Genomic DNA, 230686 nt, shown 5'->3' with positions numbered 1-230686 from the left:
CGCCGAGGTTGGTCCACTTGGTGCCGTCGTACTCGGCGAGGGCGTTGCGGCCGTTGCCGGAGACGGCGACGCGGTAGCTCAGCTGGAGCCTGCCCTCCGGCGTGGATACGAACTGCGGGTAGGTGAACTGCGACGTCAGCGCCAGGCCGTCCAGGGTGGACTGGGGCGCGCCGAAGCGGCTCGCGGTCCAGCTCAGCCCGCCGGGGTTGTCCAGGAGCCCGGCGGCCGACTTGACATAGGTGAAGCCGTCGCTGTGGGAGTCCATGTTGAGGTGCAGCCGGCCGTCGACCCTGGAGACGCCCATGGAGATCACGTTGTGGGAGTCGTTGTACCGCAGGGTGTGCCCGACCTTGACCGTCGACCAGGTACTGGCGCCGAGGGCCCGGCGGCCGACGACGGCGTTGCGGTCGGCGGTGTACCAGGCGGCGTACTGGTAGCCCTTGTAGGTCAGCAGGCCGTTCTTCTGGAACGCGTTGTTGTTGACCAGGCCGTCGTACGACACGAAGAAGAGGGCCTGGCTGTCGAGCGTGGTGGTGCCGGTCCTGGTGACGGAGGGGCCGGGGTCGGCGGCCCGCGCGGTGCCGGAGGCGAGGGCGGGCGTCACGACGGCTCCGGCGAAAGCGGCGGCCAGCAACGTACGTCTGTGCATCTCATGAACTCCATTGTTCAGGCGAGGTGGAACACTTCCGTGAGCGGTTTCATGGCCTCGTCGGGCCGGGCGCCGTCCAGCGACTCGAAGAACGGCGCCATCTCCGCCTGCCAGCGGGCGTTGACGTCGGTGGCTTCCATTCCGGCCTGGGCGGCCGCGAAGTCCTCGGTCTCCAGGTAGCCGACGAGCAGTCCGTCCTCGCGCAGGAAGAGCGAGTAGTTGTGCCAGCCTGTGTCCGAGAGCGCCTGGAGCATCTCGGGCCAGACGGCGGCGTGCCGCTCGCGGTACTCGTCGAGGCGGTCCGCCCGGACCTTCAGCAGGAAGCACACGCGCTGCATCAACGTCCCTCCGGGAATCAGAAGTTGAACTGGTCGATGTTCTTGGCGTCGAACACGGTCGGCTTGCCGAGGCTGATCACGCCGTCCTTGCCGATGGTGTACTCGCCCATGGAACCGGCCTTGAAGGTCTCGCCCTCCTTGCCGGTGATCTGCCCGGAGGACAGGGCGACGGCGGTCCGCGCGGCCAGCTCGCCGAGCTTCGCCGGGTCCCACAGCTCGAACGCCTCGACGGTGCCGTTCTTGACGTACTTGCGCATGTCGTTCGGGGTACCGAGACCGGTCAGCTTGACCTTGCCCTTGTACTTCGAGCCCGACACGTACTGGGCGGCGGCCTTGATGCCGACGGTGGTCGGGGAGATGATCCCCTTCAGGTTCGGGTACTCCTGGAGCAGGCCCTGGGTCTGCTGGAAGGACTGCTGGGCGTCGTCGTTGCCGTACGCGGTCTTCACCAGCTTCATGTTCTTGTACTCGGGCTTCTTCAGCTCGTCCTTCATGAAGTCGATCCAGGTGTTCTGGTTCGTCGCGGTCTGCGCGGCGGACAGGATCGCGATCTCGCCCTTGTAGCCGATCTGCTTGGCGAGCAGCTGCACCTCGGTACGGCCCAGGTCCTCGGCGGAGGCCTGCGAGACGAAGGCGTTGCGGCAGTCGGGCGTGGTGTCGGAGTCGTAGGTGACGACCTTGATGCCGTTCTTCATGGCCTGCTTGAGCGCGGTGCACAGGGCGCCCGGGTCCTGCGCGGACACGGCCATCGCGTCGACCTGCTGCTGGGTGAGCGTGTTGACGTAGGAGACCTGGCCGGAGGTGTCGGTCGCGCTGGACGGACCGACCTCCTTGTAGCTGGAGCCGAGCTCCTTCAGCGCCTTCTCGCCGCCCTTGTCGGCGGAGGTGAAGTACGGGTTGTTGACCTGCTTGGGCAGGAAGCCGACGGTGAGGCCCTTCTTCAGCTCGGCGTTGGGGTCGGCCTTGCCGGCCGCGGCGGCGGAGCCGCCCTCACTCTGCACGTCCTTCTTGGTGGTGCCGCCACCGCAGGCGGTGAGCGCCAGGGCGAGAGAAGTGGCGGTGGCGAGCGCCGCGCAGCTGCGGCGGAGGGTTGACTTACGCATGACGATGATCCTTACGAGGAAGGGCTGGGTTACGAGGTCGGAGTCGAGGCGGCTCTGCGGCCCGCCCTCGCTACGGAGATCTGCCGTGCGACCCGGGGGCCGAGCACGGAGAGGACGAGCAGAACGCCGGTGACGACGATCTGCGACTGGGCGGAGACGTCCTGGAGGCTCATGACGTTCTGAAGCGCCCCCAGCAGGAATACCCCGGCGATGGCGCCACCGAGCGTGCCCTTGCCGCCGTCGAAGTCGATACCGCCGAGCAGTACGGCGGCTACGACGGACAGTTCGAGGCCGGTGGCGTTGTCGTAGCGTGCGCTGGCGTAGTGCAGCGCCCAGAAGATGCCGGTGAGCGACGCCATCAGGCCCGTCACCGTGAACAGGATCAGCTTCTGCCGCTTGACCCGGATGCCGGCGAACCGCGCCGCCTCCTCACTCGCCCCGATCGCGAACAGCGACCGCCCGAACGGCGTGGCGTGCAGCACGACCACGGCGATGGCGAGCAGGACGAGGAACGGCAGGAAGGCATACGGGATGAACGTGTCGCCGATGCGCCCGGACGCGAATTCCAGGTACTGGGTGGGGAAGTCGGTCACCGCGTCCGACCCGAGCACGATCTGCGCGACACCCCTGTACGCGGCGAGCGTGCCGATGGTGACGGCGAGGGACGGCAGCCCCAGCCTGGTCACCAGCAGGCCGTTGATCAGCCCGCACACGACACCCAGCAGCAGGCAGATCGGGATGATCGTCTCGATGGCCATGCCCTGGTTCCACAGGGCGCCCATCACGGCACCGGACAGACCCGCCGTGGACGCCACCGACAGGTCGATCTCCCCGGAGACGACCAGCAGGGTCATCGGCAACGCGATCAGCGCGATGGGCAGCGTGTTGCCGATGAGGAACGACAGGTTGAGCGCGTTGCCGAACCCGTCGACGAAGCCGAAGGAGAACAGCAGCACCACGATCAGCAAGGCACCGACGACCGTGTCCCAGCGGACCGCTCGGCTCAGGGAGATGTCAGCCATGGCGGGCGTTCCTCTTCTTCAGGGCGGAGGCCACGCGCAGCGCGACGATCCGGTCGACCGCGATGGCGAGGATGAGCAGGATGCCGTTGATGGCGAGCACCCAGACGGAGCTGACGCCGAGGGCGGGCAGCACACTGTTGATGGACGTCAGCAGCAGCGCGCCGAGGGCCGCGCCGTAGACGCTGCCGGAGCCGCCGGTGAAGACGACGCCGCCGACCACCACGGCGCTGACGACGGTGAGTTCGTAGCCGTTGCCGGTGCCGGAGTCGACGTTGCCGAACCGCGCGAGGTACATCGCGCCGGCGAGTCCGGCGAGGGCGCCGCAGAAGGTGTACGCGGCGAGGATCCGCTTGCGCACGGGGATGCCGGCGAGGCGGGCGGCCTCGGGGTTGGAGCCCAGCGCGTACAGCTCGCGGCCGCTGGCGAAGTGCTTGAGGTAGTAGGCCGTCGCCACCAACACCGCCAGCGCGATCAGCGCCAGGTACGGCATCGCCGAGATGCCGCCGGAGCCGAAGTCGACGAAACCGCCGGGCAGATCGGCCGCGGTGATCTGGCTGGAGCCGACCCAGATGGAGTCGATGCCGCGGATGATGTAGAGCGTGCCGAGGGTGACGACGAGCGCGGGCACCTGACCGAGGCTGACGAGCAGGCCGTTGAGCAGTCCGAAGCCGATGCCGAGCAGGACCGCCAGCGCGATCGCCACGACCGGGTTGCCGCCGCCCTGGAGATACGTTCCGGCGGCGAAGGCGCTGATGCCGAGCGTGGATCCGACGGACAGGTCGACGTTGCGGGTGATGACGACGAGGGACTGGCCGGTGGCGACGAGCACGAGGATCGTCGCGTTCAGCAGCAGGTCCTTGATGCCCTGTTCGGACAGGAACTGGCTGTTGCCGGCCTGGGTGACGGCGATCATCACCAGGAAGACGACGAGGATGGCGAGTTCGCGCATCTTGAAGACGCGGTCGACCAGCCGGGTGCCGCTCGACTTGGGCACGTCGGCCACGGGGGCCTCTTGGGGAGTGACGACCGTCATGCGGCGGCCCTCCCGGTGGCTGCGGCCATCACGGTTTCCTCGGTGGCGTCGGAGCGTGGGATCTCGGCGGTGAGCCGGCCCTCGTGCATGACCAGCACGCGGTCGGCCATGCCGAGGATCTCGGGCAGGTCGGAGGAGATCATCAGGACGGCCACGCCGTCGGCGGCCAGTTGCGACAGCAGCCGGTGCACCTCGGCCTTGGTGCCGACGTCGATGCCGCGGGTCGGCTCGTCGACGATCAGCACCCTGGGGCCGGTGGCGAGCCACTTGGCGAGCACGACCTTCTGCTGGTTGCCGCCCGAGAGGGTGTTGACGGTGTCGGCGATCCGGGCGTACTTGACCTGGAGTTTGACGGCCCAGTCGAGGGAGCGGCTGCGCTCGGCGCCGCGGTCCATCAGGCCCGCCTTCACGGTCGTGCGCAGCCCGGTGAGCCCGATGTTCCGCTCGATGGACATGTCCATCACCAGGCCCTGGGCGCGCCGGTCCTCGGGGACCAGGGCGAGTCCGGCGGACATCGCGGTGGACGGGGCGCCGTTGACCAGGGCCTTGCCGTCGACGGTGACCTCGCCGGCGTCCCAGCGGTCGATGCCGAACACGGCCCGGGCGACCTCCGTACGCCCGGCGCCGACGAGTCCGGCGAGGCCGACGATCTCGCCGTGCCGTACGTCGAAGGAGACGTCGGTGAACACGCCCTCGCGGGTCAGGCGGCGCACGCTCAGGGCGACCTCGCCCGGCCGCACGTCCTGCTTGGGGTAGAGCTCGTCGAGGTCGCGGCCGACCATGCGGCGCACGAGGTCGTCCTCGGTCATGCCCTCCAGCGGCTCGCTGCCGACCAGGGCGCCGTCGCGCAGGGTGGTGACCCGCCGGCAGATCTCGAAGATCTCCTCCAGCCTGTGGGAGATGAACAGTACGGCGGCGCCCTGGTCGCGCAGGGTGCGTACGACGCCGAAGAGGCGGGCGACCTCGCTGCCGGTGAGCGCGGCGGTCGGCTCGTCCATGATCAGGACGCGGGCGTCGAAGGAGAGGGCCTTGGCGATCTCGACGATCTGCTGGTCGGCGATGGACAGGCCGCGGGCGGGCCGGTCGGGGTCGAGTTCGACACCGAGGCGCTCCATGAGGGCGGCGGTCGCGTTGTGCGTGGCCTTGTGGTCGATCCGGCCGAGGGCGCGCCGGGGCTGGCGGCCCATGTAGATGTTCTCGGCGATCGACAGGTCGGGGAAGAGCGTGGGCTCCTGGTAGATCACGGCGATGCCGGCGTCGCGGGCGTCGCCGGGGCCGTGGAAGGTGACGGGCGCACCGTCGAGCAGCACCTGGCCGGCGTCCGGCCGGTGCACTCCGGCGAGTGCCTTGATGAGGGTGGACTTGCCGGCACCGTTCTCACCGGCGAGCGCGTGCACCTCCCCGGGGAACAGCTCCAGGGAGACGTCCCGCAGTGCGCGGACCGCGCCGAAGGACTTGGAGACGTCCTTCAGTGCCAGAACCGGGGCCGGACCCGTGGTGGACGGGTGGGTCATGGGGGCTCCTCGACGACGCCGGCGGGACCGCCTCTCGGCGTCGTGGGCGTCGTGAAAGGTTTCAACTGGATTGCCGGGACGTTAGGCGGGTCGCGCATGTCACGTCAATGGGTTCCGGTCGAAAAAGTTTCGAGGACAGAAGGTCACGCCCTGGTCACGAGTAACCGTGTCGACCGGAGGGGTTGACACCCCTTCGGGGGGCCCATAACTTCGCGTCCTGAATCGTTTCATTCGGTGGTCGTTACGACCCGATGCCTCAGGAGCCCTGACGTGACCGAGCTCGCCGCGGTGAAGGCCGCTCTCAAGACCCAGGCAGTCGAGACGCCGTCGTGGGCGTACGGGAACTCGGGCACGCGCTTCAAGGTGTTCGCGCAAGCGGGTGTGCCGCGCAATCCGTACGAGAAGCTGGACGACGCGGCAAAAGTGCACGAGTTCACGGGGGCCGCACCGACCGTCGCCCTGCATATTCCGTGGGACAAGGTCGACGACTACGCGGCGCTGGCGAAGCATGCCGAGCAGCGCGGGGTGAAGCTCGGCGCGATCAACTCCAACACGTTCCAGGACGACGACTACAAGCTCGGGAGCATCTGCCACCCGGAGGCTTCTGTGCGCCGCAAGGCCGTCGATCATCTGCTGGAGTGTGTCGACATCATGGATGCGACCGGGTCCGGTGATCTGAAGCTGTGGTTCGCCGACGGGACGAACTATCCCGGGCAGGACGACATCCGTGCCAGGCAGGACCGGCTCGCCGAGGGGCTCGCGGAGGTCTACGAGCGGTTGGGCGACGGGCAGCGGATGCTGCTGGAGTACAAGTTCTTCGAGCCGGCCTTCTACTCGACCGATGTGCCGGACTGGGGCACGGCGTACGCCCACTGCCTGAAGCTCGGGCCGAAGGCTCAGGTCGTCGTCGACACGGGGCATCACGCGCCGGGGACCAACATCGAGTTCATCGTGGCCACGCTGCTGCGGGAGGGGAAGCTCGGGGGGTTCGACTTCAACTCGCGGTTCTACGCGGATGACGACCTCATGGTGGGCGCGGCCGACCCCTTCCAGCTGTTCCGGATCATGTACGAGGTGATCCGTGGCGGGGGGTTCTCGCCCGAGGTCGCGTTCATGCTCGACCAGTGCCACAACATCGAGGCGAAGATTCCGGCGATCATCCGGTCGGTGATGAATGTGCAGGAGGCGACGGCGAAGGCGCTGCTCGTGGACCGGGAGGCGCTGGGTGAGGCGCAGAGGTCGGGGGACGTGCTCGGGGCGAATGCCGTGGTGATGGACGCGTACAACACCGATGTCCGGCCTCTTCTTGCTGAGGTGCGGGGGGAAATGGGGCTCGACGCGGATCCCATCGCCGCGTATCGCCGTTCCGGGTGGGCGGAGAAGATCGTTGATGAGCGGGTTGGTGGGGAGCAGGCGGGGTGGGGTGCGTAAGCGTCTGCCGAGATCTGTTGTCTGCGGGGTGCGGGCCGAGTGTGGCTGGTCGCGCAGTTCCCCGCGCCCCTGAGGGCACCTCACCCACTCTCTTTTGAAAAGGAACTCTCATGGCAACCCATCCCGAAGCCGCCGCCCTCCTGGCCCGTTCCCACCGGCTCGGCTCCGATCCCCGTAACACCAACTACGCGGGAGGCAACGCCTCCGCCAAGGGCACCGAGACCGACCCCGTCACCGGTGGTGACGTCGAGCTGATGTGGGTCAAGGGGTCCGGAGGTGACCTCGGCACGCTCACGGAGGCGGGACTCGCCGTGCTCCGGCTGGACCGGATGCGGGCGCTCGTCGATGTCTATCCGGGTGTCGAGCGTGAGGACGAGATGGTCGCCGCGTTCGACTACTGCCTGCACGGGAAGGGCGGTGCGGCGCCGTCCATCGACACCGCCATGCACGGGCTGGTCGAGGCCGCCCACGTCGATCACCTCCACCCGGACTCCGGTATCGCGCTCGCCTGTGCCGCCGACGGGGAGAAGCTGACCGCCGAGTGTTTCGGGGACAGTGTCGTGTGGGTGCCGTGGCGGCGGCCCGGATTCCAGCTCGGGCTGGACATCGCGGCCGTGAAGGAGGCCAACCCACAGGCCATCGGGTGTGTTCTGGGCGGGCATGGGATCACCGCCTGGGGTGACACGTCCGAGGAGTGCGAGCGGAACTCGCTGCACATCATCCGGACCGCGGAGAAGTTCCTCGCCGAGCGCGGCAAGGAGGAGCCCTTCGGGCCGGTGATCGAGGGGTACGCCGCGCTGGGTGCCGGGGAGCGCCGGGAGCGGGCCGCCGCGCTCGCGCCGTACGTCCGTGCCCTCGCGTCCCAGGACCGGCCTCAGGTCGGGCACTTCAACGACTCCGAGGTGGTTCTCCACTTCCTGGCGAGCGCCGAGCATCCGCGGCTGGCCGCGCTGGGCACCTCCTGCCCGGACCACTTCCTGCGGACCAAGGTGCGGCCGCTGGTCCTCGACCTGCCGCCGACGGCTCCGCTCGACGAGGCCATCGCCCGGTTGAAGGAGCTGCACGCCGAGTACCGCGAGCAGTACGCCGCCTACTACCAGCGGCACGCCGAGCCGGACTCCCCCGCCATGCGCGGCGCCGACCCGGCGATCGTGCTGGTCCCGGGCGTGGGCATGTTCAGCTTCGGCAAGGACAAGCAGACCGCCCGGGTGGCCGGCGAGTTCTACGTCAACGCCATCAATGTGATGCGCGGGGCGGAGGCCGTGTCCACGTACGCGCCCATCGAGGAGTCGGAGAAGTTCCGCATCGAGTACTGGGCGCTGGAGGAGGCCAAGCTCCAGCGGATGCCGAAGCCCAAGGCGCTCGCGACGCGGGTCGCGCTGGTCACGGGTGCGGGCAGCGGCATCGGGAAGGCGATCGCGCACCGGCTGGCCGCCGAGGGCGCCTGTGTCGTCGTGGCCGATCTCAACGGCGAGAACGCGGCCGCGGTCGCCGAGGAGCTGGGCGGGCCGGACAGGGCCGTCGCCGTGACCGTGGACGTGACGTCCGAGGAGCAGATCGCCGAGGCGTTCCGGGCGGCCGTGCTGGCCTTCGGCGGTGTCGATCTCGTCGTCAACAACGCCGGTATCTCGATCTCCAAGCCGCTGCTGGAGACCTCGGCGAAGGACTGGGACCTCCAGCACGACATCATGGCGCGCGGGTCCTTCCTGGTGTCGCGGGAAGCGGCGCGGGTGATGATCGCGCAGGAGCTGGGCGGCGACATCGTCTACATCGCGTCGAAGAACGCCGTGTTCGCCGGGCCCAACAACATCGCCTACTCGGCCACCAAGGCAGACCAGGCCCACCAGGTGCGGCTGCTCGCCGCCGAGCTGGGCGAGCACGGCATCCGGGTCAACGGGGTCAACCCCGACGGTGTCGTGCGGGGCTCGGGGATCTTCGCCGGTGGGTGGGGGGCCCAGCGGGCCGCCGTGTACGGGGTCGAGGAGGAGAAGCTCGGCGAGTTCTACGCCCAGCGGACCATCCTCAAGCGTGAGGTGCTGCCCGAGCATGTCGCGAACGCGGTCTTCGCCCTCACGGGCGGCGACCTGACCCACACCACCGGGCTGCACGTCCCGGTCGACGCCGGCGTCGCGGCCGCCTTCCTGCGGTGAGCGCGGCCGTGAAGTCGTACGCCGCGGTCGACCTCGGCGCGTCCAGCGGGCGCGTCATGGTCGGCCGCGTCGGCCCCGACAGCCTGGAGCTGGCCGAGGCGCACCGCTTCCCGAACCGGCCCGTGCGGGTGCCCGAGGGGCTGCGCTGGGACGTCCTGGGTCTGTACGCGGGGGTGCTGGACGGGCTGAAGGCGGCCGGGCAGGTCGACTCCGTCGGGATCGACAGCTGGGCCGTGGACTACGGGCTGCTCGACGCGGACGGGGCGCTGCTCGGCAATCCCGTGCACTACCGGGACTCCCGGACGGAGGGGGTCGCGGAGAAAGTGTGGGCGACCGTCCCGGCGGAGGAGCTGTACGCGGCGACCGGGTTGCAGTACGCGCCCTTCAACACCCTGTACCAGCTGACGGCCGCTCGGTCCTCGGCCCAGCTGTCCTCCGCCGAGCGGCTGCTGCTCATCCCCGACCTGCTGACGTACTGGCTCACCGGTGAGCAGGGCACCGAGCTCACCAATGCCTCGACGACCCAGCTGATCGATCCCCGGACCCGTGACTGGTCGTACGACGTCGCCTCGCGGCTGGGGATCGACCTGAGCCTGTTCGCGCCGCTGCGCCGGCCCGGTGATCCGGCGGGTGTGCTGCGGGACGCGGTGCTGGAGGAGACCGGGCTGACCGGGCCCGTGCCCGTGACGGCGGTCGGGTCGCACGACACCGCGTCGGCGGTGGCCGCCGTACCCGCCGGGCGGGAGCGGTTCGCGTACATCTGCACCGGCACCTGGTCCCTGGCCGGACTGGAGCTGGACGCGCCGGTGCTGACCGAGGAGAGCAGGGCGGCCAACTTCACCAACGAGCTGGGGCTGGACGGCACGGTCCGGTATCTGCGCAACATCATGGGGCTGTGGCTGCTCCAGGAGTGCGTGCGGGCCTGGGGCGAGCCGGACCTGGGCGCGCTGCTGCTGGAGGCCTCCAAGGTGGAGGCGCTGCGGTCCGTGGTGGACGCGGGCGACGCGGCGTTCCTCGCGCCGGGGCGGATGCCGGAGCGGATCGCCGAGGCGTGCCGGGTCTCGGGGCAGCCCGTGCCCGAGTCGCCGGCCGAGGTGACGCGCTGCATCCTCGACTCCCTCGCCCTCGCCCACCGCAAGGCGGTTCAGGACGCGCAGCGGCTCGCCGGGCATCCGGTGGACGTGGTGCACGTGGTGGGCGGCGGTACGCGCAACGCACTGCTGTGCCAGCTGACCGCCGACGCCTGCGGGCTGCCGGTGGTGGCGGGGCCGACGGAGGCGGCCGCCCTGGGGAACGTGCTCGTGCAGGCGCGGGCCCACGGTCTGGCCGGTGACCTGGCGGGGATGCGGCGGCTGCTCGTCCGTACGCAGCCGCTCACGCGGTACGAGCCGCGCGGCGGGACCGAGCGGTGGCGCGCCGCGCAGGACCGGCTCGCCGGGGACTGACGGGGTCTCCCCCGGGCCCCGTTCCCCCACTACGCTGCAACTCATCCGATGATCGACCACAAGGAGCCGCGATGCGTGTCGCCCTGTTCCTGACCTGCGTCAACGACACGCTGTATCCGGACACCGGGCGCGCCGTGGTGAAACTGCTGACCAGACTGGGCGTCGACGTCGACTTCCCGATGGCGCAGACCTGCTGCGGCCAGGCGCACTACAACACCGGATACCGTCACGAGGCCGAACCGCTCGCCCGGCACTTCTCCGATGTCTTCGGCGAGTACGAGGCGATCGTGACGCCGTCCGGGTCGTGCGGGGCGATGGTGCGGGAGCTGTATCCGCGGATGGGCGAGCGGGCCCGGGCCGAGGGGCGCGGGGACACCCTCGCGGCCACGCTGGCGCCGGTGGTGCCGAAGACCTACGAGCTCACCGAGTTCCTCGTGGACGTGCTGGGCGTGACGGACGTCGGGGCGTACTACCCGCACAAGGTGACGTACCACCCGACCTGTCACGGCCTGCGCGGGCTGGGCCTCGGCGACCGGCCGCGGCGGCTGCTCCAGGCCGTGAAGGGGCTGGAGCTGGCCGAGCTGCCGGGGGCCGACGAGTGCTGCGGGTTCGGCGGCACCTTCGCCCTGAAGAACGCCGACGTCTCGGCGGCCATGGGCACCGACAAGGTGCGCAACGCCGAGTCGACGGGCGCCGAGGTGCTGTGCGCGGCCGACAACTCCTGCCTGATGCACATCGGCGGGACGATGACCCGGCTGCGGACCGGCATGCGGCCGGTGCACATCGCGGAGATCCTGGCGAGCACGGAGGAGGAACCTGCCGTATGAGCGGGACGTTCGTCGGGATGCCGGCGTTTCCGGAGGCCGCGCGGGAGGCCGTGGGCAACACGACCCTGCGCGGCAATCTGCGGCACGCCACGCACACCATCCGCGCCAAGCGGGCCAAGGCCGTGACGGAGGTGTCCGACTGGGCCGAGCTGCGCGAGGCGGGCAAGCGCATCAAGGACCACACACTGCGCCATCTCGACCGCTATCTGGAGCAGTTGGAGGAGGCGGTCACGGCGGCCGGCGGCATCGTCCACTGGGCCGCCGACGCGGCCGAGGCCAACGAGATCGTCACCCAGCTCGTGAAGATGACCGGCGAGTCGGAGGTCGTCAAGGTCAAGTCGATGGCCACACAGGAGATCGGGCTCAACGAGGCGCTGGAGGCCGAGGGCATCCGCGCCTACGAGACGGATCTCGCCGAGCTGATCGTGCAGTTGGGCAAGGACCGCCCCTCGCACATCCTCGTCCCGGCCATCCACCGCAACCGCGGCGAGATCCGCGACATCTTCTCCCGGGAGATGAGCGAGTGGGGCCGCCCGGCCCCCGAGGGCCTCACCGACACGCCCGCCGAACTCGCCGAGGCGGCCAGGCTGCACCTGCGGGAGAAGTTCCTGCGCGCCAAGGTCGGCATCTCCGGGGCCAACTTCATGGTCGCCGAGACGGGCACGCTGGTGGTCGTGGAGTCGGAGGGCAACGGCCGGATGTGCCTGACGCTGCCCGAGACGCTGATCTCGGTCGTCGGCATCGAGAAGATCGTGCCGACGTGGCGGGACCTGGAGGTGTTCCTCCAGACCCTCCCCCGCTCGTCGACGGCGGAGCGCATGAACCCGTACACGTCGACGTGGACCGGCACGACCGACGGGGACGGGCCGAGCACCTTCCACCTGGTGCTGCTGGACAACGGCCGCACCGACACCCTCGCCGACGAGGTCGGCCGGCAGGCGCTGCGCTGCATCCGCTGCTCGGCGTGCCTCAACGTGTGCCCGGTGTACGAGCGGGCCGGAGGCCACGCCTACGGCTCGGTGTACCCGGGGCCGATCGGCGCGATCCTCAGTCCCCAACTGCGGGGCACGGGCAGTGAGATCGACGCCTCGCTGCCGTACGCGTCCTCGCTGTGCGGCGCGTGCTACGAGGTGTGCCCGGTCGCCATCGACATCCCCGAGGTGCTGGTGCATCTGCGGGAACGGGTCGTGGAGGGCGGGGAGGTCACCCGCGAGGGCAACAGGGTGGTGCTGCGGCCAGCGAAGGGGCATGCCGCCGAGCGGGCGGCGATGCGCGCGGCCCGCTGGGCGTTCACGCACCCGGGCGCGCTGCGCACCGGCCAGCGGGCCGCCTCCCGGACCCGGCGCTTCCATCCCCGGACGCTGCCCGGGCCCGGGCGGGCCTGGAGCGGAACCCGGGATCTGCCGCCGGTGCCCGCCGAGCCGTTCCGGGACTGGTGGCAGCGGACGCGCGGCGGGAAGGACGGTGCCAGGTGAACAGCAGGGAGCGGATTCTCGGGCGGGTGCGGCGCGCGCTTGTGGACGTACCGCGGGACGACCCGTCGTACGAGCAGGCGGTTTCGCGCGACTACGCGTGTGAGCACGGGGACAGGAGTGTCGAGCAGACCGTCGAACTGCTCGCCGAGAATCTGGCGGACTACCGGGCGATCGTGCACCGTACGGACGCCGAGGGGCTGGCCGGGCTGATCGCTGGGCTGCTGGAGAAGCGGGGGTCGGCTTCGGTGCTCGTGCCGTCCGGGCTGGACGAGGGGTGGCTCTCGCAGACCGGTGTGACGCGGGTGACGGACCGGGCGGAGAGCACGCCGCACGAACTCGACCGGGTGGACAGCGTCGTGACGGCCTGTTCGGTCGCGATCGCGGAGACCGGGACGATCGTGCTGGACGGCTCGCCCGACCAGGGGCGGCGCCGGATCACGCTCGTCCCCGACCACCACGTCTGTGTGGTGCGCGTCCCCGAGCAGGTCGTGTCGTCCGTGCCGCAGGGTCTCGAACGCCTCGACCCGGCACGTCCGTTGACGTGGATCTCCGGGCCGTCGGCGACCAGTGACATCGAGCTGGACCGGGTCGAGGGCGTGCACGGTCCGCGCACGCTGGAGGTGATCCTGGTGGGGGACGCCTGACTCGTCGCCGAGGCCTGGTCGGAGCCCCGCATGCCGTGTCCCGAGTCGCGGGGTGTCGCTGAGTACACCCGCGATACGGGTTCTGCGGCCAGTGTGGCCGCCTCGCCTTCTCCGTAGCGTCGTCGGCGAGGCACAGGGCGTGCCGGACGAAGGACGAAGGGGGACGGCGATGCTGCGCACCGGCTCACGACAGGACCAGGACCCGGGACCCGCCGCCGAGGCGCTGCGGCTGGTCAAGGTCACCAAGACCTACGGGAGCGCCGACAGTGCCGTGACCGCCCTGGACGCTGTGACGCTCGGTCTGGGGCGTGGCACGTTCACGGCGGTGATGGGGCCGTCCGGCTCCGGCAAGTCGACGCTGTTGCAGTGCGCGGCAGGGCTGGACCGGCCCGACAGCGGGATCGTGCGGGTCGACGGCACCGAGCTGACCGGCGGCGACGAGGCCGAGCTGACGAAATTCCGGCGCGGGCGGATCGGGTTCGTGTTCCAGCAGTACAACCTGCTGGAGACGCTGACCGTCGCGCAGAACACGGTGCTGCCGCTGAAGCTGGCGGGGCGGCGCGTGGACCGGCGGCGGGTCCGGGAGGTGCTGGCGTCCGTGGGGCTGGGCGACCGGCTCGGGCATCGACCGGACCAGTTGTCGGGCGGTCAGCGTCAGCGCGTCGCCATCGCCCGGGCGCTGGTCACCGAGCCACGGGTGATCTTCGCGGACGAGCCGACGGGCGCGCTGGACACGCGCAGTGCGCGGGACGTGCTGCGGCTGCTCCGGGAGGCGGTACGAAAGCACGGCCGGACGGTGGTCATGGTGACGCACGACCCGGTCGCCGCCTCGTACGCCGACAGCGTGCTGTTCCTCGCGGACGGCCGGCTGGCGGGCCGCATGGACGACCCGACGGCGGACGCGGTCGCCGAGCGGCTGGCGCACCTGGGCGACGACGTGCCGGCGGGGGTGTGAGCCGTGTTCGTTCTCGCGATGCGGTCGATACGGCAGCGGCCCGGACGGTTCCTGGCGACCCTGCTGTCCGCGTTCCTGGGCGCGGTGATCATCATGACGTTCAACTCGATGCACGACACGGCCGGGCAGCCGGGCGTGGACCCGACGAGCTCGGAGACCTTGTCCACCGCTGCGGGTGTGGTCGGCGGCTACGGCACCCTGCTGGTGTTCTTCGCGATCGCCTCGACGCTGACGGTGAACGTGCGCCAGCGGGCCGCCGAGATGGAGCTGTTGCGCTGTTCGGGGGCGACTCCGGCGCAGATCAAGCGGATGGTGGTGGGTGAGGCGGTGGCCGTGGCCCTGGTGGGCGCGGCCCTGGCGGTCGGACCGGCGATGCTCGGCGGCCGGGCGCTGCTCGACGTGTTCCGGGACAGCGGTCAGGTCGCCCGGTCCGTCGACCACTCCTTCGGCCCGGTGGCGTTGCAGTCCGGTGCCGGCATCACGCTGCTCGCCGCCGCGGGTGCCGCGATCCTCGCCGTGCGGCGTGCGACGGGCGGGAGCCGGCGTCGGGGCCGGGCGCGGACGGTTCTCGCCTACGCGGCTCTGGTGGCCGGTGCCGTGTCGGTGACCTCGACGTTCGTGTTCTCGGCGACGGACGCGGCGCTGATGGCGCCGCCGGCGTACGGGGCGATCCTGCTGTCGGTCGGGTGCGCGCTGATGGCGCCGCGGCTGCTGGCGGGTGTGCTGGACCGGCTGCCGCTCGGCGGCGCGAGCGGCTGGCTGGCGGTGCGCAATCTGCGCGAGCGGGCCGGGCAGCTCGCCGGAATCCTGATGTCGCTGATCCTGTTCACCGCCGTCGCCACGGCGACGCTGACCATGCAGGCCGTGGAGAGCGACGCCGTCGCGGCCTCGGGGGCCGTGAAGTCGGTCGACGCGAAGAACCTGGAGACGCTCAACTTCACGGTCGTCGGCATCATCGTGGTCTTCGTCTGCGTGATGCTGGTCAACTCCCTGTACGCGGCGACCACGTACCGGGAGCGGGAGTTCGGGCAGCAGCGCCTCGCCGGGGCCACCCCCGGTCAGGTGCTGGGTGTGGTCGGGGCCGAGGGGCTGGTCCTGACGGTCACCGGCGTGTGCTTCGGCACGCTGGCGGCGCTGGCGGGGATCGTCCCGTTCACCGTGGTGCGCACCGACGCGGTGCTGCCGGACCAGGCATTCGGCGTGTGGCTCGCGGTCGTGGCGGTCGCGGCGGCGGTGACGCTGGGGACGGCCCTGGCCACGGCCCGGCGGGTGCTGCGCACTCCCGCGGTGCGGGCGGTGGCGTCGGCGGCGTGATCGACGACACGCGGGGGCCGGCCGCTTCGGCGGCCGACCCCCGTGACAGCTTCGCTGAACAAGCGCTTAGATAGGTACTCTCGTCCGCCCGCTGTCGCCGCCGACCTGGGAGGCCCCCGTTGTTCACATCCGTCGACGACGTCTCCGCACGTCTGGCCGGGACCGGCTATCTCGCCTCGCCCGCCGTCGCCACGACCGTCTTCCTCGCCGACCGGCTGGGCAAGCCGCTGCTGGTGGAGGGGCCGGCAGGCGTCGGCAAGACGGAGCTCGCCAAGGCCGTGGCCGAGGTGGCGGGGGCGCGACTGGTGCGCCTGCAGTGTTACGAGGGGGTCGACGAGTCCCGGGCGCTGTACGAGTGGAACCACGCCAAGCAGCTCCTGCGCATCAGCGCGGGCCGCGACGAGACGTGGGACGAGGCGCGCACGGACATCTTCAGCGAGGAGTTCCTGCTCACACGGCCGCTGCTGACCGCCATCCGGGGCGACGACCCGAAGGTGCTGCTGATCGACGAGACCGACAAGGCGGACGTCGAGGTGGAGGGCCTGCTCCTGGAGGTGCTCAGCGACTTCCAGGTGACCGTGCCCGAGCTGGGCACCATCACCGCGACGCGCCGCCCCTTCGTCGTCCTCACCTCCAACGCGAGCCGGGAGCTGTCCGAGGCGCTGCGCCGCCGCTGCCTCTTCCTCCACATCGGCTTCCCCGAGGAGGAGCTGGAGCGCCGCATCGTACGGCTGAAGGTGCCGGGGCTCGACGAGGCGCTGGCCCGCTCCGTCGTCCGGGTCGTGGGCGCGCTGCGGGCGATGGACCTGCGCAAGGTGCCGTCGGTCGCCGAGACCATCGACTGGGCGCGCACGCTGCTCGCACTGGGCGCGGACTCCCTGGACGAGACGGTCGTGCGGGCCACCCTCGGCGTGCTCCTCAAGCACCAGGACGACGTGCTCAAGGCGACCGCCAAGCTCGACCTGGACGCCCTGTGACCACGTCGGCGGGCGTCGCGGAGCGGCTGACGTCCCTGGTCGGGGCGCTGCGCGCGCACGGCGTCCGGATCGGCACCGGCGAGACGGTCGACGCGGCGCGGGCGGTCGAGGCACTCGGCCTCGCGGACCGGGAGCTGCTGCGCGAAGGACTCGCGGCGACTCTGCTGCACGGCACCGGCCAACGGCAGGTGTTCGACCCGGTCTTCGACCTGTACTTCCCACGCGGCGTCGGCGGCCCGGAGCAGCGGGCCGCGGGCCGGGAGCATCTGCGCGACCGGCTGGCGGCCGCACTGGCCGCCGACGACCGGGCGCTGCTGGGCCGGCTGGCGGTCGAGGCGGTCGACGGTTTCGGCGGCTACGGTTCCGCGCCGGAGTCGGACGGCTGGTCGTCGTACCAGACGCTGGAACGGCTGCGCCCGCAGACCCTGCTGGCCCGGGTCCGCGACGACGTGCGCGGCCGGGGCGGGAGTGAGAGGTTCGCGGACCGGCTGCTGGAGGACGAGATCCGGCGGCGTATCGAGACCTTCCGCGCGCTGGTGGCGGCGGAGGCGCGGCGCCGGGTCGCCGAGCGGCGCGGCCGGGACGAGATCGCCCGGCGGGCGGTGGCCCCGACCGCCGACCAGGTCGACTTCCTGTTCGCCGGGAAGGCCCGGCTGGCCGAGCTGCGCCGGACCGTGCAGCCGCTCGCCCGCAAGCTCGCGACCCGGCTCGCGGCCCGGCGCCGCCGCGCCTCCCGGGGCGCGATCGACCTGCGGCGGACCCTGCGCGGTTCGCTGTCGACGGGCGGCGTGCCGATGAAGCCGGTGCTGCGCAGGCGGCGTCCCGTCCGCCCCGAACTGGTGCTGCTGTGCGATGTGTCGGGGTCGGTGTCGGGCTTCTCGGACTTCACGATGCTGCTGGTGCAGGCGCTGCACGACCAGTTCAGCAAGGTGCGGGTGTTCGCCTTCGTCAACCGGATCGACGAGGTGACCGGACTCCTGCGGCACGGCACCGCGGACCCGGAGGGGCTCAGTGCCCGTATCCAGGCGGAGGCCACGCTCACGGGCTGGCACGGCAGCAGTGATTACGGCATGGCGCTGGGCGAGTTCGCGGAGCGCTACGGTGACGCGGTCGGTCCGCGCACGACCGTGTTCGTCCTCGGTGACGCCCGCACGAACATGAGCGACCCGAACCCGCCGGCCGTACGGCAGATCACCGAACGGGCCCGCCGCGTCTACTGGCTGAACCCCGAACAGCGCTCACGCTGGGGCACGGGCGATTCCGCCGCGCCCGCCTACGCCGAGCTGGTCGAGATGCACGAGTGCCGCACGGCCCGGCAGCTGAGCGCCCTGGTGGGGCGGCTGCTGCCGGTGTGATCAGGCGGGCCCGTACGAAGGACGGCGAGGCTAGTGCTTCTTGGCGTACTCCTTGGCCATGCTGCCCGCGAAGTCGTGGACCACGCACTGCTCGTCGCCGACGACCCAGGCGTCGTGGCCGGGCGGGCAGACGAACACGTCGCCGGGTCCCACTTCGCTTTCCGCTCCGTCGTCCATGCGGATGCGCATACGGCCCGAGACGACATAGCCGTTGTGGTGGATCTGACAGCTGTCCGTCCCGGCGATCGGAGCCACGGACTCGGACCAGCGCCAGCCTGGTTCGAACGTGGCCACGGCGAAGTCCAGACCCGTCATGTGGACGGCTTCCAGATGGCCTCGGGGGTAGTCGCGCCGCTCGTCCGGCTTGTCGATCGTCTTCACCTCAAGCATGACGCTCCTCCTCCGTGAGGGGTGTGCTTCCATCGTCCGTCCGTCGAGGGGGCCGCGCCATTCAGCGGCTGCCGGCGCCGCAGAGCCGGGCGAAGCGCTCGGCGTCGATGTTGCCGCCGGAGACGATGACGCCGACGCGGCGCGGAAGAGGACCGGCGCGGCCGGTGAGCAGGGCGGCCAGCGGGGTGGCGCCGCTCGGCTCGACGACGATCTTCAGGCGTTCGAAGGCGAACCGCATCGCGTCCCGGATCTCGTCGTCGGTGACCAGGACGACGTCGTCGACGAGCCGCCGGTTGACGGAGAAGGTGAGTTCGCCGGGTGTGTGCAGGGCCTGCCCGTCGGCGATGGTGTGCGGCACCGGGATGCTGACGCGCCGGCCCGCCTCCAGTGAGCGCTTGGTGTCGTCCCCGGCCTCCGGTTCGACGCCGATCATCCGGATGTCCGGGTGCAGTCCCTTGGCCACCGTGGCACTGCCGGCCATGAGCCCGCCGCCACCGACCGGTGTCAGCAGCGCCCCCAGCTCCCCCACTTCTTCGAGGAGTTCCAGTGCGGCCGTGCCCTGCCCGGCCATGATGTGCGGATGCTCGTACGGCGGGATGACGGCGAGACCCCGCTCGGCGGCCAGGGCCTCGGCGATGGCGACGCGGTCGCCGGTGTAGCGGTCGTAGGTGACGATCTCGGCGCCGTAGCCGGCGGTGGCCGCGCGCTTGGACGGCGGGGCGTCCTCCGGCATGACGATCACGGCGGTGGTGCCGAGCTCGCGGGCGGCCAGGGCGACGGCCTGGGCGTGGTTGCCGGAGGAGTAGGCGGCGATGCCCCGGGAGAGCTGGTCGGGGGTGAGGCGGGAGGCGGCGTTGTAGGCGCCGCGGAACTTGAAGGCGCCGACGCGCTGGAAGTTCTCGCACTTGAGGTGGATCTCGGCGCCGGCGAGTGCGTCCAGGGTGCGGGAGCGCAGGACGGGCGTGCGGTGGGCGACGCCCTGGAGCCGGGCGGCGGCGTCCCGGACGTCGTCGAGGGTGACCGGTGGGGTGGTGGTCGTCACGCTTGTCCTCCAGCGGAAGTGTCGGAAGCCGTGCCGTGCGCGGCCCGGGCCTGGGAGAGGTAGTTGTAGGCGGAGGCGCGGGAGATGCCGAGCCGGGCGGCGACCTGCTCGACCGCGCCGCGCACGGCGAAGACACCGCGCGTGTCCAGGCCGCCGAACAGCTCCAGGCGCTCCGCGCGGTCGAGCTCCGCCCAGCTGCCCCGCTGTTTCGACTGGTGGGCGTCCACGAGGGCGTCGACCACGGAGTCGATGTCGTTGCCGAAGGTGGTGGTCGGCAGCTCGGCGGGGGCCGCACCGAGTCCGGCGAGGGCGCCGAGCAGGCCGTGGACCTGGCTGACGGCGCCTACGTCCACGTTGACGCAGAGCGCGCCGAACACGGCTCCGGTGGAGTCCCGGAGCACCATCGTGGAGGACTTCACCAGCGTCCCGTTCCGGGTGCGGGTGACGTAGTTCAGTTCGTCGGCCGCCTCGTCCCCGTCGGCGAGGACGCGCATCCCGATCTCGCTCATCGCGCCGCCCACCGTCCGCCCGGTCACCGATCCGGCCACGGCGACGACCGACTTCTCCGGGTTCCGGTAGTCGTGCAGTACGACTTCGCAGACCGGTCCGAAGGTCGCGGCGATCCCGTCGACGACCGGTGTCAGCGCGGCGAGGATCGCGTCCCGTTCCGCTGCCAGAGTCTCTCGCATGCCTTTAGACTACACGTCCAAGGCTTGGACCAACAGTCCAGTCGATCCCGGTCAACAACTGGCAATGGTTTTCACATGACTTCGGCCAGAACCCGCTCTTGACATTCATTGCCATCTAGCGTGGCGCCTGCCTGACATCCCGTCCGCACATCCGTCATGGAGGAGCCATGCCCCTGTCCACGTCCCGCCGCCTGGCGCTGCTGACCGGCGCGTCACTGGCCCTCCTCGCGGGCTGCGGCAGCTCGTCGGACTCCGCCGACGCCGAGAGCGCCCCGGCGAAGGTGCCCGTGGTCGCCTCCACGAACGTCTACGGCGACATCGTGCGGAGCATCGGCGCCGACAAGGTCGACGTCACCTCGGTCATCAGCGACCCCGACCAGGACCCGCACTCCTACGAGGCCGACACGCAGAACCAGCTGGCCCTGTCCAAGGCGAAGGTCGTCGTCGAGAACGGCGGCGGCTACGACGACTTCGTCGACCGGATGCTGAAGAGCGGCCACAACGACTCCGCCCAGGTGATCAACGCGGTGCGGGTCTCCGGCAAAACGGCGCCGAAGGGCGGCGAGCTGAATGAGCACGTCTGGTACGACTTCCCCACCGTCGCCCGCGTCGCCGACCGCATATCCGCGGCCCTCGCCAAGGCCGACCCCGCCGACGCGGCCGCCTTCAGGAAGAACGCCACCGCCTTCAAGGCCGAGCTCACGCCCTTGGAGGCGAAGGAGGCACGGATCAAGAAGGAGCACGGCGGTGAGGCGGTGGCGATCACCGAGCCCGTGCCGCTGTACATGACCGAGGCGAGCGGCCTGGTGAACAGGACACCCGCGGCGTTCAGCGAGGCGATCGAGGAGGGCGACGACGTCTCACCCCGGGTCCTCCAGGAGAGTCTGGCCCTGTTCGGCGGCAGGAAGGTCGAGGTGCTCGTCTACAACGAGCAGACCTCCGGCCCGCAGACCGAGAAGTCCGAGGCGGCGGCCAAGGCGGCCGGCATCCCCGTCGTGCCCGTCACCGAGACCCTGCCGAAGGGCGAGGACTACCTCGGCTGGATGACCGCCAACGTCGACGCGCTCGCGAGCGCGCTGGCCAAGTGACCCCGGTGTCCGGGCAGGACGGCACTCCTGTCGTCGGTCTGCGCGGCGCGGCCCTGTCGTACGGCGACCGCACGGTGTGGAGCGGCCTCGACCTCGACGTACGGTCCGGGGAGTTCCTGGCCGTGCTGGGGCCGAACGGAGCGGGCAAGACCAGCTTCGTACGGGCGCTGCTCGGCCGTCGGCCGCTGTCCGCCGGGACGCTGACCGTCCTCGGCCGGCCCGCTCGCGAGGCCGCCCGGCACATCGGCTACGTCCCGCAGCAGGCGGCGCTGTCCGCGCAGGCCCTGCTGCGCGCCCGGGACCTCGTGCGGTTCGGCATCGACGGGCACCGCTTCGGGCCGCGCCTGCGCACCGGCGCGGTCCGCCGCCGGGTGGACGAGATCCTCGAGTCGGTCGGGGCCGCGGCCTACGCCGACGTCCCGCTCGGGATGCTGTCCGGCGGTGAACGGCAACGCGTGCGCATCGGGCAGGCCCTGGCGACCGACCCGAGCATCCTGCTGTGCGACGAACCGCTGCTGTCACTCGACCTGAACCACCAGCGGGCCGTCACCGGGCTGATCGACGCCCGGCGCCGGTCCCACGGCACGGCGGTCGTCTTCGTGACCCACGAGATCAACCCGGTGCTGGGGATGGTCGACCGGGTGCTGTACCTGGCCCCCGGCGGCCACCGGGTCGGCACCCCGGACGAGGTGCTGACCTCCGAGTCGCTGTCCCGGCTCTACGGCACGCAGGTCGACGTGGTGCGGGTGCGGGGCCGGGTCGTCGTCGCCGGGGCCCCCGACGAGCCCGCCGCGCCGCACCATCCGGGGCAGGTTCACGAGACGGACGGAGTGCGCGCATGACGCTCGCCGACGGGGTCTGGCAGCAGATCTTCGACTTCACCGACTACGGCGAGCTGCTGGCCCTGGTCCGCAACTCCCTCATCGCCGGCGTGGCCCTCGGTCTCGTGGGCGGGCTGGCCGGGGTCTTCGTCCTGATGCGGGACCTGCCGTTCGCGGTGCACGGCATCAGCGAACTGTCCTTCGCGGGCGCGTCGGCCGCCCTGCTGCTGGGTGTGAACATCGTGGCGGGCTCGATCGCCGGTTCGCTCCTCGCGGCCGGCGCCATCGGGGTGCTGGGGACACGGGCCCGGGACCGCAATTCGGTGATCGGCATCATCATGCCGTTCGGGCTGGGCCTCGGCGTGCTCTTCCTCGCCCTCTACAAGGGCCGGGCGGCCAACAAGTTCGGCCTGCTCACCGGACAGATCGTCGCCGTGGACACCCCGCAGATGTCGTGGCTGCTCGGCACGTCCGTGCTGGTTCTGATCGCTCTGGCGGTCATGTGGCGTCCGCTGGCCTTCGCCAGCACGGACCCGGATGTGGCTCAGGCACGCGGGGTGCCGGTGCGTGCCCTGTCCTTCGCGTTCATGCTGGTGCTCGGGCTCGCGGTCGCCCTGTCGGTGCAGGTCGTCGGCGCGCTGCTGGTGCTCACGCTGGTCGTCACCCCGGCCGCGGCCGCCGCCCGCGTCACCGCGTCGCCGGTGCTGCTGCCCGTGCTGAGCGTGCTGTTCGCCGTGGCCTCGATCGAGGGCGGCATCCTGCTCGCGCTGGGCAGCAGCGTGCCCATCAGCCCCTACGTCACGACGATCTCGTTCGGCGTCTACGCGGTGTGCCGGCTGGCCGGGACGTACCGGGCCCGGCGGTGGGGGGCGCGGCGGACGGCGGCGGTGCGGGCGGCGTGACGCGCTGATCGGCGGCAATCGCTACGGGGCCGTGGATTCCGCCGAGTCGAGGGCGTTGGCTCCGGCGGGGCCGGGGGTGCCGAGCAGCGCGGCCAGATCGTCCGCCGTCTCGGCGGGTGTGTTGCCCTCGTCCGGCACCTCCGAGCGGCCGTGTCCCACTCACGGCCGTCCCCGCCCCAGCCGTGCACCAGCAGCACGGCGGGGGCGCCGGCGGCGCCGAGCGTCGTGGTGAAGAGACGGACGCGGCCGGGGTCGGGCACGGGCTTCTCCTTTTCCGGCGACGAGGCAGTCGCCGTACTCGCGCCCACCAGCATGGTCGCGCCCGCGAGCGGTACGCCGCCGGACATGCGTGGCTCGGCCGTCGGCGGGAGGCTGGTCATGTCAGCACGGTCGGGCCCCGAGGAGATCGTCATGGACAGCGCCACCCTGGAGGACATGCGGACGACATTGCGGGGGCCGGTCACAGGCCCGCGGGACGCCGAGTACGACCAGGCCCGCAAGATCTACAACGCGATGATCGACAAGCGCCCCGCCGCCATCGTGCGGTGCGCGGACGCCGCGGACGTCATGGCCGCGGTGACCTTCGTTCGCGATCACGGTCTGGAACTCGCCGTACGGGGCGGCGGGCACAGCGGCCCGGGCCTGTGCCTGGTGGACGACGGCGTGACCATCGACCTCTCGCCGATGCGCGGGGTGCGCGTCGACCCGGCCGCGAAGACCGCCCAGGCCGGCGGGGGCAGCCAGCTCGGCGACCTGGACCACGCCACGCACGCTTTCGGCCTCGCCACTCCCACGGGCATCATCTCCATGACGGGCGTCGCAGGCCTGACCCTCGGCGGCGGACACGGTTACCTCACCCGCAAGTACGGCCTGACCGCGGACAACCTGATCAGCGCGGACGTCGTGCTGGCCGACGGCAGCTTCGTCACCGCGAACGCCACCGAACACCCGGACCTGTTCTGGGCGTTGCGTGGTGGCGGCGGCAACTTCGGCATCACGACGTCCCTCACCTACCGGCTGCACCCGGTGGACACGGTCGGGGCGGGGGTGACCGTCTGGCCGGTCGAGCACACCCGCGAAGTGCTGGGGTGGTACCGCGAGTTCCTCCCCCGGGCGCCGGAGGACGTGTACGGGTTCTTCACCGTCTTCGTCGTCCCGCCCGGACCGCCCTTCCCCGAGGAGATCCACAGGCAGAAGGTGTGCGGCATCGTGTGGTGCCACACCGGCGATCCGGACCGGCTCGACGAGGCTCTCTCCGTGGTCCAGGAGCCCGGCTCGCCGGCCTTCCACTTCGCGGCACAGATACCCTACGTCGCGCTGCAGAGCATGTTCGACGAACTGATCCCGACCGGCTACCAGTGGTACTGGCGCGGCGACTTCTTCGACCACATCCCCGACGCCGCCCTGGACATCCACCTCGAGTACGGCGAGAACAATCCGACGCAGCTCTCGCTGATGCACCTCTATCCGGTTGACGGAGCCGCCCACCGGGTGGGCCCGGACGACACCGCGTGGAGCTACCGGGACGCCGTCTGGTCCGGCGTCTTCGCAGGTGTCGATCCCGATCCGGCCAACGCCGGGATCATCAGGCAGTGGTGCGTCGGCTACCAGGAGGAGCTGCACCCGTACTCCATGGGCGGCTCGTACGTGAACTTCATGGGCACGGGGGAGGGCCAGGAACGGGTCCGTGCGACCTACCGTGACCACTACGACAGGCTCGCCCGGGTCAAGCGGACGTACGACCCGGACAACCTGTTCCACGCCAACCAGAACATCGCGCCGGCGCAGGGGTGACGACCACGGATCCCCGTTCCAGGAGGCCGATCATGGGGCAGATGATCAACGCCGACGGTGTGGAGCTGTGGGTCGAACGACGAGGTCAGGGACCCGACGTCCTGCTCATCGCGGGGCTGGGAGACCCCGTCGAAGCATGGCAGGCGCAGCTCGACGGGCTCGCGGACCGCTACCGGCTCACGGCCTTCGACAACCGTGGAGCCGGGCGTACGCCGCTTCCCGAGGAGCCGCTCTCCGTGCCGCGGATGGCCGACGACGCCGCGGCTCTGCTCCGGGCGCTCCGGGTACCGGCCGCCCATGTCGCCGGTTTCTCCGGGGGCAGCTTCATCGCGCAGGAGCTGGCGCTCCGGCATCCTGACGTGGTCCGCAGCCTGGTGCTCATGAGCACGGTGGCTCGCCCGGACGCCTACTTCCTCGCCATGACGCGCTTCTGGCACTGGATGGTGGAGCGCGCCCCGGACGAGCGGGCCATGCTGGAGGCGTTCTTCCTGTGGATCTACACACCTCGCGCCCACGCCGACGGCATGGTCGACCAGTTCGTGGAGGAGACGCTCGCTTTTGAACACCCGCAGTCCGTCGAGGACTTCCAGCGCCAGCTCGCGGCGTTCACCGGGCACGACACGCTCGACCGTCTCGGCCGGATCACCGCGCCGACCCTCGTCCTCGCCGGCGAACTCGACCTCGCCACGCCGCCGCGCCTCGGCCGCGTGGTCGCGGACAGCATCCCGGACGCCGAGTTCGAGGTACTGCCCGGGGAGGCCCATCAGCCCTTCCAGGAGGTGCCGGACGTGTTCAACGCCCGGGTCGACGCGTTCTGGCGCGGAGTGGACGCAGGAGGCTGACGGCCGGTCAGGATTCGAGCCGGCGCAGTCGTTCGGCGTCGCAGGTGCGGGGGCAGGTGGCGCAGGCCTCGTCGGGGCGGATGGCGTAGTAGAGGCAGCAGCCCGTGCGGGTGCGGGTCGGGTGGTGGCGGCCGTCGGCGCCGGTCAGGACGCGGAAGTCCGCTCCGGCGGGGTAGGGGCTGACGGGTTCGGGGAGCAGGGCGGTGGCGGCGCGCACGGCGTCGTCCTCGCGGCCGAGGGTGCGGCCCAGGTACCAGATCCCGGAGACGAGATCGTCGCCGACCATGCCCCACAGGGCGCGCGGGCCGCGGCGTACGGCGGGTCCGAGGGCGGTGAGCAGCGGGCGCATGTGGTCGGCGACCGCGGCGCGCAGTTCGGCCCGCAGGGCCTCCTCGTCCGCCACGGTCACGGCCCCGGGCAGCGCGGCGACGGGGTCGCCGGGCAGACAGGCCACGCGGGGCTCGGGCGTGACCGTGTACGTCCCGGCCGCGAGGTCCAGGCGCACCGACTGGGGGCGCACGCGGGGCACGCGGCGCTCCAGGTACCACACGCCGCTCATCAGCAGGGCGATCGACCAGGCGTAGTCGTGCAGGGCGCGTGAGGCGGCGACGTGGGGGCGCGGGGTGTGGCCGTGGCGTGTGCGGATGCGGGTCGCCTCGACGTCCACGAAGGCGTCGAGGGATCGCTGATCCGAGGTCAGTTCCGCGCCCGAAAGGGTGTGTTGACCGGCAGCCGCCCAGGGGTCCGCGACCTCGACGTCCAGTGCCTCACAGACGCCGGTCAACCGCCGGTAGGCGGCGGCGAGGACGGAGGCGAGGGCCGGCGGTGACTCCAGGACAGTGCGCATCGATCACTCCTACGGGCAGTTGCAACCCGTGGTTGGATAGGCAAGGCTAACCTAAGGTACAAGATCGTCGGCGTCCTCATGGATGTCCGCAGATCAAGGGCCGTCCATGTCACAGGGGTCCCGCGGCACGCCGCCCGCGCCTTGACCGAGCGGCCGCCGACCCCGCCACTCCTGGAAGACCGCCATGCGCCTGTACCTTCTCGCCCTCAACCCGACCGACTCCGTCACCGAGGGTTTCCTGCCCGCCGCCGCCCGGCTGGGCCTGGACGTCACCATGCTCACCGACCAGCCCGGCGCGCACCGGAGAACCTGCCCGGACATCGAGGTTCTGGAGTGTGACGTGCGGGACTTCCGGGCCGTCGTGGCGTGCATGTCGGGCCGTCACCGTCCCGACGCGGTCTTCACCAACAGCGACCACCTCCAGACCCAGGCCGCCCTCGCCGCCGCCTACTTCGGCCTGCCGGGCAAGGACTGGCGCGCCGCCCTGCGCTGCAAGGACAAGGCGGAGATGCGCCGCCGGCTGGCCGCCGCCGGGGTGGACACCGTCTGGTCGGCCGAACTCGCCGAACCGGCCCCGCTCGACGCGCCCTACCCGTGTGTCGTCAAGCCCCGGGAGGGCGTGGCCAGCGAGGACGTGGTCCTCGTCGACGGGCCCGAGGACCTGGTGACCCGCGCCAAGGAGATCCTGGAGCGCCGCCCCGGCACCACGCTGGTGGTCGAGGAGTACCTCCCCGGCGAGCTGCACACGCTGGAGACCCTGGGGGACGGCCGGGTCCGCCATGTCCTGGGCGGCTTCCGCACCGAGCTGTCGCCGCCGCCGCACTTCGTCGAGGAACGCCTCACCTTCGTCCCGGTCCACCCCGAGCCGGTCGTGACGCAGGTCCTCGGGCAACTCGACGCGCTGGGCGTCGGGTTCGGTGCCTGTCACACCGAATTCGTGGTGCACGAGGGCCGGGCGCGGATCATCGAGGTCAACTACCGGAACATCGGCGATCAGTGCGACCTGCTGCTCGCCCGGCTCCTCGGCATTCCGCTGTTCGAGCTCGTCATCGGAACACACCTGGGCGAACCGCTCCCTGCCGGCCTGGGTGCCCGCCGCGACGGTGCCGCCCTCGTGGAGTACCCGTGTGCCGACCGGGCCGGAACCCTGACCGAAGCACCGGCCGCCGCTGACCTCACCGTGGACGGTGTGCGTCTGACGTACCGTCCGCTGCGGGCCGTGGGCGAGCGGCACGAGCTGTACCGCACCAACCGGGACTACCTGGGCGTCCTGCGGGCCACCGGCGCCGACCAGGAGAGCGTGGACCGTGTGGCGGCCGATTTCCTGGCCGCCTGCCGCTGGGAGATCCAGGCGTGACCGTACCGCCGCCCCCGCCGGACGCCTGCGCGGCCGGGCTGCTCACCCGGGTGCTGAGCGCCCTCCTGCGCGAGGACGTCGTCGGGCTGCGCTCCCGGAGCACCCTCGTCCACCGCCCGGACGGCCCCTGGCTGCGGCGCGCCGCCGGGCACGACGCGCTGCTGCTGCCCGTCGCCGAGGACGGTTTCCAGTGCGCGTACGCCGCGCGGCTGCCGCTCCTGAGCCGCGCGTCGGACGGCGCCGAGCTGACGTCGTACGCCGACGTACTGGACGCGCTGCGCGCGCTCGCCGAGCCCGAGGACCGGGCCGGCTTCGACGCCTTCGCCGAGGAGTGCCGGCAGACACTGGCCACACTGCGGCTGCACGCCGGCACGCGCGCCGGCATCGCGGCGGAGCTGACCTCCCACCACGGGGCCGACCCCGCGTGCTGGACGGGTCTGGACGCCGGCCTCGCCTTCGACGCGCTCGCCGCCCGCCTGGACCATCCGGTATATCCGACCGGGCGCGGCCGGGCGGGACTGGCGGAGGAGCAACTGCGCTCGTACGCGCCCGAGTTCCAGCCACGGTTCCCGCTGCGCTGGCTCGCCGTGCCCCGGGGCGCGGTCCATGTGGCGGGTGCCCTCCCGGAGTCGTGGCCCACGCCCGCGCGGCTCGGTCTGTCCGGGCTGGAGCGCACACACCTCGCCCTGCCGGTGCACCCGCTGACCGTCGGCCCTCCGCTCGACGAGGCGTTACGGGCGACCGGCCTGCGCGGGCGAGCGGTACTGGCCGAGCGCGGCTGCCTCGATGTCGTACCGACCCTGTCGATGCGCACGGTGGCGACGGCGGCGGATCCGACGCTGCATCTCAAACTGCCCCTGACCACCTCGTCGTTGGGGCTGCGCAACAAGCGGTCCGTCAAGCCCGGCACCCTCGTCGACGGGGCCGTCGGGCAGCGGCTGGTCCAGCGGATCGTCGCCCGCGAGCCGCGTTTCCGGGACACGATCCTGCACGCCGACGAGACGGCGTACGCCCACGCGGGTCACGAACTGCTGGCCGTGCTGTGCCGCCGCCACCCCGCCGGTCTCGCGGACTCGGTCGTCGTACCGATGGCGGCGCTGCTCGCCGAGGCACCGGACGGCCGGCTGGTCCTCGACCATCTCGCCGACCGCTTCCACGACGGCGACCCGCTCGCGCTGCTCGACGCCTGCCTGACCCTGCTGTTCGACTGGCAGACCACACTGTTCGGGTACGGCGTCGCGCTGGAGTCGCACCAGCAGAACATCTCACTGGTCCTGCGGCCGGGCAGCCTCCGGCTGCTGTTCAAGGACAACGACGGGCCACGCGTCAACACGCGGCGGCTGCACGCCCGGCTGCCCGGCGCGTGGGAGTTCGACGACGCGCGGGTCCTCGGCACGGACGACGGGCCGGTGGCCGACCTGTTCACCACGATCACCGTCCATCTGTGCGCGGGCGCCTACGCGTTCGGCCTCGCCCGGCACGGACGCGCGCCGCTGCCCGTGCTGCTGCGGCTGGTGCGTGAACGGCTGGCCGAGGCCGTGGCACGGCTCGGGGGCGAGGCGGGGGACGTTCTGCGCACCCGGGTGCTCGACGCCCCGGAGCTGCCGGTGAAGGCGATGGTCACGGCCGGAACGCTGCTGAGCAAACAGCGGTCGGGCGCCGCCGACATCAACAAGCACTACGTCACCGGCCCCAACTACCTGCTGCCCTCCCGGAGTACGTCATGAGAGCCGTGAGCCGCGACCGCACCGGTGCCGCCGCCCTCGTCCCTCTCCCTGATCCCGTCCCCGCATCGAACCCGCGCACCCCGCTGGAGCCTGCCATGCCCTCGCTGACCGAATCGCCCGGCAGCACCGCCGCCGCCCCGGTCTCCCTGCCCACCGCCGACGACGTGGTGGCGCACACCCTGCTGAACTGCCTGCTGCGCGAGGTGTCAGGGCCCGAGCGCCAGACCGTCGTCGCCGACGGGCATCTGCTGCTGCGGCTGCCCCGCCGCGGGGTGCTGCTGCGGGTCGCCCTGCGCCGGACGTCGCTGCTCGGCGCGCACCGGTTCACCGGCCCGGTGCGCGAGGAGCGGGACGGCGGCCGCAGGGACGTGGACTGGCGGCGACTCGCCCAGTACACGTGCGACGAACTGTCACTGCGCACCGGGGTGCGCAACGAGGAGTTCCTGGAGCAGGTCGCCTCCAGCCACACGGCCGTCGCCGCCGCCCTCGCCACCGGGCACGCCTCGGACCTGCCGGACGGCCCGCGGTCCGCCTACATCGCCTCCGAGCAGTCCCTCCTCTTCGGGCACCGCTTTCATCCCACGCCCAAGGCCCGTAGCGGCGACCCGCGTTCGTGGGCCGCGTACGCGCCCGAAGCGGGTGCCTCCTTCCCGCTGCGGCACCTCGCCGTGCGGGAGCACCTGATCGCGCAGGAGAGCGCCGAACCACCGGCTACCGCCGCCCTGGACCGGCAGCGCGCGGACGTCCCGGACGGCTACCGGCTGCTGCCGGCCCACCCCTGGCAGTACGAGACGCTCCGGGAGCACCCGCTGCTGCGGGCCGCCCTGGACCGTGGTGACGTGCTCGACCTGGGGCCGGGCGGGCGGCCCTTCGCGGCCACCGCGTCCGTGCGCACGCTGTACGACGGGGAGACGTTCCTGAAGTTCAGCCTGAACGTGCGGATCACCAACTGCGTGCGCAAGAACAGCAGTTACGAACTGTCCGGGGCGGTCGCCCTGACCCGGGCACTGGACCCGGTGCTGTCCGGACTCGCCGGGCGGTTCCCCGGCAGTGCCGTGCTCCGCGAGCCCGCCTACCGCACGCTCGCCCTGCCCGGGCCCGGCGGCGCGCCGGACCGCGACCTGCTGGAGGGCTTCGGCGTGATCGTCCGCGAGGGCCTGTCCCGGCGGCTCGCGCCGGGCACCACTCCCCTGCTCGCCGCCGCCGTCGCCGACGAGTACCCGACCAGTGCCGCACACGTCTCCCGCCTGCTCGCCGGAGCGGACGCGGCGGCGGTGCTCGACTGGTGGTCGGCGTACCTGGACCTCCTCCTGCCGCCCGTCCTGGCCGCCTACTTCGACCACGGCCTGGTGCTGGAGCCGCACCTCCAGAACGTGCTGCTCTGCGTCGACGACGCCGGACGGCCCGCCCAGGTCCTCTTCCGGGACCTGGAGGGCACCAAGCTGCTGCCCGAGCAGCACGCGCACACGCTGGCCGCGCTGCCGCCCGAGGTGGCCGGGCCGATGACGTACGACGCCCGGCGCGGCTGGGACCGCGTCGTCTACTGCCTGCTGGTCAACCATGTCGCCGAGCTGCTCGCGGCCCTCGCCGACCTGCATCCGGAGGCGGAGCCGGCGCTGTGGGCGCGGGTGCGCGGCACGCTGCGGTCGTACGCCGACCGGCACGGCTGCCCGCCCCGCCTGGCCGCCCTGCTCGCCGGGGTCCCGCTGCCCGCCAAGGCCAACCTGCTCACCCGCTGGGAGCGCAAGGCGGACCGGGCGGCGGGATACGTCCGGCTGCCGTCACCGCTGGGCGAGGACGTGCTGCACGAGGCCAAGAGGAGCTCCCGATGACCACCGCCCACCCGACGCCGGCGGTGCGTGACCGGGTCCTGTCGCTGCCGCCGTCACGGTTGCCGGCCTACGTCTACGATCTGTCGGCGCTGCGCGCACACGCCGCCCGGGTCCGGGCCGCGCTGCCCGGACGGGTCGAGCTGTACTACGCGGCGAAGGCCAACCCCGAGCCGGAGATCCTGGCCGCGCTGGACTCCTGCGTCGACGGTTACGAGGTCGCGTCGGGCGGTGAACTCGCCCATGTCGCCAAGGCGGTGCCGGGCCGGCCGCTGGCCTTCGGCGGGCCGGGCAAGACGCCGGACGAGATGACGGCCGCGCTGGAGCTGGGCGTCGGACGGTTCCACGTCGAGAGCGCACACGAGCTGCGCGTGCTGGCCGAGCTGGCACGCCGCCTCGTGCCCCGGCGGCGGGTCGCGGTGCTGCCGCGCGTCAACCTGCCGGTGCCCGACGGCTCTCTGGCGGGGAGCTCACTGGCGATGGGCGGGCGGCCGACGCCCTTCGGCATGGACCCGGCCCGGGCCGAGCCGCTGCTCCGGGCCCTCGCCGACGGGACGTACCCCCAGCTCGAACTACGCGGAATCCACGCCCACTTGGCGAGCGGACTGGAGGCGGCCGAGCTGCTGGCCGTCGCGGAGGGCGTGGTCGGCTGGGCCACGGGGCTCGGCGTGCCGATCGCGGAGGTGAACGTCGGGGGCGGCATGGGCGTCGACTACGCCGACCCGGAGCGCCGCTTCGACTGGGCCGCGTACGGCGAGGGCCTGGCCCGCCTCGCCGACGCCCACCCGGGGCTGACGCTGCGGATCGAGCCCGGGCGGGCGCTCACCGCGTACTGCGGCTGGTACGCCACGGAAGTGCTGGACGTGAAGCACAGCCACGGCGAGGAGTTCGCCGTCCTGCGGGGCGGCACCCACCATCTGCGCACCCCGGCGACGAAGGGACACGACCAGCCCTGCTCCGTCCTGCCGGTGGACACCTGGCCGCACCCCTGGCCGCGACCGTCGGCACACAGCGGTCACGTGACCCTCGCGGGGCAGCTGTGCACACCGAAGGACGTGCTGGCCCGCCGGGTGCCCGTGCGGGACCTCAGGGCCGGGGACCGGGTGGTGTTCTCCCTGGCGGGTGCCTACGCCTGGAACATCTCGCACCACGACTTCCTGATGCACCCGCGGCCCGGGTTCCACTTCCTGTCCGGCGACGCCCCTGCCCTGTGAACCGCTCGCGGGCGGGCCGGCGCCCACCGGACGGAACCGGTGGGCCCCAGGACGCGTCAGGCCGCGGCCAGGGCCGGTGACGCGACCGGTGGCGGTTGCTCCGCCTCGGCGAGCAGGGCCATGAGCGTCGCCCGGGCGCGGGCGACACGGGAGCGGACGGTGCCGACCGGGCAGTCGCTCAGCTCGGCGGCCTCCGCGTACGGAAGGCCGAGCAACTGCGTGAGGACGAACGCCTCGCGCCGCTCGTCCGGCAGTGAGGCCAGCAGTTCCAGCAGCGCCACGCCGTCGTCGAAGCCGGGCAGGCCGCGCGGCTGGGCGAGTTCGACCGCCAGCTCCCACTCCGGCAGGTCGGCCCGGCGGGGGCGTACGGCGGTGTACCGGAGGCTGTCGGCCACCGCACGCCGGGCGATCGCCAGCAGCCAGGCGCGCGCCGAGGAGCGGCCCTCGAACCGGTGCAGGCTGCCGAGCGCCCGCAGGAACGTGTCCTGCGTCAGATCGTCCACGGCCTGCGGATCGGCGCACAGATGGGCGACGTAGCGGATCACGTCACGGTGCAGGGCGCGCACGAAGCGGTCGACGGCGGCCGAGTCGCCGCCGCGGGCGGCCAGCGCCCAGGCGGTTATCGACTCGTCGGCCGACGCCGGACGTTCTCTTCTCTCGTGCGAAAGGGGCAGGGCAGGAGTGATCACCTGGTGTCCTTCTCGGGATTCCGGGACCACGGCAGGGCGAGCACGCGGGCATACGGGATGCCGGGCGTGCCCGCGCGTGGCTGCGCGGTCCGGTGAGTGAGGGATGGGGCGTACGGGCGTACGCCCGGCACCGGGGCGAAAGCAGGGCCCGCCCCGGGACTTACCGGCTGCCGTCAGACGGCAGCGGCCCTCACGGGTGGTCCTCTCGAGGTGATCGCGTGAACGAGAAGGAGGAGGCGCGGCGCCCGGTCCGAGGACCACCGCCGTGCGCGCACGGGCGGGGGCGGCGGTGCGGGCAGGGCGAACAGGAGCCGCAGCGGCGCGGCCAGCCAGCCGCCCACGGCACGCAGGAGACGGAAGACGGCCCGCTCCCCGTGCCCCAGCCACAGGCCGCACAGCAGGGCGGCGAGCAGGTGGGCGGCGAGCATGCCGAGAGACGAGCCACCGCCCGGGGTGTGTCCCGCGTGACCCAAGTGCTCGGACACAGACATGGAATCCATGCTCCCCATGTCGTGCCCCATGGATCCCATACCGCCGGCCCCGGGGTCCATGGAGTCCATGCGCGGGGACCGCAGCGGCGCCGCCGGTGCGAGCGAGAACGCCGAGTGCAGGGCCGTCTGGACGGCCACGGCGACGGCGACGACCAGCCGGAGTCCGCGCTCGCGGCCCGCCAGGCACCAGCCCACCGCGCTCGTCACGGCCCAGCCGGCCAGGAGCGTCCCGAGGGGCACGTGGTCGCCGGACATCATGACGTGTCCCATGGCGGCGAGCACGACACAGACGGCCGCGAACACCGCGGCCCGTATCGTGCGAGCACACCACCCAGCCGTCATGGCGCCTCATCCTCGCATCCGGCACCGCTCCGTCACCCATGGGTACGGACATCGCCCGGGCCGGGCACTCAATCCACGCCATGTGATCCAGACCACTACCGGCGCAGGGGAGGCATTCCGGCTTCCGGTCAGTGGTGGGCGTGCACGACGGCATGCCCCTTGCCCCGGCCGATCATCCACTTGTTGACCGGCGTCGTGATCAGGAAGGCGACCACGAAGCCGCCCAGGAGCGCGGACCAGAACAGGCCGTCCGCCAGATGGGCGTCCATCGCGCCGGGGGTGAGGGCGATGATCGCGTTGTCGACGAGTTCCATCACGGTGATCGAGACCGTGTCCGCGGCCAGGGCGACCCGGATCGCCGCCCCCAGGCCCAGGCCGGCCCGCAGGACCGCGAACAGGGTGAACGAGTAGCCGAAGAGGAACGCGAGCCCGATGGCCAGGGCCATCGTGGGCACGTTGCCCCACTCCAGCGCGGTGCCGATCACCATGCCGAGGATCTCGCCGATGGCGCACCCGGTCAGACAGTGCAGCGTCGCCTTCACGGCGGTCCCCCAGGTCGCCGTTCCGTGGGGGCGCCCCTCATGGTCATGAGTGGAGTGATCCATGTGATCCATGGCACCGACTATATACCCCCTAGGGGTATTCACGCCATGGGTGGCACCACGAACACCGGTGCTTCCGCCTGCCGTTCTAGAGTGCTCGTCATGACGACACCAGCGACGCGGGCCACACAGACCTATCTCTCCGAGTTGTTCTCCCTGCACGGCCGGGTCGCGGTGGTCACGGGCGGCAGTTCCGGCATCGGCCGCGCCATCACCCGTGCCCTCGCGCGCGCCGGGGCGAGCGTGGTGGTCGTGGCACGCGGTGAGGCCGGACTGATCGCGACGGTCGAGGAGCTGACGGCCGAGGGCTGCCGCGCCGCCTGGGTCAGCGCGGACCTGAGCACGCGCGAGGGGGTGCGGACGGCCGCCGAGCGGGCCGTCGATGCCTTCGGGGAACCCGACATCCTCGTCAACAGCGCCGGGATCAACGTGCGTCCGCCGATGGACGAACTCACCGAGGACGTCTGGGACCTCACGATGGCCGTCAACCTGGACGCGCCGTTCCTGCTGGGCCAGCGCTTCGGCCCCGGCATGGCGGAGCGCGGCCACGGCCGGATCCTGCACATCAGCTCGCAGCAGGCGCACCGGGCGTTCGTCCAGAGCGGTGCCTACGGCGCCTCCAAGGGCGGCCTGGAGTCACTGGCGCGGTCCCAGGCCGAGGCGTGGTCGCCGCGCGGCGTCACCTGCAACGTCCTGGTGCCGGGCTTCGTCATGACACCCCTCAACACGCGGCTGTCGTCGGATCCGGAGAGGGTGGCCGCCCTCGCCGAACGCACGCTGATCGGGCGGAACGGACTGGCCGAGGACTTCGCGGGAGCGGCGGTCTTCCTGGCGAGCCCCGCGTCCGCCTACATCACCGGGCAGGCGGTCTTCGTCGACGGCGGTATGTCGGTGCACTGACCCCGCCCCCGGCGCCTGCCGGTCAGCGCCCGGAGGAGTCCTTCCGCCAGACGAAGACCTCCGTGCTCGGCCCGCGTTCGGAGAACCTCCCCACCGGAGAGGCCTCCCGAAGCAGCCGGCGCAGGTCCCCTTCGAAGTCGTCCCGGCGCCCTTCGAACAGATGCGGCGCCGAGAACGACATGGAGAACACCCAGGCGACGACATCGTCGACGGTCCGCTCCAGCGCCTGCCCGCCGGGTACGACCAGACGCCGGGGACCGGAGAGTCCCGCCCGGGCGAACACCTCGGCCTCTCCCCCGGCTGTGCCCTGCGGCAGCACTCCGCGGCCCGCTCGCCGCACGGGGCCCAGATACCGCTTGACCAGCTCGTCCACCGCCGCGTAGGGGACCGGCGGGTGCGGCAGGCCGTCGAGGGCGCGGTGTTCCGTCTTCAGATCCGCGATGTGCACCAGGGCGCCGCCCGGCTGGAGCATGTCCCTGACGGCCGCCGCGACCAGGTCGCGGTCCATCCAGTGGAAGGACTGCGCGAAGGTGGCGACGGCGAACGTGCCGAGCCCCGCGGGCAGAGTTTCGGCGCGGGCCCTCACCCACCGGGCCTTCTCCCCCACTCCCCGGTCGGCGGCCCGGCGTCCGGCCTCGGTGATCATGCCGCGGTCGGGGTCCACGCCGACGACCTCGCCGAACAGATGCGCGAGGCTGAGGGCGATGGTCCCGGGCCCGCAGCCCACGTCGATGAGGCGCCCCTCCCCGTCGGGCCGCAGGACCTCGGCGAGCGCGTCCGCGAGCCCGGGGGCGTACGGCGGCCGCCCCCGCTCGTAGTAGGCGGCGGTCCCCGAGAACAACGTCTCGTCCCACTCCCAGTCGGCCACCACACCGCCCACCACCCTCACCGCGCAGAGCTCCACGATCACCCGGCCGGGCGATGAGCCCGATGATTCCACGCCCCGCCAACCGGCCGGGGGCACAGGACCGTTGATCCGCCGACCGGGCAGCGGCCGAGGGGCGATCGTCAGTGCCCGGTGTCACGCTGGGCACACCGAATCTGCGGAAGGGAAGCATCGCCATGATCACCACGGAGTTCGCCCCCGGTTCCCCCTGCTGGCTCGACCTCGGCACTCCGGACGTCCGGGCCGCGGCGGCCTTCTACGGCGCCGTGCTCGGGTGGGACTACGAGTCCATGGGCGAGAGCGAGGACTTCGAAGGCGGCATGTTCCGGAAGGACGGCAAGATCGTCGCCGGTCTCGGCAAGCTCACGGAGGAGGGTGCGCGCCCGGCCTGGATGCTCTACTTCAGCGTCCCCGACGCGGACGCCACGACGGAGGCCGTGCAGCAGGCCGGCGGCACCGTCCGGGTGGCGCCGATGGACCTCGACGACTGGGGCCGGATGGCGCAGTACAGCGACCCGCTGGGCGGCCAGTTCGCCGTCTGGCAGCCGGGCACGACCAAGGGCGTCGACCTGGTCGACGAGCCGGGCTCGCTGTCGTGGACCGAGCTGTACACGAGCGACGCGGCGGGCGCGAAGGCGTTCTACGGCGGCCTGTTCGGCTGGCAGTTCAGCGACATGCCGCTGCCGGGCGACGGGGGCACGTACACCCTCATCACCCCCGCCGGGCTGCCCGAGGAGCGCATGCACGGCGGCCTCATGGAGCTCGGCAAGGAGAACCTCTCGCTGGCGGGCGGCCGGCCGTACTGGCACCCGGTCTTCGCCGTGGAGGACTGCGACGCCGCGGTGGCCAAGGTCACCGAGAACGGCGGCAGCGTGCAGATGGGGCCCGAGGACGCGGAGGGCGTCGGCCGGCTGGCGGTCTGCGTCGACCCGGCGGGCGCGGACTTCGTGGTGCTCACCCCGGCGGAGAGCTGAGCGCGGCCCGGACTGCGCGGCAGCTCTGGCGGCCGGTCACCCGGAGGGCCCGGCGCGCTCGCCAGGTCCTCTCCCTCGTCGGGTCCGGGACCCTTGCCCACGCGGCGATGGACCTCAGGCCCCGCCCCAGTTCTTGCGCCTACGGCGACACGGCCCTGGTCGCCGGGCGCGTGACGAACACGGTCCACGCGGGACGGTCGCCGGCTGTGTGTGCTGACGCACACCATCTCGGCACTCCGGGACGATCACCAGTTGCATATGATGTGCAAATGCACGACTACAGCATCAGGGCAGCCACGGCGGAGGACCTCGACGGCGCCCGGGCGGTGATGCTCGACGCGGTGTACCGCGACTTCGAGACGGGATACGTGCCGGGCTGGCACGCCGACATCATCGATCCCGCGGCCTTCTACGTGGCGCCGCCGCGGCACACGCTCCTGGTCGCCGTGGACGAGCGGGACGGGACGGTGGCGGCAACGGCGGCGCTGGACGCGCGCGGCCCGGCGCATCCGCCGAACCCGCGCTGGCTGGCCGAGCGGTTCCCCTCGGGCGAGACCGCACAGCTCCGGCGGGTGTACGTGCGCCCCGAGCACCGGCGGCGGGGGCTGGCCCGGCGGCTGGTGGAGGGTCTGCTGGACTTCGCGCGGGCCGACGGTGGTTACCGGTCCGTGTATCTGCACACCTATCCGCACTCGCCCGGCGCGATGGGCCTGTGGCGGACGCTGGGCAAGGTGGTGTGCGACGAGCGGGAGGAAGTGCCCGGCGGCGGCAGCGGCGTGGTGCACTTCGAGATCCCCTTCCTCTGAGCGACATGGGGCCGACGCCGAACGCCTCGAACTCACCCCTGACCAAGGGCCTGGCCGCCGTGCGCGCTCTCGCGCGCGGCGGCGGCCCGACGCTGCTGTGGCGGGTCGTGCTCACGGCCGGCCTGGTGGGCGCGATCGGCCTGCTGCCGTGGCTGTCGCGCACCGACCCGGCGCTGACCGTGCTCAAGGCCCGCTCGGCGGACCGCGATCCGACCCCCGAGACGCTGCGCGCCATCCGCGACGAACTCGGACTGGACGACGGCCCGTTGGTCCTGCTCGGCCGCTGGCTGGGCGGGCTGCCGCACGGGGACGCCGGCACGTCGTGGGTGTCCGGCGCCCAGGTGCTGCCCTCCGTCACGCAGGCGCTCGGTGCCTCGTTGCTGCTGATGTCCGGTGCCCTCGTCGTCGCCGCGGCCACCGCGACGGCCGTGTGCACCCGTACGCTCCGGCTCGGCTCGCGGGGCCGGCTCGGCACGCGCGGTGCCGGCGGCACGGCGACCGCGGTGCTGGCCGCCCTGCCCGAGTTCCTCGTCGCCTCGGTGCTCGCCTCGGTGATCGGCGTGCAGCTGGGCTGGCTGCCGGCCCTGGGCTGGTACGGGCCGCAGTGGATGGTGCTGCCCTCGCTGGCCCTCGGCCTGCCCGCCGGCGCGGTCCTCGGGCGGATGCTGGACGACCTGCTGCCCGGCGCGTTCGCCGAGCCGTGGGCCCTGGCGGCCGCGGCCCGCGGGGTCCCGCCGACGTCCCTGGCGCGGCAGGCGGTGCGCCGCTGTGTGCCCGGGCTGCTGCCCAACCTGGGCCTGTTCGTGGTCGGTCTGACCGGCGGATCCGTCGCCGTCGAGCAGATCTTCGACATCCCGGGCCTGGGCCGGCTCACCCTGCACGCCGCCCTCGCCCAGGACCTGCCGGTCCTTCAGACCGGCACGCTCGCCCTCGTCCTGCTCGCGGCCACCGCCGGCGTCCTCGCCCGGCGCACGGCCCGGCAGCTGATCGGGCCGGCGCTGCGCGACGGCGCCCTGCACTCCCTGCACCGCCCCGCTCCACCCCCGTCCCGCACCCTGCCCCTGCTGTACGGGGCGCTGCTCGCCGCGGTCATCGGCCTCGGCCTGCCGCGCGACGCGCTCGCCCTGGACCCCCTCGCCCGGCTGCAAGCCCCCTCCCCGGAGCACCCGTTCGGGACGGACGCGCTGGGCCGGGACGTCCTCGCCCGTGTCGCCCACGGCGCGCTGAACACCCTCGGCACGGCGCTCGCGGTGGGCGCCGCCGCCCTGGTGGCCGGGCTGCTGCTGGGGCTGCTGCCGCGGCTGTCCGGGCCGCTGGTCGACACCGTCAGTGCCGTACCGCCCGTCCTGGCCGGGCTCCTCGTCACCGGAGTCACGGGCAGTGGCCCCTGGGCGCCCGCCCTCGCCGTCGGCGTCGTGGCCTGGTCCCCGCTGGCCGCCCACACGTCCTCCCTGCTGCGTCAGGAGCGGGCGACCACCCACCTGGCCGCCACCCGCGCGCTCGGCGCCGGGCGTTGGTACCTGCTCCGGCGCGAACTGCTGCCCGCCCTGCTGCCACCGGTGACCCGGCACGCCCTGCTCCGGCTGCCCGGCGTCGCGCTGAGCCTCGCCGCGCTCGGTTTCCTCGGCCTGGGCGCGCAGCCGCCGTCCCCGGAGTGGGGCCTGCTGCTCGCCGAGAACCAGCCGTACACCGAGCGCGCCCCGTGGGCCGTCCTCTTCCCGGCGGCCGTACTCGCCCTGCTGGGGGCGCTCGCGGTAACGGCCGCCGGCGGCGTACGGCTGCCCCGGCGGCGTGGGCGGGCCGGCAGCCGGGCGGGGCCGCCCGGGGACCGGTTCGTCCCCGCCCCGCGACGGCGCCCGAACCGTCCCGACGCCCTCCTGACTCCTGTGCCCACCCCGACGAGGGAAGAACGATGACCGGCCTCATATCCCGCGCCCTGGCCCGCCGGGCCGTCCACGCGCCCAAGGGCGAGAACTCCGACGACGGGACGCCCAAGGCCCCGCGCGAGAGCACCCGGCGGCTCTGGCGGGACCTGTCCCCGCTGCTGCGGCTGCTGATCGTGACCCAGTGCGCCTTCAACATCGGCTTCTTCGCCGTCCTGCCGTTCCTCGCCGAGCACCTCGGCACCGCGATCGGCATGGCGGGCTGGCTGGTCGGCTTCGTCCTCGGCCTGCGCACCTTCAGCCAGCAGGGCCTGTTCGTGGTCGGCGGCTCGCTCGTCGACCGCTACGGCGTACGCCCGGTCGTGCTGGCGGGCTGCGTACTGCGGATCGCCGGGTTCGCGTGGCTCGGGTTCGCGGAGGCGAGCTGGACCGTGATCGGCGCCGTGCTGGTGATCGGCTTCGCCGCCGCCCTGTTCTCGCCCGCCGTGGAGTCCGAGGTGGCCCGCCAGGCGGTGGTCTGGGAGGAGGAAGGGCACGGCTCACGCACCCGCCTCCTGGCCCTGTTCAGCGTGGCGGGCCAGGCCGGGGCCTTCGTCGGACCGCTGCTCGGCGCGCTGCTGCTCGCCGTCGACTTCCGCACCGCGTGCCTCGCCGGTGCCGCGGTGTTCGTGCTCGTCCTCGCCGGGCACCTGTGGCTGATGCCGCAGCACATCCCCGGCAGGGTCCGCGTCCGGCAGCGGGGCGGGGCGCGCCTGCTGCTGCGCAACCGCCGCTTCCTGACGCTGTGCTGTGCGTACGGCACGTATCTGCTGGCCTACAACCAGCTGTATCTGGCCCTGCCGGACGAGGTGCAGCGCGCGACGGGCTCCCAGGCGCCGCTGTCCTGGCTGTTCGCCCTGTCCTCGGTGCTGGTGGTGTTCGCTCAGCTGCCCATAACCCGCTGGGCGGGCGACCGGCTCGACCTGCGCCGCTCCATGACCGCCGGGCTGCTGCTGATCGCGTCCGGTTTCGCGGTGGTGGCCGCGGCGCGCCCCGCGGGCTGGACGGGTGCCGCCGGGCTGCTGCCGGCCGCTGGTTTCGTCGTGCTGCTCACCCTGGGGCAGATGCTGGTCGTGCCCGCCGCCCGCGCCTGGGTGCCCGACCTCGCCGAGGAGGGCCGGATCGGCCTCTACATGGGTGCCCTGTCGTCCGTCTCGGGCCTGATCGTCCTCGCCGGCAGCGCGGCCACCGGCTCCCTGCTCGACACCGGCCTCCCGGCCGCCGTCCCCTGGCTGGTCCTCGCGGCCGTACCCGCCCTGGCGGTGACACTGCTGCCGCGCCGCAAGGAGCGGGCGCGGGGGGCGGGCGCGGTGGCCTGACGGCGCGCGGAGGCGCGGGCAGGCGCGGGGGAAGAGACAGCGGCGGTCCGGCCCGGCGCCCGAAGGCACGGGGAAGAAGCCCGGCAGCCACGCGCGCCGCACGATCACCCCGGCGGGCGGCTCCTCCGATCCCCGGTTTCCGGGACCGTGCCGGCCCCACGGCACCGCACCGGGGAACGGTGGTCACGCGGCGCCAGTATCCTGGGTCGGCTGCGGCACCCCCCACCAACCTCCGCTCCGACGCGGGGAGTTACGGCCTGCGGCGAGGACCTTCCCACGAGCATAGGACGAGGACTAGTGCTGCTAGCGGGCCGCTACCGGCTGGACGTTGAGATCGGGCGCGGCGGAATGGGAGAGGTCTGGCGTGCGTACGACGAGACGCTCGCCAGAGCGGTGGCCGTCAAGCTGCTGCTGCCTCAGGACACCGATGCCACGGCGGCCTCCCGGTTCCGTCTGGAGGCCCAGACGGCCGGGCGTCTCAACCACCCCAACGTGGTCGGGGTCCTGGACTTCGGCGAGTACGACAACCGGCTGTACCTGGTGATGGAGCTGGTCGAGGGTGACAGCCTCGACCGGGTGCTGTCCGTCTCCGGCGCGCTCCCGGCCGAGCGGGTGGCGGGACTCGCCGCGCAGGCCGCCGCCGGACTCGCCGCCGCGCACCAGCAGGGCATCGTGCACCGGGACGTCAAACCCGCCAACCTCCTGCTGGACGCGGGCGGCACGCTGAAGATCGGCGACTTCGGCATCGCGCGCTTCCTCGACGACCCGGGCGCCGCCCTCACCGCCACCGGCCAGATCGTCGGCACCGGCCTCTACCTCGCGCCCGAACGCGCTCTGGGCCGGCCGGCGGGTCCCGCCTCCGACATGTACTCCCTGGGGTGCGTGCTCTACCAGCTCCTCAGCGGCCGCCCGCCGTTCCAGGCCGACACCGCCGTCGCACTCCTCCACCAGCATCTCGACAACACTCCCGTACCGCCGCGCGAGCTCGGTGTCACCGGTCTGCCCCCGGCCTTCGAGAGCTACCTCCTCGCCCTGCTCGCCAAGGAGCCCGATGACCGGCCCACGGCGCAGCAGGCCGCCGAGTGGTTCGCCGGCGGCGCCTGGCAGGGGCTGCCCGAGCCGCTGCCGGAGGCGGCGTCCCCGGTGCCGTCCTCCGGGCCGGGACCGTACGCGGCGTCCCCGGCGCCCTCCTCCGGGCCGGCGCCGTACGCGGCGGCCGACGCCCGCGTCCCGGCCACGTACGCGCTGCCCACGGGTTCTCGCACGGCCCCGGGCGGGCGTTCACGTCGCTCGGCACCTCGCAACGGCCTCGGCAACCACCGGAGAACGGCCGCGACGGTGGCCGCGGCGGCGCTGTTCCTCGCCGCGATGCTCGCCGGCATGATGTGGTTCTCGCCCGACAAGACCGCGACGGAGGGCACGGAACCCGACGCGTCCCCGTCCGCGAGCAGCCCGGCCGCCGTCTCGTCCGCCGACTCCGCCGAGCCCCTGTCCTCCGCCCCGGCACCCGCCACGACTCCCCCGGCCGCGGGCACAGTGGCCGATGTCACCCCCTCCCCCGCGACACCCGGCACCCCGACCTCCGCCGAACCGACGCCCGGCCTCGCGAGCCCGACGCAGGAGGCGATCAGCGACCCGCCGGAGAAGGCGGACAAGCCCAAGCAGGAACAGCCTCCGCAGTCCTGGGAGACCGGGGAGGACGATGACGACGAGGGCGACGACTGAGCCCTCCTGCGCCGGTGTGCGAGCGGTCGCCCCTTCACGCGCCCCCTCGCGCGCCCCCTCGGCTGGCTTGTCATGGCCCTTATCTCGGCATTACTGTCACCACGCCTTGGTGAACGGGAAATCCGGTGTGATGCCGGTGCGGCCCTCGCCACTGTGATCGGGAAGTCCGGCTCCGGCCCTCGCGGGCAGCCACTGGGTTCTCACGGACCCGGGAAGGCGGAGTACGGGCGGTGGGACCCGTGAGCCAGGAGACCGGCCAAGGCGCGTCAACCATCCACGAGGTGCTGGAGAGGGTCTGCTGAGCCATGCACATTGCCGAGGGTTTCCTGCCTCCGGCGCACGCGGCCGCCTGGGGTGTCGCGTCTGCGCCGTTCGTCGTCCACGGAGTCCGGTCGCTCACCCGTGAGGTGCGCGAGCACCCCGAGAGCACCCTGCTCCTCGGCGCCTCCGGCGCCTTCACGTTCGTCCTCTCCGCCCTGAAACTGCCGTCCGTCACCGGCAGCTGCTCCCACCCCACCGGCACGGGCCTGGGAGCCATCCTGTTCCGGCCGCCCGTCATGGCGGTACTGGGCACGATCACCCTGCTCTTCCAGGCACTGCTGCTCGCGCACGGCGGTCTGACCACGCTCGGCGCCAACGTCTTCTCCATGGCGATCGTCGGGCCCTGGGCGGGATACGCGGTCTACCGGTTGCTGCGGCGCTACGGCGTGCGGCTGATGGTCGCCGTGTTCTTCGCCGCGTTCGTCGCCGACCTGTCCACCTACTGCGTCACCAGCGTGCAGCTGGCGCTCGCGTTCCCCGACCCGGGCAGCGGGTTCCTGGGCGCGCTCGGCAAGTTCGGCTCCATCTTCGCCGTCACCCAGATCCCGCTCGCGGTGAGCGAGGGGCTGCTGACGGTGCTCGTGATGCGGCTGCTGGTGCAGTCCAGCAAGGGCGAACTGACCCGGCTGGGTGTGCTCATCGCCGACAAGCAGGCCCGCGGCGAGACCGAGGCGGTGGCCCGATGAGCAGGAACACGAAGATCAACGTTCTGCTGCTGCTCGTCGTGGTCGCGCTCGCCGTGCTGCCGCTCGCGCTCGGTCTCGGCGACCACAAGGAGGAGCCGTTCACGGGCTCCGACGGCGAGGCGGAGACGGCGATCACCGAGATCGAGCCGGACTACGAGCCCTGGTTCTCGCCCCTGTACGAACCGCCGTCCGGTGAGATCGAGTCGGCGCTGTTCTCCCTCCAGGCGGCCCTCGGTGCCGGCGTTCTCGCCTACTACTTCGGCCTGCGCCGGGGCCGGCGGCAGGGTGAGCGGCGGGCGCGGGAGCGGGATTCCGAGAGCCCGGCGGCCGGCGCCGCCGAGGAGTCCACGGCCGAGAGGGCCTGAGCCGCGTGCTGCCGATCGACGCGGCGGCGCACAGCAGCCGCTGGCGCCGCCGCCATCCCGTGGACAAGGCCGTGCTCGGGCTGGGGCTGACCCTCCTGGCGATCTCGCTGCCGCCCTGGCCGGGCGCGGCTCTGGTGCTGCTGACCGCCCTGGTGGTGCTGCTGGGTCCGGCGGGCGTGCCCTGGCGCCGGCTGTGGCGGGCCTACCGTGTGCCGCTGGGTTTCTGCGTGACCGGCGCGTTGACGCTGCTCGTGCAGGTCGGCGGGCCGGGGGGTTTCGTGTCCCTGGCCGGCGACGGGCCGCTCCGGGCCGGGGAGTTGCTGCTGCGCACCTCGGCGGCCTCCCTGGGGGTGCTGCTGTTCGCGTTCACGACACCCATGTCCGACCTGCTGCCGCGTCTGGTCCGGGCCGGGGTGCCCGCGGCGGTCGTCGACGTAGCGCTCGTGACGTACCGCATGAGCTTCCTGCTGCTGGACTCCGTGCGCCGGGTCCGTGACGCGCAGGCCGCCCGGCTCGGGCACACCACGCGGGCCGCCGCCTGGCGTTCGCTGGGCGGTCTCGGCGCCACCGCGTTCGTCCGGGCCTTCGACCGGGCTGTCCGCCTCCAGGCCGGTCTGGCCGGGCGCGGCTACGACGGCACCCTGCGCGTCCTGGTGCCCGAGGCCCGCGTCTCCGTCCGTTTCACGGCCGCCAGTTGCGTGCTCCTCGCGGCGCTGGCCGTCCTCACCTTCGTACTGGAAAGGCCGCTGACATGAGCGAGCCCGCCCTCGTCGCCCTGCGGGGCGCGTCCTTCGCCTACGAGGACGGCCCGGCCGTGCTCAGCGGCCTCGACTTCGAGATCCGCGAGGGGCGCGCGCTCGCGCTGCTCGGCCGCAACGGCAGCGGCAAGACCACGCTGATGCGGCTGCTCAGCGGCGGACTGAAGCCGCACGCGGGCCGGTTGACGGTCGACGGGCAGCCGGTGACGTACGACCGCAAGGGCCTGACCCGGCTGCGCACGACCGTCCAGCTGGTGGTGCAGGACCCGGACGACCAGCTGTTCGCGGCGTCCGTCGAGCAGGACGTGTCGTTCGGGCCGCTGAACCTCGGTCTGGACGACACGGAGGTGCGGGCGCGGGTGGCGGAGGCGCTCGCCGCCCTGGACATCACCGCCCTGGCCGACCGGCCCACCCATCTGCTCTCCTACGGGCAGCGCAAACGCACCGCCATCGCGGGCGCGGTCGCCATGCGGCCCCGGGTCCTCGTGCTCGACGAGCCGACGGCCGGACTCGACCCCGACGGCCAGGAACGGCTCCTCACCACGCTCGACGGACTCCGTGAGGCCGGCACCACGGTGGTGATGGCCACCCACGACGTCGACCTCGCCCTGCGCTGGGCCGACGACGCGGCGCTCCTCACCCCGTCCGGAGTCCGCACCGGGCCCGCCCCCGAGGCACTGGCCCGCCCCGATCTCCTCCGGGAGGCGGGCCTGCGACTGCCCTGGGGTGCCGCCGCGGCGGAACTTCTCCGCGCAAAGGGTCTGTTGACGGGCGAGGAGCCGGGACCGCGTACGCCCGCCGAACTCGCCGCCCTCGCCGCCGTCGCGGCCGGACGGCTGGGGGCGCACGGGGGCTGAGGGCTGCCCCCCCTCTTCGTCGCCACGCGAGCTCGCCCAGGGGCCGCCCGGCCACCGGCCGAGTTGACCGGACCGGCCGTGGAGCGGGCGCGGTGGCGTCAGCCCGGGCCCGGCGGCGTCCGCTCGGCGTCGTAACGGCTCGGCGCCGACGCGACGGTGGGCTCGGTGGCGAGGGCGGCGGCCAGCACGGCCGCGTCCTCCAGCGCCTGGCAGGCGCCCTCACCGAGGTGCGGGGTCACGGCGTGGGCCGCGTACGCCCGCCGAACTCGCCGCCCTCGTGGCCGGACGGCTGGGGGCGCACGGAGGCTGAGGATCGCCCCTCTTCGTCGCCACGCGGTTGCGAGCTCGTGCCGGGGTCCGTCTCGGCCGAGGGACGGGTGGGTTACGTCAGCCCAGTCCCGGCGGTGTCCAGTCGGCATGCCGCAGGATGGTGCGGACGGTCATGCCGGAGGGGGCCAGCCGGAGAGCGGTGTTCCGCACGGCGACGGCCAGGGGGTGCGTCAGTTGCTGGCCCAGCCGGCCGGCCTGGCGGGCGGCGCGTGCGACGGACTGGCTGCGCGGGCGGCGCTCGGCGTCGTAGCGGGCCAGCGCCGACGCGACGGTGGGCTCGGTGGCGAGGGCGGCGGCCAGCACGGCCGCGTCCTCCAGTGCCTGGCAGGCGCCCTGGCCGAGGTTCGGGGTCATGGCGTGGGCCGCGTCACCGAGCAGCGCGATCCGGCCGGCGGTGAAGGCGGGCAGGGGCGTCGCCAGTTCGTGGATGTCGTGGTGCAGGACGGCGTCGGACCGGGTCGCCGCCAGCAGGGCGGGGATCGGATCGTGCCAGGTGCCGAAGCGTCGGCGCAGCTCGGCGAGCGGGTCCGTATGCCGTATCCCGGGCGGTGAGTTGAGCACCGCGTGCCACTCGGCCCGGCCGTCGGCGAACGCGATGTGCCCGAACTCGGCGCCCCTCCCCCAGGTCAGCTCGAAATCGGTGTCCAGCTCGACCGCGTGCTCGGTGATGGCGCGCAACACGGTCGATCCGCTGTAGGCCGGGCCGGGGTGCCGGGGGAACAGCAGGGCCCGGAGCCGGCTGCCCACTCCGTCGGCGGCCACGACCAGGTCCGCCTCCAGGACGGTGTCCCCGAGCGGTACCCGCACCCGGTCGGCGTCGGCGTGGTCGACGGACGTCGCCTCGGTGCCGACCAGCAGGCATCCGGACGGCAGTGCCGAGCGCAGCAGGTGGTGCAGGACGGCCCGCGGGATACCGACGATCGGCGTGCCCAGCTCGCGCTCGAGTGCGGTCCCGTCCATCGGGGCCAGCCGGCCGCCGTCGGGGACCCGGGTGCCCCCGGTGTACTGGGGCCGCGCGGCCGCGCGCACCGCCTCGCCGACGCCGAGGGCGTCCAGGGCGCGGATGCCGTTGGCGTGCAGGGAGATACCCGCGCCCGCGTCGGCCAGGACGGGGGCGCGTTCGACCACCGTCACCTCCCAGCCGATCAGGCGCAGACCGATCGCGGCGGCCAGCCCTCCGATGCCCCCGCCCACCACCACCGCGCTCCCACCCATACCGGCCCTCCCGTCCGCCCCACCCACCCTTCTACAGACGTAGAAGGTACCTCGCGAGAGTACTCCGCCCCTCTACAGGTGTAGAAAGGGGGGATGGCCCCAGACCGACGTACCGTCCTCGCCGACGCGGCCATCGGCGTGCTCGCCGAGGCCGGTATCCGGGGACTGACCCATCGCGCGGTGGACCGGGCCGCGGACCTGCCGGCCGGCACCACGTCCGCCTACTACCGCACCCGCCAGGCCCTGCTCACCGCACTGGTCCGGCGCCTGGTCGCGCTCGACCAGGCAGAGCTCCAGGAGATCGGGGACCGGACGCCGGTGCCGCGGAATGCCGAGGAACTGGTGGCCGGGATCGCCGCCTTCGTGGAGCAGCGGCTCGCGGGGGACGGACGGCGACGCTCCCTCGCGCGCTACGCGTGCGCCATCGAGAGCGTGCACCACCCCGAGCTGCGGGAGATCCTCGTGCCGCGCCGGAACGCGGCGCGGCAGGCCGTACGCGACTTCCTGGCCGCGCGGGGCGTCGCGGACGCCGAGGACCGCACGGTCACGCTGCTGACCTGCGTGGACGGATTGGTCTTCGATCGCCTGGTGGGGGGCGGATCGGTGTCGGACCAGGAGATCCGCGGACTGGTGGCGGCGGCACTCCGATAGCCCGCACACCTGCCGGCACCACCGGCCACGGGGTCGGCGGGGTGACGCCGGTCAGTCGAAGTAGGACTCGAGCGAGCCGCGGCGCCGCATGTCGAGCGTCGCGCAGTGGAACGAGCCGCCGAACGGCGCGTAGTGCAGCAGGTCGCACGGGATCGGCTCGAAGCCCCACTTCTCCAGGGCCCGCAGCATGCCGGTGTGGTGCCGCTCCGCGATCACCCGCCGTTCGTCGATCATGAGGACGTTCATGCTGAGCCACTTGCCGCACATCGACGTGACCTTGAGCAGGGCCTCGTCGATCGGGTCGGGCTCGGGGGCGACCAGGACGTCCCAGGAGCTCAGGATGCCGGGCAGCCGGTCGATGTCGACGTACTCGGGGTTGACCAGCACCTTTCCCGGCGCGAGCAGCACGAACGTCGTGTCGATGTGCATGGGGGCGCGGCAGCGGCTCTCGATCTCGTGGATGCGGTACTCCGGCCCGAGATGGCGGCGCAGCCAGTCGATGCCCATCCGGTTGGTGACGTTGCTGCGCGTGACGAACAGGTCCCGACCGGCCCGGACGAAGTCCGCCGCGTCGAAGACGGGCTCGAACTCGGTGAGGATGTACCTCATCGGCTCGCCGTCCTTCGGGATCCGGAAGTCCGGTTCGAACAGTTCGTCCGTGAGCTGCGGCTTGGGTGCCGCCGTCCAGCGCGCGCCGCGACGGAAGTAGTCCTTGAGGAGCGGGCGGTAGGAGTGGGTCTCGAAGTACCGGCAGGGCCAGGCCATCGGGGTTTCGATGATCTCGTCGCCGATCACGAGCATGCTGTCCCGCGGGCAGGTGTTGCAGAAGCCCCGTGAGGTCCAGTCCGGGGTGCCGTAGCGGCGCCGGTGGTCGACCGCGTCCGGCCGCCTGACCGTGACGCCGAGGGACTCCAGCAGGGCGACGAACCCGTCGATCTCCTGCTGGGCCTGCTCGACGAGCATGCGCGGATACCGCAAGCCGGCGGCCAGGCCCTGCAACCGTCCGGCCCAGGTCGGCACGTTGCAGGTCACGACCGGGTGGCCGGAGGGGATCGTCGCGCCCTCGAGGCGCCCCACGATGATCTCCTCCAGCGGATCCCACTCGGTGTGCGAGTTGACCGGCGAGACGAGAGGCTCCACGGCCTCGTCGGTCGCGGCCGATGTCCTGGGCCTCCCCATGATGGCCATGCCCACCACCTTCGGATCGCGGGATTTTGGTGATGCACCGCACTTACCAGGTTACTCAACGTGGCCTGCTGGCGCTGTGCACGTCAACAGTCGCGTTCGCCCGCATCGGCCGCGCGGGCGAGCCGGCCGTCCGCACAGCGCTTGTCCGCCCTCGCGGCGCGGCACTACGTTGCCGATGTGGATCTCTTCTCACGCTCCTGGACGGCGTTGCGCGCGGCGGTCGCCGACCTGTCCGACGAGGACTTCTCCCGGCCGTCCGGCTGTACCGGCTGGCTGGTGCGGGACCTGGTGTGCCACCTGGTCATCGACGCGCAGGACGTCCTGATCACCCTCGCCACCCCCGCCGACGGGGAACCCACCCGGGACGCGCTGACCTACTGGGAGATCTCCGACACGCCGCCGACCGGAGACGACCCGCTCGACGCGCTGACCGTCCGGCTGGCCGCCGCGTACGAGGAACCGCACCTGCTCAAATTCCACCTGGACGACGTCGGCTCCGCCGCCGGCCGCGCCGCGGGACTCGCCGACCCGGGCCTCAGGGTCGGCACCCGCGACGAGGTCCTCACCGCAGGCGACTACCTCTCCACGTACGTCATGGAGTGGACGCTGCACCACCTGGACCTGATCGCGCACCTCCCGGACGCCGCGCCGCCGCCCTCGGAGGGACTCGCCCGGTCCCGCGAGATGCTGGAGCGGATCGCCGGGAGCGCGTTCCCCCGGTCGTTCTCCGACCAGGACGCGCTGCTGGTGGGCACGGGGCGGCGACCGCCGGCCGACGCCGAGCGGGCCGAACTCGGCGCACTGGCCTCCAGGCTCCCGCTCTACCTGGGCTGAGCGGGCGACCAGCGCTCGCAGAACCGGGCCCAGGAGCATCTGAGGCTCCTGGACCCGGTGGGAACGCGGTGACGTGGCGGGCTGGCCCCTCGTAGTGTCAGTGCCGCAGGGCCGGCCGGCTCCGCACCACCGCCCCGCCCCGAGTCCGCCGACCGTGCCCCTTGGCGCTCCCTGCGCACCACCGCCCGGCCGGAAAACGCTTGGACTCCGTGGCCGCTATCGCGGGACACTTCCGGACTCGACCCGAATCTCCACACATCCGTTTCGGTGATGGCCCCTGCCCGCACCAGCGCGTGGCGGGCGGCCACAGAACGACACAGGGGTGGGATGGAAACGCCTGGATCGCGCAGGGTTCAGCCGGGCAAGCGCTCGGTACTACTCGCACTTCGTTACTACGGACGGGAGTTGTCCCGGCTCCGCCGGCTGACGGCACCCGCGATGCTGCTCATGGCGCTGGGCAACATCGGGATCAACTACATCGCGCCGCTGATCGTCGCCAAGCTCGTCGGCGACATCGCCGACGGCAGGGACGTCACGGTCGACTCGGCACTGCCGTACGTCCTCGGCTTCGCGGGGGTCCTGCTGCTCGCGGAGGCGCTGTGGCGCGTCGCCATGCACTGCCTCAACCGCCTCGACGCCCTCGGCATCGAGCACCTGTACGTGATCGGGATGGACGAGCTGTTCGCCAAGGACGCCTCGTTCTTCCACGACAACTTCGCCGGTTCGCTGACCAAGCGCGTCCTGAGCTTCGCCTCGCGTTTCGAGCAGTTCGTGGACACGCTGGCGTTCCAGATCGTGGGCAGCTTCGTGCCGCTGGTCTTCGGGGCGGTGGTGCTGTGGCGCTACGAACCCCTGCTCGTGGTCGGACTGCTGGTGATGATCGCGCTGACCGGGGTGCTGGTGGTGCCTCTCATCCGGCGCCGCCAGGCGCTGGTCGACCTGCGTGAGGAGGCGATCGCCCGGGTGTCGGGCCACGTCGCCGACAGTCTGATGAACATGGACACGGTGCGGGCGTTCGCCGCCGAGGAGCGCGAGGCCGCCGAGCACCGCTCCCGGGTCGCCACGTCGCGCCGGCTCACGCTGCGGTCGTGGGACTACGGCAACCTCCGCATCGACACGCTGGTCGCGCCGCTGTTCGTGCTGACCAACGCGGTGGGCCTGCTGCTCGCGGTCACGCTCGCCGGGGGCGGGCACGGCGTGGAGGCGATCGTGGTCGCCTTCGCCTACTACGGCAACGCGACGCGGATCATGTTCGAGTTCAACCAGATCTACCGTCGGCTGGAGAGCTCCATGACGGAGGCCGCGCAGTTCACCGAGCTGCTCCTGACACCGCCCACCGTGCTCGACCCGCCGTCCCCGGAGCCGCTGCGGCCCCGGGCCGCCGACATCCGCTTCGAGAAGGTGACCTTCGCGCACGAGGGCGGCAAGCCGTTGTTCGAGGGGCTCGACCTGGATGTGCCGAGCGGGGCGCGGATCGGCCTGGTCGGCCGGTCCGGTGGCGGCAAGACCTCCCTCACCCGGCTGCTGTTACGGATGACGGACGTCGACGGCGGCCGCATCCTCATCGGGGGCCAGGACATCAGCCGGCTGCGCCAGGCCGACCTGCGCAGCCAGATCGCCTACGTGCCGCAGGACCCGGCGATGTTCCACCGCACCCTGCGGGACAACATCGCGTTCGCCCGGCCGGACGCCACCGAGGCCGAGATCCGCCGGGCGGCCGAGGCGGCCCACGTCACCGAGTTCGCCGACGTGCTGCCGGACGGCTTCGACACCATGGTGGGCGAGCGCGGCGTCAAGCTGTCCGGCGGTCAGCGCCAGCGCGTCGCCCTCGCCCGGGCGATCCTGCGCGACGCGCCGATCCTGCTGCTCGACGAGGCGACGAGCGCCCTGGACTCGGAGAGCGAACTCCTCGTGCAGGAAGCGCTGTGGCGGCTCATGGACGGACGGACCGCGCTGGTGGTGGCGCACCGGCTGAGCACGGTCGCCACCATGGACCAGCTCGTCGTCCTCGACCGCGGACGGATCGTCGAACAGGGCACCCACCAGGAGTTGCTGACGATCGACGGCGCCTACGCGAAGCTGTGGCAGCACCAGTCGGGCGGGTTCCTCGACGACACGGCGGGGCGAGCCGAGGTGCTGTGAACACGGCGTGGGCCGTCTCCTCGCCCCTTGTGGAGGCGGCCTCACACCGCGCCGTCGCCGGACCGGTACGGGGCGAGGTCCAGCCTGCTGTGGACCAGTTGTGCGAAGTGGGTCAGGGTGCGGTCGCCGCCCATCAGCTCGGTGGCCGCGAGGCGGACGTCGAAGTGCTCGCCCGCGCGCACCATGAACTCGGTACTCAGCAGCGAGTCGAGGCCGAAGTCGGTCACGGGCCGCGCCGGGTCCAGTTCCTCGGGGTCGCTGTGCAGCACGGTGGCGAGCAGCCGGGTCAGGGTCTGGGTGATCGCGTCCCGGGCGTCGTCGGGGGTCATGGCGGCCAGTTCGCGCAGCAGGTCCGCGCGGCCTTCCGGGTCGGGACCGGCGTCGGCCGGCACGAGGCGGGTGAAGCGGGCGGTGGCCAGGGCGGGCAGCAGCCGGCGGGCGCGGCTCCACCGGTAGCGGCCGACGCCTGCCACGTCGGTGTCCGGCTGGAGCAGGCCGCCGGCGGTGGTGAGGGCTTCGGCGACGGTGACGGGCTGGAAGCCCCGCTCGGCCATGGCGTCGCCGATGGCGTGCCGGGCGACGTAGCCGGTGTCGCCGATCGGGCCCCAGGCGAGGACGGTGGCGGGGCGCCCTTGGGCGCGCCGGGCACGGCCCTGGGCCTCCAGGTAGGCGTTGCCGGCCGCGTAGGGGGCCTGGCCGATGTTGCCGACGGCGGCGGCGATCGAGGAGTACGTGACGAACAGGTCCAGGTCGTGGCCGGCGGTGAGGCGGTCGAGTCGGGCGGCGCCCTCTGCCTTGGGAGCGAGGACGGCGCAGAAGCGGTCGTCGGTGAGTTCGGACAGGGGCGCGTCGTCGAGGTGCATCGCGGCGTGCACGACGCCGCGCAGCCTGTGGCCGGTGGCGTCGATCTCGTCGGCGACCCGGCGCAGCGCCGGCTCGTCGGTGATGTCGGCGGCGTAGGCGGTGGCGTGTACGCCGCGCCGGGACAGGTCTTCCAGGAGGGCGGGCGCCTCGGGGGCGGCCTGGCCGCTGCGGGAGACCAGCGCCAGATGGCGGGCCCCCTGGTCGGCGAGCCACCGTGCGGTGGCGGCACCGAATCCGCTCAGGCCGCCGGTCACCAGGTAGGTGCCGTCGGCGTCCAGGGCGGTGGGACGGGGTGCGGGCCGGACGGGGACGGGTTCGTCCAGCGCGTTCCCGTCGGCGGGATCGAGGGAGACCACCACTTTGCCGACGTGCCGGGAGTGCTGGAGGACCTGGAAGGCCTCCTCCACGCGTGCGGCCGGGTAGACGGTGTGCGGCAACGGCCGGTACACGCCGCGGTCGATGAGCGACACGACGTCGGCGACGAGGCGGGAGCCGCGGTCGCGGTCCTGCATGACCGGGTCGAGATTGAAGCCGATGAAGGTGAGGCTGCGGTCGAACGGGCGCATCGGCAGCGGGTTGTTGAGGAAAATGTCCCGCTTCCCCAGTTCGATGAAGCGGCCGTTGGGGCGCAGCAGGTCGAGTCCGTGGGCGATCGCCTCACCGCTGAGGGAGTTGACGACGACGTCGACGCCCCGGCCCTCGGTGAGTTCGCGGACCCGTGGGACGAAGTCCAGGCTGCGTGAGTCCAGTACGTGCCAGGCGCCGAGGCTGCGCAGCATGGCCCGTTTGGTCTCGGTCCCGGCCGTGGCGATGACGCGGGCGCCCCGGGCCCGGGCGCACTGCAGTGCGGCCAGGCCCACGGCTCCGGCGCCGCCGTGCACGAGAACCGTCTCGCCGGCGGCCAGGCGCGCCTGGTCGGCCAGGACGTGATGGACCGTCAGGAACGCGACCGGGAAGGTCGCTGCCTCGGCGTAGCTCATTCCGTCGGGGATCTTGATCAAGCTGTAGTCGTAGGTGATGCCGTGGGAGGCGAGGGCTGCTGGAACGGCGCCGCAGACGCGGTCGCCGACCGCGAGGTCACGCACTCCGGGGCCGACGGCGCGGACGATGCCGGCGCCGTCGGTGCCCAGTCCGCGGCTGAGCGGGCTGTCCTCCACGGCCTCCGGGGGCAGCAGGCCGTTGGCGCGCATGGGGTCGCGGTAGTTCAGCGCCACCGCGCGGATCTCCACGGCGACTTCGCCGGGGCCGGGCCGCGGGACGGATGTCTCACGCCAGACCAGGCGCCGGGCCGGTCCCGGGTCACTGGCCTCCAGGAGGAAGGGCGCTCCGACGGGCACGGCGGGGGGCTCGTCGGCCGGGTGCTCGATGTGCAGAGGGGTGAAGCGGCCGGCCGGGGTGAGGACGACCTCGTCCTCGTCCGCGCTCTCGCTGCCGTCCGGGGAGCGGCCCGCGGTGAGCAGCTCCGCGGCCAGCCGCCGTGCGTACGCGGCCGGGTCCGCCGTGCGGTCGAGGGAGATGCGCCTCAGTCCGAGGGCGGGCTGTTCGTTGGCCAGGGTGCGGGCGGCGCCCCAGACGGCCGCGTCCTCGGGGTGCGCGGGGCGTTCCGGGGCGGGGAACAGGCCGGTGGGGCGCGTCACCAGCCACACCTGTGGGCCGCGGTCCTCGGGCAGCGTCCGGCAGGCGGCGGCCAGGGCGCGCAGGACGGCCGCGCGGTGGGTGGTCCGGGCGACGAGGTGGCGCGGGTCGGGCTCGGCGAGGAGCAGGACGATGCGGGGCGCCGCCTCGGCGGGCAGTGCCGCCGTCCATGTGCCGGTGTCGGTGGGGGCGGTCAGGACCGTGGCCGGGCCGAGCAGTGCGGCCAGTTCCCGGGCGGTCGGCGTCTCGGCGTCGGTCTCCGTGGCGACGAGCCAGGCCGTGCCCGGCGGTGCCTCGGGGAGGGCGGGCGGATCCGCAGGGTCGCGGGGCGCGGCGGCCACCATCACGGAGTGTCCCTCGGGACCTGTCTGCCAGGAGCTGGCGAAACCACACCGCTCCAGCAGTGGCGTCCACGCCTCGCGGGGCAGCAGCCGGGTGGTGGGGCGCAGGGTCCGGTCACCGCGTTTCCACAGCGACTCCAGTCCGCCCAGCAGCAGGGCGTCGAGCCGTTCGTCGTGCCGCTCGGTGGCCAGCAGGTGGCCGCCCGGGGCGAGGAGCGAGCGCACATGGCGCAGCGCGGCGGCCAGGTCGGCGGCTGTGTGCAGGGCCTCGCCGGCCAGGACCAGGTCGAAGCCGCCCGGCGGGAAGCCCTGGACGGCCGGGTCGGCGTCCAGGTCGAGGGTGCGGTGGTCGATGAAGTGGCAGGCGGCGAAGCGGTGCCGGGCGCGGGCGAAGGAGGCGTTGGAGGGGGCCGTGCTGGTGTAGTGCGTGCGGTCGGCCGGCAGCATCGGCAGCACGGCAGCGGTGAGGGCCGTGGTGGTCGCGCCCACTTCCAGGACGCGAAGCGGGCGGTCGGCGGGCCAGTCGCGGACGATCCGGTCGAGCAGCGCCTGCACCACGCGGTGGGTGAAACGCTGGGCGGGCGCGGTCTCCTGGTGCTGTTCGAGGAAGCTCTCGCCGACGGGCAGCAGATCGCGCGGGTCGACAGTGCCGCGCAGCATGTCGGGCAACTGCCGCAGCTGACTGTTGAGCAGCAGCGCGACGGGGCCGAAGCGCGGGTGGTCCTCCAGCAGGCTCCGCAGCGTCTCCTCGGGGCACGCCGTGGCGCCGGTCAGCCGCCAGGCCTCCCCGTCGGCCTCGGCCAGCCCCTGCTCGATCAGCAGGGGCAACACCAGCCGCACCAGCCTGCGGTGCCGGGGTACGAGGCCCCGGCCGACCAGGTCGGTCATGGTGAAGGGCTCGCCGGGGTCGGACAGCAGGCCGCGCAGGGCCGCTGCCCAGCAGTGCGCCCCGGCCCGTTCCGCGACGGCCGTGAACCGCTCGTGGCCGCTGACGTCGAGGTCGGCGCGTGCGGCGGCGATGCGCGCCCGGGCGGCGGACGCCACCTCGGCGGGAGCGGGCAGCGGGGACGGCGGGGCGGGCTCCGACAAGCGCGGGGCCGCGCGCAGGACCGTGCGCTGGACCGTCAGCGGGGGGTAGTCGCCGAGGCGGGCGCGCCGAGTGCGGCACTTGTCGATCTCGGCGGTGACGGTGCCGTCGAGGTCCGCGTACGTGATGTCCCAGCAGACCTCGTTGGCGCTGCGGCTGCGGCGCCGCAGGTGGACGACGCCCTCCGGCGCGGGGGTGCGCCACACGCGGACCGCGCCGAAGACCGAGGGCAGATAGCCGACGGCTTCCCGGGTCGGCTGCTCGGCCAGGGCGATGGTGGCCTGCAGCGGTGCGTCCAGCAGCACGGGGTGGACGGTGTAGGCGTCGCCGGGGTGCTCGAGCCGGTACCACGCCAGCAGTTCGTCCTCGCCGACATCCAGGCTGCGCAGGAGCCGGAACGCCGGACCGCACTCCAGCCCGAGGCGGTGGCAGTGCTCGTAGTAGTCCGGGCCGGTGACGGTGCGGGAGCAGCGCGCCCGGAGCGCGGCGATGTCGAGCGGTCCGGGGGCGGTGCCCAGCCGGGTGCGGACCTGGGCGCGGACGACCGGCTGGATCTCGGCGCCGCGCGTGTCCCGTGTGCTGATGGTCAGGGTGCCGTCGGCCGGGGTGACGGCGGTCTGGAGGGCGGCGCCCGCCGGGTCCGGCCAGGCGAGGGCGAACGGGCGGGAGATGTCCAGGTGCCGCACCTCCACCGGGTGGGCCAGCGCCCGCTGCCCGGCCGTGACGGCCATCTCCACGTACGCGGCGGCGGGCATGAGGACACTGCCGCCGATCCGGTGGTCGCCGAGCCAGGGCACGAGTTGAGGCTCGACGGTTCCGCTCCACAGGGGGTGGGGCGCGGGCTGGCGTTCGCCGAGCAGGGGGTGATCCAGTACGCCGGTGCCGCTGGTGTGCAGGACGAGGTCCTGCGGGGTGCCGTGCCAGTGCCGGTCGCGCTGCCAGGGGTAGGCGGGCAGGGCGGCGACCCGGCCGGGCTGCGGGAAGTGGACCTGCCAGTCGGCTTCGGCACCGGCGGCGAGCAGGGCGGCGACCGCAGCCGTGGCCTCGCGCGGCCCGTCCCCGTCCCGGTGCAGCGTCGGCACGTACGTCAGTGCCGTGCGGCGCAGGTAGGGGCGCAGCACCGGGTGCGGGCCGATCTCCACGACGATGCCGATGTCCTCGTCCGCGAGGCGGCTCATGGCCTCCGCGAAGCGGACCGGCTCGCGCACGTTGCGCCACCAGTACGCCGCGTCGAGTTCCCGTCCGGTCAGCGGGGCCGCCGTGACGGTGGAGACGAACGGCACGCGCGCCGTGGCGGGGGTCAGACCCGCCAGGGCGGCGCACAGCGGTTCCTCGATGGGGTCCATGGCGCGGCTGTGGAAGGCGTAGTCGAGATCCAGCTCGCGGAAGAAGACGTCACGGGCCGTCAGTTCGGCGCCGAGGGCGGCGAGGGCCTCGGGGTCGCCGACCACCGTCACGTCCCGGTCGCTGTTGATGCCGGCAATCTCCAGTGCCCCGTCGAAGCGAGCCAGTTCCTCGCGGGCGGCGTCCTCGGCGAGGCCGACGGCGGCCATGCGGCCCCGGCCCGCCGTGACGCCCTGGGTACGGCTCCGCTGGGCGATCACCAGCGCCGCCTGCTCCAGGGTCAGCGCCCCGGCCGTGTACGCGGCGGCCACCTCGCCGACACTGTGCCCGGCCACCGCACGCGGGCGCAGGCCCTGGGCCGCCAGCAGAGCGGTCAGGCCCACCTGGACGGCGAACAGCACCGGCTGGGCGATCTCCGTACGGGCCCAGCGCGCCGGGGTGGGGCGCTCCAGTTCCTTGGCCACGGACCAGCCCAGATGCGGGGCCAGCGCGGCGTCGGCCTCCTCGACGGCGGCGCGGAAGACGGCCTCACCCGTCATCAGATCCGCCGCCATCCCGGGCCACTGGGAGGCGTTGCCGGAGTAGACGAACGCGACGGCACCCGGCTCGGCCCTGCGGGTGACGGCCCCGTGGGACGGCGCGTCGGTGAACAGGTCCTCCAACCGGTCCGCCGCCTGCCGCGGATCGGCGGCCAGCACGGCGGCCCGGTGCGGGTGGGCGCTGCGCCGCAGGGTGCTGGTGTGGGCCAGGTCGTAGAACTCCTCGGGTGCCGCCGAACGGAGCCGCTCCGCCATCCGCGCGCTCAACTCCCTGAGGGCCTTGGGGGATCGGGCGGAGATGACCACCGGCACCGGCCTGCCCACGGGCTCCGTCTTCACGGGCGGCGCCGGGGGCGGTGGTACGACGACGGCGTGGGCGTTGGTGCCGCCGAACCCGAAGGAGTTCACCCCGACCGCGGCCCGCTCCGAGCGGGGCAGTTCCACGGGCGTCACGGTGGGGGCGAGGCCGAGCGCGTCGAAGTCGATGGCCGGGTTGAGCGGGAGGGCGTGCAGGGAGGCGGGTGCGGTCCGGTGGCGGAGCACCAGGATCGCCTTGAGCAGGCCGGCCATGCCTGCGGCGGGTTCGAGATGCCCCAGGTTGGACTTGACCGAGCCGACGGGCAGCGGGCCAGCGCCGCGGCGCGTGCCAAGGGCCTGGCCGATGGCCCGGGCCTCGGCGGGGTCGCCGACCGGGGTGCCGGTGCCGTGCGCCTCGAAGTAGACCAGGTCGTCCGGGCCGATTCCGGCCTCCTGGCACACCGCGCGCAGCAGGGCCTCCTGGGCCTGCGCGCTGGGCAGGGTCATGCCGGTGGTGCGACCGTCGGAGTTGGTGCCCGTACCGGCGAGGACGGCGTGGATCCGGTCGCCGTCGGCCACCGCGTCGGCGAGGCGCTTCAGCACCAGCACGGCGCCTCCCTCGGCCCGCACGAAGCCGTCGGCGTCGGCGGAGAAGGCCGCGCACCGGCCGCGCCGCGAGAGCATCCCCGCGTAGCAGAACCCGGCGAACGAGTAGAGATCGGCGAGCACGTTGACACCGCCGACCAGGGCAACTCGGCTGGTGCCCTCCCGCAGGGTGCGGCAGGCGCGGTCCAGTGCCACCAGCGACGAGGAGCACGCGGTGTCGACGGCCATGCTGGGGCCGCGCAGGTCGAAGGCGTACGACAGGCGGTTGGCCGTGATGGACAGGGTGGCACCGGGCATGGTGTGCGGGCTGGTGTGGTCCTCCGTGACCATCAGCACGGTGCCGTAGGCCGGGTCGGAGGCTCCCACGTACACGCACGTGTCGGACCCGGCGAGCGTCTCGGCCGGGATGGCGGCGTCGTCCAGCGCCTCGGCGGCCATCTCCAGCAGCAGCCGCTGCTGCGGGTCGAGGTGTGCGGCCTCCTTGGGCGAGATGCCGAAGTACGCGGCGTCGAAGGACGCGATGTCGTCGAGGAAGCCCCCGGCGGCGGTGTAGCTGCGGCCCGGGCGCACCGCACCCGGATCGACGAACCGGTCCTTGGGGAACCGGTCCGGCGGCATCTCCCCGACGAGGTCACGCCCGTCCCGGAGGACCGCCCACAGCCCGTCCAGGTCGGTGATGCCGCCCGGCAGCCGGCAGCCGACGCCCACCACCGCCACCGCCCGGTCGTCCCGTCCCACGCCCATGACCCGCCCCCTGTTGCGCCGCTTGTCCGCATCGAGCGGAGGGACAACTGCCCTCGTGGACCGGTGCCCAAGTCCCGGTTCACCCGTTGGCGTGGTATCCGTCAGACGAACGAGTGAACTCCAAGTCACGTTGCGTGACCGGCAGTTACGGTGGCGCGGTGCTCGAAGCCCCGCGTGCCCGCTTGACAGCCGTCGCCGTCCATCTGCCGTCCCGCTACCGGACCATGGAGGAGATCCGGGCCGGGATCGCCGCCGCCGGAAGTCCCTACGTACCGCCGCCCGGTCTGCTCCAGGACGTCACCGGCGTGCGCGGCGTCCATGTGCGCGAGGAGGGCGAGTGCTCCTCCGACCTCGCGGTCTCGGCTGCCCGCAAGGCCCTCGCGGACGCCGGCACGGCCATCGGTGACGTGGACCTGCTGCTGTACGCCGCCACGTGCCAGGACATGTTCGAACCGGCGACCTCGCACCTCGTCGCCGCCAAACTGGGCGCCACCTGCCCGGTGTTCGACGTGACCAACGCCTGCAACAGCGTCCTCAACGCGATGGAGGTGGCGAGCGCGTTCATCGCCACCCGCCGCTACCGCACAGTCCTCATCGCCTGCGGTGAGACGGGCACCATGGTCACGCGCTGGCACGTCCCCGACCGCGAGGCGCTGATGCGGGCCATGCCCGGCTACACCGTCTCCGACGCCGGCGCCGCCCTGCTGCTCACCGCCGGGCCCGCCGGGCAGGACGACCCCGGGGTGCTCGCCCTTCGATTCGCCGCGGACTCCACCGCCTGGAACGCCTGCACCGTGAGCGGCGGCGGCTCCATGCACCCGAGGGCGTTCGACGACGAGCACATGACCATCCGGCTCAACGGCGACCTGCTGCGCACCACCGCGGTCGAGGGCCTGCCGTTCCTCCGGCAGGCAGCGGAGCGGGAGTTGGAGGCGGTCCGCGCCAGCTCTTTCATCGCCTTCCACCAGATCGGCATGCCCCAGTACCAGGAGATGGTCGACAGACTCCCCCTGCCCGCCGACCGGTGCATGCCGGCCGTGGCGGAGCACGGCAACTGCGCCGCGGCCTCGCTGCCCCTGCAACTGGTCAAGGCGCTGGAGACCGACCGCATCGAGCCGGGCGACACGGTGGCGATGATCGGCCTGGCCAGTGGCATGAGCTTCGGTCTGGCGCTGGTCCGCTGGTGACCGCCGAGAACCGGCGCACGGCCGCCGCGCCCGCTTCCGTCCTCCAGCTTCTGCTGCCCGGTTACCCGGGACGCGAGCACTGGCGCCTCGTGCCGTCGACGGGCCAGCACTATCTGGACGTCGGCACGGGCGACCCGCTGCTGTTCCTGCACGGCAACCCGACCTGGAGCTACGCCTGGCGCAAGCTGCTTCCCACGCTGGTCCCGCACGCCCGGTGCCTGGCCCCGGACCTGCCCGGACTCGGCCTGTCCCAGCACATGGAAATGCCGTCCGACCCACAGGCCCGGTATCTGCGCCAACTGGACCACCTGGACGCCCTCTACGAGCACCTGGTCCGTCACGAGGGAGTCCCGCGGCAGGGCTGGACGTTCGTCGTGCACGACTGGGGCGGCCCGCTGGGCGTCGCCTGGCTGCTGCGCAACCCGGGCGTCGTCTCCCGCCTGGTGGTCCTCAACACCATTGCCTTCCCCTGGCCCGACGGCTACCGGCTGCCGTTCTACCTGCGCTGGATCAGGGATCACCGGCCGGTCGCGGACGCGGTGCACGCCACCAACGCCTTCGCCCGGGCCACGGTCCGTCTCGGCGTCACCCACCGGCTCAGCCGGGCCGAGCGGCGCGCCTACCTGCTGCCCCATGCCCGCCCGGGCAACCGCCGGGCGATCGTGGAGTTCGTCCGCGCCATCCCCCGTCACCCCGAGGACGCGGCCTGGCGGCTGCTCACCCCCCGCGACGGCGCCGACGACCTCGCAGGGCTGCCGATGCTCATCGGCTGGGGCATGCGCGACCCCGTCTTCACGCCGCTGGTCCTCGCCGAGTGGACCCGCCGGTATCCCCACGCCGTCGTCCACCGCTTCCCGCGCGCCGGGCACCTGGTGATGGACGACGCCGGAGACGAACTCGGCGGGCACATCCGCGACTTCCTGCGAGGACGAGGACAGCGATGACCACCGCACCCGACAGCGTCTCCGCCCGCCTCGCCCGGCTGGCCGAGGACCCGCGGGCGACCGTGCTCGTCCACTGCACCGGCGCCTCCTCCGACCGGGCCGTGACGACGGCACAGTTGCTGGACGGCTGCCGCCGCACCGCCGACTCCCTCCGGGCGGCCGGGGTGGGACGCGGCGACAAGGCCGTGGTGATGACCCGGGACGCCTATCAACTCCTCGCGGCCCTCTACGCCCTGGCCTCGATCGGGGCCGTCCCGGTGCTGATCGAGCCGCGCGCCGAGGTACGGCGCTGTCTGGACGAGATCGCCCCCGGCGTCTTCATCGGGGATCCCCTGGCACACGTGGCGCGCCGGGCCCTGGGCTGGGGCCGCGGCCATGTCCGTACGGCCCTGGTCACCGGCCGCGCCTTCCCCGGCCAGGACCGGCTGCTGGGACACAGCCTGCCCTTGGCGGTGCCGGACGGCGACGGCCCCGCGCCACGCGTCCCGGAACCGCGGCCCGAGGACCTGGCGATGATCGCCTTCACCTCCGGTTCCACCGGACAGCCCAAGGGCGTCGAGTACGACTACAGCACCCTGGCCGGACAACTCACCGCCCTGGACGCCGTACTCCGCCCGGCGGCCGGTGACGTCCTGCTCTCCTGCTTCCTGCCGTTCGCCGCGCTGGGCCCGCTGCTCGGCCTCACGACGATCGCCCCGCAGGTCGACCATCTGGCGCCGGCCCGCACTCCCCCGCGGCACCTCGTCGGCCCCCTGTTGCGCCACGGGGCCGACATCGTCCTCGGTTCACCGGCGGTGCTCGGCCTGATCGCCGGCCACTGCGAACGCCACGGCCTGACGCTGCCCCCGGTCCGCCGTGTGCTGTCCTTCGGCGCACCGCTGCGCCCACGCCTCGTCGAGCTGCTGTCGAAGGCCCTGCCGGCCGGGGCGGAGATCCTCAGCGTCTACGGCGCCACGGAGTGCCTGCCCGTCGCCGCCATCAGCGCCGACGACCTGCGGGCGCTGCGCACCCAGCCGCCCCCCGGCCACGCCGGCACCTGCCTGGGCCGGCCGCTGCCCGGCGTCGAGGCGCGCGTCCTGGACGCGGACGCCACCGGGCTCGGGGAGATCTCCGTCGCGGGGCCCGTGGTCAGCCCGGGCTACCACGCCCGCCCCGACGCCACTGCCGCCGCCAAATCGCTCGCGGGAGGCGCCCTGTGGCACCGCACCGGCGATCTGGGACGCATCGACCACGAAGGCCGGCTGTGGTACCTCGGCCGCAAGGCCCACCTCGTCACGGGTGAGGACTTCACCCTCACCACCGAGGACGTCGAGGCCGTCGCCGACACCGCCGCCGGAGTCCGCCGCACCGCCCTGGTCGGCGTCGGCCCGGCGGGACGGCAGCGGGCGGTGCTCTGCGTCGAACGCGAACCCGGCACGCCCAAGGGCACGGTTCTGGACGCGTTGCGGGCCGTCCTCGGCGGCCACCGGCACGGCCGCCGCATCGGCACGGTGCTGTTCCATCCCCGCTTCCCGACCGACGTCCGCCACAACTCCAAGATCGACCGTGCCCGGCTGGCCGCCCACGCCGCCAAGTACGGGTCGGGAGGCGCCCGATGAGGGTCCTGGTCACGGGCGGCAGCGGCTTCCTCGGGCAGGAGATCTGCCGCCGGCTCGTCGCCCGCGGCACCACGACGTCCTCCCTCGGCCGCCGTCCGAGCCCCGCCCTGGAGCAGCTAGGCGTGCGGCAGCACCTGGGCGACCTCGCCGACCCGGCCGCCGTCTCCCGCGCGCTCGCCGGCTGTGACGCCGTCATCCACAACGCCGCCCTGGCGGGCGTCAGCGGCCCGCTCAGGCCGTACTGGAGAACCAACGTCGTCGGCACCCGCAACGTCATCGACCAGTGCCGAGCCCACGGGATCGGCACCCTCGTGTACACCTCGACCGCCAGCGTCGTCTTCCGGCCCGGCGGCCTGGAGAACGCCGACGAGCGCTGCCCCTACCCCCGCCGGCACCTGGCCGCCTACCCGCGCACCAAGGCACACGCGGAAGCCCTCGTCCTGGCCGCCGACGGCCCTGCCCTGGCCACCGTCTCCCTGCGCCCCCACATCATCTGGGGCCCCGGCGACCCGCACTTCGCCCCGGCCCTGGCACGCGCCGTACGCGCGGGCCGGCTGGTGATGCCCGGCGACGGCACCAACCTCATCGACACGACCCACCTGCACACGGCCGCCCACGCCCACCTGCTCGCTCTCGACCGCCTCCGGGAGGGCCGCCCCATCGGAGGCCGCGCCTACTTCATCACCCAGGACGATCCCCGCCCGCTGCGCGAGCTCACCGCGCACTTCCTGCGCGCGGCCGGCCTCCGCGCCACCTGGTACACCATCCCTCACCGCCTGGCCCACGCCGCCGCGGCCACGTCCGAGACCGTCCTGCGGCTGACCGGCCTCGGCCGCACCCACGCCCTCAGCCGCTTCCTCGTCGCCGAGCTGGTGCATCCCCACTGGTTCAGCGTCCGAGCGGCCCGCCGCGACCTGGAGTTCGAACCACCGGTCAGCTTCGACGCGGGCATCGCCGCGCTGTCCGGTCAGTGGCCGTAGGGCGGCTGCCGTCAGGTCCGGGCCAGCTCCGCGGCGCCGAACGACACGTCGAAACGGTCGCACCAGATGCTCACGCTGCTGAAGCCCGAAAGGTCCGTGTCACCGGGGAGGACGTAGTTCTGGCTCCCCTTGTTGCCTTTGAGTTTGCCGAGGCTGACGTACTTGCCGTCGTCGAAGACGTGCCAGCCCGCCTTCCCCTGCTTCACCGGCGCGTCGGTCAGCCAGACGCGCAGATCCGGTCCGTTGCTGGTGTTCAGGTTCTCCAGCCGGACGACATGAGAACCGTCGGCCAGCCGTACGAGCTTCACCGTGCCCGAGGTCGCGTGCTCGTGGCTGATCAGCTCACCGCTCGCCAGCGTCCGCGGACCGGTGGCCGGGGAAGGCGACCCGGAAGGCGACTCGGCGGGCGCCGCTGCGGGAGGGGCGGAGGTCTCCGCGACCCCGGGCAGGGCCTCCTGAACGGTCTCGTCCTGCCACAGCTTCCACGGCTGGAACCAGTACAGCCCGAAGCCGGCTCCGCCGACCGCCACCACCAGCATCGCGATGACCAACGGCCCGGTCAGCACCTTGCGCACGCGCCCCATCCCCACTCGCCTCCTGAGAGTTCCGCAACCCTCCCGATTCAACGCCGAAGCACGGCCGCCCCGCACCCTGCGGCTGATGACGGAATCCTTACGTCTGGAGCCTCGACGGCTCGCCGTGCGTCCGCCCCCGGCATCGAGGATGCTGGGCCTCAGCAGCCGACCCCGCGTCCGGGCCGGGCGAGGACGAGGAAGCAGCGCCATGACGATCGACGTGTCCGCGGAGCGCGTGATCCCGCTCCCGCCCGAACGTGTGGCCGAGTACGCCATGGACTGGCGCCATGACGCCGAGTGGACCCAGGGCATCCGCACCGCGGGGCTCACCCGGGAGGCGGATAAGGGCGGCTTCGGTGTGAACGCCGAGGTCACCCGGACGGCATACTTCCTCGGACGGCGCATCGACTACGTCCTGCGGGTGGCCGCGTACGAACCGCCTCACCTGCTGGACATGATCTCCGTGGCCGGCCCGATGCCCATGCATGTCACGTACGCCTTCGCGCCGGACGCACGGGGCACCCTCGCCCGCATTCGCGTCCGGGGCGGCGAAGGCGGCTTCTACCGGCTGGCCGCGCCGCTGCTCGCGCGCCAGGTCCGCTCGTCCCTCCGCAAGGACCTGCGCGACCTCGAACAGCGGCTGACCGGGTGGTAGCGGAGCCACTGGGCGCTGCGCTTCTCGGCCACCACCCGGCCACGCCTGACCTGACGGGCCTGGCCGCCGACTCCACCCGGGTGGGCGGCAAAGCGCCGCGCCCCGGGCGCCGGAACCTCTCCGTGCTCGCCATGTTCCTCGGCGCCCTCGCCGGCGCCGGGATCATCCTGCACGGCCGCCTCTCCTGCGCGCTGGGCCTGACGCTGCTGCTGCTCGCGGTCACCGCCGTGACCACGCACCGGCTCTCGGCCACCGATGCCCCTTGGGCCCGCCCCCGGCCCTGAGCGGTCCGCCGGTGGACCACCGGTAATTCCCGACGCGGTGATCACGCCGGCCACGGCGTGATCACCTCACTGCGGCTGATCCCTCCAGCCCGGCGAAGGCGAGGATGTCGGGGACCGCGTCACGCAGACTCGCGAAGTGACGGTGCACGCCGGCCACCGCAGCCGCGGTGTTGACTCCCCATACCGTCATGCCGGCCCGCAGCCCTGCTTCGACGCCGGACGGGGCGTCCTCGATGACCAGGCAGTCCTCGGGCCGGACACCGAGCTGCTCGGCGGCCAGCAGGTAGGGCGCGGGCGAGGGTTTGCCCTCCTCCACCGCGGCGGCGTCCACGATGACGCGCGGGACCGGCAGGCCCGTCCGAGCGAATCGCCCGCGTACCCGGTGCTCGTAGTTGGAGGTCACGAGCGCCCACGCCCCCGACGGCAGGGCGCCCAGAAGCTGTGACGCGCCGTCGAAGGCCCCGTAGGCGCCGGACCGGACGTCCTCGTCCTCCAGCTCGTGCAGCGCGGCCAGGCACCCCCGTGGGTCCTGGTCCGGAGCCACCTTCGCGAAGGTCTCGATCGGCCTCGTCCGCAGGGCCACCCGATAGACCTCGGCCGCGTCGAGCCCGTATCGCCCCGCCCAACTCGCCCAGACGCGGCGTTGGTTGTCCACGGCGTCGATCAACGTGCCGTCGACGTCGAAGAGGACGCACTTGCCGGGGCCGGGCTGCACAGGCTCACTGGTCATGCCGTGATCATGCCAGGGGCTAGAAGGGCAGTTCACGGACACCGCGCGTCGGTGTCCGCCGAGCCGGCCCCCGACGCCGCCAACGCCTGCCATTCGCTGGGGGACATACCGTAGGCGTCCCGGAAGGTGCGGCTGAAGTGGGAGGGGCTGCTGAAGCCCCAGCGGTGTGCCACGGCGGCCACGGTCGTCCTGCGATTCGACGTCCGGGCGAGTTCCTGCCTGCACGCGTCGAGCCTGCGCTGCCGCACCCACTGGCCCACTGTCGTGCCGTCGTCCTGGAAGAGCTTGTGCAGATAGCGGACGGAGATGTGATGCGCGCGTGCGATCGACTCCGGTGACAGCTCAGGCTCCGTCAGATGCTCCTCGATGAAAGCCCGGATCCGCGACAGCATCTCGCCGCCGGCCTTCGACGCGCCGGACGTCTCCGGTCCCGTCTCCGCCTGAAGGAGTTCCATGACGAGGACGGCGAGGAGGTCCACGGCACTGCGGGCGAGCCGGTCCCCCATCGCCGACCGGTGGAACTCCGCCTCGGCGGCGAGCGCGGACAGGAAGCCCGACACCAGCGCCCCCATACCGGAACCGTGCCGCACCGGCACGCCGACGACCCGGTCCAGGTCCGGCTCCGCGACGCCCAGGTGGCGGCGGCTCGTCCGGAAGTACGTCATCAGGCAGTCCTCGCCGAACCGGAGGACATCACGCCGGGCCGGATCGCAGAAGACCATGTCCCCCGGCTCCAAGAAGGCCTCGTCCTCCCCGGCCCGGGTGAGCGCGACCGTCCCCCGGACGTGCAGGCCCAGGTAGAGGAACTCGCCCTCCCCCTCGTCGGGCATCGCGGACAGCATCCGAACGAGATCGGACACACGGGTCATCGATAACTCGGTCCTGAGAACTCCAAGCTCCGGGACCGCGTCGCCGGGAAACACGCGCGCTGTCGCGGTGCGCCGGCTCGGCACGCCGCCCTGGAGGGGTCCTTCCTCGCGTACCGGTGCGCCCTGCGTCATGGTCTCCGCCCTTCCGAGGTGATGTTCGCGTTCGAGGCAGGCGCACCGCGGGCCGCGCACCGGACCCCAACGGGTTCCGGGCCGGCCGCGGAGCCGCCTGCACTGATCCGGATGCTGTCAGAGCGCCGGGAGGAAGCGCTTATGTCATGCAGCTTCTGGATGGCGACCGAGGCGGGAGCGGACAACGTCACCGTGGGAGCGCAGCTCCTCCAGGCCACGCTACGCGCCGCGCAGGGGGACCATGCGGCGGCGCACACACGGGCGAGCGGCGCGGTGCGCGGCCTCGACCTGCGCAAGTCGCGGAGCCTGTACGTGCGTTACCGGCAGGCACGCGGGACGGCGTTCCTCGCCGAGGGCGATCACCAGTCGGCTTACGAGCAGCTCCGCCGGGCCTTCACCCGCGACTTCCACCCGGAACCCGTGCACTACCACGTCTCCCTGTACTGCCTCTCCGATCTCGCCGCGGCCGCCGTCCGCGCCGGGTAGGTGGCCGACGCCCGCGTCGTGCTGCACGCCGCCGAACGGGCCATGCGCGCGTCCCGTTCCGCCCGTCTGGACGCGGTCGTGCACCGCGCCTCGGCCCTGCTGGGCGATCCCGACGAGGCGGAAGCCCATTTCCGCGCGGCGACGGACCCGGTCACCGCCCCCTGGCCGTTCGAGCACGCTCTCGCGCACCTGAACTTCGGTGAATGGCTGCGTCGCCGTCGTCGGTCCGTCGAGGCGCGGCCCGCGCTCGGCACCGCCCTGGAGATCTTCCAGCGGCTGGACGCCCGGCCCTGGGTCGAGCGCACCGCCGCCGAACTGCGCGCGGCGGGCGTGGCGGTGGTACCCACCGCGGCGCCGGAAGCCGTGTCCGGCCTGACGCCGCAGGAATCCAGATCGCCCAACTGGCGGCCGAGGGCCTGACGAACCGGGACATCGGTGCCCGGCTCTACCTGTCTCCGCGCACCATCGGCTTCCACCTGCACAAGATCTTCCCCAAGCTCGGCGTCACCGGCCGCGCCCAACTCCGCGACGCCCTCGGTGACCTGGCACGGCCGGACTGACCCGGAGAGCCGCCGCGCCTCGCGACGGATGTCTGCGGATGTCCAACGGATGCCTGCAGATGCCTAACGGTGGGTCCGCTGCGCGATCCACCCCGCCATGGCCCGTACGCCGATGCCGATGGACCGCTCGTCCGGGGCGAAGTCGGGGAAGTGCGGGTAGCCGGTGGTGATCGGGGCGCCGGGGGCGCGGACGCCGAGGAAGGTGTACGTGCCGGGGACGCGCTCCAGGTAGAGGGCGTAGTCCTCGCCGCTGAAGGGCGGGAACGCGGAATGGAGCGTGGCGACCGAGTCACGGCCCAGCCTGCGGCGCAGGTGGCGGGCGAGCGCGCGGGCGTCGGGTTCCGGGCAGACCAGGGCGGGGAACGGCTCGGCGGGAAAGCTCACCGCCGCTCCCGCGTACGGCTCGGCCAGCCGGCGGATCTCCTCGCGTACCTCCGTGTACCGCTCCTGCGGCCAACAGCGGTAGGACACGCTCACCTTGGTCTCCTGTGCCGAGGCCCGGAGGGCGACGAAGCGGGCGAACGGCCCGTCGGGCGTCTGGGCGTCGGTGACCATCCGCTCGATGTCCGCGGGCGTCTGCGGGGGTGTCACCGTGGCGAGGGCGCCGATCCCGGCGGCCAGTCGCCGCGCGGCATCGGGCGCGTCCGGGCCGTGAAGCGTCACTTCGGCCTTGTCCTGGCCCGGCATCCCGTAGCCCCCGGTCACAGCGAACCGGCCGACGGGGAAAGGCCCGCAGTGCAGCGCGTGGATCTCCTCGACACGGGTGCGCTCCAGCACGCCCGCCTCGACCAGTGCCCGGGCTCCGGAGAGGCTTTCCTCGGCAGGCTGGAAGAGGAACACCACCGTGCCGCTCAGGTGCCGCCGCAGCCGTGCCAGGACCTTCGCGACGCCGAGGGCCACCGTCGTGTGGATGTCGTGCCCGCACAAGTGGGCCGCGGCGTGACCGCCTCCGACGACGTCCTTGGGCGGCACCGCGTCCATGTCCGCCCGGTACGCGACCGTCCGGCCCGGACGCGCACCGTGCAGGACACCGACCACACCATGGCCGCCGACCCCGGTGGTGACGGTCAGCCCGGCCGCCCGCAGCTCCCGGGCCACCACGCCCGCGGTGCGACGCTCCTCCCCCGGCAGCTCGGGGTGCCGGTGGAAGTCCCGTCTCAGCTCGATCAACCCGCCCTCGAGGCGCGCGGCCTCGGCGTCCACCGCCCCGTTCCCCAGCGGCCCCCTCCACCCGCCGGCGGCGGCCTTCCCCGCGGTACCCCACACCGTTGCCGCACCGACTGCCGCCGCCATGCCGGCCAGCAGCGTACGGCGGGCCGGAGCGTGCTCCGTAGGACGCTTCACTGTTCCCCCTTCACGGTCCGTCACGTGGTCACCCGGCGAGCGGGAGACCCGTGCGTACACGATCACTCGTCGCGCGGGCCGCCGCCCATCCGGCGAGCCACCGCTCGTGGGTGGGGACACCCCCCGTCCGTCCCCGTGGCCCTGGCCCGGCTCGTGCGGTGGTCGTTCGGCGGGGATGCCGTCCCGCTGCGTGCCGTGCGGGCGTCTGCTCTAGTCTCGTCCATGGCCGATGACGATTTTCGGCCAGCCAGGTGACCAAATCAGTCACGTACGCCGAGGTGAACACCGAGAAGCAGGGCCCGGACACGGACACCAGTCCCGATCCCACGGCTCGACGAGCTGCCGCCCTGCCGACCTCGCTGTCAGGAGGACCGTTGCACCACGATGAGCGGGCAGACCGGCCCGGAAGCCACGGCGAGCACCAGGTCCAGCGGGAGCTGGGCACCGTCGCGCGCGCCGACCGGTTCTACGACGATCAGGTCCTGCGGCGGCTCAATGCGCGGATGCAGGAGTTCGTGGCCCGCCAGGAGATGTTCTTCCTCGCGACCTCGGACAGCCACGGCGAATGCGACAGCACCTTCCGGGCCGGCCCGCCGGGTTTTCTCCGGGTGCTGGACGACGCGACTCTGGCCTACCCGGAGTACCGCGGGAACGGCGTCATGGCCTCGCTCGGCAACATCCGGGAGAACCCGCACATCGGCATGCTGATGATCGATTTCTCCCAGGACCGCATCGGCCTCCATGTCAACGGCCGCGCACGGCTGGTCACCGACGACACGATGCGCCGGAGGATTCCGGACCTGCCGGTCGACCCGGTGCCCGGCCGCCGCCCCCATGTGTGGGTGGAGATCGAGGTCGAAGAGGCATACATCCACTGCTCGAAGCACATACCGCGGCTGGTCAGAGCCCCCCTCCGGCAGAACACCGACGGCACGGACCGCTCCGCCGCCGACGGCGAACAGGCCTGGGGCACCGACGACCCCAAGCGCAAGGGGGGCGACTACTTCGGAGCGGCGGCCCGGGAACGGGGAATCGACTCCCGCTGAAGGCCGGCCGGGAAATGGCCGGCAGGTCTTCCGGTTTCTCCTTTGCTAACGCCACGCAGGCACGATCTGCCGATGACGGAGAAAGCACATCTCCGGTGTTCGGCGGATGTGCCGAACGCACTCAGCGTGCGCATCACTGGCGTCAGGGAGACGAAAACATGGAGAAGACCGATGTCGTGGTGGTCGGCAGCGGCCCGACCGGGCTGCTGCTCGCCGCCGAGCTGGCGCTGGCGGGCGTCGACGTGGTGGTGCTGGACAAACTGCCCGAGCGCCGCGTCCAGGCAAAGGCCCTCAACCTTCAGCCCCGCACCGCCGAGGTGCTCGATCTGCGCGGCCTGCTCGACGACGCGCATCAGCGCGCCATCGCCACCGTCACCGAGGGGCATTTCGCCAGGCTGCCCGTGCCGCTGCGATACGACGGCTGGTCGGCCCGGCGCCCCTACCAGGTCGGCATTCCGCAGGCGCGGGTCGAGGAGCTGCTCGAAGAGCGTCTCCTCAGCCACGGGATGCGTGTCCGCTACGGGCACGAGCTGGTGGGCCTGGTGCAGGACGGCACGGGCGTCACGGCCACCGTGCGCGTCCCGAACGGCGACGAACGGACGCTGCGGGCCGCCTATCTGGCCGCCTGCGACGGCGGCCGGAGTACCGTCCGCAAGCTGCTCGGGGTCCCCTTCCCCGGCACCGACGCGCGTGCTTTCGGCATCGTGGCCGACGTGGTGCTCGGTCGGACCTCGGCGGCGGTGCCGACCCGGTGGACCTCCACGGCGAAGCTGTTCGCCCACACCGCGCCCGCCGGGCAGGTCACCGCCCTGATCCCGCTGGACGAGCCCGGCCACTATCAGCTGTTCACCATCGGCCCGGACATCCGCCCGGAGAGCCGGGAGGCTCCGGTGTCGAAGGCGGAACTGGAGACCGCCCTGCGAAAGTCCTACGGGGAGGAGGCCGAGATCACCGAAGTGCGCCAGGCCACCCGGTTCACCGACGCCTCGCGCCAGGTCGAGCGGTACCGGGTCGGCCGGGTGCTGCTCGCCGGGGACGCCGCCCACATCCACTTGCTGGCGGGCGCCCAGGGGATGAACCTCGGTATCCAGGACGCCATGAACCTCGGCTGGAAGCTCGCCGCCGAGGTACTCGGCCGGGCACCCGAAGGACTCCTGGACAGCTACCACGCCGAACGCCATCCGGTGGCCGCGGAAGTGCTGGAGAACACCCGCGCGCAGGGGCTGTTCATGTTCGCGAAGGAGGACCCCGGGGTGGACGCCCTGCGCGGGCTGTTCACCAAACTCCTGGCGCTGCCCCAGGTCAATCGCTACCTCGCGGGCAGGATTTCCGGCCTCGGCATCCGGTATCCGATGGACGGCGCCGACACCGGGTCGTCCCATGAGCTGCTGGGCGCCCGGATGCCGGACATCCAACTGGCCGACGACGTCTGGGCCGGCGAGCTGCTGCACACGGGCCGCGGCGTCCTGCTGACCGTGGACTCCGCCTTCGTCGACGCGGCTCGCCCCTGGTCCGACCGCGTCGAAGCGGTGCTGCTGCCGGAGATCCCGCTCACCGGCGAGGGTGCCGACGCGCTCCTGATCCGCCCGGACGGCTATGTCTGCTGGACGGCTCCGGCCAAGTCCGACTTGGAGACCGCCCTGACCACCTGGTTCGGCACTCCCACCTGATCCGACCGACCGGATTCCGGAATTCTGAATTTGACAACTCGGCCGACGTTATGTGCAACGGGATTTCTTCCGTTCGCCGCTGTGCTCATACACACACCGGGCCGGTCAAGCCTGAAATCATCACACCGAATACGGATTCCAGGAGCCCGCTGCTCTTGAAATCCGGGTGTTAGGGTCGGATTTCCGTGCCGAGACTCGACCGTGCATCGCCACAGGACTCGACATTCCACGTCTTCTCCCTGTCCGGGTCAATGACTTTCCACGCCCCTCGCCCCACCTTTGGAGTTCTCCCTTGTCTGCCGACAGCACAACCACGGCCCCCGCGCAGCCGGGTACCGATGCCTCCGGGGCTTCCCCGGGCGGCCGGCACCTCGGCCTGGCGCTCTTCGTGATCGCCGCGGCCCAGCTGATGGTGATCCTCGACGCCACGATCACCAACATCGCCCTGCCCGCGATCCAGACCGACCTGGGTGTCACCGACGCGAACCTGGCGTGGATCGTCAACTCCTACGCGCTGGCCTTCGGCGGGCTGATGCTGCTCGGCGGCAAGGCCGGCGACCTCTTCGGACGGCGGCGCATGTTCCAGGCGGGCATCGCCGTCTTCACACTCGCCTCCCTGCTGGGCGGACTCGCCCCGAACGAGGGCCTGTTGATCGGCGCCCGCATACTCCAGGGCGTCGGCGCCGCACTCGCCGCGCCCAACGCGCTGGCCCTGATCACCACCACCTTCCCGGTCGGCAGGTCACGCAACACGGCCATGGGCGTGTACGCGGCCATGGGCGGCGTCGGCGCCACGGTCGGTCTGCTGCTGGGTGGCGTACTGACCGACGCGCTCGACTGGCGCTGGGTGTTCTTCGTCAACATCCCCATAGGCCTGGTCGTCCTCGCCGGCACCAGGAGCCTCGTCGAAGCCGAGCGGCACCCCGGCCGCCTGGACGTCCCGGGCGCCATCACCGGCACCGGCGGCCTGATCGCACTCGTCTACGGCATCACGCGGGGCGGCGAGCACGGCTGGACAGACGGCCTGACGGCGGCCTCCTTCGCGACGGCCGCCGTACTGCTGACCGTGTTCCTGGTCGTCCAGTCGCGCGCCGCGGACCCGATGATGCCGCTGCGGCTCTTCAAGGACCGCAACCGCTCCGGCAGTTACGCGACGATGCTGTTCGTCGGGTCGGGCATGTTCGCCATGTTCTACTTCCTGACGCTCTACATGCAGCTGATCCTCGGCTTCAGCGCGGTCAAGACCGGCTTCGCGTTTCTGCCGTTCAGCGTCGGCATGGCTGCCGCCGCGGGCATCAGCTCCAAGCTGATCACCCACCTGGCGCCCCGGCTGATCGCCGGACCGGGGCTGCTGGTCGCGGCGGGCGGCATGTTCTGGTTCGCCACCCTGGAGCCCGGCTCCTCGTACGCCGGACATCTGATGCCGGCGATGTTCGTCACCGCGCTCGGGCTCGGCATGAGCTTCGTCCCGATGACACTCGGCGCGGTCAGCGGCGTCGACCACCAGGACACCGGCATGGCCTCGGCACTGCTGAACACCGCCCAGCAGATCGGCGGCGCCCTCGGTCTGGCGGTCCTGTCGACGATCTCCACGTCGGCGGCGAACGACCAGCTCCCCGAGGCGGCCTCCGCCTTCTTCAGGGGCCTGGCCACCAAGGACTTCCCTCTGGTCGCGAAGGCGGGCGAGGCGCTGACCCACGGCTACACCATGGCCTTCGTCGCCTCCGGCGCCATGTTCCTGGGCGGCCTGGCGGTCATGTTCCTGGCCGTCGACTCGGGCAGGCAGCAGCACGCCGAGGGCGCCGCGCCCCTCCACATGGGCTGACCCCCGACACTGCCACGACGACGTACGGCGGAGGCATCGCCCCACGACGCCTCCGCCGTACCGGAGCGGACACACACCATGACCACCCCACAGCACCCTCAGCCGGACCCCTGGTCCGAACCCCTACAGCCGGCCCAGCCCGACGCGGCCCGCACCCGGGCCTTCCCTCTCTTCCCCCTGGCGGCCCTGACCGTATGGGCACAGGACCACCTCCCCGCGAGCGACTCACCAGCACCGGCCGGCCGCTCGCCCTTCGTCAGGAGTTGTCGATGCCCAGCCTGCCCGCGCCCCTTGCCCGGATGATCGAGGTCCGGGGAATGCCGTGCACGGTGACCGGGACAGAAGATCTGTCGCCGTCGTTCCGGCGGGTCCACCTCGCCGGCGAGCGTCTGAAGGGGCGGGAATGGGCACCGTGCCAGGTGACCACGTTCCTGGTCTCGCCGACCGCGTTCCGGCGCTACACGCCGGACGCGGTCGACACGGTCACCGGACGCATGTCCATCCTGTTCCACCGGCACAGCGCCGTTGTCCCGGGCCCGACTTCACCCGGTGACGCGTGGCTCGACAGTCTGACGGCCGGCGACCCGGTCTCCGCGATGGGGCTGGAGGCCATGCGCGGTTTCCGTGCGCGTGCCGAACCGGGCACCACCCTCGTGTGCGGCGATGCCACGACCGTGGGCCTGTGGTACTCGATGATCCACTGGCTGGGTGACCGGGCCCGGGTGTGCGGTGTGGTCGAGGTGCCCGCGCAGGACGTGGCTGTGGTGCGGGAGCTGCTGCCCGGTGTACAGGTCGTCGCGCAGAGCCAGCAGCCGGGGGAGGCTGTGTTGTCCTGGCTGGGCGACGCCCCGCCAGGACAACAGGTCACGCAGGCCTACCTGGCCGGGCACGGGCAGACCGTCCAACGCGCGCGGAATGTGGTCCGTACCCGGTATGACCTGCACCGGTCCGTCATCCACACGCAGCCGTACTGGGCGACGGGGAAGGCGGGCCTGTGACCGCCGGCACGACGTACTGGGCAAGCTCCCCCTGGTTGAGGTGACCATGGACAATCCCCGGCAGACGGTGCCGCACGCCGTAGGTCTGATCCAGCACAAGATGTCCGTTCCGGACGTGCCCGAGCGCCTGGTGCCACGGCCCAGGATCGCGACAGCCCTCGGCACACTGATCGAGCGACGCCAGGTGGTGCTCGTACTGGCGACCGCGGGCGCCGGCAAGACCACCGCCGTCAGCCAGGCGACAGCACGCCTGCCCCACCCGGTGGCGTGGCTGTCGGCCGACGCGACCGACGCCCGTCCGGGACGCCTGCTCGCCTACCTCGAAGAGGTCCTGGCACGGCACGCACCCGCCGCGCACCAGGTGGCGACCCGTGCGCTGCGCGCGGGCATCCAGCACGCGGAATCCGCCGGGCTCCTCGCCGAGTCCCTGCGGGGACACACGCTGGTGCTGGTGCTCGACGACCTGGAACGCCTGGGGGTGTCGGGAGAAGTCTGGGAGACGCTCGGCTCCTTCCTGCACTACCTTCCGCGAACGGTGCGCACGGTCCTGGTCAGCCGGCGCGACATCCCGCCGGCGGTGCACCGGCGGCTCGACCCCACCTCGGTGGCCTCACTGCGCGAGGAAGACCTCGCCTTCACCGTCGAGGAGGCGGCCGAGGCCCTGCGGCTGAACGACAACGCCACGACCGACCCGGCACAGGCGGTGTCGGCGACGGGCGGCTGGGTCACCGGTGTGCTGTTCGAGGCCTGGCGCTCCGAGGAGCACACCGTGGTCGTCGGAGGCGAGGCCGACCCGCTGCACGGCTACATGTCCTCCCGGATCCTCGCGGAACTCTCCGACGCGGACCGGGACTTCCTCGTCACGGCCGCGGTCCTCGACGAGGTGACGGCCGGACGGGCACGGGCGCTGGGCCTCGCCGCGCCGGCGAGACGGATGCAGTCGCTGCGCTCGGTCCGGCTGCCCGTCGTCTGGTCCCGGGACGGGCGCACGATGCGCTTCCACCCGCGGCTGCGGGAGTTCCTGCTGGAACAGCTCGGCCGGCGCGACGACGAGGAGCTGCGCCGGATCCGCCTCGCCCACGGCCGGTTGCTGGCCGGCGAAGGCCACGACGAGGAGGCCACCGAGGTCCTGTTGCAGGCCGGGGAAGCCGCCGAGGCACGCAACTGTGGGGCGCGGGTCATCCTGCGTGTGATCGAGCGGCTCGACCTCCCCGTCGCCGAGCGCTGGCTGGACGCGTTCGGCCCGGTCGGCCCCGAGCCCCACGAACTGACCACGGCACGGCTCATGCTCGCCTGGGCCCGGGACGACTACCGCGGGGGCACGGCCATCGCCGACGCGCTCCTGGATGCCGGTACCCGAGACGAGGTCGCCCGGAGATCGGAACGGGCGGCAGCGTTGATGATCTACTGCTACGCCCAGTGCGGCCGCCCCGGGGACGTGGAGGACATCCTGCGGCTGGCCGGCCCCGGTGCGGAGGTGGCCGCCGTGCGTTACTCACTGGGCACCATGTATCCCTCGTACCGCGTCGACACTCCACCGGAGCTGACCGGCGGGCCGTCCGACGCGTTCGTGCTGTTCGCGAAGTACTGGTTCGGCCACCTGAGCGACCTCGACATCTCCCTGGAGTCGCACTGGGGTACCTCCCTGGCCGCCCCGTGGCAGATCGCGGCGCTCCGCGCGCAGGGCCACACCCGCCGGGCCCTGGAGCTGTACGAACGGACCCGCGACTCGGTCTCCAACTCCCTGAGCCTGCACGCGGTCCTGCCGGAACTCCTGCTGGACGCCGGGCGCCCGGGCGAAGCGATCACGGCTCTGGAGGAAGGCCGCAGGCTCGCCCTCGCCGCCGGGGCACGCACCTGGTATCTCGGTTTCACGGAAGGGCTGGTCAGGCTCAGGATCCTCGACCGCCGCGACCCCGCGGTGTCCATGGCGCTGCTCGACGGACTGGACGACGACCCGCTCATCGAACAGGCGGTGCAGCTCAGCGCCAAGGCCCGTGCGTGGCGAGGCTGGCTGCTGCTGCGCGGCGGCGCGGATGCCGACGCGCTCGACTGCCTGCGCGAGGCCGTCGCGCTCCTGAGAGCCGGCGGCCTGTTTCTGGAACTGCCCGTCGCGGCAGTGCTCCTGGCGGAGGCGGAGTGGCGCGCCGGTCACGAGGACGAGGCCGACCGGGCCGCCGATCTGGCCCTTGAGGTGTCGGGCCGCCAAGGCTCCCACCACGTATTGCTCCAGGTCCTCGGCGAGTTCCCCGCCGTCGCCTCGCGCCGCATCGACGCCGAGGCCGAAACGGACACCCCGTGGCACGCCGTTGGCCGGGCGCTCGCGGCCCAGGGAGCGAACATCCAGGTCGCCGAGCGCATGCCGGCGGTGACGGTCTCGGAGTTCGGACGCCACGCCCTGCTCGTCGACGGCGCCGAGGCCCGCCTGCGCATCAGCAAGAGCCTGGAACTGCTCTCCTACCTGAGCAGCCGACCCGGCCACGCCGCCGATCGCCCGCGGGTTCTGGAGGCGCTGTTCGCACGCGACGACCGGTCCACCCGCGCCTACCTGCGTCAGGCCGTCCACCAGCTCAATCTAGCCCTGCCGCCACGGCTGCGCCTGACCGTCGAACAGAACAGGCTGTCCCTCGCCGACGAGGTGGCGCAGGGCTGCCAGTCGCTGCTGATGGAGTCCGACCTCGCTCACGCCAACCGGCTGACCGGCCGGGCGAGGCTGTCGGCGATCGAGGTGCTGCTCGCCCGCTACGAGGGCGACTACCTGCCGGACCGCACCTCGCAGTGGGTCGAGGAACGGCGCCGGGCACTGTCCCGGCAGGCCGCCGACGCGCTCTCGTCGGCGGCCGACCTCGCCCTGCGGCTGCACCGGTACGGCGACGCCGTCCGCCTGTGCGAACGTGCAACCGCGATCGACCCGCTCCGCGAGGTGGCCTGGCGTGTACGGATGCGCGCGGCGAACGCGCTGGGCGACGACGACGGCGTCCTCACGGCGTTCCAGGACTGCGAGGCAGCGCTGGCCGGGATCGACGCGACGCCCTCTCCCAGCACGCGCAGGCTGCTCAAGCGGCTACAGCGGTAGAGCGGTCCGGCTCACAGCCGCTCATCGCGGCTCCGCGGGGTGGTGTGTCCGAGCTGCTGCGGAGGCGCGGGGCCACGCTGCGGAGCTTCTCGCAGGTCTCCTCCCACTCCCGTTGCGGTGTGGACTGGCCCATGACTCCGGCACCCGCGCGCAGCCGGCTGCGTCCGTCGCGTTGGAAGACCGTGCGCGGGACCAGTGCCGCGTCGAGGGAGCCGCCGGCGTCCGCGGTGAACACGGCCCCGGCGTACAGGCTCCGGGGCTCGCTCTCGTAGCGGCTGACGGTGCGCAGCGCCTCCGGTTTCGGGCAGCCGGTGGCGGTGATCGCGGGGAACGGGGATGCCTTGTATAGTCGACAAACGACCAAAGGAGGGCGCCAGGATGGCCCACAAGTTCGAGTGGCAGGAGCAGCGGACGACGACGCCGGACGGCGTCTACCGTGTGCTGCGCGCGGCCATCCTCGACGGCACCGTCCCTCCTGGTGGCCAGCTGCGCGAGGCGCACATCGCCGCAGACCTCGGGATCAGCCGGTCCCCGCTGCGCGAGGCGCTGACCAGGCTGGAGGAGGACGGGCTGGTCGTGAGGATCCCCTTCCGCGGGGCGTTCGTCGTAGAGGTGAGCGCTCGCGAGGTCGCCGAGATCGCCTCGGTCCGCCTGCGTGTCGAGCCGTACGCCGCCGAGTTGTCGGCCCAAGCCCTGCGCGGCACCGAGCGACCGCAGTTGATGCAGACCGTCGAGGACCTCCACCGGGCCATCGAGAAGGACGACATCCCGGCCGGCATCGACGCGCACCTCCGCTTCCACCGGCTCTTCTACGACCTCTCCGAGCACAGCGTCCTGCAGAGTCTCTGGAACGGCTGGGAGACCAAGCTGCGCCTCTACCTCAGCCTCGACCATCGCACCTACAGCGACCCGCACGATCTGGCCGTAGAGCACGAGAGGTTGGCGACGGCTGCCCTGGAAGGCGACAGCGACGCGTTCCGTCAGGAACTGGCCGCCCACTTCCAGTCGGCGCTGCAAGCCCAGCCGGGAGACGGACCGTCGTAGACGGTTCCGACGGCACACCCCACCGATGGAATGGCCTTACGCCGTGCGGGCCGCGTGTGCCCCGGGAGAAGTCCCTAACCACACCGGGCCCGACCGCATCACCCGCCCCGTTCGCGCCCCCGCGCCGGGCCGTGACCGGCGGACCCGCCTCACAGCGGGCCCGCTGCCGGTGTCATCCCCTCAGCGTCCGTGTCGCACCTACTTGATGAGGTCCTTGAACTTGTAGTAGCCGCCCGCGAAGGGCAGGAACCAGGGCGGGCCGAAGTGGCCCGGGATCCGCTTGAAGGGCAGGTCGCTCCAGGGGTTGGCGGCCGGTGTCCCGTTCATGCACTCGGCCATCTGCTTGCCCATGTGCGTCGCCATCTGGACGCCGTGGCCGGAGTATCCGAGCGAGTAGAACAGCCCGTCCTGCTCGCCGGCGTGCACCATCCGGTCCATGCTCATGTCGACCAGGCCGCCCCAGCAGTAGTCGACGCGCGCCTGGGTGAGCTGGGGGAAGACCTCGGTCATCGCCTTGTGCAGGATGCGTCCGCTCTTCTCGTCCGACTGCCGGCCGGCCATGGCGAAGCGGGCGCGGCCACCGAACAGCAACCGGTCATCCGGGGTGATCCGGAAGTAGTTCAGCAGGTTCATGGACGTCGATGCCATCCGCCGGTTCGGCAGCAGCATGTCGCAGACGTCCTTGCCCAGCGGCTCGGTCACGATGATGAAGCTGCCGACGGGCGCGATCCTGACCTGCTGCCAGCGGAACGGCCGGCCGGTGTGGCCGCTGGTCGCGACCAGGACCTGGTCGGCCCGGACGGTGCCGCGCGGCGTGACCAGCTCGTGCTTCGTGCCACCGAGCCGTTCGATCCCCTCGACCGGGGCCTTCTCGTGAATCGTCACGCCGATCCGCGCGGCCGCCTCGGCGAGCCCCTTGGTGAACTTGCCGACGTGCAGCCCCGCGCTCCTGGCCTCGACCATCGCGCCGTGGTAGCGGTCGGAGCCGATCTCGGCGCGGAGCTCGCTCCTGGGGACCAGACGGGTCTCCAGTCCGAGCCGGCCGGACATGATCTCGTGGGTCTTGCGCAGACCATCGAGGTGGGCCGGCTTGGAGGCCAGGTTCAGCTTGCCCGTGCGAGCGAAGTCGCAGTCGATCCCCTCGTCGGTGACGAGCTTCTCGAGCGTGTCGACCGCGTCGTGGTAGGCCATCAGGTACGCCTTCGCGGTGTCGAACCCGTAGCGGGCGACCGCGTCACGGAAGCCGATCGACAAGCCCGTGGTGGCCATGCCGCCGTTGCGGCCCGAGGCTCCAAAACCGACCGTGTCCTTCTCGAAGACGTGCACGTTCGCGCCCTTGCGCGCCAGGTGCAGTGCCGCCGACAGGCCGGTCAGGCCGGCCCCGATGATCGCGATGTCGACGTGCCCACCGATGTCGGTCCGGGACCGGTCCGGCCCCTGGGGAGCGGTGTCGAGCCAGTAGGGGGTGAACTTCATGTCGCTGCTCTCTCCTGCCAGTGCTGTCAACCGCTCTGGAGACGCACGTGGGTCAGGCCCTTCTTCGATGTCCGCCTGTCGGATCCGCTCTGAGAGGAGGCTCGGGGCCCGTTGACAGTGGTCGACCATACTCATATGGTCGACAATCGACAAGCGACAACGTGGTGGCTGTCTCGCAGATGACAACTGGAGAAACCATGAGATTCGAGAGCAAGCCGAAGTTCGTCACGTTTGACATGAACGGCACGCTGATCCACTTCCGCATCAACGAGGTGATCCGCCGGGTCCTGGGTGACCGGCTCCCGGCCGAGATCGCCGACGAGTTCCTGCGGACCGGCAACCAGTACCGGATCGACGAGTGCCTGGGCGCCTACCAGCCGTTCCACCAGGTCGTCGCCCACTCGCTGGAACGGACCATGCGCAGGTTCGGCCTCGAGTACCGCGAGGGCGACGGTCAGGCGGTGTACGAGGAGATCCCCACGTGGGGCCCCTACCCCGGTGTCAGCAAGGCCCTGCGGCGCCTGGCCGAGGAGTACCCGCTGGTGATCGTGACGAACTCCGACGACGTGCATGCCAAGCGCCTCGTGGAGAACCTCCAGGCCCCGTTCGAGGTCGTGATCACCGCCGAGGAGATGGGCGTCTACAAGCCACGGCTCCGCGCGTTCGAATACACGCTGGACAAGCTCGGTGTGGCACCCGACGAAATCGTGCACGTCTCGGCGAGCCCGAAGTACGACCTCCGCTCCGCGAACCACATGGGCATCAAGAACACGGTGTACATGGACCGCGGCTTCGAGCACGACGAACACTGGCTCGGCTACAAGCGGATCACCGACGTCGCCGATCTCCCCGTCCTTCTCGGGCTGCCCCGCCCTTGAGGAAAAGGTGACCACAGCATCACCGACCACGTCGTTCTCTACACCGAGACGCCGACCGCCCGCCTTGCTCGCGCGGGCGGCGGCGATACCCGCCGGAGCGTCGCATCCGGCGATCCCCGCAGCGTGCACCCCTTGACTCGGTCCCGGCCCACTGTCATTCTCTTGCCACTTTTAGCGTGAAGCTTCAGGAAATCGCGCTAGACGGGATAGATAGCGGCCCGAGGTCCACCTCCGGACAGTGATCGCCGTCCCTGAGGTTCGAGATCACCACCACCGCTCCCGGACGCATTCTCCCGAAGATGCACGGGCTCACCTTCCCCCCCCGCGTGCGGAGCCCTCCGCCCTCGCGCAGCCCCAGGGCGGACCGGCCCGGCCGCACGACCGCTGGCATCCCCCTCAGCTCCAGCACAGTCGGTCCCACGCGCCCCTAGATGAGGAGTATTGCCATGAGTGATCCCCAGATCGGCCGAAGAGCGCTCCTGCGCGGAGCAGGCGGTCTGGCCGCCCTCGCCGCCCTGCCCTCCCTCGCCGCCTGCGGCACCGGGACCAGCCGCAGCGCTTCCACCGGCACCGGTGGGAAGGGCGGCAAGACGGTGGTCGTCCGCGACAGCGGCGGTTCCTACGGCGCGGCCCTGCAGAAGGCGATCTACACGCCGTTCACGCAGGAGACGGGGATCGGCGTCAAGGTGCTGAACCTGGACGACGCTCCGCTGCTGGCCCAGATCAAGCAGGGCCGGCCGCAGTGCGACCTCATCAACAACTCGATGATGTCTCACCTGAAGTATGTGAAGCAGGGTGCCCTGGAGACGCTGGATCCCGGCCGGCTCAAGAGCCTGAAGAGCGCGAAGGTCCCCGAGAACCAGATCACTGAGCACGCCATCGGGCACAGCTTCTACGGCCAGTGCATCGCGTATCGCACGGATGCCTTCGATGGCCGCAAGCCGGAGTCGTGGGCGGACTTCTGGGACACCAAGGCGTTCAAGGGCGGCCGCGCGATGGTCAGCCCGGACGGTGACCTGCCGGAGCTGGAGTTCGCGCTGCTGGCCGATGGTGTGCCGATGGATAAGCTGTACCCGCTGGATGTGGACCGCGCCTTCAAGGTGCTGACCCGGCTGCGGGGTGACATCAAGAAGTTCTGGGACAGCGGCCCGCTGCCCGGCGTGCTCCTGAGCCGCCAGGAGGTGACGATGTCCACGGTCTGGGACGGCCGGATCGCCGATCTCCAGAAGCAGGGCGTCCCGGTCGAGCGGCAGCTCAACGGCATGCGCCGCCAGTTCTCGGGCTATGCCATCGCCAAGGGCGCGGCCAACGTGGATGGCGCCTACCAGCTCATGGACTTCGCGTTGCGTGCCGAGAGCCAGGCCGCCCTGGCCAAGGCCTTCCCCTCGAACCCGTCCTCTCCGGTGGCCTACGCCAAGCTCACCGAGGACGAGCGCAACGCACTCGCGGGTGCGCCGAAGTACTACGACGAGGGCTTCGACGCGGACATCGACTGGTGGCTGAAGAACGAATCGGCCGTCACCAAGCGCTGGTTGGAGTGGGCTCGTGGCTGAATTCGATGTGGTCACACCGTCTGTGACGGTGGCCGGCGGCACCCTGCCCACCGCGACGGGCAAAGCGTTGTCGGTGGTGGCCCTGCGCAAGACCTACGGGGACGTCGTCGCGGTCGACGAGGCGTCCATGGAGATCGCGGCCGGGGAGTTCGTCACCTTCCTCGGCGCCTCCGGATCGGGCAAAACCACGACCCTGATGATGATCGCGGGCTTTTGCGAACCGGACTCCGGCACCATCACCGTCGGGGACCGCGACGTCACGAAGCTCGCCCCGCAGAAACGCAACCTCGGCTTCGTGTTCCAGCAGTACCTGCTCTTCCCGCACATGACCGTGAGCGAGAACGTCGCCTTCCCGCTCACGCTACGCGGAGTGCCGAAGGACGAGATCCGCAGGCGGGTCGGGGAGACGCTGGAGATCGCCGGTCTGTCCGGGTTCGGCAACCGTAAGCCGCGTGAGCTGTCCGGCGGGCAGCAGCAGCGTGTAGCGCTGTGCCGCGCACTCGTCTACCGCCCGCCGGTCATCCTCATGGACGAGCCGCTGGGCGCGCTGGACAAGAAGCTCCGTGACCAGCTCCAGGTCGAGATCAAGGCCATCCAGCAGGAACTGGGCCTGACCGTCATCTACGTGACGCACGACCAGGAAGAGGCCCTGGTCATGTCGGACCGCATCGCGGTGATGCGCAACGGCCTGATCGAGCAGTTCGACACCCCGAGAGAGCTGTTCGAACGCCCGAGGACCCCGTTCGTCGCGGACTTCCTCGGCGCGGCGAACTTCCTGCCCGGCCGCATCGAGCAGCACACCGACGAGCACACCCTGGTCCGCCTCGATGCGTCCGGCGGCCTGATCAAGGCACGCCGCCACCAACTGGCCTCCGGCACGCCGGTCAAGGCCGCCGTCCAGCCGGGCCGGCTGCGGGCCTGCGCCCCCGACGACGGCTTCTGCACCGGCACGGTGGAGACCGCCACCTACGTCGGCACCCTGGTCCGCGCGGGCGTGCGGATCGACGGTGGTGACGCGCCGCTGCTGCGCCTGGAGGTACCGGCCGGCCGCGGCCCCGTCACCGGCGAACGGATCGGGATCACCGCCGACCCGGACGACGTCAACCTTTTCGCCGTCGAACAGGGAGGGTGAGTCATGGCTGCCCTCACCGCCACCGCCCCTGCCCGTCCGCGCAAGCTCCTGGCCTCGCGCAAGACCCGGGTCGGCATCCTCTACGCACTGCCCGTCGTCGTCTACCTGCTGGTGCTGTTCGTCTACCCGATCTTCACCACGCTGTTCCTCAGCCTGAAGAACGCCGACGGCTCCCTGACGCTGCACTGGTACGCCGAGGCCCTGACCGGGGTCAATCTGTCGGTGCTGATCACCACGCTGCGGATCTCCGCGGAGACGGCGCTGCTCAGCCTCGTCTTCGGGTTCCTCCTGGCCAACGCGATCTCGCGGCTCAAGCCCCTGTGGGCGGCACTGGCGATGCTGATCGTCGTCGTTCCGCACTTCATCAGCGCCCTGGTGCGCACCTACGGCTGGATCATCCTGCTCGGTGACAAGGGCCTGGTGAATGAGACCCTAGGCGCCATGTCGGTACCGGGGGCCCCGTTCCGGCTGCTCTACAACGAACTCGGCGTGGTCATCGGCACCACCTCCATGATGCTGCCCTACACCGTGCTGCTGCTCTACGGCGTGATGCGCGGCGTGGACCGCCGCCTGCTGGCCGCCGCGTCCAGCATGGGCGCCGGACGCGTGACCATCTTCCGCCGGATCTACCTGCCCCTGGTCGCCCCCGGACTGGCCAGTGCCGGACTGCTCAGCTTCATCCTCTCGCTGGGCTACTACATCACCCCCGCCCTGATGGGCGGACCCAACCAGACGATGATCGCCACCCTCATCAACCAGCAGGTCACCAAGGAAAACCAGTGGAACGGGGCGGCCGCTCAGGGCGTCATCCTGCTGCTGCTCACCTTCGCCGGGCTGCTGCTGGTCAAGCTCGTCAGCTCCCTGGGCGCCAGCCGTAAGAAGAGGAGCGCGTCATGATGGAGCTGCGCAAGACCCTCGCCGGGCGCATCACCCTGACCGCCATCGCCACCGTGATCCTGCTGTTCCTCGCCCTGCCGATCGTCGTCATCCTCGTCACCTCCTTCAGCAACAACGCCTTCGCCGCCTTCCCCCCGGACTCCTGGACGCTGGGCTGGTACAAGGCACTGTTCGCCGACGGCAGCAAATGGCCCGCCGCCCTGACACTCAGCGCCTTCGTCGCCTGCCTGAGCACCGTGTTCTCACTGATCATCGGCGTGACCGCGGCGACCGCCCTGACCCGCAGCGAACTCCCGCTGCGCTCCGCGGTCTACGCCCTGGTCCTCGGCCCCCTGCTCATCCCGCAGATCGTCACCGCACTCGGGCTGTTCCTGCTCTTCGAACCCGCCGCGATGCTGGGCAGCCCCATCGCCATCGCCCTCGGCCACACCGTGCTCGCCTCACCCATCGCGGTGCTCATCCTGATCGCCACCCTGCGCGGCATCGACGAACGCCTCGAGGACGCCGCCGCCAGCATGGGCGCCAGCCGGCTGACCATCGCCCGGCGCATCACCTTCCCCCTCGCCGCACCCGGCATGATCGCCGCCGCGATCTTCTCCTTCATCACCAGCTTCGACGAGTTCTACATCTCCCAGTTCCTCTCCTCCGTCGACACCGTCACCCTGCCGGTGCAGGTCTACAACTCCCTCACCTTCGACATCGACCCCAGCGTGACCGCGATCAGCGCCATCCTCATCGCCTTCGCGATCCTCGCCCTCGCCCTGGTCGCCCTCGTGCGCTGGCTCGGCTCCGGACGCCAGAACTCCCTGCTCTCCGTCGAGAACACAGCAGGCATCGCCGCACCCGGAGGCGAGACCGTATGACCACCAGCCCTGTCCCTGCCCGGCTCCACACCTGAGCGAGCCGGACGGAAGCGCAGGGCTCGCCCGCGCCCTGGCCGGGTGGTGCAGTGACCGGCGCACTGCGGATGCGGGGACACATCCCTAGCCGCCGTGACGATTCAGGCGACAGCCGCGCGCATCGTGGCCGCCGTGCGCGGATCCGCCGGGAAGAACGTCTCGATGGCGATCTCGTCGAGCGTCACGTCTCGCGGCGAGCCGAACACCGTAGTTGTGTACAGCAGCGCGAGTTCGCCGTACTCGGACGACAGCCTCAGCGGAACCACCAGGTCGTCCGCCGCCCCGTCCGGGGAGGGCTCATCCGCGTCTCCCCCGGGAACGGGGTAGCTCTCCAGCTCCGCGAGCAGCTCCGCCAGACCGGCGGCCGACGTCCGCTCCAGTTGGCGGCGGACCCGGCGCAGCACGTGCGCCCGCCATTGCGCGAGGTTCCGGATGCGCCGGGACAGGCCGTCGGGGTGCAGGGTCGCCTTCAGCACGTTGAACGGCGGCCGCTCCGGCTCCCCCGCCGCGTCGCCGAGGAAAACTCCCATGGCCCGGTTCGCGGCCAGCAACTCCCAGCGTACGTTGACGGCGAGCGCCGGATTCGGCTCGTGTCCGGTCAGGACGGCCTCCACCGCGGCGCGCGCCGCCCCCAGGTCGGCGAGGGCGCGCTCGGCGTGCACCGGGGCGAAGCCCGCGGCCAGGTAGAGCGCGTTGCGTTCCCGCAGCGGCACGTCCAGCTCGTCGCACAGCCGTCGGATCATGTCCCGGCTGGGGTTCGCGCGCCCGGTCTCGATGCAGCTCAGGTGCCGGGTGGACAACTCGGCGGCGAGCGACACGTCGAGCTGCGAGCGACGCCGACGCTCGCGCCAACGCCGCACCAGCACCCCGACCGGCTCGGTGGTGGTCGTCATGGGTGGAAGGTTGCCCTGCCTCGCGTGCCACGGCAATGACCTACCAGGTCATCGACAGCCCTCGCCGGCGGACCCAGAGTCGGAGGCGGATGCGCAGCTCGTAGCGCAGTGACCTACCGGACGAAGGGACACCGGCCATGACCGAGTCGACAGCACAGCCCGAGCCCCGGACCGAGACCGAGACCGAGACCGAGAAGGAAACCGTCGTCGAGCAACTCGAACAGCTCGCGCAGTACGTGCGGTTCTGGAACGCCGGCACCGAGCCGGAGCAGCGCCGACTCGCGGCCACGGCCCTCGCTGAGGGCGTCGAGTACCGCGCGGAGATCGGAATCCTCAGCGGGGCACAGGCATTGATGGACTTCCGGAACCAGTTCGTCGACCACGTCGGCACCGCTGCGCTGCGGCTGCGTGAACGGCCCCAGGTCCACCACCGCCGCGCCAGGCTCCAGTGGGAGATCCTGACCGGCGACGGCGACGGCGCGTCCTTCGCCACGGGAACCGATGTGATCCAGTTCGACCAGGACGGCCGGATCAGCTCCGTCATCGCGTTCCTCGACCGGGCTCCCGCAGGCTTCGACGCCGAGGCGCATCGCTAGGGGGTGTCCGCCACAGAAAATACTTGGCTAGCCACATAATTGCTGTTACGTTATGTGTCTAGCCACCTAATTGGTGGCGACACCCAGAGAGGAGTCGTCATGAAAGCCATCCTGTTCGACCGTTTCGGCGGCACGGAAGTACTGCGCGAGACGGACATCGAGGTTCCGCAGCCCGGCCCCGGCCAGATCCGCGTCCGCGTCAAGGCGGCCGGGCTGAACGCCCTGGACGGCAAGATCCGCTCCGGGGCACTGGAGGCCGTGTTCCCGACGCCGCTGCCCTCCGTGCCCGGTCACGAGCTCGCCGGCGTGGTGGACGCCCTGGGTGAGGGCGTGCGGGACATACAGGTGGGTGACGAGGTGCTGGGCTGGTCGGACACCGGCTCGTACGCCGAGTACGCGCTGGCCACCACCGTGGCTCCCAAGCCCGCCGGGCTCGACTGGCAGCACGCGGTCGCGCTGCCGGTGGCGGGCGAGACGTCCGAGCGGGTCCTGAACCTGCTCGGCGTCACCGCCGGGGAGACCGTGCTGATGCACGGCGCGGCGGGAGCGGTCGGAACCCTCGCGGTCCAGCTCGCAGCGGCCCGCGGAGCGCGTGTCATCGGCACCGCCGGCCCCGCCAACCAGGAATACCTCGCCGCGCTCGGCGCCACCGCGACCGTTTACGGCGAGGGCCTGGTAGAGCGGGTCCGGGCGCTCGCCCCCGACGGCGTGGACGCGGTGTTCGACCTGGCCGGGAAGGGAGCCCTCGAGGACTCCATCGCCCTGCGCGGCGGCACCGAGCGCATCGTCACCATCGCCGACTTCCGCGCGCACCAGCTCGGCATCACCTTCGCCAACGGCCCCCAGGAACGCTCGGCCGCCCGCCTGGCCGCCCTGGCCCAGGACGCCGCGACCGGCAAGATCGTCACCACCGTCACCGCCTACCCGCTCGACCAGGCGGCCACGGCCCAGCAGGTCAGCGACGCCGGGCATGTCCGCGGCAAGCTCGTCCTCACCCTCGACTGATCACGCTGCCTCTCTTTTCCCCCCAGCGACCACCTGGTTATCACCGCACCTAAGGACGACACATGCTGAACTCCCTGTGGATACCCACCACCGTCGGGGCCATCACCCTCCCCCACCGCCTGGTCATGGCCCCCATGACCCGTGACCGCTCCACCCCTGAAGGCGTACCCACCGAGATGAACGCCGAGTACTACGCCCAGCGGGCCTCGCACGCGCTGATCATCACCGAGGGAACCCAGCCCTCCACCGACGGACAGGGCTACCTCCTCACCCCCGGCATCCACAATGACGAGCAGATCGCCGGGTGGCGCAAGGTCACCGACGCCGTGCACGCGGCCGACGGCCGGATCGTCATCCAGCTCATGCACACCGGACGCATCGCCCACCCCGACAACACCCCCCACGGGCGCCTGCCGGTCGCCCCGTCGGCGATCCGGCCGGAGGGCGCGATGTTCACCGCGTCCGGGCCCCAGGAGATGCCGACCCCCCGTGCTCTGTCGGAGCAGGAGGTCGCGGCGACCGTCGACGACTTCCGCCGCGCCGCGGCGGCTGCCGTCGCGGCGGGCGCCGACGGCGTGGAGATCCACGCCGCCAACGGCTACCTGGTGCACCAGTTCCTGTCCGACAACACCAACCAGCGCACCGACCGCTACGGCGGCTCCCTCGACAACCGCATCCGCTTCGCCGTCGAGGTCGCCACCGCCGTGGCCGACGAGATCGGCGCCGACCGCACCGGCCTGCGCATCTCCCCCGGCAACCCCTACAACGACATCGCCGAGTCCGACACCGCCGAGCTGTATCCGGCCCTCATGCGCGCCCTCAGCCCGCTCGGCCTCGCCTACCTCCACGTCCTCCACGCGGGCGACGACGCGCTGCTGGAAACCCTGCGCGCGCTGTGGCCGACCACGCTGATCCTCAACAGGGCCGGCAGCGACCTGCCCACCCGGGCCAAGGACATCGAGCACGGCAGAGCCGACCTCGTCTCGGTCGGCGCCCTCGCGCTCGCCAACCCGGACCTGGTCGAGCGGCTACGCTCTGACGCGCCGCTGAACACCCCCGACCCGGCGACCTTCTACGGCGGCGGAGCAGCCGGCTACACCGACTACCCCACCCACACCGTCTGAGGAACCGAACCATGCCCGCCCCCACACCTCGCATCCCCACCACGGCCGGCGAGGGGCCGATGAGCTACGCGATCTTCCAGCTCGCCCGCGCTCACCGCGCCCGCGCCGCCGCCATGCTCCGCGAGATGGACCTGCATCCCGGCCAGGAGCTGCTGCTGATGCAGCTCCTGGACCGGGACGGCCAGACCCAGTCCGAACTGCTCGAAAGCGTCGGCCTGGACCACTCCACCGTCTCCAAGTCCCTGCGCCGCATGCAGGACGCCGGCCTGCTCGTCCGTGAGCCGGCCGAACACGACCGGCGGGTCATGGTGGTCCACCTCACCGACAAGGGCCGTGCCATGCGCGAGCCCCTGGCAGCCATGTGGCGGGCCCTGGAGGAGACCTCCGCGCAGAACCTGTCGGCGCAGCAGGCGGAGACCTTCGTCCGCACCGCCTACGCCATCGCCGACGCGATCAACAGCCGCGCTGTTCCGCGGGAGGAGTCCGAGTAACTCCCCCTGTGCGCACCCCGGTTCGGCCCTGCCCTGCCCTGCAAGCTCCCACCTGATGCCTCGGGGGCAAGGTCGTCGACGAACTGCTCGAGCGATCGCTCGCACCGGACAGGGCCTGAAGCCGGTACCACCACGTCGATCGGCGGTACCGGCTTCTGGTTCCGTTCCCCTCAAGATCCGGTTTGCCCCAACACGCTCAGCCGAAGCTGCCCAGGCGTGCGCAGAGGTGGGCGGCGGCGCCGTCCATCAAGGTGTCGGCGATCGCCTCCACCGTGCGGGCTCGCCACGGGTGGAGCTCGGTGTCCGCGACCACCTGGTTGAAGGCGCCCATGGCGGGGCCGCAGTGCACCAGGTAGTCCACCCGGGAACGCTGGTCACCGCTCACCGCGAGGCGGAAACCGCGTGTGAAGTAGCCGCGGAACACAGCCGCCAGCTGCTGCTCGGGGGTGCTGCCCACCGCGACGGGCGCGGGGGCCTCGCCGCCCAGGTACCGGTCGAGGACCTGGCTCCTGGTCTCGTCGTCAAGCTGGGCGAGCGAGCCGTGCCGGCGCCACAGCTCGTGCAGCCGGGACGCCCGGGCCGGGAAGAACAGCCCCCGCTTGAGGTAGCGGGCCTGGACGCCGAGGTCGAACAGCTCGCCCCAGGGCGCGGTGTCCACGTCGTACTCGCGGGCCTCCTGAAGGATGTCCTTCACCTCCGCACTGGTGGCCGCCTCCACGGAGCACTGGTTGACCGAGCCGGTCAGGACGAAGTCGGCGCCGAGCAGGAACGCGGCCCCGGCGGCCTCGGGCGTGCCGATGCCGCCCGCGCATCCCACGTGCACCCGGTGGCCGCCCGTCGCGGCCGTGTCGCGCAGCCGCAGCACGGCGGGCAACAGGGTGAGCAGGTCGGCCGTGCTGCTCAGCCAGCCGCCGTCGGCCTCCACGCACAGATCGTCCGCCATCGGCCGGCCGGCCGCCGCGCGGGCCTCCTCCGCGGTGACCTCGCCCGCGTCCAGCAGCTTCGCGACCAGCCGCTCCGGCGGCGGAGCGAGGAACTCGGCGGCCACGTCCGTGCGGGACACCTTGGCGATGATCCGGCCGCCCTTGAGGCGGAACCGGACCAGTGCGGGGGTGATCAGCGGGAAGCCGGAGGCCTCGACCAGGTCGACGCCGTGCCGCAGGAGCAGGTCCACGAGGGCGGACTCCTCCTCCGGGGTTCCGTGCCGGTACAGCAGGTTGACGCCGAAGGAGCCGCCCAGGCCCAGTTCCCCGGCCAGGTCGCGCAGCAGGCCGTCCACCTCGTCGAGGGGCAGGCCGCCGGTCCCCAGGAAGCCGAGCAGCCCCGCCTTGGCCGCCGCGCCCAGCATCTCGCGGCCCGAGATGCCGCCGTACAGGGCGCCCAGCAGGTACGCGCGCCGCAGACCGTACCGCTCCCGGAAGGTGGCGGCTCCGAGCGTGTCACCCGTCGGGGCGACAGGGGCCGCGGGTCGTACGGGGGACGGCAACTGGCCGGAAGGCAGCCGCTCATCGAGTCGTTCCCCCGCTCCTGGCGCGGGCAGCGGCTCCGCGTTCTTCCTGATCTTGGCGACCAGATTGGTCAGGACCCGGCCCGGGCCCAGCTCCACGAACTCGAAGTCGCCGTGGCCCATCAGCCGACGCACCGTGTCGGTCCAGCGCACCGGGGAGGCGATCTGTGCGGTCAGGGTCGCCTTGACGGCGTCGGCGGCGTACGGCTGCGCGTCGACGTTGGCCAGCACCGGGACTTCCGGGGCCCGCAGGGTGAAGCCGTCCAGGAAGCGGGCGAACTCCGCGGCGGTGTCGCGCATGTGGCGGGAGTGGAAGGGCGCGCTGACGTTGAGCCGGACAGCGCGGACACCGGCCGACTCGAAGGCGGCGCGGGCGGCGTCGACGGGGGCGGCCGGACCGGACAGCACGAACTGGTCGGGGGCGTTGTAGTTGGCCAGGTCGAGATCGTCGATGCCGGAGTCGGCGAGCACCCGCAGCACGGTCGCCTCGTCGCAGCCGACCACCGCGGCCATCCCGCCACCGCCGGCCTCCGCCATCAGGGCGCCGCGCCGCTGCACCAGGCGCAGCCCGGTCTCGAAGTCGAAGACGCCGGCGGCGAACAGGGCGGCGTACTCGCCGAGGCTGTGGCCGACCAGGTAGTCGGCCGGCTCGGCGTCCTCGGCGAGCCGGTCGAGGTAGGTCAGGACACTGACGACGTAGAGCGCCGGCTGTGTGTACTCGGTACGGCCCAGGCGTCGCTCCGGATCGTGGACGCACAGTTCCTCGATCGAGTAGCCGAGCACGCGGTCGGCGATCGCGACCTCCCGCGGGTACCTGGCGAACAGCTCCTTGCCCATCCCCCGCTGCTGAGACCCCTGACCTGGGAAACCGTAGACCTTCATGCCGTGTGCCTTCCTTGCCGTCTTCGCTGTCACCGGAGTCGGATGTGGATGTGTGATCGCAGAGGTGGAGGGGGAGGTGGCCGGTGCCGCGAGCGTCCGGGCCTGTTCCATGACCCGTGGGTCGTGGCCGAACGGGCTGAGCAGCGGCAGCGAACGAGAGCGGTCATCCGTCGGGAGGTTGCCGCGGACGAAGTTGTGCAGGGTGCCCGAGGGGCCCAGGTCGAGGTAGAGGAAGTCGCCGCGGGCCCGCATCGCGGCCATGGCCCGCTCGAACTCGATGGGCTTGCGCGCGACCTGCCAGAAGTGGTCGGCACCGGGCCGCTCGACGAGCCGTCCGTCCACGCACGACACCCAGGGGATGCGTGGTGGGGCGAAGGCCACCCCGTCGAAGACGGCCCGGCACTCGGCGAGGACACCGTCCATCAGGCTGGAGTGGTAGGCGTACTCGACCGGCACCCGCTGGTGCAGCACGCCGGCCGCGCGCAGGGCCGCCTCGGCCCGGTCCAGGTCCGCGTCGGTGCCCGCGACCACGATGTGGCCGGGGTAGTTGCGGGCGGCGACCTCGCAGCCGGGCAGCGCGGGGATCCGGTCCCGGCCGTCCGGGCGGGTGATGACCGCGAGCATCCCACCGCGCGGGCCGGCGGGCAGGCTCTCCGCCTGCCGGACGAGCAGCCGCAGGCACGTCTCGGCGTCGACGCTGCCGGAGACGACCGCGGCCGCGTACTCGCCGAGGCTGGAGCCGAGCACGTAGTCCGGCTCGATGCCGACCGCGCGCAGGGTCTCGGCCAGGGCGAGTTCGATCATGACGATCGCCGGGTGGGTGAGCCGTGTGTCGATGAAGGGGTCGTTCTTGCGCCGGGCCGGGTCGAAGATCCGGGCGAGGACCGACTCGCCCAGCAGTCCGGCTGCGACGGCGTCGTACCGCCGCAGGGCCGTGCGGAAGACCTCGTCGGACTCGAAGAGTTCCTCGCCCATGCGGTAGTACTGCGAGCCCTGCCCGGAGAACATGAAGACCACGGGCAGGCGCCCGGCGGGCGTCTCGGTCAGCGGGGGTGTCCCGCCTGCCCCGGTCATCGGTAGGTGTCCCAGAACAGGCCGGCCGCCGCCGACCGGCCAGGTGCGTCGGGCGACTCGGAGGCGGTGCCCCGGATGACGACCGTGCGCTCCGGCAGGGGCTGCGGCAGCGGCGCCCGGGCGGCGCGGTGGTCCGCCGGGGCCGGGGCGAGCAGCAGGTGCGCGTTGGTGCCGCCGTCGGCGAAGCAGTTGAGCGCGGCCCGGTCCGCGCCCCCGGGCCACGGGCGGTGCTCCCTCGGGAAGTACATCGCGGAGGCGTCCAGGTCGAAGTGCGGCAGGGGCTGCTGTCCGGAGCAGAACGGCACCTGCTGCCGGTGGTGCAGCATCAGGACGACCTTGATGAACGCGGCGATGCCCTCCGCGGCCAGCGGATGACCGATGTTCGGCTTCACCGAACCGAGCGCGAGGCGCGTGGAACGGGCCGGGCCGGCGCCGTAGACACCCTCGATCGCCTTCAGTTCGAGCAGGTCGGTGACGGTCGAGCCGGAGGCGTTGGTTTCCACCCAGCCGACGTCCTGCGGCGCGCGGCCGCTGAGCGCCAGTGCCTCGGCCATCACGTCCTTCTGGGCCCGCAGATTGGGGGTGGCGGGTCCGGCGGTGCGTCCGTCGTTGTTGATCGCGATGCCCTCCAGTACGGCGAGCACCCGGTCGCCGTCCGCCTGGGCCTGGGCCAGCGGCTTGAGGACGACGACGCCGACGCCCTCACCGAGCACCAAACCGGCCGCCCGGCCGTCGAACGCGTGGAACTCCGGGCCGGGGTTGAGCAGTCCGCGCTGCCCGAACACCCGGTGCGCCCGGTCGTCGGCAAGCAGGCTCACACCGGCGACGACGGCCGACTCGACGGAACCCGTGCGCAGGGCCTGTACGGCCATGTCCATCGCCACCAGGGCGGAGGAGCAGGCGGTGTCCACCACCAGGCTCGGGCCCTGGAAGTCGAAGAACTGGGAGATGTTGGCCGCGAGGTAGTTCTGGCCGGTGACCACGACCGGGTTCTTGGCCCGCTCCAGGGCCGCCGGGTCGGGGGTGTGGGTGGCCCGGCCGCCGACGTACACGCCGACCCTGCGGCCCTTGAGGTCCGCGGGGCGGTAACCGGCGTGGTGCACGGCCCTGTCGACCTCCTCCAGCAGGAGCAGCGCCTGCGGGTCCATCGCCTTGACGTCCGCCTCGGACAGCAGGAACCGCTCGGGCGCGAACCGCAGCGCCTCCGGCAGCAGCCCGGCGTGGTAACCGAGGGAGCGGCCGAAGCGGGAGTCCGGGATGGGACGCAGCGCCGTACGGCCGTCCCGCAGCAGCTCCCAGTAGGCGTCGGCGGAGTCGGCGTCGGGGAAGCGGCAGGAGAGGCCGACCACGGCTACGGCGCCCGCTCGCGGGTCCGGGCTGTGGGAGGTGGCACCTTGCTGACGGACGGTGGCGGGTGGGGCGGAGGGTGCGTCGAAGGCCCAGACGGATGCCGGGGCTGCGGATTCCGACGGTGTCGGGGCCGCGGACTCCGGCCGTGCCTCAGCCTCCGCCTCCGGAGCCGTGCCGCCGGTCTCCGTGCCGCCGGTCTCCGTGCCGCCGAACTCCGCGAGAAGCGCCGTCCGGTGCTCCTCGCCGAGATACGCCGCGAAGCCGTCCACCGTCGGGTGTTCCAGCAGGGCCGACGGGTCGACCGAGACGTCCAGGCGCTGGGCGACGGTCTGGACGAGCTGGGAGACCATGATCGAGTCCATGCCGTAGTCATGGACCGGGACGTCCACGGCCAGCTTGGCGCGGTCGAAGCGCAGTTCCGCCGCGAGCTGGTCGAGCAGCCAGGACGCGACCGCCTCGACGGCGGCGCGCACCTCCGCGCCCGCGCCGGCCACCGGTCGTGGCGCGCCGGCCGGTGCGGTGGGTGCGGCGGGAGGTGCGGTGGGTGCGGCGGGCGGAGACTCCAGGCGCCGTGCCGTCAGGCGCTCGGCGCTGAACTCGGCGCCGGAGCGCGGCAGTACGGGCATCACGACCCGGGCGCCGCTCTCCAGCGCGCGGTCGAGCAGGGCCAGCCCCTGTGCGTCGGTGAGCGAGGTCAGGCCGGAGGCCTGGTAGGCGGCGCTGCGCGCCTCCCCCATGCCGGTGTCCTTCCAGCTCGGCCACTGCACGCTGATCAGCGGCAGACCGTACGGGCGGGCCTCGGCCATCGCATCCAGGTAGGCGTTGGCCATGGCGTAGTCGCTCTGGCCGACCGCGAGGGCGGGAACGGCGGCGGCGACCGACGAGTACAGCACGAACAGGCCGAGCGGCTCGTCCCGGAAGCACTCCAGCAGGGCGTCCAGGCCGAACACCTTCGGTGCGAGGACACGGGCGACGCCGGTCTGCGGCTTGCGGATGAACGCCGGGTTCTCGAAGTCGGTGAAGCCCGCGCTGTGGATCACTCCGCCGACCGGGCCGAGCCGCAGTCTGACGTCGGCGAGGACCTTGGCGAGGGCCTCCTTCTCGTCCAGCGGCACGGCGATGGCCTCTAGTTCGACGCCCTGGGCGGCCAGTTCGGCGAGCGGGCGCAGCTTGCGGCCCAGCGGGCCGTCCTCGGCGATGTGCGCGGCCCACTCTGCGCGCGGCGGCAGCTCCTCTCGGCCGGTGAGGACCAGCTTGCGCACGCCGTGCCGGGCGACGAAGTGGCGCGCGGTGAGCAGCCCGAGGCCGCGCGTGCCGCCGGTCACCCACAGCACGTGGTCCGCCGGGAAGCCGAGTTCGGCGCGCTGTGCCCGCGGGGCCTCCCCAAGCGTCGCCAGGTGGCGCTCTCCCCCGCGGTAGGCAACCTCGGCGGGTTCGCCGTCGGCGGACAGCTCCTCGGCGACCCAGCGGCACAGCTCCTCGTCGGTCGCGGCGCGGTCGGTCTCGACGTGGCGCGAGCGGACGTGGCGGTACTCGCTCTGCAGCATCCGGTACAGGCCCACCCGGGCCGCTCCGCCGAGGGCGGGCGTGCCGCGCGAGACGAGCAGGGCACGCAGGTCACGGCGGCCGAGGTCGACGAGGTGCTGGAGCCAGCGCAGCCAGGAGGGCAGCGCGGTGTGCGTGGGCGGCAGCGCGGGTCCGGTGCAGCCGGCCAGGTCGACGACGGCGTCGAAGCGGTCCCAGCGGGTGCCGACGTCGGTGAGTTCGGCGTCGATCCGGTCGGCGGTGAGCACCTCGGCGGCCGGCAGCACCGCCGCGAGCCGTGCGGCCAGCGACTCGGTACCGGGTGCGGCGAGTACGGCGGTCAGGGCCGGCGGCGCCGAACGGGGCACGGCCGGGGCGGGGCGCCACTGCCGAGTCAGCAAAAGCCCCTCGGGGTCGCGTCGGGCGCCGGGAGCGCTGTGGCTCGCATCGGACACCTCGTGGTCGGCGCCATGGGCACTCAGGCCGCCACCGAGTGCGTCCCGCCCGGCGCCGAGGGCGGCCAGTTCGGCGTCGGCGGCGGCCAGCCAGACCCGGTCGCCGTCGAAGGGGTAGCCGGGCAGCGCCACCCGGGCGGGCCTGCCGCCGGTGTGCAGGGCAGGCCAGTCGACCTGCTGTCCGCCGGTCCAGGCGGTGGCGTACGCGGCGGGATCGGCGGGGAGCCGCTCGCCCGCGACGGGTCGACGCGGGTCGACCACGCCGGTCCAGCTGCCGGCCGGGGTGCCGCCTGCGGCGAACTCGTCGAGCCGGGCGCACAGTTCGGGCAGGTCATGGAAGAGTACGGCCAGCCGGTGGGCCATCGCCTCCCGGCCCGTCTGCAAGGTCCAGGCGACCTGCACGGGGGTCGCGGCGGTGTCCTCGGCGCGCAGGTGGGCGGCCAGCCGCCGCGCCTGCGCGGCCAGGCGGCCGGCGTCCCGCGCGGAGAGCACCGCCAGCTGGGGACCGGCCGGGGCGGTCCCGGCACCGTCGCCGTCGCCGACGTACTCCTGCAGGATGATGTGGGCGTTCGTGCCGCCCGCGCCGAAGGAGCTCACGCCCGCCGTCCTCGGCCGTACCCTGCCGTCCGCCAGGACGCGGCGGGGCCAGGGCGCCCGCTCGCGCTGGACCTCGAACGGGTTCGCCGTGAAGTCGATGTTCGGATTGAGGCGGTCGGCGTGCAGGGACGGCACCAGCTCGCCGTGCCGCATCTGGAGCAGCACCTTGGTGATCGCGGCGATGCCGGCGGCCGACTCGGCGTGCCCGATGTTGGACTTGACCGAGCCGATGGGCAGCCGCTCGGGCGGCTCCTCGCCGAAGGCCCGCAGCATGCCGGTGATCTCCACCGGGTCGCCGAGCGCGGTGCCTGTGCCGTGCGCCTCCAGGTAGTCGAGGTCGGCGGGAGCGAGCCCGGCCCGCTCCAGCGCCGTGCGTACGAGGTCGCCCTGGGCCTTGGGGTTGGGGACGCTGTAACCGGCGCCCGCGCCGCCGTGGTTGACGGCGGATGCCTTGACCACGGCGAGGATCCGGTCGCCGTCGGCGAGAGCCGCGTCCAAGCGCTTGAGCAGGACGGCGCCCGAGCCCTCGGCGGGCACGTACCCGGTTCCGCCCTCGCCGAAGCTGCGGCAGCGCCCGTCCTCGGCGAGGAAGCCGCGCTGGGCGAGCTGGAGGAACTTCACCGGGTGGCTGGAGATGTTGACCCCGCCGGCCACGGCGACATCGCAGTCGCCGTTGCGGATGGCGAGACACGCCTGGTGGATGGTGACCAGCGACGAGGAGCACATGGTGTCCAGGCCGACGCTGGGACCGGTGAAGTCGAAGAAGTACGACACCCGGTTGGCCACCGAGGCGTACGACGAGGAGGTCGCGAAGCCCTCGCCGCGCAGCGCCTCCTGGACGCCGTACAGCTGGTAGTGGCCGTACATCATGCCGACGAACACGCCGGTGCGGGCGCCGCGCAATTGCTCGCGGGTGTATCCGGCGTCCTCCATCAGATGCCAGACGGTCTCCAGGAACACCCGCTCCTGCGGGTCGGTGTGCTCCGCCTCGATCTGCGACATCCGGAAGAACAGCGGGTCGAAGCGGTCGGCGCCGGGTACGAAACCGCCCCACTTGCCGTAGGTCTTGCCCTTGGCGGACTTGTCCGCCGCGTAGAACAGGCCGTGGTCCCAACGGTCGGCGGGGATCTCCTCCACGCTGTCCCGCCCGGCGCGCAGGTTGCGCCAGAACTCGGTGACGTCGCCGGCCTGGGGGTAGCGTCCCGCGACGCCGATGATGGCGATGGCGGCGGCCTGCGGGTCGGGCGCGACCGGCTCGGACGGCTCGGACGGCTTCATCGGAAGCACGGTCGCCGCGGAGGCGGTGGCGTCCGGGGCGGCGGCCGGGAACGCGCCGGGGTGGGACGCGGCCAGGTGGCCGGCGAGGTCGCGTACGGTCACGTACTCGAAGAGCAGGGTCTTCGACAGCGGGCCGACGTGGTCCTCCAGGCGGCGGACGAGGCTCATGGTGATGAGGGAGTCCACGCCGTACCGGTCGAAGGGTTCGTCGACGGTGATCTCCGCCTCGGGCAGCTTCAGCTCCTCGGCGAGCAGCCGCAGGACCAGTTCCTCGGCGCGCTCGTGCGCTCCGGGTGCGGCGGTGGCGGACTCGTCCCGGGGCGACTCGGCGCCGTCGAGGGCCTGGAGGATGCGGTCGGGGTCGCCGGCGGCCAGGAGCAGGCGCGGTGCGGTGTGGGCGAGGGCGCGGTCCAGGGCCAGCAGGGCGGGGGCGGTGCGCAGCGGGCGCATGCCGAGCACACGCTCCATGTAGGCCTCGGCGTCGGCGTCGACGCGCATCGCGCCGTCGGCCCAGACCGGCCAGGCGGCCGCGAGGGTGCGGCCGTGTCGGGTGCCTTCCCGGCGGCGCCGCTCGCGCTCCTCGGCGAAGTGGTCGAGGAAGGCGTTGGCGAAGGCGTAGTCGCTCTGGCCGGCGTTGCCGAAGGCCGCGGCCGCCGAGGAGAGCGCGACGAAGTAGTCCAGCGGTTCGTCCGCCGTCGCCTCGTCGAGCAGCACGGTGCCGTGCACCTTGGCGGCGAGGACGGCGTCCGCGTCCGCACGCTGCTTGGTGCGTATGAGTCCGTCCCTGAGGGCGCCGGCCGCGTGCACGACGCCGCTCACCGAGCCGTGCGCCCGGCGGGCCTCGGCCACCAGGTCGCGTACGGCGGCCGGGTCGGTGACGTCGGCGAGCACCACCCGGGCGCCGAGGGCGTCGGCGCGGGCCCGGGCCTCGGGGCCGGGGGCCGTGCGGGCGGCGAGCACGATGCCGCCGCCGGTGACACCGGCGGCCTGCCGCGCGGCAGCGATGTGCTCGGCGACGAGCAGGCCCAGGGCGCCGGTGCCGCCGGTGACGATGTGCGCTCCGGCACCGGTGAACGCCGTGCCCGGCACGGCCGGGAGGCTCACGTGCCGCCAGGCGCGGCGGGCCCGGCCCTCCGCGTCCGTGCGCGTCTCGGGGCCGCCGTCCGTGCCGAGTTCGGCGGCGACGGCCTCGCCGAGCGGGCGGCCCGGGTCGAGGGCCAGGACGCCGAGGGCGACCGACGGTTGCTCCAGGCGCACGGTGCGGGCGAAGGCGGCCATCGCCGGCTGGGCGGGCGACGGGGCGGGCTCGGGGTGGACGTACAGGTAGCGCAGCGCGTCGCGGCGCTCGCGCTGCCAGGCCTGCAGGAAGGCCAGGGCCGCGTGGAAGCCGTGCTCCACGGAGTTCCGGGCGGTGCGGTCGCGTCCGGCCAGGTGGACGACGTGGACGGGTCCGGCTCCGGCGGCGCGCACGGCGGCCTCGGCGTCGAAGCCACTGCCGAGCGGGATACGGCGGACGTCTGCGCCCGCCGCCGTGAGGGCGACGGTCACCTCGGTGGCGTCCGTGGCATCGGCGGCGTCGCCGGAGGCGGGGTCGAGCAACAGGACCCGTGCGGCGGCGGGGAGTTGGCCGTGCGGAGCCGGCGCGGCCTCCCAGACGGGCTCGAAGGCGTGGACGACGTCGACGGCGGGCACGGCCTGTGTGCCGGGCGCGGATGCGGTTTCCGTCCCTCGCGTGGCGTCCGCCGGGCGCAGCGCCCTCAGCGTGAAGGACTCCAGAGTGGCGGCCACCTGCCCGTTCTCGTCGAGCAGGGCGACGTCGAAGGCGAGGGAGCCCGCCGGGGCGGGACGCCGGGCCGGGGTGGCGTACGCGTAACCCCGCTCGGGCAGAGGGGCGTGCAGTCGCACCGAGCCCAGGGAGAACGGCAGGTACGGTGCCGGGCCCGCCGGGTCCCCGGCGCCGGGGACGAGCCGGCCCGCGGTCTGCAGGGCGGCGTCCAGCAGCGAGGGGTGGAAGGTGTACGCACCGGCGTCCGCGCGCTGCGGCTCCGGCAGGCGCAGCGTCGCCAGCGCCTCCCCCGGGCCCTCGGCGATCTCCTCGATCACCCGGAAGGCGGGACCGTAGGCGAAGCCGAGCCGGACGAAACCGTCGTAGCAGTCGGCCCCCGCCTGGACGCGGGTGCAGCGGGCGCGTATGTCCGCCGGGGCGAGGGGGGCGGGCCGGGGACCGGGGTCGTCGAACCGCAGGGTGCCGCCGGCGTGCACCGGCGCGTCCTCGGCGGTGCCGCGCACTTCGAAGGCGGCGCGGGAGCGGTCGCCGGTGACGCGCACCAGCAGCGGGTGCCCGCTGTGGCCGGAGGCGACCCGGACCGGCGCCGCCCACACCAGGTCGTCGACGCCGCGCACCGGGACTCCCCCAGCGGCGAGTTCGCCTGACAGGCGGCCCATCTCCAGATAGGCCACGCCGGGCAGCACCAGGTCGCCGCCGACGACGTGGTCGCGCAGGAAGAACTCCTCGCCCGTCAGCGTCTTGGCGAACCGTTGCTCGCCGAAGGTGGAGACGTTGGCGTCCAGGAGGGTGGGGTGCAGACGGGGGCCGGGCTCTGCGGGGCGCTCGCCGGGGGCGACCCAGTGCCGGGGGCCGGCGAACGGGTAGGCGGGCAGGTGGACGCGGCGCCGGGCGGCGCCCTCGTGCAGGGTCCGCCAGTCGACGTCGGCGCCGTGCATCCAGGCGGCGGCCAGGGCGTGGGGATCGCGCAGGTCCGGAGCGACGGAGTCGCCCGTCTGAAGGGCCGTCACCTGGGCGGTGCGTACGGCGCTGGGGCGCCCGGCCAGGTACGCGGTGAGCTCGGCGCGCAGGGCCGCGGTGCCGTCGGCGACGAGGGCGAGCCGGTGCGGCATCGGCTCCCGGCCCGTCTGCAGGGTGTAGGCGAGGTCCTCGGCCGGGACGTCCTGGCGCCCGAGGTGGTCGGCGAGCCGGGCGGCCGAGCGCCGGAGCGCGTCGCCGTCGCGGGCCGAGAGCACGAAGACCTGCTGGGCCGCGGGCTCATCGCGGGTGTCCGGCATGGGGGGTTCCTCCAACACGATGTGCGCGCCCGCCCCGCCGAAGCCGAAGGAGCTGACGCCGCCACGGCGGGGCAGTTCGGCTCCGTGCGCGTCCCGGGGACGCGGCCAGGGCCGGGCGGTGGCGGCGACCTCGAAGGGGCCGCCGTCGAGTTCCAGATAGGGGTTCTGCTCGCGGAAGTGCAGGCTGGCCGGGATGGTGCCGTGCCGCATCGACAGGACCACCTTGAAGAGTCCGGCGATACCGGCGGCGGCCTCCAGGTGGCCGATGTTCGTCTTGACCGAGCCGATCGCGCACGGAGCGGACCCGCTGGGCGCGCCCTGGCCCGCCCGCAGCCGGCGGAAGGCGGTGCTCAGGCCGGTGGTCTCGATCGGGTCGCCCAGGGCGGTGCCGGTGCCGTGCGCCTCGATGTAGCCGACGGTGTCCGGGTGGACGCCGGCGGCCTGGTAGGCCTCGACCAGCAGGTCGGCCTGGGCCTCGGGGTCGGGGGCGGTGAGCGAGGTGGTCCGGCCGCCGTGGTTGAGCGCGGCGGCCTTGATCACGGCGTGTACGGCGTCGCCGTCGCGCTCGGCCCGCTGGTGCGGCTTGAGCAGGACGACGCCCGCACCCTCACCGCGCACATAGCCGTCGGCGCGGCTGTCGAAGGCCTTGCAGCGGCCGTCGGGACTGAGCATCTCGCCCTGGCTGAGCGCCTCGTAGACACCCGGGGCCAGGATGAGGCTGACGCCACCCGCGATGGCCAGGTCGCAGGTGCCGTCGCGCAGGGCGGCGCAGGCCTGGTGGACGGCGGTGAGGGAGCCGGAGCAGGCGGTGTCGACGGCGATGCTGGGACCGCGCAGGTCGAGCAGGTACGACACCCGGTTCGGGACGATCGACAGGGCGGCGCCGGTGAGGGTGTGGCCCTCGGTCGCGCGTCCGGCGGCCCGCTGCACCTCGTGGTAGTCGGAGTTGGTGACGGCGATGAACACGCCGACCCGCTTCCCGGCCAGCTCGGAGGGGCGGTAGCCGGCGTCTTCGACGGCCTGCCAGACGGTTTCGAGCAGCAACCGCTGCTGCGGATCCATCAGTTCGGCCTCTCGGGGTGAGATGCCGAAGAACGCGGCGTCGAACCGGTCCACGTCCGGGGCGAAGCCGCCCCAGCGGGAACGGGAGCGCGGGTGGTCGCGCCAGTCCCAGCGGTCGGCGGGGATCTCGCCGACCAGGTCGTCGCCGGCGGCGAGGTGGTCCCAGAACTCCCTGAGGTCCATGGAGCCGGGCAGGCGCCCGGCCATACCGATGACGGCGACCTCACGGCCGGCGGGGGCCACCGGGGTCTCGGACCCGGCAGGGGTGCCAGAAGTCCCGGACCCGGCACGGACCGCCGGAACCTCGGGCCCGGCCGGAGCGGCCTGTTCGGTGGCGGGGGCCTGCTGGTCCGTCCCGAAGTGGGCCGTCAACGCGGCCGCGTGATGCTCCCACAGGTGCTCGGCGAGCGCGTGCAGGGTGCCCCGGCGGTAGAAGAGGGTCGGGTACTCGGTGATGCCGTACGCCGTGCGCAGCTCGCTGCTGAGCGCGGTGAAGCTCACGGAGTTCATGCCGGTCTCGCCGAGCGGCGTGTGCGCGCCGATCTCCCCGGGGGGCAGGTCCACCAGGGCGGCGACCATGCGGGCCAGCTCGGTGACGAGGGCCTCCGTACGGCCGCCGGTGGCTCCTGCCGTGGCGCCGGTACGGGCCGCGGACCGGGACCCGGCGCCGAAGCGGGCGCGCAGGTCGGCCAGGGGCAGAGCGGCCAGCGTGGTGCGGTCGGTCTTCCCGTTCAGGGTGCGTGGGAAGCCGGTCACCCGGACCAGGGCGTCGGGCACCATGTGGTCCGGCAGCCAGGCCGACAGCCGCTCGCGGTCCGGCTCGGCCGCGCCGTCCTGCAGGACGTAGCAGCCGAGCAGGGTGTGCGACCCCGCTGCCTGTCCACGGGCCACGACGACGGCCTCCCGGACGCCGTCGAGCCGGCGCAGTGTCGCCTCGATCTCCTCCAGCTCGACCCGGTGGCCACGCACCTTGACCTGGGAGTCGAGCCGGCCGAGGTACTCGATCGTGCCGTCGGCGAGCCGTCGTACGAGGTCGCCCGTGCGGTACATGCGGGCCTCGGCGCGCGCCGCGAACGGGTCGGGCAGGAAGCGCTCGGCGGTCAGTTCGGGGCGGCCGAGGTAGCCGTCGGCCACGCCGTCGCCGCCGATGTACAGCTCCCCGGCGACGGCGGTGGGGACGGGCCTGCGCGCGCTGTCGAGGACGTGGAGCGCGGTGTTGGCGATCGGGGCGCCCAGGGTGACGCGGCTGCCCGGGGTGAGACGGCTCGCCGCCGACCAGATGGTGGTCTCGGTGGGGCCGTAGAGGTTCCACACCTGCCCGTTGCCCGCGAGGAGCGCCTCGGCCAGGTCGGCGGGCAGCGCCTCACCGCCGCACAGCACCTTCAGCGCCGGGTCGCCCTGCCAGCCGGCGGCCAGCAGCATGCTCCAGGTGGCCGGGGTGGCCTGCATGACGGTGGGGCGGGCCCGTTCGAGGGCCTCGCGCAGCCGCAGCCCGTCGCGGGCGTCCTCGGCGGCGAGAACCTCCACCGTGCCACCGGTGACCAGCGGCAGGTACAGCTCCAGGCCGGAGATGTCGAAGCAGACGGTGGTGAGGGCCAGCAGGGTGTCGCCGGGCCCGAAGCCGGGCTCGCGGGCCATCGACCACAGGAAGTTGGTCAGCGCGCGGTGCGGCACCCGGACGCCCTTGGGGCGGCCGGTGGAACCGGAGGTGTAGATGACGTACGCGGCGTCGGACGGGCCGGCCTGGCCGGGCGAGGGCAGGGCCGGCGGCTGCTCGGAGGTGTCGACGACCAGCCGCGGCACGGCCGCGAGGCCGACGCCGGAGGCGGAGTGGGTGAGCAGCAGGTGCAGCCCGGCGTCCTCGGCCATGTAGGCGAGCCGGTCCCGCGGGTAGGCGGGGTCGAGCGGTACGTAGGCGGCGCCGGAGGCCTGGACGGCGAGGAGCGCCACCGGCAGGTCCTGATCGCGTGGGAGCAGCACCCCGACGGTCCGGCCACGGCCCGCGCCGGCGGCGGTGAGCCGGGCGGCGAGGGCGTCCACGCGCTCCACGAGTGCGCGGTACGTGAGTTCGGTGCCGGAGTGGCGGACCGCGACCGCGTCGGGCCGGGCGTCGGCCTGCCGTCGTACCAGTTCCCAGACCAGGGTGTCGGCCGGGTAGTCGGCGGGGGCGGAGGGGGTGAGCCGGGCCCGCTCGTCCTCGGTGAGCAGCTCCAGGTCGGCCACCGGGGTGCCGGGCCCTTCGACGGCGGCGGCGAGGAGGGTGGTGAAGTGGGCGCCGAGGCGGGCCACGGTCTCCTCGTCGAAGAGGCCGGGGTCGTACTTGAGCGTGTAGCGGCAGCCCTGTTCCTGCTCGACGACCTCCAGGGTCAGGTCGAACTCGCCCTCTTGGTGCACGCCGTCGACCGGGCCGAGCACCACGGCGTCGCCGGACGCGTCGCGGCGGGCGGTGCGGGTCCAGTTCTGGAAGTAGAAGGCGACGTTGAAGGGGGCGCCGGCCTCAATGTCCGCGCGGCGGAGGTCGTCGGCCAGGGTGATCAGCGGGTACGTGCTGTGTTCCAGGGCCTTCAGCACGGTGCGGTGGACGCGGCGGACCAGGCCGCGGAACTCTTCGGCGCCGTCGATGCGTTCGGCCAGCACCACCATGTTCATGAAGTAGCCGAGCGTGTCGTCGAAGCCGCTCGCCGGGCGTCCGGCCGTCGGCGTGCCCACGGCGATGTCGGCCTGGTCGCTGTAGCGGTGCAGCAGCGTGAACCAGGCGGCGAGAACGACCCCGAACAGGGACGTCTGCTCGGCGCCGGCGAGCGCGCGGGCCCGGTCGACGACCGCGGCGGGAATGTGCCCGTCCAGGCTCGCTCCCTGGAAGCCGGGCACGGGCGGGCGGGGCCGGTCCAGCGGCAGCGGCACGGTGGTCCTGCGTCCGCGCAGCCGTTCGGTCCAGTAGGCGCGCAGCCGCCCGCCCTCGGCACCGGCGAGCAGCTCGCGCTGCCAGGCGGTGAAGTCGGCGTAGCTGCGGGCGGGGCGCTCGGCGGGGAGGGCGCAGCCCGCGAGGAGCGCGCGATAGCCGGCTTCCAGCTCGCGCAGGAGCAGGGCGATGGAGACACCGTCGAAGACCAGGTGGTGGAAGGTCAGCAGCAGCGCGTTGCGGCCGTCCCCCAGGGTGTAGAGGGTGGCGCGGACGAGGGGGCCGGCGGCGAGCTCGAAGGGACGGCGCAGGTCGGCGCGCATCCGGTCACGCAGCTCGGCGTCGCTCGTGGCGGTCAGGAAGACCTGCTGGAAGGGGAGTTCGGGCTCGGTCGCGATCCGGGCGTACGGCCCCTCGTCGCCGGCGTGGACGGTGGCCCGCAGCTCGGCGTGCCGGTCGACCAGGTGCTGCAGGACGGTCCGCAGGGCGAGCACGTCGAGGCCGCGGTCGAGCCAGAGGGCGAGGGGCAGGTTGTAGGCGTAGGTACCGGGCGCGATCTGTTCGATCACCCAGAGGGCGCGCTGCCCCTCGGACAGGGGGTGGCGGCTCTCCTCGCCGTCGGTGCGCGGGCGCAGGACGCGGGCGGCGGCCTCGGTGGCCGGGGAGACAGCAGCGGAGACGGCCGATGCGCCGGCCGGTGCAGGTGCGGTGGGCACCGGGGCGGGTGTCCCGGGCGCTTCGGGCAGGGCGGGCCCGGCCGCCACCCCGGCGAGCCAGTTGGCGGCCAGGTGGGCGGTCAGCTCACGCAGGGTCGGCTGTTCGAAGAAGTCGCCCAGCGGTACGGCGACACCGAACTCCTCGTCCACGGCGGCGACGATCTTCATGCCGCTGAGTGAGTCGAAGCCGTAGTCGGCCAGCGGCCGGCCCGGGTCGATGCGCTCGTCCAGCTTGAGAACCCGCTCGACGAGGTCGCGCAGGCGCTCGGTGAGGGCGACGGTGGAAGTGGTCGCGTCCGAGGGGACGGGGGTGGACGCGGGGGCGGTGGCCGGGCCTGCCGTGGGCGCGCTCAGCAGGACTCCGTCGCTCTCCGCCACCAGGACGGTCTGGCCCAGCGCCGGTTCGCCGGCGCCCATCGCGTGGACCGGGGCGTATCCCTCCTCGTGCAGGAGCCGGGTCCAGCCCTCCGGGGAGGCGAGCGGGGAGTCGGGCATGCGCAGGTGGCCGTCCTCGAAGGCCCACCAGCCCTCCAGGACACCGCCGCCGATGGTCAGCAGCGGCCGTACGGAGGTCAGTTCGTTGAGGACCAGCCAGCCGCCGGGCCTCAGCAGCGCCTTGGCCTTGCGCAGGGTGGCCCGCAGGTCGCTGGTGGCGTGCACGACGTTGGTGGCGACGACGAGGTCGGCGCAGGCCGGCTCGAATCCCTGTTCCACCAGGCCGCGTTCGAGGTTGAGCACCTGGAAGCGGGCGAAGTCGTAGTCTTCGGCGAAGCGTTCCCGGCCGTGCTCCAGGAAGCGCGGCGAGATGTCGGTGAAGGTGTACCCGACGCGTCCGGGGTACGCGGCCAGCGCGGGCAGCACCCGTTCGCTGGTGGCGCCGGTGCCGGCGCCCAGTTCCACGACCTCGACCGTGCGGCCCTCCGGCAGCTGCGGCAGGCGCACGTCCAGGAAGTGGCGGACGGTGTCGCGGACCAGGAGGTTGAAGGAGTCGGTGAGCGGGTTGCCCTTGTAGAAGTTCTGCACCAGCTTCATCGAGGAGCCGGGGAACATGATCTCGGTGGCGCCCACCTCGCCGCGCAGGATGCGCGGGTACGCCTGGAGGAACAGGCGATTGAGGGTGACCGTCGGCTCGATGTCCGGGTAGGCCGCCGCGATCCGGTCGAACTCCGCCTCCCAGCGGCCCGAGTGCTCGTCCGCGTCGACGGCATCGACCGCCGGGGTGGTGCTGACCAGGTCGCCGTCGCGGGTCAGGAACCCGGCGTCGGCCAGGATGTTGAGCAGTGCTTCGTGCAGCCTCCGGAAGCGGTCGAGGATGCCGAGGCGGCCGCGCAACTCCTCGGCACCGTGCCGTTCGCCGGAGCGCCGGAGGGCTCCCATGCGCTGGTAGACGCCGAGCAGCATGGGTGCGGAGACGGCCTCCAGCTCCTCGTATCCGGTCAGGACGCGGCGGGCGGCCGGGGCGGCGGTACCGGTGCCGAGGTGTCCGGCCGCGGCGGCCAGGGCGGACGGGTGGCCGCCGCCGAGGACCTCTCCGTCCAGGGCCGGGTCGTGCCCCATGGCCTCCAGGGCCCGGCGCCCGGCGCGGATCGGCATGACCTGGGGCAGCCCGCTGCCGAGGATGCGGTGCACGGCGGCGATGCCCGCGGCGGGGCTGAAGCCCTGGATGCCGAGCCCCGCGAAGATGCCGGCGAGTCCGGGCCGGGCGCCGGAGCCGACCATGCCCCAGTAGCCCTGGTTGACGACGGTCACCGGATACGGCAGCCGGTCGCGCAGGAACAGCGCGTAGGCGTCCTCGGTGGCGGAGGCGCAGATGTAGGCGCCGTTGCCGGCGAAGCTGCCGAAGGAACCGGCGGAGGAGAAGTAGACCAGGAAGTCGAGGTGCTGGCCGTCGACGGCGGCGGCGAGCGCGGCGGCGCCCTCGGTCTTGACGCGGGTCGCGGCGGTGAAGGTCTCCTCGTCCAGGTCGGCGAGGGCATGGTTGTCGAACACCATCGCGGCGTGCACGACCCCGTGCAGGGCACCGAAGCGGCGGTGCGCCTCGGCGACGGCGGCGGTGAGGTCGGCGGTGGCGCAGGCGTCGCCGCGGAGGTGGGCGACGTCGCCGCCGAGGGCGCGGATCTCCTCGGCGGCGGCGCGCTGTCCGGGGCCGAGGTCGCCGCGGCTGAACCACACCAGCCGGGCCCGGTGGCGCTCGGCGAGGTGGCGGCTGAATTCCTGGGCGATGCCGCCGGTGCCGCCGATGAGCAGGTAGACGCCCTCCTCCCGGAAGACGGGGCCGGGCGGGGACAAGGTGACGCGGCCGAGGCGGCGGACGTAGCGGGCCCCGCCGCGCAGGGCGACGGTGCGGCCGCCGGCGTCGGCGGGCGCGGCCAGGATCGCGTCGGCCAGGGCGGCGGTCGCGTCCTCGCCCGTGAGATCGGCCGAGGCGAAGTCGACGGCGCCAACCCGGAGTTCGGGGCGCTCCTTGGCCACGACCTGGAGAAGGCCGTGCATGCCCGCGGCGAAGGGATTGGCGGCTGCGGTGCCCGCGACCGGGTGGACGTCGCTGGTGACCACGACGACGCGCGCGGCAGTGGTCGAGCGGACCAGGTGGAACAGGGAGAGGGAGCCGGTGCGCAGCTGCTCGGCGGCCCGGTCGGCGCCCAGGCCCTCGGCGATGCCGGTGCCGACGCCGCCGAGGTGGAGCACCAGGTCCGCGCCGTCGGCCCGCTCCAGCCAGGCGGACGGGGGGAGTTCGTCGATGCGGACCGGCTCTACGCGGCTCTCGGGGATGCGGGCCGAGATCGCCTCGGCGAGCCAGGCCGAGGCCTCGGTCACCAGGGCGACGACGCGGCCCACGCTCGGGGCGGGCCCGGCAGCGGGTGCGTCCTCGCGTACCCACAAGGGCCGGTAGAAGTCCGGGAGTTGCTCTGCGGAGGCGTCCCCGGATCCGGCCGGCGGTGCCGGGGCGATGCGGGCCGGGGGCTCGGGGATCCAGTAACGCTTGCGGGCGAAGGGGTACGCCGGCAGCTCGATCCGGCGGGCCGCGGCGGGGGTGACACGGGACCAGTCGACGTCGGCGCCGGCCAGCCAGTGCTCGGCCACCGCCGCCAGGTCCCGCCGGGTCAGGGCCGTCTCCAGGGCCTCGGCCTCGGTGCCGGCGAGGACGAGCCGTGCCCGGGTCGCCCGGCCGGTGCCGATCCGGGCGTCGGCCGTGCCCTCGGCGTACGCCTCCAGCAGCGCGGCCGCCTCGGCCACGGAGCCGGTGGCCAGGGCCAGCCGGAACTCGTGGGGGGTACGGCCGGACTGGAGCGTGTGGGCGACGTCGGCGAGTCGGAAGGGGTCTTCGGCAGGGCGGGTGGCTCTCTGAACACCGGCGCCGGCCTGTGCGACGGCCGCGCCCGGCGCATCCGGGGCTCCCGAGGCGTTGCCGGCCGACCCGTCGGCGCCTGCGGTCCCCGCGATCGCCTGCGCCATCGCGCCCAGCGTCCGTGCCGTGGTCACCGCCGCGGGCAGGGTGCCGTCCAGCTCCGCCGTCAGCGACGCCTCGAAGCGGGCCCGTTCGGGGAGGCCGAAGCCGCAGTCGGCGAGGTCGGTGCCGAGATCGAGGTCCTCGGGGGCCACGCCGACGGTTTCGGCGGCCAGGCGCAGGCACAGCCGCTGGGCGTCGCCCAGGGCGTCCCCGCCGGCGCCCGCCGGATCCGCACCCGTGGCGCCGCGCAGGAACGCGGCCAGGTCGGCGGCGTACGCGCGCAGCCGGTCCTCGCTCTTGGCGGACAGGACGAGGAGCTGGTCGGTGTCCGGCGCGACGGGCTCGGCCGGTGGTGTGCGGTACTCCTCCACGACCAGGCAGGCGTTGGCGCCGCCCCCGCCGAAGGAGCTGACGACCGCGCGCAGCGGCAGGTCGCCGTCGTCCTCCGAGGGCACCCAGGGCTGGAGGGTCTGCTGCACCTCGAAGGGTGTGGTGGTGAAGTCGATGCCGGGGTTGCGCCGGGCGGAGTTCAGCGAGGGCGCCAGCGTGCGGTGGCGCATCTGGAACAGCACCTTGGTCAGGCCCGCGACACCGGCCGCCGACTCCAGGTGGCCGATGTTGGACTTCACCGAGCCGACTGCGACCGCCGGCCGCCCGGCCCGTTCCGCCGCGTCGATGCGCCCTCCGAAGGCCTCCACGAGCCCGGCGATCTCGATGGGGTCGCCGAGCGGCGTGCCCGTGCCGTGGGTCTCCACGTAGCCGACGGTGGCCGGGTCGGCCTGGGCGCGGTGCAGGGCGGCGCGGATCACCTCGGCCTGCGCGGCCGCGCTCGGCACGGTGTAACCGCCGGTCTTGCCGCCCGCGTTGATGGCGGAGCCGCGGATCACGCCGAGGATGCGGTCGCCGTCGGCGATCGCGTCTTCCAGGGGTCGCAGCAGTACGGCGCCCACGCCCTCGCCGTCGACGAACCCGTCGGCGTCCGCACCGAAGCTCCTGAGCCGGTCACCGCGCGAGATCATCCCGCGGTCGGCCAGCATGCGCAGGTGCATGGGGTGCAGGATCAGGTTGACGCCGCCGGCGATCGCGGTGTGGCACTCCCCCGACCTGATGCTCTCGCAGGCCAGGTGGATCGCGGTGAGCGAGGCCGAGCAGGCCGTGTCGACGGCGAGGCTCGGGCCGGTGAAGTCGAAGGTGTACGAGACCCGGTTGGCGATCGACCAGTGGTTGGAGTGCGCGTCGGTGCGCACGCCGAGGGCCGTGGCCTCGCCACCCATCCACTCGTAGTTGTTGTTCATGACGCCGGCGAAGACGCCGACCGGGCCCCGGGCGGCCAGCTCTGCGGCCGGGTGGCCGGCGTCGTCCAGGACGGCTGCGGCGGTCTGCAGGAACAGCCGCTCCTGCGGGTCCATCGCCTCGGCGTCGGCCGGCGATATCTGGAAGAAGAGCGGGTCGAACTTGTCGACGTCGTCGATGAATCCGGCCCACTTGCTGTAGCTGCCGCGCACCCCCGCCGGGTCGTGGTGGGCGTCGGCGTCCCAGCGGTCGGCGGGCACCTCACGGATGCAGTGCCGGCCCGCGGCCAGGTTGTCCCACAGCTCGGCGGGCGTCTCGGCCAGCGGGTAGCGGCCGGCGACGCCCACGATCGCCACGCCGTCGCTCGCCGGGGCCGGGGCGGAGGCCCGGGCCAGCAGGCTCAGCAGCAGCTTTCGCTTGTCGTCCACAGTTGCTCTCTCTCACAGGTCTTCGGTCGGCCACCGTGGGCCGGGGCGTCGCCGCAGGGAGGGGTCAGGCCTGGCCGGTGTGCCGGGCGGCCGCGCGCTGGGCTCGCCGGGAGGTGCGCGGCGCCGGGGCGGTGCCGTCGCCGCCCGGGGGCGTGCCGGGGGCGAGGCCCATCAGCTCGGCGAGGTTGTCCACGAAGGACCGGATGGTGGGGAACTCGACGAAGGAGGCGGCGGGGACCTCGAAGCCCAGTTCCTCGCCGAGCTTGGCGACGACCTCGATGAGCACCAGGGAGTCCAGGCCGAGGTCGAAGAGGTTGGTGTCGGGGACGGCGAGGTGCCGGCCGCCGAGGACCTTGCCGATCGCCTCGGTGAGGTAGTCGCGGATCAGTTCGACGTTGTGCTGCGGGTCGGCGGGGTCGAAGCGGGCGATCAGCCGGTCCCCGGCCGGTGCCGCCTCGGTCCGGGCGCCGTGGCCACCGGGCTCCACCCAGTGCCGCCGCCGTTCGAAGCGATGGGTGGGCAGGGGCACCCGGTGGATGTCCCTGCCGGTGTGCACGGCCGCGAAGTCGAGGTCGGCGCCGAGCACCCACTGGTCGGCGGCGAGGGTGAGCAGGTGGGTGAGGCCGCCGGGTCCGCCGTCCGGTGGGGTGAGGCGGACCGCGTGCCGGCCGGTGCCGTCGAGCAGCGCGTCCAGGGATGCCGTCGCGTCGGCCGGGCCGGTCCAGACGGCGGGGTCGCGGCCCTCGTCCTCGGTCATCCAGCGGCCGGTGCGCGGTGATACGACGGGCAGCCGGGGCGGGACGACGCGGTGGGGAGCCGTGCCGCGGGCCAGGGCGAGGGCGTCGGTGAGCGGGAGGGCCTCGGCGAGCGCGGCGGCCGTGGCGAGGCCGGTGCCGGTGGCGGCGAGGCCGGCCGGTGCGACGCCCCAGGCGGTGAGGACGGTGGCGAGGGCGTACTCGTGGCAGCAGGCGGCGACCGCGCCGTCCTCGGCGAGGAGGGCCTCGGCCTCGCCAGGGCGCCCCAGGGCGGCGGCGCAGGCGTCGGCGGCGTCCCGGTAGGCGGGCACCGACGCGTACAGCTCGGCCGCGTCGGCCGGGTCGGTGCCGTTGCCGGTCAGGACGAGGACGGGGGCGCTCGGCTCGCGACCGGTCACGCCACGGCGGATGCGCTCCTCGTCGCCGAGGGCGAGCGCCATGGCCGCGGAGCGGGTGCTGCCGGCGACCAGGGCCAGCCGGTGGGTGTGGGCGCGGCGGCCGAGGCCGAGGGTCTGGGCGACGGCGGCCGGGTCGAGGCCGGGGTGGGCCCGCAGATGGCGGGCCAGGGCGGCGGCGGCCTGTCCGAGGGCGTCCTCGGAACGGGCGGAGAGGACCAGCAACTCGGGCCGGTTCTCGTGCGGGGCCTGATCGCGGGCCGGGCCCTCCTGCAGGATCACATGTGCGTTCGTACCGCCGATGCCGAAGGAGCTGACACCGGCGCGCAGCGGGCCCGTCTCGCTCTGCCACTCGGTCTTCTCGGTGTTGACGAAGAACGGGCCGGCGGCGAAGTCGATGTCCGGGTTGGGCTCGGTGAAGTGCAGGCTGGGCACCAGGGTGCGGTGCTCCAGCATCAGCGCGGTCTTGATCAGGCCCGCCATGCCGGCGGCCGTGTCCAGGTGCCCGATATTGGTCTTCACCGAGCCGAGCGCGCAGTACCCGGTGCGGTCGGTGCCGTCGCGGAAGGCCTCGGTGAGCGCGGCGACCTCGATGGGATCGCCGAGCGGAGTGCCGGTGCCGTGGGCCTCGACGTAGCCGATGGTCTGCGGGTCGACGTCGGCGACGTCCTGGGCGTCGGCGATGACGGCGGCCTGCCCGGAGATGCTGGGCGCGGTGTAACCGGTCTTGGCGGAGCCGTCGTTGTTGATGGCGGAGCCCTTGATGACGGCGTGGATCCAGTCGCCGTCGGCGAGGGCCTCCTTCAGTCGCTTGAGGACGACCGCTCCGGCGCCGCTGCCGATCACGGTGCCGCGGGCGTCGGCGTCGAAGGCGCGGCAGTGGCCGTCGGGCGAGAAGATCATGCCTTCCTGGTACTGGTAGCCCTGGCCCGGCGGGTTGAGGTGGACCGCGCCGACCAGGGCCATGTCGCACTCGCCGCCGAGCAGGGCGAGGCAGGCGGTGTGCACGGCGACCAGCGAGGTGGAGCAGGCGGTGTTGACGCTGATGCTGGGGCCGGTCAGGTTGAGCTTGTACGACACCCGGGTGGCGAGGAAGTCCTTGTCGTTGGCGAGCATCAGCCGGTAGTGGTCGACGGAGGAAGCGGCCCGGTAGCGCTCGCCCAGGTTGTGCAGCAGGTAGGTGTTCATGCCGGCGCCGGCGTAGACGCCGATGGGGGCGTCGGTGCGCTCGGGGTCGTAGCCGGCCCGTTCCAGGGCCTCCAGGGCGCACTCCAGGAAGACCCGGTGCTGCGGGTCGAGGATCTCTGCCTCGTCATGGGTGAACTGGAACAGCTCGGAGTCGAACAGGTCGGTGCCGGGGATGGTCTGGGCGGCCTTCACATAGCGCGGGTCGGCCAGCCGGGCGGCGGGCACGCCGGCGGCGAGGAGTTCCTCGTCGGTGTACCGGGTCAGGGTCTCGCGGCCTTCGCTGAGGACGTCCCAGAAGCGGTCGACGGAGTCGGCGCCCGGGAAGCGGCAGGCCATGCCGATGATGGCGACGTCGGAGTCGGAAAGCGTCATGGTGCTGGTTCTCCTGCTCGGGTGTCAGCTCAGCCGTATGCCGAGGTCGGCGGCGACGGATCGCATGTCGAGGAAGCTGCGGGCGACGAAGCGGGCGGCGTCCTCCGACGCGTCCATGCGCTGGAAGAGGTCGACGAGGCTGCGCTCGTGCTCGTCGCGGTCGCCCTCCCCGGCCGCGATCTCCTTGACGACCGTGCCGAGCCGGTCCTCCACGTCGGCGAGGTCGAGCGAGCGCGGGAACTTGATGCTGAAGGTGTTGCGGTCGTAGGAGGCGTTGCGCTTGACGGACCGTACGTGGCTGGCCGCGTTGAGCTTGTAGAACATGCAGTCGAAGTTCGAGAACGAGTAGTAGTTCAGCAGCGGGAAGAGCGTGCAGTGGGTCTCCAGCGGCGAGGACTGGTACAGGCCCTTGGCGCGCAGTTCCTCGACGATGCGGTCGGGGTCGTACTCGTGCCGCATGGCGATGAACGGAAAGACGATCTTCGGCAGGTTCTCGTCGTCGTCGAAGAGGAGCTCCTCCAGCTGCCCGCCGAAGAGCGTGTCGGTGAGCCGCTCACCGAACGTCTTGTAGAAGCCCCGCACGATCTCCCGGACGTTGGACTCCATGGTGAGGATCTGCTGCGGGTCGGCGCACAGCGCGATGTAGGGGATCTTCTGCCGGTAGGCCATGAGGATCGCGCGCAGCACGAAGAAGGTGCGGCAGGAGACGCAGGGCAGCTTCTCGTCGAGGTACTTGCCGGGCTTCTTCGGCGCGGGCCGGTTGAACACCTCGCGCATCATCAGCTTGATGTTGTCGTCGTCGGCGTCGAGGACGAACGTCGCCGGGATCTTCTCCCTGGCCAGCGCGATGTTCTTGGCGGCGTGCACACTCTCGAAGGGCACGTCGAAAGTGAAGGCCAGCACCCGCTTGCCGTACTCGTTGACGAACTTGTCCAGCATGTACGTGCTGTCCTTGCCGCCGCTGTACATGAACAGGCAGTCGTACTCGCCGGTGGCGGGCGGCGCCTGCTGGAACTCGGTGAACACCTCGCTGGTGTAGCGGTAGTTGACGAGCAGGTCCTCGGCGAAGTCCAGGTTGCACAGGTTGCACACCCCCTGGTCGTCGAGCACCACCCCCGGATGGCTGGCCTTGAGCGAGCAGACCTGGCAGCTGGACACGGAACCCCCTGGCGATACGGACGGATCGGGCTGTGCGGTGGGCGTGGCGACGTCGGGTCGGCCGGTCATGGGCGCCGCCCCCTGCGGTCGCGGCGGCGGGCGAGGGCCGCGGTGTCCCGCGAGCGCCGGGGCCGGGACACGGCGGGCTCGGCGGGGTGATCGGCGTCGGCGACATGGGCGGCCATGGCCCGTACGGTCGGATGGCCGAACATGTCGAGGCGGGTGATCTGGAGACCGAGCCGCTCGCGCAGGGTCGCCACCACGGACGTCAGGCGCAGCGAATCGCCGCCGACGTCGAAGAAGTTGTCCTCGGCACCGACCCACTCCAGCCCGAGCGCCTCGCACCAGACCTCGGCGATGCGCCGCTCCAGGTCGGTGCGGGCGGCCGCCGCGCCGCCGGCGACGCGGACGACGTCCGGCTTGGGCAGGGCCTTGCGGTCGACCTTGCCGTTCGGGGTGAGCGGCAGCCGGGGCAGGACGACGAGGGCGGAGGGAACCATGTAGGCGGGCAGGCGCTCGCCCAGGGCCGCCCGCAGCCCGGCGGCGTCCGGCGGGCCGGCCGGGCCGACCAGGTAGCCGGCCAACCGGCGTTCGCCGGGCCGGTCCTCGCGGACGACGGCGACGGCGGCGGTGACGCCGGGCAGCAGGCACAGGGCGGACTCCACCTCGCCGAGCTCGATCCGGTAGCCGTTGAGCTTGATCTGGCCGTCGATCCGCTCCAGGTACTCCAGGCGGCCGTCGGGCAGGTGGCGTACCAGGTCGCCGGTGCGGTAGGCGCGGCCGGCACCGCCGCCGGGGGCGGTGACGAAGCGTTCGGCGGTCAGCTCGGGCCGGCCGAGGTAGCCCTCGGCGACACCGTCGCCGGACAGGTACAGCTCGCCGGGGATGCCGGGCGGGACCGGGACGGCGCGCTCGTCGAGGACGTGGCAGCGGGTGTTGCCGATGGGCCGGCCGATGGTGGCCGCCTCGCCGGGCAGCACCCGGTCCACGGTGGACCAGATGGTGGTCTCGGTCGGGCCGTACATGTTGTACAACGCGCCGACGCGGGGCGCGAGGTGCGCGGCCAGCTCGGGAGGCAGCGGTTCGCCGCCGCACAGCGCCCGCAGCGCCGGATCGCCGTTCCAGCCGGCGGCGAGCAGCATCTGCCAGGTGGTCGGGGTGGCCTGCAGGACGGTGGGCGCGGAGCGTTCCACGCGTTCGCGCAGGGCGACGCCGTCGGCGGCCTCGGCTGCGGACAGGATCTCCACGGTGCCGCCCCGCACCAGCGGCAGGTACAGCTCCAGGCCTGCGATGTCGAAGCACACCGTGGTCAGCGCGAGCAGCGAATCCCGGGAGTCGAAGCCGGGCCTGCGGGCCATCGTCCACAGGAAGTTGACCAGCGCCCGGTGGCCGACCTGGACACCCTTGGGCAGGCCGGTGGAGCCGGAGGTGTAGATCACGTAGGCGAGGGTGTCCGGGTCGGAGCGGTCGAGCGGGGCCGCCGGCGGCCCGGCGGTGAGCGCGGTGGAAACCGGTACCGGGGTGACCGGGAACTCCGCCAGGGTGCCGCCCAGCGTCTCGTCGGTGACGACCAGTCGGGCGCCGGAGTCCTGGAGCATGTGGCCGATCCGGGCGGGCGGGTAGATCGGGTCGATCGGCACGTAGGCGGCGCCGGTACGCAGGACGGCGAGGAGGCTGACCAGCAGTTCGGGCGAGCGCTCCAGGTAGACGCCGACGAGCGTGCCGGGGCCCGCGCCGAGGCCGGCGAGGTGTCGGGCCAGCCGGTCGGCCGCCTCGTCGAGTTCGCCGTAGCCGAGGGCGCGGTCCTGGAAGCGGACGGCGATGGCGTCCGGTGCGGCGCAGGCGATGTCGGTGACCAGCCGGGTCACGGTCTGCTCGCGCGGATACTCCTCGTCGGTGTCGTTCCACCGGACGAACAGCAGCTCCCGCTCCTCGGGGGCGAGCAGGTCGGCGGTGCCGAGCGGGCGGTGGGGGCCGGCGGCGAGGGTGTCGAGGAAGGCGGCGAAGTGCCCGGCGAGCCAGCGTTCGTGGTCCGCGGTCAGTCCCGCGCCCGCGTGGAAGCCGACGGTTCCGTGGGCGTCGATGCGGACGGTCAGCGGCCGGTCATCCGGTTCGGCCGCGTCGCCGGGCAGTACGACGGCGACGGGCAGCCGGGTGCGGGCGGCGCCGGTCAGGTCCGGGTGGCGCAGGGGCACGTCACGCCGGTACGGCGTGCGGTCCCGGAGTTCGTCGAGTGCGGTGCCGATCAGGTCGGTGAAGCCGGGCAGGGTCAGGTCGAGCAGCCCTTCCGGGGCGTGCAGGGGCACGTCCGGCGCCAGGATGCGGGAGGCGGCCGGAGAGGTCGCCGGCGGGACGGACACGGCGACGTGCCGCTCGTCGCCCCGCGTGAGCCGGGCGAGGAAGGCCAGGACAGCGGCGAGGGCCGGCCGCTCGGGCTCCGTACTCCGCTCACGCAGGGCCTCGGGCAGCGGGACCGGGCCCGCCGGGCGGGCCACCGGGATCAGCGGGCCGAACCTCGGCGGGAGCACCGGCCGCAGCGACCGCAGGGAGCGCAGCCAGTGGCGCTCCTGGCGATGGGCGGCGCGGGCGGCCTCCGCGAGTTCGGCGACGGCCGCGTCGGGCAGGTGCGGGAAGCGGCCGTCGAGTACCCGGGCCAGGGCGAGGGGGTCGAGCCGTTCCCCGGACAGGGCGGCGAGGTCGGTGAGGCGGACGTCCCGGTCGCCGGTGGCCACGGTGAGGGCGTCGGGGCCGGCGTCGACGACGGTGCCGGGCTCGGCGGTGGAGGGCCGGTCGGTGACCTCCACGGCACGGACGGCGAGCAGGTCGCCGCCGTGGGCGAGCAGCGCCGTGCCGAAGTCGTTGCGGCGGCGCCCGAACGCGGTGGCCCGCACCAGTGCGTCCAGTTCGGCGGCGGGCTGGCGCCAGTCGAACACACCGCCCCGGGGCAGGCCGTCGTACCGGCCGTGGTAGGTACGCAGGCCCAGGTCCTGCGGCGTGCGGGTGGCCGTGCCGGCGGCCAGTTCGTCGACGAGTTCGGCGAAGGACTCGACGCCCGCCTCGAAGCAGGCCACGTCGAGGTCGTGCACCGTGGCTGCCGGGTCGACGGGCACCGTGCGCTGCTTGAGCACGTCGCCGGTGTCGGCCTCCAGGTTCATCACGTGCCACGTGACGCCGTGCTGTTTGTCGCCGTCGAGGATGGCCCAGCTGGTGGAGAACAGGCCCGCGTGCCTGGGCAGCGGACTGTCGTGGAAGTTGACGGGCAGCCGGGTGGGCAGGGCGAGCACCTCCTCCGGGAGCATCCGGAGGTTGGCGATGCTGAACAGGTAGTCGAAGCGCAGCGGGGCCAGCCGCTCGGCGAGGTCCGCGCCGAACGGTACGGCGGGCAGACCCTCCCCCTCAGCCCAGTCGAGCAGCTCGGCGGAGGGGGACACCACGGCGGCGACCGTGTGTCCGCGGGCCATGAGCAGCCTGGTGCACTCGACGAGGAGTGTCTCCTCGCCGATCACGACACAGCTGAACGGCTCGGCAGTCATCGTCCGCCTCCTTCGGACTCCCCGCGCGGGGAGAGCAGTTCGGCCAGCAGCTCGTCGACGGCTGCGTCGGACAGACCCGCGACCAGGCGCTCGGCGTCGCCGGCCGGGGTGGGTCCGGGCGCTGCTTGGGTGGGGGTCTGAGGGGTGGTGACGGGGGCATCGGGGGTTTCGGGACCGTGCGCCCGGGCGCCGAAGTGGCCGGCCAGCTGCCGGATGGTGATCCGCTCGAACAGCAGGGTCGCCGGCTGGGGTCCGTAGACCGCTTCCAGGGCGCGGGTCACCTCCAGGACGACCAGCGAGTCGACCCCGTAGTTCTCGAAGGTGAGGTCGGGGTCGAGCTGGTCGGGGGTCATCTCCAGGACGCGGGCGAAGACGTCCGTCACCTGGCGCAGGGTGTCGTCCTGGGAGGCCGGGGAGCCGGGGGCGACCGGGGCCACGGCGGAAGCCGCGGCAGGAGCCGGAACCGGGGGCCGTTTCGGCTCGCGCTCGACCGCCGGAGCCGGCCCGTAGCCGGGCACCACGCCGTCGCTGACGGCGGCGATGACGCTCTGGAAAGCCGGTCCGGCCTCCGTCGTCGGGGCGGCCGCGCTGATGTCCGTGAAGCCGCACGCCGCCAGCGCGTCCCGCCACTGGCGCTCGCTCGCCAGCGGGGAGCGCGGCATGCGCTGCTCGGGGTCCGAGGACAGCCACCAGCCGGCCGTCAGGCCGAAGACGAGCGCCAGCTGGTGCTGCGGGCGGGTGCCCTCCACCAGCAGCAGGGCGCCAACCCGCCGCAACAGCCGCTTGGCCCCGGCCAGCGTGTCGGACAGCCGCCGGGTGGCGTGCAGGACGTTGGTGGCGAGCAGCACGTCGTGGGCGCCGGGGGTCAGGCCCTGCCCTGCCGGGTCGGCCTCGATGTCCAACACCTCGAAGCGGGTGAAGGGGTACTGCGCGCCGAAGCGGTTCCTGGCCTTGCGGACGAAAGCCGGGGAGACGTCGGTGAAGATGTACTCGATGCCGTCGCCGTAGGGGGCGAGGGCGGCGAGCACGGCCGCCGTGGTGCCGCCCGTGCCGGCGCCGATCTCCAGGATCCGCACCGGAGCGGTGGCATCGGCGGCCCTGCGGGCCTCGACCTGCTCGGCCACGAGCCGCGCCACCTCCGCGTTGCAGCGGTCGGTGACCGGGTCGCCCCGGTAGACGGCGGCCACACGCTCGGCGGAGCCGTCGGGGAAGAGGACCTCCATGGCGGGGCGACGGCCGGTGAGGACGTCCGGCAGCGCGGTCAGGCAGTCGCCGAGGAGCGTGACGACCGGCGCGAGGGACGGGTGGCGTTCCGTCAACCGACCGCACTCGGCGACGAGTTCCTTCTCGGGCGCGGTCCTGCGGCCCGTCGGGCGCAGACGGCCACCGTCCGTGACGGCCAGCCAGCCCGCCTCGGTCAGCATGTCCAGCTGCGCCTGGAACAGCGCGGCGTGCTCGGGCACCACGCCCAGGCGGGGGGCGAGTTCCTCCCGGGAGGCCTCCCCCGCACCGAACAGGCCCGCCCGGTCGAGCGCCGACGCGAGCAGGCGCAGTGCCAGCTCCTCCGCCTCGGCGACCGCGCGCTGGTGCGCGGCCAGTTCACGGTCGGCGCCGGGCGCTCCCGGGAAGCGGACCTCGGGCAGCGGGTCCGGCACACCGCCCGGCAGCACGCTCAGGGTGCGGTCGGGGTCGATGCCGAGGTTGTCCAGGATGGGCCTGTCGGCGTCCAGGGCGAACGCCTGTGGCAGCCCGGACGCGAGGGTCCGCTCGACGACGGTCATGCCCTGCTCGGCACTCAGCGGCCGGATGCCGGCGGCGCCGAAGCGGCGCAGCACCCGCTCCCGCTCCGGGTCGCCGCCCGCGTGCCAGTAGCCGAGGTTGAGGACACGCACCGGGAAGGGCAGGGTGCGGGCGGCGTGCAGGGCAAAGGCGTCGGCGAAGGTACAGCCCGCGGCGTAGCCGGCCTGGCCGTGGTTGCCCTCGAAGGCCACGCCGGACGAGTAGAACAGCGCGAAGTCCAGCGGCACCTCGCGCACCGCGTGCAGCAGGCTCCAGGTGGAGTCGGTCTTGGACTCCAGGGCGGTCCGCAACCCGTCCTCCGGCAGCTCCCTCAGCACCTGGTTGACCAGCACCATCGCGGCGTTGATCACTCCGTGCAGGGCGCCGAACTCGTGTACGGCGAGGGCGACGGCCTCCCTCAGCGCGTCCGGGTCGGTGGCGTCGAGGGCGAGGTAGCGGACCTCGGCACCCGCCTCCTCCAGCTCGGCGACGGTCTGCCGCCGGGTCCCGTCGAGCGGGGAGCGGCCGACCACGACCAGCTTCGCTCCGTAGGCGCGGGCCAGGTGCCGGCAGGTGTCCCGGCCGACGGCGCCGAGGCCGCCGACGACCAGGTAGACGCCGCCCGGGCGGAACAGGGGTGCGGCGGCGGGCAGTTCGACCCGCTCCAGGGTGCGCACCCGGCGGACGCCCGCGCGCAGCGACACCGGCACCGGCCGGGCCGGGAACGGCTCGGCCACGATCGCGTCGGCCGCCTGGGTGGCCTCCGCCGCGCGCACGTCGACGAGCGCCACGCGCAGCGCGGGGAACTCCTTGGCCGCGACGGCGGCCAGCCCGGCGGTCCCGGCGGCCCACGGGGAGGAGTCGTCGCCCGCCTCCAGCGGATGGACGTCCGTGGTGACGACCTTCAGGCGTGTCTCACGTTCCAGCAGGCCGTGCCGGGCCAGGGCCCGCACCAGGCGGTACAGGGCGACCGGGCCCCGGTCGGTCAGGGCGCGCAGCTCGGCGCGGCCGGCGGGCTCGCGCCCGGGGGCCGTGGCGAGGAAGTAGACCAGGTCCGGTGCGCCGGATCCGGCCAGGGCGCGGTCGAGTGCGGCGTCCGCGAGGCCGCCGGGGCCGACCGGGAGCCGTCGTACGTCGGCGCCGTGGTGGGCGCGGGCGATGCCGGCTGCGGGCTCGGCGTCCAGCCGGTCCCCGACCAGCAGCACGCTGCGGGCGGCCGCGGCACGCTCCACGGCGGGCCGGGCGGTCCACACCGGCCGGTGCACGATAACCGCGGACGGTTTGGCCTCCCGGTAGGTCAGGCCCTCGAACCGGACCCTGACCGCGCCGGTGTCGTCGCAGAGCAGCACCTCGCAGCGGTCGGTTCCCGTCTCCCGGACGTACGACCAGCCGGTCGTGGGGACGGCGCCGAACACCTCGACGCGGTCGGCCGCGAACGGCAGCATCGGCCGGGCGTGTTCGCCCCGGCGGCGGACCAGCAGGGCGGCGACGGTGTGCAGGGCGGCGTCCAGGACGCCCGGGTGCAGGGCGTGCGCCGGGTCTCTGCCTGCGGCCTCGCCGATCCGGCCGAGCACCTCGTCCCGGCCGGTCCACACCTGCCGGACGCGGCGGAAGAACGGCCCGTACGGCAGTCCCTGCCCTGCCAGTGCCCGGTAGAAGGAGTCTTCGCCCGGGCCTTCGTCCAGGCGGGCGCGCAGCGCGGGGACGTCGAGGGGGGCGGGCGCGGCCGGGGCGGCAGTGAGGCGGCCGCAGGAGCGTACGGCGTCGTCGGCGCCGCGGATCTCGTACCGGTCGCCGTCGAAGGCCACCGACACCGTCTCCCCGGCCCCGCTCAGGGCCAGCGGGAGGACCCAGCGGACGTCCACGCAGGCCCGCCCGGCCAGTCCCCCGCTCGCCTCGGCGACCAGGTCCAGGTGGCCGACACCGGGCAGGATGGGCCGTCCGTCGACCACGTGGTCGCGCAGCACCGGCTCGTCGGCGGCGAGCCGCCGCTCCCACCGGCGCGGGCCCGGGGCCGGGGCGGGAGCGGGCGTGGTGTCGAGCCAGTGCCGTACCCGCTCGAAGGGGTACGTCGGCAGCGGCACCCGGCGGCGCTCGGCGGGGCGCAGGCGGTGCAGCAGGTCCCAGTCGACGGTGACGCCCGAGACCCACAGGCGGCCGAGGAGGTCGTCGGCGCCGGCCGCGATCTGGGTGGCCAGGAAGTCCTCGCCGCCGATGCCGTCGGTCAGCAGGCCGGCCAGCGGCGGGTGCTGCTCCACCCGGCCCCGGTGCAGCCACTGCCCGCCCTCGCCCCGGCCGACGGCGGCGAGCTTGCCGGCCGCGTCCGCGAGGTCGGCGGCGACGAACGCCAGCCGTACGGCGAGGGGTTCGCGGCCCACGCGCAGGGTGTGGGCGACGTCGGCCAGCCTCGGGGCACCCGGCTCGGCGAGGGCGCTGCCCAGGTCGGCCGCGCGGGCGCGCAGCCGGTCCTCGTCGCGGGCGGACAGGACGATCAGCTCCGCCTGCCCGGGCCCGGCCGGGGCCGGCTCAGGGGGCAGGTACTCCTCCACGACGACGTGCGCGTTGGTGCCGCCCGCCCCGAACGAGCTGACGGCGGCGCGCCGTGGCAGCGGACGGCCGTCACCGTCGTACATGCGCGGCCACGGCGCCGTCTCCCGCTGCACGGTGAACGGCGAGCTCTCGAAGTCGATGACCGGGTTGAGTTCCTCGGCGTGCAGCGTGGGCAGCAGAGTGCCGTGGCGCAGCTGCAGGACGGCCTTGGTGAGCCCGGCGATCCCGGCGGCGCCCTCCAGGTGGCCGATCGCGGACTTCACCGAGCCGAGCGCGCAGAATCCCGTGTCCGCGGTGTGCCGGGCGAAGGCCTGGGCCAGCGCGGTGTGCTCGATCGGGTCGCCCAGGGCGGTGCCGGTGCCGTGCGCCTCGACGCAGCCGATGGTGCGGGCGTCGATGCCCGCGGCGTCCAGCGCCTGTTCCACCAGCGCCTGCTGGGCCTGCGGGTTGGGCACGGTGTAGCCGCTGGTCCGGCCTCCGTGGTTGACGGCGCTGGCACGGATCACGGCGTGCACGGTGTCGCCGTCGCGGACGGCGTCCGACAGCCGCTTGAGCACCACGGCGCCGACGCCCTCGCCGGGCACGTACCCGGTGCCGCCCGCGCCGAAGGCCCGGCAGCGGCCGTCGGCGGACAGCATGGTCTTGCGGCTGAGGTGCACGTACTTGTCGGGGTGCACGGCGACGTTGACACCGCCGGCGATGGCGTACGAGCACTCGCCGCGGCGGATACTCTCGCAGGCCTGGTGCACGGCGACGAGGGACGCGGAGCAGGCGGTGTCGATCACCACGCTCGGGCCGCGGAAGTCTGCGAAGTAGGAGACCTGGTTGGCGATGGCGGAACGGTTGGCCAGCACGACCTGGTGGTTGCCGCGAGCCGACTCGGCGGCTGCGAGGACCGCGTAGTCGTCCCACATGACGCCGACGAACACGCCGGCGTCGTGCCCCTGGCCGCCGTGGCGGGGCGCCGGGATCCGGGACGGCGGGTAGCCGGCGTTCTCCAGCGCCGACCAGGCCGTCTGCAGGAAGAGCCGCTCCTGCGGGTCCATCGTGCGGGCCTGCTTGGGTGCGATCTGGAAGAACAGCGAGTCGAAGGAGTCCACGTCCGACAGGAAGCCGCCCCAGCGGCTGTAGCTGCGGCCCGGTGCGGCCGGGTCCGCGTCGAACAGGGCGTCGGCGTCCCAGCGGTCCGCGGGGACCTCGGTGACGCAGTCGCGGCACTCGGCGAGGTTGCGCCAGAACTCCTCCAGGGTGTCCGCCTGGGGGTAGCGGCCGCTGATGCCGATGACGGCGATCGGCTCGTCGGCGTCCCGGCGGGCGGGCGGGCCCGGGGCGGGCGCGGACGCGGGAGCGGCGTCCTGCCGCGTGGGCTGTGTCTCCTGCCGCTGCAGCGGTGTCTCCTGCCGCGACGGTTCGGTCTCCTCGGGGAACAGGCGGATGACGGCGTCGGCCTGCTCGGCGAGGATGTGGCCGGCCAGCTCGTCGACCGTCCGGAACTCGAAGAACACGGTGCCGCGCAGGCCCGGGAAGTCCTTGCCCAGCAGCGAGTTGGACTCCATGACCAGCACCGAGTCCAGGCCGTAGTCGTCCAGCGGGACGCGGCTGTCGAGGCGCCCGGCGGGCAGCTTGAGCACGCCCGCGAGGACCTCGCGCAAGTGCTCCACCAACCGGTCCCGGAGCCGGCCGGCGCGGGCGGCGTCGGGCGCCGGCGCGACGGGCCGGGACGGGGCGGGCGTACCCGTCAGGGCGGCGTCGACGGCCGTCGGGTCGCCCCAGGCGGGCACGAGCCACGAGGCGCCGGCGGCGAAGGAGCGGGCGAGGAGGTCGAGGCCCGCTTCCGCGGTCAGCGCCCGCATCCCGCTGCGGCGGGTGTACGCGGCCAGTTCCTCCTCGCGGACCAGCCCGTCGACCCCGCCGACCGCCCAGAGCGGCCAGGCCAGGGACAGACTGCGGCCGTGCACCGCGCCCTGGCGCACCCGGCGGTCGCGGAGCACCGTGTAGAGGTCGGCGAACCGGTTGGCGGTGGCGTAGCCGGCCGCTCCGAAGTCACCGATGAGAGAGGAGACGGAGGAGAAGACCACGAAGAGGTCGAGCGGGTCCTCGCGGGTCAGCCGGTCCAGGTGGACCAGGCCATGTGTCTTGGCGCCGAGCAGCCGGGCGAAGCGCTCCCGGTCGCCGTCGGCGCGGCCCTCGTCGGCGACGCCGGCCAGGTGGAACACTCCGTGCAGGGCGCCGAACCGGTCCCGGGCGGCGGCCAGCGCCGCACCGAGTTCGTCGGCCCGGGCCACGTCGGCGCGCAGCGCGAGCACCTCGGCGCCGAGGCCGGTCAGCGTGCGGTGCCAGGCGCGGGTGCGCTCGTCCGGCTCGGAGCGGCCGATCAGTACCAGCTTGGCCGCGTGGGTGCGGGCCAGATGCTCGGCGAGGACACGGCCGATGGCACCGGCGCCGCCGGTCACGACGTACACGCCCCCGTCACGCAAGGGAACGTCGGCCGGGGTGGCCGGGCCGGTGAACGGGCGCAGGGCCCGTTCCTGCCGCTCGCCGGAGGCCGTACGGCGGACCTCCAGGCCTGCGGCGCGGGGTGCGGCGCGCAGTTCCACCGCGACGGCCTCGGCGACCTCGGCGGCCGGGGCCGCGATGTCCACGCCGAGGGTGAGCAGTTCCAGGCGCGGCGCGACGGGCCCCGTGGAGCGGGCGAACCCGGCCAGGGCGGCCCACTCGGGCCGGTCCTCACCGGCATTCTGCGTGTGCAGCACCAGGCACCGCACCCGGCCGGGCAGCACGCCGGTGCGGGCCGCGTCGAGCACGTCCAGGACGGGGGCGCAGGCGCGGTCGAGCAGGTCGGCGGGCGAGTTGCCGTCCGCGTCGCCGAGGACGACGGCGAGGTCGAGCCCGTCCTCGTCGGCGAGGGAGGCGAGTCGGCCGGTGTCCTCGCCGACGGCGACGACGCGCCGCCACACGCCGGTCGCGGCCAGCGCGGACTCCAGTTCCGGGTGACGGCCGAGCAGGACGAGGGTCCCGGCGGCGTCCGCCGGTTCCGGGTCGGCGGCGAGGCGCCAGTACGGCTCGTACAGGCGGGGTTCGCCGGAGGCGGGCTCGGGCCCGGCCTGCGCGGTGGGCGTACGGCCGGCAAGCGCCGCCTGGGCGCCGGCTGCAGGGCCGGCGAGCGTCGCCTGGATGCCGGGCAGACGGCCCGCGAAGTCCTGTACGGAGGCGAGCACCCGGCCCTGGTCGTCGTACACGGTCAGGTCGAAGCGGCGCACGCCCGCCGACTCTCCGGCCACGCGGGCGTGCGCGTGGCAGACCTCGGGCAGCGGGGCGAAGGAGTCCAGGGCGCCGAGGCTGAAGGGGACGGCGAGTTCGCCGGGCCGCGGCGCGGTGGTCCGGCCGGTCCAGTGGCAGGCCCGCAGGGCGCCGTCGAGGAGCGCCGGGGGCAGCTGGGTGCCCGGGACGGTACCGGTCTGGGCCAGCCGGACCAGCGCCTCGCCGGGGCCGACCCGGATCTCGTCGATGACCTGGAAGGAGGGGCCGTACGCGAACCCGGCGTCCGCGTACTCGGTGTACGCGGTGGGTCCGTCGCGTACGACGGACAGCCGGGCGCGCAGCGCGGCGAGGTCCTCGGCGGCCTCGGGGGCGGCGGGGGCCGGGACGGCTCTGCCGCGGGCGTGGGTGGTGCGGCCGGCCCCGGTCCCGCTGTACACCTCGAAGGCCAGCCCGGTGCCGTCCGGGCGGAAGGTGACGTACAACTCCAGTTCGCCGTCGGAGAGTTCGACGGCCCGGCCCCACACCACCTCGCGCAGGGCGTGCCGGGTGCCGGGCTCGGCGAGCGCGGCGGCGGCGCGGACGAACTCCAGCGTCGCCGCGCCCGCGAGCAGCGGCCGGCCGTCGATCACGTGGTCGCGCAGCAGCGGGTCGTGCACGCGCAGCGTCTTGCGGAAGCGGACCTCGGTGACGGTGGACTCGTTGGCGTCGACCAGCGGATGCGGAGCGGCCGTGCCCAGGTCGGGGTCGAGCGGGATCCAGTAGCGCTCCGCGGCGAACGGGTACCGCGGGGCACGTACCCGGCGCGGGGCGGGCCCCGGCCGGCCGGCGTGCCAGGCCGCCCAGTCCACGTCGGCGCCGCCCAGCCAGCGGCGGGCCGGCTCGGCCAGGGGGCCCGCGTCGGTGAGGTCGGGGGCCGGACCGCCGTCGGCGAACCGGAGCAGGGCGGCGACGAGTTCGCCGCCGTCGGTGACCGCCACCGCGAGCCGGGCGTCGAGGGGCTCGCGGCCCACCTGGGTGGTGAAGCACAGGTCGGCGAGCGGCACGCGCTCGGTCCGGACGAAGCGGGCGGCCGACTCGGCGTAGGCGCGCAGCCGTTCCTCGTCGCGGGCGGAGAGCAGGAACAGCACGGGTTCGCCGGTGCGCTGCTCGCCCGCCGGTACGTCGGTGACGGGGTCGGGGTTCGGGGACTCCTCCAGGACGAGGTGGGCGTTGGCGCCGCCCGCGCCGAAGGAGCTGAGGCCGGCCCGGCGCGGCCGGTCACCGTCGGGCCAGGCGGACAGCTCGCGCTGGACCCGGAACGGGGAACGCTCGAAGTCGATGTTGGGGTTCAGCTCGGCCGAGTGCAGGGAGGGCACCAGGGTGCGGTGCCGGAACTGCAGCAGGACCTTGGTGAGTCCGGCGATGCCGGCCGCGGACTCCAGGTGTCCGATGTTGGACTTGACCGAGCCGATCGGCCAGGTGCCGGGCGCGGCCCCGGCGGACCGGTAGGCGTGGGTGAGGCCGGTCAGCTCGATCGGGTCACCCAGGGCGGTGCCGGTGCCGTGCGCCTCGACGTAGCCGATGTCCTGCGGGGTGACGCCGGCCCGTTCCAGCGCGGTGGTGATCGCGCGTTGCTGGGCGCGCGGGTTGGGCACGCTGTATCCGTTGGTCCGGGCGCCGTGGTTGACGGCGCTGCCCAGGATCAGGCCGTGGATACGGTCGCCGTCGGCCAGCGCCTTGCGGTGGGGCTTGAGCAGGACGGCGCCGACGCCCTCTCCGGGCACATAGCCGTCGCCGCCCGCTCCGAAGGCCCGGCAGCGGCCGTCGGAGGACAGGAAGCGGCCCTGGCTGAGGAAGGCGAACTTGTAGGGGTGGACGGAGACGTTGACGCCCCCGGCGATGGCCAGTTCGCTCTCGCCCCGGCGCAGGCTCTCGCAGGCCAGGTGGATCGCGGTGAGCGAGGAGGAGCACATGGTGTCCAGCGCCATGCTCGGACCGGACAGGTCCAGGGCGTGGCTGACCCGGTTGGCGATGGTGGCGAAGGACGAGCCGGTGAGCGGCCGTCCGCCGCGCAGGGCGTCCAGGGCGCCGTGGAACTGGTACTCGCCGTACATCACGCCGACGTACACGCCGACGGGCCGGCCGGCCAGGTCGGAGCGGCGGTAGCCGGCGTCCTCCAGGACGTGCCAGGCGTTCTGCAGGAACAGGCGCTCCTGGGGGTCCATCAGTTCGGCCTGGCGCGGGGAGATGCCGAAGAAGAGCGGGTCGAAGCGGTCGACGTCGCGCAGGAATCCGCCCCACCGGGTGTGGGCCAGGCCGGGCGCCGCCGGGTCCGGGTCGTACCAGCGGCGGCTGTCCCAGCGCTCCGCGGGGATCTCGGTGATGGCGTCGCGGCCCTCGGCCAGGGTGGTCCAGAGCTCGTCGAGGTCGTCGGCGGCCGGATAGCGGCCGGCCAGGCCGATGACGGCGATGGCGTCGGTGTCGTACTCGGCGGGTTCGGCGACGCCGGCCCGTGCGGTACGGCGCGGGACGCGCGGCGGGCGCGGGGAGGTGACTTCGGCCGTGGGCGTGACCGGTGCGGCCGCCTGTGTGCCGCCGGTCAGCTCGGCCGCGTGGTGCTCGGCGAAGTAGCCGGCGAGTTCACCCAGGGTGGCGTACTCGAAGAACAGGGTCTTGGACAGGGCGTCGAAGTGCCGGTCCAGCTCGCGGTTGAGCTTGGCGATCATCAGCGAGTCGATGCCGAGCCGGTCGAACGGGGCGTCCTCGGCCAGTTCGGCCGGGTCCAGGCCGGTCTCGGCGGCGATCAGCTCGCGCAGCAGCCGCAGGGCCTCGTCGCGCGGGCTGCCGCCCTCGGCGGGCGCGGTGGCCGTGGTGGTCCGGGCCGCCCGGGTGACGGGCGCGGTGAGCGCGGTGGTGATGGTGCGGAGGTCTCCGTAGGCGGCGACGAGCGCGCCGGGGGTGCCGAGGGCCTGCTCGAACAGGGCGAGGCCGATGTCTGTGGGCAGTACGCCGAAGCCGGTGCGGGCGGCGATGTCCGCGGCGGCCTCGGTGCTCTGGCGCATCCCGCCGTCGGCCCACATCGGCCAGGCGATCGCGGTGATGCGGCCGTGCCGTTCGGCGTAGGCCTCCAGGTAGGCGTTGGCGTACGCGTAGTCGGTCTGGCCGGGGTTGCCGATGTGGGCGGCGATGGAGGAGAAGGCGACGAAGAAGTCCAGCGGGTCGTCGGCGGTGGCCTCGTCCAGGGCGCGCAGTCCGGCGGCCTTGGGGGCGAGGACGGCGGCGAAGTCCTCGGCGGACTTGGTCAGGGCGTAGCCGTCGCGCAGCACACCGGCGGCATGCACGACACCGGTGAGCGGCCCGAACTCCTCGCGTATGGAGGCGAGTCGAGTGGTCAGGGCGTCCGGATCGGACACGTCGACGCTGCGGTAGACCAGGCGCTCGTCCAGGTCGGCGGGCCGTTCGCTGCGGCCCAGCAGGACCACGCGGGCGTCGGCCCGGGAGAGCAGCCGGCCGGCGACGGCGCGGCCCAGTCCGCCGGCCCCGCCCGTCACGACGTACACGCCGCCGTCGCGGACTGCTGCCGGGCCGGCGGCCGGGGCCGGCTCGGCCTGCGGGATCCGGCGGCCCTGTGCGGTGTGGGCGACCTCCGGGTCGCGGCCGTGGCCGGCCAGTTCGCCGGCGAGCGCGTCGGCCTCGGCCACGTCCTCGGCGAGGCCGACGGCCTGCACTTCGAGGAGGGGGTTCTCCGCGCGGACGGTCCGGGCGAAGGCGGCGAGTGCGGCGCGTTCGGGGCGTGGGCCGTCGGTGTCGTGGCGGTGCAGCAGCAGGACGCGCACGGGTGCGGTGGGTCGGGCGGCGAGGAGCGTCCGGATGACGTGCAGTGCCTGTTCGGGGGTCGGTTCGTCGACGAGGACGACGTCGGGCGCGGTGGCCGGGTCGAGGTCGCGGGTGACCGTGCCGATGCCCAGGGCGGTCAGGTGAGCGGCGAGCTGTGCGCCGCGCGCCGGATCGGCGGTGACGACGGCGGCCGTGTTGCCGAGGGGCGCGCCGGTGGGCTCCGCGGGCACGGCGGTCCAGCGGCGGACCAACAGGGCCGACTCGCGGGGCTCGCCGAGGACGCGCACGGCGAGGTCGTGCAGGCGGGCCAGGACCTGGCCGTGGGGGTCCATGACGGTGAGGTCGGCGTGCGCGGTCCGCTCCCCCAGCCGGCCGGCCGTGACGTGGACGCGGCAGGGCCCGGTGACGGGGGCGTGCACGCTGAGTTCGCCCAGGGCCAGGGGCAGGAAGCCGTCGGCCCTCTCGCCGTAGGCGCGGGCCAGCAGCACGACCAGGGCGTGCAGGGCGCCGTCCAGGAGGGCGGGGTTGAGCACGGCGCCGTCGAGCGAGGCGCCGTCGGGCAGTTCGAGGCTGCCGAGGGCCTCCCCGTCGCCGAGCCGGACCTCGGTGAGGGCGCGCATCCGGGGGCCGTAGTCCAGACCGTGAGCGCGCAGGACGTCGTAGCAGTCGGTGTGGGTGACCGACTCGGCGCAGCGGGCGGCGACGGCGGCCGGGTCGGCCGCTGCCGGGCGCTCGACGGCTCCGGGGTGGATCTCGCCGGCCGCGACCACCCGCTCGTCGGCGGTGAGTTCGAAGCCGACCGTGTCGCGCTCGCGCCACAGCTGGACCAGCGCGGTGCGCGGCCCGGTGGCGTAGGAGAGCAGCTGCTCGAAGGAGACTCCGCGCAGCCGGACCGGTCCGCCGAGGGACAGTTCGCCTGCCGCGCGGGCCAGTTCCAGCTGTCCGGCGGCGGGCAGGACGGGCTCGGCGGCGACGCGGTGGTCGGCGAGGTAGAACTCGCTACCGGTGCGGGAGCTGCGGTAGGCGAGGGTGTCCAGGGTGGAGACGTTCTCGTCCAGCATGGGGTGCGGGCCGGGGCCGGTGACCCGGTCGGCGGGTGCGTCGGCGTCCGGGCCGGTCAGCCAGCAGCGGCGGCCCTCGAAGGGGTACGTCGGCAGTGGGACGCGGCCGCGCTCCTCGCCCTCGAACCAGGCCGCCCAGTCGACGGCGACGCCGGCCTGCCAGGCACGGGCCACGCCGTCCCAGGGGCCGTCGGTCACGCCGAGGGCGACACCGCGGATCTCGTCGTGGGCGGCGCGCACGGGGATGCGCGCGCGGACGGCGGGTGGTACCGGGCCGTCGCCGGTCAGCGCCTCCTGAAGCCGCAGCGCCCCGGTCACGCAGGCGGCGGCCCGGGCCGCGAGCCCGTCGCCGTGCACCGCGAGGGGGGTGATGCCCCAGTCGAGCCAGAGCTTGCCGAGCGCGTACTGCACGGCGAACGCCCGCCCCCGCTCGCCGAGTCGGTCGGCGCCCGCGGCGAGGGCGGCCTCGTGGTGCCCTGCGAAGGCGGGCTCGGCGGCGGCCCACCGGTCCGCCAGGCCCGCCGCGTCCGGGACGTCCTCGGCGAAGACGAAGGAGACCTCGCCGGTGCCGGGCCGCTCGGCGACCGGGGCCTCCTGCAGCGCCCGGGCGAGGGCGGCGCGGTCGGAGCCGGTGACGGCGAGCCGGTATTCGTGGGCGCGGCGGCCCACGGCCAGCGTGTAGGCGACGTCGGCGAGCGCGACCGGGTCGTCGCCGTCGAGGTGGGCGGCCAGGTTCCGGGCGGCCGTGGCCAGCGCGGTCGCGGTACGGGCGGACACCACCAGCAGCTGCTGCGCGCGGCCTGCGTCGCCGGTGACGGGGGCGGGCGGGGCCTCCTGGAGGATCGCGTGCGCGTTGGTGCCGCCGATACCGAAGGAGCTGACGCCCGCGCGCAGCGGGCCCTCCCCTGTCCAGGGGGCGACGCCGGTGCTCACCTTGAAGGGGCCGTCCGCGAAGTCGATGGCCGGGTTGGGGGTGGTGTGGTTGACGGTCGGCACCAGCGTCCGGTGCTTCATCATCAGCACCGTCTTGATCACGCCCGCGACACCGGCCGCCGCGTCCAGGTGGCCGATGTTGGACTTCACCGAGCCGATGGCGCAGAACCCGGTGTCGGCAGTGGACTCCCTGAACGCCCGGCTGAGCGCCGAGACCTCGACCGGGTCGCCGAGGCGGGTGGCGGTGCCGTGTGCCTCGACGTATCCGATGGAGCGCGGGTCGACGCCGGAGACCGTGTGCGCCTCGCGGATGACGGCGGTCTGGCCGACGGCGCCGGGCGCGGCGAAGCTCACCTTGCCGGAGCCGTCGTTGTTGGTGGCCGTGCCCTTGATGACGGCGTGGATGGTGTCCCGGTCCGCGATGGCGTCCCGCAGGAGCTTGAGGACCAGGACACCGACGCCGTTGCCGAGGACGGTGCCGCTGGCGTCCTTGTCGAAGGTGCGCACGTGCCCGTCCCGGGACAGGATCGCGCCCTCCTCGTACAGGTACCCCTTGGCCTGCGGCAGTTTCACGGTGACACCGCCGGCCAGCGCCATGTCGCACTCGCCGTTGATCAGGCCCTGGCAGGCCAGGTGGAGGGCGACGAGGGAGGTGGAGCATGCGGTCTGGACGGCGTAGCTGGGTCCTTTGAGGTCGAGTTTGTACGACAGCCGGGTGGCCAGGAAGTCCTTGTCGTTGCCGACCATCACCGCGAAGTGGTCGGAGGTGGTGGTCTGGTCGACGTGGGGCAGCACCTGCTGCTGCAGGTAGGTGTTGATGGCCGCGCCGGCGTAGACGCTGATCAGCCCGTCGTAGCGGGCGGGGTCGTAGCCGGCGTGCTCCAGGGCGGCGTGGCCGGCCGTCAGCAGGATGCGGTGCTGGGGGTCGGTGATCGCGGCCTCGGCCGGGGTGAACTCGAAGTACCCGGTGTCGAACAGGTCGACGTCCGGAATGATCCCGTGGGCGGGCACGTACTCCGGGTCGTCCAGCAGCCGGGCCGGCACCCCCGCCGCCGCCAGTTCCTCGCGGCTGAACCGGGTGATGCCCTCGCGGCCCTCGCTCAGCAGGCGCCAGAAGGAGTCCAGGTCGTCGGCGCCGGGGAAACGCCCGGCCATGCCGATGATGGCGACGTCCGTTTCGGCAACAGCCGGAACCGGGTTGTTCACTGACCCAACACTCCTTATTTCCTGCGCTCACTTGGGGAAGAGACGGTGCTCCGGCTGGTAACGAACTAGCGGGCAGCCGCTTCCGCGAGGATGGTGTCGCCGTGGTACCAGGGGTTTCCGGCGGCCTCGGAGATGAGGTTGCGCGACTGCGTCTCGTGTGCGCGGCCGAGAGCCAGCGTGAGGTGCTGGACGAACTCCAGGGCGGTGAAGTACTTCCGCATGAAGGTGGGTTCGGTCATGGGGATCTCGATCACCTCGATGTTCCCGTTCTCCGGACGGTCGCTCGTGAGCAGGTCCGTCAGGTTCTTCCGCTTCGCCTGCGTGTACTCGTCGTCGTCCGCGTCGGCGAAGACCAGCACGCTGTGCCTGCGGGTCGGGTCCGACAGGGTCGCCACCTCGCTGTGGCAGAACTCGTGGAAGTAGTTGCGGGTGGCCGGCACCATGGCGATCTCGTTGAGGTGCATCTTGGCCAGCTTGAGCAGGCTCTCGTGCCACATCGGCGAGGCGATCATGATGATGTTGGCGTCCCGGCTCCGCAGGGCCGCCCCGCCGGCCAGCTCCCGGTGGTCATGGGTGAAGTCGTGGGCCAGGTGATCCGGGAGCGCCCGCACCTCGTCGCCGAAGTCCTGCGGGACCAGGCCCAGCCGGAAGAAGACTTCCAGCAGGATGGCGAAGTACTGCCCCACGTGGAACAGGGGGTACTCGCGGTCGGGCTCGCTCAGCTCCCAGCGGAGGATGGACACACCAGCCTCCCGGCCCAGCTCGGCCAGGCGCCCGCCGGAGGTGAGCAGGATCATTCGGTCGTGGGCGTGCGCGAGTGTGTGGAAGGCTCGCGCGGGCTCCAGGGAGTGGCCGCTGTAGGAGCTCAGGATGATCAGGGTCCGGTCGTCGTCGATGACGGAGGACGGCAGCAGGTACGCGTGGTCGTAGTCGTTGAAGACGTGGAACTCCACCTCGGTGCCCGTCGAGATGAAGAAGGCGCGGACAACATCGGAGACGATGGCCGAGCACCCCATGCCGGTGAACACCACACGCTTGAAGTGACCTGCGGCGATACGGGCGCGCAGGCTGTCGGTCAGCTCGTCCAGCGAGTATTCATCGGACTTCGTGAATCCCTTCCGGTAATGCTCGGAGAGAAATTCCTCGTACCGGTCCATTCGAGTACGCACGTACACAGCCTCTTTCCGGAAAATGGGAGTGAATGCATTCTCGCTCACACCGCGAGAATCACCACATGAACTGTCCGCCGTCCACGATCAACTTTTGACCGGTGACATATGAAGATTTCTCCCCGACCAGGAATTCCAACGCGTCGGCCATCATGTCGACATCTCCGATGCGTCGCTGCGGGATCTCATCGAGCAACCTGTCGCGGTAGTGCGGTTCGTCGGTCCGGAATCGCGTGCGCATCTCCTCGGTGTCGATCATTCCGGGAATGAGCGAGTTGACGCGAATGGTCGGAGCGAGCTCCATCGCGAGGCATTTCGTGAAGTGCAGGAGCCCCGCCTTGCTGGCGCAGTAGTTCAGCCCGTCGAGCCGGGGGCGGATCCCCGTGGTGGCTGCGACGTTCACCACCGATCCACCGCCGGCCTCGAGCATCTTCGGCGCGAGCCTCCGCGTGAGGTAGAACGGCGCGGACAGGTTGGCCGCGATCACCTGGTCCCAGTCGTCGAACGACATGTCGAGGAAGGGACGGTCGATGTTTCGCCCGGCATTGTTGACCAGCACCTTCGGCGCCCCGTACGCCGCGAGCAGCTCGTCCGCCACGGTGACCACCGCGTCGGGGTCCGCGAGGTCTGCCCGCAGGGCCCGGAAGGAGTCGCCGAACTCGCGCTCGGCCGCGGCGGCGGACTCCTTGTCGCCCCGGTAGAGCGCCACGACCCGGTACCCCAACGACACCAGGCGCCCACTGAGTCCGAGCCCGATACCTTTCGTACCGCCGGTCACCACCGCGAATTCCTTGTGCACCCTCATGTCTCCTGTACGCATCGACGGACTCGCCGGAAGAAGAAACTCATCTGATCCTGCAACAAGGCCAGGAAGAATCAGCCGTGGAATGTTGGCAGGGGTAGGAACACCGGTCGGCATCAGCGGACCGACGAAGGCCGCCTGCAGAAAATGCGGCGCCCATTTCAGAGATCTCGCTCAGCCTAGCTCGATTACATTCGCTCCAGCAAGACCGAATTCACAGGTCGGCCCATCATATTGCTGTGCCGCCTGTTCGGTCAGGTTCGCTCCGTCAGTCTGCAGCGGACCTGACCGGTGGGTCGCAGGGTGATTCCGGTGTTCAATGGAATGTCGGTGTCGACAGCCGTGAACGAGTAGTTCTGGAGCAGCACGCTCAGCGTGAGGGTGGCGTTCAGCATCGCCAGGTGCTGGCCGATGCACGCCCTCGGTCCACCACCGAACGGGAACCACGCGTAGCGCGGACGCGCGGCCTCGTGCTCCGGCAGGAACCTGTCCGGGTCGAACGCGTCGGGGTCCTCCCAGATGTCGGGACGTCGCTGGACGACGCCCGAGCTGACCACCACGTCGGCGCCGGCCGGAATGGTGTACGAGCCGACCTGCACGTCCTCGGTGGCTACACGGCCCTGGGCCGGCGCGGCGGGGTAGAGGCGGAGCGTCTCCTTGAGCACCTGCGTCAGGTAGGGAAGCTTGTCCAGGTCCTCGGCGACGGGCTCACGACCGCTCAGGACACGGTCGACCTCCTGGTGGGCGCGGGCCTGCACCTCGGGGTGACAGGCGAGGAGATGCAGAGTGAGACCCAGTGTGGTGGCGGTGGACTCGTGACCGGTGACGAGGAAGACGAGGACCTGGTTCCGGGTCTCCTGCGCACTGATCGGGTTGCCGTCGTCGTCGTGCGCCCGCGCCAGCAGGCTGAGCATGTCGTTCCGGCCGGTCGGGGTGGTCGGCCCGTCGGCCCGGCGGCCCGAGATGATCTCGTCGCACACCTCGTACAGCTCACGGTGCGCCCTGGCGGCGCGCAGATTGCCCGGCGTGGGCACCTTCCGGGACAGGTTCACCGGGGCGAAGGCCCGCTTGACCGCATAGGCGTTGATCAGCGGGAAGTTGCGCTGAACCGTGGGAACCATCGCGTCCACGTCGTTCTTCCGGCCGAAGAGGATGCGGGAGATCGTCCGCAGTGTGTGCCCCGTCATCTCCTCCGCCACGTCGACGGTCGCGTCCGGTGCGGTCCGCCACCGCTCGACGAGGCTGCCGGTCTCCTGGGTGATCTCCGAGCCGTAGTTGTTCACCTGACGAGGGGTGAACAACGACTGGAGCATGCGGCGCTGGCGCAGGTACTCGTCCCCCATGCTGGTGAGCAGCCCGTTGCCGAACGACTGCCGCAGCTCCCCGAGGAACCGGTTCTCCTTGGTGAACGTCTGCGCCGAGGACGCCAGCACCTGCTGAGCCCCGTCCGCCGAGAACACCCCGTAGAACTCCGCCCGCATTCCCGGCGGACCCACTGTGAACCGGACCACGTCACCGTGGTCGCGCAGCGCCTTGCGGTAGGTGCCCAGCGTGTCCCGCTGGAGGTCCATCAGCGACCCGAACAGCGGGTGCCCCGCCATGGTGGGGGGCGCTGAAACCGTCGAAGTGGTCGCGGTCATGATGCTGTCTCTCCTTCTGCTGCTTCCGTGCCGGGCCGCGTCCTGCGGGCCTGACGCGTCGGGTGTGGCGGGTGCCGGTCGTGCCGTGGGGTGCTCGACCGGGCATGCGCTCGCCGGACGCTGATCCGTCCAGGCCGCCGCGGTGAACTCCAGGCAGTCCGGCCGCCCTGCGGGGCCGAAGGCCACGGTCCAGCCGGCCGGAACGTCGATGGCCGACGGCCACAGCGAGTGCTGCCGCCGGTCGTCGACGAGGACGAGGTAGTCGGTGTCCGGTCTGTCGAAGGGATTGGTCATCAAGGCGCCCCTGGTGAGTCCGGCGCCGCCGCCGTGGCGGCGCGCAGGTGGGCCACGTCCGATTGCGGGGACGCCACGATCTCCGCCAGCAACCGCTCGTAGGTGCGAGCCATGCGCTCGACGGTCCGCGGGGCGAAGAGGTCGGTGCTGAACTCCAGGTAGCCCTGCAGTCCCGAACCCGTCTCCTCCGCGACGAGGTTGAGGTCGTACTTCGTGGTCGTCGTCGCGGGACGCAGCAGCCGCACCTGAAGGTCCGTCCCGTCACCGCCGGCCCCGGTGGGGGCGGCAGCGGGCAGCAGGTTGAACATCACCTGGAACAGCGGGGAGCAGCCCGGTTCGGGAGTGGGAACCAGGGCCCGGACGAGGTCGGGGAACGGCAGGTCCTTGTGCTCGTGCGCCTCGGTGGTGACGCGCCTGGTCTGCGCCAGGACGTCGGGGAAGGAACGGTCCGCGGGCACGTCGAGACGGAGCGTCAGCAGGTTGACGAAGTAGCCGACGACTCGCTCCAGTTCGCTCCGCGGCCGGTTCGACACCGCGGTGCCGACGGCCAGTTCGCTGCCGTCCATGTGGCCGCCCAGCAGAACGGCGAAGGCCGACAGCAGGGTCATGTAGAGCGTGACTCCCTGCTCCTGGCTCAACCGGCGCAGGGCTTCCAGTAGTTCGGCGGAGATCCGGAGATCCACGGACGAGCCCTGGTACGTCTTGACCGGGCATCGTTCGTAGTCGGCACGCAGCGGCGGGCAGGCCGGCAGCCCGGCCAGTTGCCGTCGCCAGTAGTTCTCCTGCCGGGAGAGTTCCGCGGCGTCGGTCGTGAGCGCCTGCCAGCGGGCGAACCCGGCGTACGACAGGGGAAGCGGCGGAAGCTCCGGTGCCTTCCCCAGGCTGAGCGCGCGGTACAGCTCGAGCAGCTCCGCGAGTACGACGTTCACGGACCAGCCGTCGAAGACGCCCCAGGGCCGGGTCAGCACCCCGATGTGCTGATCGTCGGACACGATGAGCAGGTGTGCGCGGATCGCGTACCGGTCCTCCGGCGCGAAGGGGCGCAGCCGTTCGGCACGCAGCCACTCCGTGACTGCCTCCTCCCCGACGGCCGCCCGCCGCAGCGCGAAGTCGTCGGCGGGATGGACGCGCTGGGTCACCGTGCCGTCGTGCCGGGCATAGCCGGTGCGCAGCACCGCGTGCCGTTCCACCAGTGCCTTCACGGCGTGCGCGTAGGCCTCGCGGTCCAGAGGGCCGTCGATGCGGAACGCCAGTTGGACGTTGTCGTGCGCCGTTCCCAGGTGTGCCGGCCGGTTGAGGAACCACAGTTCGCGCTGTTGGAGCGTGATGGGTGCCGGACCCCGCTCCGCGGCCTCGTCGGCCTCGGGCCGGTCGGCCGGGGCCGACGGTCCGTTCTCCTGCTCCGCGGGCTGCTCCAGGACGGCGGACATCTCTTCGACGGTGGCCCCGCTGAAGATCAGCTGGAGCGGCAGTTCGGCGCCGGTCTCCTTCCTGATCCGCAGAGTGAGCCGGGTCGCGAGCAAGGAGTGCCCGCCGAGATCGAAGAAGTTGTCCTGGAGTCCGACCTGGGTGAGACCGAGGACGTCGGCGACGATCCGGCACAGCGCGCGCTGTGCCTCGGTCCGCGGGGCGACGTACCGCTCCTTGGTCACGTCGGCCTCGTCCGGGGCCGGCAGGGCCCGCTTGTCGACTTTGCCGTTCGGTGTGACCGGCAGTTCGTCGAGGACCACGAACACGCCGGGCACCATGTAGTGGGGCAGCTGCGCGGAGAGGTGCTCCTTGAGGGCTCGGGCCAGCGACGGCCCCCTGCGGCCCAGCTGCGGATGGTTGGTCGCGGCGGGTGCCCGATAGGGCTCGCGCGCCCGCACGCGGGGCAGTTCGCTCCGGCCGAGCACCAGGTCGAGGCCGTCGAGCCGGTCCTGCGACCACGTGGTCGCCACATGGAAGCCGAGCTCCTCGGCGTGCCGGAGCACGGCTTCCAGCTCCCGGGCCTCGTCCGCGGCCCGTGAGCGGGGCGCGAGCGGTTCGGCCGCCCGGGGATCCGGCCTGCGCCCGAGCTCGGCGCCCAGGCGCACGGCGTCGCTGACGCGGGGGTTCGTCAAGCCGCTGACCCCGAACCGGTCGGGAACCTCGCCGTCCAGGAGGGCCCGCAGCTGCGCCGGGGAGGCGGCCTCCAGCCACGGCAGGGCGGTGGCCGGCGCGGTGTCCTTGCGCAGGATGACGTCGTAGCGGTAGGCGAGTGCCTCGCTGTTTCCCTCGCCGCGCCGGACGATGAGGTCGACCGCCCCCAGCTCGGGGAGACGCTCGGGCACCCGCGCGAAGTACATCGGGCTGACGAGCAGTTCCCGCTCCTCGCGCCGGCTGCGCCGCACCTGGGTGGCCAGCGCGTCGAGGGTTCCGCCGGGCTCCGCTCGATCCCGCTCGGCCGCGCAGAGCTGGGCGGTGAACAGATCCAGGTTCCGGACGTCGCCGACGAGGATGCTGCCGCCGCCCTCCAGGAGCGGGGCCAGGAGGCCGAGTACCTCCTCCAGGTATTCCTCGTTGGGGAAGTGCCGCACCACCGAGTTGAGCACGATCGCGTCGAACCTCTCGCTGGTCAGCTCCGCCACGGACCTCGCGTCCCCCCGCGTCAGGGTGACGTGCGACCATCCGCGGTCCGCCACGCCGCGGCGTGCCGCGTCGAGGGCCGTGGCCGACGGGTCGAGCGCATGCACCGAGGCGCAGTCCGCGGCGTAGCGCAGGAGCAACTCTCCCCCGCCGCAGCCGATCTCCAGTACCCGCTTCGGCCGAATGCGCCGCAGGTGCCGGGCCGCGGCCTCGACGGCCTCCTGGCCGGCGGATCCGGTGCCGAGCGCATACCGGTCCTCGGAGTGCTGCCGCCACTGTTCGATGTGGGCGGCGTTCTCCTCCTGGTCGGCGCTGTGCAGCCACTGAGGAGTCGGGCTCACGTAGGCGGCGAGCGTGCGGGCGGCGCCACTGCCCTGCGGGACGACCACGGCACGGTGCACCGAGGGGTGCTTGAGCAGCACGTTCGCGACTTCGCCGGGCTCCACGCGAAAGCCGCGCACCTTGACCTGGTCGTCGACACGGCCGAGATAGTCGAGCGTGCCCTCCGCACGCCATCTCACCAGGTCACCGGTGCGGTACATGCGTGTTCCGGAGTCGAACGGACTGGCCACGAACCGCTCGGCGGTCAGTTCCGGCCGGTTCAGATAGCCACAGGCAATGCCGTCACCGGAGGCGTAGAGCTCACCGGGCACTCCGAGGGGCACCTGTCGCAGCGCCTCGTCCAGCACGTACACCCGGGTGTTCCACACCGGAGGGCCGATGGGCACGGCTGCCGCTCCGGGCTCGGGCCGGTAGCGGCAGGCGGTGACGGGACCGCCCTCGGTGGGCCCGTACAGGTTGTGCAGTTCGGTGTCCGGGAGCAGGCGTGCGAACCGCTCGGCGAGCTCGACCGGGAGCGCCTCGCCCGCGGTCTCGACGCGGCGCAGGCCGGTGCACAGGTGCGCGGTCGGTTCCGAAAGGAACTCGGCCAGCATGGACGGAACGAAGTGGAGGTCCGTGACCCGCTCTTCGCGGATCAACCGTGCGAGGTACTCCGGATCCTTCTGCCCGTCAGGACGGGCGATCACCACGGCCGCGCCGACCTGGAGCGGCCAGAACAGCTCGGGCACCGAGACGTCGAACCCCACCGACGTCTTCAGCAGCATCCGGTCCTCGCCGCTCATGCCGTAGTGACTCTGCTTCCACGCGGTCCAGTTCAGGCCCGCACGATGGGGGATCACCACGCCCTTCGGCCTGCCTGTGGAACCCGAGGTGTAGAGCACGTACGCGGCGTCGTCCCTGCCCAGCTCGACATGGGGGTTGTCGTCCGGGCAGACGGTGGTGTCCGGCAGCTCCTCCAGGACGAGCAGCGGCACGCTGTCGGCGAGCACCTGCTCCACGCGCTCGTCCGGGAGGTCGGTCTCCAGGGGGAGATACGCCGCTCCCGTCTTCACCACGGCGTGGACGGCGACCACCAGGTCGAACGAGCGCGGCATCCGGATCGCGACCCGCTGCCCGGGCCCGGCGCCCCGCTCGATCAGCCAGTGCGCGAGCCGGTTGGCACGGGCGTTCAGTTCCGCGTACGACAGGGTGCGGCCCTCGAAGATCAGCGCGGTGCGGTCCGGAGTGCGTGCCACCTGCGCCTCGAAGGCGGCAGGCAGCGTCTCGTGCGGGAGGGGTGTCGCGGTGTCGTTCCACTCGGCCAGGCGCTGCCGGTCGCCCGCCGGCAGGACATTGACGTCCAGCGCGGCGGTACCGGTCCCGTCGTCCGTGGCGAGGGCGTCGACCAGGCCCGCCAACGCGGTTTCGAGACAGTCGGCCACCGCCTCGCAGGTGACCGTCTCCTCGACCTGGATGTCCAGCGACAGCTCGGTGCCGAAGTCGTCGAGCGACACCGTCACGGGGTAGTTGATGGCGTCCACGGCCGCGATGAAGCGCACCCCGTGGTCCTCGATGCGCGGCAGCTCCTCGTCGTGCTCCGCCTCGAAGTGACGAAAGTTGACCACAGCGCTGAACAACGGGGCGTCGCCGTCCAGGCCGCTGCACCGCTGGACCAGTCCCAGGGGGCTCTGCTCCCGTGCGATCAGCTCCCGCAGCCCGGTGTCGACGTCCGCGATCAGCTCGCGCACGGTCCGGCCGGCGAGCCGGGTGCGCAGGGGAAGCGTGTTGATGAAGTTGCCGAGCATGCGCTCCACCCCGGGCACGCCCTGCAGGCGCCCGGACATCACGGCGCCGAACACCACGTCGTCGCGCCCACTGGTGGCAGCGACGAAGCAGGCCCACGCCGCGTGGAAGAGACAGGCCGGGCTCAGTTGCAGACGCTGGGCCTGGGCGCGCAGGTCGCGTGCGAGAGGCTCGGGCAGCGCTCGTCGCAGCCGGCCGACCCGCCGGCCGTTGCCGTGCACGTCGGTGAGGCCGAACGGCGCCGTGGGTTCCGTGACGTCCTCCAGGGCCGCCCGGAAGTGGGCCACCGTGTCGTCGGCGGTGTGCCTGGCCAAGGTGTGGGAGACGAAGTCGCGGTAGGGCGCCGGAGTGGACAGCAGGTCGACGCGGCCCGACATGTGCACTGCCAGCTCCTGCAGGATCAGTCGCAGGGAGGTGGCGTCCTCGATGAGATGGTGGGCGGTCAGGAGCAGGTGGCGCCGCTGCGAGTGCGGCTCCTCGGCGACGACCAGGCGCAGCAGCGGCGCGCTGTCGAGGCGCATCCGCTCCTGACGCGCGAGCAGTTCCCTCGCCTGCTCCTCGGGGTCTCGGCCGGCGGCGAGAACGGTCCGCTCCACGGGGAGCCGCGCGGCCCGGTGCACGACCTGGACCGGTTCGGGCAGGCCGGTGGTGAGCACGGCGGTGCGCATCACGTCGTGGCGGTCGACGACGCGCTGCAGCGCGTCAATGAACCGGGCGCACGCCTGCTCGTCGTCGGCCCGATAGAGGGTGGAGACAAGGTACGGGTCGTTGTCCGGGTCCATCAGGTGGTGAAAGAGGATGCCCTCCTGCGTGGGCAGCAGCGGGTAGACGTCCTGGATGCCGGCCGCCCCGCCGGGCACGGCGGCCACGACGGTGTCGATCTGCTCCTGTGTCAGGTCGATCAGCGGAAGCAGGTCGGGGGTGAGGCGCTCGCAGTGCTCGGGGATCCGGTTGGCCGGGACGGTGTACGCGGGCGCCTCCCCGGTCGCGTCGATGCGCGCCGCCAGATCGGCCAGCGTGGGTGCGGTGAAGACGTCCTGGACGGTGATGTGCAGACCGCTGTCCTTCAGCCGCGCCACCAGCACCGTGATCATCAGGGAATGGCCGCCGAGGGCGAAGAAGTTGTCTTCGGCGCTGACCCGGTCGGCGTCGAAGCCGAGCAGTTCGGCGCAGACGTCGGCCAGGCGCCGTTCGGTGTCGGTGGCAGGTGCGACGTAGGCGCGCTGGGCGAAGGCGTCGATGCCGGGGGCGGGCAGGGCACGCCGGTCGAGCTTGCCGTGCGCGGTCACCGGCAGGGCGGCGAGTTCGACGTATGCGCTCGGCACCATGTAGTCGGGCAGGACGCCCTCGAGGTGCCGGATCAGGTCGGCGCGGTGGTCGGTGAGAGCGTTTCCGGGTTCGGGCACCACGTAGGCGACCAGGCGGGGGCTGCCGGGCTGGTCCTCACGGACCAGGACGGCCGAGGAGCGGACGAGGGGGTGCTCCGTGAGCCGGTGCTCGATCTCGCCCGGCTCGATGCGGAAGCCGCGCACCTTGACCTGGTCGTCGGCGCGGCCGAGGAACTCCAGGTCGCCGTCGGGCAGTCGGCGCACCAGGTCGCCGGTGCGGTACATGCGGGCGTCGGGGGAAGGGGCGAACGGGTTGGGCACGAACCGTTCGCGAGTCAGCTCGGGCTGGTGCAGGTAGCCGCGGGCCAGCCCCGCGCCGGCAATGTACAGCTCGCCGACGCAGCCCACGCCCTGCGGCGCGAGAGCCTCGTCGAGCACGTGCAGTTGGATGTTCTGGATCGGCCGGCCGATGGGAACGACGCGGGGCGTGGCATCGGCGGGGACGGTCCAGTGGCTGACGTCGACGGCTGCCTCGGTGGGCCCGTACAGGTTGTGCAACGGCGCGGTGTGCCGCTCGTAGTGGCGTGCGCACAGGTCCGGGGGCAGCGCCTCGCCACTGCAGAACACCTGCCGTACGGTCGCGCACCGCTCCCAGCCCGGCTCCTCGACGATGCTGCGCAGCATGGACGGCACGAAGTGCAGGGTGGTCACGCCGAACGCGCGGATCGCGGAGACCAGGTAGGCCGGGTCACGGTGACCGCCGGGCGCGGCGATCGCGAGACGGGCACCGAAGAGCAGCGGCCAGAAGAACTCCCAGACGGACACGTCGAAGCTGTAGGGGGTCTTCTGCAGGACGACGTCGTCACCGGTGAGTCGGTACTCGTTCTGCATCCACTCGATGCGGTTCACCGCGGCCCGGTGCTCGACCATCACGCCCTTGGGGCGGCCCGTGGAGCCGGAGGTGTGGATCACGTACGCCACGTGACCCGCGTGCGCGGCGGTTTCGGTCCCGGTGACGTCCGCTTCCGGGGTGTCGAGGACGTCCGTGCCCTCCTGGTCGCGCAGGGTGCCGTCGGGGTGCATGACGAGCAGGTGCTCGACGCTGTGCAGTGGTTCGGCGTCCAGGTGCGGCTGGGTGAGGACCACGGCGACCCGGGAGTGCTCCACGAGGTCGGCGCGGCGGGCCGCCGGGTAGGACGGCTCGATCGGCATGTAGGCGCCCCCGGCCTTCAGGGCGCCCAGAATGCCCGCCACCATTTCGGCGGAACGCTCGGCGTGCAGACCGACCAGTGTGTCCGGCCCGACACCGTGTCTGCGCAGTCCGCGGGCGATCCGGTCGGCCCAGGCGTCGAGTTCGGCGTACGTCCATGAGCGGTCGATGGTGACCAGGGCGGTGCGGTCGGGGTGCCGGGACACCCGCTCCTCGAACAGTTCGTGCAGGCACCGGTCGTCGCTGAAGGATCGCTCGGTGTCGTTGAACACCTCGACCACCTGACGACGCTCCTCGGCGTCGATCATGGCGAGTCGGGACACGGGCAGCGCCGGATCGTCGGCGACGGCGGCGAGCAGCCGGGTGTAGTGACCGATGAAGCGCCGGATGGTCTCGCGGTCGTACAGGTCGGGGTTGTACTCGACGGTGCCGACCAGGCCGTCGGGGGACTCCCGCAGGTCGACGGTCAGGTCGAACTTGGTGAAGCTGAGATCGAAGTCGACCGGGGAGACTGTGAGACCGCCGAGAGTGGCGTCCCGTCGGGTCTGTGCCTCCTGGAGGACGAACATCGTCTGGAAGACGGGCGAATGGGCGAGGCTGCGCTCGGTGTCCAGGGCCTCCACGACGGCCTCGAAGGGCACTTCCTGATGGTCGTAGGCCTCCAATGCGGTCTTCTTCACCTGGGCCAGCAGATCGCGGAAGTCCGGATCGTCCGCGAGGTCCGCGCGCATCACCAGGGTGTTGGCGAAGAAGCCGATGAGATCCTCCAGCTCGCGTCGCCCGCGGTTGGCGACGACCGTGCCCACGGCGATGTCCGTCTGGTGGGTGTAGCGGTTGAGGACGACGGTGTAGGCGGCCAGCAGGGTCATGTAGAGCGTGGCTTCGTGGACCTTGGCGACGTCATGCAGGGCGCTCAGCAGATCCGCCGGGCAGGTGAAGTTCTCGCTGGCGCCCGTGTAGGTCTTCACACGCGGGCGCTCCCGGTCGGCGGGCAGCGTCAGCCGTGGATCGACACCGGCCAGCTGACGCTTCCAGTAGTCCGTCTGACGGCCGTGCAGGTCGCCGGCGAGCCGCTCACGCTGCCAGGACGCGTAGTCGGCGTACTGCACGGGCAGCGGCTCCAGCGGGTCGGGGCGGCCCCCGCTGAACGCCTCGTACAGGGCGACCAGGTCGCGGAAGAACACGCCGACCGACCAGCCGTCGGACACGCTGTGGTGTGTGGTGACGAGCAGGTGGTGCTCCTGCTCCGACTGTCGCAGCAGCCGTACCCGGATCAGCGGCCCGCGCTCCAGGTCGAACGGGGCGGCGGCCTCGTCGCGGCAGAGCGCGGCGAGCCGGGCCGGGTCGGCCAGCTCCTCCTCGGCGACGGTGAAGTCGCTGCCGTCGCCGATGACCTGGCGGGGTACGCCGCCGTCGTCGGCGAACCGGGTGCGGAGCACCTCGTGCCGCTGGACGACCGCCTCCAGGGCGCGCAGCAGCGCGGGGCGGTCGAGGCGGCCGCTCAGCCGCATCGCCATCGGGATGTTGTAGGCGGCACTGGTGCCGTCCAGCTGGGCGAGGAACCACAGCCGCTGCTGGGTGAAGGACAGGGGCACGGGTGTGCCGCCGGTCCGGGGCAGCCGGGGGACGGTCTCGAGCGCGGAGAGGTCGACGCCCTGCTTGCGCAGAAGCGCGATCAGCGCTCGCTGCCGCTTCTCCGGCAGGGAGCGGATCTTCCGGATGAGATCAAGGCCGGTGTCCTGACTGGTAGTGCCCATCGTCGTCCCTCTGCCTCAGCTCTCGATGTCCAGCGCGTCCAGCTCCTCGTCGCTCATGTGCTCGACAAGGGCGATGCTTTCGAGGACCAGATCCAGCTCGGGTGTGCGCGTGTCCCCCGCCACCAGGAGCCGCTCGCGCAGTTCCCGGGCCATGTCGGAAAGGCGCGGCGCGGCGAAGACCGCTTCGACCGGCAGCTCGACGCCCGCCCGCTCCTTGAGCAGGTTGATCAGCCGGGTGGCCAGCAGCGAGTTGCCGCCGAGCGAGAAGAAGTCGGTCCGTCCGGTCAGCGTGGCCGCGTCGACCTGGAGGACGTCGGCCCAGGCCTGTCGCATGGCCTGCTCGGCGTCGGTGACGGCGCCGGCGGGCGGCACGAGTTCCTGTGCCCTCTCCTCCGGTACGGCCGCCTGCGGGTCGCGTCCGACCCAGTAGCTGCCCGCCTCGAACGCGGTGGCCGGCAGGGGCACCATCCGTCGCCGCCCGGTGTGCAGGGCGCTCCAGGGCACCCGGACCCCCCGCACCCACAGGGCGGCCAGTTCCTCCAGGGCCCCGTCGTCGGCGAGCCCTGCGAGGAAGGCCTCGCTCCGCGCGCCGGACAGGACGGAGGCCCAGGCTCCGGGGTCTTCATCGGTGCTGCCCCGGTACACGGGGACCGTCGTGGGGGTGCCCGCCAGGTGGTCGGCGAGCGCCTGGGCCAGTTCGGCACGGTCGGCGGCGACCACGGCGAGCCGCTCCGTCAGCGGTTCGCGGCCCAGCTGCGTGGTGTAGGCGATGTCGGCCAGACTCGCCGTGTCGTCGCCTTCGAGGAAGGCGTGCAGGCGGCGTGCGGCGATGTGGAGGCGTTCGGGGGTGCGGGCGGAGACGAGGATGACTTGGGGTGTGGGGTCGGGGGTGTTCTGGTCGGGGTGGGGGGTTGCCGGTGGTGCTTCGATGATCATGCTGATGTGGCTGCCGCCGGCTGCGACGGAGTTGATCAGGGCGCGGCGGGGTGTGGTGCCGCGTGGTTGCCAGTGTGTGAGGTGGTCGGTGAGTTGGAGGGGTGAGCCGTTGAGGTCGAGGTGGGGGTTGGGGGTGCCGGTGTCGAGGAGTGGTGTGATCTGGTGGTGTTGGAGCTGGAGGACGACTTTGGTGAGCTGGGCGATGCCGGAGGCGGCTTCGGGGTGGCCGAGGTTGGATTTGACGGTGCCGACGTGGACGGTGCCGCCGGCGTCGGTGAACACTTCGCGCAGGGCGCGTAGTTCGACTTCGTCGGAGAATGCGGTGCCGTTGGCGGCGGCTTCGATGTAGCCGATGTCGGCGGGTGTGGTGCCGGCGCGTTGCAGTGCCCGGCGCATGGTGGTGACCTGGGTGCGGTGGCTGGGTGTCATGAAGCCGTTTGAGCGGCCGCTGTGCTGGGAGGCGGTGCTTTTGATGACGGCGAGGACGGTGTCGCCGTCGCGCTGGGCCGTCTGCAGTGGTTTGAGGAGGACGGCGCCGACCGCTTCGGCGGGCAGGTAGCCGTCGCCGTCGCGGAAGCTGCGGCTGCCGGGGTGGGTGCCGAGCAGCTGCATCTGTGAGAGCGCGAGGTATTTGTCCTCGTTGACGGTCAGGTTGATGCCGCCGGCGACGGCGAGTTCGCATTCGCCGCGCAGCAGGTCGGCGCAGGCCAGGTGGATGGCCATCGCCGAGGAGGTGCACATGCTGTCCACGGCCAGGCTGGGGCCTTCGAGGCCGAAGAAGTGGGAGACGCGGTTGGCGATGAGGTTGTAGGAGGCGGACGAGGTGAGCGCCGAGAGGGCGGGGTCCTGTGCGGGGTCGGCCCGGTACATCTGGTAGGCGGCGCCGACGTAGACGCCGACGCGCCGGCCGTAGCGGCGCTCGATCACCTCCTGGGTGAGGCCGCCCTGTTCGAGCAGGTGCCACACGGTCTCCAGGAACAGCCGCTGCTGCGGGTCCATCGCGGCGGCCTGGCGGGGCGAGATACCGAAGTGCAGCGGGTCGAAGCGGTCGATGCCGTCCAGGAACGCGCCCCACTGGGCCTGGCCGCCGCTCTTCCAGCGGTCGTCGGGGACCTCGGTGACGCAGTCGCGGCCCTCACGCAGCACCGCCCACAACGCGTCCAGATCGTCGGCGTGCGGGTAGCGTCCGCCGATCCCGATGATGGCGATGTCCTGACCCACCGACGGCGAGAGCGAGGGCGAGGGCGGGAGCGGGGCCGGGACGGTGGCAAAGGTGTCCGCCCGGGCCGGCTCCGGCACAGCGGCACGGGCCCGCACGGGGGGCTGGGACGCACTCGCGCCGATCAGGGTGCGCAGCGCCTGCGGGTGGTCGGCGGCGAGGTGGGCGGCCAGAGCGCGCACCGTCTGCACCTCGAACAGCAGCGTGCGCGACAACGGCCCGAAGACGTCCTCCAGCGGCTCCAGCATGGCCACGGCCAGCACCGAGTCCATGCCATAACGCTCCAGCGGCGTATCGGGATCAAGACGTCCAGGAGACAGCTTCAGAGCAGAGGCCAGCACCCGTCTGAGATGGGCCACAGCACGATCCTCGACCAACCCCGCCTCGTCACCACCGACCACCGCAGCGGGCACAGAATCCCGCGCCGACGCATCCGTCGTGGTCTGCGGTGCCGTCCTCCCGGCGTGCTCTGTCAGCCGGGTCAGCAGCGCGTCGCGGTCACCCGCCACCACCAGCAGTCCGCCGTCCGTGACGCCGCCCGCGGCGCCGGCCAGGGCCTGGTGCAGGGCGGCCAGGCCCTGCCGCGTGTCGAGGGGGGCGAGACCCAGGGCGAGCAGCTGGTCGCGGACGGGGCCCTCGGCGCCCATGCCGCCCTCGTCCCACAGCGGCCAGTTGACGGACACGGTACGGCCACTGCGCCGCCCGGCGTTCACGAGCCGGTGGCGGTGGGCCGCGTAGGCGTCCATGAAGGCGTTGGCGGCGGCGTAGTCGCTCTGGCCGGGGTTGCCGAAGGCGCCGGCGATCGAGGAGAAGCAGACGAACAGCTCCAGTGGCTGCTCCTGGGTCAGCTCGTCGAGGTGGACCAGTCCGGCGACCTTGGGGGCGAGGACCCGCTCCAGTTCCTCAGCACTCTTGCGGACGACGAAGTTGTCCTCGATGACCCCGGCGGCGTGCAGCACACCGGTCAGCGGGCCGTGCGCGTCGGCGATGTGGGCCAGCAGGCCGGCCAGGGCCTGCCGGTCGGCGACGTCGACACGCTGGTGGTCGACGATCAGGCCCGCGGCGCGCAGGTCGTCCAGCGCGGCACGCTGGTCCCCGGTCAGCGGGGAACGCCCGGTGAGGACCACGGTGGCGCGGCCGACGGTGGCGGCGATGTCCCGGGCCGTGATCAGGCCGAGTCCGCCGGTGCCGCCGGTGACGAGGTAGACGCCGTCCTCCCGCCACGGCGCGGCGGCGGGCCGGGCGCCGGTGACGTCGGTGAGGCGGCGCACCAGGCGACGGCCGTCTTGGTGGCGCACCTCGGGCTCGGGGTCGGCGGTGGCCTCGGCTGCGAGTCGGGCGGCGACGGTGGCGGGCGAGGCGCCGTCCAGGCACTCCAGGTACTGGGTGTGCAGCTTGGGGTTCTCCAGATGGGCCGTGCGCAGCAGCGCGCCCAGGCCGCTGAAACAGGCCAGTCGGTCACTGTCGCCGACGGCCGCCACCTGGAGCAACGTCGGCCGTCGCACGCCCTGCTCCAGCAGCCGCCGGGTCAGTGTGAACAGCCTGCGCGCGGCGTCGGTGTACAGGCGGTCCAGCGGGCCGTCGGCGAGGTCGAGGATGGTGCACTCGGTGCCGGCGGGCAGCGCGGCCCGCAGGGTGTCGCGCGCGTCGGCAGCGAGGCCGAGCATCACGACGTGCCGTTCCGAGAAGGCGCCCGCCGCCCCGGTGGTGGCCTGCGTCTCGGTCCACTCGGGCCGCAGCAGCACGACGTCAGGGGTGCCGGCGGCCGGGGAGTCGGCGACCGGGGAGTCGGCGACCGGCGCGGGCCGGTGCGGTGCGCCCTCGGTGTCGATGTCGAACCAGCAGCGTTCACGGGCGAAGGGGTAGCCGGGAAGGCTGATGCGCCGCACGGCGCTGCCGGCCGGCCAGGCGTCCTCCCAGGGCACCTCGGCGCCGTCGGCCCACGCCGTGAGCAGGTCCTCGTAGACACCCTGCCGGGTCCGGGCGGCCAGGGCGGCGCCCACCGCCGGGGCGTCGGCGGGCCGGTCCGGGCGGACGGTACCCCGGTGCCATGGGCCGGTCACGGCGGGATCGGTGGCGAACACGGCGAGCCGCTCGCGGGCCTCGGCGAGGCTGCTCGCGGCGAAGGCGAGGCGCTCTTCCAGTGCCATGCGTCCGGTCTGCAGGGTCCAGGCGATCGCGGGCAGGTCGGCGTCGGTCAGCTCACCGAGCCGGGTGTGCAGGCGGCGGGCCTGCTCGACGAGCTGGGCCTCGCTCTTGGCGGAGAGCACCAGCAGCGCCGGGCCGGCCGACACGGCTACGGGGCCGGCGGGCGGCTGGTACTCGGCCATGACGACGTGGGCGTTGGAGCCGCCGCCGCCGAAGCTGGAGACTCCGGCAAGCCGCGGCAGCGTACGGCCCTCCAGCGTGGGCCGGTGCCAGGGTTCCAGGGTGCGCTGGACGCGCACCGGGGTGCGGTCGAAGTCGATGTGCGGGTTGAGCGTGGCGGAGTGCAGGCTCGGCACGAGTTCGCCGTGGCGCAGCTGGAGCAGCACCTTGGTGAGGGCCGCGATGCCGGCGGCGGATTCCAGATGCCCGATGTTGGACTTCACGGAGCCGATCGGCAGCTGCTCCGGGGCGCCGCCCGCGCGGTTGAAGGCCCGCTCCAAGCCGCTGACTTCGATCGGGTCACCCAGGGACGTACCGGTGCCGTGCGCTTCGAGGTAGCTCACGCAGCGCGGGTCGACGCCGGCGGCGGCGAACGCCTCGGCGATGACCTCGCCCTGTGCCACCGGGGTGGGCACCGAGTAACCCGAAGTGCGCCCCCCGTGGTTCACCGCCGTGCCCTTGATCACCCCGTGGATCTGGTCGCCGTCGGCGATGGCCCGCTCCAGCGGCTTGAGGAGGACGGCGCCGACGCCCTCACCGGGCACGTAGCCGTCGCCGCCCTCGCCGAAACTGCGGCACCGGCCGTCGCTGGAGAGGAACTTGCGCTGCCCCAGCACCAGATACTTGTTGGGGTGCGGAGTGAGGTTGACGCCGCCCGCGAGCGCGCTGTCGCACTGACCGCTGCGGATGGCCTCACAGGCCAGGTGGACAGCGGTCAGGGAGGAGGAGCACATGGTGTCCACGGCCAGGCTCGGGCCGTGGAAGTCGTAGAAGTACGACACCCGGTTGGCGACCGTGGACGCACTGCCCCACAAGGCCGCCGGCTCGCCGCGCTCCTGCGCCTGGGCGCCCAGGAGCTGGTACTCCTGGTACATCACACCGACGAACACACCGACCCTGGCGTTGCGGGACAAACGGTCGGCGGTGTATCCGGCGTCCTCCAGGGTGTGATGGGCGCACTGCAGGAACAGCCGTTCCTGCGGATCGAGGTGATCGGCCTCCAGCAGCGAGATCTGGAAGAACAGCGGATCGAACCGGTCGATGTCGTCCAGGAAGCCACCCCAGCGGCCGGCACCGGCCTCGGCATACCGGCCGTGGTCCCAGCGGCCCGCGGGAACCTCGCGGACGCAGTCGCGCCCGGCGCGCAGGTTCTGCCAGAACTCGCCCAGATCGGCGGCCTCGGGATAACGCCCGCTCACACCGATGACCGCGATGTCGCCGGAGTCCACGGCCTCCGGCTCGACCGGCATCTCGACGGCGGGCAGCGAACGGCTGGACAGACCGGTCAGCTCCGTGCACACACGGCCCTGTTCGTCCACGACGGTGACGTCCAGCCGGGCGGAGGCCCGGTCGGTGCCGCTGCCGGGCTGGTGGCGGATCCAGGCGTAAGCCCGGGCGGGCGAGGCGGCGAGGGCCTCGGTGCGGGTGAGGGCGAACGGCAGGGCGAGCGCCGCCGAGCCGCCGTCGCCCAGCCACAGGCCGATGGTGCTCTGCAGGGCGCCGTCGAGGATGCTCGGGTGCATCAGGCCGCCGTGCAGCGGTTCGGCCGCGTCCGGCAGGCGCAGTTCGGCGAGGACCTGGCGGCGGCCCTCCGTGTCCCTGCCGGTGCGCAGTTCGGTCAAGGATCGCTGCGAGGGGCCGTACTCCAGGCCGAGCCCGTCGTAGAGGCCGTAGACGTGCTGACCGGAGTACGTCGCCTCGGTACATGCGGCCCGCAGCTCGGCGAGGGGCAGGGTGCGGGGGGTGGCGTCCTCGGCAAGGCTCGCCCGGCCCTGGCCGCACAGGGTGGTGACACCATCGGGGCCGACCGCGAGGATCTCGTACGCGCAGCCCTGCCCTCCGGTGCGCACGCGGACGCGCAGTGTCAGCCCGTCGGGGCCGTACACGGCGGCCCGGAGCCACACCACGTCGGTCAGCCGGACGGCGGCGGTGTCCTCCCGGCCCAGCGCCCGGGCGACCGCCACGCGGGCCATCTCCAGGTGCGCGACCCCCGGCAGCACCCGACCGCCGCGGACCTGATGGTCACGCAGATACGGTTCCGAACCGTCGAAGCGGGTCTCGTACGTCATCTCGTCCGCCGGGCCGCCGGGCACGGTCCGCTGGAGCAGCGGGTGGGTCTGCGGTGCGGAGGTGCTCGGCGGTTCGCCCTGGGCAGCGGGCGTGTTCTGGACGCCGTGGGTGCCGACGAGGTGGGACGCCATGGCCTGCAGCGTGCGGTGCTCGGCGAAGACGCCCGGAATCAGTGCCAGCCCGTACCGCTCGTTCACCCGCTCGACGAGACGCGCGCGTCCGCCCAGGTCCAACCCGAACTCGCTGAGCTCCGCGTCGGGGTGCACATCGGCGGGTTGCACGCCGAGAAGGGCAGCCACCTCTTCGGTGAGGGCGGTGCACACGGCGGAGAAGGAGCCGGGGGTGCCCGTGGCGGACGGAGCCGGGGCCTTTTCCGCCGGAGTCTCGGCGGCGGGAGCTTGCGCGGGGGCGGCCGGCACAGCGGGAGTGGGCGCCGCAGGTGCTGCCGCGACGGCACCGGCAGGTACCTGAGGCTCCAGCCACGCCGCCAGCTCCGCGATCGTCCGATGCTCGAACATCACCGTCGGCGACAACTCCACCGACAGCCGCTCCTCCAACTCCCCCACCAGAGCCAGCAGATCAGCCGACCCCAACCCCAACTCGTAATACCCCACACCCACATCCACCGCATCAGCGGACACACCCAGCCGAGAACCCACCAACCCCCTCAGCACAGCGGACACAGACACGGAATCCACCACCGGCGCGGCAGCGGGAGCGGCAACGGGCACTGCGGCCGGCACAGCGGGAGTGGACCCGGCAGGTGCCGCCGCGACGGCAACACCGGCAGGCACCTGAGGCTCCAGCCACGCCGCCAGCTCCGCGATCGTCCGATGCTCGAACATCACCGTCGGCGACAACTCCACCGACAGCCGCTCCTCCAACTCCCCCACCAGAGCCAGCAGATCAGCCGACCCCAACCCCAACTCGTAATACCCCACACCCACATCCACCGCATCCGCGGACACACCCAGCCGAGAACCCACCAACCCCCTCAGCACAGCGGACACAGACACGGAATCCACCACCGGCGCGGCAGCGGGAGCGGCAACTAGCACTGCGGCCGGCACAGCGGGAGTGCCGCCACGGACGTCGAGCGCGCCGGCCGCGCGGATGCGCTTGGCGACGAACTGGCCCACCTCGGCGACCTTCCGGCCGGCCTCGTCGTAGAACTCGACGACGAGGCGGATGAGTTCGTCGTCACGGCGGACGGAATCGGCCGGCACTCTCACGTAGCAGCGCCCGCCGAGCGGTCCGGCCGCGCGGAACCGGTCGAACATCAGCGGCAGGTAGAGGCCGGGGCCGTCGTTGTCCCCGTGCAGCATGCCCAGGGCGACCCCGCCGCCGAGAAGTCCCGCTTCGAAGAGGGCGGGGTGGAAGAGGAACGCGCCAGTGGAGGCCTGGTGTTCGGGAGCGAGTTCCAGCTCGGCGATCCAGTCGCCGGGACGGTGGTGGACCGCGCCGCCGAGCTTCATCAGGCCCGAGTGGTGGAGGTCGTACTCGCGGCACCAGGTGTAGATCTCGTCCATGGTGGTGCGTCGGGTCGCCCCCTGGACGGGCAGCGGGAGCCGCTCCGTGAAGGCGACGGGGCCGCGGTGGTGCGCGGTGACGACGGCGTGCAGGACGTCGGCGGTGTCCTGCGCGCGGCGGCTGCGCACCTCGATGCGCCATCCCCCGCCGGCCGCGGCGCGCCCCTCGACGGTGGTCAGGACGGCCTCGCCGGGCCCGGCGACGAGTGGCGCGAGAATGGTGAGGTTGCGCAGCTCCACCTCGGGCATGGGGTGTCCGTGCCGGGCGAGCACCTGGAGCACCAGGTCCACGTAGCCGACACCGGGCAGCAGGCTGCGGCCGTACACGACGTGCCCCTGCAACAGGGGATTGTCGGCGGTGACGGTAAAGGTCTCGGTGAACGTGGGCAATGCGGTCATCGGTTTTCCGTCCCAAGAAAGGTACGCGAGGGTGCCCGAGTGTGCGTGGCGCGAACCGGGGATTCGTTTACGGGCAGGGGGAGAGCGATGGCTGTGAGAATGAACCCGTCGCGGTGCATCCAGCGCCCCGTGAGCCGAGGTACCGGATTCCCGGCCGCCTGAGGAGGAGGCACCAGGAACCGCGCGGAGAAGGAACCGCCGGAATCGATTTCGATCTGCGCCCCGTCGAACCCCAGCATCCGCTGGGCGAGGGGGAACCAGACCTTGTAGACCGCCTCTTTGCAACTGAACAGCAGGCGATCCCATGGCACCGCGTCGCTCTGCGCGCCGAGCCGTTCCACGAGGTCTCGTTCGGCCGGCAGGGCGACCAGGTCGAGCAGGGTTCCGGGAAGCGGGGCACCTTCCTCGGCGTCGATGCCCACGGCATGCAGCCGGCTGGCCCGCGCCACCGCGGCCGCACGGTATCCGGAGCAGTGCGTCATACTGCCGACCACTCCGGCCGGCCATTGCGGGGCCCTGTGCCGCCCGGGCGGCAGGGGAACCGGAGGAATACCCAGTTCACCGAGCGCGGTACGAGCGCACCGGCGCACCGTCGAGAATTCTCGTCGGCGCCGTGGTACGGCATCGGCGATGGCCGCCCGTTCCTCGGCGAAGAGGTGAATGTCCGCGTCGTCGTCGAATGCCTCAGCGGACATCACGTCGACGGGAAGTAATTCCTCGATCACAGTTTCCCCCGTGCCCTGTTCCCCAGTCGTTCGCCGGATGATCAGCGAGAAGCGCTCGCCGAGTTCCCTGAACTCAGCGAAGCCGACAGTCCCAGTTCACGGTCGAGTTCGATACGGCCGAGCATGTACGAGCGCACGCGTCTTCCCCCCGTTGTTCGCTTGCGTCTTCCGGTCGCGAAATGGGCTCACACAGGTGGAGCCATAGCCAGACGGAGGCTGTGCGGCCGCGTATCGGTCCAGTTCCCAGCGATGAATGCGGTAGGAACCGCCCAAGATGGCCACGTCGGCTTACTGATGCCAAGAGTCAGTGGCCGCAGAATGAACCAGAGAAAGACAATCACCGAGATGCCGCCCCCCAGTCCATGCGGCGTGAGGTTTCCCCACCCGCCCCCCGTTCGAATCGAGAGCTTAGGTTGACCGGATCACGACCGTCAACCGTCTCCTCAGGACCACGCCGGTCGATACTTCAGTCCGGACTTCACCGCGCAACATCCGTCCCGGGACCGGGGAAAGAGAGAAGCGGAATTCACTCATGCTGCCATCAGACCTGGCCGGCCAAGGCTCTTGGCAGCAAACCGGACTCACGTGTGCGCGGCCGTGGGCCGCACGTCAGCGCCCCGGTCGGTACGCGCACGGCAGACGATCGGCCCAGCCGCCAGGCGGCGGGAGAAGCAGTCGATGACGTCACCACGCACCTGACCTGGTCGAGTGAGATATTCGGCAACGCCCGTGTTCTGGAGGGCGGATCATGGTTGACGGCTTGCAGCGGATGACCTAAGCTCCCTTCGCATTCGATCAAGGTTGCGAAACTCTCGGGGGGTGAATCCAACCATGATGGTCGAGGACAATCAGGGGTTGTGTGAGTGTGAGCGTGAGTGGTGAACTTCCGCTCTGGCTCGTGTAACAAACTCACCATTCAACTTCTGCTTCCCGGGGCGCTGCCCATCCTGAGTGAGATCGTCGTTCAGACGCGCCAGGTCAGCCGGCTCGGCACACGGCGGTCAAGCCTTTTCCGGGGCCACTTCGTTGCACTCCACTGAGCATCCACTTTCTTCAGTGGCGCCTTCAGGATTCGACGCGCATCGTCACCGGACCTGACGGGAGACTTCTCTCGCGATTCCTGGCACCCGCTCCAACAACCGGCGGGAGCCTGGTCCGTCGCGTCACGAGACGCTGACTGATCCCCGACGGACTTTCCCTGCCCGCCGTCGTCCTGCACTGAACACACTGCCCTCCAGCCCCGCAGCGCGGTTCGTTTCCAAACCGCATACGCGTGCGCCAGCGCTCGGCAGTTCACCGTGGCGCAACTCCGGCTGTTTCCACCGGCCGTGCCCCTACCGGGCCTATCCGCCGGCCTGATGCTCCTTCTCGGACGGACACCGATGACCGAATCCACCATGTTCAGCGAGACCTTCACTGTCACCGCCGACAACCCGCTGCTGCACGGGCACGTCGTCCACGGACGCAGCCTCCTGCCCGGAGTCGGTTACGTGGACCTGGTCCTCCAGGTCCTCGCTCGGCATGGCCACCCGGTGCGAGACGTGGAGTTACGCAACCTCACGATCCTTGCTCCGCTCGTCGTCGGGTCCGCCACGCCTGCCCTCACCACCGTCGAGGGACGTCCGGGGCCGGACGGCGGCTGGCGTGTCGAGGTCCGCAGCCGGCACCCCGAGGACACCGTCGACGTTCTGCACGCCGTCGCGACCGTGCGCCGCTGCGCCTCCGCCGCCTTCCCCGAACGGCTTCCGCTGCCCGTCGACGGGGCTGCCCGGCGTACCACACTCGATGAGATCTACAGCTGGTGCCGCGAGTACGACCTGGTCCACTCCGGCCTGATGAAGATCAGCGGAGTGATCCATCACCGGACCGGCGACTGGATCGCAGAAGTGGAGCTCGCCCCCGAACACCAGGGGACCGACCCCGCGTTCCTCTTCCACCCGGCCCTGTTCGAGGCAGGCCTCCTCGGCGGTGGTGTGGCCATCGGCATGCTGTACGACGACGACGGGCCCGGACTCTACCTGCCGCTCATGTTCGAGCGGTTCCGCGCCACCGGACCACTGGGGAACCGCTGCTACGTCCGCGTCCCCGCCGACTCCGTACGCCGGGACGAGGAACTCATACGGCTCCGCGTGGAGTTCTACGACGCCACCGGCGCGAAGGTCGCCGAGGTGGGCCGGTTCGTGGCCAAGCGGGTCCGCGCCGAGGCGTCCCTCGACGTCCGCGGCGACACCTCCACGCTGCCGGTACCGGTCCCTGCGGCGCCTGTGGCGGCTGCTTCGGCTGGGGGCGGTGCCCTCGTGGAGATGGTGCGGGGACTGGTGGCTGCCCGGCTGGAGGTGGCTGCGGATCGGGTGGATGTCGAGCTCGGCTACTACGAGTTGGGGTTGGCGTCGGCCGACCTGTTGTCGTTGGTCGCGGCCTTGGAGGAGCGGCTGTCGGTGGAGTTGTCGCCGACGGTGATGTTCGAGCATCGGACGGTCGCGGAGTTGGCGGTGTGGTTGGAGTCGCAAGTGCCCGCGCAGATCCCGGCGACCGCCTCCCCCACGGCTCCCCTGACAGCACAGCCCCATCCGCTGCTCCACCGGACCGTCCCCGGCGACGGCGACGGCACGACGTACGAAACACGCTTCACCGGTGACGAGCCCTGCCTGCGCGACCACCGGGTGCACGGCGGGAAGGTTCTGCCTGGCGTCGCTCATCTGGAGATGGCCCGGGTGGCTGCCGCGAAGGCGCTGGGGAAGGGCGACGCCGCCGCCGTCCGGCTCACCGACGTGGCGTGGCTGCGGCCCGCCCTCTGCGGTCCCGACGGACTCGTGCTGCGGGTGCGCGTGTGCACAACCGCTGCGGGCGGCTGCACGTACGAGATCCACAGCGTGGACCAACGAGGTGACACCACCCTGTGCAGCCAGGGGCGCGCGGCCCTCGCCCAGGACGCCTCGCAGCTCCCGCTCCTCCTTGACGACCTGCGTGCCGCCTGCGCCGATGCCGTCCACACCGGCGAGCACATCTATGGGCTCTACGACGGCACGGGAATGGTCTATGGCCCCTCCCAGCGGTCGGTCGCTCGGCTGCACGTCGGCACCGACCCCGACGGGCGCCCCCAGGCCCTGGCCGAACTGCGCCTGCCGCCCGAGGCGGAGCCTCTCGGCGCCGCGGGTCTGATGCACCCGAGCATCCTCGACGGCGCCCTCCAGGCCACCGTGGGATTGTGGCCGGCTGAGACGGCCGATGGCCGGTCGCCCGGCCTCGCGCTGCCGTTCGCCCTCGAACGCGCCGAAGCCGTCGCCGCCACCCCCACCACCGCGTACGCGTGGATCCGCCACCGGCCCGGTGGCGCCGTGGAGACCACAGCGGCGCGGCTGGACGTCACCGTCGTGGACGAACGGGGCCGTGTGTGCGTGGAGCTGACCGGCCTGTCCACACGCCATCTGCGGGACTCCGTGCCCGCTGCGGTGGTCGGTGGTGAGGGGGCGGGGTTGGTCGTGGATCGTGCTGTGGCCCATCTCAGACGGGTGCTGGCTTCTGCTCTGAAGCTGTCTCCTGGACGTCTTGATCCCGATACGCCGCTGGAGCGTTATGGCATGGACTCGGTGCTGGCCGTGGCCATGCTGGAGCCGCTGGAGGACGTCTTCGGGCCGTTGTCGCGCACGCTGCTGTTCGAGGTGCAGACGGTGCGCGCTCTGGCCGCCCACCTCGCCGCCGACCACCCGCAGGCGCTGCGCACCCTGATCGGCGCGAGTGCGTCCCAGCCCCCCGTGCGGGCCCGTGCCGCTGTGCCGGAGCCGGCCCGGGCGGACACCTTTGCCACCGTCCCGGCCCCGCTCCCGCCCTCGCCCTCGCTCTCGCCGTCGGTGGGTCAGGACATCGCCATCATCGGGATCGGCGGACGCTACCCGCACGCCGACGATCTGGACGCGTTGTGGGCGGTGCTGCGTGAGGGCCGCGACTGCGTCACCGAGGTCCCCGACGACCGCTGGAAGAGCGGCGGCCAGGCCCAGTGGGGCGCGTTCCTGGACGGCATCGACCGCTTCGACCCGCTGCACTTCGGTATCTCGCCCCGCCAGGCCGCCGCGATGGACCCGCAGCAGCGGCTGTTCCTGGAGACCGTGTGGCACCTGCTCGAACAGGGCGGCCTCACCCAGGAGGTGATCGAGCGCCGCTACGGCCGGCGCGTCGGCGTCTACGTCGGCGCCGCCTACCAGATGTACCGGGCCGACCCCGCACAGGACCCCGCCCTCTCGGCGCTCACCTCGTCCGCCTCCTACAACCTCATCGCCAACCGCGTCTCCCACTTCTTCGGCCTCGAAGGCCCCAGCCTGGCCGTGGACAGCATGTGCACCTCCTCGGCGATGGCCATCCACCTGGCCTGCGCCGACCTGCTGCGCGGCGAATGCGAACTCGCCGTCGCCGGCGGCATCAACCTGACCGTCAACGAGGACAAATACCTCGCGCTCTCACAGATGCAGCTGCTCGGCACCCACCCCGGCAGCCGCAGCTTCCGCGACGGCGACGGCTACCTGCCCGCCGAAGCGGTCGGCGCCGTCCTCCTCAAACCACTGCAGACGGCCCAGCGCGACGGCGACACCGTCCTCGCCGTCATCAAAAGCACCGCCTCCCAGCACAGCGGCCGCTCAAACGGCTTCATGACACCCAGCCACCGCACCCAGGTCACCACCATGCGCCGGGCACTGCAACGCGCCGGCACCACACCCGCCGACATCGGCTACATCGAAGCCGCCGCCAACGGCACCGCATTCTCCGACGAAGTCGAACTACGCGCCCTGCGCGAAGTGTTCACCGACGCCGGCGGCACCGTCCACGTCGGCACCGTCAAATCCAACCTCGGCCACCCCGAAGCCGCCTCCGGCATCGCCCAGCTCACCAAAGTCGTCCTCCAGCTCCAACACCACCAGATCACACCACTCCTCGACACCGGCACCCCCAACCCCCACCTCGACCTCAACGGCTCACCCCTCCAACTCACCGACCACCTCACACACTGGCAACCACGCGGCACCACACCCCGCCGCGCCCTGATCAACTCCGTCGCAGCCGGCGGCAGCCACATCAGCATGATCATCGAAGCACCACCGGCAACCCCTCACCCCGACCAGAGCACCCCCGACCCCACACCTCAAGTCGTCCTGGTCTCCGCCCGCACCCCCGAACGCCTCCACATCGCCGCACGCCGCCTGCACGCCTTCCTCGAAGGCGACGACACGGCGAGTCTGGCCGACATCGCCTACACGTCCCAACTCTGCCGCGAGCACCTGCCCGAGCGGCTCGCCCTCGTCGCCGCCGACCGCGAGCAGCTCGCGCAGGCCCTCGAACAGCACCTGGGCGACGGCGCGGCCGCCACGGCGGGCGGCGCGACCTCGCATCGCGGCAACACCGAGGAGGACGCCGGGCCCCTGACCGCTGTCCTGACCGGTGCCCGGGGGGATTCCTTCCTCGCCGATCTCGTCGAGGACCACGTCCTGGAGCAGCTCGCCGAACTGTGGGTGCGCGGTGCGCGGGTACCGTGGCACGGCCTCCACGCCGGGCCGCGCCGCATGGCACCGCTCCCGGCGACCGCGTTCGAGCCGGGCAGCTACTGGGTCGGCCGTGCACCCCGGCTGCCCGCGCAGGCCCCCGCGGCCGAGACTGCGCCTCCCAACCCGCCTCGCGACCTTGCCGCGCCCGCCGACGCCGAACGCACCATGGCCGGAGTGTGGGCCGACGTCCTCCGGATCGAGGCCGATGGGCTGGTCGGGCACAGCGATTTCTTCGCGCTCGGCGGCAACGCGCTGCTGGCCACCCGCCTGGTCACCCTGCTCAAGGAGCAGACAGGCGTGGAGCTGCCGGAGCAAGCGGTCTTCAACGCGTCACGGCTCGCCGACATGGCGCAGGAGCTGAGGCGGCACGCCCCCCGGACCGGGGATGCCGACACCCGGATGCAGGTGCTGGACCGGATACGGCACCATGTCGCGGAACTGCTGGGCTTCGACGCCGGCCGGCTGAACGTCTCGACCCCGCTCACCAACCTCGGTATCGACTCGGTGACGGCCATGCGCACCCGAGGTCTGGTGGAGGCTGAGTTCGGACGGGTACTGCCGGTGGCGGCGCTGCTCGACGGGGCGAGTGTCATGGACATCGTGGACTGGATCCTCGACGGCCGGACCGACGCGGAGGCCAGGGAACCGCTTGTGGCGTCCGGGAGGGGCACGCGCCAGGAAGGCTTCGAGCCGCTTGTCGTGCCGGGCACCGACGGAACCGTGCGGTACCCGGCGACCCGTGACGTCATACGGCTGTTGCGCACGGAGCAGCTGGGCACCCCAGGGGTCACCCACAACATCGGCTCCGCCGTGCAGCTCGCCACTCCGGTCAGCCGGGAACGGCTGACCGGAACACTGGACAACCTCGCCGCCCGGCACGCGGCCTTGCGGACGGCGATCGTCGCAGACCCTGAGCACGGCCTCCAGCTGGAGGTCGGGCAGAGCCTGCCCGGAACCTTGCTGCGATGGTCGCCCGTCGACGAGGACACGGACGCGGACCAGCGGCTGCGCGAGCTGCTGGAACCACCGTTCGAGCTTGCCGTGGCGCCGCTGTGGCGGTTCGAGCTGCTGGACTACCCGTCGGGGAAGCAGGTACTGCTCTACGGTGCGCACCACGCGGTGTCCGATCTGTCCTCACTCGCGCTGGTGGCAGCAGAGATCGGCGCTGAACTCACGGGTGAGCATCTGTCGTCCGCTCCCTCCTTGGACGATATCGACGGTCTGATGCGGGCACAGCCGGCGCGAGAGGAGACGGACGGCCAGGAGGCCTCTTCGGCGCAGCCGCGTGAGTGGTTCTCCGGGGTCCGCAGGCTGGATCTGACCCTCGCCAAGCCCCGCCCTGCGGCACGGTCGTACCGTGCGGCGACCGAGCTGGTGGAGGTCCCCGCCGGGCTCTCGGAGCGGGTCGGAACCGAGGCAAGAGGGCTTGGGATCACCCCGGCCGCCTTCTGGCTGGGCACGCTGACCATGTTCCTCGCCCGTCTGCGGGAGCGCAGCCGGTTCGTGCTGGCGGTTCCGGTGGACACCCGGATGCACGCAGAAGCGCTCGACGCGGTCGGGTTCTTCGGCGTTCCGATCCCGTTCCCCGCCGAGGCCTCCCCGGGCGAGTCGGTGGCCGAGGTGTTGCGCCGGACCGACGACCGTCTGGGCGTGCATCTGGAGAAGGGCATTTCCTTCTCGGACACCATGTCCACGCTGGTGGCGGAGGGGCTGTATCGCAACGACGCGCCATTGGTCGAGGTTTACTTCAACTACCTTCCTCCGCGCGGCCTGAAACTGCCCGGACTGGAGATGCTCCCCGCGGGCACCGGCCACTCCGACCTCGATCTGATGATCAGCGTGTCACCGGATCTGGGTCAGATGCGACTCGACTACAACCTGGACATCCTCGACAGCGCCAGCTGCGCCCGGTTCGGCCGGGACTTCCTCCGGCTGATCGCCGAGGTGATCGGCCAAGCAGGCACGGGCACAGTGGGCGCTCTCCCGGTGCCCGCACCCCCGTCGCGCTCATCGGCACCCCGATCCGTCGCCCTGGCAGCCACCTTTGCTCTGGGCAACCTCTCCGCGCTGCTCGGCCTCGCCCTGGAGGGCACGGGACTCACTGTCGCCGAAGGTCCGTATCACCAGGTTCTGGCCGCCCTGCACGACCCGTCCGGTGTTCTCTCCGATCCGTCGGCCGCAGCAGCCGTCGTCCTGCTGCGCGCCGCCGACCTGGGGCGTTACGGCGACATCAGCGACGAGTTGCTGGCCGAACTGGGCGAGGAGTATCCGGCAGCCCTGCGCTCGTTGGCCGAACGCACGGGGAAGCCCGTGATCGTCGCCTTTCTTCCCGCCCACTCGACCGAAGGGAGGCTCCATGACTGGGAGGAGCAGGTGAGTTCCCGGCTCCGGGATCAGGCCGGCATCGCGGTCATAGGGCCGGAGACCTTCAGCGGCGATGATTTCGCCGACCCGTTCGACGCCGAGACGGACGCACTGGCGCACCTGCCGTTCCGGACGGAGTTCCAGGCCGCAGTGGCGCTTGCCCTCGCCGAACTGGTGCAGGCCTCCCGCCGCACCCCGCCCAAGGTGATCGCGGTGGACGGCGACGAGACTCTCTGGGACGGCATCGCAGGGGAGGACGGGCCGGAGCACGTGGGCCTCGTGGGGGCCCGTGCCCAGCTTGCCCGCCGACTGCTGCAGTGGCGTGCCGCAGGTGTTCTGCTGGTGCTGGTCTCCAACAACGACGAGGCCACCGTACGTGCCGTACTGGACCGGCCCGACAGTCTGCTTCGCGCTGAGCACTTCAGTGTGGTCTCCGCCGGCTGGACACCGAAGCCCGAGCGCCTCAAGGCGGCGGCGGAGGAACTCGGGCTCGGGCTGGACACGTTCATGTTCCTCGACGACAACGCGGCCGAGATCGCCAGGATGAGGGCAGCTCTGCCCGAGGTGCTCTGCGTGACCTGCCCGCCCGGAGAAGGCCTGCCGGACTTCCTTACCAGGCTCTGGCCGGTCGTTCCACGCGCGGCGACACAAGAAGACGCCGCCCGGGCGGACTTCTACCGGCAGGACAAGGTGCGTGAGGAAGCACGTTCCCGAACCACGTTCGCCGACTTCCTGGAGCGGCTGGACCTGGAAATGGACTTTCAGCTGCTCAGCGCCAACACGATGGAACGTTCCGTCCAACTGGCCCGGCGCACCAACCAGTTCAATCTCCGCCCCGCGACGGTGGGCGAGGCGGAGCTGACGGGCTGGCAGCAGGACGGCGAGGTGTGGACCGTACGGGCGCGGGACAGGTTCGGCGAATACGGGCAGGTCGCCGTCGTCGTGATCCGTCCCGATGGCGAGACGCTCGAGGTCCTGGGCTGGATGATGAGCTGCCGGGTGCTCGGCCGCGGTGCCGAGGAACGGGTTCTCGGCTGGCTGGCAGACCGAGCCGAAGCCTTGGGCTGCCCGGCCGTGCGCCTGATCGCCGAGCATACGCCCCGCAATATCCCCGTACGCCGGCTCGTGGCCGCCTTGGGCGGCGGGGCCCCAGAGGCACCGCGCCTGGAGGCAGTTGTCCTCGTGGACCGGCTCCGGGACTTCCGCTCATGGGACACCACAACAGACGAAAGCGTGGAGACAACCGCATGAATCCCAGCCCTGAGACAGGTGGCGACGTACCGGCGCGCCATCACGAGGTGGACCGGCAGCACGAGGGAGAACTGATCGAAAGCGGTCCGCGCGGGTCCGCCGCGATCGCCGGTCTGCTGGCGCGTTTTCAGCCGCCGCCCTCGCCACGGCAGTCGGTGGACAGCACGAACGCCCCGCAGGGCCCGGTCAGCGGCACACCGGCCTGGGGTCTCGAACAACTTGCCAAGGCCATCGTCTCGAAGGCAGCCGCCCTGCTGGACATCAAGGAGATCGACACCGAGACCGATCTCTTCGACGCCGGTGCCACCTCGGTGGACGCCGTTCGACTCGTCGCCGTGCTCGACCGTGAGCTCAACGTCAGACTCAGTCTGGACGACGTCTTCGCCGACGCCAGGCCCCGGCGCCTCGCTCAACGCTGGCTGGGCAGTCCGACGAAACGCCCACTGCCCGAGGCGCCCGCCGCCACCGGAGCCCCTGTGGCGCCCGCCGCCACCGGAGCCCCTGAGCTTCCGGTAGCCTCCGCGCCGTCCGCCACCACGACGGCATCGCAGGGCACCGACATCATGCCGACCGAGACCGTCACGCCGGACGAGACGCTCCCTGTGCTCGACGACCATGCCGAGGACCTGGCCCTCATCATGGCCGACCTCGCGCGTGCGGACCAGCTTCCCTGGTGCGGCGACCCGGAACCGGTCCCGCCCCGCCGTGTCCTGCTGACCGGTGTCACCGGCTTCCTGGGGGGCCACATGCTGCTCGACCTGCTGCGGCACAGCGACGCACATGTCGTCTGCCTGGTGCGCGGGGACACCGTGCAGGATGCGGAACGGCGACTCGCCGAGGGCCTCGCCGGTTTCTCCCTTCCGTGGTCGGCCGAGATCCGACGACGGGTCACGGTCCTCCCCGGCGACCTGCGCCGGCCCCGACTCGGCCTGACGGACGAACAGTGGGAACTGCTGGCGAACGAGCTCGACTCGGTTGTCAGCGTGGCGGCGGCCGTGGACTTCCTGCGCGGCTACCCGTCGCTGCGCCGGACCAATGTCCTCGGCGTGCTGACCCTCGCCGAACTCGCGATGACCGGACGGCCCAAACCGCTGCACCACATTTCGTCCATCGCCGTGTTCAATGAGATCGGCATCGCCTCGATGGGTGAAGACGATCCGGTGGCACATGTGGACCGGCTGACGGCTGGGTATGACAAGTCGAAGTGGGCGGCCGAGGCAGCCCTCAGGCGCGCCCGCGACCGTGGCCTGAAGGCAACATTTCTGCGCCCGGGCGGCATCGTCGGCCACACCCGCACCGGCGCCTACAACCCGCACGACATCAATACGGGCCTCTTTTCCGCCATCTCCCGTTACCGCGTCGCGCCCAAGATCAACTATTCCAACTCCGCCCCGGTGGACTGGGTGAGCCGCGTCGCGACCGCTGTGATCTGCGAGCCGAGCGGCTGGGGCCAGAACTACCACCTCACCGGACGGCCGGACACTCTCACCGAGATGGTCCGCGATCAGGAACTCGGTGGTCTGAATGTGCGGGTGATGGCGTGGGATGTCTGGCTCAAGGACTTTCTGGCCCGCTGCGAGAGCGATCCGGTTCCCGAACTCGAATTCATGGCGCGGGTGCTGCGCAACCCTGCCGGCCAGAAGATCGTCGAGGCGAGCGTCACAGCTCCCATGGCGACAGGGGAGCGGACCGAGGCGTTCGTCGCCCGGCACAAACTGCCACCACCCACCCGCTACGACGCGCAGGCCCGGCTCAAGAGCTACGAGCGAATGGCCCGTGACGGCCTGGTGATCCTGCCCCATCGCGACGACCCACCGCACCTGTGGTTCCGGGAGACGATGCGGGGCAAAGTCGGCCCGGCCGACGGCAAGCCTGACACTCACTGCAGCTTCGCGCTGACCCTGTCGATCGCCAGCATGTACCAACTCGTGCAGCACCGCACGATCGACGTACGCGGCACGGTCTCCTGCTCCTTGCTGCACCCGGATCCGCTGACCGTGGATGACGGCGAGATCTGGGTCCGTCCCCACGAGGGAGTGCCGCACCGCCACGGCCTGGACCACCCCCTGCTGCGTTACCGCCTGGCCCTGCGCGATTCCGACGGAAACGGCTGGTGGCTGGAGGGCTGGAAGACGGCCCGGGCCCGCTTCGACTACATGAAGCAGGCCCGTACTCTCACCATCCGCGCCGGGCGCGAGGGCGAACCGGCGAGCCTGGCCGGAACGATGAGGGTGCCCAAAAAGTCCTACAAGCGAGAGCAGATAGACGGTATCCGGGTCAATCCGAATCTGTCGATGCGGGAGCAGCGGATCGCCAAGCTCGCCTGGCTGACCTGGTTCAGCGCGCAGTTGGGCCAGGGGCTGCTGGAGCCCACGCTGCGCGCCGGCGCCGAACTGCTCGACCTGCGCCCGGACGCCATCGACCTCGACAAGGACAGGTACCAGGCCAAACTCAAGCAGTGGGAAAAGGACAGGAAGCACCTTCGATGACACTACGACCGCTCTATGCCCCGATGGATCGCGTCACCGTTGAGCAGATCCCGTTCCATGCATCCGACGGCACGGAACTCGGCCTGTCCCGGCTGATCGCCAACACCCCCACCGATCAGAACGGCACGGACCGTCCCGCGGTCCTGCTCCTGCACGGTCTCACAGCTTCGGCCGACATGTTCGTACTCCCCGAGACGCGCAACCTCGTGGACGTCCTGCTCAGCGCGGGCTACGAACCATGGCTGCTGGACTGGCGGGGCAGTTGCCGCTTGCCGCACAACGAGGGCCGCGTCCGGTACACCTTCGATGATGTGGCGCTCTATGACATCCCGGAAGCGGTGTCGTACATCCGCGACCGGATCGGCCGGCGCCAGCTCTTCGTGGTCGCCCACTGTCTCGGAGCACTGTCGCTGTCATTGAGTATGACCGGCGGCTTGGTGCCAGGCCTCGCCGGAGTGGTGGCACAGGGTGTGTTCATGACGCCGAAATACTCCGCGAGGTCCCGGCTGCTCGGCCACCTCGGCGGGGAGTGGGGCCGCTCCCGCTGGACTCACCTCCCGGTCGACTTCACCAAGGTGGGCTTCCGCTCGCGCTACACGCCGATGTTCGCGCTGGCTTCCCTCTCGGCCGGCGACTGTGACGACCCCACCTGCCATATCCTGCACAACTCCGCATGGGGTACCGGCGCGTCACTCTATGTCCACGAGAACCTGCACGAGCGAACCCACAACCGGCTCGCCGAACTGTTCGGTTCCGCGCCCACCTGGATAGGGCCGCATCTGCGACGCATGGAATTGGCCCACACGGCGATGCCCTGGAACACGGCCGGCCAAGGCTACGACCAACTGCCGGAGAACGCCCTGGACAGCGCCGACCGCATCGACTGTCCCGTCTTGCTGCTCGCCGGCAGTGACAACAAAACCTTCCACGATTCAAACGAGCTGTGCTACGACATCCTGTCCAGCCGTCACCCGGACCTCGACGTCCGGTACGTCGAAATTCCGGGCTACGGCCACGTCGACCCTTTCATCGGCCGTGGTGCCGCCCTTGACGTGTTCGGCCACATCGTCGATTTCCTCGACGAAAGGTCTGCCGCTTCGACCTGAGTCCTGCTTCTGAGACCAGCAAGGATGTTGTGGCGCTGTCCACGATCACCTGGACCTCACGCTGAGGGTCCGCACGCCGTCACAGGGTTCGCGCGAAAACACGTGCGCCGCGGCGCGGGTCCAGGGACGTCGCCCACGCCTCGGGCGCGAGGCGCAGGCCGGCCGGGGCGAAGCCGTGCCGCAGGAAGAGGCTGCCGCTGCCGACCGTCGCGGTGAACAGGGAACCCACCGACTGGGCGCGCGCCCTGGCCACCGCGGCAGGCAGCAGCCGGCCTCCCAGTCCGCTGCCCTGCCGGTGCCGGGCCACGCAGAAGTTGTAGAGGACGCCCGCGGGACCGCGACCCCCCTCCGCGTCGGCCGCGTGTACGCGCAGGGCCAGGCAGCCCTCCATGGTGCCGTCGGGTCCTCGGCCACGACGAAGTCGGCCGCGTGGGCTGCATAGAGGGAGAGGGAGGCGGGGCACGGGCATAACTCCCCCGAGCGGACGAAGGGTTGGGACAGGGCGGCGAGTGCGGCGGCGTCCTCGGGGCGGGCGGGGCGTACGACGGAGGTCGCTGTGCGAGGAGTGTGCGGCAACGGCGGTGCGGCGGGCGGCATGGCCGTGTTCAAGGCTTCCCTTCCCCGCTTTCGGATCCGGCGCCGCGTCGGTCGCGGCCGTCGACGTAGGTCGCCACCACCTCGATGTCGCCGATGCGGGAGGTGTCGACGCGCCGCGGGTCGAGCCGAGTACTCACGGTTCCTGTGCCCCTGCCGGCTGCTAAGCACCGGTCGCTGAGGAACAGGCGCGAGGGTCGCCCCGCCACACGGTGTCAGCCAAACGCAGACGTCCCAGACCGGACCCGCCGGCCCCCTACCGCCATCTCATCGCGCATCCGCCCCCTCGTGCCAGTGCACACTTCGCCGGGAACTCCCGGGAAAACCAGGGAAGTGGAGGGAAGCACTCCGCAACCCCCAGCACAATTGCCCAGGTCAGCAGCGGTGCAGGTCACGCCCAGGATGCCACCGGCACAAACGAACTGTCCTGCCGGGATGTTCTGGCGTTGTCTGGGCACCGCGCTGACCTGCGCGATAGCCCCGACACACAGGGCCTCGTGCACATCGCGTGCACACTTGCGAGGGCCAAGCTGTGACAGCTAAGCCCGGGGGTCGTTTGCTCAGTCCGTTGGGCAGGCGAGGACGCATCATGGCAGCTCATGCCTCCTACGCTGTGAGCGCAGCAGCAACGCCGCCTCATGCAGCCCCGCAGGAGACGGATGCCGAACAGTTCATCGAAGGAATCCGGTGCGTTTTCCCAGTCCACTTCTAGAGCGAAGCCGTATGTGTCCAGCGTCTCGGCGCGAGTGCCGTGCCTCATCCGAGCTTGCACACGCCGGGGCGCTATGCCAGCGGCGATCACGACAGCGTCCATAACGTCCCGTACATCTCGGAACGTCGCCGTGGCGGCGACCATGACTCCTTTGGCACGTGCTCTGTCTTACGAGCCGGCCGTACTCCTCGGCCGGAGAATCCAACCACTCCGGTGACGGTGGCGCAGCGCGTACGCCGCCTTCAGCAGGCCATAAGCCCCGGCCAGGCGTCTCACGCACTCCACGGGCCGACCCCATTTCGAACGAGCACCCGAACGTCACCAACGACCGAGGGATGCCGGACCCGTCACGGAGATCTCAGGTGCCATCAGCGCGATCGTCATCGGCATCGTGATCAGTTTCCTCGGCCGACTCCTCATCCCCGCGCGCCAGCGCGTCGGCATCCACTGGACGATCCTGATCGGCCTCGCCGCCGCGTTCATCGGCATCGGCATCGCCTCCGGCCTCGACGTCGCCGACACCAAGGGTGTCGACTGGGTCGAGTGGCTCATCCAGATCGCCCTCGCCGCCCTCGGCGTCGCAGTGGTCAGCAAGGTGAGGCTGCGGCACTGAGGCTTGTCCCCTGCTCTTGAAGCCGGCCTGCGGGTCATTCGCCCGCAAGGCCGGCTCGGGCTGCCCGGTCTCCTTGTGCTCTCCGTCCTCGTCGCGCCGCACGGGCCATAGCTGCCACACCAGAAGACTCGCCGCTACCAGCCCGGCGACGCCCCAAAGAATGTTCTGGGCAGACGTGACGAAGGCAATGATTCCGCCACCTTCGGCAGCGGAAGCGTAGTAATCGGGTGCATGGCTCGATTCAACTCGCAGGGCGTGGTCAGCGGTGGATGCCGGGCAGCTCTGAGCCGCCCGGCACATCGCGATGAGATGTGCGGACACAGCGGTCACTCCGGTGTCAAAGAGGAAGACGCACCGCGGTCATGTGCGGGCGCGTTGACGTGACGGGGGGAGTACCGCCGTACTAGGGCGCGCAGGGCTGCACACGGTGTAGCAGGACCGTGAGAGCGCGCGGCCGAGGGAGGGCCACCGGGGGAAGAGGGGGCCGGGGTGGCTGCGGAGGCGCCATACCGGTCAGGCGCAGGACGAGCCCGATGACGTACAGCAAGCAGTCCCACCAGCGATGGGCGGTGGCGGCTACGGCGTACGTGAGACGTGCGGGCAGGTCGGAGGCGCTGCGGAAGGCATGGGTCAGAGCCAAGGCCGCCACCAAGTTCAGGGCCACCATGGCGAGGGCGTTGTGGTGGATGGCGGAGGGCAGTCGGACGTGGCCGTCGAGCGCCGGGGCCGCGATGTCGCTGTCGGTGAACTCCAGCCAGAGAGGCAGCAGCGCCTGGACGGCAGCGAGGGCGAACATGCTCCTGCCGTTCGCTCCGGCCCGCAGGACGGGACCGGCGCAGCCAGCGAGAACTACGACCGCCAGCACAAGAGCTCGCCAGGACATGGACGAGTCGGTCGTCGCGTGATGCAGCCCAGCGGCCAGAGCGACGCCGGCCACCGCGAACCCGACCGCGCGTGCGGCGGTACCGCCTGCGGTGCGAACGAGTGCGTGATGAGCCGACATGTCTGGACCATCATGACGCATCAGGAGCGCGCCGCGGCGCCACAGTGGCATTCCCGCATCCCACCCCCTACAGCCGACCAGTCCTCAGTCGCTGCCTGATACGTAGACGTAGACGTCGGCGAGCAATGCCGCCAGACCTGCGCGCAGTGCACATCCGACGGCGCGGCGTGCGAGTTCTGTAGCGAGTGGACCCAGGCCGTATACGAGCACCGCCACAGCGAGGGCGAACACCCCCGGAGCCGGTGTCTTGCCAACTGCCCGGGAACACGGGGATCGGCGCATCGGTGAAGAACGGTTTTCCGTGTGCGGCGCGGAGCATGACGTTCCACAGAATCGGCCCCGCCGCGACGGGGCCGATTGCCCCCCGTGACGACCACAGCGATGCGGCCGCCTCGGATGACGGCGGCCAGCAGCACAGCGGCGAAGACGGCCGACAGGGCGGCTCCGTATCCGATCTGACCCCAGCCGATCATGACGCCTCCTACCCATCAGCGATGTAACCGTGGTTACACACGCCTGCGTGAAGGAGGTGCCTGTGTCATGACCGCACAGTCCCAGCCCCCGGGCACAGCCCAGCGAGGCGAATGGGTCCTGCTGTCCTATCGGATGCCCCGCGAGCCCTCCACGCCCCGCATCGCTGTCTGGCGCAAGCTGAAGCGGCTCGGGGTCGCACAGCTCTCCGACGGTCTGGTGGCGCTGCCCGCCGATGCCCGTACGCGCGAGCAGTTGGAGTGGATCGCGGACGAGGCGATCGAGGCCGGCGGCGCCGCCTCGATCTGGCTGGCCCGGCCGACTGCCTTCGCCCAGGAACGGGAGCTGGCCGCCGGCATGGCCGAGGCGAGGGCCGCCGAGTACCGGGCCGTGATCGACCAGGCCGACCAGGCAGCAGACGGCACCAACACCGCAGCCGCCGTGCGCAAGCTGCGCGCCGAGTTGCGGCGCATCGGCCGGCGCGACTTCTTCCCGCCGCCCGAACGCGCCCTGGCGCACGCCGCCGTCCGCGCCCTGGCCGAGCAGACCGAATCACCTCAGGAGGAGAAAGCATGAAGTGGGCGACCCGCGCCGGCATCCACATCGACCGGGCCGCCTGCGCCTGGCTGATCCGCCGACACGTCGACAAGGAGGCGGAGTTCGTCTTCGTCACCGATCCAGCACAAGTCCCCGAAGGCGCGACCCCGTTCGACATGCGTGGCGTGGAACTCGGTCACCACGGCGGGGACTGCTCGTTCGAGACGATCCTGCGCCGGTACGAATTGACCGATCCGGTGCTGTGGAAGCTGGCCGAGATCGTGCACGAGGCCGATCTCGACGACGAACGCTACGACGCCCCCGAGGCGCCCGGCCTGGACGTCGCCCTGCGCGGCTTGTCCATGATCTGCGACGACGAGCGGATCCTGGAACTGACCGGGCCCCTCTTCGACGGGCTGTACGAGTACCACCGCCGGGCCACGCTGATCGGGCGTGATCCCGCGTGAGCGCCTCGGAGACCACGGCCGGGACCACGGCGGAGTCCGCCGCCGTACGTGATGTCGTGCCTTTCCGGACGGCGGTGCGCACCTGGTTCGCGATATCCCTGCAGACCTTCGGTGGTCCGGCCGGGCAGATCGCGGTGATGCAGCGCGCGCTGGTGGAGGAGAAGCGGTGGATCGGCCAGCAGCGGTTCAACCACGCCCTGAGCTACTGCATGCTGCTGCCGGGTCCTGAGGCCCAGCAACTCGCCATCTACGTCGGCTGGTTGCTCAACGGTACTCGAGGCGGCCTGGCCGCGGGCACCCTCTTCGTCCTGCCTGGCGTCGTCGCCCTGCTCGCGCTGTCGGCGCTGTACGTCGCCTTCGGCACGACCGCCGCCGTCACCGGGCTGTTCGCCGGGCTCGCCCCGGCCGTGGTCGTCATCGTCGCCCAGGCGGTGTGGCGGGTGGGCCGACGGTCCCTGACCCACCCCGCTCTCATCGCGCTCGCAGTCGCATCCTTCGCCGCGCTCGCCCTGTTCGCCGTCCCCTTCCCGCTGGTGGTTGCGGTGGCCGCGCTCATCGGCTGGCTGCTGGCCCGCCTCGCCCCGCAGACCCTGCGCCCGGCCGCCGCGCACACCGCCGACGACGGCCCACCACCGCTGATCGCCGACGACGCGTTGCACGCCGAACGCCCCAGCCGTCATCGGGCGTTGCGCATTCTCGGGCTCGGCCTGTTGTTGTGGGGCGCGCCACTCGCCGCAGTGGCGGTCCTCACAGGCACCGGAAGTGTCTTCACCACCCAGGGCCTGTTCTTCTCCGGCACCGCCCTGGTCACCTTCGGCGGCGCCTACGCCGTCCTCGCCTACGTAGCCCAGCAGGCGGTCCAGCACTACGGCTGGCTCGGCGCGGGCGAGATGGTCCGCGGCCTCGCTCTCGCGGAGACCACGCCAGGGCCTTTGATCATGGTGGTGCAGTTCGTGGCCTTCCTCGGCGCCTACCGGGATCCTGGCGCCCTCAACCCCTGGGCCGCTGCCCTGCTCGGCGCGCTGCTGACCACGTGGGTCACCTTCGTGCCCTGCTTCCTGTTCATCTTCCTCGGCGCGCCCTACATCGAGCGCCTACGCGGGAACCGGTCTGTGTCCGCCGCGCTGACGGGCATCACGGCGGCCGTTGTCGGCGTCATCGCCAATCTCGCCGTCTACTTCGCGCTCCACACCTGGTTCGCGAAGGTCGACGACCGTACCTGGGGGCCGCTGCACCTCCAGCTCCCCGATCTGTCCACCGTGCGGCCCACCGCCTTGGCCATCACCTGCGCCGCCCTGGTCATGGTCTTCGGACTGAAGTGGAGCGTCCTGCGCGTCCTCGGCGTCTGCGCCGTTCTCGGTCTTGCGGTGGCCGGGGTGACGGCCCTCGGCTGACATGGCACCAAGGGTCAGCCAGGCAAGCGGCAATCCGGACGAGCCGTCTCTTTGGGGATCCCACCCCGCCCACGCTCGGTCATGCCTGATGATGGGCGTGCCATGACCGAGCTGAGTACGACGTTTCGCGCGCCACTGCCCGTGTTCCGGGCCGCTGTGTTCGCGTTCGTCGGCACGGTGCTCGGGGTGTCCGCGCACCATCTGGTCGCCGAAGGACCGGCGCCCTGGCGGCAGAGCGCGGCCGCTGCCGCCGTGCTCTTCGCCGTGGGACTGGCCGGGGCCCGGCGTCCCCGTTCTCTGATGTCCGTGGTGGCGGTGTGCGGTGTGGCGCAGTCCGCGCTGCATCTGTGGCTGGCGACGGCACACGCGCACTCTGCCCCGACTATGTCCGTGACTGCGCACGCCCATCACGGGACGGACGCTCACACGGCCTGGCACGAGCGGCTGCACGGCTCGCTCGCGATGACCGCCGTACACGCGGCTTCGGCGGTGTTGGTCGCTGTGCTGCTGCACCAGGCGGACACCGTGTGCTGGTCACTGGCACGGGGTATGACGGCCGCGGTCGACGCGGTCCGCGCCCGGATGGCCACGGTCCGGACGCTGCTGAGGGAACGCCTCGCAGCCGCGCGGTACCGGTTGCCGCCGGCGGTCATCGGGGCGTGGCTGCAGGGGCCGCCTCTGAAGAGGGCAGTGCTCGCAGACGTGCTGGTACGCAGGGGACCGCCCCGGGCAGGTACCCCTCTCGCCATTTGACCTCTGCGGGACGCCCGACCGGCCGTCCCGCGCTCGTCCCTGCCTGGAGACACCCATGTTCCATGCCATGAAGAAGCACGGCACCGCCCGGCACTTGGCCCTGCTGACCGCCGCGACCGCCGGCGCCGTCCTCCTCACCGCCGGCCCGGCCGCCGCCCATGTGGAAGTCGAGGCCGACAACGCCCAAGCCCTCGCCGAGAACGTCAAGCTGACCTTCGTCGCCGAGTCGGAATCCGCCGACGCGGGGATCACCGAGCTGCGCGTGGTCCTGCCCAAGGGCATCGCATCCGCCGACGTGGCCTACGACAAGGGCCCCGAGGGCTGGAAGTTCACGGCCCGCGACGACGGTTACGTCATCAAGGGCCCGGCCGTGAAGGCCGGCGAGGACGCCGAGCACTCGGTCGTCGTCAAGCAGCTGCCCGACGCGAAGGAACTGGCGTTCAAGACGCTGCAGACCTACAGCGACGGACGGATCGACCGCTGGATCGAACTGAGTGAGCCCAGCGGCGACGGCCACGGCAACGAGGCCCCGGTCCTCGAACTCAAGGCCGCCGCGCCCGGCGCGAAGCCCGCCAGTCCGTCCCCGAGCGAGAGCCGGCCGGCGTCGCCCTCCCCCACTCCCACGGAGACCGAGCCGGAGTCCTCTCCGGCGGCCCAGGCCGAGGCGAAGGAGGACGGCGGCGGCCTCTCGACCGGTGCGTGGATCGGCATCGGCGCCGCGGTCCTGATCGTGGCGGGCGGTGCCGCCTACGTCGTACGCCGTCGGGCCGGCGCCCAGCAGTAACAGCAAGGATGCCGATCGGCCCCTTTGCCCACGCGGTCTCCGCAGAAGCGGCGCCGCGGCAAAGGGGCTGACCGATCGTTACCCGGTACCCGGCAGGTGCGCCGTGTTGGCGAGCAGCACCGCCGGGGCCATCGCTACCAGCACGGGCACTGCGAGAGCGACGGCTGCCGCCGTGCCCGTCAGAGCCCGTGACAGCCGCCCCGGTACTGCGGGCGGGGCGGAGATCAGGCGGCGAATGCGCTCGGCCGGATCGGGACCCGTCATAGCGACTGCGCCCGGCGGCGCGGGATCTGCCGTCCCCGGTGCTGTGCACATCTCCAGCAGGGCCGAGGCCACGGTGCGCCGCCCGTGCTTGCGAGCCGCCTGGTCGTCGGCCGCCATCTCCGCGAGACGGCGTACCTGGTGCGCGTACGGGCGCAGCAGCCCCATCCAGCCGAGGGCCGCCGTCAGGACGTCGGCGGTGAGGATCGCCCGGTGGTGACGCAGTCGCAGGTGGGCCCGTTCGTGTTCGAGGGTGGCGGCGAGTTCCTCGGGTGAGAGCAGGTCCTGGGCCGCGGTGGTGACGACGATGCGGGAGCGACCGGGCGGTCCGGGTATGCAGAAGGCGGCCGGGGCGGCATGCGCCAGTACGCGAACCGCAGGGTCGTCGCCGCGGCCGTGCGAGCCCTGGGCGTCGGCTGTCAGCCGGTGGCGGTCACGTGCGCGGCGCACGCGCAGAGACCTTCGCGCAGCGGTCCACGACAACCCCGTCATGCCCAGAAGGAGGGCGAGCAGTGCCGCCTCGGTGATACCTCTCGCCTGCCAGGCACCGCCGTAGGCGGCGTGGATCAGCGGTTTGTCGGCGTGGAAGAGCCACACCATGCCGTGTTCCCACAGGTCGTGCGCGGCCAGGACCAGGGCGCCGCTCACCGATGCCAGCAGCCCCAGGGCGCAGGAGTGCCACAGGCGCAGGGCTGCCTGCGGGTGGCGGCTGACCCAGCTCGCCCCGGCCAGTGCCCGAGTCACAGGTCCGCCGATCAGGAGCGCGTGTGCGAGGAGCCCAGTGATAACAAGCATGGTGGACTTCCTCAGCCGTCGGCGCTCGGCTCGGCGGGCATGTCCGCCAGCGCTCTGCGCAGAGCAGCGGCCTCCGAGGCGTCGAGGCGACCGGCGAAGCGCAGCAGGGCACTCTCACGGTCGGCCGACGACTCCAGGGCCTGCTCCATGAGTTCGGCCGAGTAGTCGTCGGCGGTGCGCACAGGGCTGTAGCGGAAGGACCGGCCCTGCTTGTCCCGCTCCAACCACCCCTTCGTGCGCAGGCGTTCGGTCACCGTCATGACCGTCGTGTACGCGGGGTCCCGTCCCTCTCGATGGAGTGCGTCGACGATCTCGTGGACGTTGAGCGGCTCGCCGCTCGCCCACATCACCCGCATGATCTCGGCTTCCAGTTCACCGAACGGTCTCATCGCTCTTGTCCCGCCCCTCGTCACCGCACTGTGCCGCACGTTCACGCGTCCACGACTCCCGACCGTATCGGGAACCGCAGAGCGACAGCGGCTGGTTTTCTACCCTCCGTAGAAATTTTACCCAGGATCGAACTTCTATCCGCTGTAGAACTTCTACGCGACGTAGTAATTTTCTTCTGTGGACGTCGAGCGAGGCGCATCCGCGCCACTGAGCCCTGCCCTGCCCGCCCCCGACCCCTCCGGCCCCGTCGGCCGCATCCCCCCATCGCGCACCCCCAGCCGAGGCACCCCCTTCGGCTGCGCACTGCGACCGATGGGGCCGGAGGACCTGCCGTTCGTGGTGGACGAGCACCGCGACCACTTCCCCGACGGCTTCTTCGCCCGGCTCGGACCGGGCTATCTGACGGCCTACACCCGCACGTACCTGACGAGCCCCCACGCGCGGGCGTACATCGCCGAGGCCGATGGAGCACCCGTCGGCTTCCTGGTCGGCGTGATCGACCCGGTCGCGCACCGCCGGCACGTCGTACGCGCTCACGGACGGGGGCTCGCCCTGCGCGCATGCATGTCTCTCTCCGTCCGCCCCGGACTGTCTCTGCACTTCATACGCACCCGTCTGGGACGTTACGCACGCAAGCTGCTCCCCGGCCGCCGCGAAACAGCCCCCCAGGCAGCCGAGAGCCGGCCACGGGCCGGAGTCACCGCCGTCCTGGCCCATGTCGTCGTCATCGGCCGGGTCCGCTCGTACGGCCTGGGCTCGGCGCTCGTCCGTCGCTTCACCGAAGACGCCGCCTCCGCCGGATGCGCCCGAGTCAGCCTGGTCACGGCAGCCGGACCCGACGGCGCGGGCCGCTACTACGAACGCCTCGGCTGGTGGTGCGCCGGCCAGACCCGCACGCCCGAGGGCCGCACCCTCCTGACCTACGAATACGACCTTCCCCACCGGCTCCCCCGAGGAACAGCGCAGTGATCCGTACCGTCCGGCCATGGCCACCGCTCGCGTTTGCGGCCCTGTTCCTGGCCACGGCCTGCACGGCCGCAGCCGACACCGGCTCCACCGCGCCGGGCACCAGTTCGGCGACCTCCAGCCCGACACCGTCCCCCGCCCCCTCCGCGGATGCGGTGATCCGTTCGGTCCCCGCTGCGCAATGGCAGAAGATGAAGGAAGCGGGGATGGTGCGCAGGGGATGTCCCGTGACCTCGCCCGACCAGCTGCGCCGTGTGGAGATCAATCACCACGGATTCGACACGAAGACCCACCGCGGGGTGCTCGTCGTCAACGCGGACACCGCCGACAGCGTCGTCCGCATCTTCACCGAGCTCTTCGACACCGGCTTTCCCATCCGGCAGATGAAACCCCTGGAGGAGTACGGCGGCGACAACACCGCCAGCCTGGCCGCCGACAACACCGCCGCCTTCAACTGCCGTCGCCCCGATCAGATCAACGCGCCGACCACGGAGTCCCCGCACGCCAACGGCCGCGCTGTCGATATCAACCCCCTCGAGAACCCCTGGCAGGATCTGCGGTGCAAGTGCTGGAAGCCGAGCGCGAAGCACAGCGCGCGCTCGCAGGGCAAGGGCAAGATCCTCGAAGGCGGTCCGGTCTGGCGGGCGTTCACGACCGAGGGCTGGGTGTGGCAGAACATCGACGTACCTGACTACATGCACTTCGACACCGGTTACCCGTCCAGGCCCTACGGCGGGCCGAGCGCCGACGCGAGGTGAAACTCCTCCTCTTGGCAACCCCCGGAGGCGCCCGGTCAGTCGTGCGGTGCCTGCCCGCTGACCCGGTGGTCGGCGTGGCTCAACGCCTCCATCACGAGCCGTCGCAGATGCCCGTCCCGGAGGCGGTAGTAGACGCGCCGCCCTTCGCGCCGTGTCTCCACCAGACCCGCGAGCCGCAGCTTCGCCAGGTGCTGACTCACCGCGGTCCGGGATGCCTCGCACCGCTCGGTCAGTGAGCCGACATCCGACTCCCCTTGGGCGATCAGCCAGAGCAGGTGCAACCGCGTCACGTCGGAGAGCATCGCGAACACCTCGGTCGCCTCCGCGAGACGCGCGCTGTCCGGGGGGCGCAGATGCGCACCAGGTGCAGTTGGCAGGGACTCGCGAGCAGGCATGCACACAGCGTAGAGGCAGGAACGAGCCAACGTCGCCCGCCCTCGAGGGGATCCGACGTCCACATGTGCACAGGTGCGCACTTATGGATACAGTGAGAGTCGGCCGCGCCCGTCTCGACCCGCCGAGGGATTGCCGCATGCTGTCCGTCCTGCGCAACCGCACCTACCGCCGTCTCTTCACCGCCCAGGTGATCGCCCTGGTCGGCACCGGACTGGCCACGGTCGCGCTCGGTCTGCTGGCGTACGACATCGCCGGCGCCGACGCGGGCTCGGTCCTCGGCACCGCACTGGCGATCAAGATGGTGGCGTACGTGGCGATCGCCCCGGCCATCGGCGCGGTCGCCGACCGGCTGCCACGCCGGGCGCTGATGGTCGGAGCAGACCTCGTCCGGGCCGCGGTGGCGCTGACCCTGCCGTTCGTGGACCAGGTGTGGCAGGTCTACGTCCTGATCTTCCTGCTCCAGTCGGCATCGGCCGCGTTCACGCCGACGTTCCAGGCGGTCCTCCCGGACGTGCTGCCCGCAGAGCGCGACTACACGCGGGCACTCTCACTGTCCCGCCTCGCCTACGACACGGAGAGCCTGTTCAGCCCGGCACTCGCCGCCGCGCTGCTGTCACTGATGACCTACAACTGGCTGTTCCTGGGCACGGTGGCAGGTTTCCTGGCCTCAGCGGTTCTGGTGGTGTCGGCGATGCTGCCGAAGCAGGTCGCCCCGGAATCTCGCGGCGACAGCGTGTACGCCAAGGCCACCGCAGGCACGCGCCTCTTCCTCGCCAGCCCGCAACTGCGTGCCTTGCTCGCCCTCGACCTCGCGGTCGCGGCGGCGGGTGCGGTGGTCACCGTCAACACCGTCGTCTACGTCCGTGACGAGCTGGATCGCAGCGCGGCCGACGTGTCGCTCGCGCTCGGCGCGTACGGCGGGGGTTCGATGGTCGCCGCACTGCTGCTGCCCCGGATCCTGGACCGCGTCCGCGACCGCACCGTGATGCTGCGCGGCGCCTTGCTGCTCACCCTCGTCTTCGCCGCACTCGGCGCACTCACGGCATCCGGCGGCGCCCCCTGGCGCTGGCCCGCGCTGCTGCTGACCTGGGCGGCCTTCGGCGCGGCCGGCTCGATGGTGCTCACCCCGACCGGCCGGCTGATCCGCCGCTCGGCCCCGCCCGAGGCGCGCACCGCCGCCTTCGCCGCGCAGTTCTCCCTCTCGCACAGCTGCTGGCTGCTGACCTATCCGCTGGCCGGCTGGCTCGGCGCGGCCGCCGGCCTGCAGTCGGCGGTGGTGACACTGGGCCTGATCGCGCTCACGGCCGCACTTCTGGCGGTACGGCTGTGGCCGGCGCAGGAACCGGGCCCGGTCGAGCACGAGCACAGCGACCTCCGCGCCGACCATCCACACCTCGCGGATGCCATACGCGTACGGGGCGCATGGCGGCACAGCCATCACCCCCTGACTGACGGGTTCCACGCCCACCGGTGAGGAGCGGCCGCCGAGCGGCTCCTCGGCGGCCGCTCCTCACCGGATCAGACCCGGGCGATCAGCGCATACCGTTCGTCGCTGACCGGGTGCCCCCACAAGTCGGGCTTGTCGCTGAGGTCTTCCACGCGGAGCTCGGCCACCAAGGGCCGGACGGCGGCGGCCAGCTCTTCGGCGGCGATGCCTCGGTGCCAGGGCAGGGTCTCGGCGCCGGCCACGTAGGGCTGCCCGGTCTGACCGGCTTCCCGCCACCGCCCTTCGACCAGGATCAGCGTGCCGCCCGTACGAAGCCGTGAGATCCAGTCCCGCAGAGCGGCGTCGGGGTCGGGCAGGGTCCACAGCAGGTGGCGGGACAGGACGACGTCGTAGCTGTTCTGATCGGTGGGCGGGTTGGCGGCATCGCCCACCAGGAAACGGCCCTCGAGGCCCGCTGTCGTGAACTTGCCCCGGGCCTGTTCGACCATCCTCGGGGCGAGGTCCACCGCGGTTACCCGGTGCCCGGCCTCGGCCAGCAGGCGGGAGAGCGACCCGGTGCCACACCCCACGTCGAGGACGTCCACGGCAGCGGGCGGCATCCAGTCATCCAGGCACACCGCCCACGCCGTTCGGGTCGCCGCACGGCGCAGGCCGTGGTCCGGCTCGTCGTCGAAGGCGTCAGCGGCGGCATCCCAGTACGCACTGATAGCAGCAGAGTTCGTCATGCGGCCGATCCTGTCAGCCGGCACTGACATCGCCGGCCACCCGGACCGGCACCAGCTTCCGGGCCAGGTACCCGGCGCGGTCCAACTGCGCCACCAGCCCCGCGCACACCAGCCCCGTCGCGGCCAGTGCGGCCCACGGCAGCCACCGGACGCCGGTGTCGAACAACGCCCCGACGGCGAGATTCCCCAGCGAGATCGCGATGCCGCAGGCAGTGTTGTAGGCCCCGTAGTACGTCGCGACCAGCCGGTCTCCGGAAAGCCGTACGACGGTGTCCATCTCGAAGGGGTAGAGCAGCGCCCCGCCCCAGGCCAGCAATACCGCGCACACCGCCAAGGCTCCTGCCCCGACCACCGCGTCGTGCGAAGCGGGCAGCAGCGGCAGGAACGCCACCCCCATCACCACCAGCCCGTACACGATGGCCCGCGGCCCGGACAGACTCCGCTTCGCCCAGGCGGTCAGTTTCAGCTGGCCCGACAGCGCGGCCAGCGCCGAGACGGCGAAGACCGCGCCCGTCATCAACCCGGCCTGCTCGCCGAAGAGTTCCCGGGCTCGGAGCGGGAGAGCGAGGTAGACCTGGAAGGCGAGGACGTAGGAGCCGGACATGGCGGCGGCGAAGAGCAGGAAGGGCCGGTTGGCTGCGATGGTGCGCCAGTCGGCTGCCACCGCCCGCCATGCCGGGTCCGCGCTGCGGTCGACCGGTGGGCGGGCCGGCAGGGCCCGGGCCTGAAGGACGGCCAGCGCGCCGAAGATCAGCGCGGCCACCGCACACACCGCGCTGAAGTCCCAGGTCAGCAGGGCGAGTCCGGCGAGCGGGCCGACGAGGATGCCCGCCTGGTAGAAGACGTTGAAGACGGAGAACGCCTCGACGCGCCGCTCTTCTCCGGCCTCCGCCGCGAGATACGCGCGCACGGCCGGATTGAACAGCGCCCCCGCAAGGCCCGTCAGCGCCGAGGCGATGATCAGCGTGGGGAGGCTGCCCGCCACCGCGAGCAGGGCGAAGGCGACCGTCCGCAGGGCACAGCCGGCGAGGATCATCGGCTTGCAGCCGTACCGGTCGGCCAGCGTGCCGCCGACGAGGAACATGCCCTGCTGGGAGAGGTTGCGCACGCCGAGCACGAGTCCGACCGCCCAGGCCGCGTACCCGAGGCCGTGGGCCAGATGATCGGCGAGGTAGGGCATGAGCATGTAGAAGCCGAGGTTGATGGCGAACTGGTTCACCATCAGCAGCCGGACCGGACGGTCGAAGGAGGCCACCTGGACCCGCAGCCGCCTCATCGCGCACCCGCCTTCGCCGCGGCCTTGCGACCCAGCGGGTCCCGCACGCGACTGCACCGCGTCCACCCGGTCACGACGCACTCGTCCTGCTCGGCGATCTCGTCGGGCTCCGGCGCGGGTCGGTGGCCGAGGAGGTCGTGTTCGCGGCACCAGGCGTCGTTGTAGACGGTCTCCAGGTAGCGGTGCGGGCCGTCCGGGAACACGGCGGCGATCCGTGTGCCCGTCGGATACGTCCGTGCCACCCACCCGGCGACCAGCGCCACCGCACCGACGCTCCAGCCGCCAGATGCGTAATGTCGGCGGGCGAGCTGACGGCAGGCCCACACCGCCTCGCCCGGGGCCACCCAGTGGACCTCGGTGAAGGCGTCGTAGTCCACATTCGACGGATGGATACTCGACCCCAGCCCGCGCATCAGCCGCGGCCCGGCAGGCTGCCCGAAGATCGTCGAGCCGACCGCGTCCACGCCGATCAGCTTCAGCCCGGGGCACCGCTCGCGTAGCCCCGACGTGATGCCGGCCGAGTGTCCGCCCGTGCCCACCGCCGCCACCAGGACGTCCACGCGACCGAGTTGGGCGAGGAGTTCGGCGGCCAGTGGCCGGTAGGCGGCCGCGTTGTCGGGGTTGTGGTACTGGTCCGGGCAGTACGTCCCCGGGACATCGGCCAGGAGTTCGGCGACGCGCTCGCGGCGGGCCCGCTGCCAGCCACCGTCGTGATGCGGGGCGGCGACCTGGTCGACGTGTGCGCCGAGTGCGGTGAGCAGGCGCACCATCGACGGCTCCATGCCCGGATCGGTGACGACGGTGACCGGGTGACCGTACGTCAGCCCGGCCAGGGCGAGCCCGAGCCCAAGGGTGCCGCTGGAGGACTCGACGATCGGCGCACCCGGCGCGAGGTCGCCACGGCACCTCGCCTCGCGGATCATGTGCAGACCGGGCCGGTCCTTGATACCGCCCGGATTGGCGCCTTCCAGCTTGGCGTGGAAGCCCCGGCCCGGCGGGGCGAACGGCTCGTCGATCCACAGGACCGGGGTGTTGCCCACCAGGTGGGCCGGGTGGCGGGCGATCGGAGGGACGGGAGTGTCGCCCCCGACGGGGATGAGGGATTCGAAAAGGGTGGGGTCCATGAAGGTACGGCTCCTTCGCACCCACCGGTCGGGCGGGCGCGGTGCTGGCGGTACAGGGGCGCGCGGGCACGCCGGACCGTGGGCTGCCGCCGTCGCGGCGCGGCCCAGGTCAGGGCATGCGGGCTGTGCCTACTGCCGCCAGACGCAATGCCGTGCGCATGCGGACCGACCGCCTCCCGGCCCCACATCACCTTCGGCTGGGCCGACGCGGCCGAGCGATGCCTCAGAGACGGGCCTACTGGCGACGGGCTCGATGATCAGCGGAGCATGGACAGGATGGCCGCCCGAGTCCCGGACGCGGTCCACCGCGTGCCCGACGTCCTGAGCGGCTTCGTGACTGTGTCCGTGCTCGGACCCGACCGCCGCCTCAACCTCGGCAACCGGCTGTACCGCGCCCACGGCGGTGAGCGACCTGTGGGGACCGAGGAAGCCCGGCCCGTGCAGGGCGCCCAGCAAGTGGGTCGCCACCAAAAGGATCAGTCCGATGAGCAGCACGGATGGCACGGGACGCTGGGTGCTGCGGCCGGCCATCACAAGGGTCACAAACGCAGCGTAGTTGCTCGATTACGCATGGCTGCCGTGCGACGCGCTGGCCTCGCGACCACCAACCGGCTCAGATCCTCTGAATGCCCCAGAAGGCCGCGATCACCACGACGATCACGGCGGTCACCAACCAGACGGCCAAGCCGACACGACGCATCCATGGACTCACACTCGATTGATGCCCGTCGGCCATGCCGTCACACCAAGCGAGGATGAGCCGCTGCAAGACGGGGAACGCGGTCCCATGAGCGCCTCTGAGGAGGAACCATGGGCCCACAACGGCGATCACTTCCCGCCGTCGTCGCGGCGGCCGCACTCCTCGCAGCCGCCGTCTCGTGCACGGACGACGAACCCCGGCCGACACCCCCGACCTTCACGTCGACCAGCACACCGAGCCGCACGCTGCCTCCCACCACCTCACAGTCCCCGACCCCGACGGCAAGTGCCCCGGAAGATCCTGCCGAAGCCGAAGAGGAGGTTCGCGACGCTTGGGCGCGATTCTTCAGCCCTGAGACTTCCGTCGAGGACAAGGCGGATGTCGCGGAGAGCGGCAACGAGTACCAGCTCATGATCGAGGCGCTCGTCAAAGACCCGGAGACACGCACGCTCCGGATACGCGTCGATGCGGTGACCTTCACCTCCGACCTGCATGCGCGTGTCGACTACACCCTTTTCTCTGACGCCACGAAGGTCGGGCCGGACGGACCGGGTGCGTCCGTACGCCAGGACGACACGTGGAAGATCTCCGCGAAGACGGTGTGCTCCCTGACGAAGTACGGCAAGGACGTCCCCCAAGCGCCGATCTGCTGACGGCCCGCCGGCTCACCCTGACCAGAGTCCCGGACCCTGCCGACGCCCATAACCCGGTGGCAACGGCCGGGCCCCTCTTGAAAGCTCTGCCGCAGGGCTCGTCAACGCGCCGCAGCGACAACCAGCACCAACTTGCGCACGCTGAACCGATCACGTCGCAGCAAGGGCCACTCGATGAGGAGGTACGAAGCGAGAGCCGCCACGACCGTTGCCGTGACGCCGGCCCAGAGCAGCCAGCCGCCGTCCATGCCCAGTTCGGAGAGCAACCTGAGGACGGGGTAGTGCCACAGGTCCCGTAGCTGAGGTTGCGCCCGACCCACGCCAGCGCGGAGAGCGACAGGAGCCGGGACGGCCACACCTGCGGGCACAGGTCCATCGCGGGCACGACCACGGCCGACAGAACGGCGGCGGCCAGGAATCCGACCGAGCACCACACGGGGTTCCACCCGCTGTGTTCGGTCATCGGAACCTGCCAGGCGATCAGCCCCAGCAGCTTGAGCGCGGGCAGCGCTTCTGCGGATGACCCAGGGGCCATAACGGGCCGGGCCGCACCGCCGGCCACTGCGAGGCCCGAGGAGCGGCAGAGAGTGCATCTGCAATCCGGGCCCCCGCCCCCTTCATCGCCGTTCAGGACAGGCGAAGGTGGGTGGCCGGTTCGGCGTTACTCAGCCCCCGGGCCAGGCAACCCAGCACGCCGAGTTCACGCAGACAGCCAACGCCTCCCCTCTCCGGGCAACCGCGGACAGGCCCTACTCGCACCCCGCCCACACATGAGCTATCGTTCATATGGATATGGATTTCATTTTCATCTAGGCTTCGTTCGGCACGCCACCAGGAGGTGAACATCGGTGTGAGCGCCCTGACGACCCAGCAACGACCCACCCGGCAGCGCTCGGCCCTTCTGGAAGCTCTCGCGAACTGTCACGACTTCATCTCCGCACAGGATCTGCACGCGCGCATGACCGCCGATGGCACTCGGATCGGCCTGACCACCGTCTACCGAGGACTGCGTGACCTGGAGGCCGCGGACGCGGTCGACGTCGTCCAGGCCGGTGTCGGCGCCGGTGAACGGCTCTACCGGTGGCGGCCCGGCGACGGCCACCGCCACTACCTGATCTGCCGTGCCTGCGGCAGCAGCAGCCCGGTGGACTCCGAGGTGGTCGAGGAGTGGGCGGGACGAATCGCATCCGACTCCGGATTCGCTGCGGTGGAACACACCGTCGAACTCACCGGCGTCTGCGCCGGCTGCCAACCAGCCACCAATTGAGGAGAACCGCCGCCATGCCCCTGGGATTCGGGCCAGGAAGCCCCGCCGCACCGAGCCCGCACCTGCGCGAGCTGAAGGAGACCGTGCGCACCCTGCTGCAACTCGACGACGACACCGCCGTCCTGATCCGCCAGCTCGCCTGCACGGAACCGGGCTGCCCGCCCCTGGAGACGGTCGTCGCCGTCCTGCCGATGAACGGCCCGGCCCGCCGCTGGACACTGCACCGGCCCACTGACGAAGTCACCGAAGACGACCTCAAAGCCGTCCTGCTCACCACCGCACCCGAAGGAGCCTGACCCTGATGAGCGAAACGACCACCACGGACGCGCCGCGCGACGGGCGCGTGCCCGTCACCGTACTGACCGGCTTCCTCGGCTCGGGCAAGACCACTCTCCTCAACCGCATCCTCACCGAGCACCACGGCATGCGGATCGCCGTCATCGAGAACGAGTTCGGCGAAGTCGGCATCGACGACGCGCTCGTCCTCGACGCAGAGGAAGAGATCTTCGAAATGAACAACGGCTGCATCTGCTGCACCGTGCGCGGGGACCTCATCCGCATCCTGGCCGCACTGATGCGCCGCCGCGAGCAGTTCGACCACATCCTCATCGAGACCACCGGACTCGCCGACCCCGCACCGGTCGCGCAGACCTTCTTCATGGACGACGAGATAGCCGCCCAGCTGCGTCTGGACGCCATCATCACGCTCGTCGACGCCGCCCACGTGCTCCAGCACCTGGACGAGGTCAAGCCGGAAGGCGTGGAGAACGAGGCCGTCGAGCAGATCGCCTTCGCCGACCGCGTGGTGCTCAACAAGACGGACCTGGCCGACGACGCCACCCTCGCCGAAGTGGAGGCCCGCATCCGCTCGATCAACGCGCCGGTGCAGATCCTGCGCGCCCGGCACGCCGGCGTCGACCTCCGGCAGATCCTGGACGTGGGCGCCTTCGACCTCCAGCGGGTGCTCGCCGACGACCCGTCCTTCCTCACCGAGACCGAGCACCAGCACGACACCACCGTCACCTCGGTCGGCATCGAACTGGGCGGCGAGCTCGACGACAACCGCCTCAACGCCTGGCTCGGCCACCTACTGCGCACCAAGGGCGTCGACATCTTCCGCTCCAAGGGCATCCTCGCCCTGGCCGGCGAACCGAAGCAGTACGTCTTCCAGGGCGTCCACATGCTGCTCGACGGCACCCTCGGGCGCGAGTGGCGCGAGGACGAACCGCGCGGCAGCAAGCTGGTGTTCATCGGACGCAACCTCGACCGCGAGGCACTGGAGCGCGGGTTCGCCGACTGCCTGGCCACGGCGGGAGCCGCCGCGTGAGCCTCATCGTCGATTCCGATCTCGCCGTGGCCTGGGAGCTCACGGTCGACGACGCGCCGGTCGCGCTCAGCGCCCGCGGCGACCTGGTGGCCGTCACCGGAGCCGAGGGCACGGTCACGGTCCTGGACGCCGCGATGGGCGCCGAGATGGGCGCGCTGGAGCTGCCCGGCGGCGCACTGCGCGTCGAGCTCTCCCCCGACGCGGGGCAGTTGGCGGTGACCGGCCCCATGGGGTACGCGCTGTGGCGGCGCGCCGACAGCCGTACGGTCGTCCGTGAGCCGGGCGCCTGGTCGGCCGCCGCGGCATGGGCGGACGAGGCCCGCGTCGCGGTCGCCTCCGGGCGGCGGGCACTCGTCCTCGACACCGACGGCCAGGAGCTGTGGCGTACGGAACCCGCGGCCTCCACCGTCACCGACCTGGCCTGGCTACGGCAGGGACGGCGCCTCGCGGTGGCCGCCTACGGTGCCGTACGCGGGCACGAGCGCCACACCGAGAAACCGGTGGTGACCTACCCCTACGTCGGCTCCCACCTCGCCCTCGCCGTCGCCCCCCACCGGCAAGTGGATCTGCAGCGGCAACCAGGACGCCTCCATCCATATCTGGCGCACCCGGGACGGCAGCGAGCTGACCATGTCCGGCTACCCGGAGAAGGTCTCCCGCCTCGCCTTCGACGACACCGGCTTCTGGCTGGCCGCCGACGGCGCCCCGGACGTCACCGTCTGGGACTTCTCCGGCAAGGGACCGGCCGGCACCGCGCCCCGCTCCCTGCGGTGCCACGAGACGATCACCGCGCTCACCTGGCGTCCCGGCCCCGCCGGGCACCTGGCCAGCGGCGGCCACGACGGCACGATCGCGCTGTGGCACGCCACCGCGGGCCGGCCCCAGTCGCTGCTTCGGCCCGCGCGCGAGCTGGACGGGGACGGCACCGCGGTCGCCGCGCTCGCCTGGGCGGGCCCGCATCTGCTGATCGCCGCCTGGCGCGACGGCAGGGTCCGGGCGTACAGCGTGCCCTCCCGGACCGCGCTGTGAACCGCTCCGTGATCCGCGCGGCGGACCGGCCGTGCACGCTGGTGGTCTGCCGGGGGTGCTGCTGCGGCAACCGGCGCAAACACCGGGGCTTCGACCACGCGGGCCAGCTGGACCTGCTGCGCGCCAGCGCCCTCGCCTCCGGCGGACGCTTCACCGTCCGTACGACCGACTGCCTCGGGCCCTGCGACCACGCCAACGTCATCGTCGTCCAGCCCTCCGCCGCCGGACGCCGGGCCGGGGGCCGGGCCGCCTGGATCGGCTTCGCCATGGACGACGACTGCACGGAGGAACTGGTGCGCTGGGCGGCCGACGGCGGACCGGGCGTCGCCGACCCCCCGGCCGCCCTGGCCCTGCAGTTCTTCCGCCCGCCCCGCCAGACCCGGAACCGTGCACGCCGGTGAGGCACCGGGCGGCCGCGACGTCATCGCGGCCGCCCGCCTCGACGACGTGACGGCGGCTTCCGTCGCCACGACCCTCCAGGCACTGGGCACACCGTCCCGCCTACGGATCCTGACCACCCTGCGGCACGCCCCCCACTCGGTGACCGAACTCGCCGCCGCCGTAGGCATGGAGCAGTCCGCCGTCTCCCACCAGCTGCGCCTGCTGCGCGCCCTGGGCCTGGTCACCGGAGAGCGCGTCGGCCGCCGGATCGTCTACCGCCTCCACGACGACCATGTCGCCCAACTCCTCGACCAGGCCGTCCACCACATCGAACACCTGCGTCTCGGCATCCGCGACACGCACTGACCGACCGCCACCACCACAGGAGGCGCTGGTCTTCGCGCGGGCACAGTGTTCACCCGGCCAGGAACCCTGTTCCACCCCACAGCCCCGCCCATTGGCAAGCGGAAGCCTCCAGAGGGTTCAAGCCCCCTTTGCGAAGACAAGCACCTCCGTGGAGGCGACGCCCATGGGCGTCAGGAAGCTGGCATCCAGGCTGCAGCCGAGGGTCGCGAAGAGGTCCACGCATGTCTGGCGTGGCATGGCGGCTGGGTAGGAGTCGTGCCCCGCGCCGCCCTGCGTCGCCCAGGCGCGTACCGCGGCCGGATCCAGGCAGGTCTCTGTCATGACGTCGAAGACGATCCGACCACCGGGTCGCGTGACGCGTGCCATCTCGAAGAAGTAGCGGGAGGCGCCGAGGAAGGTCACGGTGTTGAAGACCTTATGGGCGTGAACGAGGTCGATGCTGCCGTCGGGTGTCGGGGCGAGACTGCTTCCTGCGGTCGGTTGGGCGACCACGCTGAAGGTGTCCACCAGGTAGTTGGCCCAAGGCGCTGCCGTCTCGTAGATCTCGTAGCGGTCTGGTGCACACTCCTTCAGTGTCTTCTCCAGGTACCGCCCGGATCCGGGGCCGATCTCCAGCACCGTGTCCGGGCTGGCCGCGAAGACGCCGAGAGCGCGCAGTTCATCGATGGTGGACTGGGTGGCGCCAGGCGTCCCGTTCATGACCTCGTCGATGTAGTCACCGACCGACAGACCGGCCGCCCGTGCAGCCCGCATCGTCGCCTCGAACGGGATGAAGTCGTCGACGCCCCCCAGGTTGTTGGTGCTGCGCACGATGTCGAATCCAGCACGTCCCAAGAGTCGTTTGACCCCCGACTTCAATACGGACTTTCCCCGGCCTGCTGCCTTCATCAGACATACCCCCCCAGGTCGTCTCCAGCCTATGTCAGCATAAGATCACGGACTCGGATGCGCAGTGAGACGGCGAATGCGCTACGGGGCTGGGCCGACACGCCCCTAGGTCGAGCGCCATGTCAGGGCAGCCATAGTTGCAGGCGGGCGATAATGACCAGGGCCTAGTAGTAGCGGGCGCGTTTGCCGTAGCGGGTGGCCAGGGCTTTGTTGTGCTTGAGCTTGTTGAAGCAGCGCTCGACGACGTTGCGGCGCCGGTAGGCGGCCCAGTCGAGCCAGCAGCGACTGTCGCCGCGCCGGACGCGGCCGTTGAACTGGTCGATCCCCTCAGGAATCGCGGTCTTGATGCCGCGCCTCCGCAGGTAGGTTTCGGGAGTCAAGACCAGCCATCTCGTGCTGGGGCAGGGACGGGCTGCCCCACCGGTCCGGAAGCCAATGCCTGTGTGCTCTCTGAAGTGGCGACTTAGGATCAGGGGGATGACCAGTCGTTTGTCATGCCAAGGGGGCTCCATGGCCGAGCTTGTCCGGCAGCAACACCTTGATGCGGATGTGGAGTATCACGGCTTTGGGTTTCAGGAGTCCGATGACGGTGATCTGCCCGTCCCGTTCCCTGACGACTTCGCGCAGGGCGTGTTCCTGAATGCCTTTCCGGGGCGTTTCGACATCTACAGCGGTGGCCACACGCACACCGCTGCGGTCACCGTGGAGGTGTGGAACGGGGAGCCGCCCACGCAGGATTCTTCGCGGTGGGACGAGCAGGCTGAGGCCGACTTCGAGTCGACCAGTGGTGAAGTGGCCGTATGGTCCATGGGCTTGGGGCGCGCCGATGACGTGATCACGCTTGCCGACTCGGGGGGTTCCTGGCGGGTGCGGGTGAGCTGTGCTGGGCGCAGGGAGGCTGCCGCACTGTCGGAGCAGGAAGGTACGGGCGAAGGCGTGGAGAAGTACCTTGTGCAGTTCTGGCCCGCGACGGCCTGAACACGGTCAAGGGCGGGGTGCGGCCTCCGCACCCCGCCGTCGGCACGTCAGGAGACGATCTTCACGATGAAGCCGTCTTCCATTCCGTCGATGATCCGGTTCTTGGCGTAGAAGCTGATGAGCAGGTTGCCGCCCGCACCGTTGTCTTCCTCTGCGATCGGTTTCACAGAGAAGTTGAACTTCTTCGCGTCCGCGTCGTAGTCGTGCTCCGCCGCGCCCTCATAGGTGGTGGCGAAGGGGTACTCGTCGCACTCCCGAGTGCCACCGTGCGTGTAGTTGGCGCCCCAGTATCGCTTGCACTGCTTGACCGCCGCCTTGCGGTTGTCGTCCTTGCGCGTCTTGTTGACCGTTCGGTGCAGCGGCTGATCGGGCGTCTGACCAGGCACCTTCTTCGCTGACATGTACGGCTTCGTGTCCGCCGGCTTGGTGAACGCCGTCTTGATGTGCTGAGCCACCGCACGCTCCTTGGCGCCGGCCTTCGTGCTGTAACTCAGCATTCCGATGTAGGCGAAAGAGGCTGCGCCCCTCTTGTCAGGCTTGCCGCCGCCGGTGGAGTTCGCAAGGTACTTCGCGGCGTCCCAGCGCGGCGGCAGGAAGAACAGGTCGCCCTTGAGATCGCCGGTGAGCTTGGCGTTGGGTGGCGGTGTGATGGTGATGGACGGCTGGTAGATGGCGGCGATCAGATCCGTTGTGCCGCCGCTCCCCTGGCCGGGCTTGGCGTTGATGGTTTCGTTGAACGCGCGCAGCACCTTGAGTTCGGCGAAGGTCTTCGTTCCGGGCATGCTGCCGCCCCGGGTGTAGCGAACCGTGGACGGCCAACTGTTGGGTATCTTCCCCTTGGTATCGATCTTCATCGCTGGTGCCTCGGTGGTGCCCTCCGATTCCATGTCGGTGAAGTAGTACTTGAAGTTGATCGTGCGGCTGTTCTTGGCGATCGTTCCCACGACCCGGACGTTGAACATGCTCACGCCGGAGGGCCTGCCATTGACGAGCCAGGTCTGTACGAACGAAGCACCCGAACAGGCCGCGAACCGGGACGTGAAGTAAAACCTGTTGGTGGTGCCCAGGCCCTTCTTGCACTCGTCGAGCGTCATTGTGCGGGCCGGTTCCGGGGCCGCGATCATGGGCGTCGGCGAGGGGGTTGCACTGACAGGTGCGGTGCGGGAGGGCTGAGTTGCCAGTCGCGCGTACGACGCCGCAGGCCCCACCGTCTCGTGCGGCAACTGCGCGATCGGCTCCGCGTTCCGGGCAATGTCCCGCAGACGTTCCATGCCGCCCTCGCTCTGCAACTCCTCGAGCGATGGCGTGGCCGAGCCAATCGGCAGGACGTACGACTCAACCTCAAGATCAGCCGACGCGTCTGCCTGCGCCATGGACGGCACCGCCGACAGCAGAGCGACCGCGGTCGCCATGGTGAGCGCCTGTCTGCCAACGCTCCTGAGCCACGGTATGTGCATCGAAACCCCCGAACTATGTGATCCGAATCGATGATTCGAATGCATGGTCGAGAGAAGGTCTATCGATCGAGCAGTCGCAGGCATGGGCGACACGCCGGATTTGACGTGATCGCCACCACTGTTGGCCGAGATCCACTCGCTACTGACGCATGCTTGAGCGGTTTGGGCAACCAAAGTTCAACCGCCCATGAGACTCCGCGTCACTTCTCCTCTCCGTCACACCCAAGGCGCATGACGAAGCCCCGGAAGACGGCGGGTGCGGACGCGCGTTCGGCCAGAATTCCAGCAGATCGGGTCGGATTACGACAGAACAGCCAGTCATCCGCGGCCATGCGACGTGGTAGGAGCTTCTCTCCTACTCAGTGAGCCTCTTCAGCGTTGGCGCTCCAGGGTGAGGACGGCCTTGGCAATTGACGTCATGCGGTTTGGACTGCACCGGGACCTGCGGAAGATGCGCCAGGACTTCAGGCGCGCGACGCCGCGCTCGACCGGTGCCCGTGCCGCGGCCAAGGCCCGGTTGACGGTCTTCTCGGTGAGCGTGAGTTCCTGCAGGGGCCTGCGCTTGATGGCCGTGGTCAGCCAGAGGCCGCCGCCCTGCTAGGCAAGGTCGGCCAGGATGGGCACGCCCTGGCGCTCGCACATGCGGATGATCCGGTGGGTGCGGGCAGCGGTCAGGCCATGGGCCCTGCCCGGGAGCGCGGGTGAGAGCCACAGCAGCCGGCCGTCCGGATCGGTAACCACCTGCACGTTCACGCCGTGTCGGCGGTGCTTATGGGAGTAGTCGGCTCGTCCGTCGCCGACCCGGTCGCACTCGGCGAGGGTGCCGTCCAGCAGGACGAAGTCCGCGTCGGTCTCGCGCAGGACCTTCAGCAGACCCGGCGCGTGGTCGGCGAGCAGGTCGATGACTGCCCCGGTGTAGGCGTGGGCGGTGGCCTCGCTGATCCCGAACCCGGCAGCGATCTTCGCCAGGGTGGTGTGCTCGCGCAGGTACACCAGTACCACCATCGCACGCTGCGACGGGCGCAGCTTGCAGCGCCCGTCGCCCTCACGGGTGACGATCAGCATCGTCACCCACTCCACGGGCGCATGCGGCAGGTCGAGCGCGGCAAGATAGATGACCAACGAGGCCCCCGAGCAACATGATTGAGACGTCAGACATCTCGATCAACACCCCGAGAGCCTCGTTCGTTGCCCATGGTGGACGTCACATGATCGGTGGCCAGCTCGAAGAAGCTCACTGCGCCCGCGGGAGAGGTTGCAGCTCGCCGGTGTCTGGGAACCATGACTGTATGACGGGGCGGGTTCAGGCTTGGGTCGGTGGCGCAGCGGCAGGTGCCGCAACCGCGTCCTTGGCGGCCTATTTGATCGTGGTCGGCTGGGACAAGGCAGACAAGATTGCTAGTGTTCTAGCGTTGTTCGTTGCCTTGGCAGGTCTGGTTATTTCCATGCTTGGGGTTCGGCGGGAAATTCGGCCACCTGAGCCTGACCCATCCGGGGATGGTGGCCGCGGGCGGTCGCACCAATACCAGAGCATCGTGATTAGGGGCGGTGCCGGTTATGCGTCAATGAATGGAAATGTCAGCCACTACGAAACGGGCGCCACAGGGGCGACGCTCCCACCTCCACCTAGGAGCCTGAGCGGTGATGAGGGAGACGGCAACCGGTGAGGTTCGAGAAGGACAAGGGCCGCCAGCCCATCGCATCGCAGCAGAGCGTCAGGGTGGAGAGTGGTGTCGGTTACGGGGTGCAGGGCGCTGATATCCACGTCTTCGGCGATGGTGTGCCCGTGTACCTTCTGGCGAACCGGAAGCCCCCACCTGTAACCGATGCCAAGTTCCTACGTGAACTGCCCAGTCGCATGCTGAATGCCCACTTCCAAGTCGTCGACTTTACCGGACGTCAGGACGAACTCGCCCAACTACGCGAGTGGCGGGACAAGGAATCGCGCCTCGCTGTACGCTGGCTCTATGGGCCCGGCGGGCAGGGAAAGACCCGACTGGCGGACCAACTGGCGGCGGAATCTGCGGTACTCGGCTGGAAGGCCGTCACCGCTCTCCATGGCCCGGGCCTGGTCTGGCCATCACCCAGCCTCCAAGAAGACCTAAGCCTGACCGATGCCGCAGGAGTCCTGCTGATCGTCGACTACGCCGACCAGTGGCCGCTCTCGCACCTCACCTGGCTGTTCAGCAACGCACTGCTCCACCACACGATCCCGACCCGCATCTTGCTGGTCGCCCGCAGCGCAGAGGCCTGGACACCCATCCGTGCAACGCTCGCCAACCACCAAGTAGACGTAAGCAGCACACAGTTGCGCCCCCTGCCAGACGGGCCGGCCGGTCGCTTGCAGATGTTCACCACCGCCCGTAACGCCTTTGCCGCCTGCTACGGACTCCAGGACGTCGCCCACGTCGCGTCTCCCAGCCCTCTGGAGAACCCGGAGATGGGCCTGACCCTGACCGTTCACATGGCCGCGCTCGTCGCCGTCGACGCTTCGGCCCAAGGGTGCCGCCCCCCTCAGACGCCCGAAGGACTTACGCTGTATTTGCTGGACCGTGAACACCTGCACTGGGCACGGCTCTACGGCGACGGAACCCACGAACTCACACCAGGCCAGCGCACCCACCACACTCCGCCCGCATCCATGGAACGGGCAGTGTTCACCGCCGCCCTCACCGGAGCGCTGCCTTGGGCCCGGGCCATTCAAGTACTCGACAGCCTGCGCCTTGCCCCCGGCACTGAACATGTGGCAACTGATCACGTCCACTGCTATCCGCCCTTGATGCCCAGCCCGCCTAACGAAACAGAATATCTCTCCGCACTGGAACCCCTCTACCCAGACCGACTCGCGGAAGACTTTCTCGCACTCACCTTGCCCGGCCACCACGCCGACTACCCAGCCCAGCCCTGGGCCTCCTCCACTATCCAGGAGCTGCTCACAAGGACCGCAAAAGGCTTCGCCGCGCCCTGGACTCCCCGGACCATCGGCTTCCTGGCCGCAGCAGCATCCCCGGGTCGCTGGTCCCACGTTGCAGAGCACCTCAACGGAATCCTGCTCAACGACCCTGCACTGGCAGTCGCCGCTGGCAGTGCTGCGCTCATATCCCTGGCCGAAATCCCCGAGATAGAGCCGCAGGTGCTGGAAGGCATCCAGCTATGCTTTCCCGACGGGCCATATCCAGAACTTGCGCCCGGAAGAGTTGCGGTCCTCAGAAGGACGACCTCCTACCTTTTGGCCAACACCTCCGACCCGGCGGAACAGGCCGCCCTGCACAGCGAGCTGGCCGTGAGCGCCGGTCAGGCGGGCTGGAACGAGGAGGCGCTGGCGGCCATTGAGAAGGCGATCAAAATCCGGCGGCGACTGGCGCTGGAGCAGGCTGCCCAACTACCTTCCCTTTCGGAGTCACTCAGCAACCAATCGGCCATTCTTTCCGGCCTCGGTCGGTACCACGACGCCCTGATTGCCTCCGAGCAAGCCGTCAGGATCCAACGACGACTGGAAGAGACACGCACCGGGGAGGAATGCGATCTCGCCCATGCGCTGAGTCAGCAAAGCGTCGCCCTAATGGAACTAGGGCGCCTAGAGGAGGCACGAGCCAACCTGGAAGAAGTAGTCAAGATCCGATCTCGTCACGTAGAGACACGGGACGACCGGCGTCGCTATGCCACATCCTTAGCCAACTTGAGCATGGTCCTGAGGAAGCTCGATAGGTTTCGCCAGTCTGTTGAAGCCTCGATGTCGGCCTTCATGATCCGAAAAGCGCTATACGAGGAAAACCCCGCTGACTCCCTACCCGGCCTGGCGGACTCCGCCAACACCCTCGGCACGCAAATGCTGCAACTTCGGTGGTTCGACAAAGCCGTCTTCTTTGGTGAGGCCGCAGTCCATTTCTACCGGCAACTGGTTCACGCCAACCGGGACATGTACGGGCCGGATCTGGCCAATTCCCTCACCAATCTAGGACTAATACTGGCAGAGGCGGAACGTCACGACGAAGCGCTGGCCCACGCCGAGGAATCTGTGGAACTCAACCGTTCCCTTGCGAGTACCAACCGTGCGGCTTACGAGCTGGACCTCGCCAACGCGCTGAGCAATCTCGGAGTGCGGCTGTCCCTCCAAGAGCGCATGCACGAAGCAGTGGCAGCCACCTGGGAAGCCGTACAGATCCACCAGCGTCTGGCGAGCGACAACTGGGACGCCTTCGGAGAGCGCTATGCCATGTCGTTGAGCAATCTCGGGTACCAGCTGGCGAAAGTGGGCGAGCGGCAGGACGCGCTGGACGTCTCCAATGAGGCGGTCCTGCACTACCGAAAACTGTCGGAGACAAATAGCGTTTTCACTTCTGAGCTCGCCAGAACGCTTCTCAGTTATGCCGGGATCCGACTGTACCTCCACGAAGAAGAGGGGGCGGCGTTGCAAGCAGCCGCAGAGTCCTTCACTCTCTACAGCAAGCTCACGGCGAAACTTCCCGAAGCCTTCGCGGCGCACCTACCCGTCACCCTCGGCACAGTGGCTGACGCTCTATCAGCCCTGGGGCGGGAAACAGAAGAGGGGCAAATTCGGCAGTGTATCGAGAACGCAGACTTTGCTGCAGCAGCTAACATCGTGGCTGCCTGGTGACAGTCAGACGGCTTCCGCATACCGGTCGGTGGGCGTGATCAGCCGAACGGGGTTCTGGATCGGTGAGCTTCTTCGAGCTGGCCACCGATCATGTGACGTCCACCATGGGCAACGAACGAGGCTCTCGGGGTGTTGATCGAGATGTCTGACGTCTCAATCATGTTGCTCGGGGGCCTCGTTGGTCATCTATCTTGCCGCGCTCGACCTGCCGCATGCGCCCGTGGAGTGGGTGACGATGCTGATCGTCACCCGTGAGGGCGACGGGCGCTGCAAGCTGCGCCCGTCGCAGCGTGCGATGGTGGTACTGGTGTACCTGCGCGAGCACACCACCCTGGCGAAGATCGCTGCCGGGTTCGGGATCAGCGAGGCCACCGCCCACGCCTACACCGGGGCAGTCATCGACCTGCTCGCCGACCACGCGCCGGGTCTGCTGAAGGTCCTGCGCGAGACCGACGCGGACTTCGTCCTGCTGGACGGCACCCTCGCCGAGTGCGACCGGGTCGGCGACGGACGAGCCGACTACTCCCATAAGCACCGCCGACACGGCGTGAACGTGCAGGTGGTTACCGATCCGGACGGCCGGCTGCTGTGGCTCTCACCCGCGCTCCCGGGCAGGGCCCATGGCCTGACCGCTGCCCGCACCCACCGGATCATCCGCATGTGCGAGCGCCAGGGCGTGCCCATCCTGGCCGACCTTGCCTAGCAGGGCGGCGGCCTCTGGCTGACCACGGCCATCAAGCGCAGGCCCCTGCAGGAACTCACGCTCACCGAGAAGACCGTCAACCGGGCCTTGGCCGCGGCACGGGCACCGGTCGAGCGCGGCGTCGCGCGCCTGAAGTCCTGGCGCATCTTCCGCAGGTCCCGGTGCAGTCCAAACCGCATGACGTCAATTGCCAAGGCCGTCCTCACCCTGGAGCGCCAACGCTGAAGAAGCTCACTGAGCCAGCAGATGAGCTAGAGGGCCGGCCCGTGGTCCCCCTCCGGGGTCAAGAGGGCCCCGGCCTCAGGTGCAGCGCGGCACGGAGCCGCCAGCCTGGGGTGAGCCTGAGGTCGGGCAGTGCCAGACCATGAGTGGCATCCCGGCCGCAACCATGTCACGGTCGACATCGAGCAGCGGGAAGCTGACCCTCATTTCCGTGCCTACTCCCGGCTGCGGGTGCTGTACCTCTCGTCGGGCTCATACTCGTCCTCGTTCGGCTCCCACTCGGGATCGAAGTTGGGATGATCGACGTACGCAGTAGCAAGGTGGCGAAGCACCGGCTTGAGCGCGGCTAGCATGACCATGGCGGGCCCGTGAACCATGAAGTCTCCGGCGCCGGCGTTCCGCTGTTGGCACTCCACGAAGCGCAGAAGCCCGCGCTTAGCGGCAACATCGGCAAGGACGCGGGCGCTCAGAGCCCCCGAGCCCTCGCCCTTCACAGCGCGGGCCGCAGCGTCGTCCTCGTCAAGACGAGCGCTCAGAAACGACACCAAGTCCGCAGCGTCACGGTCCATGGGGTACCCCTCGATCTATAAGTGTGAGTGCCCCATCATCCACTGGAGCTCGGACAACCAGGCCCCGCGAAAGCGCGTTGAGTCCCCTTGTATCCGGCTGAGGAGCGGCAGACGCGGGCCCGCAGCGCCGCCAGATGAGGACCTCGCTGGCTCGGTTTCCACAGACACTCGACCAGGACCTCCGGGCTGTCCGGGTGAGTCCGGCCCATCAGCCGTTGGCACGATCGGTGGCGTCTCCGAAACGCTTAGCCTTCGATGCGGTAACGGCTCTGGGACACGACGGCTTGGCGGATCTTGGTGGTGAAGTCGGGGGTACGGGCGATCCGATCCACGCCGCCGGCCTTGTTGCGGCGCAGGACGCTCTTGAAGCTCTGTTCCAGAGTCCCTGTCATGCGGAACATCAAGTCGTCGGTGAGATGGCCGAGGTCGATGTTGAGAAGGTCCCGCAGCGAAGGCTGCCGCAGTCGTGTGAGGGTGTAGGCGGACATGGCCGCCAACGGATAGAGCCAGTTTTCGAGCGAATCACCCAACAAAGGCCGATCCTCGGCGTGGTGGGTGAGGAACGCGCGCAGCCTGGTGTGCACGTCGAGGCACAAGGGGTAGATGTCCAGATCGTGCCGTGGGGAGAAGATCTGCGCGTAGTGCTGATCGTCGAGCAGCAGCGCGTCGGAGTGCCGTAGTGCGGTATGTGGTTCACGCAGCACGAAAGCGGTGAACTCGCGAGCAAGCCTGGCCATGCTGACGACGCGATCGAGGGGAAACCCGAGATTGCGGTAGTAGCTGGCTCGGCGCTCGTAGTAGTAGCCGCCCGCCTGGCCGAGGCTCTCCTCGATGTCCTTCTGGATGGACTCGGTGGCTCGCAAGGCGCCGGCGGGCAGCTGGGTCTGGCTGTTGGTCGCCCGGATGATGCGGTCGCGAGCCGTGCCGGACTCAGGCGCGACCACGATCTTCACGAGGAGGGACCGGTCGCGGTGCTGACCACCGTTCTGGAAGTAGCTGTAGATCTCGTGGCTGGTCTGCAGCCCGTTGACAATCTGAGGCTCCCTGACCACGATCTTCTTACCGGCAATCTGGGCAGCGTCCGCGACGACGGTGACACCGTTGTTGAACCACCAGAAGTCCTCGCCAGTCCCAGACTTCAAGGTCTCACCGATGGCATTGTTCACGGCCGTGGACCCCGCATAGTCGCGCACGTTGGACTCGAACAGCTCCAAGCGCAAAGCCTCGTTGTCGGACGAGATGAAGCGGTAGTACTCGTCCAGCCGTGCCAAACACACGTATCCCTCGCCGAGCGATGTACTCATCGGCGTTTCAGTAAACACCAGCTGTGCGACGGCTTTGGCTCCACGGGCAGTCCGCTCGCGCAGGTCAGCGGCGTTGAGATATTCCAGGTCCGCCCGCGTATCGGATGTGATCTTCGCAAGCACCCGCCTGAGTCTGTCACCTTTGGCCTTTACGTTGGGGTGCGGTGTCTCTGCCGACTTGTTCGCGTAGATGACCTTGATGCGCACCTGCGGGAAGGAGGACGCCAATTCCTCAAGGATATGCAAGAAGCGACGCGTACGTTCAAGCAGCTTGGCGTTGGTGTGCGCGACAAGGTCTTCCTCATCCCGGCCCATGTCCAGGAGAGCAGGAAGATGGAAGTGCAGCTTCTCGATCACCGACTCCTGGTAACCCGACGAGTTCTTCGCCTGCAGGATGACCAACTCGATCTTGCCGGCACGCGACGGAAGAAACTGATGCGCATCAGCGGTGATGTAGCGCTCGTCCACGAACGTCCAGATGCCGTCGATGCCGCAGTCATGCGCGCCGTCGACGATGCCGTCCGTGATCTCATCGTTGTCCAGATCCCAGTCCTGCAGAGACTTGTCCGCGGCGAAGAAAGTGAAGAAGTCATCCCGGCTCTTGTCCGGCGCCAGCTTGCGATGCTGGTCCTCCAGGATACGCTCCAGCAGCCGCTGATCATTGCTCTGCACCGACACCACGCGCCCCCCCAACTCCACACTGACATGAAGATGTTGGCAGGTACGACCGGCCATGAACAGGCCGCGCGTGGAATCCCAACGCGCCCCTCCGCATGCGCTCCCCTCCGCACCCCACGCACCGCACCGGGCCCTGCGCCAGGCTGCATCGTGGACCACAGTCGGCCACATCCTCGCCGGGTCCACAACGCCTGCGCGGCCTCGTCCAGGTAATCCGCGATCGGCGCAGCCTCGAGGGGCAGTCAGTGCCTCAGATGCCTCGACAAGTATTGACTTTGCACAAGGCAAACACTGGACCTGGTTGGTCGCGAAGAGTTGCCGAGTCGCATGCTGCGCATCGGGCGTAACGAGCATGTCGTCGCCGCGTCCTTGCTCCGGTTACTTCGAGAGAGAACAGCCGACGGCAACGGTGCCCACGCTGGACGCTGCAACCCCCCAACACGGTCGTCACAGCATCGGTCCGGGATCCCTGCCACCACGAGAGCACGCTGGGCCGCACTCACTCACGGTGTCAGCCAAAACGCAGCCCACCCCGGACCGCCGCCTGACGGCCTGCTACCGCCATCTCATCGCGCACCCCGCCCCGCTCGTGCCAGTGCACAACCAGTGCACACTCGGCCGGGAACTCCCGGGAAAACCAGGGAACTGGAGGGAATCACTCCGCAACCCCCAGCACAATTGCCCAGGTCAGCAGGGGTGCAGGTCACACCCAGGATGCCACCGGCACGAACGAACTGTCCTGCCGGAACAGCTCCGTTCCGTTCGGGCGTTCCACGCGGAGCTGGTAGGCGTAGTGGCGCAGGTAGTACCCGGGGTAGTTGTACGACTCGAAGCGGACGGAGCCCGGCGACGTGCCGGTCCGGAGGATGAACGTGGCGTCCTTGGCGAACGTGCTCGTGCCGTCGTTCGGGTCGAAGCGGGCGCGGAAGTCCCAGTGGCGCAGGTAGTTGCCGGCCGCGTCGCGGAAGGAGTAGCCGCTGCCGTCGGCCAGGCCGGCGACGACCGTGAAGGTGGCGGCCTGCTTCTCGGCGGTGGTGCTGGAGCCGCTGACCACGGGCAGGTTGAGGAGCGAGGACTGCTGCTGCCAGTAGCGGGTCGAGTAGTTGGCGGACCGGAAGGAGCGGGTGGTATTCCGGGTCAGGCTCGGTCCGCCCGTGACCGTCTCCTTGACGACCGTGAAGTGCCGTGCCGTGCCGGAGATCCCGGGCAGCGCGGCCGGTGCCGTCCAGGTGGCGAAGGTTTCGTGGCTGTCGCTGTAGTAGTAGGTGCCGTCGCCGTAGCCGTCGAAGAAGATGCGCCAGCCGCCGTTGTCGAGCCTCACGAGCGCCGGGCCCTCGCGGTAGCTGCCCCAGCCCGCCCAGTCGCCCGTCCTGCGGATCGTGTACGGGCCGGTGAGGTTCGAGGCGGTGGCGTACTCGATGTACTTCGTCGTCTCGTTCTTCGGGAAGGCGTGGTACGTCGAGCCGGTCTTCACGATGAACGTGTCGATGTGGTTGGCGCCGATGCCCGCGAGCGCCACCGGTGCACTCCATGCCGTCAGCGCCGAGTTGGTGGCCCTCAGCAGGTACGGCGTGAAGATCCACTCGTCGTTCGTGGTGGAGCAGGACACGATGACGCTGACGCTGCCGTCGCTGTCGACGAACCACTCGGGCGCCCAGGCGCGGGAGAGGTTGGCGACGGGGACGGTGTAGTCGTACAGGAACGTCCAGTTGACGCGGTCGGAGCTGCGGGCGAAGCCGATGGTCCTGCTGGTGTCCTGCCAGGTGCGCGTGGTGTAGGTGACGTAGTAGTAGCCGTCGGTATGTCTGATGACGCTCGCGTCGCGGATCCGGCCCGCCGGCGGCGTGTACGCGGAGGAGCGCAGCAGCCGGAAGTCGGTGGCGTCGTCCGACTGGTAGACGTTGACCGTACCGTCGTCGCTGTCGAGGAACGGCACGATCGTGTACCGGGTGGCGGAGCCGTTCGGCGGTGCGGCGGCCAGGGCACCGCCGAGCAGTCCGGGCGCCTCGCCCAGCAGCACCGCGGAGGCGGGCAGGGCGGCCAGGGCGCGCAGCAGCGTACGGCGGGACGGGGCGACGGGGCGTGAGGTCACGGGCGGCTCTCCCTGAGACACAAGGGGTCGATATACCGAACAGGGTTCGGCAACTCGATCAGAGTGGGGGATCAGAAAGTAAGGGCGGGGCAGGGAGGCGTCAATGGTTTGAACAGGAGCCGATGAGCCCAGTGAGGTAGATGTGGCCGGTGGGTGAATGTCCACTCCTGTGGTCGGCGTACCACCATCGGCCATCGGACGTTACCGTTCGGTAGAGAAGCTGCTTCCGGAGGTGTCCGTATGACGCTCGACCGTGCCGCAGGCCTGGCGGAGACCGCCCGTGCGCTGGCCGCCGGGGACGTGACGTCCCTGGCGCTGGTCGAGCGGACGCTGGCGCGGATCGAGGCGGCGCAGGGCAGTATCAACGCCTTCCGGATCGTCCGGGCCGAGGCGGCGCTCGCCGAGGCCGAGGCCGCCGACCGGGAGCTGGCCGCGGGCGTGAGCAAACCGCTGCTCGGCGTGCCCGTGGCGGTGAAGGACGACATGGACGTAGCCGGCGAGCCGACCGCCTTCGGCTGCTGCGGGGAGTTCCCGCCGGTCCCCGAGGACGGCGAGGCGGTCCGGCGGCTGCGTGCGGCCGGAGCCGTGATCGTCGGCAAGACCAACACCTGCGAGTTCGGGCAGTGGCCCTTCACCGAGGGGCCGGCCTTCGGCGCGACCCGCAATCCGTGGAGCACGGCCCATACGCCCGGCGGCTCCTCGGGCGGCTCGGCTGCCGCGGTCGCCGCCGGTCTGGTGCCCGCCGCGCTCGGCTCGGACGGCGCCGGCTCGGTGCGGATCCCGGCCGCGTGGACCCATCTGGTCGGCATCAAGCCGCAGCGCGGCCGCGTGTCCACCTGGCCGCGCGGCGAGTCCTTCCAGGGCATCACCGTCAACGGCACCCTGGCCCGTACGGTCGCCGACGCGGCCCTGCTGCTGGACGCGGCGAGCGGCAACCACGCGCAGGACCCGCACCGGCCCCCGGCCGTCGACGCGTCGGCGGCCGTCGGCCGCGACCCCGGGCGGCTGCGCATCGCGCTCGCCCTCAAGCCGCCGTTCACGGCGGTTCCCGCCCGGCTCCTGCCGGAGGTGCGGACCCGGGTCGTCGAACTCGCCGACCGGCTGGCGGCCTTGGGGCACACGGTCGAGGAGGCGGACCCGCCGTACGGGCAGATCGGGCTGACCTTCGTGCCGCGCGCGACCGCCGGGATCGCCGAGCGGGTGGCCGAGGCGCCCTTCCCGGCGCTGCTGGACCGGCGCACCCTGGGGGCGGCCCGGCTGGGCCGGCTGCTCGGCGGGGCACCGCTGCGGGCGGCCCGGCGGGCGGAGAGCGTCCTGCACCACCGTATCGGCGGGTTCTTCACCTCGTACGACGTCGTCCTCGCGCCCACCACCGCCGCTCCCCCGCCCCGGATCGGCGCCCTGCTGGAGCTCAGCGGTTTCGCCACCGACCGGGCGATGATCGCCGCCTGTCCATACGCCTGGCCGTGGAACGTGCTGGGCTGGCCGGGCGTCAACGTGCCCGCCGGTTTCACGGCGGACGGTCTGCCCGTCGGGGCCCAGCTGCTGGGCCCGGCGAACAGCGAACCGCTGCTGGTGCAGGTGGCCGCGCAGTTGGAGGCGGAGCTGCGCTGGCACGAGAAGTGGCCGGCGCCGCCGGTCACCGAGCGATCCACTGCCGCCTGAGCGGCCCCGTACCGGTCCAGCAGGGCGGATGCCTCGGGCCCATGCGGACACCCCCTAGGGTGCCCCCGTGACCGCGTTTACCGATGAGAACGTCCCGGGCCGCTCCGGCCCCTCCGCCACCGTCCAGGCCGATCCGCGCGAGGTGGGCTGGGTGCGCACCGAGTACTCGCCCGCGCACGACGGCGATCCCGACCCCGGCGAGATCGTCTGGACGTGGGTGCCCTACGAGGAGAACGACGGGCGCGGCAAGGACCGCCCGGTGCTCGTGGTCGCCCGCGAGCCGGCGGGGACGTTCCTCGCCGTGCAGTTGTCCAGCAAGCGGCACGACGGCCATCGCGAGTGGGTGCCGATCGGCAGCGGCCCGTGGGACCGGTCGGGCCGCGACTCGTGGGTCGACGTGGACCGGGTCCTGCGTCTGCACGAGGACGGCATGCGCCGGGAGGCCTGCGCCCTGGACCGTATGCGGTTCAACCTCGTCAGGCACCGGCTGCGGGAGCGCTACGGCTGGAGCTGAAGGCCTTCCCCAAGGCGTCCCGCTCCCCGGAGCACCACGGCCCCCACCGGACGGTGCAACGGGGTTTTCGCCACCGGAGAACACCAGGGAAAGTGCCGGAAAACGTCCGGCCGCCCCGGATGACCGCCCCGGAACGCCCCGGTTCGCCCCCTTGTGCCGAGCGGGACGAACGACTTGGGTGGGACGAGTGATCCCGGCCCGGGCCGCCGAAGAGCCCGAACCGGTGGCATGGTGGAATCTCAGGAGGATCCCGACATGTCCGATGCATCTACCGCACCGGCGGGTGGCTGTACCGAGCCGCACCCCGCCCTGTCCGAAGCCGAGGTCGAGGCCCTGGTCCGCGGCATCTGCTTCAAGACCGGCCCGCCGCGCCGCCTCGGTGTCGAGGTGGAATGGCTCGTCCACGAGCTGCGCGCACCACAGCTCCCCGTCACACCCGAACGGCTCGACGCGGCCTACGCCGCACTGCGGCCCCTGTCCCTGAGGTCGGCGCTCACCGTGGAGCCCGGCGGCCAGCTGGAGCTGAGCTCGCCCCCCGCCGCCTCACTGACGGACGTCATCGCCACCGTCTCCGCCGACCTCGACGCCGTCCGCGCGGTCCTGCGCGGCAACGGCCTCACGCTGGTCGGCCTCGGCCAGGATCCCTGGCACGAACCCCGCCGGTTCCTGCGCGAACCGCGCTACGACGCCATGGAGGCCTGCCTCGACCGCACCGGCCCCTCCGGCCGCGCCATGATGTGCACCTCGGCCTCCGTGCAGGTGTGCGTGGACGCCGGACACGAGGAGCCGGGGCCCCTCGGTCACGTGCGACGCTGGTGGCTGGCCCACCATCTGGGGCCGGTCCTGGTGGCCGCGTTCGCCAACTCCCCGCTCGCCGGTCACCGGCCGACCGGCTGGCTGTCCACCCGGCAGCTCGTGTGGACCCGGATCGGCCCCGGCCGGGCCGGCGGACCGCCGCTCGACGCCGACCCGCGCGGCGCCTGGTCCCGGCACGTGCTGGACTCGCCCGTGATGTGCGTACGGCGCGACGGCGCGCCCTGGGACGTCCCGGAGGGCCTCACCTTCCGGGAGTGGATCCGCACGGGCGTCCCCCGGCCGCCCACGCGGGAGGATCTGGACTACCACGTCACGACGCTGTTCCCGCCGGTCAGGCCGCGCGGCCACCTCGAACTGCGCATGATCGACGCGCAGCCCGGCGACGACGGCTGGATCGTGCCGCTGGCCGTGGTGGCGGCGCTGTTCGACGACCCGGAGACCGCCGAGACCGCCTACCGGGCCGTGAAACCGCTGGCAGAGCGGACGCTGGGGCTGCCCGCGCCGCACAACCCGCTGTGGCTCGACGCGGCCCGCAGCGGGCTGGCCGACGCCGAGCTGCGCGAGGTGGCCGTCACGTGCTTCACGGCCGCGCTGGACGCCCTGCCCCGGCTCGGCGCCACGCCCGAGGTGACGGACGCCGTCACGGACTACCTGGACCGCTACGTCGTCCGGGGCCGCAGCCCCGCCGACGACCTGCTCGACCGACAGCGCGGCACGGACGGTCGCGCCCACGGGAAGGACCTGCGCCCATGACCGACACCAGCCCCGCTGTCGACGCCGATACCGCCGACCCGGAGGTTCTCCGCGAGCGCGCGGTCGCCTCGCTGGTCGTCGCCCGCGACCGCACCACCTTGCTGACGAGCTGTGTCGAGGAACCCGACCTGACCGCGCAGCACTCGCCGCTGATGTCGCCGCTGGTGTGGGACCTGGCGCACATCGGCAACCAGGAGGAGCAGTGGCTGCTGCGGGCCGTCGCCGGGCACGAGGCGATACGGCCCGAGATCGACGGCCTCTACGACGCCTTCGAGCACCCGCGGGCCGAGCGGCCGAAGCTGCCCCTGCTGTCGCCCGCCGAGGCACGCACGTACGCGGCCGATGTGCGGGGCCGCGCGCTGGACGTGCTGGAGAAGGCCGCGTTCCACGGGACGCGGCTGACGGAGGCCGGGTTCGCCTTCGGGATGATCGCGCAGCACGAACAGCAGCACGACGAGACCATGCTGATCACCCATCAGCTCCGCCGGGGGCCGCAGGCGCTGACCGCTCCCGACCCGGAGCCGGTGCCGCTGTTCACCGGCCCGTCCGAAGTCCTCGTCCCCGGCGGCCCCTTCACGATGGGCACCTTGGACGAGCCATGGGCCCTGGACAACGAACGGCCCGCCCACCGGCGCGAGGTCGCGCCCTTCCGGATCGACACCACACCGGTGACGAACGGCGCGTACCAGGCGTTCATCGAGGACGGCGGCTACGACGACCCGCGCTGGTGGACGGCGGACGGCTGGGCCCACATCCGCCGGAACTCCATCTCGGCCCCGCTGTTCTGGCGGCGGGACGGCAGGCAGTGGCTGCGGCGGCGCTTCGGCGTCACCGAGGTCGTACCGCCGGACGAGCCGGTGCTGCACGTGTGCTGGTACGAGGCCGACGCCTACGCCCGCTGGGCGGGACGCCGGCTGCCCACGGAGGCCGAGTGGGAGAAGGCGGCCCGGTACGACCCGGCCGGCGACCGCTCCATGCGCTACCCGTGGGGCGACGCCGACCCGGGCCCGGAGCACGCCAACCTCGGCCAGCGGCATCTGCGTCCGGCGCCCGCCGGAAGCTACCCGGCCGGCGAGTCGCCGCTCGGCGTACGGCAGTTGATCGGTGACGTGTGGGAGTGGACGGCGAGCGACTTCCTGCCGTATCCGGGGTTCAGGGCGTTCCCGTACAAGGAGTACTCGGAGGTCTTCTTCGGGTCCGACCACAAGGTGCTGCGCGGCGGTTCGTTCGCCGTGGACGCGGTGGCCTGCCGGGGCACGTTCCGCAACTGGGACTACCCGATCCGGCGGCAGATCTTCTCCGGGTTCCGCACGGCCCGCTCGGAGGACGTCTGATGTGCCGTCATGTGGCGTACGTGGGACCGGCCGAGCCGCTCGGCCGGCTCCTCGTGGAACCCCCGCACAGCCTGTACCGGCAGTCCTGGGCACCCCGCCGGCAGCGGTACGGGACGGTCAACGCCGACGGCTTCGGCGTCGGCTGGTACGCCGAGGGCGATCCGGTGCCGGCCCGCTACCGCCGGGCCGGGCCGATCTGGGCGGACCTGTCGTTCGCCGATCTCGCCCGGGTCGTACGGTCCACCGCGCTGCTCGCCGCGGTGCGGGACGCGACGCTGTCGGGCGCGGACGCGGAGGCCGCGGCGGCGCCGTTCGCCGCGGGGACCTGGCTGTTCAGCCACAACGGGGCGGTCAAGGGCTGGCCCGGCTCGCTCGCGCCGGTGTCCCGCAGCCTGCCGCCGGAGGATTTGCTGTCCCTGGAGGCCCGCAACGACTCGGCGCTCGTGTGGGCCCTGGTCCTGGCCCGGCTGAGGAACGGCGACGAGCAGGGCCAGGCGCTGGCCGACACGGTCCTGGAGGTCGCCGCCGCGGCCCCCGGTTCCCGGCTCAACCTCCTGCTCACCGACGGCGACACCGTCACCGCCACCGCCTGGGGCGACACCCTCTGGTATCTCACCCGGCCCGGCGGCGGCACCGTCGTGGCCTCCGAGCCCTACGACGACGATCCGCACTGGCGGGAGGTGCCCGACCGCACCCTGCTCGCGGCGAGCCGCACGGACGTGCTGCTCACGCCGCTCAAGGAGCCGACCGACGCCTTCGTGCCCGCACTCCCCGAGGAGCCCCGTACGTGAGCCCGTTCCGTCTCACCCGCACACTGCCCGAGGACGCCACGGACGCCGCGCTGCGCGCCGACGTCCACCGGGGTCTGACCGGCCGTCCCAAGACGCTGCCGCCGAAGTGGTTCTACGACGCGCACGGCAGCGACCTCTTCGAGAAGATCACCGAGCTGCCCGAGTACTACCCGACGCGCGCCGAACGGGAGATCCTCCTCGCCCGTTCCGGCGACATCGCCGCGGCGACCCGGGCCCGCACCCTGGTCGAGCTCGGCTCCGGCTCCTCGGAGAAGACGCGGCATCTGCTCGACGCCCTGACGGAGCTGCACACCTACGTCCCCGTCGACGTCAGCGAGAGCGCCCTCACCCAGGCCGGGCAGGCGCTCGCCGCCGAGCGGCCGGGGCTCGACGTGCACGCGCTGATCGCCGACTTCACCGCGGAACTGACACTGCCCGGCACTCCGGGGCCCCGGCTGGTGGCGTTCCTCGGCGGCACGATCGGCAACCTGCTGCCCGCCGAGCGCGCCGCGTTCCTGGCGTCCGTGCGGGCCCTGCTCGCGCCGGGTGACGCCCTGCTGCTGGGCACGGACCTGGTCAAGGACGAGGAGGTGCTGGTCCGGGCGTACGACGACGCGGCCGGGGTGACGGCCGCGTTCAACAAGAACGTGCTCACCGTGATCGACCGCGAACTCGGCGCCGACTTCGAGCCCGCCGCGTTCGACCACGTGGCCGTGTGGGACGCCGAGCACGAGTGGATCGAGATGCGGCTGCGCTCCCGTACGGCGCAGACCGTGAAGGTGCCGGCGCTCGGTCTCGCCGTCGACTTCGCGGCGGGCGAGGAGCTGCGCACCGAGGTGTCGGCGAAGTTCCGGCAGGAGGGTGTGCGCGCGGAACTGTTCGCGGCGGGGCTGGACCTGACCCACTGGTGGACGGACGAGGCAGGCCGGTTCGCACTGTCGCTGAGCATGGCCCGCTGACACCCCCGGCCCCCTGGACGGCGGCGGGCGAGAGACGACGTCTCGCGCTTCGCCGCCGTTTGGGGCACGGTGGAGTGACGCGCGGCACATCCGTCACAGAATCAGGAGCAGCGGCATGTCGAACCACACCTACCGGGTCACGGAGATCGTCGGCACCTCCCCCGACGGCGTCGACCAGGCCATCCGCAACGGCATCGGCCGGGCATCGGCGACCCTGCGCAACCTGGACTGGTTCGAGGTGACCCAGGTGCGCGGCCAGCTCGAGGACGGGCAGATCGCGCACTGGCAGGTGGGACTCAAGGTGGGCTTCCGGCTGGAGGAGTCCGAGTAGCCGGCAGTCGGGCGTCCTTCGAACGGCCGGCTCAGTCCGGCAGGGGCGCCGAGGTGGAACGGCCCGGCCGCTCGCCCTCGGGCGGGTAGTCGCAGTCGATGCTGCTCACCTCCCGGTCGCCGTCCTCCGAGTCGACGATCGCCACGCCCGTGCAGGCCCGGCCGTGTTCGTCGGTCCAGGTGACGATCTCGCTCCGGTCGGGCTTCGCACAGCCGGTGAGCAGCACGGCGCCGACGAGCGCGGCTGCCGCGAGCGCGCCCCTACGACGTCCCTTCATGGCATCCCCCGTATGTCCACTGTCCGCTGTCCGGGCACGAGTGCGCCGGGGCGGCCTGGTTCCTGGTTCCTGGGCAAGGAGATACCCGCCGGAGGTAAACGCTCCGCCAACTCGTGCTCTCAGGTGCGCCCTTCCCGCTCCTGCGCCACCTTCAGCTCGGCGGACCTGGCCGCCCAGTCGGCCCGTACGACGGTGAAGCCGGCGCGCCGGGCGTCCTCGCAGACCAGTTCGTCGTCGTCCACGAGGACGCGGATCTCGCGCGTGCGGGCGAGCCGCCGCAGGATCTCCAGCTTGGTGAACCGGGCGGGCCGGCGATCGGCGTCGCGCCGCATGTACACCCGCCCCTCGGGCAGCTCCTGCGCGGCGAGCCAGTCGAGCGTGTCGCGCCGGCAGCGCTCGGGCCGCCCGGTGAGGTAGACGATCTCGCACTCCCGCACGCTCTCCTTGACCAGCGCGATGCCCTCCGGGAGCGGCGGGTCCTGCGGCGCCGCCGAGAAGAAGCCGTCCCAGTCCCGCGGCCTGCGCTCCAGGAACCGCTGCCGGTGCGCGGTGTCGGCGAGGGTGTTGTCCAGGTCGAACACGGCCAGCGGGGCCTTGCTGCGGTCGTCGTTCACGCTGCCCACCCTAGGCCGTCCGGCGGTTCCCGTCGTCTGCCCCGGGCACGCCGGCCGCCCTCCCCGGGGGCGCGTGGCGGCGAGTCCACTGACGGGCCCCGGCCCGCAGGAACGCTCAGGCACGCGCCGGCCAGTCCACCACCGCGCCCCAGACCACGAGAACGCCGGGACACACGACGGCGACTCCACCACCGGGCCCCGGCAACCTTCACCCCCCGGGCGGCCACTGCTCTGCGACACCCACACAGGCATAGGCACAGACACAGGCAGGAGGCCGTATGCGCAACGCAAAGATCTGGTCGGTGGCGATGACGGGGGCCGCGATGGTCATGGCGCTGGCCGGGCCGGCCGGGTCGGCGGCCGCCGCCGGCGCGACGCTGGTCGTGGCGCCGAACGGGGACGACTCCGCCCCCGGCACGCTCGCCCGGCCGCTGAGGACCATCCAGCGGGCGGTGGACCTGGCGCGGCCCGGTGACACCATCAGCGTGCGCGGCGGGACGTACGCACTCAGCGACAACATCACCATCACCACCTCGGGGACCGCGTCCCAGCCCATCACCCTCTCCCCCCACCAGGGCGAGCGCGTGGTCGTCGACGGGGAGAAACTGCCCGCCAGCCACACCCCGGTCGGCGGCAGCATCCCGCGTGCCGAGCGCGGCGCGGTCCACATGGAGGCGTCGCACTGGCGGATCTCGGGTCTGGAGATCGTCAACGGCCCGTACGGCGTGTACTGCGACGGCTGCGACAGCAACGTCTTCGCGCGCCTGAGCACGCACGACAACTACGAGTCCGGCTTCCAGCTCCAGGGCGCCTCCAGCGGCAACCAGATCCTGAACCTGGACAGTCACGGCAACCGCGACCCCCGCAAGAACGGCGAGAGCGCCGACGGCCTGGCCATCAAGGAGGGCAGCGGTTCGGGCAACGTGGTGCGCGGCGCCCGGCTGTGGAACAACGTCGACGACGGCTTCGACGCCTGGAAGTTCACCTCACCGATCACGATCGAGAACACGGTCGCGTACGGCAACGGCTTCAACCGCTGGAACTTCCCCGACTTCGCGGGCGACGGGAACGGCTTCAAACTCGGCGGGGGCAGCCCGGCCCCGGCCGTGGCCCACACGGTCCGGGGCAGCGTCTCGTTCAAGAACGCCAAGCACGGCTTCACCGACAACGGCAACCCGGGCTCCCTCACCCTGAGCCGCAACTCCACGTACGGCAACGCCGGTACGGGTTTCGACGCCGACGTCCCGGCCGGAACCGCCAGGCTCACCGGCAACCTGTCCGTCACGGACCAGCGCCCGGCGGCCGTCGGGTCCGGGACCGTCACCGACGGAAACTCCTGGAACCTCGGCGGAACCTGGGACGCCGCCTCGGTACTGAGCACCGACCCGGGCCCGCTCACCGGCCCCCGGGCGGCGGACGGCTCGCTGCCGAAGGCGCCGGCGTTCCTCGTCCCCCGGTCCGGCGTCGCCGTCGGCGCCCGCTTCTGATGGTCCGTACTATTCGCTGACCGCCGGCCGTCCCTTTCCCGCAGGCCGTCCCACTATCACCAATCCTTCGACCGTGGCGTGAACCAGCCATGCTCTGAGGTCAATTGAACCGCACAGTTGATGGCTCAAGCGTCGCACTGACATACTCCGCATTCAGCCTCGCCACCACCCGTGGCCGGGGCTGATCGGGGATCTCCACACAGAACCCCGAGGCCGTCCGCGTGAATCCGAACAGCGAGTTTTCGGTTTCACGAGACCCCCACAGAGCCCGCACCCCCACAGTGCGTCCGGCATCCCTCCACCCTGCTCGAAAACCGGACGAGACCACTGACTCGAAGGGGTCGAGTGCGGGGCACGTAGCAGCGAAGAAGGTGCGCCTGTGCCCGAATTTCCACCGCGACGGGATGACACTCCCACATTCCCGCTTCCGCACATCGAACACGCTCCGCCGTCTCGCATATCCGACCATCCCGAATTCCACTCTCTGCGTCGCGCGCAGCGCCGGTTCGGCACCCGGGCGACGATCCTGTCCGTCGGCGGATTCCTGCTGTATGTGCTGTTGTCGAGTTTTGTGCCCGCGGTGATGAACCAGCCGCTGTTCGGCCACCTCACGATCGGACTGAGCCTCGGTCTCGGGCAGTTCGTCATCATGGGTGTGACCGCGTGGTGCTACGTCCGGCACATGCGCACCCGGGTCGATCCGCTCGCCCGCGGCCTGCGGTCCCGGCAGTACGAGAACGAGAACCGCCGCACCCGCCCGTCGGCGCCGCCCCGAGGGGCCGGGCAGCCCGCCCAGCACGGCGCGAAGGGGTTCCGCACGTGGTGACGATCGCCGCCATCGACGACAGCAGTCTCCAGCTGACGTTCGTACTGTTCCTGACCGTGGTCGTGATCACCCTGTTCACGGCACTGCTGACGGCGCCTCAGCGCGACGAGATCAGCGAGTTCTACCTCGGCAACCGCACCATGTCGCCGTTGCGCAACGGCCTCGCCATGTGCGGCGACTACCTGTCCGCCGCCACCCTGCTGGGCAGCACCGGACTGGTCGCCCTGACCGGGTACGACGGACTGATGTATCTCGGCGGCACCACCGTCGCCTGGATGATGGTGCTGCTGCTGATCGCCGAACCCCTGCAACGCACCGGGAAGTTCACCCTGGGCGACACGGTGGCGCTGCGCCTGCCCCGGCAGCAGCGGCCGGTGCGCGTGGCGCTGGCCGTCTGCATCCTGGCCATCACGACCCTCTACCTGGTGGCCCAACTCGTCGGCAGTGTCGCCCTGCTGACACAGTTCACCGGCGCGCCGAGCGCCACCACCCGCACCCTGTGCGTGGCCGTGATCGGTACCTTCGTGATCCTGTACGCCTCCCTCGGGGGCATGCCCGGGGCGACGGTCATCCAGATCATCAAGGCCGTGATGCTGATCGCGGGCGTGCTGTTCACCGCGGGATGGGTGCTGTACCACTTCGACTGGAACCCCAACGCGCTGCTCGAGAGGGCCGCCGACCGCAGCGGAACCGGCTTGACCTTCCTCGAACCCGGGCTGCGCTACGGCGGCACCGTCAGCAACAAGCTGGACTTCCTCAGCCTCGAACTGGCCATCGTCCTCGGCCTCGCCGCCCTGCCGCACGTGCTGATGCGGCTGCTCGCCCCGCGCAGCAGCAGCGTCCTGCGCCGCTCCGTGGTGTGGGCCATCGGCCTGGTCGGCGCGGTCTGCTTCGGGGCCGGCATCCTCGGCCTCGGCGCCACCGCGCTCCTCGGCCGGGACGCCATCGAGAGCACGGACCGCACCGGCAACGCCTCGGTCCTGCTGCTCGCGCACGAGCTGGGCGGCAGCGTCCTCACCGCGCTGCTGACCTGCCTGGCGTATCTGACCCTGCTCGCCGTGGCGGTGGGCCTGACCCTGGCCGCGGCCTCGTCCCTCGCGCACGACCTGTACAGCGAGGTGATCCGCAAGGGCCGGGCGAGCGAGACGGAGGAGCTGACCGTCGCCCGGCTGTCCGGGGCGGTCATCGGCATCCTCGGCATCCTGCTGGCCCTCGTCGCCTGGGGGGCGAACACGGCGACGCTGGCGTTCCTGGCCTTCGCCATCGCCGCCTCCGCGATCCTGCCGACGATCATCTACACCCTCTTCTGGCGCCGCTTCACGGCGAAGGGAGCGCTGCTCAGCCTCTACGGCGGTCTGGCCAGCTCCGTCCTGCTCGCCGTGTTCTCCCCCGTCGTCTCCTCCGCCCCGGCCTCGTTCTACCCCGAGGCCGACTTCGCCTGGTTCCCGCTCCAGAACCCCGGCATCGTCTCCATCCCGCTGGGCTTCCTGCTGGGCTGGCTCGGCACGGTGCTGGACAAGGGCCCGGCGGAGGACGCCACCGCACACGAGGAGTTCGAGGTGCGGATGCTCGTGGGCGCCGGCGACTGACGCACCACCGGGACATCGGTGTCCGGGCACCGGGGACGCGAATTGTTAATGGGTTCCATTTTCATGTAGCGTCCTCGGTGCCTGTCCACCGAGGAGGAGTCCCATGGCTGTCCCGAAGCGGAAGATGTCCCGCAGCAACACCCGCCACCGCCGCGCCCAGTGGAAGGCCGCCACGCCGACGCTGGTCCCGGTCACCGTCGACGGCGTCCGTCACCTCGTACCGCAGAACCTGGTCAAGGCCTACGAGCGCGGGCTGCTGCGCCCCGAGGGCTGACGCCGTGTCGCTGGAACGGCTGCCCGTCACCGTCCTCTCCGGATTCCTGGGGGCGGGCAAGACCACCCTGCTCAACCATGTCCTCGGCAATCGCGAGGGGCTGCGCGTCGCCGTCATCGTCAACGACATGAGCGAGGTCAACATCGACGCGGCCCTGGTGCGCGGCGGCGAGGCCGCCCTGTCGCGGACCGAGGAACGCCTGGTCGAGATGACCAACGGCTGCATCTGCTGCACGCTCCGCGACGACCTCCTGGAAGAGGTGGACCGGCTGGCCCGCGAGGGCCGGTTCGACCATCTCCTCATCGAGTCGTCCGGGATCTCCGAGCCGATGCCCGTCGCGGCCACCTTCGCCTTCGCCCGTGACGACGGCGCCACCCTCGACGACGTGGCCCTGCTGGACACCATGGTCACGGTCGTGGACGCGGCCAACTTCCTCGCCGAGCTGGACAGCGGCGACGACCTCGCCGAGCGGGGTCTCGCCCCCTACGAGGACGACGAGCGCACGGTCAGCGATCTGCTCGTCGACCAGGTGGAGTTCGCCGACGTCCTGGTCCTCAACAAGCTCGACCTGGTCGACGAGGAGACGGCGGCCCGCCTCCGGGCGGCCCTGACCCGGCTGAACCCGGTCGCCCGGCTGGTCCCGGCGACGCACGGCCGGGTGGACCTCCGCCAGGTGCTCGGCACCCGGTTGTTCGACCTGGAACGCGCCCAGCAGGCACCGGGCTGGGTCCGGGAACTCAACGGCGACCACGTGCCCGAGACCGAGGAGTACGGCATCTCCTCCACCGTCTTCCGGTCCGAACTCCCCTTCCATCCCGGGCGGTTGTGGACGTTCGTCACGGAGGAAGCGGACACCGGGACGTACGGGCGGATCCTGCGCTCCAAGGGCTTCTTCACCCTGGCGAGCCGCCCGCGGGTGACGGGCCTGTGGTCACAGGCCGGCTCCGTCGCCCGCTTCGAGCCCTCCGCGGCCCGGGACGGAGACACCCCGTTCGCGCAGGAGCTGGTGTTCATCGGCACCGGGCTGGACGCCCCGGCCCTGCACTCCGCCCTGACCGGCTGCCTGATGGCACCCGGCGAGCCCGTACCGGCGGACGACCCGTTCCCCGCCTGGGACACCTACGGCATCGACGAGGCCTGCGAGCACGAGCACGACGTGGCGGTCTCCGCGGTGTAGAAGAGGCGGCGGACCCGGTGCAGCCACGCCTCGACGGCCGCCTCGCCGGGCCGCTCGGGCAGCACGGTGGACGTCTCGTCGAAGGCGTCCTCGTAGTGCCTGAGCAGGGGCAGCGCGGCCGCCGGGTCGGCGGCGACGCGCTCACCGAAGGCGTGGTACTCATCGGGGTCCTCGACGCGGATCTCCAGTCGGCCGGTTGAGTACAGCGACAGGCCCTGGTGGCACAGCCGCTTCAGGTGCCGGGCGTGCTTCGCGGTGCGCTTGCGGGTGTCCGCCGAGAACGAGCCGTCGCCGCGGTTCTCGAGCCGGCGGAACTGCTGGGTGGCGTAGCCGAGATAGGCGTCCCGGACGCGCTTCGCGCACAGGAACGACGTACGTATGCCGATCAGTTCGTCGCCCAGCGGGGTACGCACCTCGTACAGCTCGTCCGGGAGCCACACCAGTTCCATGGCGGTCGGATTGCCGCCGAGGGCGAGCCGGCACCACTTGGCGGCCTCGTGCAGGGTGCGGTCCGGTGCCGTGGTGACGTGGGACTCCTTCGGCGTGTGGAGCCCGTGCAGAGCCTCGGTGGGCGCGGCGAACACACCGAGGCGGTCGATGTCCGAGCCCTGACGGGCCAGGCCGTACGCGGTCGAGCCGACGATGCCGGACAGCAGGATGTTCGCCACGGCCATGGCCGGTCCCCCCCTCTTCACGCGCTGTACCCGGCGGTGCCGGGCCGTGCCGGTCCATTGTCCTGACGTGCGGGGACGCGGTCACCGGGTTTTCGGCGCGGCGGCACCGGCGGGAATGCCACGATCCGCCGCGCGTTGAACCCGGTGTGAGTTCCTCGATCGCCTCCACCCGTTTCTCCGTCCTCGACCGGTCCCGCACCCGCGAGGGGCACACGCATCCCGAGGCACTGCGCGACACCGTGCGGCTGGCCGGGGAGCTGGAGAGGCTCGGGTACCACAGGCTGTGGGTCTCGGAGCATCACGGGGTGCCCGGGGTCGCCGGTTCCGCACCGACCGTGCTGGCGGCCGCCGTCGCCGCCGCGACGCGGACGATCCGGGTCGGCACCGGCGGGGTGATGCTGCCCAACCACCGGCCGCTGGTCGTGGCCGAGCAGTTCGGGGTGCTGGAGTCGCTGTTCCCCGGGCGGATCGACATGGGTCTGGGACGGTCCGTGGGCTTCACGGACGGGGTGCGCAGGGCCCTGGGCCGTGACAAGGAGGACGCCGAGGACTTCGAGACCCAGCTGCGGGAGCTGCTCGGCTGGTTCCGGGGCACCTCCCCGACGGGAGTGCACGCCCGCCCCGCGGAGGGACTGACCGTGCCGCCGTTCGTCCTGGCCATGGGTGAGGGCGCCGGCATCGCGGCCCGGGCGGGTCTGCCCATGGTCATCGGCGACTTCAGGAACCGGGAGAAGATGCGGCGCGGCATCGATCACTACCGCGAGCACTTCCGCCCCTCGCCCTGGGCGAGCGAACCGTACGTGGTCGTCTCCGGCACGGTCGCGGTGGCCGGGACCCCCGAGGAGGCCCGGCGGCTGCTCGTCCCGGAGGCCTGGGCGATGGCGTACTCCCGCACGCACGGCACCTTCCCGCCCCTGCCGCCCGCCGAGCGCGTCGAGGCGCTCACCATGACCGGCAAGGAACGCGGCTTCTACGAGTCCGGCCTCACGGGCCAGATCGCCGGCACCGAGGAGCAGGTCGCGCACGAGCTGGAGACGGTGCTGAAGGAGACGGGGGCGCAGGAGGTCCTGGTCACCACCAGCACGTACGACCGCGAGGCGCTGCTGGACTCCTACCGGCGGCTGGCCGCGATCACCTCCGGTTAGAGTCGTTGCCCATGCACGACCCCCATGGCCCCCACGACCCTCACGATCCGTACGTCCGTGTCCGCGGTGCCCGCGAGCACAACCTCAAGGGCGTCGACGTCGACATTCCGCGGGACGTGCTGGCCGTGTTCACCGGCGTGTCCGGCTCGGGCAAGTCGTCGCTGGCGTTCGGCACGATCTACGCGGAGGCGCAGCGGCGCTACTTCGAGTCCGTCGCACCGTACGCGCGCCGGCTGATCCACCAGGTGGGCGCGCCCAAGGTCGGGGAGATCCGCGGTCTGCCGCCGGCGGTCTCGCTCCAGCAGCGCCGTGCTGCTCCCACCTCGCGCTCCTCGGTCGGCACCGTCACCAACCTCTCGAACTCGCTGCGCATGCTGTTCTCCCGGGCCGGCACCTATCCGCCCGGTGCCGAGCGCCTCGACTCCGACGCCTTCTCGCCCAACACGGCGGCCGGGGCCTGCCCGGAGTGCCACGGGCTCGGCCGGGTCCACCGTACGAGCGAGGAGTTGCTGGTCCCCGACCCGTCGCTGTCGATCCGCGAGGGCGCGATCGCCGCGTGGCCGGGCGCCTGGCAGGGCAAGAACCTGCGGGACGTCCTCGACGCCCTCGGGTACGACGTGGACCGGCCGTGGCGGGAGCTGCCCGCCGACGAGCGTGAGTGGATCCTGTTCACGGACGAGCAGCCGGTGGTCACCGTGCACCCCGTGCGGGACGCGGACCGGATCCAGCGGCCGTACCAGGGCACGTACATGAGCGCCCGGCGGTACGTGATGAAGACGTTCTCGGACTCCAAGAGCCCGGCGCTGCGGGCGAAGGCCGAGCGGTTCCTCACCAGCACGCCCTGCCCGGCGTGCGGTGGCAGCCGGCTGCGGCCCGAGGCGCTCGCGGTGACGTTCGGCGGCCGGACCATCGCCGAGCTGGCGGCGTTGCCGCTGGTGGAGCTGGCCGCCGGTCTCGACGCGACGTCGGAGACCGCCCGGGTCCTCACCGACGACCTCACGTCCCGTATCGCGCCGATCGTCGAACTCGGCCTCGGCTACCTCAGCCTCGACCGGTCCACCCCCACTCTCTCCGCGGGCGAACTGCAACGCCTGCGCCTCGCCACGCAGCTGCGCTCCGGCCTGTTCGGTGTCGTCTACGTCCTCGACGAGCCGTCGGCGGGGCTGCACCCGGCGGACACCGAGGCGCTGCTCGTCGTGCTGGAGCGGCTGAAGGCGGCCGGGAACTCGGTGTTCGTGGTGGAGCACCACCTCGATGTGGTCCGCGGGGCCGACTGGCTGGTCGACGTAGGTCCGTACGCGGGCGAGCACGGCGGGCGGGTGCTGCACAGCGGCCCGGTGGCCGGGCTGGCGGCCGTCGAGGAGTCGGCGACGGCCCGCCACCTCTTCGACGACTCCCCCGCCCCCGCACGCGAGGTGCGCGAACCGAGCGGGTGGCTGAAGACCGGGCCGGTCACCCGGCACAACCTGCGCGAAGTGACCGCCGAGTTCCCGCTCGGGGCGTTCACCGCGGTCACCGGGGTGTCCGGCTCCGGCAAGTCCTCGCTCATCGGGGAGATCACGCAGGACACGGCCGGAGTGGGCCGCCTGGTCTCGGTCGATCAGAAGCCGATCGGACGTACCCCGCGCTCGAACCTCGCCACCTACACCGGCCTCTTCGACGTCGTACGCAAGGTGTTCGCGGCGACCGACGGGGCACGCGCGCGGGGCTTCGGCGTCGGCCGGTTCTCCTTCAATGTGGCGGGCGGGCGCTGCGAGACCTGCCAGGGTGAGGGGTTCGTCAGCGTGGAGCTGCTGTTCCTGCCGAGCACGTACGCGCCCTGCCCGGACTGCGGCGGGGCCCGGTACAACCCTCGGACGCTGGAGGTGACGTACCGGGGGCGGAACATCGCGCAGGTGCTGGACCTGACGGTGGAGAGCGCGGCGGAGTTCTTCGCGGACACCCCGGCCGTCGCCCGCAGCCTCGGCACGCTGCTCGACGTGGGCCTGGGCTACCTCCGCCTCGGCCAGCCCGCGACCGAGCTCTCCGGTGGCGAGGCCCAGCGCATCAAGCTGGCGAGCGAACTCCAGCGTGGCCGGCGCGGCCACACGCTCTACCTCCTCGACGAGCCCACGACCGGCCTCCACCCGGCCGACGTGGACGTCCTGATGCGCCAGTTGCACGGCCTCGTCGACGCCGGGCACACGGTGATCGTCGTCGAGCACGACATGTCCGTCGTCGCGGGCGCGGACTGGGTCATCGACCTCGGCCCGGGCGGCGGCGACGCGGGCGGCCGGATCGTGGCAGCGGGACCGCCGGCGGAGGTGGCACGGTCCGGGCAGAGCAGGACGGCGCCGTATCTCGCCCGCACGCTGTCCGGGGCCGGCTGAGGCCGGTCGGGGAACGAACCAGCCCCACGCGGCGGCCCAAGGGGAACAACCTCGGCACGCCCTACGCCACCAGCACCGTGTGCGTCCACGCCGGCGCCGCCGTCTCCTGGGGTTGGGCGGCATGGGCCAGGGAGCGGCGGTCGGAGTGGGTGCCCGGGGCGATGGGGGCGCGAATCTCGACCTCCGCGACCAGGCCGCGGGCCGTCGCCACCCGCCACAGGGAGGCGAGCAGGGTGTCGTCGCCGACGAACGCGGGGGCGGTGGTGGTGGTTCCGCCGGTGAGCCGGTAGCGGATCCGGACCGGCTGGACCGGCACCCCGGCGTCGAGGGCGGCCTGGAAGACGGCCCGGCGGAAGGTGCCCTGGGCCCGGCCGCACCAGGTGCTGCCCTCGGGGAAGGCCGCGACGGCGGCGCCCTCGCTCAAGGCCCGGGCGATACGGGCGACTGTGTCCGGGAGGGTCCGCAGCCGGTCCCGGTCGATGAACAGGGCGCCGCGGGCGGTCAGCGGCCCGGCGACGGGCCACCGCCGTACCTCGCTCTTGGCCAGCATCCGCGCGGGGCGTACGGCGGCGAGCAGCGGCACGTCCAGCCAGGAGATGTGGTTGGCGACCAGCAGCAGTCCGCCGGTGGGGGCGGCGGCGCCGGTGATGCGGACCCGGACCCCTGCGGCCCGCACGATCCACCGGCACCACCGCCGGATCAGGGACGCCGGTATCCGAGCGCCGAGCGGCGACAGCAGGATCCCCGCGAGCAGCAGCAGGACGACCCCGGTGAGCCGCAGCAGGGCACGCGGCACGGCACGCGCCGTCGCCCCCGCCGGCGCCTCGACACAGGCCCGCGGTGTGCAGGGCGCGGTGGGCAGCCAGGCACTCATCAGGCGGGGACGAGGGACAGGAAGTGCCGCAGGTAGCGCGCGTTGATCCGGCTCATCGGCAGCAGCACGTACAGGTCGGCGACGCCGAAGTCCGGGTCGTGGGCCGGTTCGCCGCACACCCAGGCACCGAGGCGCAGGTAGCCGCGCAGCAGGGCGGGCAGTTCGACGCGGGCGGCGGGCGCCGGGCCCGGGACCCACGGCAGCAGCGGCCGCACGCGGTACTCCTGCGGAGACAGGTGCTTGGCGCTCACCCGGTCCCAGGTGGCGGAGGCCAGGGCTCCGCCGTCGGCGAGCGGGACGGAGCAGCAGCCGGCGAGCCACTCGTGGCCCCGTTCGACCATGTAGCGGGCGATACCGGCCCAGATGAGGCTGATGACCGCGCCGTCGCGGTGGTCGGGGTGCACGCAGGAGCGGCCGACCTCGACGAGCTCCGGCCGGATCCCGGCGAGGGAGCTCAGGTCGAACTCGCTCTCGGAGTACAGGCGTCCGGCGACCGCCGCGCGCTCCGGCGGCAGCAGCCGGTAGGTGCCGACGACTTGGCCGGTCGTCTCCTCACGGACGAGCAGGTGGTCGCAGTACGCGTCGAACGGGTCGACGTCCAGCCCCGGTTGCGGGCCGGCCAGCAGGGCGCCCAGCTCCCCGGCGAAGACGTCGTGCCGCAGCCGCTGCGCGGCACGCACGTCCTCCTCGGTCCGGGCGAGGGCGACGGTGTAGCGGGTGGGGGCCGTGGGCTGCGCGGGGCGGTCGACGGTCAGTACGCCGGTCATGGCTCTCTCCTGGTCACGGGCCGGGGGCGGCGAGCGGTGCCGCCGTCACTGTTGTGCCCATGCCGCCTGACCTTCGCGTGACCAGTGCCGGGAGCGTGGATGCCGGGATGTTGAATGCCTGGGGCCCGGAAAGGCGAGACGGGGCCGGTGAGCACCGACCGGCCCCGCCCGTCCGCACCAGACGGCGAACGCTTCTACCTGCCCGGACCTACCGCTTGCTCACCTTCCGCGTGGCCCGCAGCCACTCCTTGTTCATGCCGGTGATGGACATGAGCGGAATGCCCTTGGGGCACGCCGTGGCGCACTCTCCCGTGAGAGTGCATCCGCCGAAGCCCTCCTCGTCCATCTGCGCCACCATGTCCAGCACCCGCGTCTCACGCTCGGGCGCGCCCTGCGGCAGCACGTTCAGGTGGTTGACCTTGGCGGACGTGAACAGCATCGCCGCCCCGTTCGGGCACGCGGCGACACACGCACCGCATCCGATGCACTCGGCGTGTTCGAAGGCGAAGTCGGCGTCCGGCTTCGGCACCGGCGTGGCATGTGCCTCGGGAGCCGCACCGGTCGGCGCGGTGATGTACCCGCCGGCCTGGATGATCCGGTCGAACGCCGAACGGTCGACGACCAGGTCCTTGATCACCGGGAACGCGGACGCCCTCCACGGCTCGATGTCGATCGTGTCGCCGTCCTCGAAGGACCTCATGTGCAGCTGGCAGGTGGTCGTCCGCTCGGGCCCGTGCGCGTCGCCGTTGATCACGAGCGAGCACGCGCCGCAGATGCCCTCGCGGCAGTCGTGGTCGAAGGCGACAGGGTCCTCGCCCTTGAGGATGAGCTCCTCGTTGAGGGTGTCGAGCATCTCCAGGAAGGACATGTCGGACGAGATGCCGTCCACCTCGTACGTGGACATGGTGCCTTCGGCGTCGGCGTTCTTCTGCCGCCAGACGCGCAGGGTGAGCTTCATGCGTAGCTCCGCTGGGTGGGGTGGACGTACTCGAAGACCAGGTCTTCCTTGTGCAGGGCCGGAGCCTCGCCGGTGCCCGTGAACTCCCAGGCGGCCGCGTACGCGAACTCCTCGTCCTTCCGGTCGGCCTCGCCGTCGGGCGTCTGGGACTCCTCGCGGAAGTGGCCGCCGCAGGACTCGCGGCGGTGCAGCGCGTCGAGACACATCAGCTCGGCCAGCTCCAGGTAGTCGACGACGCGGTTGGCCTTCTCCAGCGACTGGTTGAACTCCTCGCCGGTGCCGGGGACCTTGACGCGCCGCCAGAACTCCTCACGGATCTGCGGGATGCGCTCCAGCGCCTTGCGCAGCCCCGAGTCGGTGCGGGCCATGCCGCAGAACTCCCACATGAGCTCGCCGACCTCGCGGTGGAAGGAGTCGGGCGTGCGGTCGCCGTCGACGGACAGCAGCAGGTTGAGCCGGTCCTCGGTCTCGGCCAGCACTTCCTGGACGACCGGGTGACCGGCGTCGACCCGGTCCCCCAGCGGGTTGCGGGCGAGGTAGTCGTTGATGGTCGCCGGGAGCACGAAGTAGCCGTCGGCCAGTCCCTGCATCAGCGCGGAGGCGCCGAGCCGGTTGGCCCCGTGGTCGGAGAAGTTGGCCTCGCCGATCGCGAACAGGCCGGGGACGGTGGTCTGGAGGTCGTAGTCGACCCACAGGCCGCCCATCGTGTAGTGCACGGCGGGGTAGATCCGCATGGGCACCCGGTACGGATCCTCGTCGGTGATCCGCTGGTACATGTCGAAGAGGTTGCCGTACTTGGCCTCGACGGCCCCCCGGCCCATGCGCTCGATGGCGTCGGCGAAGTCGAGGTAGACACCCTGCCCGCCGGGGCCGACGCCCCGCCCCTCGTCGCAGACGTTCTTCGCGGCGCGGGAGGCGATGTCACGCGGCACCAGGTTGCCGAAGGACGGGTAGATGCGCTCCAGATAGTAGTCGCGCTCGTCCTCGGGGATCTCGTTCGGCGGGCGGTCGTCGCCCTTGGCCTTCGGCACCCAGATGCGGCCGTCGTTGCGCAGCGACTCGCTCATCAGCGTCAGCTTCGACTGGTGGTCGCCGGTGCGCGGGATGCAGGTGGGGTGGATCTGCGTGAAGCAGGGGTTGGCGAAGTAGGCGCCGCGCCGGTGCGCCCGCCAGATCGCGGTCGCGTTGGAGTTCATGGCGTTCGTCGACAGGTAGAAGACGTTGCCGTAGCCGCCGCTGGCGAGGACGACCGCGTCCGCGAAGTAGGTGTCGATCCTGCCGGTGACGAGGTCCCGGGCCACGATCCCGCGCGCCCGCCCGTCGACGACGATCAGGTCGAGCATCTCCGTACGCGGGTGCATCTCGATGTTCCCCGCGGCGATCTGCCGGCTGAGGGCCTGGTAGGCGCCGAGCAGCAGTTGCTGTCCCGTCTGGCCGCGGGCGTAGAAGGTCCGCGACACCTGGACGCCGCCGAAGGAACGGGTGTCCAGCAGGCCGCCGTACTCGCGGGCGAACGGCACGCCCTGCGCCACGCACTGGTCGATGATCTCGACGGAGATCTGCGCGAGCCGGTGGACGTTGGACTCGCGGGCCCGGAAGTCACCGCCCTTGACGGTGTCGTAGAACAGCCGGTGGATCGAGTCGCCGTCGTTGCGGTAGTTCTTCGCGGCGTTGATGCCGCCCTGCGCGGCGATGGAGTGGGCGCGGCGCGGGGAGTCCTGGTAGCAGAACTGGACGACGTGGTAGCCCTGTTCGGCGAGGGTGGCCCCGGCGGAGCCGCCGGCCAGGCCGGTGCCGACGACGATGACGGTGTGCTTGCGCCGGTTGGCGGGGTTGACCAGCTTGGCCTCGAAGCGGCGCTTGTCCCAGCGTTCGTTGATGGGGCCCTTCGGGGCCTTGGTGTCGGTGACCGGCTCGCCGGTCGCGTAGTCGGTGTAGGTCATGTCAGCTCACCACTCCGGTCATGACGCCCACGGGTACGGCGATGAACCCGGCCGTGAGCAGCAGCGCGAGGACGTCGGCGACGGTCTTCAGGGCCCGGTCGCGGGTGCGGCTGCCGGCGCCGAGGGTCTGGGCGGCGCTCCAGAAGCCGTGCCGCACGTGCAGGCCGAGCGCGAGCATCGCGACGATGTAGATGACGTTGCCGTACCAGGTGGAGAAGGTGTCCACGACGTTCTGGTACGGGTGTCCGGGCCGGAAGCCGGGGTGCACGGTGCCGGTCGTCAGGTCCAGGATGTGCCAGACGATGAACAGCCCGAGGATGACCCCGCCCCACCGCATGGTCCGCGTCGCGTAGCTCGCGCGCGGCCTCTTGTGCACGTACTTGCTGGGCCGCGCCCTGATGTCGCGGCGGCTGAGCTGGTACGCGGACACGGCGTGGGCCACGACGGCGGCCACCAGCACGATCCGGACCAGCCAGAGCGTCCACTCGTAGTGCATGAACGGCTCGCCGACGGTGCGCAGCCAGTGGGCGTAGTGGTCGAACTCGCCGGCGCCGAAGAAGATCTTCAGGTTCCCGATCATGTGGACGACCAGGTACAGCAGCATGATCAGCCCGCTGACCGCCATCACGGTCTTCTTGCCGAGGGTGGAGTCCCACACGGTGCGTGCCATGGACGGCCGTCGGCCCGTCCGCGTTGCCAGTGCCATGGCACAGCACGCTACGGACGCGCAGCCGATCGGTCCAAGACATGGTCCAGCTTGATTCCATAGGCCGGGGCTATCGTGGGAGTATGCAGTTCCAGCAGCTCCAGTACTTCGTGGCCGTCGCCGAGACCCGGCACTTCACCCGGGCCGCCGATCTGGTCCATGTCGCGCAGCCGTCGCTGTCGCAGCAGATCAAGGCGCTGGAGCGGGAGCTGGGCGCGGATCTGTTCCTGCGGGCCCGGGGCAACATCTCGCTCACGGACGCCGGGGAGGCCCTCCTCCCCCTGGCCCGGCGCATCCTGGCGGACGCGGACACGGCCCGGCACGAGGTGCTGGAGCTCGTGCAGCTACGCCGGGGACGGGTGCGGCTCGGTGCCACGCCCAGCCTGTGCACGGGCCTGCTGCCGGACGTGCTGCGGGCCTTCCACGACCGCTACCCGGGCATCCAGCTCCTGATCGAGGAGGGCGGTTCGCACGACCTGGTGCGGGAGCTGGCACGCGGCGCGCTGGATCTCGCCCTGGTGGTGCTGCCCCTGCCGACGCCGTCCCCGGCGCTGACCACGGTGGAACTGCTGCGTGAGGATCTCGTCGTGGTCTCCTCCCCCGACGCGCCGAAGCCCGGCCGGGGGCGGCGTACCGTGCGCGTCGCCGACCTGGAGGGCGAGCGCCTTGTGATGTTCCGGCACGGCTATGACCTGCGGGAACTGACCGTGGCGGCGTGCCGCGCCGAGGGGTTCGAGCCGGATTTCGCGGTGGAGGGCGGGGAGATGGACGCGGTGCTGGGGTTCGTGCGGGCGGGGTTGGGGATGGCCGTCGTGCCGCGCATGGTGGCCGCGCGGTCCGGGCGCGGCCTGCGGGTCACGCCGCTGGCCCGGCCCGGCCTGCACCGCACGATCGCCCTCGCACACCGCAGCGATGTGGCTCCGCCACGGGCCGCGAGGGAGTTGCAGCGGATGCTGCTGAAGCGGTGAGCCCCCTGCAGGGACGGATATTCGCCGCACCCTGAAACCTTCGTGCGTACGCTCGGCCTGTGTGCGGTGAGCAGGACGCCAGGTATCGGGACGACACGAAGGTGCTGGCGGCGATCGGGACCCACGTCGCGACGCAGACCGACCGGGTCACGGTACGGCTGCCGAGGGCACTGGCCGAGGCTGCGGTGGCCGCGTGGGAGCGCGAGGAGAACGACGCGCCGGGTGAGGAGACGCCCGAGCGGTACGCGCTGCGTGACGGTGCCGCCGATCTGGCGCTCATCGGTCTCGCGATCACGGAACACGGCCGCTGGGAGGGCGAGGAGGTCGCCGTCGACCTGGACCTCGCCTCCGCGGGAGCGGCCGTCCGAGCCGCGCAGTGACCGGCCGGCCCCACTCGGCCGCGTCACCCGGTGGCGGCCGCGGTCCCCGCCGGGCGTGCGGCCGCGGCGGCCCGTGTCCGCTCCAGCGAGGTCCGGGCCTGTACGCGCAACGTGGCCAGGTCGAAGCGGACCGCCTCGCCCGGGGCCCCCGTCAGCCCGTCGCGTCCGCCAGTGCCAGTTCGTGCAGCCTCTCCGGCGGGCCCGGGCGGGCGTAGTACCAGCCCTGGGCGGTGTCACAGCCCAGGATGCGGAGTTGTTCGGCCTGGGCCCCTGTCTCGACGCCCTCCACGGTGACCGCCAGGTCCAGGCTGTGGGCCAGGGAGACGATCCCCTCGACGATCTTGAGGTCGACGGGGTCGGCCGGGAACTGCTGCATGCTCTGGGTGAAGGAGCGGTCCAGCTTGAGGACGCTGACCGGCAGGCGGCGCAGGTTGGCGAGGTTGGAGTAGCCGGTGCCGAAGTCGTCCAGGGCGATGTCGACGCCCATCTCCGCCAGGCGGCGCAGCGGCTTCAGCAGGTCGTCGTCCGCGCCGATCAGCGCCGACTCCGTGACCTCCAGGCAGAGCGCGTCCGGTTCGACGCCCGCGCGTTCCAGGATGTCGACGGTGTCCTGGACCAGGCCGGGATGGGTGAGCTGGCAGGGCGAGAGGTTGACGTTGATCCGCAGCGGGCCCACGGCCTCCGCACCACCGTGCAGTTCCCGCCACTCACGGGCCTGCCGCACCGACTGCTCCAGGACCCAGCGGCCCAACGGCACGATCAGCCCGGTGTGTTCGGCGAGCGGAATGAAACGGTCCGGGCCGAGCACCCCGTGCTGCGGGTGCAGCCAGCGCACCAGGGCCTCCGCACCGCGCACACTGCCGTCGCCGAGATGGACCAGCGGCTGGTACTCGATGAAGAACTCGCCCCGTTCCAGGGCCGTCGGCAGCGCCGTGGTCAGCCCGTGCCGGGTGATGGCGCGGGCGTCCGCCTCCGGGTCGGCCAGTTCGAAGCGGTTGCCGCCCGCCGACTTGGCCCGGTACATGGTGATGTCGGCGCTGCGCAGCACCTCCGCCGGGCTGCGCTCCCCGGCCGGGCCCTCGACGATGCCGATGCTGCCGCGCACGGTCAGCTCCCGGCCGTCGACGCTGATCGGCGCGAGCAGGGCGTTCATGATGCGCGTGGCGAGCTCGTCGACCTCGCGCTGGGTGTCGGGGCCCGTGGTCAGGGCCACGAACTCGTCGCCGCCGAGCCGGGCGACCATCTCGCCGGGCGCGGTGGCGCAGGACTGGAGCCGGTCGGCGACCTCCACCAGCAGCCGGTCGCCGGCCGCGTGGCCGAGGCTGTCGTTGATGGTCTTGAAGCCGTCCAGGTCCAGGTAGCAGAGGCCGAACCGCTGGCCCTTCCCGGCGCCCAGTGCCTTCTCCAGGCGCTCGAAGAAGAAGGTGCGGTTCGGCAGGCCGGTCAGCGCGTCGTGCGTGGCCTCGTAACGCAGCCTCAGATTGAGCAGCCGCCGCTCGGTGGTGTCCTCCATGAGCGCGAGCTGGTACTGCGGACTGCCGTCGGCGTCCCGCAGCAGGGAGACCGTCAGGTTGGTCCACAGGACCGTTCCGTCAGGGCGGTAGAACGCCTTCTCCAGGTGGTAGTGCTCACGCTCGCCGCGCACGAGTTCGTCGTAGAGCCGCCAGGTCTGCGGCGCGTCGTCGGGATGGGTCCACTCCATGACGTTGCGGCCGCGTATCGTCTGCTCGGAGACCCCGAACATGCGCAGCAGCGCGCCGTTGACCTGGAGGATGTTGCCGTCGAGGTCGGCCATGCCGATGCCTATGGCCGCGCCCTCGAAGACGGCGCGGAAGCGGGCCTCGGTGGCGTGCAGGGCCTGTGCCACCACGCCCTGCGCCTGGAGGGCGGCCTGGGCGATGGCCTCCTGCTCGGCCAGCGTCCGCTCGCGCAGCGCCTGCGCGAAGCCGGCGGCCATCGCGTGCTGGAGGCGGGCGGAACGCGCCCGCAGGCCTTCCTGGTCGCCGTCACCACCGCAGTACAGGACGAGGTACGCGTCCACGCAGTCCAGCGTGCGGCTGAGCGCCTCCGGGTCGGTGCAGTGCGCGTCCACGAGGGCGGCGCCCAC

155 protein-coding genes, 3 pseudogenes and 1 riboswitch (2 of these 159 only partly in view) are annotated in these 230686 nt (G+C 71.8%); of the genes and pseudogenes, 94 read left to right on the top strand and 64 right to left on the bottom strand.

Annotated elements, in window-relative coordinates; all coding sequences use genetic code 11:
- The 6 genes in view from CP976_RS38820 to CP976_RS38795 are tightly spaced (at most 29 nt apart) and all read right to left on the bottom strand, a layout consistent with a single transcriptional unit that may run on beyond the window.
- On the bottom strand, nucleotides 1-649 hold the 5' portion of the coding sequence (locus CP976_RS38820) for a BNR repeat-containing protein (RefSeq protein WP_150484545.1). It extends 776 nt beyond the left edge of the window; only the first 649 of its 1425 coding nucleotides appear in the window; the start codon lies at nucleotides 647-649; its stop codon lies beyond the left edge, outside the window.
- A 17-nt stretch (nucleotides 650-666) separates the two neighbouring features.
- Nucleotides 667-987, bottom strand: coding sequence for an L-rhamnose mutarotase (locus CP976_RS38815; RefSeq protein ID WP_059414378.1), 321 nt, complete (start codon nucleotides 985-987; stop codon nucleotides 667-669).
- A gap of 17 nt (nucleotides 988-1004) precedes the next feature.
- Nucleotides 1005-2090: a rhamnose ABC transporter substrate-binding protein gene (gene rhaS / locus CP976_RS38810; RefSeq protein WP_150484544.1), complete on the bottom strand. Its 1086-nt coding sequence runs from the start codon at nucleotides 2088-2090 to the stop codon at nucleotides 1005-1007.
- A gap of 29 nt (nucleotides 2091-2119) precedes the next feature.
- A complete protein-coding gene (locus CP976_RS38805; protein ID WP_150484543.1) occupies nucleotides 2120-3112 on the bottom strand; it encodes an ABC transporter permease in 993 nt (330 codons plus the stop codon).
- Entirely contained in the window at nucleotides 3105-4145 is a 1041-nt protein-coding gene (locus CP976_RS38800; RefSeq protein WP_150484542.1) for an ABC transporter permease, read from the bottom strand. Before CP976_RS38800 ends, CP976_RS38805 begins: the two co-directional genes overlap by 8 nt.
- Nucleotides 4142-5659: a sugar ABC transporter ATP-binding protein gene (locus CP976_RS38795; protein WP_150484541.1), complete on the bottom strand. Its 1518-nt coding sequence runs from the start codon at nucleotides 5657-5659 to the stop codon at nucleotides 4142-4144. Before CP976_RS38795 ends, CP976_RS38800 begins: the two co-directional genes overlap by 4 nt.
- Before the next feature lie 270 nt (nucleotides 5660-5929).
- On the opposite strand from CP976_RS38795, the gene rhaI reads away from it, so the two are divergent.
- The 10 genes from rhaI to CP976_RS38745 all read left to right on the top strand — a co-directional run bounded on the left by rhaI (nucleotide 5930) and on the right by CP976_RS38745 (nucleotide 18232).
- Nucleotides 5930-7090 (top strand): L-rhamnose isomerase, encoded by a 1161-nt coding sequence (gene rhaI / locus CP976_RS38790; RefSeq protein WP_150484540.1) that lies wholly within the window; start codon nucleotides 5930-5932, stop codon nucleotides 7088-7090.
- Nucleotides 7091-7200: 110 nt separating this feature from the next.
- Complete coding sequence (locus tag CP976_RS38785) at nucleotides 7201-9240, top strand: bifunctional aldolase/short-chain dehydrogenase (RefSeq protein ID WP_150484539.1); 2040 nt, start codon at nucleotides 7201-7203, stop codon at nucleotides 9238-9240.
- A complete protein-coding gene (locus CP976_RS38780) occupies nucleotides 9237-10685 on the top strand; it encodes a rhamnulokinase (protein WP_150484538.1) in 1449 nt (482 codons plus the stop codon). Before CP976_RS38785 ends, CP976_RS38780 begins: the two co-directional genes overlap by 4 nt.
- Nucleotides 10686-10756: 71 nt before the next feature.
- Nucleotides 10757-11512, top strand: coding sequence for a (Fe-S)-binding protein (locus tag CP976_RS38775; RefSeq protein WP_086599829.1), 756 nt, complete (start codon nucleotides 10757-10759; stop codon nucleotides 11510-11512).
- A complete protein-coding gene (locus CP976_RS38770; RefSeq protein ID WP_150484537.1) occupies nucleotides 11509-12987 on the top strand; it encodes a LutB/LldF family L-lactate oxidation iron-sulfur protein in 1479 nt (492 codons plus the stop codon). Before CP976_RS38775 ends, CP976_RS38770 begins: the two co-directional genes overlap by 4 nt.
- Complete coding sequence (locus CP976_RS38765) at nucleotides 12984-13631, top strand: LutC/YkgG family protein (protein WP_150484536.1); 648 nt, start codon at nucleotides 12984-12986, stop codon at nucleotides 13629-13631. Before CP976_RS38770 ends, CP976_RS38765 begins: the two co-directional genes overlap by 4 nt.
- Before the next feature lie 169 nt (nucleotides 13632-13800).
- Nucleotides 13801-14586 (top strand): ABC transporter ATP-binding protein, encoded by a 786-nt coding sequence (locus CP976_RS38760; RefSeq protein ID WP_150484535.1) that lies wholly within the window; start codon nucleotides 13801-13803, stop codon nucleotides 14584-14586.
- 3 nt (nucleotides 14587-14589) lie between these two features.
- Nucleotides 14590-15900 (top strand): FtsX-like permease family protein, encoded by a 1311-nt coding sequence (locus CP976_RS38755; RefSeq protein WP_150484534.1) that lies wholly within the window; start codon nucleotides 14590-14592, stop codon nucleotides 15898-15900.
- 119 nt (nucleotides 15901-16019) lie between these two features.
- Nucleotides 16020-16877, top strand: a complete 858-nt coding sequence (locus CP976_RS38750; protein ID WP_150484533.1) for an AAA family ATPase — start codon at nucleotides 16020-16022, stop codon at nucleotides 16875-16877.
- Nucleotides 16874-18232: a vWA domain-containing protein gene (locus CP976_RS38745; RefSeq protein WP_150484532.1), complete on the top strand. Its 1359-nt coding sequence runs from the start codon at nucleotides 16874-16876 to the stop codon at nucleotides 18230-18232. Before CP976_RS38750 ends, CP976_RS38745 begins: the two co-directional genes overlap by 4 nt.
- Nucleotides 18233-18262: 30 nt before the next feature.
- Here the strand turns inward: CP976_RS38745 and CP976_RS38740 are convergent, their stop codons facing one another.
- From CP976_RS38740 to CP976_RS38730, 3 genes are all read right to left on the bottom strand, one after another.
- Nucleotides 18263-18622 carry a cupin domain-containing protein gene (locus CP976_RS38740; protein ID WP_150484531.1) on the bottom strand — a complete coding sequence of 120 codons (360 nt, stop codon included), beginning with the start codon at nucleotides 18620-18622 and terminating at the stop codon, nucleotides 18263-18265.
- Nucleotides 18623-18683: 61 nt separating this feature from the next.
- Nucleotides 18684-19664, bottom strand: coding sequence for a pyridoxal-phosphate dependent enzyme (locus CP976_RS38735; RefSeq protein ID WP_150484530.1), 981 nt, complete (start codon nucleotides 19662-19664; stop codon nucleotides 18684-18686).
- Nucleotides 19661-20353 (bottom strand): helix-turn-helix transcriptional regulator, encoded by a 693-nt coding sequence (locus CP976_RS38730; protein ID WP_150484529.1) that lies wholly within the window; start codon nucleotides 20351-20353, stop codon nucleotides 19661-19663. The genes CP976_RS38735 and CP976_RS38730 overlap by 4 nt, the downstream gene beginning before the upstream one ends.
- A gap of 167 nt (nucleotides 20354-20520) precedes the next feature.
- Here CP976_RS38730 and CP976_RS38725 point away from each other — a divergent pair, with 167 nt between their 5' ends.
- From CP976_RS38725 to CP976_RS38715, 3 genes are read left to right on the top strand one after another with little or no spacing between them, the layout of a single operon-like run.
- Nucleotides 20521-21441: a metal ABC transporter solute-binding protein, Zn/Mn family gene (locus CP976_RS38725; protein WP_150484528.1), complete on the top strand. Its 921-nt coding sequence runs from the start codon at nucleotides 20521-20523 to the stop codon at nucleotides 21439-21441.
- Nucleotides 21438-22283 carry a metal ABC transporter ATP-binding protein gene (locus CP976_RS38720; protein WP_150484527.1) on the top strand — a complete coding sequence of 282 codons (846 nt, stop codon included), beginning with the start codon at nucleotides 21438-21440 and terminating at the stop codon, nucleotides 22281-22283. Before CP976_RS38725 ends, CP976_RS38720 begins: the two co-directional genes overlap by 4 nt.
- Nucleotides 22280-23164 carry a metal ABC transporter permease gene (locus CP976_RS38715; protein WP_150484526.1) on the top strand — a complete coding sequence of 295 codons (885 nt, stop codon included), beginning with the start codon at nucleotides 22280-22282 and terminating at the stop codon, nucleotides 23162-23164. Before CP976_RS38720 ends, CP976_RS38715 begins: the two co-directional genes overlap by 4 nt.
- Before the next feature lie 21 nt (nucleotides 23165-23185).
- Here CP976_RS38715 and CP976_RS44085 read toward each other — a convergent pair whose 3' ends face one another.
- Nucleotides 23186-23323 carry a hypothetical protein gene (locus CP976_RS44085; protein WP_229876396.1) on the bottom strand — a complete coding sequence of 46 codons (138 nt, stop codon included), beginning with the start codon at nucleotides 23321-23323 and terminating at the stop codon, nucleotides 23186-23188.
- A 252-nt stretch (nucleotides 23324-23575) separates the two neighbouring features.
- On the opposite strand from CP976_RS44085, the gene CP976_RS38705 reads away from it, so the two are divergent.
- Together CP976_RS38705 and CP976_RS38700 are read left to right on the top strand one after the other, a co-directional pair.
- Nucleotides 23576-24958, top strand: coding sequence for an FAD-binding oxidoreductase (locus CP976_RS38705; protein WP_150485696.1), 1383 nt, complete (start codon nucleotides 23576-23578; stop codon nucleotides 24956-24958).
- A gap of 32 nt (nucleotides 24959-24990) precedes the next feature.
- Entirely contained in the window at nucleotides 24991-25800 is an 810-nt protein-coding gene (locus CP976_RS38700) for an alpha/beta fold hydrolase (RefSeq protein WP_150484525.1), read from the top strand.
- Between the two features lie 7 nt (nucleotides 25801-25807).
- Here CP976_RS38700 and CP976_RS38695 read toward each other — a convergent pair whose 3' ends face one another.
- Complete coding sequence (locus CP976_RS38695; RefSeq protein WP_150484524.1) at nucleotides 25808-26647, bottom strand: (2Fe-2S)-binding protein; 840 nt, start codon at nucleotides 26645-26647, stop codon at nucleotides 25808-25810.
- Nucleotides 26648-26831: 184 nt separating this feature from the next.
- Between CP976_RS38695 and CP976_RS38690 the strand changes: the two genes are divergently transcribed.
- The 4 genes from CP976_RS38690 to CP976_RS38675 all read left to right on the top strand — a co-directional run bounded on the left by CP976_RS38690 (nucleotide 26832) and on the right by CP976_RS38675 (nucleotide 32774).
- Nucleotides 26832-28004 carry an ATP-grasp domain-containing protein gene (locus tag CP976_RS38690; protein ID WP_150484523.1) on the top strand — a complete coding sequence of 391 codons (1173 nt, stop codon included), beginning with the start codon at nucleotides 26832-26834 and terminating at the stop codon, nucleotides 28002-28004.
- Nucleotides 28001-29731 carry an IucA/IucC family siderophore biosynthesis protein gene (locus CP976_RS38685; RefSeq protein ID WP_190147036.1) on the top strand — a complete coding sequence of 577 codons (1731 nt, stop codon included), beginning with the start codon at nucleotides 28001-28003 and terminating at the stop codon, nucleotides 29729-29731. Before CP976_RS38690 ends, CP976_RS38685 begins: the two co-directional genes overlap by 4 nt.
- Before the next feature lie 95 nt (nucleotides 29732-29826).
- The gene (locus CP976_RS38680; RefSeq protein ID WP_150485695.1) at nucleotides 29827-31563 is read left to right on the top strand and encodes an IucA/IucC family protein; all 1737 of its coding nucleotides are present in this window, start codon (nucleotides 29827-29829) and stop codon (nucleotides 31561-31563) included.
- The gene (locus CP976_RS38675) at nucleotides 31560-32774 is read left to right on the top strand and encodes a type III PLP-dependent enzyme (protein WP_150484521.1); all 1215 of its coding nucleotides are present in this window, start codon (nucleotides 31560-31562) and stop codon (nucleotides 32772-32774) included. The genes CP976_RS38680 and CP976_RS38675 overlap by 4 nt, the downstream gene beginning before the upstream one ends.
- A 56-nt stretch (nucleotides 32775-32830) precedes the next feature.
- On the opposite strand, the gene CP976_RS38670 is transcribed toward CP976_RS38675, so the two are convergent.
- The 3 genes from CP976_RS38670 to CP976_RS38660 form a co-directional block, all read right to left on the bottom strand.
- Nucleotides 32831-33463: a sigma-70 family RNA polymerase sigma factor gene (locus CP976_RS38670; protein WP_150484520.1), complete on the bottom strand. Its 633-nt coding sequence runs from the start codon at nucleotides 33461-33463 to the stop codon at nucleotides 32831-32833.
- A 173-nt stretch (nucleotides 33464-33636) separates the two neighbouring features.
- Complete coding sequence (locus tag CP976_RS38665; protein ID WP_150484519.1) at nucleotides 33637-34296, bottom strand: hypothetical protein; 660 nt, start codon at nucleotides 34294-34296, stop codon at nucleotides 33637-33639.
- A 128-nt stretch (nucleotides 34297-34424) separates the two neighbouring features.
- Entirely contained in the window at nucleotides 34425-34901 is a 477-nt protein-coding gene (locus CP976_RS38660) for a DUF4396 domain-containing protein (RefSeq protein ID WP_167537597.1), read from the bottom strand.
- A gap of 99 nt (nucleotides 34902-35000) precedes the next feature.
- Between CP976_RS38660 and CP976_RS38655 the strand changes: the two genes are divergently transcribed.
- Nucleotides 35001-35798 (top strand): SDR family NAD(P)-dependent oxidoreductase, encoded by a 798-nt coding sequence (locus CP976_RS38655; RefSeq protein WP_150484517.1) that lies wholly within the window; start codon nucleotides 35001-35003, stop codon nucleotides 35796-35798.
- 22 nt (nucleotides 35799-35820) lie between these two features.
- Here the strand turns inward: CP976_RS38655 and CP976_RS38650 are convergent, their stop codons facing one another.
- Nucleotides 35821-36669 carry a class I SAM-dependent methyltransferase gene (locus tag CP976_RS38650; RefSeq protein WP_190147040.1) on the bottom strand — a complete coding sequence of 283 codons (849 nt, stop codon included), beginning with the start codon at nucleotides 36667-36669 and terminating at the stop codon, nucleotides 35821-35823.
- A 191-nt stretch (nucleotides 36670-36860) separates the two neighbouring features.
- Here CP976_RS38650 and CP976_RS38645 point away from each other — a divergent pair, with 191 nt between their 5' ends.
- From CP976_RS38645 to CP976_RS38605, 9 genes are all read left to right on the top strand, one after another.
- A complete protein-coding gene (locus tag CP976_RS38645) occupies nucleotides 36861-37658 on the top strand; it encodes a VOC family protein (protein WP_150484516.1) in 798 nt (265 codons plus the stop codon).
- Nucleotides 37659-37927: 269 nt separating this feature from the next.
- A complete protein-coding gene (locus tag CP976_RS38640) occupies nucleotides 37928-38464 on the top strand; it encodes a GNAT family N-acetyltransferase (protein WP_150484515.1) in 537 nt (178 codons plus the stop codon).
- Nucleotides 38465-38469: 5 nt separating this feature from the next.
- Nucleotides 38470-40380 carry an ABC transporter permease subunit gene (locus tag CP976_RS38635; RefSeq protein WP_150484514.1) on the top strand — a complete coding sequence of 637 codons (1911 nt, stop codon included), beginning with the start codon at nucleotides 38470-38472 and terminating at the stop codon, nucleotides 40378-40380.
- On the top strand, nucleotides 40377-41705 hold the full coding sequence (locus tag CP976_RS38630) for an MDR family MFS transporter (protein ID WP_150484513.1): 1329 nt from the start codon (nucleotides 40377-40379) through the stop codon (nucleotides 41703-41705). Before CP976_RS38635 ends, CP976_RS38630 begins: the two co-directional genes overlap by 4 nt.
- Before the next feature lie 297 nt (nucleotides 41706-42002).
- Nucleotides 42003-43430, top strand: coding sequence for a serine/threonine-protein kinase (locus CP976_RS38625; RefSeq protein WP_150484512.1), 1428 nt, complete (start codon nucleotides 42003-42005; stop codon nucleotides 43428-43430).
- Between the two features lie 90 nt (nucleotides 43431-43520).
- Nucleotides 43521-43705: riboswitch (cobalamin riboswitch) on the top strand.
- 30 nt (nucleotides 43706-43735) lie between these two features.
- Nucleotides 43736-44437 carry an energy-coupling factor ABC transporter permease gene (locus tag CP976_RS38620; RefSeq protein ID WP_150484511.1) on the top strand — a complete coding sequence of 234 codons (702 nt, stop codon included), beginning with the start codon at nucleotides 43736-43738 and terminating at the stop codon, nucleotides 44435-44437.
- On the top strand, nucleotides 44434-44802 hold the full coding sequence (locus CP976_RS38615) for an energy-coupling factor ABC transporter substrate-binding protein (protein WP_150484510.1): 369 nt from the start codon (nucleotides 44434-44436) through the stop codon (nucleotides 44800-44802). The genes CP976_RS38620 and CP976_RS38615 overlap by 4 nt, the downstream gene beginning before the upstream one ends.
- Nucleotides 44803-44807: 5 nt before the next feature.
- Nucleotides 44808-45557 (top strand): cobalt ECF transporter T component CbiQ, encoded by a 750-nt coding sequence (cbiQ, locus tag CP976_RS38610; RefSeq protein ID WP_150484509.1) that lies wholly within the window; start codon nucleotides 44808-44810, stop codon nucleotides 45555-45557.
- The gene (locus tag CP976_RS38605; protein ID WP_150484508.1) at nucleotides 45554-46417 is read left to right on the top strand and encodes an energy-coupling factor ABC transporter ATP-binding protein; all 864 of its coding nucleotides are present in this window, start codon (nucleotides 45554-45556) and stop codon (nucleotides 46415-46417) included. The genes cbiQ and CP976_RS38605 overlap by 4 nt, the downstream gene beginning before the upstream one ends.
- Before the next feature lie 98 nt (nucleotides 46418-46515).
- On the opposite strand, the gene CP976_RS38600 is transcribed toward CP976_RS38605, so the two are convergent.
- Both CP976_RS38600 and CP976_RS38595 read right to left on the bottom strand, forming a co-directional pair.
- Nucleotides 46516-46656 carry a hypothetical protein gene (locus CP976_RS38600; protein ID WP_373304926.1) on the bottom strand — a complete coding sequence of 47 codons (141 nt, stop codon included), beginning with the start codon at nucleotides 46654-46656 and terminating at the stop codon, nucleotides 46516-46518.
- Between the two features lie 148 nt (nucleotides 46657-46804).
- Nucleotides 46805-47962: an FAD-dependent monooxygenase gene (locus CP976_RS38595; RefSeq protein WP_150484507.1), complete on the bottom strand. Its 1158-nt coding sequence runs from the start codon at nucleotides 47960-47962 to the stop codon at nucleotides 46805-46807.
- Nucleotides 47963-48055: 93 nt separating this feature from the next.
- On the opposite strand from CP976_RS38595, the gene CP976_RS38590 reads away from it, so the two are divergent.
- A complete protein-coding gene (locus CP976_RS38590; RefSeq protein WP_150484506.1) occupies nucleotides 48056-48613 on the top strand; it encodes a TetR/AcrR family transcriptional regulator in 558 nt (185 codons plus the stop codon).
- Nucleotides 48614-48664: 51 nt separating this feature from the next.
- On the opposite strand, the gene CP976_RS38585 is transcribed toward CP976_RS38590, so the two are convergent.
- On the bottom strand, nucleotides 48665-49792 hold the full coding sequence (locus CP976_RS38585) for an amidinotransferase (protein WP_373304927.1): 1128 nt from the start codon (nucleotides 49790-49792) through the stop codon (nucleotides 48665-48667).
- A 186-nt stretch (nucleotides 49793-49978) separates the two neighbouring features.
- Here CP976_RS38585 and CP976_RS38580 point away from each other — a divergent pair, with 186 nt between their 5' ends.
- Together CP976_RS38580 and CP976_RS38575 are read left to right on the top strand one after the other, a co-directional pair.
- Nucleotides 49979-50635: a maleylpyruvate isomerase N-terminal domain-containing protein gene (locus tag CP976_RS38580; protein ID WP_150484504.1), complete on the top strand. Its 657-nt coding sequence runs from the start codon at nucleotides 49979-49981 to the stop codon at nucleotides 50633-50635.
- 327 nt (nucleotides 50636-50962) lie between these two features.
- On the top strand, nucleotides 50963-52777 hold the full coding sequence (locus CP976_RS38575) for an ABC transporter ATP-binding protein (protein ID WP_150484503.1): 1815 nt from the start codon (nucleotides 50963-50965) through the stop codon (nucleotides 52775-52777).
- Between the two features lie 41 nt (nucleotides 52778-52818).
- Here CP976_RS38575 and CP976_RS38570 read toward each other — a convergent pair whose 3' ends face one another.
- Nucleotides 52819-60234 (bottom strand): type I polyketide synthase, encoded by a 7416-nt coding sequence (locus CP976_RS38570; protein WP_229876404.1) that lies wholly within the window; start codon nucleotides 60232-60234, stop codon nucleotides 52819-52821.
- 158 nt (nucleotides 60235-60392) lie between these two features.
- Here CP976_RS38570 and CP976_RS38565 point away from each other — a divergent pair, with 158 nt between their 5' ends.
- The 4 genes from CP976_RS38565 to CP976_RS38550 are packed head-to-tail and all read left to right on the top strand — an operon-like array spanning nucleotide 60393 to nucleotide 64943.
- Complete coding sequence (locus tag CP976_RS38565; protein ID WP_150484502.1) at nucleotides 60393-61421, top strand: 3-oxoacyl-ACP synthase III family protein; 1029 nt, start codon at nucleotides 60393-60395, stop codon at nucleotides 61419-61421.
- Nucleotides 61418-62365, top strand: a complete 948-nt coding sequence (locus tag CP976_RS38560) for an alpha/beta fold hydrolase (protein ID WP_229876406.1) — start codon at nucleotides 61418-61420, stop codon at nucleotides 62363-62365. Before CP976_RS38565 ends, CP976_RS38560 begins: the two co-directional genes overlap by 4 nt.
- Nucleotides 62362-63963 carry an AMP-binding protein gene (locus CP976_RS38555; protein ID WP_150484501.1) on the top strand — a complete coding sequence of 534 codons (1602 nt, stop codon included), beginning with the start codon at nucleotides 62362-62364 and terminating at the stop codon, nucleotides 63961-63963. Before CP976_RS38560 ends, CP976_RS38555 begins: the two co-directional genes overlap by 4 nt.
- Nucleotides 63960-64943 carry an NAD-dependent epimerase/dehydratase family protein gene (locus CP976_RS38550; RefSeq protein WP_150484500.1) on the top strand — a complete coding sequence of 328 codons (984 nt, stop codon included), beginning with the start codon at nucleotides 63960-63962 and terminating at the stop codon, nucleotides 64941-64943. The genes CP976_RS38555 and CP976_RS38550 overlap by 4 nt, the downstream gene beginning before the upstream one ends.
- 11 nt (nucleotides 64944-64954) lie before the next feature.
- Here CP976_RS38550 and CP976_RS38545 read toward each other — a convergent pair whose 3' ends face one another.
- Complete coding sequence (locus CP976_RS38545) at nucleotides 64955-65527, bottom strand: DM13 domain-containing protein (RefSeq protein WP_150484499.1); 573 nt, start codon at nucleotides 65525-65527, stop codon at nucleotides 64955-64957.
- Nucleotides 65528-65726: 199 nt separating this feature from the next.
- Here CP976_RS38545 and CP976_RS38540 point away from each other — a divergent pair, with 199 nt between their 5' ends.
- The gene (locus CP976_RS38540) at nucleotides 65727-66173 is read left to right on the top strand and encodes an SRPBCC family protein (RefSeq protein WP_150484498.1); all 447 of its coding nucleotides are present in this window, start codon (nucleotides 65727-65729) and stop codon (nucleotides 66171-66173) included.
- The gene (locus CP976_RS38535) at nucleotides 66167-66457 is read left to right on the top strand and encodes a hypothetical protein (protein ID WP_190147037.1); all 291 of its coding nucleotides are present in this window, start codon (nucleotides 66167-66169) and stop codon (nucleotides 66455-66457) included. Before CP976_RS38540 ends, CP976_RS38535 begins: the two co-directional genes overlap by 7 nt.
- Nucleotides 66458-66518: 61 nt before the next feature.
- Here the strand turns inward: CP976_RS38535 and CP976_RS38530 are convergent, their stop codons facing one another.
- Together CP976_RS38530 and CP976_RS38525 are read right to left on the bottom strand one after the other, a co-directional pair.
- Nucleotides 66519-67187, bottom strand: coding sequence for an HAD family hydrolase (locus CP976_RS38530; protein ID WP_150484497.1), 669 nt, complete (start codon nucleotides 67185-67187; stop codon nucleotides 66519-66521).
- 32 nt (nucleotides 67188-67219) lie between these two features.
- Nucleotides 67220-68056: a helix-turn-helix domain-containing protein gene (locus CP976_RS38525; RefSeq protein ID WP_229876409.1), complete on the bottom strand. Its 837-nt coding sequence runs from the start codon at nucleotides 68054-68056 to the stop codon at nucleotides 67220-67222.
- A 273-nt stretch (nucleotides 68057-68329) separates the two neighbouring features.
- Here CP976_RS38525 and CP976_RS44080 point away from each other — a divergent pair, with 273 nt between their 5' ends.
- The 3 genes from CP976_RS44080 to CP976_RS44070 are packed head-to-tail and all read left to right on the top strand — an operon-like array spanning nucleotide 68330 to nucleotide 69234.
- Entirely contained in the window at nucleotides 68330-68674 is a 345-nt protein-coding gene (locus tag CP976_RS44080) for a hypothetical protein (RefSeq protein ID WP_229876410.1), read from the top strand.
- A complete protein-coding gene (locus CP976_RS44075; RefSeq protein WP_229876418.1) occupies nucleotides 68675-69094 on the top strand; it encodes a hypothetical protein in 420 nt (139 codons plus the stop codon).
- The gene (locus CP976_RS44070) at nucleotides 69061-69234 is read left to right on the top strand and encodes a helix-turn-helix domain-containing protein (protein ID WP_244403683.1); all 174 of its coding nucleotides are present in this window, start codon (nucleotides 69061-69063) and stop codon (nucleotides 69232-69234) included. The genes CP976_RS44075 and CP976_RS44070 overlap by 34 nt, the downstream gene beginning before the upstream one ends.
- Nucleotides 69235-69297: 63 nt before the next feature.
- Here the strand turns inward: CP976_RS44070 and CP976_RS38515 are convergent, their stop codons facing one another.
- Nucleotides 69298-70527 (bottom strand): M20 metallopeptidase family protein, encoded by a 1230-nt coding sequence (locus tag CP976_RS38515; protein WP_150485691.1) that lies wholly within the window; start codon nucleotides 70525-70527, stop codon nucleotides 69298-69300.
- Between the two features lie 302 nt (nucleotides 70528-70829).
- On the opposite strand from CP976_RS38515, the gene CP976_RS38510 reads away from it, so the two are divergent.
- From CP976_RS38510 to CP976_RS38490, 5 genes are all read left to right on the top strand, one after another.
- Nucleotides 70830-71624, top strand: coding sequence for a pyridoxamine 5'-phosphate oxidase family protein (locus CP976_RS38510; protein WP_229876412.1), 795 nt, complete (start codon nucleotides 70830-70832; stop codon nucleotides 71622-71624).
- A gap of 158 nt (nucleotides 71625-71782) precedes the next feature.
- A complete protein-coding gene (locus CP976_RS38505; RefSeq protein WP_150484495.1) occupies nucleotides 71783-73294 on the top strand; it encodes an FAD-dependent monooxygenase in 1512 nt (503 codons plus the stop codon).
- Nucleotides 73295-73586: 292 nt separating this feature from the next.
- Nucleotides 73587-75119, top strand: a complete 1533-nt coding sequence (locus CP976_RS38500) for an MFS transporter (protein ID WP_150484494.1) — start codon at nucleotides 73587-73589, stop codon at nucleotides 75117-75119.
- 269 nt (nucleotides 75120-75388) lie between these two features.
- On the top strand, nucleotides 75389-76117 hold the full coding sequence (locus CP976_RS38495) for a siderophore-interacting protein (protein ID WP_167537501.1): 729 nt from the start codon (nucleotides 75389-75391) through the stop codon (nucleotides 76115-76117).
- A gap of 46 nt (nucleotides 76118-76163) precedes the next feature.
- Entirely contained in the window at nucleotides 76164-79193 is a 3030-nt protein-coding gene (locus CP976_RS38490; protein ID WP_167537500.1) for an AfsR/SARP family transcriptional regulator, read from the top strand.
- Here CP976_RS38490 and CP976_RS38485 read toward each other — a convergent pair.
- Complete coding sequence (locus tag CP976_RS38485) at nucleotides 79174-79557, bottom strand: chorismate-binding protein (protein ID WP_150484491.1); 384 nt, start codon at nucleotides 79555-79557, stop codon at nucleotides 79174-79176. The genes CP976_RS38490 and CP976_RS38485 overlap by 20 nt on opposite strands.
- A gap of 14 nt (nucleotides 79558-79571) precedes the next feature.
- Here CP976_RS38485 and CP976_RS38480 point away from each other — a divergent pair, with 14 nt between their 5' ends.
- Nucleotides 79572-80237, top strand: a complete 666-nt coding sequence (locus CP976_RS38480) for a GntR family transcriptional regulator (RefSeq protein ID WP_150484490.1) — start codon at nucleotides 79572-79574, stop codon at nucleotides 80235-80237.
- 198 nt (nucleotides 80238-80435) lie between these two features.
- On the opposite strand, the gene CP976_RS38475 is transcribed toward CP976_RS38480, so the two are convergent.
- A complete protein-coding gene (locus tag CP976_RS38475) occupies nucleotides 80436-81713 on the bottom strand; it encodes an NAD(P)/FAD-dependent oxidoreductase (RefSeq protein WP_150484489.1) in 1278 nt (425 codons plus the stop codon).
- 197 nt (nucleotides 81714-81910) lie between these two features.
- On the opposite strand from CP976_RS38475, the gene CP976_RS38470 reads away from it, so the two are divergent.
- The 5 genes from CP976_RS38470 to CP976_RS38450 all read left to right on the top strand — a co-directional run bounded on the left by CP976_RS38470 (nucleotide 81911) and on the right by CP976_RS38450 (nucleotide 87036).
- Nucleotides 81911-82591 carry a haloacid dehalogenase type II gene (locus CP976_RS38470; RefSeq protein ID WP_150484488.1) on the top strand — a complete coding sequence of 227 codons (681 nt, stop codon included), beginning with the start codon at nucleotides 81911-81913 and terminating at the stop codon, nucleotides 82589-82591.
- Nucleotides 82592-83037: 446 nt separating this feature from the next.
- Complete coding sequence (locus CP976_RS38465) at nucleotides 83038-84144, top strand: ABC transporter substrate-binding protein (protein ID WP_150484487.1); 1107 nt, start codon at nucleotides 83038-83040, stop codon at nucleotides 84142-84144.
- Complete coding sequence (locus tag CP976_RS38460) at nucleotides 84137-85276, top strand: ABC transporter ATP-binding protein (protein ID WP_150484486.1); 1140 nt, start codon at nucleotides 84137-84139, stop codon at nucleotides 85274-85276. Before CP976_RS38465 ends, CP976_RS38460 begins: the two co-directional genes overlap by 8 nt.
- Nucleotides 85277-85279: 3 nt before the next feature.
- Nucleotides 85280-86173: an ABC transporter permease gene (locus CP976_RS38455; RefSeq protein ID WP_150484485.1), complete on the top strand. Its 894-nt coding sequence runs from the start codon at nucleotides 85280-85282 to the stop codon at nucleotides 86171-86173.
- Nucleotides 86170-87036, top strand: a complete 867-nt coding sequence (locus tag CP976_RS38450) for an ABC transporter permease (protein ID WP_150484484.1) — start codon at nucleotides 86170-86172, stop codon at nucleotides 87034-87036. The genes CP976_RS38455 and CP976_RS38450 overlap by 4 nt, the downstream gene beginning before the upstream one ends.
- A 137-nt stretch (nucleotides 87037-87173) precedes the next feature.
- Here CP976_RS38450 and CP976_RS38445 read toward each other — a convergent pair whose 3' ends face one another.
- Nucleotides 87174-87965 carry a helix-turn-helix domain-containing protein gene (locus tag CP976_RS38445; protein WP_150484483.1) on the bottom strand — a complete coding sequence of 264 codons (792 nt, stop codon included), beginning with the start codon at nucleotides 87963-87965 and terminating at the stop codon, nucleotides 87174-87176.
- 137 nt (nucleotides 87966-88102) lie between these two features.
- On the opposite strand from CP976_RS38445, the gene CP976_RS38440 reads away from it, so the two are divergent.
- The 4 genes from CP976_RS38440 (at nucleotide 88103) to CP976_RS38425 (ending at nucleotide 91181) form a co-directional block, all read left to right on the top strand.
- A complete protein-coding gene (locus tag CP976_RS38440) occupies nucleotides 88103-88561 on the top strand; it encodes an isomerase (RefSeq protein ID WP_208838955.1) in 459 nt (152 codons plus the stop codon).
- Nucleotides 88562-88660: 99 nt separating this feature from the next.
- Nucleotides 88661-89566 (top strand): NADP-dependent oxidoreductase, encoded by a 906-nt coding sequence (locus tag CP976_RS38435; protein WP_150484482.1) that lies wholly within the window; start codon nucleotides 88661-88663, stop codon nucleotides 89564-89566.
- 62 nt (nucleotides 89567-89628) lie between these two features.
- The gene (locus CP976_RS38430; protein WP_150484481.1) at nucleotides 89629-90690 is read left to right on the top strand and encodes an alkene reductase; all 1062 of its coding nucleotides are present in this window, start codon (nucleotides 89629-89631) and stop codon (nucleotides 90688-90690) included.
- 11 nt (nucleotides 90691-90701) lie between these two features.
- On the top strand, nucleotides 90702-91181 hold the full coding sequence (locus tag CP976_RS38425) for a MarR family winged helix-turn-helix transcriptional regulator (RefSeq protein ID WP_150484480.1): 480 nt from the start codon (nucleotides 90702-90704) through the stop codon (nucleotides 91179-91181).
- A gap of 196 nt (nucleotides 91182-91377) precedes the next feature.
- Here the strand turns inward: CP976_RS38425 and fabD are convergent, their stop codons facing one another.
- From fabD to CP976_RS38365, 12 genes are all read right to left on the bottom strand, one after another.
- The gene (gene fabD / locus CP976_RS38420) at nucleotides 91378-94644 is read right to left on the bottom strand and encodes an ACP S-malonyltransferase (RefSeq protein WP_150484479.1); all 3267 of its coding nucleotides are present in this window, start codon (nucleotides 94642-94644) and stop codon (nucleotides 91378-91380) included.
- Complete coding sequence (locus CP976_RS38415) at nucleotides 94641-112763, bottom strand: non-ribosomal peptide synthetase (protein ID WP_150484478.1); 18123 nt, start codon at nucleotides 112761-112763, stop codon at nucleotides 94641-94643. Before CP976_RS38415 ends, fabD begins: the two co-directional genes overlap by 4 nt.
- Nucleotides 112764-112827: 64 nt before the next feature.
- Nucleotides 112828-115473, bottom strand: coding sequence for a type I polyketide synthase (locus tag CP976_RS44400; protein ID WP_150484477.1), 2646 nt, complete (start codon nucleotides 115471-115473; stop codon nucleotides 112828-112830).
- Between the two features lie 24 nt (nucleotides 115474-115497).
- A complete protein-coding gene (locus CP976_RS38405; RefSeq protein WP_150484476.1) occupies nucleotides 115498-116631 on the bottom strand; it encodes an adenine nucleotide alpha hydrolase family protein in 1134 nt (377 codons plus the stop codon).
- 65 nt (nucleotides 116632-116696) lie between these two features.
- Nucleotides 116697-120164 carry an amino acid adenylation domain-containing protein gene (locus tag CP976_RS38400; RefSeq protein WP_150484475.1) on the bottom strand — a complete coding sequence of 1156 codons (3468 nt, stop codon included), beginning with the start codon at nucleotides 120162-120164 and terminating at the stop codon, nucleotides 116697-116699.
- On the bottom strand, nucleotides 120161-134770 hold the full coding sequence (locus tag CP976_RS38395; RefSeq protein WP_268250169.1) for an SDR family NAD(P)-dependent oxidoreductase: 14610 nt from the start codon (nucleotides 134768-134770) through the stop codon (nucleotides 120161-120163). Before CP976_RS38395 ends, CP976_RS38400 begins: the two co-directional genes overlap by 4 nt.
- Nucleotides 134771-134835: 65 nt before the next feature.
- The gene (locus tag CP976_RS38390) at nucleotides 134836-135939 is read right to left on the bottom strand and encodes an SIS domain-containing protein (protein WP_150484474.1); all 1104 of its coding nucleotides are present in this window, start codon (nucleotides 135937-135939) and stop codon (nucleotides 134836-134838) included.
- 58 nt (nucleotides 135940-135997) lie between these two features.
- On the bottom strand, nucleotides 135998-136717 hold the full coding sequence (locus tag CP976_RS38385; RefSeq protein WP_229876631.1) for an SDR family NAD(P)-dependent oxidoreductase: 720 nt from the start codon (nucleotides 136715-136717) through the stop codon (nucleotides 135998-136000).
- Nucleotides 136718-136995: 278 nt separating this feature from the next.
- Complete coding sequence (locus tag CP976_RS38380; RefSeq protein WP_150484473.1) at nucleotides 136996-138675, bottom strand: cytochrome P450; 1680 nt, start codon at nucleotides 138673-138675, stop codon at nucleotides 136996-136998.
- Complete coding sequence (locus CP976_RS38375) at nucleotides 138675-147701, bottom strand: non-ribosomal peptide synthetase (RefSeq protein WP_150484472.1); 9027 nt, start codon at nucleotides 147699-147701, stop codon at nucleotides 138675-138677. The genes CP976_RS38380 and CP976_RS38375 overlap by 1 nt, the downstream gene beginning before the upstream one ends.
- 15 nt (nucleotides 147702-147716) lie before the next feature.
- A complete protein-coding gene (locus CP976_RS38370) occupies nucleotides 147717-156221 on the bottom strand; it encodes an SDR family NAD(P)-dependent oxidoreductase (RefSeq protein WP_150484471.1) in 8505 nt (2834 codons plus the stop codon).
- On the bottom strand, nucleotides 156218-156946 hold the full coding sequence (locus CP976_RS38365; protein ID WP_190147083.1) for a 4'-phosphopantetheinyl transferase family protein: 729 nt from the start codon (nucleotides 156944-156946) through the stop codon (nucleotides 156218-156220). The genes CP976_RS38370 and CP976_RS38365 overlap by 4 nt, the downstream gene beginning before the upstream one ends.
- A 1382-nt stretch (nucleotides 156947-158328) precedes the next feature.
- Between CP976_RS38365 and CP976_RS38360 the strand changes: the two genes are divergently transcribed.
- The 3 genes from CP976_RS38360 to CP976_RS38350 are packed head-to-tail and all read left to right on the top strand — an operon-like array spanning nucleotide 158329 to nucleotide 169690.
- A complete protein-coding gene (locus CP976_RS38360; RefSeq protein ID WP_150484470.1) occupies nucleotides 158329-166095 on the top strand; it encodes an HAD-IIIC family phosphatase in 7767 nt (2588 codons plus the stop codon).
- Nucleotides 166092-168584 carry a thioester reductase domain-containing protein gene (locus CP976_RS38355; protein WP_150484469.1) on the top strand — a complete coding sequence of 831 codons (2493 nt, stop codon included), beginning with the start codon at nucleotides 166092-166094 and terminating at the stop codon, nucleotides 168582-168584. Before CP976_RS38360 ends, CP976_RS38355 begins: the two co-directional genes overlap by 4 nt.
- Nucleotides 168585-168607: 23 nt before the next feature.
- Nucleotides 168608-169690, top strand: coding sequence for an alpha/beta fold hydrolase (locus CP976_RS38350; RefSeq protein ID WP_229876673.1), 1083 nt, complete (start codon nucleotides 168608-168610; stop codon nucleotides 169688-169690).
- A 79-nt stretch (nucleotides 169691-169769) separates the two neighbouring features.
- On the opposite strand, the gene CP976_RS44740 is transcribed toward CP976_RS38350, so the two are convergent.
- The gene (locus CP976_RS44740; protein ID WP_373304946.1) at nucleotides 169770-170081 is read right to left on the bottom strand and encodes a GNAT family N-acetyltransferase; all 312 of its coding nucleotides are present in this window, start codon (nucleotides 170079-170081) and stop codon (nucleotides 169770-169772) included.
- 214 nt (nucleotides 170082-170295) lie between these two features.
- Nucleotides 170296-170424 carry a hypothetical protein gene (locus CP976_RS44395; protein ID WP_268250170.1) on the bottom strand — a complete coding sequence of 43 codons (129 nt, stop codon included), beginning with the start codon at nucleotides 170422-170424 and terminating at the stop codon, nucleotides 170296-170298.
- Between the two features lie 963 nt (nucleotides 170425-171387).
- Here CP976_RS44395 and CP976_RS38340 point away from each other — a divergent pair.
- Entirely contained in the window at nucleotides 171388-171609 is a 222-nt protein-coding gene (locus CP976_RS38340; RefSeq protein WP_229876675.1) for a GlsB/YeaQ/YmgE family stress response membrane protein, read from the top strand.
- Nucleotides 171610-172012: 403 nt separating this feature from the next.
- Here CP976_RS38340 and CP976_RS38335 read toward each other — a convergent pair whose 3' ends face one another.
- The gene (locus CP976_RS38335) at nucleotides 172013-172405 is read right to left on the bottom strand and encodes a hypothetical protein (protein ID WP_150484466.1); all 393 of its coding nucleotides are present in this window, start codon (nucleotides 172403-172405) and stop codon (nucleotides 172013-172015) included.
- Nucleotides 172406-173152: 747 nt separating this feature from the next.
- Between CP976_RS38335 and CP976_RS38325 the strand changes: the two genes are divergently transcribed.
- The 5 genes from CP976_RS38325 (at nucleotide 173153) to CP976_RS38305 (ending at nucleotide 177018) form a co-directional block, all read left to right on the top strand.
- Complete coding sequence (locus tag CP976_RS38325) at nucleotides 173153-173659, top strand: Chromate resistance protein ChrB (protein WP_150484465.1); 507 nt, start codon at nucleotides 173153-173155, stop codon at nucleotides 173657-173659.
- Nucleotides 173656-174087 (top strand): chromate resistance protein ChrB domain-containing protein, encoded by a 432-nt coding sequence (locus tag CP976_RS38320; protein WP_150484464.1) that lies wholly within the window; start codon nucleotides 173656-173658, stop codon nucleotides 174085-174087. The genes CP976_RS38325 and CP976_RS38320 overlap by 4 nt, the downstream gene beginning before the upstream one ends.
- Nucleotides 174084-175481, top strand: coding sequence for a chromate efflux transporter (chrA, locus tag CP976_RS38315; protein WP_150484463.1), 1398 nt, complete (start codon nucleotides 174084-174086; stop codon nucleotides 175479-175481). Before CP976_RS38320 ends, chrA begins: the two co-directional genes overlap by 4 nt.
- A gap of 102 nt (nucleotides 175482-175583) precedes the next feature.
- On the top strand, nucleotides 175584-176234 hold the full coding sequence (locus CP976_RS38310; RefSeq protein WP_150484462.1) for a hypothetical protein: 651 nt from the start codon (nucleotides 175584-175586) through the stop codon (nucleotides 176232-176234).
- A 55-nt stretch (nucleotides 176235-176289) separates the two neighbouring features.
- The gene (locus tag CP976_RS38305) at nucleotides 176290-177018 is read left to right on the top strand and encodes a DUF1775 domain-containing protein (RefSeq protein ID WP_229876677.1); all 729 of its coding nucleotides are present in this window, start codon (nucleotides 176290-176292) and stop codon (nucleotides 177016-177018) included.
- Nucleotides 177019-177096: 78 nt separating this feature from the next.
- On the opposite strand, the gene CP976_RS38300 is transcribed toward CP976_RS38305, so the two are convergent.
- Together CP976_RS38300 and CP976_RS38295 are read right to left on the bottom strand one after the other, a co-directional pair.
- Complete coding sequence (locus CP976_RS38300) at nucleotides 177097-178074, bottom strand: M56 family metallopeptidase (protein WP_150484461.1); 978 nt, start codon at nucleotides 178072-178074, stop codon at nucleotides 177097-177099.
- 11 nt (nucleotides 178075-178085) lie between these two features.
- Nucleotides 178086-178463: a BlaI/MecI/CopY family transcriptional regulator gene (locus CP976_RS38295; RefSeq protein ID WP_150484460.1), complete on the bottom strand. Its 378-nt coding sequence runs from the start codon at nucleotides 178461-178463 to the stop codon at nucleotides 178086-178088.
- Between the two features lie 313 nt (nucleotides 178464-178776).
- Between CP976_RS38295 and CP976_RS38290 the strand changes: the two genes are divergently transcribed.
- Together CP976_RS38290 and CP976_RS38285 are read left to right on the top strand one after the other, a co-directional pair.
- The gene (locus CP976_RS38290; protein WP_150484459.1) at nucleotides 178777-179433 is read left to right on the top strand and encodes a GNAT family N-acetyltransferase; all 657 of its coding nucleotides are present in this window, start codon (nucleotides 178777-178779) and stop codon (nucleotides 179431-179433) included.
- Nucleotides 179434-179657: 224 nt separating this feature from the next.
- Entirely contained in the window at nucleotides 179658-180188 is a 531-nt protein-coding gene (locus CP976_RS38285; protein WP_229876679.1) for a M15 family metallopeptidase, read from the top strand.
- Between the two features lie 35 nt (nucleotides 180189-180223).
- Here CP976_RS38285 and CP976_RS38280 read toward each other — a convergent pair whose 3' ends face one another.
- Nucleotides 180224-180583, bottom strand: coding sequence for an ArsR/SmtB family transcription factor (locus CP976_RS38280; RefSeq protein WP_150484457.1), 360 nt, complete (start codon nucleotides 180581-180583; stop codon nucleotides 180224-180226).
- 137 nt (nucleotides 180584-180720) lie between these two features.
- On the opposite strand from CP976_RS38280, the gene CP976_RS38275 reads away from it, so the two are divergent.
- Nucleotides 180721-182058, top strand: a complete 1338-nt coding sequence (locus CP976_RS38275; RefSeq protein WP_150485684.1) for an MFS transporter — start codon at nucleotides 180721-180723, stop codon at nucleotides 182056-182058.
- A gap of 44 nt (nucleotides 182059-182102) precedes the next feature.
- Here CP976_RS38275 and CP976_RS38270 read toward each other — a convergent pair whose 3' ends face one another.
- Genes CP976_RS38270 through CP976_RS38260 form a run of 3 tightly spaced genes read right to left on the bottom strand, consistent with a single transcriptional unit; the run spans nucleotide 182103 to nucleotide 185156 of the window.
- Entirely contained in the window at nucleotides 182103-182756 is a 654-nt protein-coding gene (locus CP976_RS38270; RefSeq protein WP_150484456.1) for a class I SAM-dependent methyltransferase, read from the bottom strand.
- 13 nt (nucleotides 182757-182769) lie between these two features.
- Nucleotides 182770-184032 carry an MDR family MFS transporter gene (locus CP976_RS38265; protein WP_150484455.1) on the bottom strand — a complete coding sequence of 421 codons (1263 nt, stop codon included), beginning with the start codon at nucleotides 184030-184032 and terminating at the stop codon, nucleotides 182770-182772.
- Nucleotides 184029-185156, bottom strand: a complete 1128-nt coding sequence (locus CP976_RS38260; RefSeq protein WP_150484454.1) for a PLP-dependent cysteine synthase family protein — start codon at nucleotides 185154-185156, stop codon at nucleotides 184029-184031. Before CP976_RS38260 ends, CP976_RS38265 begins: the two co-directional genes overlap by 4 nt.
- 810 nt (nucleotides 185157-185966) lie before the next feature.
- Here CP976_RS38260 and CP976_RS38255 point away from each other — a divergent pair.
- From CP976_RS38255 to CP976_RS38235, 4 genes are all read left to right on the top strand, one after another.
- Nucleotides 185967-186509, top strand: coding sequence for an MTB12 C-terminal domain-containing protein (locus CP976_RS38255; RefSeq protein WP_150484453.1), 543 nt, complete (start codon nucleotides 185967-185969; stop codon nucleotides 186507-186509).
- Between the two features lie 850 nt (nucleotides 186510-187359).
- Nucleotides 187360-187776 carry a Fur family transcriptional regulator gene (locus tag CP976_RS38245; RefSeq protein ID WP_150484452.1) on the top strand — a complete coding sequence of 139 codons (417 nt, stop codon included), beginning with the start codon at nucleotides 187360-187362 and terminating at the stop codon, nucleotides 187774-187776.
- Nucleotides 187777-187790: 14 nt separating this feature from the next.
- Nucleotides 187791-188072, top strand: a complete 282-nt coding sequence (locus CP976_RS38240; RefSeq protein WP_150484451.1) for a hypothetical protein — start codon at nucleotides 187791-187793, stop codon at nucleotides 188070-188072.
- 5 nt (nucleotides 188073-188077) lie between these two features.
- Nucleotides 188078-189103: a CobW family GTP-binding protein gene (locus CP976_RS38235; RefSeq protein ID WP_150484450.1), complete on the top strand. Its 1026-nt coding sequence runs from the start codon at nucleotides 188078-188080 to the stop codon at nucleotides 189101-189103.
- A 425-nt stretch (nucleotides 189104-189528) separates the two neighbouring features.
- On the opposite strand, the gene CP976_RS44035 is transcribed toward CP976_RS38235, so the two are convergent.
- Entirely contained in the window at nucleotides 189529-189735 is a 207-nt protein-coding gene (locus CP976_RS44035) for a hypothetical protein (RefSeq protein WP_244403673.1), read from the bottom strand.
- Between CP976_RS44035 and CP976_RS44030 the strand changes: the two genes are divergently transcribed.
- Genes CP976_RS44030 through CP976_RS38220 form a run of 3 tightly spaced genes read left to right on the top strand, consistent with a single transcriptional unit; the run spans nucleotide 189734 to nucleotide 190879 of the window.
- Nucleotides 189734-190132, top strand: a complete 399-nt coding sequence (locus CP976_RS44030) for a WD40 repeat domain-containing protein (protein ID WP_229876680.1) — start codon at nucleotides 189734-189736, stop codon at nucleotides 190130-190132. The two genes, CP976_RS44035 and CP976_RS44030, sit on opposite strands and share 2 nt — an antisense overlap.
- On the top strand, nucleotides 190129-190533 hold the full coding sequence (locus CP976_RS38225) for a (2Fe-2S) ferredoxin domain-containing protein (RefSeq protein ID WP_150484449.1): 405 nt from the start codon (nucleotides 190129-190131) through the stop codon (nucleotides 190531-190533). Before CP976_RS44030 ends, CP976_RS38225 begins: the two co-directional genes overlap by 4 nt.
- Nucleotides 190520-190879, top strand: coding sequence for an ArsR/SmtB family transcription factor (locus CP976_RS38220; RefSeq protein WP_150484448.1), 360 nt, complete (start codon nucleotides 190520-190522; stop codon nucleotides 190877-190879). Before CP976_RS38225 ends, CP976_RS38220 begins: the two co-directional genes overlap by 14 nt.
- 117 nt (nucleotides 190880-190996) lie before the next feature.
- Here CP976_RS38220 and CP976_RS38215 read toward each other — a convergent pair whose 3' ends face one another.
- Together CP976_RS38215 and CP976_RS38210 are read right to left on the bottom strand one after the other, a co-directional pair.
- Nucleotides 190997-191767 (bottom strand): methyltransferase domain-containing protein, encoded by a 771-nt coding sequence (locus tag CP976_RS38215; RefSeq protein ID WP_150484447.1) that lies wholly within the window; start codon nucleotides 191765-191767, stop codon nucleotides 190997-190999.
- Between the two features lie 164 nt (nucleotides 191768-191931).
- Nucleotides 191932-192135, bottom strand: a pseudogene (locus tag CP976_RS38210) (IS5/IS1182 family transposase); the annotation flags it as partial.
- 142 nt (nucleotides 192136-192277) lie between these two features.
- On the opposite strand from CP976_RS38210, the gene CP976_RS38205 reads away from it, so the two are divergent.
- Nucleotides 192278-192745, top strand: coding sequence for a hypothetical protein (locus tag CP976_RS38205; RefSeq protein ID WP_150484446.1), 468 nt, complete (start codon nucleotides 192278-192280; stop codon nucleotides 192743-192745).
- Between the two features lie 47 nt (nucleotides 192746-192792).
- Here CP976_RS38205 and CP976_RS44025 read toward each other — a convergent pair whose 3' ends face one another.
- Both CP976_RS44025 and CP976_RS38195 read right to left on the bottom strand, forming a co-directional pair.
- Nucleotides 192793-194157, bottom strand: a complete 1365-nt coding sequence (locus CP976_RS44025; protein ID WP_229876682.1) for a NucA/NucB deoxyribonuclease domain-containing protein — start codon at nucleotides 194155-194157, stop codon at nucleotides 192793-192795.
- 417 nt (nucleotides 194158-194574) lie between these two features.
- Nucleotides 194575-195324, bottom strand: a pseudogene (locus CP976_RS38195) (transposase).
- A 541-nt stretch (nucleotides 195325-195865) separates the two neighbouring features.
- On the opposite strand from CP976_RS38195, the gene CP976_RS38185 reads away from it, so the two are divergent.
- Complete coding sequence (locus tag CP976_RS38185) at nucleotides 195866-198820, top strand: tetratricopeptide repeat protein (RefSeq protein ID WP_150484444.1); 2955 nt, start codon at nucleotides 195866-195868, stop codon at nucleotides 198818-198820.
- Nucleotides 198821-198998: 178 nt separating this feature from the next.
- Nucleotides 198999-199748 (top strand): annotated as a pseudogene (locus CP976_RS38180) (transposase).
- Nucleotides 199749-199960: 212 nt separating this feature from the next.
- Here the strand turns inward: CP976_RS38180 and CP976_RS38175 are convergent.
- The 3 genes from CP976_RS38175 to CP976_RS38165 all read right to left on the bottom strand — a co-directional run bounded on the left by CP976_RS38175 (nucleotide 199961) and on the right by CP976_RS38165 (nucleotide 204388).
- Nucleotides 199961-200314: a DUF6221 family protein gene (locus CP976_RS38175; RefSeq protein WP_229875678.1), complete on the bottom strand. Its 354-nt coding sequence runs from the start codon at nucleotides 200312-200314 to the stop codon at nucleotides 199961-199963.
- A gap of 245 nt (nucleotides 200315-200559) precedes the next feature.
- Nucleotides 200560-202317: an AIPR family protein gene (locus CP976_RS38170; RefSeq protein ID WP_229875676.1), complete on the bottom strand. Its 1758-nt coding sequence runs from the start codon at nucleotides 202315-202317 to the stop codon at nucleotides 200560-200562.
- Nucleotides 202318-202999: 682 nt separating this feature from the next.
- Nucleotides 203000-204388, bottom strand: coding sequence for a glycoside hydrolase family 43 protein (locus CP976_RS38165; RefSeq protein ID WP_150484443.1), 1389 nt, complete (start codon nucleotides 204386-204388; stop codon nucleotides 203000-203002).
- A 240-nt stretch (nucleotides 204389-204628) separates the two neighbouring features.
- On the opposite strand from CP976_RS38165, the gene CP976_RS38160 reads away from it, so the two are divergent.
- The 7 genes from CP976_RS38160 (at nucleotide 204629) to CP976_RS38130 (ending at nucleotide 211551) form a co-directional block, all read left to right on the top strand.
- Nucleotides 204629-206053: an amidase gene (locus CP976_RS38160; protein ID WP_150484442.1), complete on the top strand. Its 1425-nt coding sequence runs from the start codon at nucleotides 204629-204631 to the stop codon at nucleotides 206051-206053.
- A 67-nt stretch (nucleotides 206054-206120) separates the two neighbouring features.
- Nucleotides 206121-206567, top strand: coding sequence for a type II toxin-antitoxin system PemK/MazF family toxin (locus tag CP976_RS38155; protein WP_150484441.1), 447 nt, complete (start codon nucleotides 206121-206123; stop codon nucleotides 206565-206567).
- A gap of 255 nt (nucleotides 206568-206822) precedes the next feature.
- Nucleotides 206823-208136 carry an ergothioneine biosynthesis glutamate--cysteine ligase EgtA gene (egtA, locus tag CP976_RS38150; RefSeq protein ID WP_150484440.1) on the top strand — a complete coding sequence of 438 codons (1314 nt, stop codon included), beginning with the start codon at nucleotides 206823-206825 and terminating at the stop codon, nucleotides 208134-208136.
- Complete coding sequence (gene egtB / locus CP976_RS38145) at nucleotides 208133-209470, top strand: ergothioneine biosynthesis protein EgtB (protein ID WP_150484439.1); 1338 nt, start codon at nucleotides 208133-208135, stop codon at nucleotides 209468-209470. The genes egtA and egtB overlap by 4 nt, the downstream gene beginning before the upstream one ends.
- Nucleotides 209470-210261: an ergothioneine biosynthesis protein EgtC gene (gene egtC, locus CP976_RS38140; RefSeq protein WP_150484438.1), complete on the top strand. Its 792-nt coding sequence runs from the start codon at nucleotides 209470-209472 to the stop codon at nucleotides 210259-210261. The genes egtB and egtC overlap by 1 nt, the downstream gene beginning before the upstream one ends.
- Nucleotides 210258-211220 (top strand): L-histidine N(alpha)-methyltransferase, encoded by a 963-nt coding sequence (egtD, locus tag CP976_RS38135; RefSeq protein ID WP_150484437.1) that lies wholly within the window; start codon nucleotides 210258-210260, stop codon nucleotides 211218-211220. The genes egtC and egtD overlap by 4 nt, the downstream gene beginning before the upstream one ends.
- Nucleotides 211221-211335: 115 nt before the next feature.
- Nucleotides 211336-211551: a dodecin gene (locus CP976_RS38130; RefSeq protein WP_150484436.1), complete on the top strand. Its 216-nt coding sequence runs from the start codon at nucleotides 211336-211338 to the stop codon at nucleotides 211549-211551.
- 31 nt (nucleotides 211552-211582) lie between these two features.
- On the opposite strand, the gene CP976_RS38125 is transcribed toward CP976_RS38130, so the two are convergent.
- Nucleotides 211583-211828, bottom strand: coding sequence for a hypothetical protein (locus CP976_RS38125; protein ID WP_150484435.1), 246 nt, complete (start codon nucleotides 211826-211828; stop codon nucleotides 211583-211585).
- A gap of 119 nt (nucleotides 211829-211947) precedes the next feature.
- Nucleotides 211948-212442, bottom strand: a complete 495-nt coding sequence (locus CP976_RS38120) for a phosphatase domain-containing protein (RefSeq protein ID WP_150484434.1) — start codon at nucleotides 212440-212442, stop codon at nucleotides 211948-211950.
- Nucleotides 212443-212720: 278 nt separating this feature from the next.
- Between CP976_RS38120 and CP976_RS38115 the strand changes: the two genes are divergently transcribed.
- From CP976_RS38115 to CP976_RS38095, 5 genes are all read left to right on the top strand, one after another.
- The gene (locus CP976_RS38115) at nucleotides 212721-213929 is read left to right on the top strand and encodes a right-handed parallel beta-helix repeat-containing protein (RefSeq protein WP_150484433.1); all 1209 of its coding nucleotides are present in this window, start codon (nucleotides 212721-212723) and stop codon (nucleotides 213927-213929) included.
- Nucleotides 213930-214308: 379 nt separating this feature from the next.
- A complete protein-coding gene (locus tag CP976_RS38110; RefSeq protein WP_150484432.1) occupies nucleotides 214309-214755 on the top strand; it encodes a DUF485 domain-containing protein in 447 nt (148 codons plus the stop codon).
- A complete protein-coding gene (locus CP976_RS38105) occupies nucleotides 214749-216344 on the top strand; it encodes a solute symporter family protein (RefSeq protein ID WP_150484431.1) in 1596 nt (531 codons plus the stop codon). Before CP976_RS38110 ends, CP976_RS38105 begins: the two co-directional genes overlap by 7 nt.
- 103 nt (nucleotides 216345-216447) lie before the next feature.
- A complete protein-coding gene (gene rpmF / locus CP976_RS38100; RefSeq protein ID WP_010043581.1) occupies nucleotides 216448-216618 on the top strand; it encodes a 50S ribosomal protein L32 in 171 nt (56 codons plus the stop codon).
- A gap of 4 nt (nucleotides 216619-216622) precedes the next feature.
- Nucleotides 216623-217795, top strand: a complete 1173-nt coding sequence (locus CP976_RS38095; protein WP_150484430.1) for a GTP-binding protein — start codon at nucleotides 216623-216625, stop codon at nucleotides 217793-217795.
- On the opposite strand, the gene CP976_RS38090 is transcribed toward CP976_RS38095, so the two are convergent.
- Nucleotides 217738-218469 carry a nucleotidyltransferase domain-containing protein gene (locus CP976_RS38090; RefSeq protein ID WP_150484429.1) on the bottom strand — a complete coding sequence of 244 codons (732 nt, stop codon included), beginning with the start codon at nucleotides 218467-218469 and terminating at the stop codon, nucleotides 217738-217740. The two genes, CP976_RS38095 and CP976_RS38090, sit on opposite strands and share 58 nt — an antisense overlap.
- Nucleotides 218470-218615: 146 nt before the next feature.
- Between CP976_RS38090 and CP976_RS38085 the strand changes: the two genes are divergently transcribed.
- Nucleotides 218616-219614, top strand: coding sequence for an LLM class flavin-dependent oxidoreductase (locus tag CP976_RS38085; protein ID WP_150484428.1), 999 nt, complete (start codon nucleotides 218616-218618; stop codon nucleotides 219612-219614).
- An 11-nt stretch (nucleotides 219615-219625) separates the two neighbouring features.
- Nucleotides 219626-221983, top strand: a complete 2358-nt coding sequence (locus CP976_RS38080; protein WP_150484427.1) for an ATP-binding cassette domain-containing protein — start codon at nucleotides 219626-219628, stop codon at nucleotides 221981-221983.
- Between the two features lie 61 nt (nucleotides 221984-222044).
- On the opposite strand, the gene CP976_RS38075 is transcribed toward CP976_RS38080, so the two are convergent.
- The 5 genes from CP976_RS38075 to CP976_RS38055 all read right to left on the bottom strand — a co-directional run bounded on the left by CP976_RS38075 (nucleotide 222045) and on the right by CP976_RS38055 (nucleotide 227195).
- The gene (locus CP976_RS38075; protein WP_150484426.1) at nucleotides 222045-222857 is read right to left on the bottom strand and encodes a lysophospholipid acyltransferase family protein; all 813 of its coding nucleotides are present in this window, start codon (nucleotides 222855-222857) and stop codon (nucleotides 222045-222047) included.
- A complete protein-coding gene (locus CP976_RS38070) occupies nucleotides 222857-223624 on the bottom strand; it encodes a GNAT family N-acetyltransferase (RefSeq protein WP_150484425.1) in 768 nt (255 codons plus the stop codon). Before CP976_RS38070 ends, CP976_RS38075 begins: the two co-directional genes overlap by 1 nt.
- A gap of 208 nt (nucleotides 223625-223832) precedes the next feature.
- Nucleotides 223833-224582, bottom strand: coding sequence for a succinate dehydrogenase/fumarate reductase iron-sulfur subunit (locus CP976_RS38065; protein WP_150484424.1), 750 nt, complete (start codon nucleotides 224580-224582; stop codon nucleotides 223833-223835).
- Nucleotides 224579-226525, bottom strand: coding sequence for a fumarate reductase/succinate dehydrogenase flavoprotein subunit (locus CP976_RS38060; protein ID WP_150484423.1), 1947 nt, complete (start codon nucleotides 226523-226525; stop codon nucleotides 224579-224581). The genes CP976_RS38065 and CP976_RS38060 overlap by 4 nt, the downstream gene beginning before the upstream one ends.
- A 1-nt stretch (nucleotide 226526) precedes the next feature.
- Complete coding sequence (locus tag CP976_RS38055) at nucleotides 226527-227195, bottom strand: succinate dehydrogenase (RefSeq protein WP_086602799.1); 669 nt, start codon at nucleotides 227193-227195, stop codon at nucleotides 226527-226529.
- 119 nt (nucleotides 227196-227314) lie between these two features.
- Between CP976_RS38055 and CP976_RS38050 the strand changes: the two genes are divergently transcribed.
- Together CP976_RS38050 and CP976_RS38045 are read left to right on the top strand one after the other, a co-directional pair.
- Nucleotides 227315-228199, top strand: coding sequence for a LysR family transcriptional regulator (locus CP976_RS38050; RefSeq protein ID WP_150484422.1), 885 nt, complete (start codon nucleotides 227315-227317; stop codon nucleotides 228197-228199).
- A gap of 59 nt (nucleotides 228200-228258) precedes the next feature.
- Nucleotides 228259-228579 carry a hypothetical protein gene (locus CP976_RS38045; protein WP_150484421.1) on the top strand — a complete coding sequence of 107 codons (321 nt, stop codon included), beginning with the start codon at nucleotides 228259-228261 and terminating at the stop codon, nucleotides 228577-228579.
- 151 nt (nucleotides 228580-228730) lie between these two features.
- On the opposite strand, the gene CP976_RS38040 is transcribed toward CP976_RS38045, so the two are convergent.
- Nucleotides 228731-230686, bottom strand: partial view of a putative bifunctional diguanylate cyclase/phosphodiesterase gene (locus CP976_RS38040; protein ID WP_150484420.1) — the 3' portion only. 189 nt of this gene lie beyond the right edge of the window; 1956 of the gene's 2145 nt are visible here — the last part of the coding sequence; its start codon lies off the right edge, out of view — the gene reads right to left on this strand; the stop codon is at nucleotides 228731-228733.

This window comes from Streptomyces coeruleorubidus (assembly GCF_008705135.1).
Lineage (GTDB): Bacteria > Actinomycetota > Actinomycetes > Streptomycetales > Streptomycetaceae > Streptomyces > Streptomyces coeruleofuscus.
Note: the sequence above shows the minus strand (reverse complement) of the source record. Positions and strands in the feature narration are given on the sequence as shown.

Excerpts from the sequence above, each read along its gene's own strand:
- CP976_RS38815 (WP_059414378.1), bottom strand. The coding sequence starts at position 987 with ATGCAGCGCGTGTGCTTCCTGCTGAAGGTCCGGGCGGACCGCCTCGAC.
- rhaS (WP_150484544.1), bottom strand. The coding sequence starts at position 2,090 with ATGCGTAAGTCAACCCTCCGCCGCAGCTGCGCGGCGCTCGCCACCGCC.
- CP976_RS38805 (WP_150484543.1), bottom strand. The coding sequence starts at position 3,112 with ATGGCTGACATCTCCCTGAGCCGAGCGGTCCGCTGGGACACGGTCGTC.
- CP976_RS38800 (WP_150484542.1), bottom strand. The coding sequence starts at position 4,145 with ATGACGGTCGTCACTCCCCAAGAGGCCCCCGTGGCCGACGTGCCCAAG.
- CP976_RS38795 (WP_150484541.1), bottom strand. The coding sequence starts at position 5,659 with ATGACCCACCCGTCCACCACGGGTCCGGCCCCGGTTCTGGCACTGAAG.
- CP976_RS38785 (WP_150484539.1), top strand. The coding sequence starts at position 7,201 with ATGGCAACCCATCCCGAAGCCGCCGCCCTCCTGGCCCGTTCCCACCGG.
- CP976_RS38775 (WP_086599829.1), top strand. The coding sequence starts at position 10,757 with ATGCGTGTCGCCCTGTTCCTGACCTGCGTCAACGACACGCTGTATCCG.
- CP976_RS38770 (WP_150484537.1), top strand. The coding sequence starts at position 11,509 with ATGAGCGGGACGTTCGTCGGGATGCCGGCGTTTCCGGAGGCCGCGCGG.
- CP976_RS38760 (WP_150484535.1), top strand. The coding sequence starts at position 13,801 with ATGCTGCGCACCGGCTCACGACAGGACCAGGACCCGGGACCCGCCGCC.
- CP976_RS38740 (WP_150484531.1), bottom strand. The coding sequence starts at position 18,622 with ATGCTTGAGGTGAAGACGATCGACAAGCCGGACGAGCGGCGCGACTAC.
- CP976_RS38730 (WP_150484529.1), bottom strand. The coding sequence starts at position 20,353 with ATGCGAGAGACTCTGGCAGCGGAACGGGACGCGATCCTCGCCGCGCTG.
- CP976_RS38725 (WP_150484528.1), top strand. The coding sequence starts at position 20,521 with ATGCCCCTGTCCACGTCCCGCCGCCTGGCGCTGCTGACCGGCGCGTCA.
- CP976_RS38715 (WP_150484526.1), top strand. The coding sequence starts at position 22,280 with ATGACGCTCGCCGACGGGGTCTGGCAGCAGATCTTCGACTTCACCGAC.
- CP976_RS38705 (WP_150485696.1), top strand. The coding sequence starts at position 23,576 with ATGGACAGCGCCACCCTGGAGGACATGCGGACGACATTGCGGGGGCCG.
- CP976_RS38700 (WP_150484525.1), top strand. The coding sequence starts at position 24,991 with ATGGGGCAGATGATCAACGCCGACGGTGTGGAGCTGTGGGTCGAACGA.
- CP976_RS38695 (WP_150484524.1), bottom strand. The coding sequence starts at position 26,647 with ATGCGCACTGTCCTGGAGTCACCGCCGGCCCTCGCCTCCGTCCTCGCC.
- CP976_RS38690 (WP_150484523.1), top strand. The coding sequence starts at position 26,832 with ATGCGCCTGTACCTTCTCGCCCTCAACCCGACCGACTCCGTCACCGAG.
- CP976_RS38680 (WP_150485695.1), top strand. The coding sequence starts at position 29,827 with ATGCCCTCGCTGACCGAATCGCCCGGCAGCACCGCCGCCGCCCCGGTC.
- CP976_RS38675 (WP_150484521.1), top strand. The coding sequence starts at position 31,560 with ATGACCACCGCCCACCCGACGCCGGCGGTGCGTGACCGGGTCCTGTCG.
- CP976_RS38665 (WP_150484519.1), bottom strand. The coding sequence starts at position 34,296 with ATGACGGCTGGGTGGTGTGCTCGCACGATACGGGCCGCGGTGTTCGCG.
- CP976_RS38660 (WP_167537597.1), bottom strand. The coding sequence starts at position 34,901 with ATGGATCACTCCACTCATGACCATGAGGGGCGCCCCCACGGAACGGCG.
- CP976_RS38655 (WP_150484517.1), top strand. The coding sequence starts at position 35,001 with ATGACGACACCAGCGACGCGGGCCACACAGACCTATCTCTCCGAGTTG.
- CP976_RS38645 (WP_150484516.1), top strand. The coding sequence starts at position 36,861 with ATGATCACCACGGAGTTCGCCCCCGGTTCCCCCTGCTGGCTCGACCTC.
- CP976_RS38640 (WP_150484515.1), top strand. The coding sequence starts at position 37,928 with ATGCACGACTACAGCATCAGGGCAGCCACGGCGGAGGACCTCGACGGC.
- CP976_RS38635 (WP_150484514.1), top strand. The coding sequence starts at position 38,470 with ATGGGGCCGACGCCGAACGCCTCGAACTCACCCCTGACCAAGGGCCTG.
- CP976_RS38630 (WP_150484513.1), top strand. The coding sequence starts at position 40,377 with ATGACCGGCCTCATATCCCGCGCCCTGGCCCGCCGGGCCGTCCACGCG.
- CP976_RS38620 (WP_150484511.1), top strand. The coding sequence starts at position 43,736 with ATGCACATTGCCGAGGGTTTCCTGCCTCCGGCGCACGCGGCCGCCTGG.
- CP976_RS38615 (WP_150484510.1), top strand. The coding sequence starts at position 44,434 with ATGAGCAGGAACACGAAGATCAACGTTCTGCTGCTGCTCGTCGTGGTC.
- CP976_RS38605 (WP_150484508.1), top strand. The coding sequence starts at position 45,554 with ATGAGCGAGCCCGCCCTCGTCGCCCTGCGGGGCGCGTCCTTCGCCTAC.
- CP976_RS38595 (WP_150484507.1), bottom strand. The coding sequence starts at position 47,962 with ATGGGTGGGAGCGCGGTGGTGGTGGGCGGGGGCATCGGAGGGCTGGCC.
- CP976_RS38590 (WP_150484506.1), top strand. The coding sequence starts at position 48,056 with ATGGCCCCAGACCGACGTACCGTCCTCGCCGACGCGGCCATCGGCGTG.
- CP976_RS38585 (WP_373304927.1), bottom strand. The coding sequence starts at position 49,792 with ATGGGGAGGCCCAGGACATCGGCCGCGACCGACGAGGCCGTGGAGCCT.
- CP976_RS38575 (WP_150484503.1), top strand. The coding sequence starts at position 50,963 with ATGGAAACGCCTGGATCGCGCAGGGTTCAGCCGGGCAAGCGCTCGGTA.
- CP976_RS38570 (WP_229876404.1), bottom strand. The coding sequence starts at position 60,234 with ATGGGCGTGGGACGGGACGACCGGGCGGTGGCGGTGGTGGGCGTCGGC.
- CP976_RS38555 (WP_150484501.1), top strand. The coding sequence starts at position 62,362 with ATGACCACCGCACCCGACAGCGTCTCCGCCCGCCTCGCCCGGCTGGCC.
- CP976_RS38550 (WP_150484500.1), top strand. The coding sequence starts at position 63,960 with ATGAGGGTCCTGGTCACGGGCGGCAGCGGCTTCCTCGGGCAGGAGATC.
- CP976_RS38545 (WP_150484499.1), bottom strand. The coding sequence starts at position 65,527 with ATGGGGCGCGTGCGCAAGGTGCTGACCGGGCCGTTGGTCATCGCGATG.
- CP976_RS38540 (WP_150484498.1), top strand. The coding sequence starts at position 65,727 with ATGACGATCGACGTGTCCGCGGAGCGCGTGATCCCGCTCCCGCCCGAA.
- CP976_RS38530 (WP_150484497.1), bottom strand. The coding sequence starts at position 67,187 with ATGACCAGTGAGCCTGTGCAGCCCGGCCCCGGCAAGTGCGTCCTCTTC.
- CP976_RS38525 (WP_229876409.1), bottom strand. The coding sequence starts at position 68,056 with ATGACCCGTGTGTCCGATCTCGTTCGGATGCTGTCCGCGATGCCCGAC.
- CP976_RS44080 (WP_229876410.1), top strand. The coding sequence starts at position 68,330 with ATGTCATGCAGCTTCTGGATGGCGACCGAGGCGGGAGCGGACAACGTC.
- CP976_RS38515 (WP_150485691.1), bottom strand. The coding sequence starts at position 70,527 with ATGGCGGCGGCAGTCGGTGCGGCAACGGTGTGGGGTACCGCGGGGAAG.
- CP976_RS38505 (WP_150484495.1), top strand. The coding sequence starts at position 71,783 with ATGGAGAAGACCGATGTCGTGGTGGTCGGCAGCGGCCCGACCGGGCTG.
- CP976_RS38495 (WP_167537501.1), top strand. The coding sequence starts at position 75,389 with ATGCCCAGCCTGCCCGCGCCCCTTGCCCGGATGATCGAGGTCCGGGGA.
- CP976_RS38490 (WP_167537500.1), top strand. The coding sequence starts at position 76,164 with ATGGACAATCCCCGGCAGACGGTGCCGCACGCCGTAGGTCTGATCCAG.
- CP976_RS38480 (WP_150484490.1), top strand. The coding sequence starts at position 79,572 with ATGGCCCACAAGTTCGAGTGGCAGGAGCAGCGGACGACGACGCCGGAC.
- CP976_RS38475 (WP_150484489.1), bottom strand. The coding sequence starts at position 81,713 with ATGAAGTTCACCCCCTACTGGCTCGACACCGCTCCCCAGGGGCCGGAC.
- CP976_RS38470 (WP_150484488.1), top strand. The coding sequence starts at position 81,911 with ATGAGATTCGAGAGCAAGCCGAAGTTCGTCACGTTTGACATGAACGGC.
- CP976_RS38465 (WP_150484487.1), top strand. The coding sequence starts at position 83,038 with ATGAGTGATCCCCAGATCGGCCGAAGAGCGCTCCTGCGCGGAGCAGGC.
- CP976_RS38455 (WP_150484485.1), top strand. The coding sequence starts at position 85,280 with ATGGCTGCCCTCACCGCCACCGCCCCTGCCCGTCCGCGCAAGCTCCTG.
- CP976_RS38450 (WP_150484484.1), top strand. The coding sequence starts at position 86,170 with ATGATGGAGCTGCGCAAGACCCTCGCCGGGCGCATCACCCTGACCGCC.
- CP976_RS38445 (WP_150484483.1), bottom strand. The coding sequence starts at position 87,965 with ATGACGACCACCACCGAGCCGGTCGGGGTGCTGGTGCGGCGTTGGCGC.
- CP976_RS38440 (WP_208838955.1), top strand. The coding sequence starts at position 88,103 with ATGACCGAGTCGACAGCACAGCCCGAGCCCCGGACCGAGACCGAGACC.
- CP976_RS38435 (WP_150484482.1), top strand. The coding sequence starts at position 88,661 with ATGAAAGCCATCCTGTTCGACCGTTTCGGCGGCACGGAAGTACTGCGC.
- CP976_RS38430 (WP_150484481.1), top strand. The coding sequence starts at position 89,629 with ATGCTGAACTCCCTGTGGATACCCACCACCGTCGGGGCCATCACCCTC.
- CP976_RS38425 (WP_150484480.1), top strand. The coding sequence starts at position 90,702 with ATGCCCGCCCCCACACCTCGCATCCCCACCACGGCCGGCGAGGGGCCG.
- fabD (WP_150484479.1), bottom strand. The coding sequence starts at position 94,644 with ATGACCGGGGCAGGCGGGACACCCCCGCTGACCGAGACGCCCGCCGGG.
- CP976_RS44400 (WP_150484477.1), bottom strand. The coding sequence starts at position 115,473 with ATGACGCTTTCCGACTCCGACGTCGCCATCATCGGCATGGCCTGCCGC.
- CP976_RS38400 (WP_150484475.1), bottom strand. The coding sequence starts at position 120,164 with ATGACTGCCGAGCCGTTCAGCTGTGTCGTGATCGGCGAGGAGACACTC.
- CP976_RS38380 (WP_150484473.1), bottom strand. The coding sequence starts at position 138,675 with ATGACCAATCCCTTCGACAGACCGGACACCGACTACCTCGTCCTCGTC.
- CP976_RS38375 (WP_150484472.1), bottom strand. The coding sequence starts at position 147,701 with ATGGGCACTACCAGTCAGGACACCGGCCTTGATCTCATCCGGAAGATC.
- CP976_RS38370 (WP_150484471.1), bottom strand. The coding sequence starts at position 156,221 with ATGACCGCATTGCCCACGTTCACCGAGACCTTTACCGTCACCGCCGAC.
- CP976_RS38360 (WP_150484470.1), top strand. The coding sequence starts at position 158,329 with ATGACCGAATCCACCATGTTCAGCGAGACCTTCACTGTCACCGCCGAC.
- CP976_RS38355 (WP_150484469.1), top strand. The coding sequence starts at position 166,092 with ATGAATCCCAGCCCTGAGACAGGTGGCGACGTACCGGCGCGCCATCAC.
- CP976_RS38350 (WP_229876673.1), top strand. The coding sequence starts at position 168,608 with ATGGATCGCGTCACCGTTGAGCAGATCCCGTTCCATGCATCCGACGGC.
- CP976_RS44740 (WP_373304946.1), bottom strand. The coding sequence starts at position 170,081 with ATGGAGGGCTGCCTGGCCCTGCGCGTACACGCGGCCGACGCGGAGGGG.
- CP976_RS38335 (WP_150484466.1), bottom strand. The coding sequence starts at position 172,405 with ATGTTCGCCCTCGCTGCCGTCCAGGCGCTGCTGCCTCTCTGGCTGGAG.
- CP976_RS38325 (WP_150484465.1), top strand. The coding sequence starts at position 173,153 with ATGACCGCACAGTCCCAGCCCCCGGGCACAGCCCAGCGAGGCGAATGG.
- CP976_RS38320 (WP_150484464.1), top strand. The coding sequence starts at position 173,656 with ATGAAGTGGGCGACCCGCGCCGGCATCCACATCGACCGGGCCGCCTGC.
- CP976_RS38310 (WP_150484462.1), top strand. The coding sequence starts at position 175,584 with ATGACCGAGCTGAGTACGACGTTTCGCGCGCCACTGCCCGTGTTCCGG.
- CP976_RS38305 (WP_229876677.1), top strand. The coding sequence starts at position 176,290 with ATGTTCCATGCCATGAAGAAGCACGGCACCGCCCGGCACTTGGCCCTG.
- CP976_RS38300 (WP_150484461.1), bottom strand. The coding sequence starts at position 178,074 with ATGCTTGTTATCACTGGGCTCCTCGCACACGCGCTCCTGATCGGCGGA.
- CP976_RS38295 (WP_150484460.1), bottom strand. The coding sequence starts at position 178,463 with ATGAGACCGTTCGGTGAACTGGAAGCCGAGATCATGCGGGTGATGTGG.
- CP976_RS38290 (WP_150484459.1), top strand. The coding sequence starts at position 178,777 with ATGGGGCCGGAGGACCTGCCGTTCGTGGTGGACGAGCACCGCGACCAC.
- CP976_RS38280 (WP_150484457.1), bottom strand. The coding sequence starts at position 180,583 with ATGCCTGCTCGCGAGTCCCTGCCAACTGCACCTGGTGCGCATCTGCGC.
- CP976_RS38275 (WP_150485684.1), top strand. The coding sequence starts at position 180,721 with ATGCTGTCCGTCCTGCGCAACCGCACCTACCGCCGTCTCTTCACCGCC.
- CP976_RS38270 (WP_150484456.1), bottom strand. The coding sequence starts at position 182,756 with ATGACGAACTCTGCTGCTATCAGTGCGTACTGGGATGCCGCCGCTGAC.
- CP976_RS38265 (WP_150484455.1), bottom strand. The coding sequence starts at position 184,032 with ATGAGGCGGCTGCGGGTCCAGGTGGCCTCCTTCGACCGTCCGGTCCGG.
- CP976_RS38260 (WP_150484454.1), bottom strand. The coding sequence starts at position 185,156 with ATGGACCCCACCCTTTTCGAATCCCTCATCCCCGTCGGGGGCGACACT.
- CP976_RS38255 (WP_150484453.1), top strand. The coding sequence starts at position 185,967 with ATGGGCCCACAACGGCGATCACTTCCCGCCGTCGTCGCGGCGGCCGCA.
- CP976_RS38240 (WP_150484451.1), top strand. The coding sequence starts at position 187,791 with ATGCCCCTGGGATTCGGGCCAGGAAGCCCCGCCGCACCGAGCCCGCAC.
- CP976_RS38235 (WP_150484450.1), top strand. The coding sequence starts at position 188,078 with ATGAGCGAAACGACCACCACGGACGCGCCGCGCGACGGGCGCGTGCCC.
- CP976_RS44030 (WP_229876680.1), top strand. The coding sequence starts at position 189,734 with ATGTCCGGCTACCCGGAGAAGGTCTCCCGCCTCGCCTTCGACGACACC.
- CP976_RS44035 (WP_244403673.1), bottom strand. The coding sequence starts at position 189,735 with ATGGTCAGCTCGCTGCCGTCCCGGGTGCGCCAGATATGGATGGAGGCG.
- CP976_RS38215 (WP_150484447.1), bottom strand. The coding sequence starts at position 191,767 with ATGAAGGCAGCAGGCCGGGGAAAGTCCGTATTGAAGTCGGGGGTCAAA.
- CP976_RS38205 (WP_150484446.1), top strand. The coding sequence starts at position 192,278 with ATGGCCGAGCTTGTCCGGCAGCAACACCTTGATGCGGATGTGGAGTAT.
- CP976_RS44025 (WP_229876682.1), bottom strand. The coding sequence starts at position 194,157 with ATGGCGACCGCGGTCGCTCTGCTGTCGGCGGTGCCGTCCATGGCGCAG.
- CP976_RS38175 (WP_229875678.1), bottom strand. The coding sequence starts at position 200,314 with ATGGACCGTGACGCTGCGGACTTGGTGTCGTTTCTGAGCGCTCGTCTT.
- CP976_RS38160 (WP_150484442.1), top strand. The coding sequence starts at position 204,629 with ATGACGCTCGACCGTGCCGCAGGCCTGGCGGAGACCGCCCGTGCGCTG.
- egtA (WP_150484440.1), top strand. The coding sequence starts at position 206,823 with ATGTCCGATGCATCTACCGCACCGGCGGGTGGCTGTACCGAGCCGCAC.
- egtB (WP_150484439.1), top strand. The coding sequence starts at position 208,133 with ATGACCGACACCAGCCCCGCTGTCGACGCCGATACCGCCGACCCGGAG.
- egtC (WP_150484438.1), top strand. The coding sequence starts at position 209,470 with ATGTGCCGTCATGTGGCGTACGTGGGACCGGCCGAGCCGCTCGGCCGG.
- CP976_RS38130 (WP_150484436.1), top strand. The coding sequence starts at position 211,336 with ATGTCGAACCACACCTACCGGGTCACGGAGATCGTCGGCACCTCCCCC.
- CP976_RS38125 (WP_150484435.1), bottom strand. The coding sequence starts at position 211,828 with ATGAAGGGACGTCGTAGGGGCGCGCTCGCGGCAGCCGCGCTCGTCGGC.
- CP976_RS38115 (WP_150484433.1), top strand. The coding sequence starts at position 212,721 with ATGCGCAACGCAAAGATCTGGTCGGTGGCGATGACGGGGGCCGCGATG.
- rpmF (WP_010043581.1), top strand. The coding sequence starts at position 216,448 with ATGGCTGTCCCGAAGCGGAAGATGTCCCGCAGCAACACCCGCCACCGC.
- CP976_RS38090 (WP_150484429.1), bottom strand. The coding sequence starts at position 218,469 with ATGGCCGTGGCGAACATCCTGCTGTCCGGCATCGTCGGCTCGACCGCG.
- CP976_RS38080 (WP_150484427.1), top strand. The coding sequence starts at position 219,626 with ATGCACGACCCCCATGGCCCCCACGACCCTCACGATCCGTACGTCCGT.
- CP976_RS38075 (WP_150484426.1), bottom strand. The coding sequence starts at position 222,857 with ATGAGTGCCTGGCTGCCCACCGCGCCCTGCACACCGCGGGCCTGTGTC.
- CP976_RS38070 (WP_150484425.1), bottom strand. The coding sequence starts at position 223,624 with ATGACCGGCGTACTGACCGTCGACCGCCCCGCGCAGCCCACGGCCCCC.
- CP976_RS38065 (WP_150484424.1), bottom strand. The coding sequence starts at position 224,582 with ATGAAGCTCACCCTGCGCGTCTGGCGGCAGAAGAACGCCGACGCCGAA.
- CP976_RS38060 (WP_150484423.1), bottom strand. The coding sequence starts at position 226,525 with ATGACCTACACCGACTACGCGACCGGCGAGCCGGTCACCGACACCAAG.
- CP976_RS38055 (WP_086602799.1), bottom strand. The coding sequence starts at position 227,195 with ATGGCACGCACCGTGTGGGACTCCACCCTCGGCAAGAAGACCGTGATG.
- CP976_RS38050 (WP_150484422.1), top strand. The coding sequence starts at position 227,315 with ATGCAGTTCCAGCAGCTCCAGTACTTCGTGGCCGTCGCCGAGACCCGG.